This window comes from Pseudomonas sp. BF-R-19 (assembly GCF_019956445.1).
In the GTDB taxonomy this organism is placed as follows: domain Bacteria; phylum Pseudomonadota; class Gammaproteobacteria; order Pseudomonadales; family Pseudomonadaceae; genus Aquipseudomonas; species Aquipseudomonas fluorescens_BH.
In genome coordinates, this window is sequence record NZ_JAHBDN010000114.1 from 1 (window position 1) to 200,229 (window position 200,229).

The window sequence follows — 200,229 nt, forward strand, 5'->3', positions numbered from 1 at the left end:
GCGGTGTATCAATTGACAAAAATGTTGACTGATACACCGCTTTCGCGAGCAAGCCCGCTCCCACATTGGCTTTGCGGCGTTCTTGAGTTTCCTATGGACAAAAAAAATCCCCGTATCTTTCGATACGAGGATTTTTAATATGGTCGGGGTAAGGGGATTCGAACTCCTGACATCCTGCTCCCAAAGCAGGCGCGCTACCGGACTGCGCTATACCCCGGTAAAAAAAAGGCACCCTTGAAGGCGCCTTCTTCGATCAGCGCTTTTGGCCTCTGATCTTAAGATTCGATTCCAGCGTTAACTGGTTTCAAAAATGGTGGGTCGTGTGGGATTCGAACCTACGACCAATTGGTTAAAAGCCAACTGCTCTACCAACTGAGCTAACGACCCAAAAATGGTCGGGGTAAGGGGATTCGAACTCCTGACATCCTGCTCCCAAAGCAGGCGCGCTACCGGACTGCGCTATACCCCGGTTTGAAATTGGCTCCGTGACCAGGACTCGAACCTGGGACCCAATGATTAACAGTCATTTGCTCTACCGACTGAGCTATCACGGAACTACACATTTCAATTTACAACTTTGAAGCTTTACTGCGTTCTCTTCGACCCGTTCGCATCGCTGCGTTCGTGTGTCTGAGGCGCGCTATTCTACAATCTTCAGCACCTCTGTCAACCCCCTAAATTGCTTTCAAGTTAATGATTTGCAACTTATTTTGGATTCCTGCTTGGGGAGCGGAAACCCTGGCGGGTGACTTACTGCGGGGCGCACTTTACAAGCCTTTTCCTTTGAGTTCAACAGCCTAACGAAAAAAAGGCCTCGTTATGCGAGGCCTTTTCGATTTTGCTGCCGTTTTGGATCAGACGAAGACGATTTCGTCGTTTTCCACCACACCGTGAGCGGTATCGCCCGGCATGAATCGACCGGACAGGATCAGCTGCGCCAGCGGGTTCTCGATCCAGCGCTGGATCGCGCGCTTGAGCGGCCGTGCGCCATACACCGGGTCGTAGCCGACCGCGATCAGCTTGTCCATGGCTTCAGGGCTGAGCTCAAGCTTCAGCTCCCGCTCGGTCAGGCGGCTGCGCAGACGACCCAACTGGATCTCGGTAATGCCGGCGATCTGATCTCGCGCCAATGGCTCGAAGATCACCACTTCGTCGACCCGGTTGATGAACTCCGGCCGGAAGTGGCTGGAAATCGCATCCATCACCGCTGCACGCTGCGCCTCACGATCACCGACCAGTTCCTGGATCTGCACCGACCCCAGGTTGGAGGTCATGACAATCACGGTGTTCTTGAAGTCCACCGTGCGGCCATGGCTGTCGGTCAAACGACCATCCTCGAGCACTTGCAGCAAGATGTTGAACACATCCGGGTGCGCCTTCTCGACCTCGTCCATGAGGATCACCGAATACGGCTTGCGACGTACGGCCTCGGTCAGGTAACCGCCCTCTTCGTAGCCCACGTAGCCTGGTGGCGCACCGATCAAGCGAGCCACGGAATGTTTCTCCATAAACTCGGACATGTCGATCCGCACCATCGCCTCTTCAGTATCAAAGAGGAACTCGGCCAGCGCCTTGCACAGCTCGGTTTTACCGACACCGGTCGGGCCGAGGAACATGAACGAGCCGCTCGGGCGGTTCGGGTCGGACAACCCGGCGCGGGAACGCCGCACCGCGTTGGAAACCGCAACCACCGCTTCGTCCTGGCCGATCACACGCTGGTGCAACAGGCTTTCCATTTTCATCAGTTTTTCGCGCTCGCCTTCGAGCATTTTCGACACCGGAATACCGGTCCACTTCGAAACGACTTCGGCGATTTCTTCTTCAGTCACCTTGCTGCGCAGCAACTGGTTTTCGGCTTTGCCATGCTGGTCGACCATTTGCAGGCTGCGTTCCAGATCCGGGATCACCCCGTATTGCAATTCGGCCATGCGGTTCAGGTCGCCTTTGCGGCGGGCCGCTTCCAGTTCCTGACGGGACTGCTCGATTTTCTGCTGGATCTGCGCAGAACCCTGGACTTCGGCTTTTTCCGAGTTCCAGATTTCTTCGAGATCCGAGTACTCACGCTCATGACGAGCGATTTCTTCCTGCAATTTTTCCAGACGCTTCTTCGCCGCGTCGTCGCTTTCTTTCTTCAGCGCCTGGGATTCCACCTTCAACTGAATCAGGCGACGCTCCAGGCGGTCCAGCACTTCCGGCTTGGAGTCGATCTCCATGCGGATGCGGCTGGCGGCTTCATCGATCAGGTCGATGGCCTTGTCGGGCAACTGCCGGTCTGTGATGTAGCGATGGCTGAGCTTGGCCGCGGCAATGATCGCGCCGTCGGTGATCGCCACCTTGTGGTGAACCTCATAACGCTCCTTGAGGCCACGCAGGATGGCGATGGTGTCTTCTTCGCTCGGCTCATCCACCAGCACTTTCTGGAAACGTCGCTCGAGGGCGGCGTCCTTCTCTATATATTGGCGGTACTCGTTGAGCGTGGTCGCACCGACACAGTGCAGCTCACCGCGGGCCAGGGCCGGCTTGAGCATGTTGCCCGCATCCATCGAGCCTTCGCCCTTACCGGCGCCTACCATGGTGTGCAATTCGTCGATGAACAGGATGATCTGCCCTTCCTGCTTCGACAGTTCATTGAGCAATGCCTTGAGCCGTTCTTCAAACTCACCGCGATACTTGGCACCGGCGATCAGCGCCCCCATGTCCAGGGACAACAGGCGCTTGCCCTTGAGGCCATCCGGCACTTCGCCATTGATGATGCGCTGGGCCAGGCCTTCGGCGATGGCGGTTTTACCCACGCCAGGCTCACCGATCAGCACCGGATTGTTCTTGGTCCGACGTTGCAGCACCTGGATGGTCCGGCGAATTTCATCGTCACGGCCGATCACCGGATCGAGCTTGCCTTCTTCGGCGCGCTTGGTCAGGTCGACGGTGTATTTATCCAGCGCCTGTCGCGCTTCTTCGTGGTTAGGGTCGTTGACGGCTTCGCCACCGCGAAGGTTGTTGATCGCATTTTCCAGGGCTTTCTTGCTCACGCCCTGGCCAAGTAACAGTTTGCCGAGCTTGCTGTTCTCGTCCATCGCAGCGAGCAGCACCAGTTCGCTGGAGATGAACTGGTCGCCCTTTTGCTGGGCCAGACGGTCGGCCTGGTTGAGCAGGCGCGCCAGATCCTGCGACATGTTCACGTCGCCGGTCGGGTTCTGGATTTTCGGTAGCTGGTCGAGCTCTTTGGTCAGCTCTTTGCGCAGGCTGTTGACGTCGAAGCCCACCTGCATCAGCAGGGGCTTGATCGAGCCGCCCTGCTGTTCGAGCAAGGCTTGCATCAAGTGCGCCGGCTCGATGGCCGGATGATCGTGACCGACTGCCAGGGATTGGGCATCGGACAACGCTAACTGCAATTTGCTGGTTAAACGGTCTATACGCATGGGTCACCTTCCTTTTGAGCAGGCCGGACCTATAAAACATCCTGAATGAAGAAACCTGCCAGATACCACAATAGATGTGGTCGATTCTGGGAGATTCAAGCGTCGGGACGTTGATGCAGGTCAGGGAAGCTTAGCGGGCGAGCCAGATCAGCGAGGCGAATCGACCGGTGCGGGACGCACGGCGATAAGAAAAGAAGCGAGGGTCGGTTACGGTACAGAAACCACCACCATAGACAGCCGTTACACCACGAGCTGCCAGACGCAAGCGAGCCAGCATATAGATGTCGGCCATGAACTTGCCGGGGTTTTGGCTCATTACAAAGGCTCCTGCCGCTTGCGGCAACTGCTGCACAAAGGTTTCGCGCACTTCAGGGCCGACTTCAAAGGCTTGCGGACCGATGGCCGGGCCGAGCCAGACCAATACTTCGGCAGGTGGCACAGCCAGACTGTCGAGGGTGGCTTCCAGCACGCCAGCAGCCAACCCGCGCCAACCGGCATGGGCCGCCGCTACGCGAGTGCCTGCACGGTCGCAAAACAATGCCGGCAGGCAATCGGCGGTCATCGCCGCGCAGGCGACGCCCGGCGTTGATGTCCAACTGGCATCAGCTGTATCCACCCGGCCAGGATCGGCATGGGCCACGACAATGCCGTGGACCTGCTGCAGCCAGGCCGGTTGAATCGAGAAATGATCGGTCAGACGCCGGCGATTCTCGGCAACAGCTTCCGGGCTGTCATCGACATGATCGCCGAGGTTGAGGCTGTCGAACGGCGCCACACTGACGCCGCCCGCACGGGTGGTCACGCAGGCTTTGACCCCGGCCGGCGCGGGCCAGTCAGGAATCAGCCAGTCACTCATCCGATGAACGCCTCACGGTCTTGCTTGAGCAGGGTCAGCAGCCAGACGAAATCTTCCGGCAACGGCGATTCCCAGCTCATGCGCTGACCGGTGGTCGGATGATCCAGTTCCAGGAAACGCGCATGCAGCGCCTGACGCGGGAAGTTTTTCAGCGACTCGACCATGGTCGGGTTGGCGGCCGGCGGAATACGGAAACGACCGCCGTAGGCAGGATCTCCGACCAACGGGTAGTTGATGTGCGCCATGTGCACGCGAATCTGGTGCGTACGACCGGTTTCCAGCTTCACCCGCACGTGAGTGTGGGAGCGGAAGCGCTCGAGCACGCGGTAATGGCTGACGGCTTGCTTGCCACCTTCCATCACGGCCATGCGCTGGCGTTGCTGGCCGTGACGACCGATCGGCGCGTTGATCTTGCCTCCGGCTGTCACCACACCGATCACGATGCACTCGTAGATCCGGCTGACGCTGCGGCTCTGCAACTGTGTAACCAGCTGCGTCTGCGCTTGAATGGTCTTGGCCACCACCATCAGACCGGTGGTGTCCTTGTCCAGGCGATGCACGATACCGGCGCGGGGCACATTGATGATGTCCGGCACGTGGTGCAGCAAGGCGTTGAGCAAGGTGCCGTCGGCGTGACCGGCAGCCGGGTGCACCACCAGGCCCGCAGGCTTGTTGATCACCAGGATATCGTCGTCTTCGTAGACGATATCCAGGGCAATGTCTTGAGCGACCCATTCGCCCTGAGCTTCCTGCTCGGCAGTCAGCTCAAGGATGGCGCCGCCGTGGACGATGTCTCGCGGGCGGATAACCGCCCCATCCACAGTCAGGCGGCCGTCTTTGATCCAGGCGGAAAGGCGCGAGCGCGAGTGCTCAGCGAATAATTGTGCGGCGACTTGATCGAGGCGTTGGCCGCCCAATTCGGACGGCACCTCTGCGCGAAGTTCAATTTTATCGGACATGCTCAGACTAGGCGTCGGCACAGCCTTTGGTTTCGGCTGCGCGCTTGTGGTTAAATACGGCGTCTTTTGCCCCGAGGCTATTCAACGGGGCGCTCATCATAACAGGACGGCCACGCCCAAGACAGCGGCCGTCATAGGGACGCAAGCCGCCATGCAAGTGAAACACCTGCTGCTGATCGCCATCCTCGCATTGACCGCTGCTTGCTCATCGAAGGAAGTCGTAGACGAAAACCTCAGTGAAGTCGAGCTGTACCAACAGGCTCAAAATGACCTGGACAACAGTAGCTACACCAGTGCCATCACCAAGCTGAAGGCTCTGGAATCGCGTTATCCGTTCGGTCGCTATGCCGATCAGGCGCAACTCGAACTCATCTACGCCAACTACAAGAACACCGAGCCAGAAGCGGCCAAGTCCGCTGCGGAACGCTTCATTCGTCTGCACCCACAGCATCCGAACGTCGATTATGCCTACTACCTCAAGGGCCTGACTTCTTTCGACCAGGACGTCGGCCTGCTGGCGCGTTTCCTGCCGCTGGACATGACCAAGCGTGACCCGGGCGCCGCCCGCGACTCCTATAACGAGTTCGCCCAGCTGACCAGCCGCTTCCCGAACAGCCGCTACGCGCCAGACGCCAAGCAGCGCATGATCTATCTGCGCAACCTGCTGGCGGCCTACGAAATTCACGTGGCCGACTACTACCTGACCCGTCAGGCCTATGTCGCCGCCGCGAACCGCGGTCGTTACGTGGTGGAAAACTTCCAGGAAACTCCTTCGGTCGGCGACGGCCTGGCGGTGATGACCGAGGCCTACCAGCGCCTGCACCTGGACGAACTGGCTGCCACCAGCCTGGAAACCCTGAAGCTCAACTACCCGAACCACCCGACGCTGGTAGACGGTCAGTTCGTACCGACCGTGGCCGAAGCCGACAACCGTTCGTGGCTGAGCAAGACGACCCTGGGCCTGATCGAGTCCCGTCCGCCGCTGCCACCGGGCGAAACCCGCGCCAACCAGGACGTGCAGAAGCAGTTCCAGGACGCCAAGGACGCAATCCCGAGCGAGCTCAAGCCTAAAGACGACAATGGCGAAGCGCTCGAAGAAGAAAATCACGAAGCGCAAGGCAACGACAGCGACCGTTCGTGGTTCAGCTACATGACCTTCGGCGTGTTCGACTGACACCTTAGGTTGTGCAAAAAGGGAGACTTTCGAGTCTCCCTTTTTTATTTCAGCGCTTTATTACACTGTGCGCCTGTCTGGTCCTTGGCTAAACTGCCGCTTCATCAATCAAAAAGCAGCTCACCATGCTTCGTTTATTGTTCTGGATTGCCCTGATTGCCGCTGCAGTATGGTTCTGGCGCAAATTCAAGGGGCAGGCCTCCACCCCCAAGCCCCCTGCCGAACGGGAAGCGGCGCCAATGGTCCGTTGCGCCCATTGCGGCGTTCACCTGCCCCGTGACCGCGCACTGAGCCTCGACCAGCAATGGTATTGCAGCCAGGCTCATCTCGAGCAAGACAAAGGTTCCAAAGGCCGCTGACACCTCACCCGAAATGGCGGCCGATTGAGAACTATCGCGCGCGCCCAAGGAACTGAAAGGCATCGATCGACGTCTGACGCAGATTATTCAAGATCACTCTCTGCGAATGAACCGGGTAATCGAAAACGTCCTGCACCTGCTGCGCCGCGAGCAAATGTCGCCGCTACGGCTCGACCTGAAATCACTGGAAATACTCGATAATGAAGCCCCAGCCCGCCATATCAAAGGCCTGGGGCTTTATCTGTCCGGCCAGCCGGGCGAAAGCATTCTGTCCCGCCTAGACTTCAAGGCACGCCAGGAAAGCGGCTGCTTTTGCATGACCTATGCTCACGGACGAACCCCACGTTGAACACGAGACCCCGACAAAAAGTCTTGATCGTCGATGACGAGCCGGACATTCGCGAACTCCTGGAAATCACCCTGGGAAGGATGAAGCTGGAGACGTTCAACGCCCGCAACGTCGGCGAAGCGCAATCCCTGCTGAAACGCGAAACCTTCGATCTATGCCTGACTGACATGCAGTTGTCGGACGGTACCGGCCTGGAGCTGGTGCAGCACATCCAGCAACGCCACCCCCAGGTCCAGGTGGCGATGATCACCGCCTATGCCAGCCTCGAAACCGCAATCAATGTGCTCAAGGCCGGGGCATTCGACTTCCTGACCAAACCGGTGGACCTTACGCGCCTGCGTGAACTGGTCACCAGCGCCCTGCTGGTTCCTGCCCGCGGGGTCGGCATCGATCGATGCTTGCTGGGCGACTCATTGCCCATGCGCAACCTGCGCAAACACATCACCAAACTGGCCAGTAGCCATGCAACGGTATACATCAGCGGAGAATCCGGCAGCGGCAAGGAATTGGTCGCGCGCCTGATCCATGATCAAAGCCCCCGCGTCAATCAGCCGTTCATTGCGATCAACTGCGCGGCGATCCCTTCGGAGCTGTTGGAGAGCGAGTTTTTCGGCCATCGCAAAGGCAGTTTCAGCGGCGCCATCGAAGACAAATCCGGCCTGTTCCAGACAGCACACGGCGGCACCCTGCTCCTCGACGAAGTGGCTGACCTGCCGCTGACCATGCAAGTCAAACTGCTGCGCGCGATTCAGGAAAAAGCCGTACGCAGCGTCGGCGGGCAGCAGGAAGTGGCAGTGGATGTGCGCATTCTCTGCGCCACGCACAAGGACCTTGGCGCCGAAGTTGCCGCCGGGCGATTTCGTCATGATCTTTACTACCGTTTGAACGTGATCGAACTCCCGGTGCCGCCCTTGCGCGAGCGTCGTGATGACATCGAAATGCTAGCCAGCCACATACTCAAGCGCCTGGCCGCCGATACCGGTCAACCTGCCGCGAGACTCCACCCCCAAGCCCTCGATGCGCTGAAAAGCTATCGCTTCCCGGGCAATGTGCGGGAACTGGAAAACATGCTCGAACGGGCGCACACCTTGTGTGAGAACAAACAGATCGAAGCCGGCGACCTGCGCCTGGCTGAAGGCAACTGTGGGGCTGAGGGTGGCGTGCCGGACCTGACCCGGATCGACAATCTGGAAACCTACCTGGAAAACGTCGAACGCCAACTGCTGCTCCAGGCCCTGGAGGAAACCCGCTGGAACCGTACGGCGGCGGCTCAGCGGTTGAACCTGTCATTCAGGTCGATGCGTTACCGGCTCAAGAAATTGGGATTGGATTGAGGCCCCCATCGCGAGCAAGCTCGCGCCCACAGGGTCATTGGTGAACACAACAACTGCGAACACCTCAGAACCATTGTGGGAGCGAGCTTGATCCGGGCGGCGATCCGACGATGGCGATCTGACAAACAACAACTGTCCAGCAGTCATAGCCGCCCGGCAGGCGCATAAGGCGCCGGATCGATAATCGGCGCCCGGCCCAGCATCACATCGGCAAACAGCTGGCATGACGCCGGCGCCAGCACCAGCCCGTTACGGTAGTGCCCGCAGTTGAGCCAGAGCCCGTCAAACCCCGGCACCGGGCCGATATAAGGAATGCCCTCGGGTGATCCCGGGCGTAATCCCGCCCAATGCCCCACCACTTCGGCATCGGCCAGCGCCGGGATCAATTCCACCGCAGACGCCTTCAGGCTTTCCAGTGCCGACCCGGTCGGCGTCTTGTCAAAGCCTTCATGTTCCAGCGTACTGCCGATCAGTATGTGCCCGTCACGCCGGGGAATCGCATAACGGCCCTTGGCCAGGACCATGCTCGGCAGGAAATCCGCCGCACACTTGTAGAGAATCATCTGCCCTTTCACCGGCTCGACCGGCAGCGTCAGATCAAGACGCTTGAGCAAATCACCGCTCCAGGCCCCCGCCGTCAGGACAACTTGATCGCCCAGGACAGTACCAGTGGAGGTCTGTACGCCGACCACTTTGTTGCCATCACGAACAAATCCACTGACTTCGCACTGCTCATGGATCGTCACGTTCGGAAGCGCCAGCAACGCGGCCTTGAGCGACTTCACCAGACGCGGATTGCGCACGTTGGCGACGTCGGCCATGTAGATCGCCCGGGAAAACCCACTGCCCAGCACCGGCACGGCGTCGTGTGCCGCCGAAATATCCACCGCGCTAAGCGGACGATTTTCCCGGGCGGCCCATGCCAGCGCTTCAGCCTCGTCATCCAGATCCAGCCAGTACAAACCGGTGGTGTGCACTTCAGGATCAACGCCAGTGGCGGCAAACAAGCGCTCGCCCAGTTGTGGATAAAAGTCCTGGGACCAGTGAGCCAACGCGGTGACCGCCGGGCTGTAGCGCCATGGGTAAAGCGGCGAAACGATGCCACCACCGGCCCAGGACGATTCCTGGCCGACACTCGAGCGATCCAGCAGCACAACGCCTTGCACTTCGGAGGCGAGATTGAAGGCCGTCAGCAATCCAATCACCCCACCGCCAACAATCACCACTTGCTGTTGCCTGGTCATGTTCTGATCCAATCGTTAAATAGACAGAAGGTGCAATAGGCACCGGAAAAAGAAACTCAGCGCCCCCAGCAGTCTTTGCTGGTCAGGCCGGATTTCGCGTTGACCATACCGAGCACACCGGTGTTGGTGATGGTCAGATCACCGCACTTGTCAGTGGCCATGCTCGAGTCAGCCTTGCGCACCGCCGTCAGCAGAAAGGTCTGGTCGGTCAGGCTCGGAGTGATGCTGTAGTAATCATTGCCGGCACTGAGGCCCGTCGCATCGGTATAGGCATTTTTCTGCGAGTAGAAGCGCTCCAGTAGTTGCGCCTGCTCCGAGAGCAGACCGGCCACTTCTGCGCGACGGCCCTTGTTCATGTATTCGGTGAGACTCGGGGCAGCAATGGTCATGACAATACCGATGATCGCAATCACGATCATGATTTCGATCAGGGTAAAACCGCGGTTGGAACTACGCATGCATCAATTCTCACTCACTGTATTTGTCGCCACATGATGCGACGGCTGCCGCCGGATTTTTCCATCCCCGCAGTACCGTCGCCAGTGGAATCGTTCACGACCCCGCCATTGTCGCTGGCGTCCTGGGTCGAATGTTCTCCGATAAAGATCACGCCATCGGACAGCGTGTCGCTGTTGTCGACCACTCCATCGGCGTTGCTGTCGAGCATCTTAACGCTGATCGCCTCGGGCAGCTTCAGGCAGACGGCCTTCAACCCCTGATTACCTTGGTAAAAACCGTACCAGTTGCCATTGGCCAGACAGGTTGGCCGGTTCAGCGCGGGCGAATCCGCTGATGTGGCAGCGTGTGCCAACACCGACAGGTTCACCGCGACGACGACACCGAACAGTTGTGACCATAACCTGACAGGTCGCTCAGTACTTCGCATAGATGCTCTCCACCACACTGCGCGAATGACCCGCGATGCCGACTGCCGTTACCCGATACAACGTCGCCGGGGTATTGATTGGCACATTCACCGCATTTTGGCTGACACCGATGTTTTGCACGCTATAAAAGCCCTTGCCCGATGCAATCCAGGTCACTCCGGAAGAGGCGTTGAAACCGGCAGCGGTAATAGTCGAAGACTCGGACGGTGGTGCACATTGCACGATGCCGCTGCAAACAGGTAGCGCATAACTGTCCCGTTGCACTGCACCCTCGCCCACCCGTAATGCGGCTTCGGCACTCTGGAACGACTGGTTGCGCAAGGCGACGCTACCGGCCATTTTTTCCTGCAAGGTGGCGCTCTGCATCGATGAAAGACCAATCAACGTCAGCAAGAGCAAGAACACCAGACTGACCAACAGTGCCATGCCGCGTTGGGTGTAATACATCATGGGAGAACGATTCATTGGCACTCCCTCATGGCAAGCGGTTGCGCAGAGCGGCAACCACATTGAAGGTTTGATCGCTCACCCGGTGGTTCGGATCGCTGAGGGTCAGGCTCAGGCGAACGCTTCGAATCAGCGCGGGATCCGTGGGGTTGCTGCTGTAGCGCGAAGCAGCCAGATCAGTGGCCGTGCTGGCCAGGCCGAAGCTCACTTCGAAAGCGCTTACGTTGTCCACCAAGACCTGGGGTGCTGCGGCCCCGCTCTTCATAAGCAGTTGGTTGTTGCTGAAGCTGTAAATCAGCCGCCGGATCGGAAAGGCCAGTTGCCCCGCCACTGACGTCCGACCTTCACTGTAGGCCGTCGAACTGGTTCGACAATCGGAAAGCACGGTCCAGTCTGGCTTGCCGCCATTACCGCCGACATCCGCCGTAACCAGCGTCAATCTGCGGCCGCCATTGTCCCAACGAATCGGCGTTAGCTGACTGGCATGGAAATCACCTTGCTCACTTGAATCGGTGATCGTTTCCAGACAACCGAACATCCCGACCATGCGGACTTCCTGAATCATTTTGCTCAACACGAAACGTGCGTCCTCCTGCATGTTCGCGGCGGCATTCTGGCTGAGATAAGTGTTCTTGGCCGCAATGAAAACCTGCACCACGCCCAGCACCACAATCAGGCTCAATGCCAGGGCGATCAGCAACTCGACCAGGCTGAACCCCCTGCTGCGGCGACTCACGGGATCACCACCGGATCAATGGCCGCGCGACTGCTCAGGACGAAACTGCGCCGAGAGTCGGCAGCCTTCGCAGCCCGTGAGTCGTCCCAGGTAATTGTGATGGTGTACACCTGCTGATTGACGCTGACACTGCCCGTCGCGGTGGCGCCGAGTGAACTGACAATATTGGCGTTGAAGTCAAACAGGTCCTGATCCCGGGTAACGTCCGGGTTGCCTGAAGCCGGCGGCGCAATGGTGTAGTCCGCAGCGGCGTTGGCGCGAATGCGGTCCATCATGTCGTAGGCGATAAAGCTGGCCTGACTGATCATGCGCGCGCTGTCCGTGTACTTCAGCGCATTGAGCTGAAACGCCGCCGCCCCCAACAGGCCCACTCCCAGAATGACTAATGCCACCAGGACTTCGACCAGCGTCATACCTTCCTGCGTACGTTTGCTCCATGCCCTCATCCGCAACTTCCACCCAATAGAATTCGTCCGTTCAAACACACTGTCAGCGTCCTGCTTTGTGCTCCCCGCCCATAGCTGATCAGCACCTCTGTGGACGGTGATGACAATCCGCCCAGGCTGTTGAAATCGATGGCCGTGACGCCAGAGGTTAGCGTCAGAGTTGCGCCGCTGCTCATCGGCGGAACAACCCGTAATACATTGACCAAAGCGCCAGTACCGTCGTAAACCGCCAGCTCCCCACTCCAGACATCCCCACCGGCCGTCGGGCGCAACCGTGTGGTATTGCCCCGATCGATGGCTTCGAGCCGGGCAAAATTCAGGGCTCGTCGCAGATCAGCGATTTCAGTATCAGCCCTCGTAGTTTGTGTCGAGCGGATAAACGCCGGGACAGCCAGAGTCAACAGAATCAGAAGGATCGCGAGCGCGACCAGCAACTCGATCAGCGTGAAACCTTTTGTAGAATGATCCATCGGGGCCTTCTGTTTCCTTCGGCTATACCTGCTCTTGCGCGGCACAACATTCGAGCGATGCGGTGTGTTTGCGTTGCCATTTCTCGTGCAGGGATTGCGCGAGCCACAGCACGCCACGGAGGGAAATGTCATGCGGCAACAAGGCTTCAGCCTGATCGAACTGCTCATGGGACTGGCAATTACAGGAATTGTTCTGCATCTGGTCAGTCCGGCGTTCGCAACGCTGATCGAATCGAACCAAAGACAGCAAGCGGCACAGGCTCTTTCCAGTGGCATTCGCACCGCCCGGAGCGAAGCCATCGTCCGCAACCAGGCCGTGGTGATTCACGGCATCAATGGCGACTGGAGCCAAGGCTGGCGGATCATTCTGGATATCAGCGGCAAAGGGGATATGGACAGCGACAATCCACTGCTGGCCGAACGCCAGAGCGGCGCACGCATGTCGATTGTGGGGAACAGTACGGTCGAAAGCTCAATACGCTTCAGAGGTCAGGGCGAGCCACTGTTTGGAGGGACATTACACATTTGCGCTGTTCGCGAACCGGTAAGCCAACATCAAGTGGTGTTGGCCCGGACCGGTCGCGTCAGCCTGCGTAGCGACAAGGCTGAGCATCCGTTATGCGAAAAAAGGAATAAGCTCAGAGCAACGAGCGAACGCGCAGTTCTTTAGGCATCGAGAACGTGATGTTCTCCTCGCGACCGGCCAGTTCATCGGCACCGGTGGCACCCCAGGCCTGCAACTGCTGGATCACGCCGCGCACCAGGACTTCCGGGGCGGATGCGCCAGCGGTGATGCCGATACGCTCGACGCCGTCGAACCAGCTCTTTTGCAGGTCTTCGGCACCGTCGATCAGGTAGGCCGGCGTGGACATGCGTTCTGCCAATTCGCGCAAGCGATTGGAGTTGGAGCTGTTCGGGCTGCCGACCACCAGCACCACGTCGCACTCGTCGGCCAGTTGCTTGACCGCGTCCTGACGGTTTTGCGTGGCGTAGCAAATGTCGTCCTTGCGCGGTCCACCGATGGCCGGAAAGCGCGAACGCAGAGCGTCGATAACACGGCTGGTATCGTCCATCGACAAGGTGGTCTGGGTCACGAAGGCGAGCTTTTCAGGGTTCCTTACCTGCAACGCCGCGACATCTTTCTCGTCTTCGACCAGGTAGATCGCGCCACCACTGCTGGCATCGTACTGGCCCATGGTGCCTTCGACTTCCGGGTGACCGGCGTGGCCGATGAGAATGCACTCTCGGCCGTCACGGCTGTAACGCGCCACTTCGATGTGGACTTTGGTCACCAGCGGGCACGTGGCGTCGAACACTTTCAGCCCACGACCAGCCGCTTCGCTGCGCACGGCCTGGGAAACGCCGTGGGCACTGAAGATCACGATGACGTCGTCCGGCACCTGATCCAGCTCTTCGACGAAAATCGCACCACGGGAGCGCAGGTCTTCGACGACAAATTTGTTGTGGACCACTTCGTGGCGCACGTAGATCGGCGGCCCAAAGACTTCCAGGGCGCGGTTGACGATTTCGATCGCCCGGTCCACACCGGCACAGAAGCCACGGGGGTTGGCGAGTTTGATTTGCATGCTGTGCCTCGTGTCTTGCGCGCAAGAAATATCGAAAACAGAGAAAAACTAGTGTGGGAGCGGACTTGCTCGCGAAGGCGTCATCACATCCAACATTCTTGCTGACTGACACACCGCTTTCGCGAGCAAGCCCGCTCCCACATTTTGACCGTGCTCGGTCAGTTACAGTGCTTTGACGGAAATGATTTCCACGTCAAAGGTCAACGTCTTGCCCGCCAGCGGGTGGTTGAAGTCGACGGTCACTTGCGCGTCATCGAACTCTTTCACCACGCCCGGCAATTCAGTATTGGCCGCATCGTTGAAGATCACCAGCAAGCCGGGTGACAGTTCCATGTCCTGGAACTGGGAACGCGGGATGATCTGCAAGTTTTGCGGGTTGGACTGGCCGAAAGCGTTTTCCGGCTCGATGCTCAGCGTACGCTTGTCACCGGCCTTGAAACCGAACAGGGCCGCTTCGAAACCTGGCAACAGGTTGCCGTCACCGACCTTGAAGGTCGCCGGGGCTTTATCGAAGGTGCTGTCCACCGTGTCGCCGTTCTCCAGGCGCAATGCGAAATGCAAGGTGACCTCCGTGTTCTGGCCAATGCGTTGCTCAGCCAATACCTGATCAGTCATGAACGGTTTCTCCGGTCTTTTTACTTTTGAACATATCCAGTGCCAGCATGACAGCGCCTACAGTGATCGCACTGTCGGCAAAGTTGAACGCCGGGAAATACCAACGGTTCTGCCAATGCACCAGAATGAAATCGATCACATGGCCCAGGGCAATGCGGTCATACAGATTGCCCAGCGCACCGCCGAGCACCAGTGCCAGCGCAACCGCCAGCCAGGTTTCGTTGCGCCCCAGACGCTTGAGCCACACCACCAGCACCGCACTGACCACGACAGCGATCAACGCGAACAGCCAGCGCTGCCAGCCGGAGCTGTCAGCCAGGAAGCTGAACGCCGCGCCAGTGTTGTAGGCCAGGGTCCAGCTAAAGTAATCGGGGATGATTACGATCTGCTGGTACATCTCGAGCTTGCCTTCGAAGTAGAACTTGCTGGCCTGGTCGATGACCAGTACCAGCAAACTCAACCAGAGCCAGCTCAGCCGTCCGAAACGGCCAACGGCATTAGGCATAGTGGCGGACCTCGCCAGCGCCGCTGATGTTATCCACGCAACGACCGCAGATTTCCGGATGCTCCGGGTTCACGCCGACGTCTTCACGGCAGTGCCAGCAACGGGCGCACTTGGCGTGGCTCGACTTGACGATCTTCAGCTTCAAGCCGCTGACTTCGGTGACCACGGCATCGGCCGGTGCCTGCACCAATGGCGCAACACTGGCGGTCGAAGTGATCAGCACGAAGCGCAGTTCGTTGCTCAGCTTGGCCAGGTCGGCGGTCAGTGCGTCTTCGGCGAACAGCGTCACTTCGGCCTGCAGGTTGCCACCGACAGCCTTGGCTGCACGCTGGATTTCCATTTCCTTGTTGACCGCGACCTTGACCGCCATGATCCGGTCCCAGTAAGCGCGATCCAGCTCGAAACCTTGCGGCAATTCGCTCAGGCCTTTGTACCAGGTGTTGAGCATGACGGACTCGTTACGCTCGCCCGGCAGGTACTGCCACAGTTCGTCGGCGGTGAACGCCAGGATCGGCGCGATCCAGCGCACCAACGCCTCGGAGATGTGGAACAGCGCGGTCTGGCACGAACGGCGGGCCTTGCTGTCGGCGCCAGTGGTGTACTGACGGTCCTTGATGATGTCGAGATAGAAACCGCCCAGCTCCTGCACGCAGAAGTTGTGGATCTTGGAGTAGACGTTCCAGAAGCGGTATTCGCCGTAGTGCTCTTGCAACTCGCGTTGCAGCAGCAGAGTACGGTCTACGGCCCAACGGTCCAGAGCCAGCATTTCTTCGGCTGGCAGCAGGTCGGTGGCCGGGTTGAAGCCGGTCAGGTTCGAAAGCAGGAAGCGCGCGGTGTTACGGATACGCCGATAGGCGTCCGCACTGCGTTGCAGGATCTGCTCGGAAACCGCCATTTCGCCGGAATAGTCGGTCGAAGCAACCCACAGACGCATGATGTCGGCGCCCAGGGTGTCGTTGACTTTCTGTGGCGCAATCACGTTGCCCAGGGACTTGGACATCTTGCGGCCGGACTCATCGACGGTGAAGCCGTGTGTCAGCAGCTCGCGATACGGCGCGTGGTTGTCGATGGCGCAACCGGTCAGCAGCGACGAGTGGAACCAGCCACGGTGTTGGTCCGAGCCTTCCAGGTACAGGTCGGCGCGCGGGCCGGTTTCGTGGCCCATCGGGTGCGAACCGCGCAGGACGTGCCAGTGCGTGGTGCCCGAGTCGAACCAGACGTCCAGGGTGTCGCTGATCTTGTCGTACTGCGGCGCTTCATCGCCCAGCAGCTCGGCGGCGTCCAGCTTGAACCAGGCCTCGATGCCTTCGACTTCAACGCGCTTGGCAACGATTTCCATCAGCTCGACGGTACGTGGGTGCAGCTCACCGCTTTCCTTGTTCAGGAAGAACGGGATCGGCACGCCCCAGTTACGCTGACGGGAAATGCACCAGTCAGGACGGTTGGCGATCATCGAGTGCAGGCGCGCCTGACCCCACGCCGGAACGAACTGGGTTTCTTCGATGGCCTTGAGCGAGCGTTGACGCAGGGTGTCGCCGGTGGTCGGCTGCTTGTCCATGCCGATGAACCACTGCGCGGTGGCGCGATAGATCAGCGGGGTCTTGTGGCGCCAGCAGTGCATGTAGCTGTGTTCAATAACGGTGGTGTGCAGCAGCGCACCGACTTCGGTCAGCTTGTCGACGATGGCCGGGTTGGCCTTCCAGATGAACTGACCGCCGAAGAATTCCAGCGAGGTCGCGTACACGCCGTTGCTTTGGACCGGATTGAGGATTTCATCGTTGACCATGCCGTACTTCTTGCAGGTCACGAAGTCGTCCACGCCATAGGCCGGAGCGGAGTGAACCACACCGGTGCCGGCGCCCAGTTCAACGTAGTCGGCCAGGTAAACCGGCGACAGACGGTCGTAGAACGGGTGACGGAAGTTGATCAGTTCCAGCGCTTTACCGGTGGTGGTCGCAATGACCGAACCTTCCAGCGAGTAGCGCGCCAGGCACGACTCGACCAGCTCTTCAGCCAGTACCAGCAGCTTGTCGCCGACGTCGACCAGGGCGTAGTTGAATTCCGGGTGAACGTTCAGCGCCTGGTTGGCCGGGATGGTCCATGGGGTGGTGGTCCAGATCACGATCGAGGCTGGCTTGGCCAACGATGGCAGACCGAAGGCGGCAGCCAGTTTGGCTTCATCGGCAATCGGGAACGCCACGTCGATGGTCGAGGACTTCTTGTTCTCGTACTCGACTTCCGCTTCGGCCAGGGCCGAACCGCAGTCGAAGCACCAGTTCACAGGCTTGAGGCCCTTGAACACGAAACCACCCTTGACGATTTCCGCCAAGGCCCGGATTTCACCGGCCTCGTTCTTGAAGTCCATGGTCTTGTACGGATTGGCGAAGTCGCCCAGCACGCCGAGGCGAATGAACTCGGACTTCTGCCCTTCGATCTGCTCGGTGGCATAGGCCCGGCACAGTTCGCGGGTCTTGTCCGCGCCCAGGTTCTTGCCGTGGGTCACTTCGACTTTGTGCTCGATCGGCAGGCCGTGGCAGTCCCAGCCCGGGACATAAGGCGCGTCGAAGCCCGACAGGGTCTTCGAACGGATGATCATGTCCTTGAGAATCTTGTTCAGCGCATGACCGATGTGAATCGAGCCGTTGGCGTACGGAGGGCCGTCGTGCAATACGAACTTCGGACGATCCTTGCCAATCTCGCGCAACTTTCCGTACAGGCCAATGCTGTCCCAGCGCTGCAGAATCTGCGGTTCGCGCTGGGGCAGGCCGGCCTTCATTGGGAAGGCGGTGTCCGGAAGGTTTAGCGTGGCTTTATAGTCGGTCATTTAAGGCTCTTCATTAGCGATGGGCGCTAGGTGCGGCTAGTGCACGGGCGGCGGCGACATCCGCGTTGATCGCCGTTTTCAACGCCTCCAGAGAGGCGAAACGCTGCTCTTCACGCAGCTTGTGGTGGAAAACCACCGTTAAACGCCGGTCATACAGATCGCCGGCAAAATCTAAAAGATGCACTTCCAGGTGGGCTTTGCCATCACCTTGAACCGTGGGCCGCACGCCAATGTTGGCGACGCCGGGCCAGGTCTTGCCGTCGATCTCGACATTCACCAGGTAAACCCCGGTGAACGGCACGCGACGACGCTTGAGTTGTATGTTGGCGGTGCGCGTACCCAACTGCCGGGCGAGCTTCTGGCCATGCAATACGCGACCGGCAATCCGGTACGGCCGCCCGAGCAGGCGTTCGGCCAGGGCGAAATCAGCGGCAGCCAGGGCGTTGCGGACCTGTGTGCTGCTGACCCGGATGCCATCCAGCTCGACGGTTTGCGCCGCTTCGACGGTAAAACCCTGAACGATACCGGCCTGTTGCAGGAAATCGAAATCTCCCGCGCGATCACAGCCGAAACGGAAGTCGTCCCCGACCTCCAGGTGCTGGACGCCAAGGCCATCCACCAGAATGGTATCGACGAACTCGCTGGCGCTGAGCTTGCTCAGGCGCTGGTTGAACGCCAGGCACAGAACACGGTCGACGCCTTCGGCGGCCAACAATTGCAGCTTGTCCCGCAGGCGGGCCAGACGGGCCGGCGCGGTCTCCGGAGCAAAGAACTCTCGTGGCTGCGGCTCGAAAATCACCACGCAACTGGGCACGCCCAACTCGAGCGCGCGCTCACGCAGCCTCGCCAGGATAGCCTGGTGGCCACGGTGCACACCGTCAAAGTTGCCAATAGTGGCGACACAGCCCCGATGCTGGGGGCGCAGATTGTGGAGGCCTCGAACCAGCTGCATAACGCGCTTCTTGCTCATAAAGTGGTCGATTATAACCACACCCGGCGGCCGACGACAGGCAACACCGTAACCCAAAGTGATCGAGCCGACAAAACCGCCGGCTCGCCCGTGTATATCAAGGCCAGAACCTCAGCCCAGCGCCTTGCGATTGAAGTCGCGCAAACGGAAGCCCATCAACACTAACATGCCGAAATAAGCCACCACACCCGCCGCCACCAATGCCCCCAGACGCAAGAAGCGTTCGAGCATATGCCCCTGTTCCCAGGCCGGCATGAAGTGCATCGCACCCAACAGTACCGCGGACATCACTGCCACCGCGACCAGCAACTTCAAAGTGAACTTCGCCCAGCCCGGCTGCGGCTGGTACATCTGCTGCTTGCGCAGTTGATAGAACAGCAACCCGGCATTGAGACAGGCGCCAGCACTGATCGCCAAGGCCAGGCCCGCGTGAGCCAGGGGGCCGATCAGCATCAAGTTGAACAATTGGGTGATCACCAGGGTGAAAATCGCAATTTTTACCGGTGTACGGATGTTTTGTTGCGCATAAAAGCCAGGGGCCAGCACTTTGACCACAATAATTCCGAGCAACCCGACCGAGTAGGCGATCAGGGCACGCTGGGTCATCGATGCATCAAACGCATTGAACTGGCCGTACTGGAACAAAGAAACCGTCAGCGGCTCAGCCAGAATCCCCAATGCCAGGGAGCAAGGCAGCACCAATACGAAGCACAGGCGCAGGCCCCAGTCGAGGATGCGCGAATACTCGTGACGATCCTTGTTGGCGTAGGTCTTGGCCAGGGTCGGCAGCAGAATCGTCCCCAGGGCCACGCCCAACACGCCGGACGGCAGCTCCATCAAACGGTCGGCGTAGTACATCCACGACACGGAACCGGCAACCAGGAACGAAGCGAAGATGGTGTTGATGATCAGCGAAATCTGGCTCACCGAGACACCGAGGATGGCTGGCAGCATTTGCTTCATTACACGCCAGACGCCGGTGTCGCGCAGGTTCAGGCGCGGCAGTACCAGCATGCCGATCTTTTTCAGGTGCGGCAGCTGATAGAGCAACTGCGCCAGGCCGCCGACCAGTACCGCCCAGCCGAGCGCCATTACGGGCGGATCGAAGTACGGCGTCAGAAACACCGCAAATATGATCATGCTGACATTGAGCAGGGTCGGCACGAAGGCTGGCACCGAAAAGCGGTTCCAGGTATTGAGGATCGCGCCGGCCAGCGACGACAGGGAAATCAGCAGGATGTAGGGAAAGGTCACCCGCAGCAGGCTGGACGTCAGTTCGAATTTTTCGGGCGTGTCAGTGAAACCCGGCGCGGTCACCCAGATGACCCACGGCGCGGCGATCATGCCCAACACAGTGACCAGTGCCAGCACCAGTGTCAGCAGGCCCGAGACGTAGGCAATGAATGTGCGGGTCGCCTCGTCACCCTGCTGGCTTTTGTATTCCGCAAGAATCGGCACGAATGCCTGGGAAAACGCCCCCTCGGCGAAAATCCGCCGCAGCAGATTGGGCAGTTTGAAGGCGATAAAGAAGGCGTCGGTCGCCATTCCCGCGCCAAATGCGCGCGCGATGAGGGTGTCCCGAACAAATCCCAAAATCCGGGAAAGCATCGTGATAGAGCTGACGGCGGCCAACGATTTGAGCAGATTCATGGAAAGAGTTTGTGCCTGTCGATAAACAGCAGGCGAACTACGCGCCTACTTATGCGATACTCCGCGCCGCAACAGCACAGAGCCAAAGCTCGCGAGTTTACAGGTCGCACGCTGGAAAGAAATCTCCAAGCTTGCTTCACCTACCACTTAGCGGAACGTCTCAACCGCCCTTGACAAGACCTCAACTCATCGGCATGATTCGCGGCCTATTTTGTTTGCTATTTCCTAAAAAGTCTTTCGAGGAGCTCGACGGTGGCCAACTCACCTTCCGCCAAAAAACGTGCAAAACAGGCTGAGAAGCGTCGCAGCCACAACGCCAGCCTGCGTTCCATGGTTCGTACCTACATCAAGAATGTAGTTAAGGCCATCGACGCAAAAGACGCTGCCAAAGCTCAAGCCGCTTACGTTCTGGCTGTGCCAGTTATCGACCGTATGGCCGATAAAGGCATCATCCACAAGAACAAGGCCGCTCGTCATAAGAGCCGCCTGAATGGCCACGTCAAGGCCCTGAACGTTGCCGCTGCTGCCTAAGCGACTCGTTCATTAAAAAACCGACCTCAGGGTCGGTTTTTTATTGCCTGCGATTTGATGGGCACACAAAAAAACTGTGGGAGCAAGCTTGCTCGCGATAGCGGATATCCAGCCAATACAGATGCTGAATGTTGATCCGTCATCGCGAGCAAGCTCGCTCCCACAGTTCGATTTACGCCAGATTACTGAGCGTGCGCCCACGGCAAAATCGGAATTGCAGTTACCGCATTCTGCGGACTGCCCTCGATCAGGCGATCGCTATACACCAGATACACCAGCGTATTGCGCTTCTTGTCGAGAAAGCGCACCACCTGCATGGTCTTGAACACCAGGGATGTGCGCTCCTTGAACACCTCGTCACCATCCTTGAGCTCCCCCCTAAAGCTGATCGGCCCGACCTGCCGGCAAGCGATAGACGCCTCAGCACGATCCTCGGCCAATCCAAGACCACCCTTCACCCCACCAGTCTTGGCGCGCGACAGATAGCAGGTCACGCCATCGACCTTGGGGTCATCAAAGGCCTCGACCACGATCCGGTCATTCGGCCCGACAAACTTGAACACCGTCGACACCTGGCCAATCTCTTCGGCCGAAGCCAGCAGCGGCATCGCCAGCAGCAATCCCAACAATCCTTTTGCCACGCGCATTCAGGTATTCCTTCAGACCAGGATCAGGTTATCGCGGTGAACCAGTTCCGGTTCCGCCATGTAACCCAACAGACCGACAATCGCCTCAGACGACTGACCAATGATTTTTTGCGCTTCCAGCGCACTGTAGTTGGCCAGGCCACGGGCAATCTCACGACCGTCCGGCGCCACGCAGACCACCATCTCACCGCGGCGGAAGCTGCCCTGCACCAATTTGACGCCTACCGGTAGCAAGCTCTTGTTGCCTTGGGACAACGCGATCACCGCACCAGCATCCAGCACCAGGGTGCCACGGGTTTGCAGATGACCGGCCAGCCACTGCTTGCGTGCCGCCAGCATGCCGCGCTCCGGCGACAGCAAGGTGCCGATGCGCTCGCCCGCCTTGAGGCGATCCAGCACACGCTCGATGCGCCCACCAACGATGATGGTGTGAGCACCGGAACGGGCTGCCAGGCGCGCAGCACGCAATTTGGTCTGCATGCCACCACGACCCAGCGCACCACCAGTGCCGCCCGCCACCGCGTCGAGCGCCGGATCATCGGCGCGCGCCTCGTAAATCAGCTGGGCATCCGGATTGTTGCGCGGGTCGGCATCGAACATGCCGTCGCGATCCGTCAGGATCACCAGCAAATCCGCCTCGACCAGGTTGGCCACCAGCGCTGCCAGGGTGTCGTTGTCGCCAAAACGGATTTCGTCGGTGACTACGGTGTCATTTTCGTTGATGACCGGAATGACTTTGAGCTCGACCAATGCGCGCAGGGTACTGCGGGCATTCAGGTAACGCTTGCGGTCGGACAGGTCATCGTGGGTCAGGAGAATCTGCGCGGTATGCCGGCCATGCTCGGCAAAGCTCGACTCCCAGGCCTGCACCAAGCCCATCTGGCCGATTGCGGCGGCAGCCTGAAGTTCGTGCATCGCACTGGGTCGTGAGGTCCAGCCCAAACGGCTCATGCCGGCCGCCACCGCCCCGGAGGACACCAGCACCAGCTCGACACCCGCCTCATGCAAGGCCACCATCTGCTCAACCCAGACACCCATTGCCGCGCGATCCAGGCCTTTGCCGTCCGCCGTCAGCAAAGCGCTGCCGATCTTCACGACCCAACGCTGCGCACCTGTCACCTTGCTCCGCATCATCTTCAACCTTAGCTTGAGGGCAGCGCGACCTAGCACTGCCCGTGACGTTATTCGTGGTTATTCGTGACCAACAATCGATTTCCAGATACCAAAACGCCGCTCGATTGAGCGGCGCTTAAGTTTATCGCAACGAATCAGTCACGCACGTAAATGATTTCCGGACCGTCTTCGTCATCCACATCTTCCTCGTCCCAATCATCGTCGCCGATGTCGTGGACCGACTTCACGCCGCTGCGACGCAGGGCACGCTTGTCATCCAGCGCCTGCAGTTGCGCGCGAGCTTCGTCTTCGATGCGCTGATCGAGATCGGCCAGCTCTTCCTTGTAGGCCGGGTCATTGGCCAGGCGATCAGCACGATCTTCCATGTAACGCATTATGTCGTGGCACAGACGCTCGGTACCGAGTTTGGAGATGGCCGAGATCACGTAGACCGGACCCGTCCATTCCAGGCGATCAACGATCTCCTTGACGCGAGCATCGTGCTCTTCATCAAGGATCTGGTCGCACTTGTTCAGGACCAGCCAGCGATCACGCTCCGCCAGGGACGGGCTGAACTTGATCAGCTCGTTGACGATCACTTCAGCGGCATCCGGTGCGCTGGCATCATCCAGCGGCGCCATGTCCACGAGATGCAGCAGCAGACGCGTACGCGCCAAGTGCTTGAGGAAGCGAATGCCCAGACCAGCACCTTCGGAAGCGCCTTCGATCAAACCCGGAATATCGGCAATGACGAAGCTCTTCCAGCGATCGACGCTGACCACACCCAGGTTCGGCACCAGCGTGGTGAACGGGTAGTCGGCAACTTTCGGCTTGGCAGCCGAAACCGAACGGATAAAGGTACTTTTACCGGCGTTCGGCAAACCCAGCAGACCTACGTCAGCCAGCACTTTCATTTCCAGCTTCAGGTCGCGCTGCTCACCCGGCTTGCCCGGAGTGGTCTGGCGCGGCGCACGGTTGGTACTGGATTTGAAACGAGTGTTGCCCAGACCGTGCCAGCCGCCCTGCACTACCATCAATTTCTGACCGGCCTTGGTCAGGTCGCCGATGACTTCCTGAGTCGCCGAGTCGATCACCGTGGTGCCGACCGGAACGCGCAGGATCAGGTCTTCACCCTTCTTGCCGGTGCAGTCGGTGCTGCCGCCGTTGGAGCCACGCTCGGCATCGAAGTGCCGGGTGTAACGGTAGTCCACCAGCGTGTTGAGGTTTTCGTCGGCCATCATGTAGATGGAACCGCCGTCACCGCCGTCACCGCCGTTCGGGCCACCATTCTCGATAAATTTTTCCCGACGGAAACTCATGGCGCCATTGCCGCCGTCACCAGCCTTTACGCGAATCGATACTTCATCAACAAACTTCATAACAAACGCCTCTCGCCATACGGACGAGCCGAAAAACAATCAAGACATAAGACTCTTGCAAAAATGAGCGCAGCGACCCTAAACCACGACACCTACATCGTACGCCGACAGCCCATACAAACAGCTTTGCAAGAGACTCACCCCACAAACGAAAAAGCCCCGTCGCGAGACAGGGCTTTTCCAGCGATCGCGCAATTAAGCTGCGACTACGCTCACGTAACGACGACCGAAGGCGCCTTTTACTTCGAACTTGATCACGCCTTCGACTTTAGCGAAGAGGGTGTGATCTTTACCCATGCCAACGCCGTAGCCAGCGTGGAATTGGGTGCCGCGCTGACGCACGATGATGTTGCCTGCTTTGATAGCCTGGCCGCCATACATCTTCACGCCAAGGCGTTTGGCTTCTGAGTCGCGACCGTTACGGGTACTACCACCAGCTTTTTTGTGTGCCATGAGTTCAATTCTCCTAGTGAGGAATTAGGCTGTAATTAAGCCTGAATACCGGTGATTTTGATCTCGGTGTACCACTGGCGGTGGCCCATACGCTTCATGTGGTGCTTACGGCGACGGAACTTGATGATGCGGACTTTATCGTGACGACCTTGGGAGATCACTTCAGCCACAACGGTAGCGCCAGCAACAACTGGAGCGCCGATATTCACGTCGTCACCGTTGGCAACCAACAGAACGCGATCAAAGGTAACGGATTCGCCGGTAGCGATTTCCAGTTTTTCGATCTTCAGGTATTCACCTGGGGCGACTTTGTACTGCTTGCCGCCAGTAACGATTACTGCATAAGACATGGTATTTCTCCGATAATCCTGCTCACCCAGCTCTTTATAAGAAGAGGTATTGGCTGGCATGGCTGCATGGGGCTGGAGGCCCGCTTGCAATTGCGTAAGGCAGGTGCTGCCCAGGAAGTTCAGGGTGCGCGATTGTACGCAAGGCACGAGCGCCTTGCAAGGGGCCGTCCATCGCGCCTTGACAGGCCCGGACGTGGGTCCTAGCATGCCGCGCAACCCTTCTGGAGCGACTGTCGCTGATGCAACCCCAAGCTTTCTACCGCGCGGTGGCGGACGATTTTAGCGCCGTCGACGGCATCATCAAGAAGCAGCTGACTTCGCGCGTGCCGCTTGTATCGAAAATCGGCGATTACATCACCTCGGCCGGCGGTAAACGCCTGCGTCCTTTATTGGTGCTGCTGTGTGGCAAGGCCCTGGGTCGCGAAGGCGATGACCTGCGCCTGCTGGCCGCGACCATCGAGTTTTTGCACACCGCTACCCTGCTGCATGACGATGTGGTCGACATGTCCGGCATGCGCCGTGGCCGCTCGACCGCCAACGCCATGTGGGGCAACGCGCCAAGCGTGCTGGTGGGTGATTTCCTGTATTCGCGCTCCTTCGAAATGATGGTCGAGCTGGGCTCGATGCCAGTGATGAAGATCCTTTCGCAAGCCACGCGCATCATCGCTGAAGGCGAAGTGTTGCAGCTGTCGAAGGTTCGTGACGCCAGCACCACCGAAGAAACCTACATGGAAGTCATCCGCGGCAAGACCGCTATGCTCTTCGAAGCCTCGACCCACAGTGCTGCAGCCCTGTGCGAAGCCTCGCCGGAACAGGCCGAAGCCCTGCGCACATTCGGTGATCACCTGGGCGTGGCCTTCCAGCTGGTCGACGACCTGCTCGACTACAAAGGCGACGCCGAAACCCTGGGCAAGAACGTCGGTGACGATCTGGCCGAAGGCAAGCCGACCCTGCCGCTGATCTACACCATGCGCGAAGGTACGCCGGAACAGGCCGCCCTGGTGCGCAAGGCGATCCAGAAAGGCGGAATCGAAGATCTGGAAAGCATCCGCGAAGCCGTGGAAGCCTCGGGCTCGCTGGATTACACCGCGCAACTGGCCCGTGACTATGTGGCCCGCGCGATCAAGTGCCTCGAAGCGCTGCCTGCCAGCGAATATCGCGATGCACTGGTTGAACTGAGCGAGTTCGCGGTCGCGCGTACGCACTGACCACGAATATCCCTTGTGGGAGCGGGCTTGCTCGCGAATGCGGCGTAACAGTCGACAGAGATGTTGAATGTCATTCCGTCTTCGCGAGCAAGCCCGCTCCCACAGGTTTTTCCACGCGGCACCCCCTCCCTGCTAAAACCCTATACAATGTGCGCTTTTTAGCGATCCTGAATCCAAGGAGCCTTAGTGAGCACGTTGCCACCCTGCCCAAAATGCAATTCCGAATACACCTATGAAGACGGCGCCCAGCTGATCTGCCCCGAGTGCGCCCACGAATGGTCCGCCAGCGGTGAAGCCGAAACTGTGTCCGATGACGCAGTGAAAAAGGATTCGGTCGGCAACGTCCTGCAGGACGGCGACACCATCACCGTGATCAAGGACCTCAAGGTCAAGGGTACGTCTTTGGTGGTCAAGGTCGGCACCAAGGTCAAGAACATCCGCCTGTGCGATGGCGATCACGACATCGATTGCAAGATCGACGGCATCGGCCCGATGAAACTCAAGTCCGAGTTCGTCAGAAAAGTCTGAACCTGCTGTTGTCCATCCCGCGCCCGGCGTGGGATGGCGCCTCACCCTCCCCCGTTTCGCCCAGTAAATCCTCGCAATAACCAAACGCCAGTCGTTTTGACCTGACGCAATCTTTACCCGGAAAAAAGCGCAAACCGCCAATAGACCCTTGCTATTTGATGAATAAGAATTATTCTCATCAAACCTTCAGTGGAGATGAGAACCATGACTTATTTGATCGATGCCTGGCTGGACCGCCCACACCCTTACCTCAGGATCCTGCATCGGGAAACCGGGGAAGTCTGTGCGGTGCTGGAAGAGGAAGCCTTGAGCGAACTGCAGGACCAGGGTGATCTTGACCTCAATGGCCTGAGTTCCAGCGAACCGGTGGTGCTCAAGGAACTGGTGCGTAATCTGTTTCTGTTCTGCTATGCCCGGGCGTTGCGCCCGCACAGCGAACTGCACCACAAGATCGAAATATGAAACACCATAAAAAACTGTGGGAGCGGCGGTGCGGCGATCCGACTTGCTCGCGAAAGCGGATGTTCCGTCACAGAAACGTTGACTGACACACCGCCATCGCGAGCAAGCTCGCTCCCACATTAGCCCGACGTCATATCGGGCCGGGTCTTACAGAACGTCGAGCAACTCGACGTCGAACACCAGTACGCTGTGCGGCGGGATGCTGCCAACGCCTTGAGCGCCGTAAGCCAGTTCGCTCGGCACGTACAGGCGCCATTTGCTGCCGGCGTTCATCAGTTGCAGGGCTTCGGTCCAGCCGGCGATCACGCCGCCAACCGGGAATTCTGCAGGCTGGCCGCGATCATAGGAGCTGTCGAACACAGTGCCGTCGATCAGGGTGCCGTGGTAGTGAGTACGCACGGAATCTTCACGGGATGGCTTGGCGCCTTCGCCAGCGGTCAGCACTTCGAACTGCAGGCCGGAAGCCAGAGTGGTGATGCCGTCACGCTTGGCGTTTTCAGCCAGGAAGGCCAGGCCTTCGCCAGCAGCCGCTTCAGCCTTGGCAGCAGCTTCGGCCTGCATGATTTCGCGGATGACTTTGAAGCTGGCGGACATTTCTTCCTGGCCCACACGGCTTGGCTTGCTGGCGAATGCGTCGGTCAGACCTGCCAGGATCGCGTCCAGGCTTACGCCCGGTGGCGGGTTGTCGCGCAGTTGGTCGCCCAGCTGACGGCCAATACCGTAGCTGACGCGGGTTTCGTCGGTGGACAGATTTACTTCGGACATGACACTGCTCCGCTGTGCGGACGGCTCGGGAACTTGCCATGCGTGCACAGCGCGTCCCGGAGCGCCCGGAACCAAAAGGGCCAGCAGACTAGCACAGATGTCATGCCATTGATGAGGGGCGTCAGGCGATCGGCACCTTCAGGTTTTCCTCCACATCGGCTACCAGCCCGCACATTTCGTCATGTACGACCGTGTGCACGAGGTTGAAGTGCAACTTGGGAAAGGAGCGCAGCACATCACGGGCATGCTCCACCGAACGCAGGCTCATCATGTGCCCGTGCGTATCGCTCAAGGGATACGCCGTGCCATGCATCCGCGCCTCCAGCAGGTAGATGCCGCCCTCCATCGAGATCAGGTTCAGCTCATCGACCTTCCCGGCGATGGCATACGCATTCAACTCTTGCAGGTTCATGAGCGCACCTCACGCAATAGCGAGCCTCTTTACAGGGATAGGCGTCGGCGCATCAAAGCACAAGCCACTGGCCAGACCGTTTGTCTGTTATCGCAGGAGGTTGTGGCGAGCGAGCTTGCTCGCCACAAGGGAGCTTGTCCGGATCAGTGCTTGGTGAGTTTATCCAGGTAACCCATGGCAAATGCCGAGATCACGAAGGTCATGTGGATGATCACGTACCACTGCAGATGTTCAGGATCAACGTTCTTGGCGTCCATGAAGATGCGCAGCAGGTGAATGGACGAGATCGCCACGATCGATGCGGCCACCTTCATCTTCAGCGACGAAGAGTCCATGGTGCCCAGCCAGTTGAGCTTTTCCTTGGAGTCGTCGATGTCCAGTTGCGAGACGAAGTTCTCGTAGCCGGAAATCATCACCATCACCAGCAAACCGCCTACCAGCGCCATGTCGATCAGCGACAGCAGCACCAGGATCAAGTCCGATTCGGCCATCGAAAACACGTTCGGGATGACGTGGAAGACTTCCTGGAAGAATTTCAGTGCCAGCGCCAACAGCCCGAGGGACAGACCGAAATAGATCGGCGCCAGCAGCCAGCGCGAGGCGTACATTGTATTTTCGATAAAGCGTTCCATTGAATCTCACATGTTGGGCTGAAAATGGCGGCGAGTATACCAGCCGCCCGTCTATACCCAGAAGCAGCCAGAAACCGTCGAAAAATCCGCCACCTGCGCCTGTGTATCAAAGTTTTTCTGCTAGTGTCCAAATCATTGACTGCTCAGTGATGTCGGACAGGAAGACTGGAAATGGATGTGCGATTGCCTTTGACGAGTGCCGGAATTTGCCTGGCGCTGCTGCTGAGCGGCTGCTCACCCAGCGATGAAAAACGCCAGCTCAGCCTCGAAGAAAAAACCGCGCAGTTCGAAAAGTCGTTGGACGCCATCCAGGATCCGAAACTCAAGGATGCCGTGTCGGAGCTGGGCGGCTCACTGCTGCTGCTCGAACGCGCGCAACTCAAGCTCGACAGTAAACCAGTGGAAACCGAATACGGCGAAGACGCCCTCGCCATGCTCAAGCACTACCCGACCCCGCAGGCTCTGGTCGACACCTACATCAACGGGTTGTTCGTGCTGCAAAAAGACTCAGGCTCCGACTACCTGACCGATCTGCAGCCAGTGTTCCCCTTCACTTTCAGCGCTCCTGCCGCGTTTTTGTTTCCCCATGGCCTGGAATGGCAGTCGGTCACGCTAAGCAACAAACGAGTGATTCCATTCCAGCCGGAATGGTCGGAAACCGACCCCGGCATTCAGCTCAGCCCATCGAGCTCCAACCTGACCAACCCCGATGACCTGACCTTGGCCTACCCCTTCATCGAAGGCCTCGACATCGACAGAAAGCAGCAACCACAACCGGTGAGCCTGCAGGGCAAAGTCGAAGTCATCGCGCCACGCCGCCTCTACAGCTTCGACCTGACGAAAAAGGACGTAGGCCAGACCCGCACCAATGACAACCTGAGCGTCACCCTGCTCACATTGACGAACAACTACGCGGAAATCGAATACAACAACAGCGCGCCGCTGGCCCCTGAAGTCAGTGATGCACCGCTCAACCCGCTGATAGTCCAGGCCACGGACAGCACCGGGCAATTCATCTCGCGCGCCGGCTCAATCAATGAAACCTCGGTACAAATTGCCTTCTATCAGCAGCAGCTGGCCAAGATGCAGCAGCAGAAGAGCTGGAGCGAGGCCCTGGAAAAACAGCTCGACGAAGAACAACGCAACTTTGAGAAACAGCAGGCGCGACATTATTCGAAGGTGTACTTCAACGGGACGATCGAAACCCTCGAAGTCAGCATGCTGGATTTTTCCGCCGTCACGGTCACCCGAAAGAACCTCGACCTTCCGATCCGGCGTTTCGATGCCAATACCACGGCCAAGTCCATCCAGCCCTTGAACCTGCCCGTGGTGGTCTATGACGACCAGGCGGTGGGCTGGCTGAAAGGAGCAACGCTGAGTGAGGATCAACTGAAAAAGAACGTCAACATCAGTCAGTCGGTCGACGACCCCAGCGCTGCGCGAATCGAATTCACTCATCTGCGCACCTTTAACGATGAACTGCTCGGCACCTCGTTCAACCCCGGTGAAAGTCCGGTGAGTTTCTTTACCGAAGACGCTGCTGGCAAACGCGACGAGCCGATCGAACTGCCACCTGAGGCATACCAGATCGACCCCCTGCGCGGCACCATCACTTACGATCTGAATCTGTTTCCGCAAACGCCGGCCTATGCGGTGGGCTCGATGCCGCTGTTCCTGGCCACGGTCGACAAAAAAACCGTCGATGCCCGTCAACTGCCCAAAGGCCTTGAGCTCAAAGACAATGCATTGGTGGTGGACCTGAAGGCGTTTCCCGCCCAGTACTGGCGCTTTTTCGCCAAGGACGACAGCGGTAATTACTTGAAGGAGATTCTATCGGTCAGCCATGACGCGAGCGCACAAGGTCCGGCGCAGTTTGCCGTGCATTACTTCTACGGGCAGCCTACGCGCCTGGAAACCTATCAGCGCACTGACCTCGACACCGTGCAATATGGTTTCGAGGTCAAACTCGACAAGGCCGACATGACGCGCCTTGATCAATAGTGCGACTCAGTGCTCGGGGTGAAACTCGAAGCCGCCCATATTCCGGCAGCGACCACCGTTGATTTCCCGCAGTTGGGCTTGCAGGTGCAGGCACCAGATTTGCGGATCGTCGGCCAACTCGTAGCCGTGCAAGGTCAGGCTTTCAACGATGGTGTCGAGGATTGATTCAGCGACGAATGGACCGTGAAACGGGCCTTGGGCCTTGATGGCCGAAGGCTGTTCACCGGCCATTCCAGCGGCGAACAGCAGAGTCCACATGCCCGTATCTCCCGCCAATGGACGGATGGAACACTCGATACGGGTCACAAGGCCCAGGCATTGACGGGTGAGGCAGAGGTTGCGCGACATGGCGGCGACCCTCGGTAGATCCGGTATTCAGCCCCCACGGGAAGGCTGTTTCGATCCTGTGATTACTATCGATATCCTTGAGCTGAGAATAGAAGAAAAGTCTGCCTTGCAGGCCGAGGCGAGACCGAAAGGCGCCGAATGGTCACAGCGTGAATATTGACGTCATTTCGATGACGCTTTCGATGTTCACCACAAAAAAACTGTGGGAGCGAGCTTGCTCCGGGCGGCGTTCCGACGATGGCGGTCGAACATTCAACATATTGGTCGAATGAAAGTCCGCTATCGCGAGCAAGCTCGCTCCCACAAGGGATTGCACAGTTTCAGATCAACGATGCATCACGCCGGTTTGGTTTCCGCCAACGCCTCTTGCGCCAACTCCTTCTCGGCTTCCTTCAGATCATCTTCACTGATCATTTCCGCGATAACCCGCAGGCGCTCCACGACCCGCGCATTCACGCTGCCTTCAGGGAACGCGCCATTCTCGTCCGGCTCGCCGGCCGGCTCGCCGACCAGCAAACTCAAGGCTTCGTCGGCCTGACGGACCGCGTAGACATGGAACTGCCCCGCGCGTACCGCCGCCAGCACCTTCTCGTCGAGCATCAGCGTGGCAACGTTGGCGTGAGGAATGATTGCCCCCTGCTCGCCGGTCAACCCGCGGGCTTCGCACAGACGGAAGAAGCCCTCGATCTTCTCGTTGACTCCGCCGACCGCCTGCACTTCGCCGAACTGGTTGATCGAACCGGTGATGGCAAAGCACTGCTTGAGCGGGGTTTTCGACAAGGCCGAGATCAAGGTGCAGGCCTCGCCCAGGGAAGCACTGTCGCCATCGACATAACCATAGGATTGCTCCAGGGCGATGCTCGCGGAAATCGCCAGCGGAAACTCCTGGGCGTAACGACTGCCCAGATAACCGGTAAGGATCATCACGCCTTTGGAATGGATAGGCTGGCCGAGGTTGACTTCGCGCTCGATGTCGACAATGCCGCTGCCGCCCGGGTACACCGTGGCGGAAATCCGCGCCGGTATACCAAAGGCCGAGTCACCGACTTCCAGCACCGTCAAGCCGTTGCACTTGCCGACCGCCGCACCCGCGGTGTCGATCAGGATGATCCCGGCCAGCATGTCATCGAGAATCCGCGCCGAAACCCGCCCGGTCCGCGTGGCCTTGGCCTTGAGCGCACGCTCGATGTGCCCCGCGTCGGTCATTTCATCGCCTGCCAGGTGACGAATGAAATCCGCCTCGCTGACCAGTTGGAACAAGTCCCCGATACGCGCCGACAAGCGCCCCTGGTGCTCGGCCAGACGCGCGCTGTAGGTCGCCAGGCGTGCCACCGCATCGGCGGTCAGCGGTGCCATGCCTTCTTCGGAAGTACGGGTTTTGAGCAACTGGGCAAACTGCTCCAGGCTCTCGTCGACCATCGGGATGTCTTCGTCGAAATCCACCAGGACGCGGAACATTTCCTGGAAGTCCGGATCGAGGTCTTGCAGCGTGTAATACAGCTGACGGGCACCGATGATGACGACCTTGACCTGCAACGGAATGTGTTGCGGTGTCAGGGTCACGGTGGCCAGACGGCCCAGTTCACCCAGCGGCGATTCCATTTTCAGCTTGCGCGATTGCAGGGCGCGTTTCAGCGCGTCCCACACGAACGGCTCGCTGAGCATTTTGTCCGCTTCAAGGATCAGGAAACCACCGTTGGCCCGGTGCAAGGCACCCGGCCGCAGCTGCCGATAGGTGGTGTACAGCGCGCCTTGATCGGTGCTGTATTCAATGCGACCGAAAAGATTTTCGTAGGTCGGGTGCGGCTCGAACACCACCGGCGCACCGCCGCTGGCCGAATGACCAACCACCAGGCTCGGCGCGTATTGTTCTTCCAGCAACTTGCGGGCGACAGCGTCGATCTTGCTGTCGTCCACCAGTTGCTCGACCACGGTCTTGAGCAAGTACACCTGCATGGCTTGCAGATAACCGCATACCGCCGCGTTCTCGGCGTACTTCTCCGACAATGGCGACAACAATGGCTGCAAGGCCAGAGTGATGGTTTCTTCGTTCAGATGACGCAGTTGGTTGCTCGACTCACGCTTCCATTGCGGCAGGCTGGCGAGTTCTTCGTTCAGGCGCTCCTCCAGTACCGAAATATCCTCGTGAAAGCGCTCGCGCTCGGCTTCCGGCAACTGGGCGAATTCAGCTTCGTCCAAGGCCTTGCCGTCGCCCATTGGGGTGAAGGCGATATTGCTGGCGTCGCGGTACAGAGCGACGTCCTTTTCCAGTGCCAGACGCTCGATGACGTCCAGGGCCTTGTCGTAGCGCTGGTTGAAGGCGCGGTCAATGGCGCTTTTCTTCTGCTGGTAGGACGGATGCTCGAAGACTGCCGGAAAGGTCGCCAGCAGGTTGTCGATCAGACCGTTGATATCTCCAATGAAGTTACCGGCAGTGCCCGACGGCAATTCAAGGGCACGTGGTTCGCGCGGTTCATCGAAATTGTTGACGTAGACCCAGTCCGCTGGGGTCTGCAGGCGCTTGCCTTCGGCCTTGAGGTAGCGTTTGACGAACGAGAACCGGCCAGTGCCGGGCTCGCCCATGACGAATACGTTGTAACCGGGGCGTGGCATGGCCACACCGAACTGCAAGGCTTCGACCGCACGTTCCTGGCCAAGCACACCGCGAAAGGGCTCCAGATCATTGGTGGTAGAGAAGCTGAACTGTTCAGCGGAAAACGGACGGGTCAGCGCTTCGGGCGCTAGACGCAAGCTGGCAGCAACAGGATCAGGCATCGGGCTTCCTTAACAATCAGGCGGGGCAGATGGCAGCATTCTGGCGCCGCCCATGCCCGGCTGGCAAGGAGCGCCGCAGGCCTGAGCATCGACAACCGACCAACCCCAGGCGGGCCGGGCCTGCGCTGCCGTTTCCCATGAATGTTTTGCAAAAAATCACGGAACCCCGTGATCGTGCCTAAACTCCAAACTGCGCGGCTGGACTAATGACCGGCCCACTGGCACCAGACGGGCCAGACTCCTTGTCCATTGGTAGGCACATAAAGAGAACAAAGCTATGAAACGGATTCTTCTCGGTACTCTCTTCACTGCTGTATCCATCAACGCCATGGCTCAGGCGCCAGGCGGCCCGGATTGCGGCTGGGGCAACATGCTGTTCGAAGGCCAGCGTGGTACTCCGGCTCACTTCCTGGCATCCACCACCAACGGCACCTCCGGCAACGCAACCTTCGGCATGACCTCCGGCACCAACGGTTGCGCGACCAATTCGTCGCTGACCTATGGCGGCAAATCCTGGTTTGCCATGAATGGCATGATGAACGAGCTGTCCGAAGACATGGCCAAGGGTCAGGGCGAAGCGCTGACCACCTACGCCGTGGTACTGGGCGTGGCGCCGGAAGACCGTGCGCACTTCGCCGCCGTCACTCACGAGCACTTCCAGCAGATCTTCAGCAAGGCTGACGTGACTGCCGAAGACGTGCATACCAACACCCTGGCCGTGCTCAAAGCCGACCCTCGTCTGGCCAAGTACGCGACTCAAGCTTAAGCTCGACCCGCCCCGCTTCTTTCGGGAAGCGGGTTTTGTTTTTTTGACCTGCCTCTTTTTGGGTCTTTTTCTCAAGTATTTAAGTTGCCATCTATGCTCAAACGCCTTGCCTGGCTGGCGCTGTGTGTCTGCGCCCCGCTGTCCGCCGCGCCTCAGATCGACCCACAACGTTTGCAGCAACTGGCCAACGACCCTTTCTGGATATCCCTGGGTCATTACGAAACCGCCAAGCTCGGTGGCTGGCGCAGCTATGTCAGCGACCGGAAATTTTTCCTCGCCGCTGACGGCAATGAACATCCGGACCATGAACTGGCGGCGACCGTGCAAGCCTTGTACGCCCCGGCCAGTGCCGGTGAAAAACACGCGCAATGCGTCTACCCGGCCCGCACCCGCTGGCTGAAGGAACAACTCGGCCTGAGCGGACTGCCGACGCCGGCCTGCGCCGAATTCAAGCAATGGTTCAAGGACGTCTCGCCCGATAGCGCGGTGATGATCTTCCCGGCGGCCTATCTGAACAGCCCGTCCTCGATGTTCGGCCATACCCTGCTGCGCATCGACCAGGCCGAAGTGAAGAGCGACAAGACTTCGCTGCTCAGTTACGCGATCAACTTCGGCGCCTACATCGAGGGCTCGGACAACAGCATCATCTATGCCTGGAAAGGCCTGATGGGCGGCTATCCCGGCCTGTTCGCGATGGTGCCCTACCAGGAAAAACTCTCGGAATACCGCAGCCTGGAAAACCGCGACCTGTGGGAGTACCGCCTGAACCTGACCCGGCAGGAAACCGCGCGCATGGTCGAGCACGTCTGGGAGCTGAAGCAGATCAAGTTCGACTATTTCTTCTTCGACGAAAACTGCTCATACCGCTTGCTGGAACTGCTGCAAGTAGCCCGCTCGGGCCTGCGCCTGACCGAGCAATTCCCGCTCACCGCCATCCCGACCGACACCGTCAAAGCCGTGAAAGAGGCCGGGCTGGTGGAATCGATCCAGTATCGTCCGTCCCGGGAGCGCGAGTTGCTCAGTCGCGCCGAGCCGTTGAATCCGGAAGAGCAACAATGGGTGCTGAAAGTCAGCGCCGATCAGAAACAATTGCAAGACCCAGCCTTCAAGGCGCAACCCCGCGACCGCCAGGCGCTGATCATCGATGCGGCCTATCGCCTGGAGCGTTACCGCGCCAACGGTCAAGAGCGCGACCCGGCGCGCGCCCAGCGCAGCTTCGAACTGCTGCGGGCAATCAACCAGAACCCGGCGCCGGAGCTGGATATCCCGCAACCGGGCCTGCCTGAAGACGGTCACGAGTCCCGCACCTGGCAACTCGGTCTCGGCAGCCGTGGAGATAAAGCCTTTGGCGAGTACGGCTTGCGCATGGCTTATCACGACCTCAATGACAACAACGAAAGCTTTCCCCTTGGCGCGCAGATCGAAATCCTGCAATTGAAACTTCGCCAGTACGAAGGCAATGAATGGCAAGTGCAGCAACTGGACCTGGCAACCATTCGCTCCCTGACCCCGCGTAACGAACTGCTGCAGCCGCTGTCATGGCAAGTGACCGGCGGTCTGGAGCGGGTGCCGGGCAAACACGATGACCAAAACCTGGTCAGCCACGTCAACGGCGGTGGCGGTGGCACATGGCAACTGGGCGACGACACGCTTGGCTTTGCCCTGGGCACCGTGCGTATCGAGCACAACAACGACTTCGCCGCGTTCATTGCCCCGGCCGCCGGCTTCAACAGTGGTGTGCTGTGGAAAAACCCGCTGGGCAATTTGAGCCTGGAAGCCAAGGGCGACTTTTTCACCAATGGTGAAGTGCGTCGTAGCCTGAGCCTGAATCAGCAGTGGGAAATATCCCGCAATCTCGGCCTGCGCTTGAGCGCCCAGCGCGAGTTCAGCCATTTGGCGACGGCCGAGAACGAAGTGATGCTGGAGCTGAAGTGGTATCACTACTGACCCGAATGCAACGCAACTCCCTGTGGGAGCGGGCTTGCTCGCGAATGCGATATGCCACTCAACATTGATGTTGGCTGACACGACCCTTTCGCGAGCAAGCCTGCTCCCACAGGGGTTATGTGGTCTTCGACGAAATACCTACACACCTTTCGCAACCCCCCGACGAATCCACTTCTAGACTTTCTCTATAGGCGGCGTATCCAGGACCGCGGGGATGAGCGCAACAGTCATCTGGAGGAACGGGACAAAGCCTGCCAGCAGCAGAAGGATCAGGGCGCCGCCCGGGCCTATCACTCGCCATAAGTCGCTTTCAGACATCCAGTGAAACCAAATGCCTGCGACCATGGCCCAAACCCTATACCGGGAGAATTCCATGAGCCGTGCTTTCGTCAATGAAGATAACGCTGCCGCGCAAGCCGATCAGCCTGTCGAACGGCAGGTCAGCGCGCAGCCCAATTACGTCACGCCGCAAGGCCTGGACCTGTTGCAGGGAAAAGTCACCGAACTGCAAACCCTGCACGCCGAACAATCGGCAAAAGGCGAGCAGGCCGACAAGCAGCGCCTGGCGGATCTCGAACGTGATTTGCGTTACTTCAAGCAACGCCTGAGCAGCGCTCAGGTGGTACCCGCCGCAACTTCGACCGAGAAAGTGCAAATCGGCAGTTGGGTGACCTATGCCGATGAACACGCCACCGAACGCCGGGTACAATTGGTGGGCGAGGATCAGGCCGATGCCGCCCACGGCCTGATCAACTGGGGTTCACCGCTGGGTCGGGCGCTGCTCGGTGCACGACTCAACGATGAAGTGCTGTGGCAGCGCCCCGTCGGGGATCAATTGATAGAAGTGATCCGTATCGAGCCGGCTTAGGCTTTGCCTAAACGACGCCTTGGGCCAGCATGGCATCGGCGACCTTGACGAAGCCGGCGATGTTCGCGCCCTTGACGTAATTCACCCGGCCATTCTCTTCGCCGTAATGCACGCAAGCGTGGTGAATCGACTGCATGATCGCGTGCAGCTTGCTGTCCACTTCGCCACCGGTCCACGCCAGGCGCATGGCGTTCTGCGACATCTCCAGCCCGCTCACCGCCACACCACCGGCGTTGGATGCCTTGCCCGGCGCGAACAGAATGTCGGCTTCGATGAACAGGTCCACCGCCTCGAGGGTCGTCGGCATGTTCGCGCCTTCGGCCACGCAGATGCAGCCGTTGCGCAGCAAGGTGCGAGCAGCTTCGGCATCCAGTTCGTTTTGCGTTGCGCACGGCAGCGCGATGTCGCAGCTCAGGCTCCATGGCAGCTCACCGGCACGGAACTCCAGGCCAAAACGGCTAGCCAGTTCACGGATGCGCCCGCGCTGTACGTTTTTCAGCTCCAACACCGCCAGCCATTGCTCCTCGGTCAAGCCGCTTTCGCAATACAACGTACCCTCGGAGTCGGACAGCGAAATCACCTTGCCGCCCAGGTCCATGACCTTGCGCGCCGCGTATTGCGCGACGTTGCCGGAGCCGGAGATCGCTACGCGTTTACCTTCCACGGCCAGGCCGCGGCGCTTGAGCATTTCTTCGGCGAAGTACACGCAACCGAAACCGGTGGCTTCCGGGCGAATCAGGCTTCCGCCGTAGCTTGGTCCTTTGCCGGTCAGCACGCTGGTGAACTGGTTGCTCAGGCGCTTGTACTGGCCGAACAGGAAACCGATTTCCCGCGCGCCGACACCGATGTCCCCGGCCGGCACGTCAACGTCGGCACCAATATGGCGGTACAACTCGCTCATGAAGGCCTGGCAGAAGCGCATGACTTCCGCGTCGCTTTTGCCTTTGGGGTCGAAGTCAGAACCGCCCTTGCCGCCGCCCATGGGCAACGAAGTCAGGGAATTTTTGAAGGTCTGTTCGAAGGCGAGGAATTTCAGCACGCCCATGTTCACCGACGGGTGGAAACGCAGGCCACCCTTGTACGGGCCGATCGCGCTGTTCATCTGGATGCGGAATCCGCGATTGACCTGGACCTGGCCCTGATCGTCGACCCACGATACGCGAAACACCACCGCCCGCTCCGGCTCGCAGATGCGCTCCAGGATGCCGGAGGTCAGGTAATGCGAATTGGCTTCAAGAAACGGCCACAGGGTACGCAGGACTTCTTCGACAGCCTGGTGGAATTCGGGTTGGTCCGGGTCGCGTTTTTTCAGGCGCGCAAGGAAGGATTCGACGGATTCGATCATGGAAAAGTCTCGGCAAATTTATTGTCGTTGGAGGAGATTGGGCCGGACTGTAACAAACGACTCGTGCACAAGAACAGAGCAAAATGTCGCATTAATGAAATTAAATGGTGCGCAGGATATAAATAAGTCTACTTTTTTGACTGATTCTGCACCCGAATAGGGACTCACCATTCGAGTAATGCACCATCAGGAACACCGCCTTCGCGAGCAAGCCCGCTCCCACAGGGGATCCTCTGCTGAATTGAGATTTGTGCCCTTCACAAAACCCTGTGGGAGCGGGCTTGCTCGCGAATGGCGCGACTCGGTGTCATTGAAAAAACGCAGGCAAAAAAAACGGAGCCCGAAGGCTCCGCTCTTTATGCAACCAACCCGAAATCAGGCCAGTTTCTTGTGGCGCACACGGTGCGGCTGGGCAGCCGCTTCGCCGAGGCGCTTTCTACGGTCGGCTTCGTACTCGGTGTAGTTGCCTTCGAAGAACACCGCTTGCGAGTCGTCTTCGTACGCCAGGATGTGAGTCGCGACGCGGTCAAGGAACCACCGGTCGTGGGAGATCACAATGGCGGCGCCCGGGAAGTCCAGCAGGGCTTCTTCCAGGGAACGCAGGGTTTCAACGTCGAGGTCGTTGGATGGTTCGTCGAGCAGCAGGACGTTGCCGCCCTCCTTCAGGGTCAGGGCCAGGTGCAAGCGACCGCGCTCACCACCGGACAGGTCCTTGACGAACTTCTGCTGATCGCCGCCCTTGAAGTTGAAGCGACCGACGTAGGTACGCGACGGGATCTCGTAGTTACCGATACGGATCTGGTCGGAACCGTCGGAGATCTGCTGGAACACGGTCTTGCTGCCGTCCAGGTCTTCACGGCTCTGGTCGACGCAAGCAAGCTGCACGGTTTCACCGACTTCGATGCTGCCCGAATCCGGCGTTTCCTTGCCCATCAGCATGCGGAACAGGGTCGACTTACCGGCACCGTTACCGCCGATCACGCCGACGATGGCGCCTTTAGGCATGGCGAACGACAGGTTGTCGATCAGCACGCGGTCGCCATAGCCCTTGGTGACGTTCTTGAATTCGATGACCTTGTCGCCCAGGCGCGGACCGGCCGGGATGTAGATCTCGTTGGTTTCGCTGCGCTTCTGGAATTCCTGCGACTGCATTTCTTCGAAGCGTTGCAGACGAGCCTTGGATTTCGACTGGCGGGCCTTGGCGCCTTTGCGCACCCACTCCAGTTCTTCCTTCATGGCTTTTTCGTGGGCCGATTGCTGCTTGGATTCGGCAGCCAGACGATCGGACTTGGCTTCCAGCCAACCCGAATAGTTGCCCTCGTAAGGAATGCCCGCGCCGCGGTCAAGTTCCAGGATCCAGCCGGCAACGTTGTCCAGGAAGTAACGGTCGTGCGTGATCGCGACAACGGTGCCCGGGAAATCGTGCAGGAAGTGCTCCAGCCAGGCGACGGAATCGGCGTCCAGGTGGTTGGTCGGTTCGTCGAGCAGCAGCATGTCGGGGGCGGACAGCAGCAGGCGGCACAGGGCCACACGACGCTTCTCACCACCGGACAGGAATTCAACCTTGGCGTCCCAGGCCGGTAGACGCAGCGCATCGGCGGCGACTTCCAGTTGACGATCGAGGTTGTGACCGTCGCTGGCCTGCAGGATCGCTTCGAGCTTGGCCTGTTCGGCAGCCAGTTTGTCGAAGTCGGCGTCTTCTTCAGCGTAAGCCGCGTAGACCTCGTCCAGGCGCGCCTGGGCGTTCTTGATCACGCTGACCGCTTCCTCGACCACTTCACGCACGGTTTTGGTCGGGTCCAGGATCGGCTCTTGCGGCAGATAACCGATGTTCAGCTCCGGCATCGGGCGGGCTTCGCCGTCGAATTCGGTGTCGACGCCAGCCATGATTTTCAGCAGCGTGGACTTACCCGAACCGTTGAGGCCGAGTACGCCAATCTTGGCGCCAGGGAAGAAGGACAGAGAAATGTTTTTCAGGATTTCCCGCTTCGGCGGAACAACTTTGCCCAGCCGATGCATGGTGAATACGTATTGAGCCATGGAGAACCTAGGGTCAGTGACTGATGAATGATTAGGGCACAGGCGATGCCTGGCCAGGCTGTGCGCGTCGCCCGATTGAGAGCTTTCAATATGAGCGCGCTGAAAAAGCCTGATATTAGGAGCTGGAACGCTCCCGCGTAACCGACAAAGCTACCTTAATGACAGATGGCAGTCCAGCCGACGGACAGGGGCTGGCACTTCGCCACAACTCAAGGCATGCTAGCCGCCCTTCGGGCGTCCGGCTTATAGTGCACGTCGCGCCAGTCCAGCCAAACCGCAGGATGACAGCTTGTCCAAAGTCCCTCCGCCTCTGACTTCCAGCGCGCCGGCCACAGCGCCCGGCTCTCCCCTGCGCGGGACCTTGAAGGGCACCTTGGCGACACTCGCATTATTGCTGCTGGCCCTGCTGTTCTGGCAGTTGCTCGACCAGTTGCGGGAAACCCAGAAGAACCAACGTCAGTACACCATCGACTACACCGCCGATCTGGCCGCGCAGGTCAGCCTGAACATGGCGCTCAACGCACAGATCGCCCTCAACCTGTTGCCGATCGTCGAACAACCGCAAGGCGCCGATGAACTGCAGGCCCTGCTGCGCAAGCTGCAACAGTCGCTGCCGGATCTGCGCAGCCTGGCGTTGCTCAGCCCCTCGGGAAAAGTCATCAGTGACAGCGCTCCCGGCAGCGATGACAGCGACTACCCGGGTGAACTGGTACGCCGCAGCCACGCCCAGGCGCACTACTTCAGCAACGCCACCGACGGTTCCGTGGTGCATTTATTGTTGCATCAGGCCAGCGGCAGTTCCCGAGGCTATTGGGTCTTGCGCCTGACACCCACCTTCTTTTCGTCCTTGACCAAGCCAAGCGAGGCCGTCCGCCGCCCGTTGTGGCTGGTGGAGAACCGCATCAATCATCAGATCATCAGCCGCGACGAAGCGCTGCCCTCGGTCAATCCGGGCACGCTGACCGAGGATGATGTCGCCAACAGCGTGCTGACCGTTGCGCTGAGCGGCAGCGATTGGCAACTGCGCGGCTTGTTCGACCGTCAGCGCGTGCTGGAAGAGCTGCTGCCGGCGTTCATCGGCAAATGCCTGCTGGGCCTGGCGTTTTCCATGCTGCCGTTCATCGCCTTGCTGAACACACGTCGACGTCAGCGCCAATTGAGCGAAGGCCGCCGGCGTTATCAGGACATTTTCGAAGGCACCGGCGTGGCTTTATGTGTCCTCGACATGTCCGGGCTCAAGGTCTTTTTCGACAAGGCACAACTGCAGGGCAGCGAACCACTGCAAGCGTGGCTGGCGATCCCGGAACAACGCCGGCAATTGCTCAAGGAACTGCGGATCACCGAGGTCAACCAGGTCGCGCTGCAACTGCTCAATGTCGATAGCGCCGACAAAGCCTGGCAACTGCTGATCGACGGCCATCCGCAGCACGGCACCGCCATCGGCAACCAGGTGCTCGACGCGGTGTTCAACCAGCAGCAACAGCTTGAGCTGGAAATCAAACTGCAGGACGCCAGCGGTCGCGACCAGCACCTGTGGCTGGTGCTGCGCCTGCCGCAAGCAACGGACGACTATAAAGCGGTGATCCTGAGCATCACCGACATCACCAGCCGCAAGCTCATCGAACTGTCGCTGCAGGAACGCGAAGGTTTTTGGTCGGACGTGGTGCGCACCGTGCCGGATCACCTGTATGTGCAGGATGTGATCAGCCAGCGCATGATCTACAGCAACCACCATCTGGGCCAGACACTGGGTTACAACCGCACCGAACTGCACCAGATGGGCGAATATTTCTGGGAAATCCTCCTGCACCCCGAAGACGCCGACTATTACCATCGCTCCCGCCAGGTCCAGCGCCAGGCCGGCTATCGCCAGTTGATGCAGTGCCAGTTGCGCTTCCGTCATCGGGACGGCCAGTGGCGACGCTTCGAGATTCGCGAGCAGGCACTGGCCCGGGACAAGGACGATCAGGTCACGCGAATCATCGGCGTGGCCAAGGACATCACCGACCAGATCGAAGCCAGCGAATCCCTGCGCGACAGCGAGCAGCGCTACCGGATGCTCGCCGAAAGCATCAGCGACGTGATCTTCTCCACCGACAGCCGCCTCAACCTCAATTACGTCAGCCCTTCGGTGCAAGCGGTACTGGGTTACGACTCCGAGTGGATTTTCCAGAACGGCTGGCAATCGACCATCGCCAACCCGCAACAACTGACCGGCATCTACCACCTGATGGACCGGGTCAGCAAAGCGCTGGATCAACCGGACCAACTGGCGCTGTTACGCAGCCAGGTGCAAACCCAACTGTTCCTGTTCGATTGCCTGCGGGCCGACGGGCGCAAGATCCCGATCGAACTGCGCCTGGTATTGGTCTGGGACGAACAGGGTACGTTCGAAGGCGTGCTCGGCGTCGGCCGCGACATCAGCCAGCAACGCCGGGCCGAAAAAGACCTGCGCATGGCCGCCACGGTATTCGAACACTCGACCTCGGCGATCCTGATCACCGACCCGGCCGGCTACATCGTCCAGGCCAACGAAGCCTTCAGCCGTGTCAGCGGCTATGCCGTGGAGCAGGTCCTCGACCAGTTGCCGAACATGCTGACCGTCGACGAGCAGCAGGAAACCCACCTGCGTTACGTGCTCAAGCAATTGGGCCAGCACAGCACCTGGGAAGGCGAAGTCTGGCTCAAGCGCCGTGATGGCGAGCACTACCCGGCCTGGGTCGGGATCACCGCCGTACTCGACGACGAAGGTGACCTGGCCAGTTATGTGTGTTTCTTCAGCGACATCAGCGAGCGCAAGGCCAGCGAGCAGCGGATTCACCGCCTCGCCTACTACGACGCCCTGACCCACCTGCCCAACCGCTCACTGTTCCAGGATCGTCTGCACACGGCGTTGCAATCGGCCGAACGGCAGAAGTCCTGGGTGGTGCTGATGTTCCTCGACCTCGACCGTTTCAAGCCGATCAACGACTCCCTGGGCCACGCCGCCGGCGACCGCATGCTCAAGGAGATGGCCACGCGCCTGCTCGGTTGCGTCGACGATGACGACACCGTGGCGCGCATGGGCGGTGACGAATTCACTTTGCTCCTGCAACCGCGAGCCAACCGTGAAATCGCCCTGAACCGGGCGATCCATGTGGCCGAACAGATTCTCGCCAGCCTGGTGAAACCGTTCGTGCTCGAAGGCCGCGAGTTCTTCGTCACGGCCAGTATCGGCATCGCCCTGAGTCCGCAGGACGGCAACGAGCTCAGCCAGCTGATGAAGAATGCCGACACCGCGATGTACCACGCCAAGGAGCGCGGCAAGAACAACTTCCAGTTCTATCAGGCGGACATGAACGCCAGTGCGCTGGAGCGTCTGGAGCTGGAAAGCGACTTGCGCCATGCCCTGGAACAGAACGAATTCGTGCTGTATTACCAGCCGCAGCTCAGCGGTGACGGTAAACGCCTGACCGGTGCAGAGGCGCTGCTGCGCTGGCGTCATCCACGCCGCGGGCTGGTGCCGCCGGGGGATTTCATTCCGGTGCTCGAAGAGCTCGGGCTGGTGGTGGATGTCGGCGACTGGGTGATCAGCGAGGCCTGCCGTCAACTCAAGGCCTGGCATCAGGCCAGGGTACGGGTGCCGAAAGTGTCGGTGAACATCTCGGCGCGGCAGTTCTCCGATGGTCAGCTCGGCACGCGGATCGCCACCATCCTCAAGGAAACCGGCCTGCCGCCGGCGTGCCTCGAGCTGGAACTCACCGAAAGTATCCTGATGCGCGAAGTCAGCGAGGCGATGCAGATTCTCGCCGGGCTGAAAAATCTTGGGCTGAGCATTGCGGTGGATGACTTTGGCACCGGTTACTCATCCCTGAACTACCTCAAGCAATTTCCCATCGACGTGTTGAAGATCGACCGCACCTTCGTCGATGGCCTGCCCAGCGGCGAGCAGGACGCACAAATTGCCCGGGCAATCATTGCCATGGCCCACAGCCTCAACCTGGCGGTGATCGCCGAAGGCGTGGAAACCCACGAGCAGCTTGATTTCCTGAGGGAGCACGGTTGCGACGAGGTTCAGGGCTACCTGTTCGGCCGTCCGATGCCGGCGAGTCGGTTCGAAGGGCAGTTCAGCAATGATGCGCTCTTCTTGTTCGATTGAGATTTGCGGCGCGGCGACTGGCCTCATCGCGAGCAAGCTCGCTCCCACAGTGGATTTACAGTGTTCGCATATTTTGTGTGCACCCGAGAACCCTGTGGGAGCGAGCTTGCTCGCGATTTGGCCGGCACGATCACCGCTAATCCCCGCATGAACACCACTTGTCTGCGACATGATGCCGTTTCATATGCCATCTAAAACCCATTGGGTTAGAATGCCCCCCTTTTCCGCCCCCCGATCCTTGAGGACCGCCATGTTCAGCCGTGATTTGACCATTGCCAAGTACGACGCCGACCTTTTTGCCGCCATGGAGCAAGAAGCTCAGCGCCAGGAAGAACACATCGAGCTGATCGCTTCGGAAAACTACACCAGCCCAGCGGTGATGGAAGCTCAAGGCTCGGTACTGACCAACAAGTACGCCGAAGGCTACCCGGGCAAGCGCTACTACGGTGGTTGCGAGTACGTAGACATCGTCGAGCAACTGGCTATCGATCGCGCCAAAGAGCTGTTCGGTGCCGACTATGCCAACGTTCAGCCGCACGCCGGTTCGCAAGCCAACAGCGCCGTTTACCTGGCCCTGCTGTCGGCTGGTGACACCATCCTGGGCATGAGCCTGGCCCACGGTGGACACCTGACCCACGGTGCCAGCGTTTCGTCCTCCGGCAAGTTGTACAACGCCATCCAGTACGGCATCGACGCCAACGGCCTGATCGACTACGACGAAGTCGAGCGCCTGGCCGTTGAGCACAAGCCGAAAATGATCGTGGCCGGTTTCTCTGCCTACTCGCAGATCCTCGACTTCCCGCGCTTCCGCGCAATCGCCGACAAAGTTGGCGCCTACCTGTTCGTCGACATGGCCCACGTGGCCGGTCTGGTCGCCGCTGGCGTCTACCCGAACCCGGTTCCATTCGCTGACGTGGTGACCACCACCACCCACAAGACCCTGCGCGGTCCACGTGGCGGCCTGATCCTGGCTCGCGCCAACGCCGACATCGAGAAGAAGCTGAACTCCGCCGTATTCCCGGGTGCCCAGGGTGGCCCGCTGGAGCACGTGATCGCGGCCAAGGCGATCTGCTTCAAGGAAGCGCTGCAGCCTGAGTTCAAGGCTTACCAGCAACAAGTGGTGAAAAACGCCCAGGCCATGGCCAGCGTGTTCATCGAGCGCGGTTTCGACGTGGTTTCCGGCGGTACTGAAAACCACCTGTTCCTGCTGTCGCTGATCAAGCAGGAAATCTCCGGTAAAGACGCCGATGCCGCTCTGGGCAAAGCGTTCATCACCGTGAACAAAAACTCCGTACCAAACGACCCACGTTCCCCGTTCGTCACCTCCGGCCTGCGCTTCGGTACTCCGGCTGTGACCACTCGTGGCTTCAAGGAAGCAGAGTGCAAGGAACTGGCTGGCTGGATCTGCGACATCCTGGCTGACCTGAACAACGAAGCGGTGATCGATGCCGTTCGCGAGAAGGTCAAGGCTATCTGCAAGAAGCTGCCGGTGTACGGCGCTTAATCAGCCCCGCTAAACCGTAGCTATAAAAACCGGTCAGAGATGGCCGGTTTTTTTTCGCCCGTTTTTTATTCAGCCGGGGGGAAAGGCTCTAAACCGGGCTCACTTACCAACTGGTAAGACCGGTCATGCCAATTTTCTAATTTTTACTTGCGAACACCCAAAAATAGCGCCTAGACTGCGCCTGCACTGGACATACCGGTAAGACCACAATAATTAAGTCCTGAATCTGATGTGCTCCGCACACGGCAGCCAGGACACCGACCAGGATTCCTCCCATGCTCAGATGGTGCTCGCGTTCAATCTTCCTCCAAGTGGTTCTCGGACTGGTGCTCGGCATCGTCTGCGGGCTGACCCTTCCCGAATACTCCGCTCAGCTCAAACCGCTCGGTGACGGTTTTATCAAGCTGATCAAAATGCTCATTGGCTTGATTGTGTTTTGCGTAGTGGTCAGCGGCATCAGCGGTGCCGGCGACCTGAAGAAGGTCGGCCGTATCGGCCTCAAATCGGTGATCTACTTTGAAGTGCTGACCACCATCGCCCTGGTGATCGGTCTGGTGTTCGCCTTCAGCACCGGCATCGGCAGCGGTGCGAACATTCACCTGGACCAGCTTTCCGCAGCCGACATGGGCGACATTGCCCAGCGCGGTCAGCACATGCACACCACCACGCAGTTCCTGATGGACCTGATTCCGACTTCGGTGATCGGTGCCTTTGCCGATAACAACATCCTGCAGGTCCTGCTGTTCTCCGTGCTGTTCGGCAGTGCGCTGAATCTGGTGGGTGAGGCGGCGTCGGGTATTTCACGGCTGATCAATGAACTCAGCCACGTGATCTTCCGCATCATGGGCATGATCGTGCGCCTGGCGCCGATCGGTGTGTTCGGTGCGATCGCCTTCACCACCAGCAAATATGGCCTGGACTCGCTGCAGCACCTGGGCAGCCTGGTCGGCCTGTTTTACCTGACCTGCGTGGCTTTCGTGACGCTGATTCTCGGCCTGGTGATGCGCCTCTCCGGCTTGAAGATGTGGCCGTTGCTCAAGTACCTGCGCGAAGAACTGCTGATCGTCATGGGCACCGCTTCGTCCGACGCTGTGCTGCCACAAATCATGCGCAAGCTTGAGCACTTGGGCATCGGCAGTTCGACGGTCGGGCTGGTGATTCCAACGGGTTACTCGTTCAACCTCGACGGTTTCTCGATCTACCTGACCCTGGCCATCGTGTTCATCGCCAATGCCACCGGTACGCCGCTGGCGATGACCGACCTGTTGACGATTCTGTTGGTGTCGTTGATCACCTCCAAGGGTGCCCACGGTATTCCGGGCTCGGCGCTGGTGATTCTGGCGGCCACCCTGACAGCCATTCCGGCCATTCCGGTGGTGGGCCTGGTGCTGGTGCTGGCCGTGGACTGGTTCATGGGCATCGGCCGGGCGCTGACCAACCTGATCGGTAACTGTGTGGCGACCGTCGCCATCGCGCGGTGGGAAAAGGACATCGATGTGCAGCGGGCGAACAAGGTACTTTCCGGCCAGGCGGGTTATACCTTCCAGCCGAGAAAACCGGTTGCTCAAGCGGCAGCCAAAGAATTCTGAATGACCGCCGTGCCTGCCGACCGCAGGCACGGCTCATGGAGCGAACAAGTGATTACCTCATCAACCGTCGTCAACTCAGTGGTAGAAAAACTTCGGGCCGCTTTGGCCCGAGGTCAGTGGCGCTCCGGCGAAATGCTGCCGGGGCAACGTGAACTGGCCGAACAGCTGGGTATCAGCCGTCCGAGCCTGCGTGAAGCCGTCATCGTCCTGGAAACCCTCGGTCTGGTGCGTTCGATGCCGGGCAAAGGCGTGGTGGTGCTCGAAGCCAATCTCGTCGACAGCCAGACGTATGACAGTGCAGTGGCCGCAGCGAGCCTGGAAGACGTGCTGCAACTGCGCTACACCCTCGAGCCGTTCATCGTCGGCCTCGTGGCGCAGTCCATCAGCAGCAAGGAAGTCGGGCAACTGCGCCTGACCCTGATGGACATGCGCGAAGCCCTGGAAGCCATCGACAGTGAAGCCGGCGTGAATGCCTACATCGCGTTCCACGAAGAATTGTTCACGCTCACATCCAACCCCATCTTCCAGAGCGTGGTCCAGCAGACCAGCAACGCCCTCAAACAGAGCGCCGAAGTGTTGCGCAACTCCCCGGAGCATCTGGCTGAGCGCCTTGAAGAAAACGAAGCGGTGGTGCGGGCGATCCGCAGCAAGAACAGCGCCCAGGCCAGCGCCGAGATGCGTCGGCACATTTTGCGCGAAGGCCAGCGCATGGGCATCGAACTGAACATCCCGGAAGACAACTTGAGCAACTGACCCCGCACAGGAGACAGGCCATGAACAGTTTCGCCACACCGTTGCACACTCGCCAGACCACGGCGCCCCTGCCCTTCTCCCGCCTGCGGGCACCGGTCGATAATCTTTATCCGCGACTGTTCGATGCGATTCTGGAGCAACGTATCGATCCGGCCAGTCGTTTCACCGAGGACAGCCTCAAGCAAATGTTCGGGGCCAGTCGCGCGGATGTTCGTCGAGTGCTTACGCAGTTGTCGCATGAGCAAATCATTGTGCTGCGGGCCAATCACTGTCCGCGCGTTGCTACACCTGATGTGGAGCAGACGCGACAGACCTTGCACGCAAGGCGCCTGACCGAGAGCACGCTGGTGCGGTTGGCTTGCCAGCATCCGCAAGTCGAGGGTTTGAAACGCTTGCGAGCTTTGATCGAGCGCGAGCGTCAGGCTGTCGAACAGGATCGGCGTGGCGCGGCGATTCGGTTGTCAGGGGATTTCCATTTGCACTTGGCACAGATGGCTGGAAACGCGCCGTTGGCGAATTTTCTCGGCAGCCTGGTGCCGTTGACCTCACTAGCGATTGCGCGGAGAGAAGGCCGGACGCGCAGTTGTTGCGCGTGGCAGGAGCATTTGGCGATTGTTGAGGCTGTGGAACATGGGGATGCTACAAAAGCGGTCGAGCTGATGAGCCGGCATTTGGATCATCTGGAGCAGACCCTACTCAATTCAACCCATGAACATTGTGTTGCCGGTTAGATCGTCTTCGCGAGCAAGCCCGCTCCCACATTCGACCGCATTCCGTCGCAGAGAATGCGGTCGAATGTGGGAGCGGGCTTGCTCGCGAAGAGGCCCCTCCAGCCAACAAAAAATTCACTTCTGATCCGCAACCGCCCGCGCAAATCCCTCGCGAATCTTTTCCTCCGGCAAATCATCGGCAATGAACACGATCACGCTCTCGCGCACTTCGTCTTCAGCCCACTCGGTATCCCAATCGAAACCATAGAGTTTCAGCACACCCTGAAACACCATGCGACGCGATTCGCCGAGGATATTCAACACGCCTTTGTAGCGCAGCAACTGCTTGCCATGCTCCTCCAGCAACTCGTTCATGAACTCGCTGAGCTTGTCGATATCCAGCGGCTTTTCAGTGCGCAGCACCAAGCTGGAAATGCGGTCTATGGACGGAGCAGCCTGGCTGAGAGGGCGCAAACTCACGCCGCCACCGAGGTCGGCATTGAGGTTGAAGCCGCGTACATCGAGCAACTCGGCGAGGTCGATCTTGCCGTGGTCGACCACGCGGATAGGCGCACGCCGGTTGATGCGGGTCAGGCGCTCGCTCAACGCGGTGAAGGTCGGCTCGTCCACCAGATCACGCTTGCTCACCAGCAAGCGGTCGGCGAATCCTATCTGTGCCTGGGCGATGGTCTGGGTCAGGTGCAAGTCGGCATGTGCCGCGTCGACCAGCGTGATGATGCCGTCGAGGATATAGCGCTCGCGCAACTCTTCGTCGATGAAAAAGGTTTGTGCCACCGGTGCCGGGTCGGCCAGGCCGGTGCATTCGATCACCAGGCGGTCGAAGGCGATGTCGCCCCGGTCCAGACGCTCGAGCAACAGATAAAGCGCTTTGGTCAGGTCCGTGTGGATGGTGCAGCAGACGCAGCCGTTGGACAGTGTCATCACTTGTACCGGTTCATCGCCCAACAGCTGGGTATCGATACCGGCATCGCTGAATTCATTCTCGATCACGGCGATTTTCAGGCCGTGCTCGGCCTTGAGCAGGTGACGCAACAGGGTGGTCTTGCCGGCGCCGAGGAAGCCGCTGAGGATCGTGACCGGGATGGGAGAGGACAAAATTGATCTCCTGTTTCACAAAACTAATAAACAACACAAAACAAATGTGGGAGCGGGCTTGCCCGCGAAGGTGGCGTGTCAGTCGACATGAATGTTGAATGACACACCGCTTTCGCGGGCAAGCCCGCTCCCACAGGGGGATTGCCTCAACCGGGCTGTCGGATCAACAGCACTTCGGCCCACCCTTGCCACCGTAACGGGCTTCCTGACGCTCGCGAAAGAACATCTCATAGCTCATCACCGGTTTGTCCGGGTGCTTGGTCTGCATATGCTCGACGTAGTTGTCGTAGTCGGGCATGCCGACCATCAGGCGCGCAGCCTGACCGAGGTATTTACCGAGGCGACTCAAGTCATTGAACATGCTGCAATCCTCTGGTTACGCATCCGGCAACGCCTGGAATGGCGATTCTTTATCCGTACGTTCTTTTTTACCCCAGGCGGCAATACCGACCTTGAGTGCATAGAACAGGATGCTGAACACCACGAACAGGAACAGCGCGGTCAGCGTTGCGTTGGTGTAGGCGTTGAAGATCACGTGCTGCATCTGGGTGATGTCCTTGGCCGGGGCGAGGATCTGGCCGTTGGCCAGGGCATCGCTGTATTTCTTCGCCAGGGCGAGGAAGCCGATCGCCGGGTTGGCGTCGAACAGCTTGATGAAACCCGCTGTCGTGGTGCAGATCAACAGCCACACCGCCGGCAACATGGTGACCCAGACATAACGCTGGCGTTTCATCTTGATCAGCACGACGGTGCCGAGCATCAAGGCGATACCGGCCAGCATCTGGTTGGAGATGCCGAACAGCGGCCACAGGGTGTTGATACCACCCAACGGATCGATCACGCCCTGATACAGCAACCAGCCCCACATCGCCACACAACCGGCGGTGGCGATCAGGTTGGCGGTCCAGGATTCGGTGCGTTTGAGCGCCGGCACGAAGGAGCCGAGCAAGTCCTGGAGCATGAAGCGCCCGGCACGGGTACCGGCGTCGACCGCCGTCAGGATGAACAGCGCTTCGAACAGGATCGCGAAGTGGTACCAGAACGCCATGGTGTTTTCACCCGGCAGAACACTGTGCAGGATCTGCGCGATACCGACCGCCAGGGTCGGTGCACCGCCGGCACGGGCCAGGATGGTGGTTTCACCGATGTCATGGGCTACTGCTTGCAGGGCTTCCGGGGTAATCGCAAAACCCCAGTTGCTGACGGCTGTCGCCACCGCCACCACATCACCGCCGACCACGGCCGCCGGGCTGTTCATGGCGAAGTACACGCCAGGCTCGATCACCGATGCGGCGACCATCGCCATGATCGCCACGAACGATTCCATCAGCATGCCGCCGTAACCGATGTAGCGGGCGTTGGTTTCGTTATCCAGCAGTTTCGGCGTGGTCCCGGAGGAGATCAGCGCGTGGAAACCCGAGACCGCGCCACAGGCGATGGTGATGAACAGGAACGGGAACAGACCGCCCTTCCATACCGGGCCGGTGCCGTCGACAAACTGGGTCAGGGCCGGCATTTTCAGCTCGGGCATGGTCACCAGGATACCGATGGCCAGGGCGACGATGGTGCCGATTTTCAGGAAGGTCGACAGATAGTCACGGGGCGCCAGGATCAGCCACACCGGCAATACCGCTGCGACAAAACCGTAGCCGATCAGCATCCAGGTGATCTGGATACCGGTAAAGCTGAATGCCTTGGCCCATACCGGATCAGCGGCGATCTGCCCGCCCAGCCAGATCGAACCCAGCAGCAACAGCACACCGATGACCGAGATCTCACCGATGCGACCCGGGCGGATGTAGCGCATGTAGATGCCCATGAACATCGCGATCGGGATGGTCGCCATCACCGTGAAAATGCCCCACGGGCTTTCGGCCAGGGCTTTCACGACGATCAGCGCCAGCACCGCGAGGATGATGATCATGATCAGGAAGCAGCCGAATAGCGCGATGGTGCCGGGGATGCGGCCCATTTCTTCACGGACCATGTCGCCCAGCGAGCGGCCATTGCGGCGGGTGGACATGAACAGGACCATGAAGTCCTGCACCGCACCGGCCAGCACCACGCCGGCGATCAGCCACAGCGTGCCTGGCAGGTAGCCCATCTGCGCCGCCAATACTGGACCGACCAAAGGCCCCGCGCCGGCAATGGCCGCGAAGTGGTGACCAAAAAGAATGTGTTTGTTGGTTGGAACGTAGTCCAGACCGTCGTTGTTGAGCACTGCGGGAGTGGCCCGTCGCGCATCGAGTTGCATGACATTGTTAGCGATGAACAGACTGTAGTAGCGGTAGGCGACCAGATAGATAGCCACGGCAGCAACCACAATCCACAAGGCGTTGATTGCCTCGCCTCGGCGCAATGCCACGACACCCAGAGCGCACGCACCTACGATTGCCAACACCAGCCAAGGCAAATGGCGTAGCGGGCTATTATTATTTTTCATTTTTTTATTCCAGCCAGAGTGGACAAGAAAGACAGCCTCACCGAGTTTAGCGCTCCTGACGACAAAGACCATACCCCGACATTGGTCTGGACACCTGCATGCGCTGGCATGCCTTTGATCATGCGGGTCTATAGTCAGCGTATATATCCGAGGATCGCGCCATGAGCGAGCACCCTGCCGAACGTCGCCGCTTCAAACGTATTGCGTTCGATGCCCGAACCGAGCTGAGTCAGGGTGAGTCCACTTGGCAGGTGAAGTTGATTGATCTGTCGCTCAAGGGGTTGCTGATCGAGCGACCCGATCCGTGGCTGGGCAATCCGCAGCAGGATTTTCTGGTCGACATTCATCTGAGCGAAGAGGCCGACATCACCATGGATGTGCAACTGGCCCACGACGACCATGGCCAGCTCGGGTTTGTCTGCCTGCACATCAGCCTGGAGTCCATCGAGCGCCTGCGGCGATTGATCGAGCTCAATCTCGCTGATCCGCAGGAGCTGGAACGAGAATTGGGTGCGCTGATCGAGATTTGACGGCCTGTCATCAATCCAATGTGGGAGCGAGCTTGCTCCGGGCGGCGTTCCGACGATGGCGGCCTGACAAGCAACATCAACTTGAATGTCATGCCCTCATCGCGAGCAAGCTCGCTCCCACAGGGTTGTGTATTCACCTGAAATTATTCGAACAACGCATCAAGCGCCTGCTCCAGACGCGTGACAGCAATGATCTGCAACCCTGCCGGCGCCTCTTTCGGCGCATTGCCCTTGGGCACGATGGCCCGCTTGAAGCCGTGCTTGGCGGCTTCTTTCAAACGCTCCTGACCGCTCGGCACCGGACGCACTTCACCGGAAAGCCCGACCTCACCGAACACCAGCAGATCGTGGGGCAACGGCCGGTTGCGCAGACTGGACATCACCGCCGCCATCAACGCCAGGTCGGATGCCGTTTCCAGCACCTTGACCCCGCCGACCACGTTGAGAAATACGTCCTGGTCGTGGGTCGGAATGCCACCGTGACGGTGCAGCACCGCCAGCAACATCGCCAGCCGGTTCTGATCCAGCCCCAGCGTGACCCGACGCGGGTTGGCCAGGTGACTGTCGTCCACCAGCGCCTGAACCTCCACCAGCATTGGCCGCGTGCCTTCCCAGGTTGCCATCACCACGCTACCCGGGACTTCTTCCTGGGCACGGGTCAGAAAAATCGCCGAGGGGTTGGAGACTTCTTTCAAGCCCTTGTCGGTCATGCCGAACACACCCAGCTCATTGACTGCACCGAAACGGTTCTTCACCGCCCGCAGCAGGCGCAGGCGCCCGTCGGACTCGCCTTCGAAATACAGCACGGTGTCGACCATGTGTTCCAGCACCCGAGGGCCAGCCAGCGCGCCTTCCTTGGTGACGTGGCCCACCAGGAAAATCGCCGTACCGCTCTGCTTGGCATAACGCACCAGCAACGCCGCGCTTTCACGCACCTGAGATACACCGCCCGGTGCCGATTGCAGTTGCTCGGTAAAGATCGTCTGGATCGAGTCGATCACCATCACCTTGGGCTTTTCCTGACGGGCCGTGGCGATGATGGCTTCGATGCAGGTTTCAGTCATGACCCGCAGTTGATCCTGAGGCAACCCCAGGCGCCGCGCACGCATGGCCACTTGCTGCTGGGATTCCTCACCTGTGACGTACAGCGCCGGCATGCTCTTGGCGAGGTTGCACAAGGTTTGCAACAGGATGGTCGACTTGCCGATGCCAGGGTCGCCACCGATCAGCACCACCGAGCCATCCACCAGACCACCACCCAGAACCCGGTCGAGCTCGCTGGAAGCGGTGGAGAAGCGCGGAATTTCTTCGACACTGACTTCGGCCAGGGTCTTGATCTGCGCCTGCTGTCCGGCCCACCCGGTACGACCGCTGGGGGCGGCTGCCCCGCCGCTTTCCACCATGGTTTCGGTGAGTGTGTTCCAGGCCCCGCACTCACCGCACTGGCCGGCCCATTTGGGGAAGGTTGAGCCGCACTCGGTGCAGCCGTACATGCGCTTGGCCTTGGCCATCGGAACTCCCGGAAAAAAACGCGATGATAGCTCAGCCAAGGCGCGCGAGTGCGGCCAGATATTTCGCAACCCCTTTGATGACTTCAAATAACCCCATTAAATACAGGTATATTGAAATACACCCTACATACAAAACCTTGTATAAGTATTTTTCTCAACTCGGCCAACAAACTCTAGTGACTTGCCATATCGCACGCTTTGAAAACCTATACAAACTTTATTCATTTACATACTTTATGCACAACTTCGAAAACACTCACACAATACGCAGCATTGATTCAGAGAAACACGCAACTTGTCTGACACCCAAAACTAACGAAACAGTTAATACCACTGCAACTGCAATTAATTTTCAATAGAGCCTTCTGACCACTAACTGCCAGATCATCTTTAACGCCCCGATTCAGAGATGGTCTCTCAACCTTGGCTCGCCCACACAAACGACGCCATTTCGCTGAAAAAAATCGTCGTATGCAAAACTCCGCAGAAGGCCTGGCCGCCCCACAGATGAGATCAATCGGTGAATTTTTCAACACCACCCGGGTCGATTGCTGGCAAGCACAGCAGGCAGTTGATTCGAGCAGGAAGCGATTTGCTGATTTACACTGCGTGCATCAACCTCATCTGTAACAAGGAAATAACCTATGGGCGTGCTCAATGAGTTCAAGGCCTTCGCGGTCAAAGGCAACGTGGTCGACATGGCCGTCGGTATCATCATCGGTGCGGCCTTTGGCAAGATCGTTACGTCGTTTGTCGGTGACCTGATCATGCCGCCAATCGGGATGCTGATCGGTGGCGTGGACTTCAGTGATCTGGCCATAACGCTCAAGGCAGCGGAGGGTGCTGCTCCGGCAGTGGTGCTGGCTTATGGCAAATTCATCCAGACCATCATCGACTTCGTCATCGTCGCCTTCGCGATCTTCATGGGCGTCAAGGCCATCAACCGCCTGAAGCGCGAAGAGGCCGTGGCCCCTAGCCTGCCGCCGGTTCCAACCAAGGAAGAAGAGTTGCTGGGCGAGATTCGCGACTTGCTCAAGGCCCAGAACAACCGGCCTTGACTGCATTAGCAAAAAAAAACGGCGCCTTTGAGGCGCCGTTTTTCTTACCAGAAGTTTTCCACCGCCACCTGGCCGGGTCGCCGGCTGAGGCTCAAGTGCATGTCGCGCTGTTTAAGCAGCTTGCGCGTGTCATCGATCATCTGCGGATTGCCGCACAGCATGACCCGTGAGTGCTCGGGCGTCAGCGCAACACCCGCGGCGCGCTCCAGTTCGCCGTTTTCAATCAGCGTGGTGATCCGCCCGTTCAATGAGCCGGGATGCTGTTCACGAGTGACCGTGGTGATCAATTGCAGTTTATGGGCGTACTCCGCCAGATACTCACGCTTCGCCAGCCCTGCGATCAGTTCCTGATAAGCCAGTTCCCGGGCTTCGCGAACGCTATAGACCAGAATGATCCGCTCGAATCTCTCCCAGACTTCGAAGTCCTGGAGTATCGACAGGAACGGCGCGATGCCCGTGCCTGTGGCTAACAACCACAGATCACGCCCATCGACAAACCGGTCCAGCGTCAGGTAGCCGAAGGCCTGGCGGTCGACCAACAATGCATCGCCAACACCCAGCCGGCTGAGTTCGCTGGTGAACTCACCGCCTGGTACAACAATGGAGAAGAACTCGAGGAACTCGTCAAAAGGTGAGGACACCATCGAGTAGGCGCGCCATACCGTGCTGCCGTCAGCCTTGGTGACGCCCAATCGGGCAAACTGCCCCGCCCGAAAACGAAACCCTGCATCCCGCGTGGCGCGCAGGGTAAACAGGTTCGGGGTCAGCGGATGAACCTCGAGCAAGGTCTGACGGGTAAATTTTTCTTCACTGACGGACATGGAAGGCTCCAATCACAGATACCCCAGTGTCCCGCAAAGAAAGCAGCGTAACCACCGACAATTTGTAGTGACATTAATCTGCACTAGTGACTGTTTACTAAGTGCGATACCGCCATGATTATAAAATGCCATATGGCATTTTATAACTCATCGATCGCCTAAGAACCAGGAACACACTTCCCAAGAGTTAAAAGAGCAAAATTGTCGCACCATCACCGTAGGAACTGTCCTACACTTCGTGACGTGCTGGATCTTGGATCCAATATTGCAGCCAGAAGACACGCTCATGGAGATCGCTGTATGGAGATCTGGAAGGAGTCACAGCTCAACCAATTGGCGCATACGCAAGAGATCAATACTGCCTATCGAATCGCGCTTAACTTCGCTAGAAACCTTGGATATAAATTTTGTGGCTTTTCAATTACTTCGAACTCAGTCGTGACCGGCGCCAGTCCGGTGAGCCTGAACAATTTCCCCCATGAATGGAACATTCAATATGAAAAAAACAACACCACGCAAATAGACCCGATAGCGGCGCACTGCAATCATTCAACGTTGCCTGTTCTCTGGAGCGAAGAGCTTTTTTCCAGGACGCCATGGCTATGGCAGTTGCTGCAGCAACAAGGTTTGCGGCATGGCTGGTCCCAGGCGATCCACGATGAGGAGAGCGGCCTGCACAGTATTCTCAGCCTGGCCAGAAGCCACTGCCCGATTTCAGCTTATGAGCTGTACGAGAATCTCGGATTCTCGGTGTTCATCAGTCGCCATTTGCACGCTCTGGCGCTCGAGATGCAACCGAAAAAACCGGCTCGCCCTCAGGCTCCCTCCTTGTCACGGCGGGAACTCGAAGTATTGAAACTGTCGGCCGATGGCAAGACGGCCTATGAAATTGCCAGGATCCTCAATTTGAGTGAACGCACGGTCAACTTTCATGTGCACAGGGCTATCGAGAAGCTCGGTGTCAACAACAAGATTGCGGCAGTCATCGTCGCGGCCCGCTCCGGAGCCATCTGAAAGCGCCCGATTGCGGGAAAACCTGCGGGTAATCCAGGCAAAAAAAACGTACCATTTGCGGTCCCTCCTGAGTGATGGCGTGTAGACCGCCACGACGCAGTTCACTCGGACGGCTCCGCCCGCTCCAACGCCTTCGGGCAGCGGGACATCCGTTGATTACCCAGAGCCCCGCCCCATGCCTTTGCTCGAAACACCCTTCGCCAGCCTCGACCTGATCCGCCAGCCCGAACAGCAGAACGAACCGCTGCAAGCTTTCGATGCGGCCGATGAATACCTGCTCAATCATCTGGCCGAACAGCAGCCGTCGTCGGACACTCGGGTATTGGTGCTCAATGACAGTTTCGGCGCGTTGGTAGCCAGCCTGGCGGGCAAGGTGCAGGTGGTCAGCAGCGGTGATTCGTTCCTGGCTTTCCAGGGTCTGGAAAAGAACCTGGTGCGCAACGGCCTGGCGTTTGATGCGGTGTCGAGCGTACCCGCCAGCGAAACCCCTGCCGGACCGTTCGACTGCGTGCTGATCCGTGTACCAAAAACCCTGGCGCTGCTGGAAGAACAACTGATCCGCCTGCAAGGCCAACTGGCACCCGGCGCCCAAGTGGTTGCCGCAGCCATGATCAAGCATCTGCCCCGGGCGGCGGGCGACTTGCTGGAGCGCTATATCGGCCCCGTGCAAGCCTCGTTGGCGGTGAAGAAGGCGCGGCTATTGATTGCCACGGCTCAAGACAAAACGCCAGCGGTGTCGCCTTACCCAACGCGATACAGACTCGACGAACCGGCTATCGAGCTGCTCAACCACGCCAACGTGTTTTGCCGCGAAGGCCTGGACATCGGCACCCGGGCGTTTTTACCACACCTGCCGAAAAACCTTGGCTCGGCGCGGGTCGCCGATCTCGGTTGCGGCAACGGCGTCCTGGCTATCGCCAGCGCCCTGCAAAACCCTGAGGCCCACTACACGCTGGTGGACGAGTCTTTCATGGCCGTGCAATCGGCGTCCGAGAACTGGCACGCAGCGTTGGGTGAACGGGAAGTGATCGTGCGAGCCGGTGATGGCCTGGCTGGTCAGGAACCGCAATCGCTTGACGTCGTGCTATGCAATCCACCGTTTCACCAGCAACAAGTGGTGGGCGACTTCCTGGCCTGGCGGATGTTCCAGCAGGCCCGCGAAGCGCTGGTCGTGGGCGGCGCGTTGTACATCGTCGGCAATCGTCACCTGGGCTACCACAGCAAGCTGGCGCGATTGTTCCGTGGCGTCGAGCAAGTGGCGGCCAATCCGAAATTCGTGATCCTCAAGGCGCGCAAGTAACTGGCAAAAAAAACCCTCCGGTCGGAGGGTCGTAAATCCGTGCCTCGAGGCCACGGGAGAGATGTCAGTGCGTGGTCAGGCCGGCCGCATTCATGAACAGTCGCATCAGGCTGGCGACGATGAACAAGGCGCCCACGCTGCCGACCCAGATCAGGGCCAACCAGCCGAGCCGCTGCCACAGCGGCTTTTTTTCGGCTTCTTCAATGTCGTGCAGGGTGTGTTTGCCGGGCATGGCTCACTTCTCCAGTAGAGAGGGTTGGCGCCTTTGAAGACGCCATCGCGAGCAAGCTCGCTCCCACAGGTTCGTTGTGCAGCAGACTAGTGATAGCCGTCTTCATGGGTGACCTTGCCGCGGAACACGTAGTAGCTCCAGAAGGTGTAGCCCAGGATGAACGGGATGATGAACAGCGTACCCACCAGCATGAAGCCCTGGCTTTGCGGCGGCGCGGCGGCGTCCCAGATCGAGATCGACGGCGGGATGATGTTCGGCCACAGGCTGATGCCCAAGCCGCTGTAACCGAGGAAGATCAGCACCAGGGTCAGCAGGAACGGCGTGTAGTGCGCGTTGCGGGCCACGGCGCGGATCAGACCGTACATCGTCACCAGCACCAGGATCGGCACCGGCATGAACCAGAACAGGTTCGGCATGGTGAACCAGCGTGCGGCGATATCCGTGTGGGCCAAAGGGGTCCAGATGCTGACAATGCCGATCACCGCCAGCAGCACGAAGGCCAATGGCCGTGCCAGGTCATGCATCTGCTCCTGCAACTTGCCTTCGGTCTTCATGATCAGCCAGGTGCAACCGAGCAACGCATAAGCAACCACCAGCGCCGCACCACAGAACATCGTGAACGGTGTCAGCCAGTCCAGTGAACCACCGGCGAACTGCCGATTGACCACCGGCAGCCCATCGATGAACGCGCCGAGCGCGACGCCCTGGAAGAACGTCGCAGTGACCGAGCCACCGATGAATGCCTTGTCCCACAGGTGGCGCTTGTCGTCCCTGGCCTTGAAGCGGAACTCGAAGGCCACGCCACGAAAGATCAGCCCGATCAACATCAGGATCAGCGGCAGGTACAGCGCCGAGAGCACCACCGAATAGGCCAGCGGAAACGCGCCGAACAACGCCGCGCCACCCAACACCAGCCAGGTCTCGTTGCCGTCCCAGACCGGGGCGACGGTGTTCATCATCACATCGCGATCGGTCTTGCCCGGAATAAACGGGAAGAGAATGCCGATGCCCAGGTCGAAACCGTCCATGACCACGTACATCATGATGCCGAAGATGATGATCACGGCCCAGATCAGCGGAAGATCAATACCCATGATTCAAATCTCCTTGGTCAGGCTGTGGCCGGCATCGTCGTCGGCTGCGGACAGCGGACGGGCCGGTGTGCGTTTCTGGCCGGGGCCACCGTCGTTGGTTTCCTTGCCTTCGTCGGTCTTCGGCCCCTTGCGCACCAGGCGCATCATGTAGCCAAGACCGGCGCCAAACAGCGCGAAATAAACCACGACAAACAGGATCAGGGTGATGCTCATCTGCATGAAGCTGTGGTTGGACGACGCATCCGCCGTACGCATCAGGCCATAGACCACCCATGGCTGGCGGCCGATTTCCGTGGTGAACCAGCCGGCGAGGATCGCGATCAGGCCGGACGGCCCCATCCACAGCGCCAGGTACAGGAACGGCCGCGAGGTATAGAGGGTGTCGCGCTTGCGCAGCCACAGGCTCCACAAACCGGTGAAGATCATCAGCATGCCCAGGCCCACCATGATCCGGAACGACCAGAACACGATGGTCGAATTCGGTCGGTCTTCAGGCGGGAACTCCTTGAGCGCCGGCACCTGCTTGTCCAGTGAGTGCGTGAGGATCAGGCTGCCCAGGTACGGGATTTCGACGGCGAACTTGGTTTTTTCCTCCTTCATGTCCGGCCAGCCGAACAGGATCAGCGGAGTCGCCTCGTTACCCTTGTTTTCCCAGTGCCCCTCGATCGCGGCGATTTTTGCCGGCTGATGCTCAAGCGTATTGAGGCCGTGGAAATCACCGATGACCGCCTGGATCGGCGCGACGATCAATGCCATCCACATGGCCATCGAGAGCATTTTGCGGATCGCCGGGTTGTCCTTGCCGCGCAGCAAATGCCAGGCCGCGGAGGAGCCGACGAAGAAGGCCGTGGCGACGAACGCCGCCGTGGCCATGTGCATCAGGCGATACGGGAACGACGGGTTGAAGATGACCGCCAGCCAGTCGGTGGGTATGACCTGACCGTTGACGATCTCGAAGCCCTGCGGGGTCTGCATCCAGCTATTGGAAGCGAGAATCCAGAACGTGGAGATCAATGTACCGATGGCCACCATCACGGTGGCGAAGAAGTGCAGGCCACGCCCGACCTTGTTCCAGCCAAACAGCATGACGCCGAGGAACCCGGCTTCGAGGAAGAATGCAGTGAGCACTTCATAGGTCAGCAACGGTCCGGTCACGGAACCGGCGAAGTCCGAGAAGCGGCTCCAGTTGGTGCCGAACTGATAGGCCATCACCAGGCCGGAAACCACCCCCATGCCAAAGTTGACGGCAAAGATCTTCGACCAGAAATGGTAGAGGTCACGGTAGGTGTCGTTATGGGTTTTCAGCCACAGGCCTTCGAGTACTGCCAGGTAACTCGCCAGGCCGATGGTGATGGCCGGGAACAGGATGTGGAACGAGATGGTGAACGCGAACTGAATTCGGGCGAGATCAAGTGCCTCTAAACCGAACATAAGTCTTCCTCTGTCAGGTAGTACGGCTGCTGGCTGGAAGCCTGCACCCACGGCCCCCACGGGTATGGAGTGTGGCGAATCTCTATTTGTTCTTTTTTTGCACGCATCACAACGCAGGGAGTCTGGCCTTGCGGCCGCCGGATCAATTCCTTTTGTGGGTTTTGATCTGGATCAATCAACGTTGAAAGAGTAGTCCCAATTTCGGGGATGAACCGCGTGGTCTTTTGCCGCGTGACAAGTTGCCTCACGGCTTTTGTCATCCCCAGCAACACATTCCCTGCGGGAGCCTGGAGAAAATCGATGTCTGGCTAACTAATTTTTTGACACGGCAACTTTCTGTTACAGGTTGGTGATAATCTCGCCGTTCCCCTCTCCCCAGATTTCCCCGCAGATGCCCAGCCAAGAGCCCTTGCTGTTACGTCACCATCGCCCTTTTCTCGCGTTCTGGCTGGCCCGGGTATTTACCGCCAGCGGCTTCCAGATGCTCACCGTGGCCATCGGCTGGAACCTGTACCAACTGACCGGCAACGTGCTCGACCTGGGTCTGGTCGGCCTGGTCGAGTTCGCCCCGCGCGTGCTGTTCATGCTGCACACCGGGCACGTCGCCGACCGCTATGACCGGCGCAAGGTTGCGGCGATCTGCCAGTCCGTGCAGGCATTGATCGCCCTGTCGCTGGCCATCGGCAGCGCCACCGATCATGTCACCCGGGAAATGATCTTTATCCTGGCCTTCCTGCTCGGTGCCGCTCGTTCCTTTGAAATGCCGACCACCCAGGCCCTGCTGCCCAGTATCGTGCCCGGCGCGCTGTTTCCCCGTGCGGTGGCCGCCGCGCAATCGGCTCAGCAATCGGCAACCATCGTCGCCCCGGCCCTCGGCGGTTTGCTCTACGCCTTCGGCAGCGTCTGGGTGTATGGCCCGACGGTGCTTTTGTATGTCATCGCCTGTTCGCTGATGCTCAACCTGCCGGCCCGGCAAACCCCGCTGAACAAGGGCAAGGCCACTCTGGACTCACTGCTGGCGGGCATTCGCTTTATCCGCAGTCGTCCGGACATTCTCGGGGCGATCTCCCTCGATCTGTTCGCTGTGCTATTGGGTGGTGCGACGGCGCTGCTGCCGGTGTTCGCCAAGGACATTCTGCTGACCGGCCCGTGGGGGCTGGGCCTGCTGCGCTCGGCACCGGCGGTGGGTGCACTGCTGATGTCGCTGTTCCTGGCGCGGTTTGCCGTGGAGCGCAACGTCGGGCGGGTGATGTTCACCGCCGTAGGCATCTTCGGCGTGGCAACCATCGCCTTCGGCCTGTCGACCTCGTTCTGGTTTTCCCTGGCGGTGCTGGTGGTGCTGGGCGCGGCAGACATGATCAGCATGGTGATCCGCGCCTCGTTCGTTCAACTGGAAACCCCGGACGAAATGCGCGGTCGGGTCAGCGCCGTCAATGGTCTGTTCATTGGCGCTTCGAACCAGTTGGGTGAATTCGAATCGGGCCTGACTGCCCATTGGTTTGGTACCGTGCCAGCCGTGGTCATGGGTGGGATCGGCACGCTGGTGGTGACCGGGGTGTGGGTCAAACTGTTCCCGACACTGGCGAGCCGCGATCGCATGCACGTGGCTAAAGATGAAGAGAAGGAAGAAGCGAAAGCCTGAAGTAATCTAAACCAACAACTCCCCCTCCACCGCCGTACGTATGGCTTTACCGCAGAGTTGCTCCACCAGTGCCAGGGCAAACGCCAAAGCGGCGCCTGAGCCTTGGGCCGTGACGCAGTTGCCGTCGACCACCACCGGTTGATCGACAAAGGTACAGCCCGACAGTTGATGACTGGCCGAGGGCAGGCAGGTCATGCGCCGTTGACGCAATACGCCAAAGGCCTGCAGCGCCACGGCGGGCGCTTCGGCGATGGCGGCGAACAGGCGGCCGGCTGCCGCCTGATCCTTGATCAATTGTTGCAGGGGTTGGTGGGCTGCCAGGTGCTGTGAACCCACCGCACCACCGGGCAAGGCAATCAGGTCGAAGGGTTGCGCCAGCAAGTCCACCAGCATCGCATCGGACGTCAGGCGAGTGCCGCGGGCGCAGGTGAGCATGCGCCGCCCTTCGATACTGGCCACCACCACTTCTACTTTGGCGCGGCGCAGTACGTCGATCAGGGTCACGGTTTGCAGGTCGTCGGTGCCCTCGGCAAGGGCAATCAAGGCTCTAAAGGTCATCAGGTATTGTCCACGGAATGATCTTTTAAGCGTAGTCAGCTTTCCCGACCCTTGTTCGAGGCGTGTGTTTACTTGATGAAAAGCTGCGTCGACATCGTGTTGCCGGGCGCGTTGATCGAGGTATTGCTGAAGGTCAGTGTGCCTTCCTGCTTGCCCGCCAGATCGAGGGCGTACAAATAGCCGACGGTTTTTTCCCCGGGGGTGCAACTGGTCAGGTTGCCGTTCTTGAACGCGCAAACCGGCGTCCGTGTGCCGTTCACCTCGAAACCGTCGAGGGCAACATGGGCCTCACGCCCGTAACCCACTTCCAGCACGTACACCGTGATGTTCGAGCCATTGTGATCGCAGCGCGTCCGGGTTTGCCCTTCGTCGATGTTCTCGACACCACAGGACGGCGACGCGACCTTGAGCACTTTCAATTGCGTCAGCGGCGGGGCCGAGGCCGCCACGGCCGTTTGAGCCCCGAGAAACAACGCCATCCATACACCGAAGGCGGCAACCAGACGCTTTTTCATGCAGGACCCATCCCCCCCAAAAAACCAGCGCGCAGTATGGCGCACTTGGCTTGGTCGCAAAACATCGACGACGATCACCGCCAAAGCAGCCATATTCCCAAGCTACTGGTATGATGCGCGGCTTTTTCCGGCCCACAGTAATTTCCAGGCGCGTTCTGCTGCCTGTGCTTTGCTGTTGAGGTCGATACATTCACGGCGCCCGGCGCGCCACGGGGAGCAGACATGCTGGAAAGGCTGTTTCAACTCAAGGCACACAACACCAACGTGCGGACCGAGATTCTGGCGGGCGTCACGACCTTTTTGGCCATGGCCTACATTCTGTTCGTCAACCCGAGCATCCTCGGCGAGACCGGCATGGACAAGGGCGCGGTGTTCGTCGCCACCTGCCTGGCCGCCGCCATCGGCTCCACGACCATGGGCCTGATCGCCAACTACCCGATCGCCCTTGCTCCGGGCATGGGCCTGAACGCCTTCTTCACCTACACCGTGGTCCTGCACATGGGCCATACCTGGCAAGTGGCGCTGGGGGCGGTGTTCATCTCGGCGGTGTGCTTCTTCCTGTTGTCGATCTTCCGCATCCGTGAATGGATCATCAACAGCATCCCGCTGCCGCTGCGCTCGGCGATTGCCGCCGGTATCGGCCTGTTCCTGGCGCTGATCGCCCTGCACAACGCCGGTATCGTGGTCAGCAACCCGGCGACCATGGTCGGCCTCGGTGACCTGAAACAACCGGCTCCGATCCTCGCCACCCTCGGTTTTGCCCTGATCGTCGCCCTCGAAGCCCTTGCAATACGCGGTGCGGTGCTGATCGGCATTCTGGTGGTGACCATCGTTTCGATCGTGATGGGCTTCACCCCGTTCGGCGGCGTGATGTCGATGCCGCCGTCCCTGGCCCCGACTTTCCTGCAACTGGACATCAAGGGCGCGCTGGACATCGGTCTGGTCAGCGTGATCTTCGCCTTCCTGTTCGTCGATCTGTTCGATAACTCCGGCACTCTGATCGGCGTCGCCAAGCGCGCCGGTCTGATGCGCAAAGACGGTCACATGCCGAAAATGGGCCGCGCCCTGATCGCCGACAGCACCGCCGCCATGGCCGGTTCCCTGTTGGGCACTTCGACCACCACCAGCTACATCGAGTCCGCCGCCGGCGTGAGTGCCGGTGGCCGCACCGGCCTGACCGCCATCGTGGTCGCGTTCCTGTTCCTGCTGGCGCTGTTCTTCTCGCCACTGGCCGCCAGCGTTCCGGCCTTCGCCACCGCGCCGGCACTGCTGTTCGTCGCCGTGCTGATGACATCCGGCCTGGCCGAAATAGACTGGGACGACATTACCGTCGCCGCGCCGGTGGTGATCACCGCGCTGGCAATGCCGTTCACTTATTCCATCGCCAATGGCATCGCCTTCGGTTTCATTTCCTGGACTGCCATCAAGCTGATGTCCGGTCGTGGCCGTGAGCTGAACCCGGCGCTGGTGATCCTGTCGATTCTGTTCGTGATCAAGCTGGGTTGGTTCAACGCATGACTTTTGATTCCCAGGCCTACGCCGTTCAGCTCGAAGAAAAGGTCACGCGTCTGCGTGACCTGCTGGCCCCGTTCGATGCGCCCGAGCCAGCCGTTTTCGATTCGCCGCTGAAAAACTTCCGCCTGCGCGCCGAGTTCCGCCTGTGGCGCGAGGCCGGCGAGCGTCACTACGCGATGTTTTCCCAGGAAGACAAACGCACGCCAATCCTGATCGAAGAGTTCCCGATCGCCAGCCTGCGCATCAACCAGTTGATGCCGCAGCTGAAGGCAGCGTGGCAAGCGAGTGCGCCCCTGAGCCACAAGCTGTTCCAGGTGGAGTTCCTGACCACCCTGGCCGGCGATGCGATGATCACCCTGTGCTATCACCGCCCGCTGGACGAGCACTGGCATGCGGCGGCGTCGAAACTCGCGGCCGACCTGAACGTCAGCATCATCGGCCGCTCCAAGGGCAAGCGCGAAGTCATCGGTCACGATTACGTGGTCGAGAAGCTGGAAGTCGGCGGCCGCACCTTCAGCTATCGCCAGCCGGAAGGCGCGTTCACCCAGCCCAACGGCACGGTGAACCAGAAGATGCTCAACTGGGCGTACGATGCGCTCGGCGATCGCAGCGACGATTTGCTGGAGCTGTATTGCGGTAACGGCAACTTCACCCTGCCGCTCGCTACCCGCGTGCGCAAAGTGCTGGCCACCGAAATCAGCAAGACCTCGGTCAATGCGGCGCTGAGCAACCTCAGCGAAAACGCGGTGGATAACGTCACCCTGGTGCGTTTGTCCGCTGAAGAGCTGACCGAAGCCCTGAATGAAGTGCGCCCGTTCCGGCGTCTGCATGGCATCGACCTCAAGAGCTACGAGTTCGGCAGCGTGTTCGTCGACCCGCCCCGTGCCGGTATGGACCCGGACACCTGCGAGCTGACCCGGCGCTTCGACAACATCCTGTACATCTCCTGCAATCCAGAGACCCTGGCGGCCAATATCGCCCAACTGCACGACACCCACCGCATCACCCGATGCGCGATGTTCGACCAGTTCCCGTGGACCCATCACATGGAATCCGGGGTGATGCTGACCCGGCGTTGATGGCGCCTGCCAGGCACAAAAAAGCCGTCTTCACGACGGCTTTTTCTTTGGTACTTACAAGACAACATCGACCTTGCGCGGGCGCCCGCCTTTCCTGCCGTTGGCCCGCGCGGCTTCAGACTTTGCGGCGCTGCTCTGGCGACCATTGCGCGAAGCGACGACCGAGGCCGCCATGGCCATCAGTGGCTTGCTCGCAGAAATCATCCCGGCGATCGATACATGCAGGTCCTTTCCTTCATGGCACAGGGCAGTACCCGCGTAGCCGACAGTCAGACTGGCGTAGTCCTCGACCTCAAAATCATCGAACTCCGGATAGTTGGCCACGGGCAACAATACGCCGCTGCCGTCTTCGAAGCTGACGGCCAGACAGGGGGCCAGGTAGGTAACCGCTGTCGCTTGCAGGCTGTTTTTTCTACGTAGTTCGCCACGTTCAATGGCGTTGTCCAGGCTACTTTCCGTTACGGGAGTATCGGCCTGAACCTTGGCTTTTATCGTTTTCATAATTCGATCTCCACACCTTCCTGTGCGCCTATCAGGGACAGCAACGTCTTGTTCGATTCAGGTTCGTAGCAAGCCGATCCAATCATGTTGGTGGTACTGACAACCCTTTTCACCACAACGACTTCGTTGCTTTGCCAGTCCCACAGTTGATTATCAAGACAAGCCGTTTGTAATTTTCGCCACCAGATGCCCCGGGCGCGCCGCAAATGGGCAGGTTGCTGGAGCGCTTGGCGCAATCCCTCAAGCACCGCCAACGGTGGCCGACGCGAAAGCGGAACAACATCCCAGAGCTCGACACCGTTGTGCCAAAAGCTGAACCTGAATCTCGCACTCCACGTACCCGCCTCCACATGCGCATGAGGCGGACAATGCTCGTCTCGCAACATGATCACTACCGACAGTCCTTTGTAATGGCATACCTTCATGCTAACCCATCCGTTAGGTTAATGAATCCGAGGATTCGACATTCTCTGGAAAACCCGACCGCTGGCATTGGCCGTCGAATCATTTCTTGTGTCCTCAGGCTAGCGTCCTGGCGTTACCCGGCCCTGCGGAACACCGCGCGCAATGGTAAGAAATCCTTTCATTACAGCGCTGGCACCTGATAAATACTGATCCAGTATCTTCATCTGATCCCCGGTGTAATCAATCATGCAGCGACAATTCGACGATCTTCAGTTGGGCAGCATTGAGCTGTTTTGCCTGGCCGCCGAGGCCGGCAGTTTTACTGCCGCGGCGCTGGTGGCGGGCGTCACCCCCGCTGCGGTGAGCCGTTCGGTGTCGCGCATGGAGGAACGCCTGGGCGTGCGTCTGTTTGCGCGCACCACCCGCAGCGTGAAGCTGACCGACAGTGGTCGTCGCTATTACGAGGAGTGCCGCCTCGCCCTGGCGCAACTGATCGAGGCCCAGCGCGAGGTGATGGGCCAGCAGCAAGTGCCTTCCGGTACCTTGCGCATCAGTATTCCGACCACCTACGCGCATCATCGAATCCTGCCTTTGTTGCCCGAATTTCGGGCGCGCTATCCGGCGGTGAAGGTCGAGTCGCACATCAGTAATCGCAACATCGATTTCGTCGGCGAAGGCTACGACATGGCGATTCGCGTGCGAGCCATCCCGGATTCCGGCCTGATCGCCCGACCATTGGAAGATGCCGCCCTGGTGATGATCGCCAGCCCTGATTACCTGAAACGGGCCGGCACTCCGCAAACCCTCGACGATCTCGAAAACCACGAATGCATCCAGTACGAACTGCCCAGCAGCGGCCGGCGCATTGCCTGGTTGTTCAACGATGAAGGCGTGCCCCGGGAGATTCTGGCCGAGGGCAGCCTCAGTTGTTCCGACGATGTGCTGGGCGGTGTCACCTTGGCCAAACACGGGGCGGGGTTGTTTCAGACCTATCGTTTTATCGTGGAAAAGGAACTGGCCGACGGCTCGCTGGTGGAAGTGCTCAAGCCCTATGGCGGGCGGTCGCGGCCGTTTACCTTGCTGTATCCGCAAAGTCGCCATGTGCCGCTGCGCTTGAGGGCGTTCATTGATTTTCTGGTGGAGCATTTGCCGCGCTGAATACCGAAAGTGTCCGATCACCGCCCACAAACCGCCAGTGTGCCTTCACTCCAATTGACCAAATTAACTAGTTAGTACAATTTATCTCCACAGGCTGAAGTCCTCGGCCGATTCCAAAAATAATAAGTGGAGAGATTCCGATGTCCCCTATCGTTCTGGTGCTCAACGGCCCGAACCTGAACCTGCTCGGCACCCGTGAACCGGCGACTTACGGCCACGAAACCCTGGCAGACATTTCGGTCCTGTGCGCACGTACCGCCGAAGAATTCGGCCTGGCAGTGGAGTTTCGCCAGACCAACCATGAAGGCGAACTGCTTGACTGGATTCACGCCGCCCGCGGTCGCTGCGCCGGGATCGTCATCAATCCTGCCGCGTGGACCCACACCTCCGTTGCGATCCGCGATGCCCTGGTCGCCAGCGAACTACCGGTGATCGAAGTCCACCTGTCCAACGTCCACGCCCGCGAACCCTTCCGCCACCATTCCTTCGTTTCAGCCATTGCCACCGCCGTGCTGGCCGGTTTTGGCAGTCATGGCTATCGCCTGGCGCTGGAACACTTCAGCCATCGTTTGAAGGGGTGATCGCCGTGACTCAGAACCACGTGATACTGGCCGGGCTGATTGGCGCCGGCATCCAGGCTTCCCGCACACCGGCCATGCACGAGCATGAAGGTGATGCCCAAGGGCTGCGCTACCTCTATCGCCTGATTGATCTTGATCAGTTGAAACTCGACAGCAACGCCCTGCCCGACCTGTTGATGGCTGCCGAGCGCATGAACTTCACCGGGCTGAACATCACCTTTCCCTGCAAGCAGGCGATCATCCCGCTGCTCGACGAACTCTCGCCGGAGGCCCGCGGTATCGGCGCGGTCAACACGGTGGTGCTCAAGGATGGCAAACGCATCGGCCACAACACCGATTGCCTGGGCTTTGCCGAAGGTTTTCGCCGGGGCTTGAAGGGCGTTGCCGTTGAACGTGTCGTACAGATGGGCGCCGGCGGCGCAGGTGCGGCGGTGGCCCACGCGTTGTTGAGCGAAGGCGTACAACAGCTGAGCATTTTTGACGTGGACATCCGCCGCGCCCAGGATCTGGCTGACAATCTCAATCAGCATTTCGGCGTCGCTCGAGCAGTGGCCGGATATGACCTGCCCAACGCCATGGCCCAGGCTGATGGCCTGGTGAACACCACGCCGATGGGCATGAAAAAGCTGCCGGGCATGCCGGTGCCGGTGGAGTTGCTGCGGGCCGAATTGTGGGTGGCGGAGATCGTTTACTTCCCGCTGGAAACCGAACTGCTGTGCAACGCCCGCGCTCTCGGTTGCCGGACGCTGGACGGCGGCAACATGGCGGTGTTTCAGGCGGTGAAGGCGTTCGAGTTGTTCAGCGGCGTGGTACCGGATGCCCAGCGGATGCTTGAGCATTTCCAGAGCATGAATGACTGAATGACTGAATGAGTGAAGTGAGGGGGCAACCCCCTCACCTCGCCTCAGGCTTGCAGGTACCGCAGAACCGACTCGCAAATCATCTCCCGATGACGCTGCTTGATGCGTTCGTCCGGCAGGTCGATCTGAAAAATCTCACCAAAGGTGTGGCGGTTCGAGACGCGATAGAAGCAGAACGAACTGATCAGCAAATGCACATCCAGTGGTTCAAGACCGGCACGGAACACCCCCTGCTCGGCGCCGCGGCGCAGAATCTCGCCCAGTGAATCGAGGATGGTGTTGTTCATCGCCTTGATCGCATCGGAGCGCTTCACGTACTCAGCGTTGTGAATGTTCTCGATACTGACGATGCGCACGAAATCGACGTTGCGATCATGGTGATCGAAGGTGAACTCCACTAGCCGCCGAATGGCTTCGACCGGCGCCAGCTCCGCCAGGTGCAGGCGATTTTCGGTGTTGCGGATATCGCCGTAGAGTTTCTCCAGCACCTCGACGTAGAGCTGTTCCTTACTGCCGAAGTAGTAATAGATCATGCGCTTGGAGGTGTGGATGCGCTCGGCGATGGCATCGACGCGAGCCCCGGAAAGCCCCTGCTGGACGAATTCGACAATCGCCTCCTGCAGAATGTTTTCGCGGGTCTTTTCCGGGTTGTTCTTGCGACTCTTGCGCGGCTCGGTACCAGGTTCTACGGAGGCTGCGGGGAGTTCTGAGGTCATTGTCATTGCGGGCTCACGGCCATCACTGCACAGGCTGGCGATTATGGGCTGCGCGGCACGGTGAAGGAAGCCGCGCAGCCCACGTTTAATCCCGCGTTTACGAATTTCCTACAACTTCGCCTGGCGCAATGCACCGCTACGGGATTTGGCCATGGCCGCCAGGCGCACCGCGACGTTGGCGGCGCCGTAGCCGGCATAACCGTTTTTACGCTGGATGATCTCGAAGAAGAATCGCCCCTCGAACGGCTCGGTGTACACATGAAACAGCTCACCGCCCTGGGCGTCGCGGTCGTACAGCACGTTGTAGTAGGCCAGTTCGCTGAGGAACTCGTCGTCGAAATCGAATCGCGCCGCCAGGTCATCGTAGTAGTTGAGCGGGATATCCAACAGCGGCACGCCCGCCTCTTTTGCACGGCTGACCTGGGCAAAGATGTCATCACAATCAAACGCGATGTGATGCACACCGGAGCCGCGATAACTCGACAGCGCGTGTGAGATCGCGGTGTTGCGGTTCTCGGAAATGTTCAGTGGCAGGCGGATCGAACTGTCGCGACTGCGCAAGGCACGGCTCTTCACCAGACCATAAGGATCCGGCAGCACGACTTCATCGTCCGCCTCGAAATCCAGCAGGCTCTTATAGAACAGCACCCAGCTGTCGAGGCTGTCGGCCGGCAGCGCCATGGCCATGTGGTCGATGCGCTTGAGGCCACCGCTGACCGGCGCATCCGCCAGCAGATTGAAGTCGGTGCCGTAGACGTCGGCATCCTGGTCCACCAGATAGATCAGGCTGCCATCAGGCGCACGCACCGCCGCCAGTTCCAGTTCATTGGGGCCGACCAGCCCGCGATAGGGTTGCCCCTTATAGGCCACGGCTCGGGCCAGCGCGCTGGCGCTGTCCTTGACCCGCACGGCGGTGGCGCACAACGAAGGGCCGTGGGCCTCAAAGAAACTGTGACCGAACGAGTAAGGCTCGGAGTTGAGGATCAGTTTGATATCGCCCTGGCGCATCAGGCTGACGCTCTTGGAACGATGCTGCCCGGCCTTGACGAAACCCAGTCGCTCAAGCCAATGGGCGAGTTTGGCGCCGAGGCTTTCGTCCACGGCAAATTCCAGAAACTCGATGCCGTTGTACTCACTGGCCTTGGGCGTTTCGAACAGAATCTCAGAGTTGGCCGCAGGCTTGGCTTCCTGCGCCAGACGCTCGCGGGTTTTCTCTTCCAGGTACAACAACGAACGCAAGCCATCGGCGGCGTTGGCCCGTGGCGGCGCGGCGCGGAAACCGTCGTTGAAAATTTCCAGCGACAAAGGCCCGGTGTAGCCGCTCTTGATGATCGGCGCGAGGAACCCCGGCAAATCGAATTCACCCTGGCCCGGGAAGCAGCGAAAATGCCGGCTCCACTCCAGCACGTCCATGGCCAGGATCGGCGCGTCGGCCATTTGCACGAAGAAAATCTTGTCCCCTGGAATCTCGGCGATAGCGCTTGGATCGCCCTTGAGCGACAAGGTGTGAAAGCTGTCCAGCAACACGCCGAGGCTTGGGTGATCGGCCTGACGCACGATGTTCCACACCTGTTGCCAGGTGTTCACATGCCGACCCCAGGCCAGTGCTTCGTAACCGATGCGCAGGCCGCGTGCCCCGGCGTGCTCAGCCAGCAGTCGCAAGTCGTCGACCAGAATCTGTTCATCACCGATGGACTCGGCCGAGGCGTTGCTGCACACCAGCACCAGGTCAGTGCCCAGTTCCTGCATCAGGTCGAACTTGCGCTCGGCGCGTTCCAGGTTGCGCGACAGGCGATCGCGGCGGCAGCCTTCGAAATCGCGGAACGGTTGAAACAGCGTGATGGCGATCCCGAGATCGGCGCACATCTGTTTAATTTCCCGCGGACTGCCGTCGTAGTAGAGAAGGTCGTTCTCGAAAATCTCGACGCCGTCGAAACCGGCGGCGGCAATGGCTTCGAGTTTTTCCGGCAGGGTACCGCTCAAGGATACGGTGGCAATGGAACGCTGCATGTTTTCGGCTCCCGGTGGAGGCTTCGGCTACAGGGAATTTGCGCCGCTTTTAAAAGAGTGAACGAATTATTGAGCCGGTCGGTGCATTGAGCAATTTAAAGTGTACTACCCAGTTAGTTTTGCGTGCGATTATCGAACACAATGGCCGATAGCGAATTGACGATTTTTTGTTCACTGCGCAACATCAACACCACATTGGGTCCGGTCTTGAAATCGTCGGCCCCGGTCAACAAAACCCAGAACACCACATAAAAATTTCAAAAAACGGGTACACGCTAATGCGCTCATTCAACGCCTTGCTCACTCGCTCCACCGTCATTACGCCTTGCCTGGCGTCCATCCGAACCCCGCGCACCGCCGGCACCACCGTGCCCGCTCGCTGAATAACCCGTCAGCCGACGAACACAGCCGATCAGCCCTTTCGCGCACGCCGCGACAGACCGATTGATCACGCGCCCTTGAAGTCACGACGAGCCCCGCTTGTCAGTCATTGAACGGATGGCACACATGATTCCTTCTCAAAGCTCCCGCATGGCACCTGCCATGAGCACCGCCACCGGCGGTATCGGCGACAAGATTCGCGGCGCCATGGCCGTCGGCAAAACCCGTTGGGGCATGCTGGCACTGGTGTTTTTCGCCACCACCCTGAACTACATCGACCGCGCCGCCCTGGGCGTGATGCAGCCGATCCTGGCCAAGGAAATGAGCTGGACGGCGATGGACTACGCCAACATCAACTTCTGGTTCCAGGTCGGTTACGCCATCGGTTTCGTGCTGCAAGGCCGCTTGATCGACCGGGTCGGCGTCAAGCGCGTGTTCTTCTGCGCGGTGCTGCTCTGGAGCCTGGCGACCGGCGCCCACGGTCTGGCCACTTCGGCGGTCGGCTTCATGGTTTGCCGATTCATCCTCGGCCTGACCGAAGCTGCCAACTACCCGGCCTGCGTGAAAACCACCCGCCTGTGGTTCCCGGCCGGCGAGCGTGCCGTGGCCACCGGCATTTTCAACGCCGGCACCAACGTCGGTGCGATGTTCACCCCGATGCTGCTGCCGCTGATCCTGCACGTCTGGGGCTGGCAGGCCGCGTTCCTGTGCATGTCAGCACTGGGCGGGATCTGGTTGCTGTTCTGGGGCCTGAAGTACTTCAACCCGGAAGACCACCCGAGCGTCAAACAGTCGGAACTGGACTACATCCAGAACGAAGTCGAACCGGAACAAACCCGCGTACCGTTCTCGAAAATCCTGCGCATGCGTGGCACCTGGGCCTTCGCCCTCGCCTACTCGATCACCGCGCCGGTGTTCTGGTTCTACCTGTACTGGCTGCCGCCGTTCCTCAACCAGCAATACAACCTGGGCATCAACGTCACCCAGATGGGTATCCCGCTGATCATCATCTACCTCACTGCCGACTTCGGTAGCGTTGGCGGCGGCATCCTCTCCTCGTTCCTGATCGGTCGCGGCGTCAACCCGATCAAGGCGCGACTGATGTCCATGTTCCTGTTCGCCTGCTGCATCATTGGCGTGATCATGGCGGCCGGCTCCAGCAACCTGTGGGTCGCGGTGGCCGCCATCTCCCTGGCCATCGGCGCGCACCAGGCCTGGACCGCGAACATCTGGAGCCTGGTGATGGACTACACGCCCAAGCACATGATGAGTACGGTGTTCGGCTTCGGCGGCATGTGTGCGGCGATTGGCGGGATGTTCATGACCCAGTTGGTCGGCCACATCCTGACCATCACCAACAACAACTACACCGTGCTGTTCACCATGATTCCAGCGATGTACTTCATTGCGCTGATCTGGATGTACTTCATGGCACCGCGCAAGATCCCGAAAGTAGAAGACTGATGTTCCCTCGGCGCAGGCCCGATCTCGGGTCTGCGCTTTTTTTTGCCTGCGTTTTGCCTGCGTTTTGCCGCAGCTTAGCGGCGGCTTTGCTGCCAGGCCGCTGCCAACCCGCTGCAGCAGATCACGGCAATGCCGAGCACGGTGGTCAGTGTCGGCGTGTGGGAAAACAGCAGCCAGCCCAAGAGGCCGGCGAAGATGATCTGGCAATAGCTGAACGGCGCCAGCAGTGCCGGTGCCGCGAGACGAAAAGCCTGGGTCAGGAACAAGTGAGCCGTCATCCCGCAGGCCCCCAGCGCCAGCATCATCGCGCCATGCACCAGGTTCGGCGTCTGCCAGAAGAACGGCACCAGCGCACTCATCACCAGCGTGTTGCACAAGCCGGCGAAGAAGTTGCTGGTGGTCGGGCTGTCGATCTCGCTGAGCTTGCGCGTCAGCAGTTGGTAGAAGCAGAAAAACAGTGCCGAGCAGAACGGCAGCAACACCGCCGGGGTAAACAGATCTCCCCCGGGGTGAACGATGATCAGCACCCCGCTGAAACCGAAAATCACCGCCAGCCATTGCCCCCGGGTCACGCGCTCGCCAAGCAGCGGTACCGACAACGCGGTGACCAGTACCGGAGCGAGGAAGTTGACCGACGTCGCCTCGGCCAGCGGGATGTACATCAGCCCCGTGGTGAAAAACAGGCTGGTGCCCAGCAGGCACAGCGCCCGGATCACCTGCAGCAATGGCCGTTTGGTACGCAGCACCCGCAGCCCGGACTGCGGCAGGAAAATCCCGGCCATCAGCAAGGTGTGAACCACGTAGCGCGCCCAGACCACCATGACGATGGGATAGAAACCGGAGAGGTATTTGGAAAAGGCGTCGTGGCTGGAAAACAGGAAAGTTGCGACAACGATCAGCAGGATCCCTTTGAAGGGCTGATTGACGCCGGAAAGCGGGGTGCTGACGGTCATTGGGTTTCCTTACTTGAAGTCAAAACATCGCAGGCAAGCGACGCTTCCACACAGTCAGCCTAGAGCATGTGGAAGGCGTCGCCTGCCCGCGATCAATACACAGCAGCGCTTACAGCCGCGCCAACAATTCCCGGGTTTTATCCAGCGCCATCTGCGCCCGGTCCAATCCACTCACACCCTGCTCCAGCAACTGCACGGTGGGAATTTCCAGGCTCAACGGAATGTCAGCCGGCAAACCGCGCAACAACCCCGGCAGGTCACAATCGCCATCGCCGGGAAAACGCCGTTCGTTACGCGCCTGACGCAAGATCTCCGCCATATCCGCCGGCCGAGGTCCTGCGACGTCACACAACTGTGCATACCGTAACCGTGAGGGGGCAACTTTGACCAGTTCTTCCAGCCGCGATCCAGAGCGGTCGAAGTGAAAGGCGTCGACCAATACGCCGCCGTTTTCACGCCCGGCGTTTTCCACGATTCGCGCGGCTTGTTGAAGATCGCGCGCATCGGTCCAGGGCATGAACTCCAGGTGCGGGTGCAGCCCATAGGCTGCCGCCAGATCACAGAGCTCGGCAAAATGCTGCGTCAGCCGCTGTTCGTCAGGATCGTTACCGGCCACCAGCAAATCACTGGCGCCGAACTCGGCACCCACAGCGAGGATTTTCTCGAAATCGGCGACGACGGTTTCCGGCTTGAGTCGCAGGATTTCGACGTCCAGCACCCGAATACCGGTATCGCGCAGACGCGCCAGGGTCTGGCGCCGCAATTCGTGGTCGGCCACCAGGGCAAAATGATGCTCCTCTGGGGTCGCCGGTACCAGACGCAAGCCGACATGGCTGTAACCGGCCCGCGCGGCGACCTCGACCATGTCGGGCGGCGACAACTCCAGCACGGTCAGGCTGGCCAGGGAGAAGATACGCTCGCTCATGTTCAACCCTCGATCAAGGATGGCGTGCAGGCACGCCCGGTTTCGGCGGCTTCGCGGATGGCTTCGATCAGCGCCAATGTACGCGCGGCATCGGCGGCACTCACCAGCGGCTCGACCTCCCGCCGCGCAACGCGTACGAAGTGCTGCAACTGCAGGCGCAGGGCTTCATCGGCACTGAAGCTTTCCTGGGTTGCCAGCAACGGTCGATGCCAGCCGCCGTCGACTTCGTTGTAGTGCCAGCGTTTAAGCTGCGGAATGCTCAGCGCCCCACCCGTTCCGGCCAGCAAGTAGCACGGCTGATCAGGATGACGTGGATACACCGGGTTCTCCCCCGAATCCAGCTCCCAGCTCCAGGGCGCCGCCACCGCATCGGAGCCGGTCAGGCTGCCCAGTGCACCGTTGTCAAATTGCAGCAACACCGCCGCGCAATCCTCATTGGCAAACCCGCGAATGGCATTGCTGGTGATGGCCTGAACCTGACGCACTTCACCGCACAAATGCCGCAGCAGATCGAGGTCGTGGATCAGGTTGGTCAACAACATCCCCGCACCGGCCTCGCGGCGCCAGGGTGTTTCGAAATAGCTGTCGGGCTTGCGCAACTGCCAGAGCGCCGTGACCGTGGTCAACCGACCCAATGCGCCGCTGTGGACAAGTTCGTGGGCGCGGGCGATCAGCGGATTGTGCCGACGGTGATGTCCGACCAGTACCGGAACGCCACTGGCCTTCGAGGCAGCCACCAGCTCCCGGGCTTCATCCAGGTGCACGCCCACCGGTTTTTCCAGCAATACCGGCACGCCGGCCGCGAGGCAATCGAGGGCCGTGCTGACGTGCAGCGTGTTCGGGTTGGCGACTATCACGGCGTCCGGTTTCGCCTGCTCCAGCATCTGACGATGATCGGCGAAACAGGCTACGCCCCATTGCGCCGCAAGACTGGCCGCCTGCGGTCCGGGATCGGCCACGGCGCACAACCTTGCTTCAGTCAGGGATTGCAGATGCTGGTAGTGCTGCTGGCCCATGTTGCCAGCACCGATCAGGGCGATGCGAAGTGGCGAATTCAAGATACGGTCCTCTTGTGAGCGTTATTGGAGCGAAGAATTCCAATAATTTAGAACCTGGTTCCAGATTCTTACACAGACCTGCCCTGAAAGTGTTCGAACAGCGCACAACTTCTCAAGCTGAACGCTGTTCAAAATGTGGGAGCGGGCTTGCTCGCGAATGCGGTGTGTCATGCGATCTGGATGGCGACTGGCACACCGCATTCGCGAGCAAGCCCGCTCCCACAGTCGATTTGCACAAGCCTTAGCTGAACAACTCCGAGGCCAGACTCGCCGCCGACAACTCCTCGGTGTACGCCAGCAACAACGGCGCCAGCTCATGCAGCCGCGCCCCTGGCATCCGTGCACTCGGCCCGGCGATGCTGAGCACGCCGATCACCCGCCCATCGGCGGGATGGCGCACCACTGCCGCAATCGCCGAAGTGCCGACCGCCGAACTTTCCTCAACCCAGGCGTAGCCCGTCTCCCGCGCCAGACGCAGGCGCTCGAGCAATTCGATGTTCGAGCGCGGCGCGTTCGGCCCCACATGTTCCGGCACCTGCGCGCCCTGCCGTTCCACCAGTGACAAGGCTTCGGCATCGCTCATGCACGCCAGCCACGCATGCCCCGAGGCTGTGTAGAACAACGGCGCATCACGGCCCATGTCCGGGTCGTAACGCAGACCGGAACGCGCGCCCTGGGATTTGGCGATCCAGGTCTGACGCTCGCCGTCGATCACCCCGAGACGCACCAGTTCGCCGGTTTCCTGAGCCAGGCGGTCAAGCACCGGCTGCACGATGTCGGCACCGCTGCTCGACAGGTAACGGAAGCCCATCGCCACCAGTTTGGTCGAGAGGTGATAACGCAAATTATCCGGATTCTGCCGCACATAACCGAGGCGGATCAGCTCGGCCAGCAGGCGATGGGTCGCGCTCTTGGGAATGTCCAGTTGCTCCGCCAGGGTCTGCATCGGCAGGCCGCGGGGATCGCTGGTGAGGCTTTCGAGCACACTGAAAACACGTTCGATCTGACTGCCGGCCATGGTCGCTTCCACGCAAAATTTGCTCGATTCTAGAAGACAACCGCACGAATGCGAAATCTGGAACTGAACGTTCGATAACCGCCCGCTTTACGCCCTTCAGACTTGTTCGGCTTTACCTGACTCTTATATTTTCTGGAACCAAATTCCAAAACAATAAAACACCGGAGTTCAAACAATGCCTGCCGAAGCCCACTTTCTTCCCGACATCGACTGCGATGTGCTGATCGTTGGCTCCGGTGCTGCGGGACTGTCGGCGGCTGTGACCGCCGCGTGGCACGGGCTGAAAGTCATAGTGGTAGAAAAGGACCCGGTGTTCGGCGGCGCCACGGCCTGGTCCGGTGGCTGGGCCTGGGTGCCCTGCAATCCGCTGGCCCGGCGCGCGGGCATCGTCGAAGACGTTGAACTGCCGCGCACCTACCTGAAACACGAACTGGGCGAGCGCTTTGATCCAGCGATGATCGACGCTTTCCTGGAAGCCGGCCCGCGGATGGTGTCGTTCTTCGAGCAGCACACCTCGCTGCAATTTTCCGACGGTAACGCCATTGCCGACATTCATGGCGACACGCCCGGGGCAGGTACCGGTGGACGCTCGGTGATTGCCGCCCCTTACGACGCACGAAAGGTCGGCACACTGCTCAAGCGTCTGCGCAAAACCATGCGGGAAACCTCGTTCATGGGCATGCCGATCATGGCGGGAGCGGATCTCACGGCATTCCTCAACCTGACCCGTTCGCTGTCGGCGGCCTGGCATGTTACGCGGCGTTTCAGCCGTCACCTGTTTGACCTCGCCATGCATGGCCGGGCGATGCAACTGGTCAACGGCGTGGCCTTGGTGGCACGCCTGGCGAAATCCGCCGATGACCTCGGCGTGTTGCTCTGGGAATCCGCGCCCGTGAGCCGATTGCTGCGCGAAAATGATCAGGTACGAGGTGCAGTGGTCAGCACCGCCAAAGGCTCGGTGCGCATCCATGCACACAAGGCCGTGGTGCTCGCCGCGGGTGGCTTCGCCAATGACATCCAACGCCGCAAGGCACTGTTTCCCCGCACACCGACCGGGCATGAGCATCTGGCCTTGCCGCCCCTCGGCGTTTGCGGCGATGGCCTGCGCCTGGGCGAAAGTGTCGGTGCCCGGGTCAACAGCGACATGGCGTCCGCTGTGGCCTGGGCGCCGGTTTCGCAAGTGCCGCACGGCGACGGCAGCACGGGACACTTCCCGCACATCATCGAGCGTGGCAAACCCGGCATCATCGGTGTGCTGAGCAACGGCCAGCGCTTCGTCAATGAAGCCAACGGCTACTACGACTACGTCACGGCCATGGTCGCCGCCGCCCCGCCGGGTGAAGAAGTGGCGTCGTGGCTGATCTGCACCCATGGTTTTCAACGTCGTTATGGCCTGGGCATCTCTCGGCCATTTCCGCTGCCGCTGTCATCCTTCATCCGCAGCGGCTATCTGAAAACCGGCGACACCCTTGAGGAATTGGCTGCAGCCTGCGGCATCGACCCGGTTGGCTTGCGCAGCACCGTATCGGACTACAACCGCCACGCGCGCAACGGTGAGGACCCGCAGTTCGGTCGTGGTTCCACGCCCTACAACCGCAAGCAGGGTGACGCGTTGCAACAACCTAATCCATGCGTCGCACCGATTGAGCAAGGCCCGTTCTATGCCGTGAAAGTCCAGCCGGGCTGCTTCGGCACCTTCGCCGGGCTCAAGGTCAACCAACATGCCCAGGTCCTGGATGATGCAGCGCAACCCATCGCCGGCCTGTACGCGGCGGGCGGCGACATGGCCAGCATCATGGGCGGTCACTACCCCGCTGGCGGCATCAATCTCGGCCCGGCGCTGACCTTCGGCTACATCGCCGCGCGCCATATCGCAGGCGTCACTGCTTATGAAAAGGAGATCGACCATGCAGCACATCGTTAATGCACAGGGTTTGAACATGCCGAAACTCGGCCTCGGCACCTGGCCAATGCTCGGCGAGGAATGCACCCGTGCCGTGGAGCAGGCCCTGGCCCTGGGTTACCGGCACATCGACACGGCAGCGGCCTACAACAACGAAGACGCTGTCGGTCAGGCGCTGGCGAACAGTCCGACACCCCGCGAGCAGATCCACGTCACGAGCAAAGTCTGGTGGGACCAACTGCAACCCGACGCCATGCGTCACTCCATGGACCGTAGCCTCAAAGCCCTGCGCAGCGAATACGTCGACCTGTTCATGCTCCATTGGCCAACCACCGATTGGGACTTGCCGCGCACCATAGAAACCCTGGTGTCGTTCAGGGAACAAGGCCTGGCGCGCAACATTGGCGTGGCGAATTTCCCACTGCCCTTGCTACGCAAAGTCGTCGAAGAACTGGGGGCGCCGCTGTCGGCGATCCAGGTCGAATACCACGTGCTGCTCGGACAAAACGCCCTGCTCAACTACGCCCGTCAACAGGATCTTGCGCTGACAGCCTACACGCCACTGGCGCGCAACAAGGTGTCGCAGATTCCGGCCATCCAGCAGATCGCCGCGAAACACGGCGTACTGCCGACCCAGGTCGCGCTCAAATGGCTGCTGGATCAACCCAACGTGGCCGCAATTCCCAAGGCCAGCAGCGAGTCCAATCAACTGGCCAACCTCGCGGCGCTGGATGTGCGACTGGATGATGAAGACCGTGCCTTGATTGCCAGCCTGTCCAAACGCGAGCGTCAGGTCAGCCCTGACTTTGCCCCGGTGTGGGATGCATTCGACGAATAATCCGCAAGACCGGCGATCGCCCTCTCGATAAAAACCCATCGCAGGACGGAATTCGACGGGATATCCGTGTTCAATACAAACCTGAAATGTTCTCGGCAGCCTCTCGCGGGGTGCCGGGAATCAGCCTGTGCGCGAGAAAAAGACGGACGACCGGACTGGCGCCGCTCCCACTTGGCGGCAACACTCATCGCACGGAGCTTTACCCGGAACAGAAGAGGATTCCCACATGCTATGGAAAAAAGGCCGACGCAGCGACAACGTGGTCGACGCCCGTGGCGATGATGTTGGCGGCGGTGGCGGCGGCATGCGTTTTGGCGGTGGCAAAGGCCTGAGCCTGACGGCGATCCTGCTGATCGTCGGCATCGGCTGGATCACCGGCCAGGATCCGCTGCAAATCCTCGGACAACTGACCGGGCAAATGGACCAGCAATCGGCACCCGCCACCAACCAGAGTCGCCAGGCACCACCGGTCAATGATGAGAGCGCGGAATTCGTGCGCTCGATCCTCGGCGATACCGAGGACACCTGGGGCGCAATTTTCCAGCAGGCCGGCCGCCAATATAAGGACCCGACCCTGGTGCTGTTCAGCAATCGCGTGAATTCGGCCTGCGGTCTGGCCACCTCGGCGACCGGCCCCTTCTATTGCCCCACCGACCAGAAGGTCTACCTGGACATGGCGTTCTTCCAGGAGATGTCCCAACGTTTTTCCGCCGCGGGCGACTTCGCCCAGGCCTACGTGATCGCTCACGAAGTCGGACACCACGTGCAGACCCTGCTTGGGGTGTCCGCAAAAATTCAGGCAGCACGCCAACAAGGCCGGCAGATGGAAGGCGACGGCGGTTTGCTGGTTCGTCAGGAACTGCAAGCCGATTGCCTGGCCGGCGTCTGGGCCAACAACGCGCAGAAGCGCCTGAACTGGCTGGAACCGGGCGACATCGACGAAGCATTGAACGCAGCGAACGCCATCGGCGACGATCGTTTGCAGCAACAGGGTCAGGGCCGTGTGGTCCCGGACTCGTTCACCCATGGTACGTCGGCGCAACGGGTGCGCTGGTTCAAAACCGGTTTCGCCCAAGGCCAGGTTGGCCAGTGCGATACCTTTGCGGCGAAAAATCTGTAAATGAAGAAGTGGTTGTTGGTTGTTCTGTTTACTTGCGCAACGTCCCAGGCCGCCGAGCAGGGGGTCAAAGACCTCAGCTCAGGGCGCCTGCTGTTGAAATCAGGTGAAATCGCGGTGGGCATCAGCCCCGCCCCGGCAAAAATCGAACGGGTGCTGATCATCCTCCACGGTCGTTTGCGCAATGCGCAAACCTATCTGCAGAGCGGTGAGCACGCGGCCGAACTGGCCGGGCAAAGCGCAACGACCCTGGTGATCGCCCCGCAATTCCTCAATGAAGCCGACGTTGCGGTCCATCCGGTAGCCGACACGGTTTTGCGCTGGCAAGGCAATGAATGGATGGCTGGCGGCGAATCCACGGCGCCGTTTCGGCTGAGTTCCTACGCGGCGCTCGACGAAATCATCGCCCGGTTGGGTGACCGTCAGCAGTTTCCGGAGGTGAAGCAAATTGTCATCGCCGGGCACTCCGGCGGCGCGCAGGTGGTTCAGCGCTATGCATTGCTCGGTCACGCGCAATCCGACCTCGATGCGGCCGGCGTGCAGGTGCGCTACGTGATCGCCAATCCGTCCTCCTACGCTTATTTCGATGAGCGCCGGCCCGTGGCGTTCAGCCACGCCGGTTGCCCGAACTTCAATCGTTGGAAGTACGGGCTGGCGGATTTACCGGCCTACGCCGAAGGGCAAACTGCCGCGCAGTTGCAGGAAAGTTACCTAAAGCGTGAAGTCGTTTATCTGCTGGGGCAGCAGGACATCGATCCGAATCATCCGGCGCTGGATAAAAGCTGTGAGGCCAAGGCGCAAGGGCCGTCTCGATTGGCCCGCGGGCGTTTTTACTTCGATTATCTGAAGCGGCTGCAACCGCAAGGGTTGAAGCAGCAACTGATTGAAGTGCCCGGGGTCGGGCATGACGGGGACGGGATGTTTACCTCGCCGGAGGGGCAGAAGGCTTTGTTTGGACAATGACTCTTGTAGTGCCTGGGCCTGCCTCTTCGCGAGCAAGCCCGCTCCCACAATGGATCTGAGTGAACACAACATCGTGAACACCACAGAATCATTGTGGGAGCGGGCTTGCTCGCGAAAGTGGTTGACCAGGCAACGGAGCACTCAAGCCAACAGCATCTGCCGCAACTCGACACAATCCGCCGCATGCCAATCGGTCAATTCCGGCCATGGATTATCCGGCAAATTCACCAGCACCGTGCGCGCTCCCGCTGCCCGCCCGCAATCCAGATCAAAACGGTAATCACCCACCATCACCATCTCGCTCGCCGGCACCTTCCACGCTTCGGCCAGTTTCAGCAAGCCGCCCGGATGCGGTTTGGGCGGTGCATCATCGCGGCCCAACACATCCTCCAGCGCAAAGCAGTCGGCCAGGCCAATGGCCTCCAGCGTGACATGTGCCAGCTCCCGGGCATTGCGCGTGAGAATGCCCAGGCGATAACCACGCCCGGCCAACTCGCGCACCAGTTCCACCGCACCTGGCGCTGGTTGCGAACCGAGGGCCAGGTCCCGCTCATGCTCGAGCAGCCACGCATGTTTGGCGGCGGCCTCCTCGGCCGGCAGTGCGGCGAGGTGGGTCAGGATGTCGTGTTCGGCAGGAATCGCCAACGCCACGCGAATCGCCGCGAAGTCGTGCACGGCCACGGTCAGGGTGCCGTCCATGTCGAACACCCAGTGACGCACGTCGGCCAGGCTCATGCCCAATCCTTGCGGTGACGGATCAAGCCTTCCTGGGTGACCGAGGCCACCAGTTGCCCGGCGCGGTTGAACACGCTGCCACGGGAGAATCCACGGGAGTTGCCCGCCCACGGACTGTCCATCGCGTAGAGCAACCAGTCATCGGCACGCAGATCCTGGTGGAACCACAGCGCGTGATCGAGGCTGGCAACCTGCATGTCCTTGTGCCAGACCGACTTGCCGTGGGGCTGCATCGAGGTGACCAGCAGACCGAAGTCCGATGCGTAGGCCAGCAGGTATTTATGCAGCGCCGGCGAATCGGCCAAAGCGCCGTCGGCGCGGAACCAGACGTACTTGACCGGATCGGAAGGCAGCGGGTTGTAGGGATCTTTCTCGGTCACCGGGCGAAATTCGATCGGCTTCGGGCACAGCAGTTTTTCGCGCATTTTCTCGGGGATCAGGTGCGCGCGCTGCTGGGTGATTTCCAGTTCCGATGGCAGGTTTTCCGGACCGACCACTTGCGGCATTTCAGTCTGGTGCTGGAAGCCTTCTTCGTCGTACTGGAACGACGCACTGCACGTGAAGATCGGGTGGCCCTTCTGGATCGCCGTCACCCGACGCGTGCTGAAACTGCCGCCGTCACGCACCCGATCAACCTGATACACCACCGGCAACCCGGCATCGCCCGGACGCAGGAAATAGCCGTGCATCGAATGCACATGGCGCGCCTCTTCCACCGTCTGACTGGCCGCCGACAGCGACTGGCCGAGCACCTGACCACCGAACAGCTGACGAAACCCCAGGTCCTGGCTGCGGCCGCGGAACAGGTTTTCTTCGATCGGTTCCAGGGTCAGCAGGTCGACCAGATCATCCAACACTTGGCTCATTCAGATGCTCCTCACGCAAAACATTGCCGCGCAGCCTTGGCTGCAACGGTCGATTCAGTTTCTGGACTCGGCCCATGAGGGCCATTGTAAACGTCCGTGTCAGGTTATCCATGCAAGGTTTGCAGCCATTGTTCGCGGCTGATGCGATACAGCACATGCCGACGCAACGGATGACCGGCTTCGAGTCGCGGGTGATCGAAGTCATTTTTCGGATCATGGTGCATGCCGATGGCCTGCATGACTTTCTCCGACGGCAGATTGGTTTGCGTCGTGAAGGCCACCACCTCATTCAGCGGCAAGCGGTCGAACCCGCAGCGCAGAGCGGTCCACGCCGCTTCACTGGCGTAACCGAGGCCCCAGTGCTCGCGGGCCAGGCGCCAGCCGATTTCCGTGGCGGGGGTGAAAGGCGCGTCGAATCCAACCACGTTGAGCCCGGTAAACCCGATGAACTGGCCAGAGTCCTTGCGCTGCAAGGCCCAGAGACCATAACCATGCTCGGCGAAATGACCACGGATTCGCCCGATCAATGATGCGCTTTCCAGCCGGCTCAAGGTTGCCGGGAAATAGCGCATCACCTGCGGATCGGCACACATCGCCGCAAAATCCGCTAAATCTTCATCGCGCCACTGGCGCAACAGCAGCCGAGCGCTTTCAAGTTCCAGTATTGGCTCCATCGTGCCCCGCCCCTCCATTTCAATGTCGCAAGTCTACAACGCTGGTAGGATCCTTCTCTCATTCCTACATGAAATGACCATGCCACTGCCGCTGATTTATCACGAAGACTACAGCCCCGAGTTTCCGGCGGATCACCGCTTCCCGATGGACAAGTTCCGCCTGTTGCGCGATCACCTTGTGGACAGCGGCCTGACCCACGATGCCGACCTGTTGCGCCCGGAGCTGTGTCCGGCAGAGATTCTCGCCCTCGCCCATGACCCTTCGTATATCGAACGCTACATGAGTGGCGAATTGTCCCGCGAAGACCAGCGCCGCCTCGGCCTGCCCTGGAACGAAGCCCTGGCCCGGCGTACGGTGCGGGCGGTCGGTGGCTCGTTGCTGGCGGCCGAGCAGGCGCTGGAGCATGGTCTGGCCTGCCACCTGGCGGGCGGCACCCACCATGCGCACTACGATTACCCGGCCGGCTTCTGCATCTTCAATGACCTGGCGGTGATCAGTCATTACCTGCTGGAAAGTGGTCGGGTGAATCGGGTGCTGATCTTCGATTGCGATGTGCATCAGGGCGATGGGACTGCACGAATACTGCACAACACTCCGGAGGCGGTGACCGTTTCCCTGCACTGCGAAAAGAATTTTCCTGCGCGCAAGGCCGAAAGTGACTGGGACATTCCTCTGCCCAATGGCATGGGCGATGCCGACTACCTGAAGGTGGTGGACGATGCACTCAACTACCTGCTGCCGCTCTACCAACCGGACCTGGTGCTGTATGACGCCGGTGTCGATGTGCATAAGGACGACGCCCTGGGTTATCTGAAGCTGACAGACGAAGGCGTCGCCGCCCGCGATGAAAGCGTGATACGCCATTGCCTTGGCCGCGACATTCCGCTGGTCGGGGTAATCGGCGGCGGCTACAGCAAGGACCGCCAGGCCCTGGCCCGCCGTCACGGCATCCTCCATCACAGCGCGCAACGTGTCTGGCAGTCATCAGGTTGTCACTGAGCTGTGGATGCTTTACCCACAATGCCTGTGGAACTGCCTGTGGATAACCTGAGTGAAAGGGCCTGCAGCCCATACTGCGTATAGGCTACAGAGCGCTGGTTGTTTTTTAACCAGCAGTTGTAAACACCACAAACCAAATGTGAGAGCGGGCTTGCTCGCGAAGGCTGTTTAACATTCAACATCAATGTCGACTGACAAACCGCTTTCGCGAGCAAGTCGAATCGTCGCACCGCCGCTCCCACAGGGATTCGGGCTGCTAGAATGCCCGGCTTAAATCCGCCAGACCGCAGCCCTCACCATGACCCAGCCCTCGAACTCCTCCCCTTCCCGCGTCGCCATCATCGGCGGCGGCCCCGCCGGCCTCATGGCGGCCGAAGTGTTGAGCCAGGCCGGGATCAAGGTCGACCTGTACGACGGCATGCCTTCGGTCGGACGAAAATTCCTCCTGGCCGGCGTCGGCGGCATGAACATCACTCACTCCGAAGCCTACCCGGCGTTTCTCTCGCGCTACGCCGAACGCGCCCCGCAGATCGCCCCGCTGCTGCGCGGCTTCGGTGCCGAGGCGCTATGCCAGTGGATTCATGACCTGGGCATCGAAACTTTCGTCGGCAGCTCCGGCCGGGTATTCCCCACCGACATGAAGGCCGCACCGCTGCTACGTGCCTGGCTCAAGCGCCTGCGCGACAGCGGCGTAGTTATCCACACCCGCCACCGCTGGCTCGGCTGGGACGAGCGTGGCGGATTGCGCATCGACAGCCCGGAAGGCGAAAAAACCGTGCAGGCCGATGCCACCCTGCTCGCCCTCGGTGGCGGCAGTTGGTCGCGACTGGGTTCGGACGGCGAATGGATGCTGCCACTGGAGCAACGCGGCGTAGGACTGGCGCCGTTGCAACCGAGTAATTGCGGCTTCGAGGTGCAGGCCTGGAGCGAATTGATGGTCAGCAAATTCGCCGGCGCGCCGCTGAAAAATATCGCCATCGGCCTTAACGACGACGTGCCGCGACTCGGCGAATGTGTGATTACCGCCACCGGGATCGAGGGCAGTTTGATCTACGCCCTGTCCGCGCCGATCCGCGAGGCGATCAACCGGCACGGTTCGGCAACGATTCATCTGGACCTGTTGCCCGGCCGGCCTGTGGATAAAGTTCAAGCGGCGTTGAGCAAGCCACGGGGATCGCGCTCCATGGCCAAACACCTGCACAGTCAGTTGGGCATTGATGGGGTCAAAGCAGCGCTATTGCGTGAACTGACGCCTGCCGAAGCATTTACCGACCCGAGTCTGCTGGCCAAATCGATCAAGGCATTGCCACTGACGCTGGTGAAAACCCGTCCACTGGACGAGGCCATCAGCAGTGCTGGCGGTGTGCTGTTCGAGGCGATGGATGAGCGATTGATGCTCAAGCAACTGCCTGGCGTGTTTTGCGCCGGGGAAATGCTCGATTGGGAAGCGCCGACCGGCGGCTATCTGCTGACCGCGTGTTTCGCCAGTGGGCGGGCGGCGGGGTTGGGGATGGTGGAATGGTTGCAGCGCAAGGGCTGAAGACCGAGGCGCGCCCTTCGCGAGCAAGCCCGCTCCCACAGGGGATTTGTGAACAACACAGATCCAGTGTGGGAGCGGGCTTGCTCGCGAAGGCGGCCTAACAGACGCAGGGGTAAATCAAGGCTTACGCTTACGCGGCCCGGTATTGAACACCGGCACCTTGCGCACAGGCTTGATCGAAGGCTCCGCCGGCGCAACCTCTCCGCTATCAACCCACCGACCCAGATTGCGTTTACCACCGCCACCACCGGAAGCCTTGGGCTTCTTCGGTTTTTTCGGCTTCTTGACGACCTGGCCACTGGCATCAGTGTCCGGCACGCGGTGCTCGGGCTCGAAGTCCGGCTCGTTCTGCCGCTTCAAGGTCTGGCGAGTCAGCATCTCGATGGCCGACAGCAGATTCACTTCATCGGCGCACACCAGGGAAATCGCCTCGCCGGTCGAACCCGCGCGACCGGTACGGCCGATGCGGTGGATGTAATCCTCAGCAACGATCGGCAAGTCGAAGTTGACCACCAACGGCAGGTCTTCGATATCCAGGCCACGGGCCGCCACGTCGGTAGCGACCAGGATCTGCACTTCACTCGCCTTGAACCGGTCCAGTGCACGCTGACGAGTCGCCTGGGGTTTGTCGCCGTGGATGCCGTCGGCATTGATGCCCAGGCCCTGGAGTTTATCCACCAGCGCGTCCACGCCGTTGCGGGTCTTGGCGAACACCAGCACCTGCTTCCACTTGCCCTTGCGCATCAGGTGCACGAACAGCTCCGGCTTGCGCTTCTTGTCCACCGTCACGATCCATTGCTTGACCGTATTGGCCGCGACGTTGCGCGGGCTGACTTCAATGGTCAGCGGATCGTTGAGCATCTGCCCGGCCAGCAGGCGGATGTCATCGGAGAAGGTCGCGGAGAACAGCAGCGTCTGGCGTTTCTTCGGCAGCGCGCGGTAAATGTTCGCCAGTTCCTCGGAAAAGCCCAGGTCGAGCATGCGGTCGGCTTCGTCCAGCACCAGGGTTTGCAGCTGGTTGAACTTCAGCGCGTTCTGGCGGAACAGGTCGAGCAAGCGGCCCGGGGTCGCCACCAACAGATCGACACCGCTGCGCAGCTTCATCATCTGCGGGTTGATGCTGACGCCGCCGTACACCGCGTAAGTACGCAGCGGCAGATTCTCGGCGTACTGGCGCACGGCTTCGTGAACCTGCTCGGCCAGCTCGCGGGTCGGTACCAGGATCAGAGCGCGGACCGAGTTGGCGGTGACTTTCGGCCCTTCCATGGCCAGCAGTTGCAACAGCGGCAGGGCGAAACCGGCGGTCTTGCCGGTGCCGGTCTGGGCGGCGGCCATCAGGTCACGACCGGCCAGCACCGCCGGAATGGCTTGCGCCTGAACCGGCGTCGGAGTCTGGTAGCCGAGCGTCTCGAGGGAGCGCAGCAAGGGTTCGATCAGGCCAAGGGTGGCGAAAGTCATGGGAGTACCGTAGGAAAATTCAGCGCGGGTTGTTCAAAACAAGTGTGCAAAACAAGATGCAATGCCGCGCAGTTTACCCTAATTCACACGGGATTCTGTCGGTACTGCCGTCGCCACCACTGGCCGCTCTGGCGTGCGACGCCATTGTGGCAAGCCGATCAACACCACGGCACTGATGATCACCGCCATCGCCAGGGCTTCCTCGATACCGATGGTCTCGCCGACGAACACGATCCCCAGCAACACCGCCACCGCCGGGTTGACGTAGGCATAGCTTGTGGCAGCGGCCGGACGCACGTGCTTCAACAGGTACATGTAGGCGTTGAAGGCGATGATCGAACCGAACACGGTCAGATACGCCAACGCGGCCCAGCCTTCGATCGGCGGCACCTTTTCCAGGTGTTCACCGCTGACTGCGCTGGCAATCAGCAATACGACGCCGCCCACCAGCATTTCCACAGCGCTGGCCATCGCGCCTTGTGGCAGCGGCAAGTGTTTGCTCCACACCGAGCCAAAGGCCCAGGTTGCCGCCGCGAATATCAGCAACGCCGCGCCCAGCGGGCTCGATTGCAGGTTGGAACCGAGGTTGAGCATGGCGATGCCGATCAGCCCGAGCACAATCCCGGCCCATTCGAGACGAGTATTACGTGCGCCCCAGAAATAGCCGCAGAGCAAGGTAAACAGCGGCACCGTCGCCACCGCCAACGCCGCCACCCCGGAGGCCACGCCCGTGTGCTCGGCCACACTGACCGCGCCGTTGCCACACGCCAGCAGCAAAATCCCGATGATCCCGGCGGCTTTCCACTGCGCCCAGGTCGGTGCCGGCGCCCCGCGCCAACGCAGAAAGGCATACATCAAGGTCCCAGCGATGACGAAACGGATGCCGGCGAGCAGCAGTGGCGGCCAATATTCCACGCCAATACGGATCACCAGATAGGTCGAGCCCCAAATCACATACAAGGCGAAGAAGGCAGCGATCAAGGGTAAGGGAAAGCGACGAAGGCCGGACATGGGGGCAGCTCACAGGCAAGGACAAGTGAACGGCTATTCTAGAAAGGCCAGCGTCGAAAAATAAGTTACAAAACCTGTTTAAAGCGCCAGTACACTTTTCAAAACACGGAGTTCAGCGCTATAAACCGTGTTTTCGAAAGTCAGCGATTTTCAGGAGTCACCCCGATGGATAAGTACGACCGCATGCTGCTCAGCGCCCTGCTGGAAAACGGTCGCGCGTCCTACGCGGACCTGGCGCGCAAGGTCAACCTGTCCGCCCCGGCCGTGGCCGAGCGCGTGGCCAAGCTCGAAGCCAGCGGTGTGATCACCGGCTATCAGGCAAAGGTCGACATGGCCAAGCTCGGCCTGCCGATCCAGTGCGTGATCGAACTGCGCCTGAACCAGCACGGCAACCAGAAAGCCTACGACGACCTGATCAAAATCCCGCAATTGACCGAATGCCATCGGGTGACCGGCGACCCGTGCGTGATCATGCAAGCGGCAGTGGGTTCGATGCCGGAGCTGGAAGAGCTGATCAACCGGATTGCCACGTTCGGGTTCAGCAAGACGTCGATTGTGTTGTCGAGTGCGATAGAGAAGCGCGTGCCGTTGGGGCATATCGAAGGCAATGGCAAATAAACCCAAGACCACAGCAGATCAAAATGTGGGAGCGGGCTTGCTCGCGAAAGCGGTGTGTCATTCAACAATGATGTTCACTGAACTGGCGCTTTCGCGAGCAAGCCCGCTCCCACAGGGGATTTGCGGTGTTTTCGGGATCAGCGATAGCGCTTGAGGTGTTCACCCACTTTCGCCGCCGGGACCTTCTGCAACTTGCACAGCAAGTCATGGGACAGCTCGCGCAAGCCGTGCTTCTGGCGCAACTCTTCAGCCAGATGCGTCGTCAGGTTGGCCGCCATCTCGGCATCGGCCATGGCCCGGTGGGCCTTGCCCGTATGGGGCAGGTTGGCAAACGTGGTGAGGGTGCCGAGTTTGTGGTTCGGCGCGGCGGGCATCAGGCGGCGGGCCAGCAGCAGTGAGCAGGCAAAGTTCTGCAAGCGGGTGCGTTTGATTCGCCCGAGCTCGAAGTCCCAGAACTTCTGGTCGAACGCGGCATTGTGCGCGAGCAACGGGGTGCAGCCGACGAATTCATTCACTTCGTTCATCACCTGCTCCGCCGACGGCGCGGTGCGCAGCATGGCGTTGCTGATGCCGGTGAGTTGCTCGATGAAGGCCGGGACGCGCACACCGGCGTTCATCAGGCTTTGGTAACGCTCGACGATGCGCCCCTGTTCAAGGATCACCACGGCGATTTCCGTGGCCCGGCAGCTGCTGCTCGGGGAGATCCCGGTGGTTTCAAAGTCGATGACTGCTATGCGTTCCAAACCTGGTTCAACTCCGTAAAAATCAATTCTTGAGCAGCAACGCGCCTTCGATCGGCACGTAGCGGCTGGCGGCGCGGATCAGCGAGTTGGCGGTAAGGCCCGGCACGCCATAGGCCACCGCTTGCACCCCGTGCTTGCTGATGATGCGTTCGAGCAGCATGTCGAAATCACCGTCGCCGGAGGCCAGGACGATTTCATCGACATGATCGGCGGCATCCATGATGTCGAGGGTAATGCCCACGTCCCAGTCGCCCTTGGCCGAACCATCGCTGCGCTGGATGTACGGCTTGAGCTTCACGGTGAAACCGAGGTTACGCAGGATCTGCTGGAACTGCTGCTGTTTGCTGTCGCCACGGTCGATGGCGTAGGCGTAGGCTTCGACGATCTCGCCCTGTTTGCTGATGTCAGCCCACAGTGCGGCGTAGTTGAAGTGGCAACCATAAGCCTGACGCACGGTGTAGTAGAGGTTCTGGACATCGGCGAACACTGCGATTTTTTTCACCGGCTTTCCTCGAGGCTGAATCAGGCACCAGGCCCGAAAAGTCGCCCAGTATGCCAGCCCGAAGGATTGTTCCGCGAATAATCGGCCCGGAGCACGGTTGCGCTCCGGACGAATGGCGTGTCAGACGAAGGAATCGTCGTCGCCGCCGAAGAACGATGAGCTGTCATCGCTGTAGTCGGCGTCGCTGAACCCGCCCTGATCGTTGCTGTAGGAATCGTTACCGGCCATGCGCTGGTCATCGCCCCAGCCATGGTTGCCCTGGTCGTTGACCTGGGCCGGCTCTTCCTTGATGACTTCGACGACTTCCGGTTGCTGATTGTGATGGAACAGGCTGCTGATGCCCTGTGCCAGCATTACGCCACCCGCCACGCCGGCGGCGGTTTTCAGCGCACCGCCGAGGAAACTGCTGCCGGCCGCTGCCGGAGCCTGTTGCTGGGGTGCATAGCCCTGTTGTGGAAAGTTTTGCGGCGGCGCGCCGAAGTTCTGCTGTGGCGGTTGCGAACCGAACGACGAGCGTCCCGGCTCACGCCAGCCACCGCTCGACGGCGGTGCGCTCTGGGTTGGCGCGGGCTGTGGCTCACGAGAGCCGCCGCCAAAGATGCTCGACAAAAAGCCACCACTACTCGGCGCAGGAGCCGGGGTCGCCTGGGCCTTGGCCTGTTGCAGTTCGGCCTGCAATTGCTGGACTTGCTGGGTCAGTTGTTTGCTCTGCTCATCGAGGCTCTTGATCGCCGCCTCTTGCACCAGAATCGCCTGGGTCATGAAATAACCGGCCGCGGGCTGGCGCGTCAGGTGTTCCTTGATCCGCGCCTCGGCCTGGGCGTCGCGCGGGGCTGAGTCCGTTTCGGCCTGCTGCAGCCGGGAAAACAGTCCATCGATCAGGGTTTGTTCTTCGCTGTTCATGGCGACCTCGTAGATTGCCGGGGAAATCGTTGCCTTTATCCGATGAGGATAAGGTGCTCGACCTTAATGGAGGCTGAAACAAGATGTTTCAATGTCCTTTACCGAACGTTTACGTTTGCGCCCCCCGGCGCTTGATCGGTTAAAGTGAGCCACTGCTTCCAACCTGCGATACCAACTGATGAATCCGTTAGATGTGCTGCGTGACTCCCTGTACTTCTTCAAGCGCAATCTGGGCCAGATCGTGCAGCTGTGCCTGCCGCTGGTGATGCTTGAGGCACTGCTGCAACAAGTGGTCGACCACTCCACGGAGCCGGACAGTTTCCCCGGCATCAGCGTGATTGTCGGCTTGCTGGTGTACCCGCTGTACACCGCCGCGCTGATTCTGTTTCTCGATGCTCGCAGCCGCGGCGAATCGCCGAGCAACCGCGAGCTGCTGTCTAGGTCCGCCTACCTGTGGCCGCGCTTCGCCCTGCTGACGGCGCTCAATACCGTGCTGATTCTGCTGGGTCTGTCGCTGTATTTCCTGCCGGGTATCTACCTGATGGTGACCCTGGCGTTTGGCGAATACCTGCTGGTATTGCGCGGCCTGGCGCCGCTGGCGGCCATGAAGGAAAGCCTGCGCCTGACCAGCGGTCACTTCCTGCGCATCCTGCTGTGCATTTTGTGTGTGATGGGGCCGTTGTGGCTGCTCAAAGGCGTGACGCTGGCGGCGTACCCGGAACCTCAGAACCCGGTGGTTTCAGTGCTGATCGACAGCGCCCACAGCTTCCTGCAGCTGTTTACCAGCGTGGTGCTGTTCCGGTTGTTCATGCTGATCAACCCGTTGCCTGAGAGAAATGACAACTCGCTCTGACCTTGGGCGCGAACATCGCTCTCGGGTATGCTCGGAAACAATCCTGTAACGCTAATAAGCCGAGCCATGACCCGTCTACTGCGCTACACCCTGCTGGGCCTGCTGATCGTGACCGGCTTGATCACCGTGATGATCTACAGCCTGACCTGGCGCCCCGATGCCAAAGAAGTGTTGCCTGTCAGTTGCAGTGCCCAGGCCCCCTCCCTGGTCCCCGGGCAGGCGTTGAAGGTGATGACCTGGAACGTCCAGTCCCTGGCGGGCAAGCGTTACGTGTTCTGGAATGACCTGGCCGCCGGCACCGACGAACGTCCCACAGCGGAAGACATGGCCTTCAGCCTCGACGAAGTGGCGCGGGTGATTCGCGACGAACAACCGGACATCGTGCTGTTGCAGGAGCTGGACGACGGCGCCAAGGCCAGCGATTACCAGCACCAGTTCAAACTGCTGCAAGAACGGCTCGCCGACTTGTATCCGTGTGGCACCAGCGCGTTCGACTGGAAGGCCGACTTCGTACCGAACCCGCACATTTTCGGCAGTGTCGGCCGGCAACTGGCAACCCTGAGCCGTTACCAGATCGAACATGCCGAACGGCTGCAACTTCCAGTCGCCTCGGGCAATCCAATCAGCCGCCAATTCAAGCCCAGAGATGCCTTGCTGGTGAGCTATTTGCCGTTGAGTGATGGCGGGCAAATAGCGGTGCTCAATACCCATCTGGACCGCGCCATTCGAGCCGACAATACCTTGCAAAACCAGGTGAACGCCGTGGCCAGGGCCCTCGATAAACTCGAAAGCCGTGGCACGCCGTGGCTGATCGGAGGAGATTTCAACCTGTTGCCGCTGGGCCAGTATCGACGCCTGTCCGACGCACAACGCGCGCCCTACTCCGCCGACAGCCCGTTGCACCTGCTGTGGGACAAATACCCGATGATCCCGACCAACAACGAAGCCAGTGGTATCGACCGCGAACGCTGGCTGACCCATTACCCGAACGATCCCGGGCTGAACGGCCCGGACCGGACCGTCGACTACCTGTTCTACAGCCCGCGGATCAAACGGGTCGAGGCGATGGTGCGACAGGACGATACGTTGCGTATCTCCGATCACCTGCCGGTGATTGCGCGGTTCCTGTTGCCGGCAGCGCCGTAGCGCCGTAGCGCCTCACTCAAGTCAGATGTAAATCCTGTGGGAGCGGGCTTGCTCGCGAAGAGACCAGTACATCCGACATCAATGTTGTCTGATACACCGCTTTCGCGAGCAAGCCCGCTCCCACAGGGTCTGTGCACACCTGACTTAATGCACTTCCTCCAGATCATCATGCAGCAGCCCGAAGATCTCGCGTTTCATCTCGATGAACGAGCGCTCCATGACCATGTCCAGGTTGCGTGGACGCTCAATCGGCACATCCAGAATTTGTTTGATCCGCCCCGGTCTGGCGCCCATCACATACACCCGGTCACCCAGCAGAATCGCCTCGTCGATGTCGTGGGTCACGAACAACACGGTCTTCTTGCTGTTGCCCCACACCCGCAGCAACAACTGCTGCATTTGCAGGCGCGTCTGGCTGTCGAGGGCGCCGAAGGGTTCGTCCATCAGCAGGATCTGCGGGTCATTGGCCAGTGCCCGGGCAATGGCGACGCGTTGCATCATGCCGCCGGACAACTGCTTGGCGTAGTTGTCCGCAAAGCCGCTCAGGCCCACTTCGTTGACGTAGTAATCGACGATGTCCTTGCGTTGCGCCGCCGGCATGCCGCGCCGCTTGAGGCCGAACTCGACGTTCTGCCGCACCGTCAGCCATGGAAACAGCGTGTAGCTCTGGAACACCATGCCGCGGTCCGCGCCGGGGCCTTCCACCTGTTGGCCGCCGACGTAGATCTCGCCCGAGGTCGGTTCGGCCAGACCGGCGGTGAGGTACAGCAGGCTCGACTTGCCGCAACCCGAAGGCCCCACCAGTACCGCAAATTGCTGGTCCGGCACCTCGAACGACACTTCCTCCAACGCGGTAAAGGTACCGCCATCGGGTTTCTTGTAACTCAGGCTGACCTTGTCCACCTTCAGCCGTGGCGCGTTCACCGGGGCAGCCTGAGGGGCGACAAAACGATGAGTGGCGGCGGTTACTGAGCCCATGCGGTGATCCTCAGACGTAGGAAACGGAACAGTTGATCGGTGACCAGGCCCAGCAGGCCGATGATCGCGATGGCGAGGAAAATCACGTCCACCTGGAAGCCACGCATGGCCTTGAGGCTCAGGTAACCCAGGCCACTGGAGGCGGCGACCAGTTCAGCCACCACCAGGTAAGTCCAGGCCCAGCCCATGGTCACGCGCAGGGTGTCGAGCACACCTGGCAGGGAAGCCGGAGCGATCACATGCAGCACCGCATCGCGGCGATTGGAACCTAGGGTGTAGGAGGCGTTGATCAGGTCCTTGGAGATGCCTTTGGACACGTCCGCGATCATCACCAGTTGCTGGAAGAACACTCCGAAGATGATCACCGACACCCGCTGCTCCAGACCGATGCCGATCCACAGGATGAACAGCGGCACGAACGAGGTCACCGGCAGGTAGCGAATGAAATTCACCAGCGGCTCAAGGAAGGCCTGGACGATGCGGAAGCTGCCCATCAACAGTCCCAGCGGCACCGCCACCAGGGACGACACGATGAAACCGACCATCACCACTTCGACGCTGGCCCACACATGCTGGCCGAGGGTGCCGTCGCGACCCAGGCGCACGGCGGCCTCGACCACCGCACCCGGCGTCGGCAGGAACATGCCCGGCACCACGCCACCGTAGGACAAGCCGGCCCACAGGCCGACCAACAGCACCCAGGCCAGGCCGCTCGCGCTCCAGATCACCGAGACCGGCAAACCGGTCTTGGGCGTGATGCAGCGGCTCAGCCATGAATTGCGCTTGAACATGCAGCCTCCTAGAGCGGGGTGACGAAACGGTTGTCGATCAGGTCGTCATTGCTGACGTTGTAGGGCTTGCCTTGCAGCTCACTGGCGGTCTCGTTGGCCAGTTTGATCAGCGGTGCGCTGTCACCCGGTTTGCCCGGCGAGCCCAGCAGTTTTTCGCTCATGGCCTGATCGTAGAAGCGCACGCCCTGGGCGGCCGCTTCCATTTCCTTCGGATCGGCCAGGTAACCGCCGACCCCCTTGGCCATTATTTTGTAGGCTTCCTGTGGATGATCCTTGGTGTACTGCACGGCTTTGTACAAACCGGCCACCAGGGCCTTGACGTCTTCCGGCTGCTTTTCGATCACGCTGCAGTTCAGTGCGACCACATCGACGATCACCCCCGGTGTGCTGCTGCTGTCGATCAGCACCTTGCCCTGTTTCTTGTCACGAACCATCGACAAGTGTGGTTCCCAGGTCACGGCGGCGGGTACCCGACCGGCGATGAACGCAGTGGCGGCATCGTCGGCCGTCATGTTCTGCACAGTGATGTCGCTCATGCTCATACCGTGTTTTTTCAGCAGATAGGACAGCCAGAACTGCGAGGTCGAACCTTCGTTGACCGCAACGGCCTTGCCCTTGAGTTCCTGCAGGCTCTTGACGTCCTTGCCCACCAGCACGCCGTCGCCACCATGGCTGTCGTCCAGCGCGGCCACAGCCTTGAAGCAGAATTGCGGACGGTACTTGAGCACCTCGTCGATGGTCGACGCCGAGCCGGACAACTCGCCGGACGCTTGTGCGGCCATGTACATCGCCGCTTCTTCGACCACCGGCAACTCGACGGTCAGACCGTTCTCCTTGAAGTAGCCAAGGTCCTGGGCCAGGTACAGGGTGCCGTAGCCGACCCAGGTGGTATGACCGATGGACAGGGTGCCGGCCTGGGCGCTGGTGGCGACCGTCGCGGCGATGGCGGTGACCGCCAGTGGATGGGCAACGCGGGTAAGCAAGGACTTGATCATGGAGCACTCCCAAAGCTGTTGATTTAGTTTTGTCATGGGCAGTACGGCCAGTGGCCTGGGTGCAGCTGCAACCTGTGGTCTCTGGGTGGACCCTTCGGCGGGCAGCATTCGGCTGGCTGGCGAGATCGATGTTGGCCCATGGGAGGGCTTAGGAAAATGAGGAAATATGTGGATGTGAACGATGAAAAAACTCGTTAGCGCGCACCGCGAAAGGGCGCTGTGGGCAAGGATGCCCGAGGTGGGTGCAAGGCGTTAAAAATGTGTTGAATGGGCCATAGCATTCGCGAGCAAGCCCGCTCCCACAGGTTATGTGTCGTGCCCAAAACGTGCGGCCGACACAAATCCTGTGGGAGCGGGCTTGCCCGCGAAGAGGCCCGCAAGAGCGCTACAAAGTCAGAGCCGGCCGTATTCCTGCGCCGTACGATCCACCGCTTTCAAAGTCTTGCTGATCAGCTCATCAATCTCTTCACGACTGGCAATCAACGCCGGCGCCATGATCATCCGGCCCAAGGTCGAGCGAATGATCACCCCTTCCTCGAAACCAATCGTGCGGCAGCGCCAGGCGATGTCGTTCTCGTTGGCAAAACGCTTGCGAGTGGATTTGTCTTCGGCCAGTTGCAGCGCCGCGACCATGCCGGTGCCCTGGATGTCACCCACCAGCGGGTGCTTGCCGAACACTTCGCGCAGGCACTGTTGCAGGTATGGGCCGATGTCGTCCTTGACCCGCGTCACCACGCCTTCATCACGCAGCGCCTTGAGGTTGGCAATCGCCACCGCCGCCGCCACCGGGTGTCCGGAATAGGTCAGGCCGTGGGCAAACACGCCGCCCTGCTCCACCAGCACCGAGGCCATTTTCTTCGACAGGATCAGGCCGCCCATGGGGATGTAGCCCGAGGTCAGGCCCTTGGCGATGGACAGGGTGTCCGGCTCGAAACCGAAGTACTCGTGGGCGAACCATTCGCCGGTACGACCGAAGCCGCCGATCACTTCATCGGCGCACAGCAATACGTCGTACTTGCGGCAGATGCGCTGGATTTCCGGCCAGTAGCTTTCTGGCGGGAAGATCATCCCGCCGGCACCCTGGAACGGTTCGGCGATAAAGCCTGCGACCTTGTCCGCACCCAGTTCGAGAATCTTCGCTTCCAGTTGCTGTGCCGCACGCAGACCGAATTCGGCCGGCGTCAGGTTGCCTTCGTGGGCGAAGAAGTACGGCTCGTCGATGTGCTCGATGTCCGGAATCATGCCACCCATTTCGTGCATGAATTTCATACCGCCCAGCGCCGTCGCGGCCAGGGTCGAACCGTGGTAACCGTTCCAGCGGCCGATCATGATTTTCTTCTCGGGCTTGCCGAGTACCTGCCAGTAACGACGCACCGTGCGGATCAACACCTCGTTGGCTTCGGAGCCGGAGTTGGTGTAGATCGCGTGGCTGTAGTGAGCCGGCAGCAGGCTGAACAGCAGCTCGGACAGCTCGATCACCTGCGGGTGGGTGGTGTGGAAAAACATGTTGTAGTACGGCAGCTGTTCCAGTTGCTGGCTCGCAGCAAAGGCCAGGTCCTTGCGCCCGTAACCGAGGTTGGTGCACCACAACCCGGACATGCCGTCGAGGTAACGCCGGCCATCGTTGTCCCACAGGTGCAGGCGCTCGCCACGGACCATCACCCGTGGCCCTTCGTCGTTGAGGGCTTTCTGATCGACGAACGCATGGATGTGGTGCGCAGCGTCGGCGGCCTGGTAGTCGCGGGTATCACGTGGTGTGGTCATCGCCAGTTCTCCGTTTTGTTATCAGCGCAATTGAAACCAGGTGGTCTTCAACTGGGTGTATTTATCGAATGAATGCAGGGACAGGTCGCGGCCGAAACCCGACTGCTTGCCGCCGCCGAAAGGCACGGTCACATCCAGCGCATCGACGCTGTTGACCGACACCGTACCGGCCCGCAATTGTCGCGCCACACGGTGGGCGCGGTTGAGGTCGTCGGTCCACAGCGAAGCCGCCAGACCGTAGACGCTGTCGTTGGCCAGTTGCAAGGCGTGGGTCTCATCGTCGAATGGCGTAATCGCCAACACCGGGCCGAACACTTCATCGCGAAACAGCGGCATGTCCGGTGTCACGCCGATGAAAATCGTCGGCTGGATGAAGTTGTCGGAACCGTTGAAAATCGACTGACGACCGCCACATACCTTGGTCGCGCCTTGTTGTTCGGCCTCCTGGATGAATTTCATGATGCGCGCGGTCTGACGGCTGTCGACGATGGCCCCGGCGGCGCTCGACGGGTCCAGCGGATCGCCCGGCAACCAGCGTTCGGCCTGGGCCTTTAGGCGTTCGACAAACTCGTCATGGATCGAGCGTTGCACCAGCAACCGCGAGTTGGCCGAGCACACTTCGCCCTGATTGAAGAAGATGCCGAACGCGGCTTTTTCCGCGGCCAGATCGAGGTCCTGACAATCGGCGAACACCAGGTTCGCACTCTTGCCGCCGCACTCCAGCCACACCTGCTTGAGGTTCGACTGAGCCGAGTACTGCATGAAATATTTGCCGACTTCGGTGGAGCCGGTGAACACCAGGCAATCGACGTCCGGGTGCAGGCCGAGGGCCTTGCCGGTCTGCTCGCCGAGGCCTGGCAGTACGTTGAGTACGCCTGCCGGAATCCCCGCCTCCAGCGCCAGCTCGGCCAGGCGCAGGGCAGAAAACGGCGACTGCTCGGCCGGTTTGAGGATCACCGAGTTACCGGCGGCCAGGGCCGGGGCGAGTTTCCACGCGGCCATGTCCAGAGGGAAATTCCATGGCACCACGGCAGCCACTACGCCCAGGGCTTCACGAGTAATGGTTGCCAGCACGTTCTGCGCACTCGGCGCGACCTGATCGTAGAGTTTGTCGAGGCTTTCGGCGTACCAGCGGAACACCCCGGCGGCACCCGGCACGTCGATGTTGTAGGCATCGGTGACGGGCTTGCCCATGTTCAGCGAATCGAGCAGCGCCAGCTCTTCACGGTTTTCGAGGATCAAGTCGGCCAGACGCAACAGCACTTGCTTGCGTTCAGTCGGCGAGCGCGCAGCCCAGGTGCCAGCCTCGAAGACCTGCCGCGCATTGTGCACCGCCGCGTTCACGTCTTCTTCACCGCAGGCGGCAATGTTGGCCAGGCATTGCCCGGTGGCAGGGTTGATCGCGGCGAAAGTCTGTCCCGACTGCGCCGGGCGGCGCTGGCCGTCGATCACGGCCTGGTCGGGAAACCGCAGGGAAGCGGCCTTGCGTTGCCAATACTCAAGCTCGAACACGTTCAGATGCTCCAGAGGACATTCTTGTGTATTGGATAGTCGCTCAGGCCCGAGCGGTGGAAAACCAGTAAAAATGTGTTCGCAGGCCAAGAAAAAACTACGTAGCCAATCTCCCTTCTGGCGCAGCATGTGGTTATTGTTCAAACACAACAAATCGCTACCCGAGCGGATAGGGGTGGCGCGCAAATTGCCAGGATGCCTGATCCGTTCTCCCCCGAGGTTTGCTGTGGCTGCCTACAATCTGCGTCAACTGAAATACTTCATCACCACCGTCGAGTGCGGCAGCGTCGCCGAGGCCTCGCGCAAGCTGTACATCGCCCAGCCTTCGATCTCCACGGCCATCAAAGGGCTGGAAGACAGCTTCGGCGTGCAACTGCTGATCCGCCATCACGCCCAGGGCGTGTCGTTGACCCCCAGTGGTGCACGCTTCTACCGCAAGGCCCAGGAACTGCTGCGCATGGCCAAGGAGTTCGAACAGAACGCCCTGGCCGACAACGACGTGGTCTCCGGGCAGATCGATATCGGCTGTTTCGAAACCGTCGCGCCGCTGTATCTGCCGCAATTGATCGCAGGATTTTCCGCGTTGTACCCGGGGGTGGAAATCCGCATCCGCGATGGCGAGCAGCAGGAGTTAGTACAGGGCCTGACCTCCGGCGCCTTCGATCTGGCGATCCTCTATGAACACGACCTCGACGGCACCATCGAAACCGAACCGCTGATGCCGGCGCAACGACCCTACGCGCTGCTGCCGGCGGATCACCGCTTTGCCCAGCAGGCGCAAGTGTCGCTGCGGGACCTGTGCCTGGAGCCGATGATCCTTCTGGACGTACAGCCGAGCCGGACCTACTTCGTCAGCCTGTTCGAAGAGCTGGGCCTGACCCCGCGCATCGCCTTCAGCTCGCCATCGATCGAGATGGTGCGCGGCATGGTTGGCCAGGGATTCGGATTCTCGATCCTGGTGACCAAGCCGCATTCGGAGTGCACCTACGACGGGCAGAAAGTAGTGTGCGTGGACATCGCCGAAGACGTCACCGGATCCGGGCTGGTGGCGGCATGGCTCAAGCGCGGGCAACTGACCAAACCGGCGCAGTTGTTTGCGGACTATTGCCGCGAACAACTGACCGCCAAGGCTGAAAGACCTGCCTCATAACTACTTTCGCGGCTTTATCCGCGCGGTGGCTTCGGCCACCAGCGGATCATCCGGCCAGTAATGCTTCGGATAACGCCCCTTCAAATCCTTCTTCACCTCGGCATAGGTGCTGCGCCAGAAGTTGGCCAGGTCCTGAGTCACCTGCACCGGCCGGCGCGCCGGGGACAACAGATGCAGCTTGACCACTTGCCGGCCCCCGGCGATGCGCGGGGTTTCAGCCAGGCCGAACAACTCCTGCAATCGCACCGCCAGAATCGGCGGCTGTTCGCTGTAGTCCAGACGAATCGACGAGCCCGACGGCACGCTCAAATGATGCGGCGCCAGTTCGTCCAGCCGTTGCGGCAGAGGCCATGGCAGCAGGTTGTGGACGATGCTCGACAGGTCCAGATTAGCGAAGTGACTGAGCCGCGAAACCTTGCCCAGATACGGCATCAGCCAGTGTTCCAGACGCTTGAGCAACGCCGCGTCGCTGACATCCGGCCACTCGCTCTCGCCCTTGGCGGCGAGGTCCAGTTGCCGCAACAAGGCGACCCGCGCCTGCCACTGACGCAGCTCCGGGGTCCACGGCAACAGCTCCAGGCCTTTGCGCCGCACCAGGTTCACCAGTGCCTGGCTGCGGGCGGTTTCGTCGAGGCCTGTCAGTGGCTCGCGGCTGAGGATCAATTCGCCAACCTTGCGCTGACGCTCTGCCCGCAGCACCCCTTCACGTTCATCCCAATCCAGTTGATCGACGCAGCGCACCTGCTCGGCCAGCACTGAATCGAAGAGCGCCGGATCGAAGTCCGTCGCCAGGTAAATCCGCTCTTCACGCTGGCCCTGGCGACTGCCCAGATCGGCGATTACCAGCCACGCTTGCTTCATCAGGCTGTCGGCCTCGGCGAACAGTGCGGCACGTCCGTTGGCCAAGCGATATTCCGCACCACCGGCGCGCCGTTGCTGGGCGACGCGGTCGGGATAGGCCAGCGCCAGCAACGCGCCGAGCCAGCGCGGGTGATCCGGATCGCTGACCGGCTCCGAGGCTTTGCCCCGCAGATAACCACGATACTGCCGCGCCAGTTGCCGTGCGCGCTGCACCCCGCCCTGAGCACCGCGTGCGGCGCGCTCTTCGCCAGACAGCAATACCAGTCGGCTGTGCAAGTCCGCCCCGGCGCCGCGCAAGATATCGCGCTCGCCGAGCAGTGCCGCGACGTCGCAGGCCATGTCCGCCAGACCCAGCGCCTGGCCGCGCAACAGCAAATGCGCGATACGCGGATGTGCCGGCAGTTCGGCCATGGCCTGACCATGACGGGTCAGCGCTTCACCCTCCAGAGCCCCCAGGCGTTCGAGCAGGTCCTGGGCCTGTGCATAGGCGGCGGCTGGCGGCACGTCGAGCCACACCAGTTGCCCGGGCGTCACGCCCCAACGTCCCAGTTGCAAAGCCAGCCCGGCGAGGTCCGCCGAGAGGATTTCCGCACTGCCATAGGCCGCCAGTTGCTCGTGCTGGTCCTGGGACCACAAGCGATAACACACACCGGGCTCCAGGCGCCCGGCCCGGCCAGCACGCTGGGTGGCGCTGGCCTTGGAAATGCGCTGGGTGTCGAGACGGGTCATGCCACTGCCGGGATCGAAACGCGGCACCCGCGCCAGCCCGGCATCGATCACCACGCGCACGCCATTGATGGTCAGGCTGGTTTCGGCGATGTTGGTGGCCAGCACCACTTTGCGCTTGCCCGCTGGTGCCGGATCGATTGCAGCCCGTTGCGCGGCGAGGTCCAGTTCACCGTGCAACGGGCACAGTAGAACCTGAGTGTTTTCGCCCAAGGCATCGGCCAGTTGCTGATGCACGCGACGGATTTCTGCCTGCCCCGGCAGGAACACCAACACGCTGCCGGTCTCGTCGTTCAAGGCTTCGAGGATGGTCTGCACCAGACGCGGCTCGATGAATTCACCGGCCTGGAACGGCCGCCCCCAGCGCATCGCCACCGGGAACATGCGCCCTTCGCTGCGCAGGATCGGTGCGTCGTCGAGCAACCCGGCCAAGCGTTCGCCTTCGAGTGTGGCGGACATCAGGAGGATTTTCAGCGGCTGATCGTCACGGAACAGTTCGCGGCCATTGAGGCTCAGGGCCAGCGCCAGATCAGCGTCGAGGCTGCGTTCGTGAAACTCATCGAAGATCAGCAGGCCTACGCCTTCCAGTGCCGGGTCATCCTGCAAACGCCGGGTGAGGATGCCTTCGGTGACCACTTCGATACGGGTGTTGGGACCGACCTTGCTGTCGAGCCGAATGCGATAGCCCACGGTTTCGCCGACCTTCTCCCCCAGCTCACTGGCCAGCCGCTCCGCCGCTGCACGCGCGGCCAACCGGCGGGGTTCGAGCATCAGGATGGTCTGCCCGGCCAGCCACGGCTCATTGAGCAAGGCCAAAGGCACCCGGGTGGTTTTACCGGCACCGGGCGGCGCTTCGAGCACGGCTTCGTGGCGTGTAGCGAGGGCTTCACGCAGGGCGGGTAAAACTTCATCGATCGGCAAAGAAATCATGCTGGCTCCCAAACAGAGCGGCGAGTATAACGGCGAACTGTTTGGCGTAGTCTGGGCTCTAACCAGTAACGTTCTTGGCGTTCTACTCAGGAGATTTCATATGCGTGCTCCCTTTCGCCTGATTGGCGGTGTTCTGGTCGCAACCTTGCTGACTCAAGTGACCGCCTGCGGTTCGATCTTCTACCCGGATCGCCGTGGCCAGATCGAAGGCAAGATCGACCCGGCCATCGCCGCGCTCGACGCCGTGGGCCTGCTGTTCTACATCATCCCCGGCCTGATCGCGTTTGCCGTGGACTTCGCCACCGGCGCGATTTACTACGCGCCGGGAGAGACCGCACAAGTTGCACCGGAAAAACTCAAGGAAGCCATCGGCGCCGACGGCAAGGTCGATAACCGCAAGTTGCAGACTATTCTGGAAAGTGAACTCGGCCGCAGCTTCCCGCTGGACGATCCACGCCTGATCCAGAGCAAAGGCAGCGCCCAGCAACTGGCGATGTTCGGCCTGCAACCCGCCGCGTAATCCCTACGCGCGAAAGGACTCTTCAAGGAACGATGGCCCCTATGACCTCCAGCTCCGAACACGCCCGCCTGCTGCGGCTGGCGACCCGTGCCTCGGTGGCGGTGGCGTGCATCCTGATCGTCGCCAAAGCCATCGCCTGGTGGCTGAGCGGCTCGGTGAGCATGCTCGCCGGGCTCACCGACTCGACTCTCGACGGCGTCACGTCATTGCTCAACCTGCTGGCGGTGCATTACGCCCTGCGCCCCGCCGACAATGATCATCGCTACGGGCACGGCAAGGCCGAGTCGTTGGCGGGCATGGCCCAGGCGTTGTTCATAGGCGGCAGTGCGGTACTGATTGCATTGCAGGCCATTGATCGGCTCAAACATCCCGAACCGGTCGGCGCGCCGTGGATCAGTATCGGCGTGATTGTGTTCTCCCTCGTCCTGACCCTGGCCTTGCTGATGCTGCAACATCGGGTGATCAAGGCCACGGGCTCCAACGCCGTGCGTGCCGACTCGCTGCACTACCGTTCGGACCTGCTGCTCAACGGCAGCATTCTGATCGCGCTGGTGTTGGCCGGGTTTGGACTGCATCAGGTCGACCCCTGGTTCGGTCTGGGAATCGCCGTCTACATTCTGTGGAGCGCGGTGCAGATCGCCCGGGAGAGCTTTGCGGTATTGATGGATGAAGAACTGCCGCCGGAGGTCAGTCAGCATATGTTGGAACTGGCGTGCAGCGTGCCTGGCGTGCTGGGTGCCCATGACCTGCGCACGCGCATCTCCGGCAACCAGTGGTTTGTGCAGTTGCATCTGGAGCTGCCGGGGGAACTGACGCTATCCGTTGCCCACGGCATCAGCGATCAGGCTGCCGCAGCCATTCACAGCGCCTACCCGCGAGCCGAAGTACTGGTGCACGCCGACCCGAAGGAAGTGGTGAAAGCCGCCCGGGATCAGTAGGTCACCTGATAACCGCGACTGCTCAGGCAGTTGCCCTGGGCCTGTCGGTAGACTTGCACCACCGACGGGTCTGGCTGGTAAGTGGCGGTTCGTGGATCGAAACCACTCTGCTGCACCGCGTATTGATAACACTCGTAACCATCCCGACTGACCTGCTCCGGCGATTGACCGTTGGCTGGATACGCCTCCACGTCATAACCATTACTGGCGGCTGGTGGTTGCGACTGCGGTTGACCAACCGGCGGCTCGACCACAACGTAGTCCTGAGTGCTTTCTTGATAGGCGTAATACGAACCGGCCGCGAGAAACAGCAATACCCCGCCGATCCACACTTGCTGGGCGTAATCGGGCAGGTATCTGACGCGAATCCCGCGTGGTGGCTCTACCACCTCATAACGCGGGCCCAGCGGGCGATACCAGTAGCCACCGGAATAGTAGTAATCCATGCCACGGTAAGGCACACGGTAGTTGCGCTCGGGGAAGCGGTCGATCACCTGGCCGGGGCGATACCTGGGGCCTGGCCCCCAGCCTTTACCATAGCCACTCGGGCGCCCCTGCCCGTGATTGTCATAGGACGGTGCGACTGTGTAGCCATTCCAGCGCTGGTTGTAATCGTTGCGACGCGGCTGATCCTGGTAGTAACCGCGCTGCGGCTGCTGGGTCTGGCGCACGGTGTCGGGCCGGGGCTGGATTGGCATGTCAGTGGCAGGCATCTGCGGCATGGGTAGCGGCGATCGCACCTGGCTGTTGAAATCCGGCGCTGGAAGGTTCTGCCTCTGGTCATTGCCCTGACGTTGATTCTGGCCGTTGTGATCGTACTGGCGATTGTCGTTGTTTTGCGCACGGGGCTGATTCTGCTGCTGGCCATTTTTCGGGTGCGGCTGGTTGCTGCCACCATGGCCCTGGTTATCGCCCTGATGCCCACCCTGGCCGTGTTGCCCGCCATCATGGCCACGGTTTTGCGGCTCATCGGCCATCGTTTGCGCGGTGACACTGACACACAGCAAACCAACGCCGGCCAAACGCCAGATGCGCGACTTCATGCTTTTCCTCATTGAGGGTTAGGGCCTGTACATAAGACTGGGAAAGCAGAGGTCGGTTCTGCGACAGGTTATCTGTCACGCAACTTATTTATTGAGGCCAGCGGGTCAAATTCCACGCAAGAAAAAGGGGAGACCCGTCGGCCTCCCCTTAGAGAACTTCGTCCTGGCTCGACACTTGTGGCGTCGGCTCACCTCACGCCGTCTTCTGGACAGTGTGTAGCTCGGGGGCCGGCACATCCCCGGTGGGGGTGGCGACCGCGGCGGGCCTGATTCGGCGAGCCGCACTGGACTGTTTGTCCGAGCAGTGATTCTGGTGATAAGAATAGGCCGGGAGCACCGGCAGGGGATTGCGAAGATTGCTGAATTAAACATCACTTGCGCAATTTTTAACCCCAGATACATAATCCTCCGCAATAGTTACGACAAAGGACCATTTGATGAGCAAGCTCGACCGTTATGACCTGAGTATTCTGGCGGAATTGCAGCGCGACGCACGCATTTCCAACCAGGAGCTGGCCGAGCGCATCGGCCTGTCGCCTTCGCCGTGCTCGCGGCGGGTCAAGCAACTGGAAGACGACGGCTACATTTCCCGCCAGGTCGCCCTGCTCGACCGCAAGATGCTCGGCCTGAGCCTGACCGCTTACGTGTTGATCGGCATGGACCGTCACACGCCGGAGCGTTTCGAGAATTTCGAAGCGGCCATCCGCACCCTGCCCCAAGTGCTCGAATGCAGCCTGGTGACCGGGATGGATGCCGACTATCAACTCAAGGTCGTAGTGCCGGACATGGATCACTACCAGAAACTGTTGCTGGGGCATCTGACGCGGATTGAAGGCGTGACCAGCGTGCGCTCGAGTTTTGTGCTGAATCAGGTTTTGAATAGCACCGAACTGCCTTTGACTCATCTGCGCAGTTGAGGACGCTTTCGCGAGCAGGCTCGCTCCCACAATGAATCTCCAGCGCATGTGAGATCCCTGTGGGAGCGAGCCTGCTCGCGAAGAGGCCGGCACAGGCGACGAATGACTGCGACACACCGACGCAGGTCAATACAGCGCGAACCCGCGCAGGCGTATACTCCCCGCGCCCTTTTAGCCACGCCCGCGCTGGAGATGTTCGATGGATCCTGCCGTTTTCGAAGAGTGGATGATGACCGGACTGGTCAGCATCCTGATCATTTTCATGGGTTTCATCGTCTGGGATCTGGCGAAGAAGTCCAAGGCCGGGCGCTTTGGCTCGTTCATTCTGTTCTTCGTACTGGGCCTGGGCGTGGCGGCGTTCGTGATCAAGAGTGTGGTGATCGGTTTGATCGAATCCGGCACGTTATAAGCGCGCCGGCACTTCCTTCCACTGGCCCTGATCGAGCCCTTCGATCGACCAGTCGCCGATTTTGACCCGCACCAGACGCAACGTCGGCAAGCCGACCGCCGCGGTCATGCGCCGTACCTGACGGTTACGCCCTTCGCGAATCACCAGTTCCAGCCAGCTGGTCGGCACGCTTTTGCGAAAGCGTACGGGCGGGTTGCGTGGCCACAGCTCAGGCTCGTCCAGTTGCCGCGCCTCGGCGGGCAAGGTCATGCCATCGTTCAACTCCACGCCATCGCGCAGACGCTGCAACTGCTCGGCACTCGGCTCGCCCTCGACCTGTACCCAATAGGTCTTGGCCAGCTTGTGTTTCGGGTCGGCGATCCGCGCCTGAAGCTGGCCGTCGTTGGTCAGCAATAACAAGCCTTCGCTGTCGCGGTCCAGCCGTCCGGCCGGATAGATTCCCGGTACATCGATGTAATCCTTGAGCGTCGCGCGCCCTTCGCCATCACTGAATTGCGTCAGCACATCGAACGGTTTGTTGAACAGGATCAGCTTCGGCTCAGACGGCGGTGCCTTGGCGACACGGCGCGGGGCTGAAGGAGAGGGTTTCGCGCCAGGGCGGCGGGAAACGGGGCGTTGAGGATGGGACATGGCGAAGTGAACATCTAACGATCAGGGCTGCTAATGCTAGTGCCCTGATCGCCAAATGACCATGACAACCGTTAGCGGAACGGCGGCTCGTCGAAGCTGCGTAGTTTGCGTGAGTGCAGCGAGTTGAGTTCGGTGCGCAACAGATCGACCGCCTCGATCCCGATCTTCAAGTGCTGGCTGACCGCGCGTTCATAGAAGGCGTTCGCCGAGCCCGGCAGCTTGATTTCGCTGTGCAGTGGCTTGTCCGAGACGCACAGCAACGTACCGTACGGCACCCGCAAACGATAACCCTGCGCGGCAATCGTGCCGCTTTCCATGTCCACCGCCACGGCGCGGGACAGGTTGATCAGCGGCCGTTCCTGCGCCCAGCGCAGCTCCCAGTTACGGTCGTCGTAGGTCAGCACGGTGCCGGTACGCAGGCGTTTCTTCAGTTCGTCGCCCTTCTCGCCGGTGACGTTGGCCGCCGCCTGCTGAAGCGCGAGCTGCACTTCGGCCAACGCCGGAATCGGAATGTTCGGCGGCACTACCCGGTCGAGAATCCCGTCGCGACGCATGTAGGCGTGGGCCAGCACGTAATCGCCAATGGTCTGCGACTGGCGCAGGCCGCCGCAGTGACCGATCATCAGCCAGCAATGCGGGCGCAGCACGGCCAGGTGGTCGGTGATGTTCTTGGCGTTGGACGGGCCGACACCGATGTTGACCAGGGTCACACCGTGGCCGTCACTGGCGATCAGGTGATAGGCCGGCATCTGGTAGCGGTGCCAGACCACCCCGGCGGCAATCGCCGAGGCTTCGCCGTGATCCATGCTCTTTTCGATGATCACGTTGCCCGGCAGGACCATGCGCACAAAACGCGGATCGCTGCGCAATTGTTCCAGACCATGGACGATGAACTGGTCGACGTAGCGGTGATAGTTGGTCAGCAGGATCCACGGCTGCACATGACGCCAGTCGCTGCCGGTGTAATGCACCAGTCGGCGCAGGGAGAAATCCACCCGCGCGGCATCGAACAGCGCCAGGGGCAGCGGATCGGTGTTTTCCCAATCGTACAAACCGTCGGCAATACCGTCGGTCGCCGCCGACAGGTCGGTACTCGGGAACACTCGCGCCAGCACAGCGGCGGTGACGCCGGAACCTCCCAGCTCATCGCCCTGCTCGACCACATACGGATACGGGATGTTCTGCTGACTGACACCGACTTCGACGGTCACGGTGAAGTCGTGCATCAGCGGAACGAGCTGTTCCAGCAGGTATTTACGGAAAGCCGATGGATGGGTGACGGTGACGCTGTAGGTGCCCGGCAGCTGGACTTTGGCGTAGGCTCGGGTGGTCTGCGGGACTTCGCCCTGGCAGTGGTAGGTCAGTCGCAGTTCGGGATAACGGAATAACGATCGCTGTTCGGCATCAGGCTCAACGCGATCCTTGAGGTAACGCTTGAGCGCCTGACTCAGCGCGGTGGTTGCACGATTGTGCAAGTGTGCAAGCCGGTCCACGGCTTGCTCGGCGGTTTGAACGACAATAAAAGCTTCGGTCACGATCAGCATCCTGTGTTCTGACTTGCAGACCTTCATCTTGCCTGCATCGTCGCTTCACGGGAACAGTGGCGTTGACTGTGTACAGAGAACAACTGTGGGAGCGAGCTTGCTCGCGATAGCGGCCTATCAGTCAACATCACTGTTGAATGTTAATCCGTCATCGCGAGCAAGCTCGCTCCCACAGAGGTTTGCGGTGCCGGGTCAGTCGTGATCAGAAGCCTTGTGGAGTCGAGCGAGCGACAATGGCTTCCACATCCAGACCGCGTGGCAATGCGCCATACACTCGGCCGCCACCATCCAGACGACTTGCAATAAACGCATCACTGACCACCGCATTCCCTGCTTCCAGCAACAACTTCGCCTGCAACCCCAGCGCGATGTCTTCAGTCAGTTGGCGGGCACGGTACTGAATGTCGCTGGTGTCCTTGAAGGCCGCCTGCATCTGGCTGATGTGCGCCGCCAGGCGCTTGTCGCCATGGCCATCGCCCAACTCGCTGAACAGCGCATCGAGCACACCCGGCTCTTTCGACAGGGCACGCAGCACGTCGAGGCACTGCACGTTGCCGGAGCCTTCCCAGGTCGAATTCACCGGCGCTTCACGGTAGAGGCGCGGCAGGATGCTGTCTTCGACATAACCCGCACCACCCATGCATTCGGCCGCTTCGTTGATCATGGCCGGCGCCCGCTTGCAGATCCAGTACTTGCCCACCGCCGTCACCAGCCGGGCGAACTTGGCTTCCTGCGAATCGTCCAGATGATCCAGGGCCCGGCCCATGCGCAGGCTCAAGGCCAGGGCGGCTTCGCTTTCCAGCGCCAGATCCGCCAGCACGTTCTGCATCAACGGCTGTTCGCTGAGCAGCTTGCCGCCAACCGAACGGTGAGCGCAGTGATGGCTGGCCTGGGTCAGCGCCTGACGCATCAGCGAACTGGAACCGACCATGCAATCGAAGCGGGTCATGGCGACCATCTCGATGATCGTCGGAACGCCACGGCCCTCTTCACCGACCATCCACGCCAGTGCGCCACGGAACTCCACTTCGCTGGAAGCGTTGGAGCAATTGCCGAGCTTGTTCTTCAGGCGCTGGATATAGAACTGATTGCGCGTGTCGTCCGGACGATGGCGCGGCAGCAGGAAACAGGTCAGGCCCTTGTCGGTCTGCGCCAGGGTCAGGAAGGCGTCGCACATCGGTGCCGAGCAAAACCACTTGTGCCCCACCAGTTCATAGGCCTGGCCCGGACCGCTGGCACCGACCGGATACGCCTTGGTGGTATTGGCCCGCACATCGGTGCCGCCCTGCTTCTCGGTCATGGCCATGCCGATGGTGACCCCGGCCTTGTGGGCCATGCCGACGTTGCGCGGGTCGTATTCGGTGGCGAGGATTTTCGGCAGCCACTTTTCCGCCAGGTCCGGTTGCAGACGCATGGCCGGAACGCTGGCGAAGGTCATGGTCAGCGGGCAGCCGCTGCCGGCCTCGGCCTGGCTGTGTAAGTAAGTCATGGCGGCACGGGCCACATGGGCGCCGTCCTGCGGGTGCGCCCAGGGCAGCGAGGTCAGGCCGTGCTCGACCGCCGTACGCATCAATTGGTGATAGGCCGGATGAAATTCCACCAGGTCGATGCGATGTCCAAACCGGTCATGGCTGTTGAACACCGGCTTGTTCTGATTGGCGAGGAACCCGGCTTCCATCAACGGGCCACCGGCCAGCGCGCCATAGGCGTCGATCCGCGATTCGGCCCAACCGGCCCCGAACCGCCGCGACCATTCCTGCAACGGCAAGTCGATGCGGTACAGGTTGGCGCCGTCCAGTGACGGTGGCTGGTTGGTGACTTCATGGGTTTCGGCGAACTGATGCAGGTTCATGACAGGGCTCCTTTGGTCGGCCAAGGGACTTCAGTTAAGCACCGCCCCCCGGCTGAAAAAAGTGTCATATACGCCTAACTGTCGGCGCTTTCGCCCTATTGCGAGCAGAGCACGCGGCGGTAGAGCGCAGCCTGCAAGTCTTCGAATTTCACCGGTTTGCTCAAGTGATCAATCACCGCGCCGATCGAGCAGCGCTCACGGTCACCGCCCAGAGCGATCATGAACAGCGGCAGTTCGGTATAACCCGGCAACGCGCGGATCTGGCAGCACACCGACTCACCGTCCTGCAGCGGCAACTGACAATCGACCAGCACTGCGTCAAACACTTCGCGCTGCAAGAGATCGAGCGCAACGTAGGCGCTATCGGCCGTACGCACGCGGAACCCCAGCTTGAGCAACATACCGCGCATCACCAACTGGCTGATGCTGTTGTCATCCACCAACAGCACCGCACAATCCTGAGGCAAGCGCAGGCGCGGAAAATCCCCGGTCATCAACGGCGTCACCGGACGTTCGGCCACCGCCAGCCCAACTTCCACATCCAGCTGAAACCGGCTGCCGCGTCCTGGCTCGGTGCGATGCGTCAGGCGTCCACCCAGCAACTCGATCAACTGTCGGCAAATCGCCAGACCAACACCCAGGCCACCGTATTCACGGGTCATCGAGCCATCGAGCTGGAAGAACCGTTGATACATCGTGGCCTCCCCCAAATCGGTGAAACCAATACCCGTGTCGATCACCGCAAAGGTCAACGCCAGCCGGTCGGGCTCAATGGCCTTGCCGGTCACCCGCAAGGCCAGGCCGCCGATCCGGGTGAACTTGATGGCGTTATCCAGCAGACATTCCAGGCACTGCGCGATCTTGACGTTGTCGCCGTGCAAACGATCCGGCACACCTGGCGCGACATCGACCTTGAAGTCCAGTGACTTGCCCGATGCGTTGCCCTCGAACTGCGTGCGCAGTGCCTCGACCATACCGCGCAAACTGAAGGTGTCGGCCGAGGCCTTGAGTTTTCCGGCCTGCAATTCGGTAAGGGTGAGGATGCCGTTGACCATGCGCATCATGTCCCGCGCCGATCCCGAAGCCGTTTGCTGATACTGCTCGAGCTCCGGGTCCATCTCGACCGTCTGCATCAGCTCCAGCGAACCGATCACCCCGTTCATGGGCGTGCGCAGTTCGTGGGTCAGGGTGGCAAGGAATTCGTCCTTGAGCTTGTTGCTGCGAGCCAGTTGCTGGTTGAGGACTTCAAGCTTCTGACTGGCGTCGAACAGCGTTTGCGCCTGCTGCTCGCGCATGTCGTTGATGCGGTCGGCCAGCGCCAGGGACAGCAAGGCCACTTCGATGGCCGAGCCGATCTGGCTGGAATACATGGTCAGGAACACGTTCGGCAGGTAGCCCAGCACCATCAGCGTATTGACGATGCCGCCGAGCAAAAACGCCGACCAGGCGATGATGAAATACCGCGCCACGCGCAGGCCCCGCAGCCAGGCAAAGATCCCGGCGGCAAAAATCACCACAGTGAATGCCAGCGCCAGGGCCGTGGCCAGGCGCAAGGCCAGGGCGTAGCTGGTCATCAATGACAGGCCGACCACCAGCGCACCGAAGGCAACCAGCGCCAGCAACAAGCGGTCGAGCCAGCGACTGTGGGTAGAAATCTGCAAGAAACTGCGGGCGAACTGACTGCCGAACAGTCCCGCACAGCCGATGAAAAACGGCGTCGCAGCATTGGCCCACCACGGACTGTCCGGCCAGAAATACTGCACGGCCGCACCGTTTACCGACAGCTGATACAAACCGAACGAGGCGATATAGAAGATGTAGTAGAGGTAACTGGTGTCACGCACGCTGAGGTAGATGAACAGGTTGTAGACCAGCATCCCCAGCAGCACGCCATAGATCAGCCCCAGTACGTAGAGGCGCAAGGGCTGCTCTTCGAGGTAGGCGGTGCTCGACCACAAGGTGACCGGTGCCTGGATCGAGCCTTCGCTTTGCAATCGCAGGAATACGGTTTCGGCCTGGTCAGGTTTGAACGTCAGGTCGAACAAATAGCTGTTCTGATGAATCTCGCGGCTTGCGAACGGCAAGGCATCGCCGGTCTGCCTGACCAACTGATAGTTGCCGGCTGCATCGGGCAAATAGAGATCGAGATGATCGAGGGGTGGATAGGCCAGTTCCAGCAGCCAGGTCCGTTGCGCCGCCGGATTGACCGGACGGTAATGCAGGTCGATTTTCAGCCAGAACACTGAACGCGAGTACCCGGCGTTGAGCGTGTCTTTGTGGTGCGGCTTGAAGTTGCCGGCCGTCGCTTGTGCACGGATATCCGCGATGGTTGCCTGACCACCTGCGTCCTCATAGACCTGCAGGGTACGGCCCAAGGGGAGGCTTTGAGTGGACTCATCGAACTCGACGGCGTTTGCCAGGAGGGGCAAACACAACAGCAACATCAGCAAATAGTGCATTGAAGCCCCAGCGTGGCCTGTCCGGTTCTGTCAGGAAGCCCCCCATTCCTTTTGAGCAGACGTAAAACCGGTATCACCTGTTATTGGTTTGGATCCACTTTAGCATAGCTGTTGATAGCCATTAAACACCATTGAAATTTTTCCTGAAAAGGCTCTAGAACGGGCGTTCCAGCGATATCAATGAACGATTATCAATGGCAGGGAAATCACTGTGGCGAGGGGACCCGTCCCCTCGCCACAATGTATCGATCAACTGCACTGCCACAACACCCGCAAAACAGGTTTGGTGGTAAGCTCGCGCACCATGAATATCTACAGCTCTCGCCCCGTTGTCCTCTGTCTCTCCGGCCACGACCCAAGTGGTGGCGCCGGCTTGCAGGCAGATATCGAAGCCCTGCTCGCTCAGGGTTGCCATGCGGCTCCGGCCGTCACCGCGCTGACCGTGCAAGACACCGTCAATGTCACTGACTTCCGCGTCCTCGACCGTGAGTGGGTACTGGCCCAGGCCAATGCCGTGCTCAACGACTCCGAAGTCGCTGCGGTCAAACTGGGCATGCTCGGTTCCCTGGAAATGGTCGACACCGTGGTCGAACTGCTTTCGGCGCACCCGCATTTGCCAGTGGTCTGCGACCCGGTGCTGCGCGCCGGCGGCGGCGGACGCCTGGGCAAGGACGAAGTCGGCTATGCCATGCGCGAACGCCTGCTGCCTTTGTCGATCATTGCGACCCCCAACCTTCCCGAAGCCCGTATCCTCGCCGAACTGCCAGAAGGCACCGCGGACGAGTGCGCTGAAAAACTCTTGCCGTTCGTCAAACACCTGCTGATCACCGGCGGCCATGGCGACGAAACCGAAATCCACAATCGCCTGTACAGCCGCGACGGCTTGCGCGAAACCTTTACCTGCCAGCGCTTGCCGGGCAGCTATCACGGTTCCGGCTGCACCCTGGCCAGTGCGCTGGCCGGTCGTCTGGCCCAAGGCGAAAACCTCGCCAGTGCCGTACAGACCGCGCTTAACTACACATGGCGGACCCTGCGTGATGCCGAGCAGCTGGGCAAAGGCCAGTTTGTGCCGCGCCGTTTGCCACTGGATTTCTGTTCGTAACTTCTATTTGTAATGCGGTGAGGCTTGTCCGATGAAACTACGTGGCCTGTACGCCATTACCGACAGCCATTTGCTGGACGGTAAGTTGCTCAAGTACGTGGAGGCGGCGCTGGAAGGCGGCGTCACCTTGCTGCAATACCGCGACAAGAGCAGCAACGAGGCCCGCCGCCTGCGTGAGGCCGAAGCCTTGCGCGAGCTGTGCGAACGCTACAAGACGCAGTTGATCATCAACGACGACGCCGAGTTGGCGGCACGCCTGAACGTGGGCGTACACCTGGGCCAGACCGACGGCCCGCTGACTCCGGCCCGAGCACTGCTCGGGCGTCAGGCGATCATCGGTTCGACCTGCCACGCGCAGCTCGAACTGGCCGAACAGGCCGCCAAGGAAGGTGCCAGCTATGTCGCCTTCGGCCGCTTCTTCAATTCGAACACCAAGCCCGGCGCACCGACCTGTAGCCTCGACCTGCTCGACCAGGCCCGCAAGCAATTGCACCTGCCGATCTGCGCGATCGGCGGCATCACCCTGGATAACGCCGCTCCGCTGGTGGCCCATGGCGTCGATCTGCTGGCAGTAGTGCATGGCCTGTTTGGCGCCGAGAGCACGGCTGAGGTAACCCGCCGCGCCCGCGCCTTCAATGAATTGTTTTCTATTTAAGCTTTAAATCTGATTTGAGAGCCCGATCATGTCTCGTTCCGAAACGTTGTTTGCCAATGCCCAGAAACACATTCCCGGTGGCGTGAACTCGCCGGTTCGCGCGTTCAAGAGCGTCGGCGGCACGCCGTTGTTCTTCAAGCACGCCGAAGGCGCCTACGTCACCGACGAGGACGACAAGCGTTATGTGGATTACGTCGGTTCCTGGGGCCCGATGATCCTCGGCCACAGCCACCCGGACGTGCTGGACGCGGTGCGCAAGCAGCTTGAGCACGGCCTGTCCTACGGTGCCCCGACCGAGATGGAAACCCAGATGGCCGATCTGGTCTGCTCGCTGGTGCCGTCGATGGAAATGGTGCGCATGGTCAGCTCCGGCACCGAAGCGACCATGAGCGCTATCCGCCTGGCCCGTGGCTTCACCGGCCGCGACAGCATCATCAAGTTCGAAGGCTGCTACCACGGTCACTCCGACAGCCTGCTGGTCAAGGCCGGTTCCGGCGCACTGACCCAGGGCGTACCGAGTTCGGCCGGTGTTCCGGCGGCATTCGCCAAACACACCCTGACCCTGCCGTTCAACGACATCGACGCGGTAGAAACCATGCTCGCCGAAGTCGGCCAGGACGTGGCCTGCATCATCGTCGAGCCAGTGGCCGGCAACATGAACTGCGTGCCGCCGGCACCGGGTTTCCTCGAAGGCCTGCGGACCCTGTGCGACAAGCACGGCGTGGTGCTGATTTTCGACGAAGTGATGACCGGCTTCCGTGTCGCCCTCGGCGGCGCCCAGGCGTACTACGGCGTGACACCGGACCTGACCACCTTCGGCAAGATCATCGGTGGCGGCATGCCGGTCGGCTGCTTCGGTGGCAAGCGCGAAATCATGCAGCGCATCGCCCCGCTGGGCCCGGTCTACCAGGCCGGTACGCTGTCCGGTAACCCGCTGGCGATGGCCGCCGGCCTGACTACCCTGCGCCTGATCAGCCGCCCGGGCTTCCACGCCGAGCTGACCGACTACACCACTCGCCTGCTCGACGGTCTGCAACAGCGCGCCGATGCGGCCGGCATTCCGTTCGTGACCACCCAGGCCGGCGGCATGTTCGGCCTGTACTTCAGCGGTGCCGACGACATCGTTACTTTTGATGACGTCATGGCCAGCGACGCAGCCCTGTTCGGCCGCTTCTTCCACCTGATGCTCGAAGGTGGCGTGTACCTGGCACCGAGCGCATTCGAAGCCGGTTTCACTTCAATCGCCCACGGCGAAGCTGAACTGAAGCTGACCCTGGACGCCGCCGAGCGCGCCTTCGCGGCCTTGAAGTAACGCTCAAACGCTGACGTTGGCCCTTGCCAGCGTCAGCTTTCGCCTGCATCCCCGCGTTTTTTCCTACTCATCTGCTAATAATCCCCCGCAAAGTGGGCGATAAATTTCCCGCGCAGCAGAAAAACGAGTAAAGACTTTGTAAGGTTGGCCCTGCTTATTTCATAATGCGCGCTTATTGGATCCCTCGATGGGTCCGCGCGCCCTTCAGAGGTAAGTCGATTCCCATGAACCGCACCGGCCGCACCCTTGCACTGGGCTGCCTGTTGCTTCTTCAGCCCCTGCTCGCGCACGCACAAGCAGGCGGCAACTCGTTGTTAATCCCAGCGATGGGTCGCTGCACCCTCAATACCCAGCCGCAAGACCTGGAACAGGCGCTCGCCGCCTGCCAGAAAGCGTCGGAAGAAGGGGATGCGCAAGCGCAATACGAGTTGGGTGAGTTCTACTACGAAGGCAAAAACACGCCGCGCGACCTCAATCAAGCCCTGAGTTATTTCGAAAAGGCCTCGCTGCAAGGCCACGCCCAGGCACAATTCAAACTCGGCACCATGTTCTTCCACGGCGAAGGCGTGCCAGCCAATAACGTTCAGGCGTACATCCTGCTGAAGATGGCGGCGGTCAATGGCGCCGAAGATGCCCTGGACACCGCCGACGAAGTCACCGAAAAAATGCCCCGCGAAGAACTGGAGCTTGCTACCCAGGTGCTCGGGCAAATCTTCCGTAAATATTTGATGGAATTGCAGAGCGCTGACGGGCGCACGCCGTTTTCGCCATTGCCCTGAGCACTGCTGACTGCGAGGTGGCTTACTTCTCAGGCATCGGCATCGGAAACGGCATGACATTGCCGACCGCGCCACGGGCTTCGCTGATTTTCGGTGTTCCCATACGCTCGACTTCGTCGATACGCACGATCGAATGCATCGGCACAAAACTGCGCACCACGCCTTCGAACTGAGCCTTGAGTTTTTCTTCGCTCGGATCGACGACCACTTGCGTGCGCTCGCCAAAGACGAACTCTTCCACTTCCAGAAAGCCCCACAGATCACTTTGATAGATCTGCTTGGCGTACATTTCGAACACCTGGCCCTGGTTGAGGAAAATCACCTTGTAGATTGGAGCTTCACGTTTGGTCATGGCAGGCGAAACACATCGGGGGATAAAAATGAGGGCGCGAACTATAGCATAGCCATTGGACGCGCAGCGGTAGGAACCTGGGTACATGTTCCCTATAATGCGCGGTTCTTTGAATCACGTGATGACTCTTTCCATGGCCAAGAAGCTTTACATCGAAACCCACGGTTGCCAGATGAACGAGTACGACAGCTCGCGCATGGTCGATCTGCTGGGCGAACATCAGGCCCTGGAAGTCACCGCCCGCGCTGAAGACGCCGACGTGATCCTGCTCAACACCTGTTCGATCCGCGAGCGTGCACAGGACCGTGTCTACTCCCAGCTCGGTCGCTGGCGCGAACTGAAGCTGGCCAACCCGGACATGGTGATCGCCGTCGGCGGTTGCGTGGCCAGCCAGGAAGGCGCGGCCATCCGTGATCGCGCGCCGTACGTCGACGTGGTCTTCGGCCCGCAGACCCTGCACCGCCTGCCGGAAATGATCGACGCCGCGCGCATCAGCAAGCTGCCGCAAGTCGACGTCTCGTTCCCGGAAATCGAAAAATTCGACCATTTGCCCGAGCCCCGCATTGACGGCCCGAGCGCTTACGTGTCGGTGATGGAAGGTTGCAGCAAGTACTGCACCTTCTGCGTGGTGCCCTACACCCGTGGCGAAGAGGTCAGCCGGCCGTTCGACGACGTGCTTGCCGAGATCATTCACCTGGCTGAAAACGGCGTGCGCGAAGTGACGCTGCTGGGGCAGAACGTCAACGGCTATCGCGGCCTCACCCATGACGGGCGCCTGGCTGACCTGGCCGAGCTGATCCGCGTGGTCGCCGCGGTCGATGGCATCGACCGCATCCGTTACACCACGTCGCATCCGCTGGAGTTCTCCGACAGCCTGATCCAGGCCCACGCCGACGTGCCGGAGCTGGTCAAGCACCTGCACTTGCCGGTGCAATCAGGCTCGGACCGCATCCTCGCGGCGATGAAGCGCAACCACACCGCGCTTGAATACAAATCCAAGCTGCGCAAGTTGCGTGCCGCGGTGCCAGGGATCTGCATCAGCTCGGACTTCATCGTCGGTTTCCCGGGCGAGACCGAAAAAGACTTCGAACAGACCATGAAGCTGATTGCCGACGTGGGTTTCGACTTTTCCTACTCGTTCGTCTACAGCCAGCGTCCGGGCACACCGGCCGCCGATCTGGCCGATGACACCCCGGAAGAACTGAAGAAAGAACGCCTGAATGCCCTGCAACATCGCTTGAATCAGCAAGGTTTCGAGATCAGCCGACAAATGGTCGGTTCGATCCAGCGGATCCTTGTGACCGATTACTCGAAAAAGGACCCGGGCGAGCTGCAAGGCCGGACCGAGAATAATCGTATCGTCAACTTCCGCTGCGACAATCCGACCCTGATCGGCCAGTTCGCGGATGTGCACATCGATGCAGCACAACCGCACTCGTTGCGGGGTTCGTTGATCCAGTAACACCGAAGATCCCTGTGGGAGCGGGCTTGCTCGCGAATGCGGTCTGTCAGCTACATTATTGTCGACTGACACACCCTCTTCGCGAGCAAGCCCGCTCCCACAGGGACAGCGCCAGGCCAGTGAATCAACTTGGTCTGTATAAGAGCTTTCGCGCCCTGCCCACTGGCGCTATCCTTGATTCATCACTATTGCCCCAGGGCGGCTAAATACGACCTTGAACGCACCCATAGAACCACATCGTTTTATCCTCGAGCCTTTTGAAGCTCGTCGCTTCGCCAATCTGTGCGGGCAATTCGACGAGCACCTGCGCTTGATCGAACAGCGCCTGACCATCGAGATCCGCAATCGCGGAAACCAGTTCGAGCTGATCGGCGAACCCAAACACACCACCTCCGCGGAAAACCTCCTGCGCCGCCTGTACCGGGAAACCAAGGGTACCGAGCTGTCGCCGGACATGGTGCACCTGTTCCTGCAGGAATCGGCCGTAGAGCAGCTGGACAATCACTCCCCCGCCGAACCGTCCGTGGCCCTGCGCACCAAGAAAGGCATGATTCGCCCCCGTGGCTTGAATCAGCTGCGCTACGTGAAGGAAATCCTCGGTAACGACATCAACTTCGGCATCGGCCCGGCCGGTACCGGCAAGACCTACCTGGCTGTGGCCTGCGCGGTAGATGCACTGGAGCGCGAGCAGATTCGCCGCATCCTGCTGGTGCGTCCGGCAGTCGAAGCGGGTGAAAAACTCGGCTTCCTGCCCGGCGACCTGTCGCAAAAAATCGACCCGTACCTGCGCCCGCTCTACGACGCGCTCTACGAAATGCTCGGCTTCGAATACGTTGCCAAGCTGATCGAGCGCCAGGTAATCGAAGTCGCACCCCTGGCCTACATGCGCGGCCGTACGCTGAACAACAGCTTCATCATTCTCGACGAAAGCCAGAACACCACGGTCGAGCAAATGAAGATGTTCCTGACCCGGATCGGCTTCGGCTCCACGGCCGTCATCACCGGGGACATCACCCAGGTCGACCTGCCACGCGGCACCAAGTCCGGCCTGCACCACGTGATTGAAGTGCTCAAGGATGTGCCGGGGATCAGCTTCACCCATTTCCAGCCCAAGGACGTCGTGCGCCATCCATTGGTGCAGCGCATCGTCGAAGCCTACGAGCGCTTCGAAACCAAAGCGGCCGATGATGCCGCCGCCAAGGATAGCCGCCGCGATGCTTGAGCTTGACCTGCAAATCGCCACCGAAGCCTGCGCCCCCAGCGAAGCCGAGTTCCGCCAGTGGTGCGAACTGGCTTTGCGCCAGCGCACCGCCGACTCGGAGATGACCATTCGTCTGGTCGACGAAGCTGAAGGACGCGAGCTGAACCACACCTGGCGGCAAAAGGATTACGCAACTAACGTCTTGTCATTCCCGGCCGACGTGCCGGATGAGTTCCTCGACATCCCGCTGCTGGGCGATCTGGTGATCTGCGTGGCCGTGGTCGAGCGCGAAGCCGCTGAACAGGGCAAGGAGCTCAAGGCCCATTGGGCACACCTGGTGATTCACGGCTGCTTGCATCTGCTTGGTTACGACCATATTGATGACGAGGAAGCCGAAGAAATGGAAGCACTGGAACGAACGTTGCTTGCAGAGTTGGGCTTTCCCGATCCGTACGCGGACGACGAAGCAGATGTATCCCCTACCGAAACAACAAAGGATTCAGAGTAATCGCTATGAGCGAAGATCGATCGAGCAACGGGCAGAAGTCATGGCTGGGTAAGCTCACCCAGGCTTTTGCCCACGAGCCGAAAAACCGCCAGGAGCTGCTGGAGCTGCTGCGCGATGCACACCAGAACAAACTGCTGGACAGCGAAGCGCTGGCCATCGTCGAAGGCGCCATCCAGGTGGCTGACTTGCAGGTCCGGGACATCATGGTCCCGCGCTCGCAGATGGTCAGCATCAAGGCGACCCAGACACCCCGCGAGTTCCTGCCCGCCGTGGTCGACTCGGCCCACTCCCGCTACCCGGTGATCGGCGAAAGCCACGATGACGTGATGGGCGTGTTGCTGGCCAAGGACTTGCTGCCGCTGATCCTCAAGGAGAACGGCGACAACTTCAATATCAAGGACCTGCTGCGCCCGGCCACCTTCGTGCCGGAGTCCAAGCGCCTTAACGTGCTGCTGCGCGAATTTCGCGCCAACCACAATCACATGGCCATCGTCATTGACGAGTACGGTGGCGTGGCCGGCTTGGTGACCATCGAAGACGTGCTGGAACAGATCGTCGGCGACATCGAAGACGAACACGACGTCGAAGAAGACAGCTACATCAAGCCGCTGCCCAGCGGTGATTTCCTGATCAAGGCCCTGACGCCGATCGAGAACTTCAACGAGTTCTTCGACAGCGAATTCTCCGACGATGAGTTCGACACCGTCGGCGGCCTGGTGATGAGCGCGTTCGGGCATTTGCCAAAACGCAACGAAATCACTGAAATCGGCCCGTACCGTTTCCGCATCCTGAACGCCGACAGCCGTCGGATTCACTTGCTTCGCCTGACGCCCATTGCTCGCTAAGGATTGAAATGCGCTGGACAACCCGCCCCGGCTGGCCCGGTAACCTGCTGGCCGTGGCGGCCGGTGCAATCACCACACTGGCCCTGGCGCCGTTCGATATCTGGCCACTGGCACTGCTCGCCGTAGGCCTGTTCTATGCCGGTCTGCGCGAACTGAGCCCACGTCAGGCATTGGGTCGCGGCTGGTGTTTCGGTTTCGGCCTGTTCGGTGCCGGCACCAGCTGGATCTACTACAGCATTCACCACTTTGGTGGCGCTTCGGTATTGCTGGCCGGTTTCCTGATGCTGCTCTTCACGGCGGCGATTGCCTGGTTCTTTGCCCTGCCCGCCTGGATCTGGGCGCGCTGGCTGCGTCGCAATGAGGCGCCGCTGGCCGACGCCCTGGCCTTCGCGGCGCTGTGGGTCGGCCAGGAAGCCTTCCGCGGCTGGTTCCTGACAGGCTTCCCGTGGCTGTATTCCGGTTATAGCCAGCTCGACGGCCCGCTGGCCGGGCTCGCCCCCATCGGCGGGATGTGGCTGATTTCCTTCACCCTGGCCCTGACAGCTGCGTTGATCTACAACGGCTTGCGCCTGGTTCGCACGGGGCGCAAAGGTTTCATCGCTGCCGGTGCATTGCTGCTGGTCGGTCCATGGCTGGTCGGCATGGCCCTCAAACATCATGCCTGGACCAGCCCTTCAGGCCCGCCACTGAGTGTCGCCGCCATTCAGGGCAACATCGAACAAAGCATGAAATGGGACCCGACGCAGCTCAACGCGCAACTGGCGTTGTACCGCGACATGAGTTTCAGCTCCAGGCGCGTCGATCTTCTCATCTGGCCGGAAACGGCGATCCCGGTGCTCAAGGAGTCCGCCGAGGGCTACTTGAACATGATGGGCAACTTCGCGGCCGAGCGTAAATCGGCGTTGATTACCGGTGTCCCGGTCCGCATGGAGGTCCGCCACGAGAAGCGTTTCTTCAACGGCATCACCGTTGTCGGCGAAGGCGACGGCACTTACCTCAAGCAAAAACTGGTGCCGTTTGGGGAATATGTTCCGCTGCAGGATGTGCTGCGCGGGCTGATCGCCTTCTTCGACCTGCCAATGTCGGACTTCGCTCGCGGACCGGCTGACCAACCGCTGCTGCAGGCCAAGGGTTATCAGATCGCTCCGTACATCTGTTATGAAGTGGTTTACCCGGAATTCGCCGCCAGCCTCGCCGCCCGCAGCGACCTGTTGCTGACCATCAGCAACGACACCTGGTTCGGCACCTCCATCGGCCCGCTGCAACACCTGCAGATGGCGCAGATGCGTGCGCTGGAGGCCGGCCGCTGGATGATCCGCGCCACCAACAACGGCGTGTCCGGCCTGATCAACCCGTTCGGTCAGATTACCGATCAGATCCCGCAGTTCGAACGCGGCATCCTGTATGGCGAAGTGGTGCCGATGCACAACCTCACGCCGTACCTGGAATGGCGTTCGTGGCCATTGCTCATTCTCTGCATGTTGTTGTTTGGCTGGGCGCTGATTGCGAGCCGGATGGCCAAGACTGTTTAAAAGCTTCGTCGGATCGCCGCCCGGAGCAAGCCCGCTCCCACACTGGATCTAAGTCGGTCACAGTATTTGTGTACGACGCCGATCAAATGTGGGAGCGGGCTTGCTCCGGGCGGCGATCCGACGAAGGCGGCATCACAGGCACCTCATCAATCAGCGCCGACATCACTTCAGTAGAACAACGAATAACCGACCTGCCCCACCGCCTCGTTCATCAACTGCCCGTTCTGCCAGATCGCCTTGAACTCCGGCATCCAGCCACCCAGTGGCAGCCCATTGTCGCCGCCCAGAAACCCTACTGGCGCCGGCACCACCTCAAACCCGGCCTTGCGAAAACTCCAGACCGCTCGTTGCATATGCCAGGCATGAGTCACGAGCACCACACGCTTGATGCCCTGTGGCAGCAATACCTCGGCGCTGAACTGCGCATTTTCCCAGGTCGTGCGGCTGCGCCCTTCCTGCCAGCGCACGCTCACGCCAAAATCGTCACGCAAGGAGTCAGCCATCATCTGCGCTTCGCTTGGCGGAGTGCCGTAATGCAGGCCGCCGCTGGTCAATACCGGCAGGCCGGAAGCCTTGGCCAGCCGCGCGGTAAAGCGCTGGCGTTCCAGACCTATACCCGTGGGCTGGTCGGCTCCCCAGGCCGCATCACCACGCTCGCGCCCCGAGCCGAGGACCACGATCGCGTCCGCGCGCTGCCCCAGGATTGCCCATTCATCGCGGGCCAGCGGTGGCTCCCGCTCGAGCAGGCCGGCACTCCACTGCACCACCACCGGCAGGCTCATCAGCCAAAGGCCACCCAGCCCCAGTGCAAAGCACGCACCGGCAAGCCTTGGCCTTGAGCGGCGCCACCACCAGGCGAGCAAAAGCAGCAGCAATAGAATGCCGGGTGGCAAAAGAAGTTGTTTCACGAAATAACGAAAAGGCATCGAGCATCTCCCGGAGATGCCCGAAGCCTAAGTGGGTTGGCGCAATGCGACAATCAATACAGGAGGACTATGCTTCAAAAAACCATGGAGTACGGCTCTGTGCCCTATTTGAACTGCAAAGAACGGACCTTTACCGCGTCTCTGCCAGGAACCTTGTCCTTGAGCCAGATGATCTTGGCCGAACGTGGTGCGTCGAGTTGCTTTATTGCCTCTGACAAGCATCCGTGTGTCTCACGCTCGCTGCGATCCAGATACGCCTTGACCAGTGCAAACTCTGCGGAGCTCAGGCCACGCAGTTCAAGTTCCAGAGGGCGTTCGTCGCGCAACCGGTCAGCGGTTTTTGCCGCATCCAAGGCCAAGGCCAACCGATCGATCAGCCTTTCGTACAGCTCCGGTTTTGTAGCTTTTTGCTGTGACTCAACCATCCCTCACCTCATTGGAAGATAAGACCTACTCCCCAGTTAGAGCTTAGCTTCCATGAACAAACCGGCTGAACGCCGCGACCAACGGCCCTCGCGGCGGTTTTCGCAAGACGTGCGGCAGCAATCAGGGTTTCCCTCGGTAGAGCGCGGTCATGTATGCTACGGCGCTTCCTGTAACTCCACTTCCAGCTCGGCTGGGCATCGAAAACGCCAATGTGGCGTGATCACCGTCCAGCGTTGCATTGAAGAGGATTAGGCCACCCCTATTCAGTTCAAAAGTAGCCATGCACGAACAATATCAGCCCCGTGAAATCGAAGCCGCCGCCCAGTCGTTCTGGGACGAGCAAAAGTCCTTTGAAGTCAGTGAACAGCCAGGCAAGGAGACTTACTACTGCCTGTCGATGTTCCCTTACCCCAGCGGCAAGCTACACATGGGGCACGTGCGCAACTACACCATCGGCGACGTGATCTCCCGCTACCAGCGCATGCAAGGCAAGAACGTTCTGCAACCCATGGGTTGGGACGCCTTCGGCATGCCGGCGGAAAACGCCGCCATGAAGAACAACGTAGCGCCCGCCAAGTGGACCTACGAAAACATTGCCTACATGAAGTCCCAGCTGCGCAGCCTGGGCCTGGCGGTGGACTGGTCGCGTGAAGTGACCACCTGCAAGCCCGATTACTACCGCTGGGAACAATGGCTGTTCACTCGCCTGTTCGAAAAAGGTGTGATTTACAAAAAAAGCGGCACCGTGAACTGGGACCCGGTCGACCAGACCGTCCTGGCCAACGAGCAAGTGATCGACGGTCGCGGCTGGCGTTCCGGCGCGCTGATCGAAAAGCGCGAAATCCCGATGTACTACTTCAAGATCACCGCCTACGCGGATGAGCTGCTGGAGAGCCTCGACGAACTGACTGGCTGGCCTGAACAGGTCAAGACCATGCAGCGCAACTGGATCGGCAAATCCCGCGGCATGGAAGTGCAGTTCCCGTACAACGTCGATTCCATCGGCGAAACCGGCGCACTGAAAGTCTTCACCACCCGTCCGGACACCCTGATGGGCGCGACCTACGTCGCCGTGGCCGCCGAACACCACCTGGCCACCCTGGCCGCACAGAACAATCCCGAGCTGCAAGCGTTCATCGCTGAATGCAAGGGCGGCAGCGTGGCCGAAGCCGACGTCGCCACCCAGGAGAAAAAAGGCCTGCCGACCGGCCTGTTCGTCGAGCACCCGCTGACCGGCGAAAAACTGCCGGTCTGGGTCGCCAACTATGTGCTGATGCACTATGGCGACGGCGCGGTAATGGCGGTTCCGGCCCACGACGAGCGCGATTTCGAATTCGCCCACAAGTACAACCTGCCGGTTAAATCGGTCGTGCGCACCAGTTCCGGTGACAGCAACCCGGCGCCATGGCAAGACGCCTACGGCGAGTACGGCACGCTGATCAATTCCGGCGAGTTCGACGGCCTCGACTTCGCGGGCGCCTTCGACGCCATCGAAGTCGCGCTGATCAAGAAAGAACTGGGCGCCTCGCGTACCCAGTTCCGCCTGCGCGACTGGGGCATCAGCCGCCAGCGTTACTGGGGCTGCCCGATCCCGATCATCCACTGCAACACTTGCGGTGACGTGCCGGTACCGGAAGATCAACTGCCTGTCGTGCTGCCGGAAGACGTCGTACCCGACGGCGCCGGTTCGCCACTGGCGCGCATGCCCGAGTTCTACGAGTGCAGCTGCCCTAAATGCGGCCAGCCTGCCAAGCGTGAAACCGACACCATGGACACCTTCGTCGAGTCCTCGTGGTACTACGCCCGTTACGCCTCGCCGCACTTTGAAGGTGGCCTGGTGGAAAAATCGGCGGCCGACCACTGGCTGCCGGTGGATCAGTACATCGGCGGTATCGAACACGCGATTCTTCACCTGCTCTACGCGCGCTTCTTCCACAAGCTGATGCGCGACGAAGGCCTGGTGAGCTCCAACGAGCCGTTCAAGAACCTGCTGACCCAGGGCATGGTGATCGCCGAGACTTACTATCGTCGCGAAGCCAACGGCGCCTACACCTGGTTCAACCCGGCGGACGTCGAGCTTGAGCGTGACAGCAAAGCCAAGGTTATCAGCGCCAAATTGAAATCTGACGGCCTGCCGGTGGAAATCGGCGGTACCGAGAAGATGGCCAAGTCGAAGAACAACGGCGTCGACCCACAGTCGATGATCGACCAGTTCGGCGCAGACACCTGCCGCCTGTTCATGATGTTCGCTTCGCCACCTGACATGAGCGCGGAATGGTCCGACTCCGGCGTCGAAGGTTCGCACCGTTTCCTCAAGCGCGTCTGGCGCCTGGCTCAAGCCCACGTCACTCAGGGCCTGCCGGGCAAACTGGACGTCGCCAGCCTGAACGACGAGCAGAAAGCCGTTCGTCGTTCGATCCACCTGGCCATCAAGCAGGCCAGCCAGGACGTCGGACAGAACCACAAATTCAACACCGCCATCGCCCAGGTGATGACGCTGATGAACGTACTGGAAAAAGCCGCGCAAGCCACCGAACAGGATCGCGCACTGATTCACGAAGGCCTGGAAACCGTGGTTCTGCTGCTGGCTCCGATCACGCCGCACATCAGCCACGAGCTGTGGAATCAACTGGGTCACGCCGATCCTGTGATCGACGCCGGTTGGCCGGTGGTGGATGACAGCGCTTTGGTACAGGACAGCCTGCAACTGGTGATTCAGGTCAACGGCAAGTTGCGTGGCCACATCGAAATGCCCGCCAGCGCCAGCCGCGAAGAAGTCGAAGCCGCCGCCCGTGCCAACGAAAACGTCCTGCGCTTTGTCGACGGTCTGACCATTCGTAAAGTGATCGTAGTGCCCGGGAAACTGGTCAATATCGTCGCCAGCTAATTGGAGCAGGCGCCAGGTGAGCCTGGCGCCGAGTAAAACCTTTCGGGCCGCTTGATCGGCCCACATGGTTTCAAGGGGAGCAACAAGATGATCAAACGCAATCTGCTGGTGATGGGCCTCGCGGTTCTGCTGAGTGCCTGCGGTTTCCAGCTGCGCGGCACCGGCACCAATGAACTGGCGATCAAGGAACTCGACCTGAGCGCCCGTAACGCATATGGTCCAACCGTTACCCAGTTGCGTCAGGTACTGATTGGCAGCGGCGTCAACGTCTATACCGGCGCTCCTTACAAGCTGGTGCTGACCAATGAACAGGAAAGCCAGCGCATCCTCAGCTACGCAGGTGCCGGTCGTGCCGGCGAGTATCAGATCACCACCGTGCTGAACTACGACATCCGTGGTCGCGGCGATCTGCCACTACTGAGCGACAAAATCGAAGTACAGAAGATCTATATGCACGACGGCAACAACCTGGTGGGCTCTGACCAGGAAGCTGAAACGGCCCGGACAGAAGGCCGCCGGGAGATGGTCCAGCGCATGATGCTGCGCCTGGAACAACTGAGCCCGACTCAACTGAACAAGTTGCAGCAGACTGCCGAAGCCAGGGCCAAGGCTGATGCCGCCGCACTGGAAGCGGCAAAGAAGGCTGAAGCGGAAACCCCGCGTCAGTCGCCTGTCGAACTGCCGCAGCAGTAAGACTTACGGGGCGCCCAGGTGCCCCGTTCGCCCTCTCTTATGAAGCTCGCCCCCGCCCAACTCGCCAAACACCTGCAAGGCGCCCTTGCGCCGGTCTATATCATCAGCGGCGATGACCCGCTGCTGTGCCAGGAGGCGGCCGACGTCATTCGCGCTGCCGCCCGCCAACAGGGATTCGATGAACGCCAGGTGTTTGCCGCCGACGCCAGTTTCGACTGGGGCACGCTGCTGCAAGCCGGCGCCAGCATGTCGCTGTTCGCCGAAAAGCGTCTGCTGGAACTGCGCCTGCCTTCCGGCAAACCCGGCGACAAGGGTGCCGCCGCACTGATCGAATACTGCTCGCGCCCGGCCGACGACACCGTACTGCTGATCAGCTTGCCGAAGCTCGATGGCAGCGCACAGAAAACCAAGTGGGGTAAAGCGCTGGTCGAAGGACAGCAGACCCAGTTCGTGCAGATCTGGCCTGTCGATGTCGCCCAGTTGCCGAGCTGGATCCGTCAGCGCCTGTCCCAGGCCGGGCTTTCCGCCAGCCAGGACGCCGTTGAGCTGATCGCCGCGCGGGTCGAGGGCAACTTGCTGGCCGCCGCCCAGGAAATCGAAAAGCTCAAGCTGATGGCCGAAGGCGGCCAGATCACCGTCGAAACCGTGCAGGCTGCGGTGGCCGACAGTGCGCGCTTCGATGTCTTTGGCCTGACCGATGCGGTGCTCAATGGTGAAGCGGCCCATGCCTTGCGCATGCTCGAAGGGCTGCGTGGGGAAGGCGTCGAGCCGCCGGTGATTCTCTGGGCCCTGGCGCGGGAGTTGCGCTTGCTGGCCAATATTTCCCTGCAATACAGCCAGGGTACGCCGCTGGACAAGGCCTTCAGCCAGGCCAAACCTCCGGTCTGGGACAAACGTAAACCGTTGGTGAGCAAGGCCCTGCAACGCTACTCGGCGCAACGCTGGGCGCAACTGCTGCTCGAAGCGCAGCGCATCGATGCGCAGATCAAGGGCCAGGCAGCCGGTTCGCCGTGGATGAGCTTGAGCCGGTTGACATTGTTGATGGCCGGGCAACGCCTGTCGCTGCCTGCTGAATAGTCCGCTTTCCTGTGGCGAGGGAGCTTGCTCCCGCTGGGGCGCGAAGCGGCCCTATTCGATCTCGGCAGCACTGCACTTTCAGATTTGACGACTGCTTCGCAGCCGTACGGGAGCAAGCTCCCTCGCCACAAACAGCCAGCCTCACAACCCGCTCAGAAAGATCCTACGCAATGCGGGGACTAGACATCCCCCCAACTTCGGCCGATGATTTGCCCCGCAAAAACCACCCACCTGCGAGGCATCATCATGAGCAAAAAGCCATCAACACATGGCCCCAACAAGGCCAAATCCATCGTCGCCCAGCCATTGTTCCGCAGCCGCCAGGAACGCCCGGCCAAGGGCAAAGGCAGTTACCGCCGCGAAGCCTTCCAGTCTGACAGCTGGGAGGCTTCTTACTTTCTGGCTGCGTAAAGCAGAACACCCCTTTGACATGGTAAGGTCTGTACCTGATTCGTATTCCCTGGACCCGTGCATGCCCCCTTGTCTTCCCCGTCGTTGGCACTTACGCCAATTGATCGCTGCCTCCAGCCTTGTTTTACTTGTCGCCTGCGCGGAAAAACCGACCGCAGCCGACGCTCAGCCGCTTCAGACGCTCCCTGTCGCTACTGCCCCGGCGGTTATTCCGCCTGTGGTTCCGACCGGTGAGAACCTCGACATCCAGCCAACCCAGACCTTCGCCGAATGGCAGGCAGGTTTCCGCAAGGATGCCCTGGCCGCCGGTATCCGCGCCGATCTGTTCGACCGCGCCTTCGCCGATGTCAGCTTCGACCCCAGCGTGATCCGCGCAGACCGCAGCCAACCGGAATTCGCAAAACCGGTTTGGGAATACCTCGACGGCGCCTTGTCGCCGCTGCGAGTACGCAAAGGCCAGTCGCTGGTCAACCAATACGCTGATGTCCTGCAAAGTATCGAGCAGCGCTACGGCGTCGATCGCCAGGCGCTGGTGGCGGTGTGGGGCATGGAGAGTAACTTCGGGCAGTTCCAGGGCAGCAAGTCGGTGATCAACTCGCTGGCAACCCTGGCCTACGAAGGTCGTCGTCCCGGTTTCGCCCACGCGCAATTGATTGCCGCCCTGCAAATCCTGCAGCAAGGCGACATCGAACCCGAGAGGATGCTCGGATCCTGGGCCGGTGCCATGGGCCAGACCCAGTTCATCCCGACCACCTACAACACCCATGCCGTGGACTTCGATGGTGACGGGCGCCGTGATATCTGGGGCAGCTCGGCCGATGCCCTGGCCTCGACCGCGCATTACCTGCAAAGCTCCGGCTGGCAAAGAGGTCAGCCTTGGGGCTTCGAAGTCCAGCTGCCGAGCGGTTTCAATTACGTACTGGCCGATGGCACGATTCGCAAGAGTGTCGCCGAGTGGCGCCAACTGGGCGTTACGCTGCCCAACGGTGGCCAGGTCCCGGCAGGCTCAGAGCAGTTGTCCGCGGCCCTGTTGCTGCCAGCTGGCTACCGCGGCCCGGCCTTCCTGGTGCTCGACAACTTCCGGGCGATCCTCAAGTACAACAACTCGTCGTCCTACGCCCTGGGGGTGAGTCTGTTGTCGGAACGCTTCAATGGCGCAGGCCTGATCAGCGGCACGTGGCCAAAGGATGACCTGCCTCTGAGCCGTACCGAGCGGATTGAGCTGCAAAACCTGCTGAGCGCGCAAAACTATGACGCCGGCACCGCCGACGGGATCATCGGCGCCAACACCCGCAAGGCGATCCGCAGCGCCCAGCAGTCGTTTGGCTGGCCGGCGGACGGGTATCCGACGCACAAGTTGCTGGAAGGATTGCGTAACCGATAGTTTGTCGTATGGCTGGAACCGCTTTCGCGAGCAAGCCCGCTCCCACATTGGATCTGTGAACGCCACAAAATCAATGTGGGAGCGGGCTTGCTCCGGGCGGCGTTCCGACGAAGACTGAGTACCAGGCAACGAATATCTACCGTTTGGTCACCACATCCTGCTCCAACACCAACTCTTTGTTCCCCGCATCCAACCGCACCAACGCCCCCATGGGCAGCGTCAGGTTCGGATCGCAATGCCCACTGCGCCACCCGGACAGCACCGGAATCTTCAATGTCTCGAACGTCTGCTTGAGCAACCTGTCCAGCGCTGCCACCTCAACCCCCGCCACATCCCCGACCAACACGCCGCGCAGCTTGTGCAGCGTGCCTGCCAGTCGCAGCTGGGTCAGCAACCGGTCGATGCGATACAGCGGCTCGTTGATGTCCTCGATCAACAGAATGACGCCCTCGGCATCTATCTCGTAAGGCGTGCCCATGGTCGCGGCGATCATGGCCAGATTGCCACCGAGCAAGCGCCCATGAGCCACACCTGGCTCGATCGTGGTCAGCGGGTAGGCTGCCGGATGAGCCAGCACTGTTCCCGCCCTCACCTGCCCTCGCAGCATGTTGAAGAAGGAAGGCTCCGTAGGTTTTTGCTTGTCGCCCAGCAGGTCGGCATTGAGCATCGGACCATGAAAGGTCACGAAGCCGGCATAACGACTGATCGCCAAATGCAGCGCGGTGATGTCGCTGTAGCCGATGAACGGCTTGGCATTGTCACGCAGCAACTTGAAATCGATGCGATCGAGCAGCCGGGGCGTGCCGTAACCGCCACGCAGGCAGATGATGGCATCCACCTCGCTGTCGGCGAACGCTGCATGCAGGTCGCCAAGTCGCACCTCGTCACTACCGGCCAGGTAGCCGTTTTTTTCGTAGACCCCGGGAAACACTTTCAGTGAATAACCCCGGGCACGCATCCATTGCACCGCCTTGTCGGTGTCCAGCGGGGCTGGGCCAGCAGGTGCGATAACGCCGATCATGCCTTCCGACGGCAGTGCCGGGACGGGAGCATGAGGACAAAGAGTGTGGGTCGGTCGAGCGGTCATCCGTGAATCTCCCTGCGTGAAATCTTCAGCACACAGTAGTCAGGAACGGGGACAAACAGAAGAGGAACCGTTGCCCCGCAGGTTGCAGGAAAAAACAGCCGTTGCCATGGGCCAGGCAAAAAAATGCCCGCAAGGCGTTGAAACCTTGCGGGCGTTTTATGTTTCACAGTCGATCAGGACGACATCAGCTCGGCCTTGACCAGCTTGGCCTGCTCGTCGGCGTGATACGAGGAGCGTACCAACGGACCCGAGGCAACGTTCTTGAAGCCCATTTTGTAGCCTTCCTCGGCGAACCAGGCGAAGGTGTCCGGGTGCACGAAACGCTGCACCGGCAAGTGGCTGCGGGACGGTTGCAAGTACTGGCCGAGGGTCAGCATGTCGATGTCGTGCTCGCGCATGCGCTTCATGACTTCGATCACTTCTTCGTCGGTCTCGCCCAGGCCCAGCATCAAACCGGACTTGGTTGGAATGTGCGGCATCATCTGCTTGAAGCGTTGCAGCAGGGTCAGCGACCACTGGTAGTCGGAACCCGGACGTGCAGCCTTGTACAGGCGCGGCACGGTTTCCAGGTTGTGGTTGAACACATCCGGCGGCTCGGCGGCGGTGATTTCCAGCGCGATGTCCATGCGGCCACGGTAGTCCGGGACCAAGGTTTCGAGCTGCACGTTCGGCGACAGCTTGCGGATTTCACGGATGCAGTCGGCAAAGTGCTGGGCACCGCCGTCACGCAGGTCGTCGCGGTCTACCGAGGTGATCACTACGTACTTGAGGCGCAGATCGGCAATAGCGATGGCCAGGCTTTCCGGCTCATTGACGTCGAGTGGCTTCGGACGACCGTGGCCAACGTCGCAGAACGGGCAACGACGGGTGCAGATGTCACCCATGATCATGAACGTCGCGGTGCCACCGGAGAAGCACTCGCCCAGGTTCGGGCAGGACGCCTCTTCGCACACGCTGTGCAGCTTGTGTTTGCGCAGCAGGGCCTTGATGCGGTCGACTTCCGGCGAAACCGGGATGCGTACACGAATCCAGTCTGGTTTCTTCGGCAGTTCGGTAGTCGGAATGATCTTCACCGGGATGCGTGCAACCTTTTCGGCGCCGCGCAGCTTGACGCCGGCTTCAACCTTGGGACGCGCGGCCGGGCGCTCGGTGACATCGAGCGTCGGGATCATGGTTTGCACTGCATCAGTAGTCATATCAGTCGATTCCGCCCGTCAGGGTCGTCTGCTCAGCATAGTCGAGGTGTTTGACGAGCTGCGCACGCAGCCGGGCACTTACCTCGGCAAATTCAATCGATCCTGCGTGATCGCTCAGCTGGGTCATCGCCAGCCCGGCGTAGCCGCAGGGATTAATCCGTCGAAACGGTTCCAGGTTCATGTCCACGTTCAGGGCCAGGCCGTGAAAGGAACAGCCGTGGCGGATCCGTAGACCCAGGGAAGCGATTTTCGCTCCGTCAACGTAGACACCCGGTGCATCGGGCTTGGCCACGGCGGTCACACCGTAACTGGCCAGCAACTCGATCAGGCATTGCTCCATCCGGCTGACCAGATCGCGCACGCCAAACCCGAGCTTGCGCACGTCCAGCAGCAGGTAAGCCACCAGCTGGCCGGGGCCGTGGTAGGTCACCTGACCACCACGGTCGACCTGCACCACCGGAATATCCCCGGGGAGCAGCAGGTGCTCGGCCTTGCCGGCCTGGCCCTGGGTGAACACCGCGGGATGCTCAACCAGCCAGATCTCGTCGGCGGCATCGCTGCCGCGTTCGTTGGTGAAGCGCTGCATGGCATGCCAGACTGGCTCGTAAGCCATCTGGCCGAGTTCGCGAAAGCCCAGCGTGCCAGACATCACAGCACCATGTGCACGAAACCGGTGGCCCGCAGCTCGCTGTTGATGTTGTACAGCTGGTCCTGGTCGGTCGCGACGATGTGCAACTGAATGGTGGTGTATTTGCCGTTGCTGCTCTGGCGCTCGTCAACACGCTCATCGTTGATCGTTGCATGTTTGCGAACGATATCGATGATCCTGTCCTTGTTGCCCACGCCGGTGTCGCTGATCACCTTAACCGGGTAATCATTGGCTGGGAATTCGATTTTTGGCGCCTTTACTTCGGTATCGGTCATGGCGTAACGGCCTCGTAAGCGTAAGCCGTGGCGACGGGCATGGCTGCGCGCCAGATCAGCGCGGAGCCATGCAGGTGCACACTAAATTCAGTTGAACAAGCCGAAGAAGAATAGACGGATGCTATCCCACATGCGGCGGAAGATACCACCTTCCTCGACGGCGTCCAGAGCGATCAGATCGGCGCTGTGCACCACCTTGTCGTCCAGTTTCACTTCGACTTTACCGATCACGTCGCCCTTGGCGATTGGCGCGATCAGCTGCGGGTTCATGGTCATGCTCGCAGCGAGCTTTTTCAGCTGGCCTTTGGGCAGGGTCATGGTCAGGTCTTGCGCCAGGCCAGCCTTGATCTGGTTGGTGGAGCCTTTCCAGACTGGAGCCTGAGCCAGCTCGGTGCCCTTCTGATAGAAGGTCTGGGTTTCGAAGAAACGGAAACCGTAGGTCAGCAGCTTCTGGGTTTCGGCGGCACGGGCCACTTCGCTGTTGGTACCGAACACCACGGCGATCAGGCGCATGCCATCACGTACGGCCGAAGACACCATGCAGTAGCCGGCTTCGTCGGTGTGGCCGGTTTTCAGACCGTCAACGGTCTTGTCGCGCCACAGCAGCAGGTTACGATTCGGCTGCTTGATGCCGTTCCAGAAGAACTCTTTCTGCGAGTAGATCGCGTAGTGAGCCGGGTCTTCGTGAATGATTGCGCGAGCCAGTACCGCCATGTCGTGAGCCGACGAGTAGTGCTCCGGGTTCGGCAGACCGGTCGGGTTCATGAAGTGGCTGTTGGTCATGCCCAGGTCGCTAACGGTTTTGTTCATCATGTCGGCGAACGCGTCTTCGCTGCCGGCGATGTGCTCGGAGAGCGCAACACTGGCGTCGTTGCCCGACTGGATGATGATGCCGTGCAGCAGATCGCTGACGGTGACCTGAGAGCCGACCTTGATGAACATCCGCGAACCGCCGGTACGCCAGGCGTTTTCGCTGACGGTTACCGGGTCGTTTTCACCGATCTGGCCGCGACGGATTTCCAGGGTCGCGATGTACGCGGTCATCAGCTTGGTCAGGCTGGCCGGTGGCAGACGCTGGTCACCATTGTTCTCGACCAGCACGTTGCCGCTGCTGGCATCCATGAGCACGTAGGCCTTGGCGGCCAGTTGCGGTGGCGACGGCATCATCTCGACCGCGAACGCGGCGGGTGAGAGGAGCAGCGGGACTAACAGGAACAGGCGTTTGGCAAAGGTGGTGATGTTCATCCGTCTCTCGAAATCGCTAATGGAAACTGCCCAAGGGCAAAACTAATCAGATGACTTTCTAACGAGTCATCGCGTGTTCAGTTGCTCACTCCAATCACCCTTTGCCGGGCTTTTGTTCTTCGAAGAGCCAACAACCTGGTTCACCCCCCAAAACCGCAGATGAACCGTCAATCAAGTCCTACGTATTACTCAGTCACAACGCTTGGCGAACCGAGATTGGCCAGGCGCACACTGTTCTGCACCTGCTGGATTTCACCCGGCGATCCGATCGGACCCAGGCGAACCCGATGCAGGGTCTGCTGATTGCGCACGATCGAACTGATGAACACCGGAGCGCTCACCGTCCCGCTGAGCTTCGATCTCAGGAGTTCTGCAGCGTCCGGGTTGGCGAACGCGCCCACCTGCAGATACTGGCCAGAGGCTGGTGCAGAAGCGTTTTTTTTTGCATCAAGCTGCACAGGCACCGCCGCGGCGGCGTGTTGCTGTGGCGGCGGCGTCCATTGCTCGACGGTGCCGGCCGAAGCCGTGATCACCGGGGCGCTATTCTGCGCGACTTTCGGTTCGTTGAGCATTAATGGTGCCGGACGGCCCTTGGCAGCCCACCATTGCTGCGGGTCGATGCCTTCGACCTTGACCCGCGCGGTGCCGGTTTCGGCGTAACCGAGTTTCTTGGCGGCAGCGTAGGACAAGTCGATGATCCGGTCCGAATAGAACGGCCCGCGGTCGTTGACTCGCAGGATCACGCTCTTGTTGTTGTCCAGGTTGGTCACCCGAACGTAACTTGGCAGTGGCAATGTCTTGTGTGCGGCACTCATGCCGTACAGGTCATACACTTCGCCGTTGGCGGTGTTCTGGCCGTGGAACTTGGTGCCGTACCAGGACGCCGTACCCGACTGCACGTAGGTCTTGGACTCTTGCAGCGGGAAGTAGGTCTTGCCCAGCACGGTGTACGGGTTGGCCTTGTACGGGCCGGTGTGCAGGGTCGGCGTGGCGTCCGGGATACGCGAAACATCGACATCCCACCATGGCGCGCCATCCTTGTGGGCGCGGTTGATGTCCAGCCCCGGCGTCGTGCGCACGGCGGCGGTGGACTTCTGGGCCGGCGCGCGGCTGGTCGAACAACTGGCGACCAGCACTGCCAACGCGGCGAATGCCATCAGCTTCAGGGGTTTACTCATAGGCAATGCCCGCATTACTTGACGCCCCGTGCTTGGACCAGCTGTTCTGACAGTTGATGTACGGCCATGGCGTACATCACGCTGCGGTTATAACGCGTAATCGCGTAAAAATTCTTCAGGCCCATCCAGTACTCGGGGCCATTGTCGCCTTCCAGGCGGAACGCAGTAACCGGCATATCATCGCGCAGCGCATCATGACTTGACCACCCCAAGGCTCGCAACTCCCCGACGGTTTTCGTCGGTTCGATTCCTGCGGTCAAACCTTCGTCGACCTGATCGCCACGGACATCGCCGCGACTGACTACCGGTTCGCCTGCAATCCAGCCATGACGCTTGAAGTAACTGGCGACACTGCCGATGGCATCGTCCGGGTTGGTCCAGATGTTGATATGGCCATCACCGTCGAAATCCACCGCATAGGCGCGGAAACTGCTCGGCATGAATTGCGGCAAGCCCATTGCGCCAGCGTAGGAGCCTTTGAGCGTCAACGGATCGACCTGCTCTTCGCGGGCCAGCAGTAGGAACTCACGCAATTCCTTGCGGAAAAACTCGGCACGGGGAGGATAGTCGAAACCCAGGGTCGACAAGGCATCGATCACCCGGAAATTTCCGGTATTACGGCCGAAAAAGGTTTCAACGCCAATGATCGAAACAATCACCTGGGCCGGCACACCATATTCCTGCTCGGCACGGGCCAACACCGCTTCGTGCTGACGCCAGAAGTCCACACCCCGGGCTATGCGCGCATCGGTGATGAACATCGGGCGATATTCGCTCCACTGCTTGACCCGTTCGGCGGGTTTCGAGATGGCGTCCAGAATCGACTGCTTGCGCTCGGCTTCGCGGAACACGCCCATCAATTGTTCACCGGCGAAACCGTAGTCGCGGGTCATTTCACCGACGAACTCGGCCACCTGGGGTGAGCCTTCGTAGTCGCCGGCCAACGCTTCCTGCATGGTGCCAAGGATGCTTACCAGGCCGACCCATGGCGCGTATCGAGTCGCCCAGCCACGCATTACTTGCATTGAAAATTTCACCTTATTCAAACCTGCGCGATCCACTTGCGATGGGTATGGATCGACATCAAAACCCCAAACGCTGACAGTAGCGTCACCAGCGAAGTTCCTCCGTAGCTAATGAACGGCAACGGCACCCCCACCACCGGTAACAGGCCACTGACCATACCGATGTTGACGAAAACATAAACAAAAAACGTCATGGTCAGGCTGCCCGCGAGCAACTTGCCGAACAATGTCTGCGCCTGGGCGGTAATCACCAGGCCTCGGCCGATCAACAGCAGGTAGATCAGCAACAGCGCGCAGATCCCCACCAGGCCGAACTCTTCACCCAATACGGCAATGATGAAGTCGGTATGGCTTTCCGGCAGGAAGTCCAGGTGCGACTGGGTGCCCAGCAACCAGCCCTTGCCGAACACACCGCCGGAACCGATGGCGGCCTTGGACTGGATGATGTTCCAGCCAGTGCCTAGCGGGTCACTTTCCGGGTCGAGGAAGGTGAGGACGCGCTGCTTCTGGTAATCGTGCATCACGAAATACCACATGGCCACGGACACCGGCACGGCGGCAGCAAGCACGCTGAGGATCCAGCGCCAGCGCAGGCCGCCCATGAACAGCACGAAAGCGCCCCCCGCCAGAATCAGCAATGAAGTGCCGAGATCGGGCTGACGCACGATCAGAATGAATGGCAAGCCAATCAGAAACAGGCTCACCCCCACATGCTTGAGTTGCGGCGGCAAAGTGCGCTTGGACAGGTACCAGGCGATGGTCGCCGGCATCAGGATCTTCATGAATTCCGAAGGCTGGAAGCGGATCACTCCGGGAATGTTGATCCAGCGCGTGGCGCCCATGGCGTTGTGCCCCATGATGTCGACCACTACCAGCAACAGCACGCCGAGCACATAACCCACCGGGACCCAGCGGGCCATGAAGCGTGGCTCGAACTGGGCGATGACGATCATCGACACCAGGCCGATGCCGAAAGAAGTGGCTTGTTTGGCCAGCAGATCCCAGCTTTTGCCACTGGCCGAATAGAGTACGAACAGGCTGCCGGCGGCCAGGGTCAGCAGCAGGATCAGCAACGGGCCGTCGATGTGCAAGCGTTGCAGCAGCGTCGCACGGCGACGCATCACATCCTCACTGGAGAGCATGCGATCGAAGTTATTCATCACGGGCGGTAGCCTCTGCACTGATAGGGCTGGCGTATTCGGGCTTCAACCGACCGTCCTGGTCCAGGAGCCAGGCATCCATGATTTGACGCACCACTGGCGCAGCGACGCCGGAGCCGGACTCGCCGTTCTCGACCATCACCGACACCACGATTTTCGGGTCGTCGGCCGGCGCGAAACCGACGAACAGGGCGTGGTCGCGATGGCGTTCCTGAACCTTGGAACGGTCATACTTCTCGCCCTGTTTGATCGCGACCACCTGGGCCGTACCCGACTTGCCGGCAATCCGGTATTGCGCGCCGATCGAGGCCTTGCGTGCCGTACCGCGAGCACCGTGCATCACCTGCTGCATACCGTGATTGACCTTGTTCCAGTCCGACGGGTCGCGCAGGATGATGTCCGGCATCGGATTTTCATCCACCGGCTTCACGCCCTCGATGGTCTTGGCCAGGTGCGGACGGTTCCAGACGCCTTTGTTGGCGACCAGGGCGGTGGCTTGGGCCAGTTGCAACGGGGTCGACTGCATATAGCCCTGGCCAATCCCGAGAATCAGCGTCTCACCCGGGAACCACGCCTGCCGACGGGTCGCACGCTTCCATTCGCGGGACGGCATCAGCCCCGGCGATTCTTCGAACATGTCCAGCGAGACTTTCTGGCCGATGCCGAATTTGGTCATGTACGCCGACAGCCGATCGATCCCCAGCTTGTGGGCCAGGTCATAGAAGTAGGTGTCGTTGGAACGCATGATCGCCGTATCGAGGTCGACAAAGCCGTCGCCAGTACGGTTCCAGTTACGGTACTTGTGATCGTAGTTGGGCAGCATGTAGTAACCCGGGTCGAACACTCGTGACGACGCCGTCACCACGCCCGCGTCCAGACCGGCAATCGCCACCGCCGGTTTGATCGTCGAACCCGGCGGGTACAGGCCGCGCAATACGCGGTTGAACAGCGGCCGGTCGATGGAGTCGCGGAGTTCGGAATAGGCCTTGAAGCTGATGCCGGTGACGAACAGGTTCGGGTCGAAACTCGGCTGACTGACCATCGCCAGCACTTCACCGGTTTTCGGGTCCAGCGCGACCACCGCGCCACGACGACCACCGAGCGCCGCTTCGGCGGCTTCCTGCAATTTGATGTCCAGGCTCAGGACGATGTCCTTGCCGGGAATCGGATCGGTACGCTTGAGCACGCGCAATACGCGGCCGCGAGCGTTGGTTTCAACTTCTTCGTAGCCCACCTGGCCGTGCAGCTCGGGCTCATAAAAACGCTCGATGCCGGTTTTGCCGATGTGGTGGGTGCCGCTGTAATTGACCGGATCGAGGGACTTGAGCTCTTTCTCGTTGATCCGCCCCATGTAACCGACCGAGTGCGCAAAGTGCGCACCCTGCGGATAGTGGCGTACCAGTTGCGCGACCACTTCCACTCCAGGTAGGCGGAACTGGTTCACGGCGATCCGGGCGATCTGCTCTTCGCTCAGCTCAAACAGGATCGGCACCGGCTCGAACGGCCGACGCCCCTGGCGCATACGCTTCTCGAAAATCACCCGATCCTCCGGCGTCAGCTCCAGCACTTCGACAATCACGTCGAGCACTTGCTGCCAATCGCCGGAACGCTCGCGGGTCATGCTCAGGCTGAAGCTGGGCCGGTTATCGGCGATCACCACGCCGTTGCGGTCGAAAATCAGCCCGCGAGTCGGCGGAATCGGCTGCACGTGGACGCGGTTGTTTTCCGACAGGGTCGAGTGGTACTCGTACTGGATCACCTGCAGGAAATACAAACGCGCGATCAGCACGCAGATCAGCGCCACTACCGCAATTGCCCCGAACACGACGCGGCCACGCACCAGACGGGCGTCTTTTTCGTGGTCCTTGATGCGGATCGGCTGAGACATGAGGGCAGAACTACTTGTGGTAAGGGTGACCGGACAGCACGGTCCAGGCACGGTACAACTGTTCGCCGATCAGAATCCGCACCAGCGGGTGCGGCAAGGTCAGCGGCGACAACGACCAGCGCTGGTCAGCCCTGGCACAGACTTCCGGCGCCAGCCCTTCGGGGCCGCCGACCATGAAGTTGACGGTGCGCGAGTCCAGCCGCCAGCGGTCGAGCTCGACCGCCAGTTGCTCGGTGCTCCAGGGCTTGCCATGGACTTCAAGAGTGACAATCCGCTCGTTCGGCCCGACCTTGGCCAGCATGGCTTCGCCTTCCTGACGGATGAAGCGGGCCACGTCGGCATTCTTGCCACGGGTATTGAGCGGTATTTCCACCAGTTCAAGCGCCAGTTCGGACGGAAGACGCTTGGCATATTCATGCCAGCCTTCTTCCACCCATTTGGGCATGCGTGAACCGACGGCGATCAGTCGCAGTCGCACAGCGGTCCCTTATTCCTGGTCTTTGTTGAGCTTGTTGAAGTGCTCGTGACCAACTTCAGGGCTGTGGTGCTTGCCATCGGCCGCACGGCTCTGCTCGGCACCTTTCCACAAGCGCTCCAGGTCGTAGAACTGACGGGCGTTGGAAGTCATCATGTGGACGATCACGTCGTCCATGTCCAACAGCACCCAGTCGCTGTCGCCCTTGCCTTCTTCACCCAGCGGCTTGATCCCCAGGGCTTTGACGGCCTCGCGGACCTTGTCCAGCATCGCGCCGATCTGGCGGTTGGAGGTACCGGTGGCGATGATCATGTAGTCAGTGATGCTCTGCTTGTCGCGAACATCAATCACCAGCACGTCCTGGGCCTTGACGTCTTCCAGGGCGGCTACGGCGATCTTGACCAGCTCGTCGCCTTTAGGCGGCTCGGCGGCGAGAACCTTTTCAGGCAGCGGGGCACTCTTGAATGTGCCTTTGCGTTTTACTTTGCTTTCGTTGTTGCTCGTCATATAAAACTCGTTTTGCTCGTATGTTCGGGGCTTCGATACACGTTGTTGCCACGTGCCTTGAAGCACTCCTATTCAGTTCGACGCACGGTAGAGTCCGTGCGCATCGATGTAGGCCAGGACCGCGTCGGGCACCAGGAAACGTACCGACTTACCGCTGGCCAGCAGTTGACGGATCTGGGTGGCGGATACCGCGAGCGGTGTCTGCCAGACGAATGCAATCTGTCCGCTCGGCCCTTTGAGGGCCAGCGGGTCGCTCACCGAGCGCGCTGCCAGCAGGTTGCGCAAGGCATCCGGTGGTTCGCTGTCGGCATCCGGGCGTTGCAACACCAGGATATGGCAATGCTGGAGCAACTCTTCCCAGCGGTGCCAAGTGGGCAGGCCGCAAAAAGCGTCCCAGCCCAAAAGCAGAAAAACCTGGTCATCCGCGGCCAGTTCGGCGCGCATCAGTTCCAGGGTATCAATGGTGTAGGACGGTTTGTCCCGCTGCAATTCGCGGGCGTCCACCACCAACGGTGCCACACCGGCCACCGCGCACTCGACCATCGCCAGACGGTCTTTCGCCGACACCTGCGGCTTGCCCCGATGGGGCGGCCTGGCACTGGGCGTCAGGCGCAGCTCATCGAGCGCCAGTGTTTCGGCGACTTCCAGCGCACCGCGCAAATGGCCGATGTGCACCGGATCGAACGTTCCGCCCAGCACGCCAATGCGGCGAGGGGCTGGCTCGCTGACGGTGACCGGGGCTGACGGGTCGAAGTCGCCCAAGTCAGACCGGCTCCTGTCCGCGCAGCTGCCCGTCACCGACCACGATGTACTTCTCGCAGGTCAGTCCTTCGAGGCCCACCGGGCCGCGGGCGTGCAGCTTATCAGTAGAAATGCCGATCTCGGCACCCAATCCGTATTCGAAGCCATCGGCGAAGCAGGTCGGGGTATTGATCATCACCGACGAGGAGTCGACTTCAGCCACGAAACGCCGGGTATCGCCCTGGTGTTCGCTGACAATCGAATCGGTGTGATGGGAGCCGTAATGATTGATGTGCTCGATGGCCTGGTCCAGTCCGTCGACTACACGGATCGACAGAATCGCCGCCAGATATTCGGTGTTCCAGTCTTCCTCGGTGGCTGGCACGGCATCGATGATCGCCCGGGTGCGTTCGCAACCACGCAGCTCGACGCCTTTTTCGCGGAACTGGGCCGCCATCGCCGGCAGGAAATCCTTGGCAACGGCTTGATCCACCAGCAGCGTTTCCATGGCACCGCAGATGCCATAACGGTAAGTCTTGGCGTTGAACGCGATGCGCTGGGCCTTGGCCAGGTCGGCGTGCTCACTCACGTACACGTGGCAGATGCCATCCAGGTGCTTGATCACCGGAACGCGGGCATCACGGCTGACGCGCTCGATCAGGCCACGGCCGCCGCGCGGCACGATGACATCGACGTACTCGGGCATGGTGATCAGCGCGCCGACGGCAGCGCGATCGGTGGTTTCGACCACTTGCACCACCGCAGCCGGCAGATCGGCCTCGGCCAGGCCACGCTGAATGCAGGCGGCGATGGCACGATTGGAATGAATCGCCTCGGAACCGCCACGCAGGATGGTCGCGTTACCCGACTTCAAGCACAGGCTCGCGGCATCGATGGTCACGTTCGGCCGCGACTCATAGATGATTCCGATCACGCCCAATGGCACGCGCATCTTGCCGACCTGAATACCGGACGGGCGGAAGCTCATGTCGCGGATCGCGCCAACCGGGTCCGGCAGCGCTGCTACCTGACGCAGGCCGACGATCATGCCGTCGATACGCGCCGGGGTCAGCGCCAGGCGTTCGAGCAGGGCTGGCTCAAGACCATTGGCGCGACCGGCGGCCAAATCCTGTTCATTGGCCGCCGTCAGCTCGGCGCGGGCAGCGTCCAGCGCATTGGCGGCGGCCTGCAGGGCGCGGTTTTTCTGCGCGGTACTGGCACGGCCGATCACGCGGGAAGCTTCGCGGGCAGCGCGACCCAGGCGGGTCATGTAGTCAAGAACGGACTCAGTCATGGTCTGGCGTGGTCTTTGATTAGGTCTTGGTAAAGAGTAAAGCGACAGATTATAGCTGTCGCGCCCACCGACTAACAGCGGTGACGGGCGGATGGTCGAAATGGAGGGCAATTTGCCGATGTTCAGCCGGGATTAAGCTGCAAATTGTTATCATCACGACTCATTCAGCCCTGACAAATGCCGGTCATCATGTCCAATCTGACTGTTCGAGCGTCCGCTGTGAGCCTGCCCACGGGCCTCCCGGACGCGTTTTTCGACCGTGACGCGCAAATTCTGGCCCGGGATTTACTGGGCAAAGTCATTCGCCATCGAGTGGGCGACCTGTGGCTCAGCGCCCGGATCATCGAAACCGAAGCCTATTACTGCGCAGAAAAAGGCAGCCACGCCTCCCTCGGCTACACAGAAAAGCGTAAGGCTTTATTTCTGGATGGCGGCCACATCTATATGTATTACGCCCGGGGCGGCGATTCACTGAATTTCAGTGCCCAGGGGCCGGGTAACGCCGTGCTGATCAAATCCGCCTACCCATGGGTCGATCAATTGAGCGGGCCGGGCAGCCTGGCACAGATGCTGTTGAACAATCCCGATGCCCAGGGCCGCCCTCGCCCGTCACAAAAACTCTGCGCCGGGCAAACCCTGCTGTGCAAGGCACTGGGCCTGAAAGTGCCGGTGTGGGACGCCAAACGCTTCGACCATGAGGTGCTGCTGGTAGAACACGTCGGGCAGACGCCCGTCCACATCATCCAGACTACGCGCCTGGGCATCCCCCATGGGCGCGATGAACACCTGATGTACCGCTTCGTCGACGCTGCCTACGCGGCTTATTGCACGCGCAACCCGCTGCGACGGGGTCAGGTCGAAGGTCGCGATTTTTATGTGCTGACCTGAGATTGACTCAGACTTGATGCAAACAGAAATCCCCTGTGGGAGCGGGCTTACCCGCGAAGGCGGGGTGTCAGGCGACGTCAATGTCGACTGAAAGGGCCTATTCGCGGGCAAGCCCGCTCCCACAGGGGTCAGTGGCGTATTCAAAATTGCACTTATCCCCGGAAGCAATTGAACATTTGATGGAGTGGTTTTTATGGGCCAATGGCTCGATAGCGTGACCGGTTGGTTGACGGTCAACCCGCAATGGCTGGCGGCGGCGGTTTTCCTCGTGGCCTTTGTGGAATGCCTGGCGATTGCCGGGCTGATCGTTCCCGGCACGGTGTTGCTGTTCGCCGTGGCGGTACTGGCAGGCAGTGGCGCGCTGACGCTCAGTGAGACGCTCTTGCTGGGTTTTGTCGCCGGGGTGCTGGGCGACGTCATTTCGTATTTCCTGGGGCGGCACTTCCATCAGAACATCCGGCGCCTGCCGGGCTTGCGCCATCATCCGGAATGGATCGCCGGGGCCGAGTCATACTTCCAGCGCTATGGCATCGCCAGCCTGCTGGTTGGGCGCTTTATCGGCCCCCTGCGGCCAATGCTGCCGATGGTGGCCGGCATGTGCGACATGCCTTTCCCGCGCTTCTTCGCTGTCAGCCTGTTGGCCGGCGTGGGTTGGTCGGTGGCTTATCTGATGCCTGGCTGGGCCACGGGCGCGGCAATCCGCTTGCCGTTGCCCGAAGGCTTCTGGCTCCAGGCCGGGGTTGTTGCTGGCAGCATTGCGGTGATGGTCGGCTTGAGCGCGACCAGCAGCCTGCGCCGGCATCGCCGCGCGACGTTGTTCATTACCGGGATGAGTCTGCTGATTCTGACGGGGCTGTTTATCGGTTACTCGCACCTGTCCGCACTCGATCAAGGGGTGATGACGCTGGTGCAGGAACATCGCCAACCGATGCTGGATGAAGTGGCGGTGGTCTTCACGCTGATCGGCGAATTCCGCAACATGCTATTTTTCAGCGCACTGCTGACCGGTTTGCTGCTGCTGATGCGGCAATGGCGGCACGCGATTTTCGCGGGCAGCACGTTGCTCTTCACGGCACTGGCCAATACCGCGACCAAGTACTTTTTCGCCCGCGTGCGCCCCGAAGTGTTGAGCGATCCGCTCACCAGCTACAGCATGCCCAGCGGCCATGCTTCAGGGTCTTTCGCACTGTTCCTCACCCTCGCCGTCCTGGCGGGACGCGGACAACCGCCTCGGATGCGTCTGACCTGGTTATTGGTGGGCTGCCTGCCCGCAATGGCAATTTCGCTTTCGCGGGTTTACCTCGGAGCGCATTGGCCGACTGATGTATTGGCCGGCGCGATGCTGGCGGCATGTGTCTGCGCGGCCAGCCTGTGGCTGATCCAGCGCGATACATCGCTCAGCGCCTTGCCGCCCAAGGTTTGGTGGCTGGTGCTCCCAGCCTTGGTGGCATTGTTCGGATTCTTCGTGCTGAGGCATTTACCGCATACGATGTTGCGGTACGCGTACTGAAAGCAGTCAGGCAAACAGTTCGCCCTGCAACTCATCCAGCAACGCCTGAATCGCATCCAGCCGTTGCTGCGGATCATCGAGTTGCAGCAGATCGATCTTGTCCAGTTCAGCGAAGGGCAACAGGTACGCCAACTGATTGGCCAGCGACTGCTGGCCGGTCGCTTCGGTGCCCATGTTCAAGGCTTCGACCATCGGGTGTTCCGCCAGGGCCTTGAGCAAGGCCACCAGATCGGCGTCCTCGTCCTGCAACGGTTGCTCCGGTTCGTCTTCCAGCCACTCGACTTCGGCGACGGTCAACTGATCGCGCTGGACTTCCGTTCGCAATACATGGAAACGCCGTCCGCCCTGAACCCGAATCCCCAGCAGGCCATTATCCTGCTGCTTGAAATCGGTAATCAGCGCCTCACACCCGACCAGGGCGTAACCCGCCGGGGCGATCCCGACTTCTTCGCCATCGAGGATGCACACCACGCCGAATCCGCCGCCCTGTTTCATGCAGCGGCCGATCATGTCCAGATAGCGCGCCTCGAAGATCTGCAAGTCGAGGATGCAGCCTGGAAACAGCACTGTATTGAGCGGAAAAAGCGGCAGACTCATAGACATTTCCTTACACCACCATCGACACCGCCAACGGCAGTAACACCGCCGTGGCCACACCCATCAGGCTCATCGCCAGCGCCGCGAAGGCGCCGCACTCTTCACTTTCCTGCATCGCCACCGCCGTGCCGACCGCGTGGGCCGTCATGCCCAGCGCCATGCCCCTGGCTTCCGGGCTGTGCACGCCCAGCCGGGTCAACAATGCCGGGCCGAAAATCGCGCCGATCACACCGGTAATCAAGACGAACACCGCTGCCAGCGCCGCGACACCACCGATCTGCTCAGCCACCAACATGGCGATCGGCGAAGTCACCGATTTCGGCGCCATGGTCATCAGGATCATGTGCTCGGCACCGAACGACCAGCCCAGCAACACGCCCATCCCCGTGGCCACCACCCCACCTATCACCAGCGTAGTAAATATCGGCCAGAACAACTGCCGAATCCGTCGCAGGTTGAGATAAAGCGGCACCGCCAGCGCGACAGTGGCCGGGCCGAGCAGGATGCTGAGAATCTCGGTGCTCTTGCGGTACTCGGCGTAGGTCAGGCCGCAGCCCACCAGCACGCCGATCACCAGCAACATGGAGACAAGCACCGGCTGCAAAAAGATCCATCGGGTTTTCTCGAACGCCGCCAGCACCAGCTGATAGGCACCGAGGGTAATGCCAATGCCGAACAATGGATGGTGAATTACTGACGCCCAGGCGCCGTGCCAGTCGAAGATCATTGGCCGTCCTCAGGCTGAGCGTGACACTTGACCATGCGCTGCATCAGCACCCCGGCGAAGGCCATCGAAAGCAGCAGCGACAGCACCAGCGCACCGACAATGGCCCAGAAATCCGCCGCGATGTCAGCGGCGTAGACCATCACACCCACGGCCGGCGGCACCAGCAACAGCGGCAGGTAGCGCAACAGGCTGCTGGCCGCCAGGTTCAGTGGCTCGCCGACCTGTCCGCGACAGATGAGGTACGCCAGCAACAGCAGCAACCCCACAATCGGCCCCGGCAGCACCGGCAAGAACAAATGATTGATCGCGGTGCCGAGCAATTGGAACAGCACCAGCCACGTCAGGCCCCGTAACAACATCAAAGATCTCCCGCAAAATCCGTCACCCGCATTGGCCTGGCATTATAAGCATGCTCGCGCTATAGATCGGCATTCGCCAAAAGCATGGTCAGTTGACCGGAGCGTTTGGTCATGTTGATCTAAAGTGGTAAGCCGGGAGGTTAGATCCCCGCAAGCCAAAACTATAAAACCGATGAACCCAAGGAGAGTCTCAATGCCCTATGTTCCAGTTGCAGAGCTCAAAGATTATGTCGGCAAGGAACTTGGACGTTCCGAATGGCTCACCATCGATCAGGACCGCATCAACCTGTTCGCCGAAGCCACAGGGGATTTTCAGTTCATCCACGTCGACCCGGTCAAGGCTGCGCAAACGCCATTTGGCAGCACCATCGCTCACGGTTTCCTGTCGTTGTCGCTGATCCCGAAACTGATGGAAGATATCCTCGTCATGCCAGAAGGCTTGAAGATGGTAGTCAACTACGGCCTCGACAGCGTGCGCTTCATCCAGCCGGTCAAGGTCAATTCGAGAGTGCGCCTGAAGGTCGATCTGACCGAAGTCATCGAGAAGAAACCCGGCCAATGGCTGCTCAAGGCCACCACCACCCTGGAAATCGAAGGTTCGGACAAACCGGCGTACATCGCCGAACCCCTGTCCCTGTGTTTCGTATAAACCTTGCCGGATGCGAAGCAGCTCATGCTGTTTCGCGCCCTCACGCGGTACCTCACCCTATTTATGGACACATAGCTGCGGCATACTCCCTCGCCTAATTGCCCGGAATCCGCTATGCGCCCACTTGCACTCCTTGCCTTGACCCTGATGCTCACCGCTTGCGGCGATGGCGAATCGCCTTTGCCTCCCGACGCCCGCCTGCCGGACGGCGGACGCTATCGCGGTGACCTGGTCAATGGCTTGCTGCAAGGCAAGGGGCGCATCGACTACCCGAACGGCAGCTGGTACGCAGGCGAATTCGACAAGGGCCAGTGGCAGGGCCAGGGCGAATGGCATGGCAGCAATGGCGAAGTCTATCGCGGTCAGTTCAATCAGGGACTGTTCGACGGTCAGGGGGTACTGACCACCAACGCCAGCAGCTATAGCGGCGGCTTCAAGGCCGGCCGGCGCTACGGCGAAGGCACCCTCAAAGAAAACGGCATGAGCTATCGCGGAGAGTTCAAGGCCGATCAATACGCCGGCCTGGGTCGCCTCGAACTCGAAGACGGCAGCTCCTATCAGGGCCAGTTCGCCCGTGGCAAACCCAATGGCGAAGGCCAGCGCGGCGATGGCAATGGCAATCAGTTCACCGGGCACTTCGTCGACGGCCAGCTGGAAGGCAACGGGACTTTCAACAGCGCCGACGGCGACATCTATGTCGGCAGCTTCAAGAACAATCAACTGCACGGCAAAGGCCGCTACGAAAACGCCGACGGCGATGTCTGGCTGGGCCAGTTCAAGGAAGGCTCGCTGAACGGCAAGGGCGAGTTGATCGGCACTGACGGCAGCCACTACATCGGCCAGTTCAATGACTGGCGTTTTTCCGGCCAAGGCCGGCTGAACCTGTCCGACGGCAGCTTTTACACCGGACAGTTCGACAACGACAGTTACCAGGGGCGCGGCACACTGGTGTTGACCGACGGCACCGTGCTCAGCGGCACCTGGATCAACGGCCAGCGTGTACGCGACGCCGAGGGCAAATTATTGCCCGACACCCTGGAGCTCGGCCTGCTGGCCCAGGGGCGCTTGCTCGACGCAGCGCTGGCCAACGTTCCACCTTCGACCTCGGCGGTGGAGCTGTATTCGTTGACCCTGGGTGGCGATGGCAAGCAAAGCGTGTTTCTGCGCGAATCCGACTACGTCGCCAACATGCTCACCACCCGTTTCGGCACCCTTGGCCAGATCCGCCTGGTGAACCATCGTGACCACCTTGCCGACCGCCCGATGGCTACCCGGGAAAACCTGCGCCGCGCTGCCCTGACGCTGGCCGAACGCAGCGGTCCGGAAGACCTGATTTTTATCTACCTGACCAGCCATGGCACCAGTGAACACGAACTGGTGCTAGACCAGCCGCGCATGGAGCTGGCCGATCTGCCAGCCGACGAATTGGCCGCGGTTCTCGCCCCCTTGAAAAACCGCGACAAGATCATCGTGATTTCGTCCTGCTACTCCGGCGGCTTCATCCCCGCCCTCAAGGATGAACGGACCCTGATCATGACGGCCTCGCGGGCCGACCGAGTATCCTTCGGTTGCTCGGAGGAAGCCAACTTCACTTACTTCGGCGATGCCTTGTTCGCCCAGGCCCTGAACCAGACCGATGATCTGGAGCAAGCCTTCAAACTGACCAAGGCCACTGTCGCCGAACGTGAGCTGGCGGACGGTTTCGAAGCGTCCGAACCACAGATCTGGGCACCGAAAACCGTCCTCTCGCATTGGCAACTACTGCGCAAACAGCAGGCACGAAAAGCCCTGCAAAGTGCGTCCATTGTAAGCAAGGGTGCAAACAGCAACTAAGCTGAATAGTATCAAGGGAGAGACACTATGTACTTGACGCCTCAGCACGTGCTGCTCGCCGGAGCCACCGGTTTGACGGGTGAGCATCTGCTTGATCGCCTGCTTAACGAACCAACGATTACCCGGGTATTGGCCCCCTCACGCAGGCCATTGGCCGGGCACCCGCACCTTGAGAATCCGGTCGGCGACCCGGCGGAGTTTCTACCGCAGTTGAACGGGCGGGTCGATATCGCCTATTGCTGCCTCGGCACCACGATCAAGCAAGCCGGCTCGGAACAGGCGTTTCGCGCGGTGGACCTGGACATGGTGGTGGCATTCGCCAAACGTGCCCGGGAAATGGGCGCACGGCATTTGATCGTGATCAGTGCTCTGGGAGCCGATCGCAGATCCTCGATTTTCTACAACCGGGTCAAAGGCGAGATGGAGTACGCATTGCGCGCGCAGGACTGGCCGCAGCTGACTATTTGCCGCCCTTCGCTGTTGCTGGGTGATCGCACCGAACCGCGACTGGGCGAAAAAGTCGCCGGCCCGTTGTCTCGGCTGATCCCTGGCAAATACCATGGTATCGAGGCCTGCCAACTGGCCCGGGCAATGTGGCGTCTGGCGCTGGAAGAGCAGGACGGAGTCAGGATTGTCGAGTCGGATGAGCTGAGGAAGTTGGGCAAGTAATTTTATGGTGCCTGAGAGGGCCTCATCGCGGGCAAGCCCGCTCCCACAGGTTTTTCAGCGATTACAAAATTTGTGTACGACACAAAATCCTGTGGGAGCGAGCTTGCTCGCGATAGAGCGCGAAGCGCTCTCTTACAATCCACCCGTCGCCTGAAAACTCACCCCAATCACCGTCAGCAATGACAACGGCAACAGCAGCGTGTCGAGCAACGCACTGGCCGGCAGATCAACGCCCGGGTAGCTCGGTGCTTCGGCACCGAAACGGTCCATCGCGCAGCACCCACCGTTCATCGCGTACAAATCCAGGCGAGTCCCCGAGTACACCACCGGCGCACCCGGCTTGGCCGCATCGAGGGTGCGCACCGTGGCGCACCCGGCCAATTGCAGCGCCAGCACCATCACCAGCAACTTATTCATCGCTGGTCAGATGATGCTCGCCCCAGCGCGGCAACATGTCCTGAGGAATATTCAGCAGGTTGAGGATCCGCGCCACGACGAAATCGATCAGGTCGTCGATGGTTTGCGGCTGATGATAGAAGCCCGGAGATGCCGGCAGGATTGTCACGCCCATGTTCGACAACTTGAGCATGTTCTCCAGGTGAATGCTCGAATATGGCGCTTCACGGGGCACCAGGATCAACTGCCGACGCTCTTTCAGCGTCACGTCGGCGGCCCGTTCGATCAGGTTGTTGCAGGCACCCGTGGCGATGGCCGACAACGTGCCCGTGGAACACGGCACCACCACCATCGCCGCCGGGGAGCCGGAACCCGAAGCCACCGGCGACATCCAGTCTTCCTTGCCGTACACCCGAATCTGCCCGGCGGCAGCCCCCGTGTATTCGGTGAGGAACGCCTGCATCATCTGCGGCTTGGCCGGCAGCGTGACGTCGGTTTCGGTGGCCATCACCAACTGCGCGGCCTTGGAAATCAGAAAGTGCACTTCACGATCTTCCCGCACCAGGCAGTCGAGCAGGCGCAAACCGTACTGGGCGCCTGAAGCGCCGGTCATCGCCAGAGTGATGCGGTCCGGGCCGTTGTTCATTTGAGCGCCTCGGCCAGTTTGCCGTGCAGGCCGCCGAAGCCGCCGTTGCTCATGATCACCACGTGGGTGCCGGGTTGCGCCTGGCTCTTCACGCGCTCGATGATGCCTTCCAGGGAATCGCTGACAATCGACGGCACGGTGCACAGCGCGGCGGTGCCCGCCAGGTCCCAGCCGAGGTTGGCCGGTGCGTACCAGATCACCTGATCGGCATCGACCACGCTTTCCGGCAGTCCGTCACGGTGCGCGCCAAGTTTCATGGAGTTGGAGCGCGGCTCGATGATCGCGACCAACGGTGCATCGCCGATGCGCTTGCGCAGCCCGTCGAGGGTGGTAGCGATGGCAGTCGGGTGGTGAGCGAAGTCGTCATAAATGGTGATGCCACCCACTTCCGCGACTTTTTCCATCCGGCGTTTCACGCTTTTGAAGGCGCTCAACGCGGCGATGCCCATGGACGGCACCACTCCGACGTGGCGTGCGGCAGCCAGCGTCGCCAGGGCGTTGGCGACGTTGTGCTGGCCAGTCATGTCCCACTCGACTATGCCTTGGGCGACGCCTTCGAACATCACTTCGAACTTCGAGCCATCTTCACTGAGCAGTTTGACCTGCCACTGACCGCCAGCACCGGTGGTTTGCACCGGCGTCCAGCAACCCATCTCGATAACGCGCAGCAAGGCCGGCTCAGTGGTCGGATGAATTACCAGTCCTTCGCTCGGGATGGTCCGCACCAAGTGATGGAACTGCCGCTCGATGGCCGGCAGGTCCGGGAAGATGTCCGCGTGATCGAATTCGAGGTTGTTCAGGATCGCCGTGCGCGGACGGTAGTGCACGAACTTGGAGCGTTTGTCGAAGAACGCGCTGTCGTATTCGTCGGCTTCAATGACGAAAAACGGCGTATCGCCCAGGCGCGCCGACACCGAGAAGTTTTGCGGCACGCCGCCGATCAGGAAACCCGGAGCCATGCCCGCGTGCTCCAGCACCCAGGCCAGCATGCTGCTGGTGGTGGTCTTGCCGTGCGTACCGGCAACCGCCAGCACCCAGCGACCTTGCAGCACGTGATCGGCCAGCCATTGCGGGCCGGAGACGTAGGGCAGGCCTTTGTTCAGTACATACTCCACAGCCGGGTTGCCCCGGGACATGGCGTTGCCGATCACTACCAGATCAGGGGCCGGATCGAGTTGCGCCGGGTCGTAGCCCTGGGTCAATTCAATGCCCTGGGCTTCCAGCTGAGTGCTCATCGGCGGATAGACGTTGGCATCGGAGCCCGTCACGCGATGGCCCAGCTCCTTGGCCAGAACCGCCATTGACCCCATGAAAGTGCCGCAGATACCAAGAATATGAATGTGCATAGTCGACCTCGTAAAACTTGGTCGCAGGTTAGCTTAGGGAGGGGAAAATCGCACCTTGTGTTTCAGACTTCAGGACGCCTTCGCGAGCAAGTCGGATCGCCGCACCGCCGCTCCCACATTGGTTCTATAGTGAACACAAATTTGTGAACACCTCCGAGCAAATGTGGGAGCGGGCTTGCTCGCGAATGGCCGCGACACGATTTAGCGGGCAATCCCATGTTTACGCAGCTTGCGATAAAGGGTATTTCGACTGACCCCCAACTGCTCCGCCGTATGCGTCATATGCCAGCGCGTCTGCTCCAGCGCCGTGAGTAACGCCAGCCGCTCGGCATCTTCCAGCGGATGCTCCGACGCCTCTTCAATCGTCGACACTAGCGGCCGCGCCTGGCGAATCATCGCCGGCAAATCCTCCAGACCGATCCGCCCGTCCTCACACAGTGCCGCCAACGTACGCAGCACATTTCGCAACTGCCGCACGTTACCCGGCCAAGCGAACCCCAATAAGGCCTCCCGCGCCGCGCCGTCGATCAACACCGTTTCTCCGCCCGCCTCCTCGGCCAGCAAAAAGTCGAGTAACCGGGATTTATCGCTACGCTCGCGCAACGGCGGCAACGCGACTTCCAGGCCATTGAGGCGGTAATACAAATCCTCACGGAAGCTGCCGTCCTGCACACGATCCAGCAAGTTACGGTGGGTGGCACTGATGATCCGCACATTCACCGATTCCGGCTCGCCGCCGATCGGCACCACTTGCCGATCTTCCAGCACCCTCAGCAAGCGCGTCTGCATGGCCAGTGGCATGTCGCCGATTTCATCGAGGAACAAGGTCCCACCATCGGCCTGTTGCAACTTGCCGCGCATGCCTTCCTTGCGCGCACCGGTAAAGCTGCCGCCGCGATAACCGAACAGCTCGCTTTCGATCAGGCTTTCGGGAATGGCCGCGCAATTGAGGGCGACGAAGGCTTTTTCTGCCCGCTGGCTGGCGTGGTGCACCGCTTTGGCAAAGGCCTCCTTGCCGGACCCGGTTTCGCCGTTGATCAGCAGCGGCACGTCGCGCTCGTAGACACGCAAGGCCTTGCGAAAGTCCGCCTGCAACGTCGCGTCATCCAGGCAAATGCCCGACAGACGCGGTGCTTGTGCAACCTTGGCCGCTGGCACCATCGGAATCGGCAACGGCCGCCGTGCCTCACCGCGCAATACTGCGAACAGCTTGCGACCATCTCGGGTGCGCAATGGCCAACTGGCGGCGGCATTGGTGCTCGCGCGACCGAGCAACTCATCGAGCGAGCAATCGAAAAACGCCTCCACCGGCTTACCCAGCAAGCCGCCGCGAATATGTCCCAGCAGGTTCAGCGCACTCTGGTTGACCGCGCAAATTCGCCCTTCTCCGTCGAACGCCAGCAACCCTTCGCTGAACAAACCGACGGACTCGGCCTGCAAATGAAAGCGCAGCAGCCATTGATTGTCGAAGCAGCGCAGGAAGTAGCAGCTCTCGATCATCTTCGCCGACAGATTGACCAGCGCCATGGTGTGGAATTGACTTTGCCGCGACACATCGCGCCGCGCCGACGACACGTCGAGCACCGCCAGCAATTCGCCATGGGGATCGAAGACCGGGCTCGCCGAGCAGGTCAGGCCGGTGTGGCGGCCACGAAAGTGTTCGTCCTGATGGATGGTCAGCGACTGACGCTCCACCAGGCAGGTGCCGATGCCATTGGTGCCTTCGCAGGCTTCGCTCCAGTCGGCACCGAGCCAAAGGCCGGCGCGCTCGAAAATCTGTCGTTCGGCGGGCGCGGTGACGCAGTTGAGGATCACGCCGCGGGCGTCGGTCAGCAGCACTGCATGGCCGGCGCCGGAGAGTTGTTGATGCAGGCTGGTCATTTCATTGCCAGCGATGTGCAGCACTTGCTGCAAGCGTTCGCGGCTTTCCAGGACACGGCCATGTTCCAGCACCGTCGGCGCGATGCTCAGGGCCGGATCGAGGTGATAGTCCTCAAGGCAGCGCAGCCATGAACGGGCGATGGACGGATCGCTGCCAGGCCCGTGCAGGTGGGTCTTGCCCTGGGTCACCGTCAATACTTGCTGGGCATGGCGACTCAAATGGTTGTCGTGCATTTCTTATTATTCTCCCCGGGGCTCGGCGTCCCGTGCATGAGGTGATGCCGAGCATCCTCCAGCCCGGCCCGCATTGCAATGCCTGCAAGACCGGTTGGTCACAAGCTGTGCCACAAAGGGTACAAAGTGTCACCCAGGCTGTACCGAAAGCGTCACAGGCGCTGCCCGCCCGTCCGACAAAAACCTCGCAAGGCCTTGATTTACCTGACATGCAAGGCACTGGCCCGGCCCTTGCTCTACGCTTAAAGCAAGCGCACATGCGCGACTCCCTATAAGCACAAAAGCAAGGAGAGACCACCATGCGTTACGCTCACCCCGGTACTGAAGGCGCTATCGTTTCGTTCAAAGCCAAATACGGTAACTACATCGGCGGCGAGTTCGTCGCGCCTGTCAAAGGTCAGTACTTCACCAATACCTCGCCAGTGAATGGCCAACCGATTGCCGAATTCCCCCGTTCCACGGCCGAAGACATCGACAAGGCCCTGGACGCTGCCCACGCCGCTGCCGATGCCTGGGGCGCCACGTCCGCCCAGGCGCGCTCGCTGGTGCTGCTGAAAATCGCCGACCGCATCGAACAGAACCTGGAACTGCTGGCGATCACCGAGTCCTGGGACAACGGCAAAGCCGTGCGCGAAACCCTCAACGCCGACATCCCGCTGGCCGCCGACCACTTCCGCTACTTCGCCGGTTGCATTCGCGCTCAGGAAGGCAGCGCTGCCGAAATCGACGGCAATACCGTGGCCTATCACATCCATGAACCACTGGGCGTGGTCGGGCAGATCATTCCGTGGAACTTCCCGATCCTGATGGCCGCCTGGAAACTCGCCCCGGCTCTCGCCGCTGGCAACTGCGTGGTACTCAAACCCGCCGAGCAAACCCCACTGGGCATCACCGTGCTGGTCGAACTGATCGGCGACCTGCTGCCACCGGGCGTGTTGAACATCGTCCAGGGTTTCGGTCGCGAAGCCGGCGAGGCCCTGGCCACCAGCAAGCGCATCGCCAAGATTGCCTTCACCGGCTCGACCCCGGTCGGCTCGCACATCATGAAATGCGCGGCGGAAAACATCATTCCGTCCACCGTGGAGCTGGGCGGCAAGTCGCCGAACATTTTCTTCGAAGACATCATGAAGGCCGAACCGTCCTTCATCGAGAAGGCCGCCGAAGGCCTGGTGCTGGCGTTCTTCAACCAGGGCGAAGTCTGCACCTGCCCTTCCCGCGCGCTGGTGCAAGAGTCGATCTACGACGAATTCATGCAAGTGGTGATGAAGAAGGTCCTGCAAATCAAACGTGGCGACCCGCTGGACACCGACACCATGGTCGGCGCCCAGGCGTCCGAGCAGCAATTCGACAAAATCCTTTCGTACCTGGAAATCGCCAAGGGCGAAGGCGCCGAACTGCTGACCGGCGGCAAGGTGGAAAAACTCGAGGGCAACCTGGCGAGCGGGTATTACATCCAGCCGACCCTGCTCAAGGGCACCAACAAAATGCGTGTGTTCCAGGAAGAAATCTTCGGCCCGGTGGTGAGCATCACCACCTTCAAGGACGAAGCCGAAGCCCTGGCCATCGCCAACGACACCGAGTTCGGCCTGGGTGCCGGCCTCTGGACCCGCGACATCAACCGCGCCTACCGCATGGGCCGCGCCATCAAGGCCGGTCGTGTGTGGACTAACTGCTACCACCTGTACCCGGCGCACGCCGCGTTTGGTGGCTACAAGAAGTCCGGCGTCGGCCGTGAAACCCACAAGATGATGCTCGACCACTATCAGCAGACCAAAAACCTGCTGGTGAGCTACGACATCAATCCGCTGGGCTTCTTCTAAAAACCGGGGGCGACACAGGTGTTTCTGTGTCGCCCTTTCTACCGCCTTCGCGAGCAAGCCCGCTCCCACAGGGGATTTGTGTAAACCCCCATCAGGTAACCGACACAAGTCCAATGTGGGAGCGGGCTTGCTCCGGGCGGCGTTCCGACGAAGGCGCCCTAAATGACACAACACCCAAGGCCTGGCCGCTCTGGCACGGGCCTTGCCTACCCATCATTCAGGAATTGCACCCAACCCGTCGTACCCGAAAGTCCAAAAGATCGAACAATAAAAACTAGAGAGGACTTATGACTATTTCTTCCACACAGCTCAAACCCACACTCGGCACCCTGCATTTATGGGGCATTGCCGTCGGCCTGGTGATTTCCGGCGAGTACTTCGGCTGGAGTTACGGCTGGGGCACCGCAGGCACGCTGGGTTTTCTCGTCACCGCGTTGATGGTGGCGACGATGTACACCTGCTTCATCTTCAGCTTCACCGAACTGACGACGGCAATTCCCCACGCTGGCGGGCCGTTTGCCTACAGCCGCCGGGCCTTTGGTGAGAAAGGCGGGTTGATCGCCGGCATCGCCACCCTGATCGAATTCGTCTTTGCGCCACCGGCCATCGCCATGGCCATCGGCGCCTACCTCAACGTGCAATACCCGGAACTGGACCCGAAGATCGCCGCCGTTGGCGCCTATTTCGTGTTCATGGGCCTGAACATCCTTGGCGTCAGCATCGCGGCCACCTTCGAGTTGGTGGTCACCGTGCTGGCAGTCGCTGAATTGCTGGTGTTCATGGGCGTGGTCGCCCCGGGCTTCAGCTTCAGTAACTTCGTGCTCAATGGCTGGTCAGGTTCGAACGAGTTCACGATGGGCTCGATTCCCGGGATTTTTGCAGCGATCCCCTTTGCGATCTGGTTCTTCCTCGCCATCGAAGGCGCGGCCATGGCCGCCGAGGAAGCCAAGGACCCGAAACGCACGATCCCCAGAGCCTATGTCAGCGGCATTCTGACCCTGGTGTTCCTGGCCATCGGCGTGATGGTGATGGCCGGCGGCGTCGGCGACTGGCGTCAACTGTCGAACATCAACGATCCGCTGCCCCAGGCGATGAAAGCCGTGGTCGGCGATAATTCGACCTGGATGCACATGCTGGTATGGATCGGTCTGTTTGGTCTGGTGGCAAGTTTCCACGGGATCATTCTTGGCTATTCCCGGCAGTTCTTCGCCCTGGCTCGCGCCGGTTACCTACCCAAGGGGCTGGCCAAACTCTCGCGCTTCCAGACGCCACATCGGGCGATTCTGGCCGGCGGTGTGATCGGTATCGCGGCGATCTACAGCGACGGCCTGATCAACCTGCAAGGCATGACCCTGACGGCGGCGATGATCACCATGTCGGTATTCGGTGCCATCGTGATGTACATCATCAGTATGCTGAGCCTGTTCAAACTGCGTAAGACCGAACCGAACCTGGAGCGCACCTTCCGCGCGCCGGGCTATCCGATCGTACCGGGGATCGCGCTGTTCCTGGCGGTGGTGTGCCTGGTGGCGATGGCCTGGTTCAACACCGTGATCGGCCTGGTTTTCCTCGGCTTCATGGTTGCCGGTTACCTGTACTTCCAGTTGACCGCCAAGCAACGTTCCGAGGCACCGGCAGACGCTATGCTCGAAGGTATCTAAATGCACCGGCACCGGGCCCCCTGCCCGGCGCCTGCATTATTGAAGTGCATGCAATTCCCCTGTGGGAGCGGGCTTGCTCGCGAAGGCGGTGTGTCATTCAGCACCTATGGCGGATGCAAGCTCGCTCCCACAAAAAAGCGGATCGCATTTTAAATTGATCAGGAGGCCCGCCCCATGGCCGTATATGCCCATTCCGTCGGCGCCCAGACCTATCGCTTCGACAGCCTCAAGGATGTGATGGCCAAGGCCAGCCCGGCACGTTCCGGGGATTTTCTGGCCGGCGTCGCGGCCCTCAATGACGGCGAACGCGTCGCAGCCCAGATGACTTTGGCCGACATTCCGCTATCCCACTTCCTGCAAGAAGTGTTGATTCCCTATGAGTCCGATGAAGTCACCCGCCTGATCATCGACACCCACGACAAACAAGCCTTCGCGGTCGTCAGCCACCTCACTGTTGGCGGCTTTCGCGACTGGCTGCTCAGCGATGCCGCCGACGAGCAGGTCCTGCGCGCCCTCGCCCCCGGTCTGACTCCGGAAATGGCCGCCGCCGTATCGAAGATCATGCGCGTGCAGGATCTGGTACTGGTCGCGCAGAAAATCCGCGTGGTCACGCAGTTTCGCGGCACCCTGGGCCTGCGCGGTCGACTGTCCACGCGCCTGCAACCGAATCACCCCACCGACGAACCGGCGGGCATCGCCGCGAGCATTCTCGACGGCCTGTTGCACGGCAACGGCGATGCCATGATCGGCATCAACCCGGCCACCGACAGCATCGCCTCGATTTGCGCGATGCTGGAGATGCTCGATGCGATCATCCAGCGCTACGAAATCCCGACCCAGGCGTGCGTGCTGACCCATGTCACGACGTCGATCGAAGCGGTCAATCGCGGCGTGCCGTTGGACCTGGTGTTCCAGTCTATCGCCGGCACCGAAGCGGCCAACGCCAGTTTCGGCATCAACCTCAATATATTGCAGGAAGGTTACGACGCAGGGTTGAGCCTCAATCGCGGCACACTGGGCCAGAACCTGATGTACTTCGAAACCGGCCAGGGCAGCGCCCTGTCGGCCAACGCCCACCATGGCGTCGATCAGCAAACCTGCGAAACCCGGGCCTACGCCGTGGCGCGGCATTTCAAACCGTTTCTGGTCAACACCGTCGTCGGCTTCATCGGCCCGGAATACCTGTACAACGGCAAACAGATCATCCGCGCCGGCCTGGAAGACCACTTCTGCGGCAAATTGCTCGGTGTGCCCATGGGTTGCGACATCTGCTACACCAATCACGCCGAAGCCGACCAGGACGACATGGACACCCTGCTGACCCTGCTGGGCGTCGCCGGGATCAACTTCATCATGGGCATCCCCGGCTCCGACGACATCATGCTCAACTACCAGACCACCTCGTTCCACGATGCGCTCTACGCCCGGCAGACCCTGGGCCTGAAGCCTGCACCGGAGTTCGAGCAGTGGCTGGCGAAAATGGGCATCTTCACTCAAGCGGATGGCAGGGTTCTCTTCGGCGACAGCCTGCCGCCAGCCTTCCGGCAGGCCTTGGCGCAACTGGGATGAGCATTGACATGGATAAACTACCCTTCGATCCACACAACCCTTGGCTGGAACTGCGGCGCCTGACGCCGGCGCGAATCGCTCTGGGCCGCACCGGCACCAGCATTCCCACCCGTGCACAACTGGACTTCCAATACGCCCACGCTCAGGCGCGGGATGCGGTGCACTTGCCGTTTGAGCATGCCTCCCTCAGTGCGCAATTGGCCGAACGTGATCGCCAGTGTCTTTTGCTGCACAGTGCGGCGACGGATCGCAACATCTACCTGCAACGCCCCGACCTGGGGCGAAAACTCAGTGATGCCTCGGCGCAGACCCTGCGTGATTACGCAGCGGCTCATCCGGGAGGCGTGGATCTGGTGATCGTGGTCGCCGACGGCCTGTCGGCACTGGCCGTTCATCGCCATACCCTGCCGTTTCTGGCGCGCTTCGAAGAGCAAATGGCCGGCGACAGCTGGACTGTTGCGCCAGTCATACTCGTGGAACAGGGCCGGGTGGCCGTCGCCGATGAGATCGGTGAGTTGCTTGGCGCAAAAATGACCGTGATCCTCATCGGCGAACGCCCTGGCCTCAGCTCCCCGGACAGCCTGGGTTTATATTTCACCTACAATCCCAAGGTCGGCCTTACCGATGCCTACCGTAATTGCATCTCCAACGTCCGGCTCGAAGGCCTGAGCTACGGCATGGCGGCACACCGTTTGCTGTATTTGATGCGCGAAGCCTGCCGGCGGCAGTTGTCAGGGGTCAATCTGAAGGACGAAGCGCAGGTTCAGACACTGGAGTCGGACACGGGAGGCGACATGAAAGGAAATTTCCTGCTCGGCCCGCCGAATGCGTGAACCGCTTGCGCATTGCACATTCGTACCAGTTTCAGGCAGGATCGTTGCGCGGCCGCCAAGGGTTTCCCATCGCCGTCAGAGACGTAAGACAGCCACTTGAAGACGAGACCTACCATGCGGATTATTCAAGCGACCCTCGAACACCTGGACCTGCTGACCCCGTTGTTCGTCAAATATCGCGAATTTTATGGTTCCCTGCCGTATCCGGACTCGTCCCGGGCGTTCCTCGAAAAACGCCTGCGTCGCAAGGAATCGGTGATCTATCTGGCGCTGTCCGATGACGACAGCAACAAACTGATGGGCTTCTGCCAGCTGTACCCGAGCTTCTCTTCGCTTTCGCTCAAGCGTGTATGGATCCTCAACGATATTTATGTCGCCGAGGACGCCCGCCGCCAGTTGGTGGCCGACAACCTGATCCGCACCGCCAAAAAAATGGCCAAGGAAACCAATGCCGTGCGCATGCGTGTTTCCACCAGCAGCAACAACGAAGTCGCGCAGAAAACCTACGAGTCCATCGGATTCAAGGAAGACACCGAATTCAAGAACTATGTGCTGCCGATCAGCGACGAACTCTGAATCACCTGCACCCTGCTCGCGATGGCATCGATCGGATTACACTGGTCCAACGAGGCAACGGCATCGCGAGCAGGCTCGCTCCCACCTGATCGTTATCAAACATCAGCCCTGTGATGACATTCCCCGCTACAATCTCGACGCGATTTTCACCACTCGCCTCGTATAATCCCGATATTCCCGGCTTGTAAGAAAAACTACCCCTATCCGTAGTCTTACGCGAAGTCATCCGCACAGGTCTGCTGAGACGGGCCGTCACCACAGGTGCTTTCCATGGATTTCAACCCGATCGACATTGTCCTGCATCTCGACGTCTACCTCGACATGCTTGTAACCAACTACGGGGCATGGATCTACGCCATTCTGTTCATGGTGATCTTCTGTGAAACCGGCCTTGTGGTCATGCCCTTCCTGCCGGGCGACTCCCTGCTGTTCATCGCCGGCGCCGTGGCGGCCGGTGGCGGCATGGACCCGGTACTGCTCGGCGGCCTGCTGATGCTGGCGGCGATCCTGGGCGACAGCACCAACTACATCATCGGACGAACGGCGGGTGAAAAACTGTTCAGCAATCCGGACTCGAAGATCTTCCGTCGCGACTACCTGCAACAAACCCACGACTTCTACGACAAGCACGGCGGCAAAACCGTGACCCTGGCGCGCTTCCTGCCGATCATCCGTACTTTTGCACCGTTCGTCGCCGGCGTGGGGAAGATGCCCTATCCGCGTTTCTTTGCCTTCAGCGTGCTGGGCACCATCCTGTGGGTCGGAGGCCTGGTAACGCTCGGTTACTTCTTCGGCAACGTACCGTTCATCAAGAAGAACCTGTCGCTGCTGGTAGTCGGCATCATCCTGATCTCGCTGGTGCCGATGATCATTGGCATGGTGCGTAACCGCCTTGCCGGTTCGAACTCCAAAGCCGAATCGCGCTGACACGATGTGGTCCCTGAGCGCCTGGCGTCGCCGGCGTACCCTGGCAAAACACCCGATTGCCGATGACATGTGGCAACGGGTGCGCCATCACCTGAGTTTTCTCGATGGCATCAGCGCCGCCGAAGACCAATGGCTGCGCGAAGCCTGCGTATTGTTCCTCGAAGACAAGCACCTGAGCGCCCTGCCCGGTGTCGAACTGCATCAGGAACAACGTTTGCTGCTCGCTGCCCAGGCGCAACTGCCGCTGCTGCACCTTGGCGACCTGAACTGGTATCAGGGCTTCCACGAAATCATCCTCTACCCCGACGACTTCCTCAGCCCCCAGCGCCATCGCGATGCCAGCGGCGTCGAGCACGAATGGGACGGTGAGCACAGCGGTGAAGCCTGGCAGCAAGGCCCGATCATCCTCGCCTGGCCCGGCGTAATGGCCAGTGGTGGCTGGGAAGGCTACAACCTGGTGATCCACGAACTGGCGCACAAGCTCGACATGCTCAACGGTGTCGCTAACGGCCTGCCGCCATTGCATGCCGACATGCGCGTCAGCGACTGGGCCAGCGTCATGCAAGAGGCCTACAACGACCTCGACCGGCAACTGGAACGCAATCACGATGCCGAAACTGCCATCGACCCGTATGCCGCAGAAAACCCTGCCGAGTTCTTCGCCGTCACCAGCGAATACTTCTTCAGCGCCCCGGATTTGCTGCACGAGGCCTATCCACAGGTGTACCAGCAGTTGAAGTTGTTCTATCGCCAGGACCCGCTGGCGAGGTTGAAGCAACTTCAGGCGCATGATCCTGTCTATCAGGCACACCAGTGAGCGCCATACGACTTCTGGTCCATGGCGTCGATACAGGAATATGCCTATAATCGCCGCCACTTTTTGGTCAATCCGGCCAAGTGTTTTTGGTCAACTAACGGGGGCAACGCCCAATGAGCTACAGCAAGATTCCGGCTGGCAAAGACCTGCCGAACGACATCTACGTCGCGATCGAGATTCCGGCCAACCACGCGCCGATCAAATACGAAATCGACAAAGACAGCGATTGCCTGTTCGTTGACCGTTTCATGGCCACCCCAATGTTCTACCCGGCCAACTACGGTTACATCCCGAACACCCTGGCTGACGACGGTGATCCCCTCGACGTGCTGGTCGTAACCCCTTACCCGGTTGCTCCAGGTTCGGTAATCCGCGCCCGTCCGGTCGGCATCCTGAACATGACCGACGACGGCGGCGGTGATGCCAAAGTCATCGCAGTCCCACACGACAAGCTGTCCCAGCTGTACGTTGACGTGAAGGAATACACCGACCTGCCAGCGCTGCTGATCCAGCAGATCGAGCACTTCTTCGCGAACTACAAGGATCTCGAAAAAGGCAAATGGGTGAAGATCGAAGGCTGGGCCGGTGCAGACGCCGCCCGCGAAGCGATCACCAAATCGGTTGCTGCCTACAAAGGTTAAGAGCAGCCGCGAGCTTCAAGCGACAAGCTTCAAGAAAAACCCCGGTTGATCCGGGGTTTTTTGTGGGCGCTTGATAAGCACGCTAAACATTGCGTTTAACCCGCCTCGATCTTGGTTTTTACTTGTTTAAAATTCCCCAAGAGCGTCTTACATCCAGTCGTAAATTTCCCGCAAAATTTGAACGAGGCGTTTATTCAAACCCTTGTTAGCCGCCAGTAGACTCGCGTTCATGAAAAAGAACACTAGCGGCCCACGCTTCAAAGCGCTCCTCGAAGCAGCGAGCATCACGACCACCGGATTTGCCGAATTCCTGGATACGGCTCCGCAAAATGTACATAACTGGTACACCCGCGGTGTGCCCGCCCACTGCATGGAAGAAGTCGCCAGAAAACTCTCCGTCAGCAGCGACTGGCTGAAAACCGGCGAAGGCTCGAAAGACGCCCAACACCTGCGCCTGCTCGACGAAACCGGCAACACCTTCGATGCCCAGACCATCCGCGGTGTCTATACAGTCATTGAGCCTGTCGACGTCGAACTGCCTTTGTACAAAGAAGCTGTCATCGCCCCGGGCTCCAACGAGACCCACGTCATAGAAGACCCCGGGCAATCCATCCGCCTGCCCCGCAGCCACCTTGATTCCCTGGAAATCAACCACGCCGACGCCATCTGTGTCTTCATGAGCGGTAACAGTATGGGAGAGAAAATTGAAGACGGTTCGACCCTGGCGATTGACCGTGGCCTGACCCAGATTATCGATGGCGAGATCTACGCCATCGAACATGACGGCATGCTACGCATCAAGTACCTGCACCGACTACCGGGCAACTCCCTGCGACTGCGCAGCCACAACCGCGCCGAGTACCCGGATGAAATCTTCAGGGCCGCACAACTCGAAGAGCAGAACATCAGGGTGCTGGGCTGGGTGTTCTGGTGGTCGACCCTGAACAAACGGCGGCCGGTGGTGCCGTTTCTTTAAGCGCGCCAGAACGCCCATCGACCGCCCACCCGGGTGGCCGAACGGCTCTGCCCGGCACTTCCCGCTGGGAATTTGCGTCAAACCTGCGTATGCTGCGCCCCACATTTGCGCATCGACCCGCCTTGCGGCTCGGATGCACTGACCTGACAGATGACTTTCTCACCAGGTCCCACAGCCGGACGCAAGATCCGGGTGTACGTTTTGAAGGCTGGCGCGGTTTACCAAAAATGATCCAAGCCAGTCCCCGAGAAGCCGGCCACAAGCCGGCTTTTTAATGTCTTTTTGAAAGCCACCCTCATCTACTGAAAACCGCGAGAGCCTTGCTAGATCAAGGGTTTAAGCCTATTTTCGTTCCTGTGACTTCCGTTTTGATCCGAGGCGTTCCACGCGTAAGTGGGGGAACAAGTGGGGGAACAGAGGGCGAAAAAATGGGCAAACTGACCGCCAATCAAATCAAGAATTTAGTTGTGGCCGGGACGTACGAAGACGGTGATGGGCTTCGCCTTTTAGTGAAACCCTCAGGACGAAAAACCTGGGTGCTCCGCTTTCAATTGAACGGCAAACGCAGGGAGATGGGTCTGGGGAGCTACCCTCAGCTCGACCTAAAAAAAGCCCGCGCAGCCGCCTATGAAAATAAAGTCCAGATACTCAATGGCACTGATCCACTCGCGAAACGACAGGCTGAACAAGTCGCTCAGCGAGAAGCCGCACGCCGGGAACTGGCGCAGCTGATTACCTTCGAGAAGCTGGCCTCTGACTACCTAGACGCCCATGGATCAAGCTGGTCGGAGAAATGGCGCAAGGGCTGGCTGAGAAAACTCGAGCTCTATGCTTTCCCTACAATAGGGAAGCAGTCAGCTGATCAGATCGAGACCAAACATCTGATCAAGACCCTGCAGCCACTATGGTCAACCAAAACGCGGACGGCTGACGAGGTTCGTGGGCAAATCGAACAGATCCTCGATGCTGCTAGAGCGCAAGGACTTCGGACAGGCGAGAATCCGGCTCGCTGGCGCGGTCATCTGGAAAATCTGCTCAGTCGTCACGAGAAGAAAAAAGCTCGCAAACGCCAGCACCATCCTGCATTGAAATGGCAGGACCTACCGAAGCTTATGGATATATTGCACAAGGATCCCAGCCACGTTTCAGTCGCGGCTCAATTGTTGATCCTAACTGGCGCCCGTTCGCATATGGTCCGATTCGCACGCTGGGACGAATTCGACCTTGAGACTGGTCGCTGGTCTTTACCCGACGAACGAATGAAAACACGCCAGGCTTTCGCGATCCCGCTCGCACCCGAGGTCATCTCAATGTTGAAGGGTCTTCCCAAGCTCGCCCGCGAGAGCCCTTACGTGTTTCCGGGGCGCGGCCGCAGCGGCGTGATGCATGCCAACGGGATTCGTAACCTCCTGCATGGGCTCGGCTATGAAAGCATCACTCGCCACGGGTTTCGTTCGACCTTCCGCGACTGGGCAGGCGAGCAGACCAGCATTCCCAGAGAAATTTGTGAACTAGCGCTGGCTCATGATGAGCGCGGGGAGACCGAAAGCGCGTATTCCCGTTCTGACTTCTTCGATAAGCGTCGTGAGCTGATGGAGCTGTGGGCGCGGTACGCCACCTCCGAGAAGACTTAATACAGGCCAGAAGGCTCAGAGTGAGCAGGATTGTGGACTGCTGCATAACGTAGATTGGAAGAGGGTAGACAGTGCGTGACGGCAATCGTAAATGCACGTTGCGCGCGATAAACAATGCAGTCACCGAAGCATTTTGTAACAAGCCCAAGCGTCAGCCCACTTGAAAATTGGATCCAGTGCCATCAGTTCAATACTGCCCCAATTCGCGGGCATACCTCGGCGCATTGCAAATGACCACCTCAAACATGCTAATCAAGATCAAACCCAGCAATCTCTACTACACCGACTATAGCGAAACGGCTGTGAAAGGGGACGATCCAAAAAAGACTGACGAAGATGCTGACCGTTTCAGCAGAAAAGAAAAATATGAGGTGGTCGACATGATCAACTCAATTGGCTGGAAAGATAACAACAACACGCTCAAAAGCCTCCTAATCGTGGAATGGATGATTCATGAAAAGCTTCCGGGTACAACGCAGGGACGCGCTAAAGTTCAAGCTTGGATTCATGCTAATTACGCAGCCTTGTCGAAGGACTATCCCCGTTAATACCAACATGCTGAATTCCCTCAGTTCATTTTTTGATCTGGGGGATTTAGATGGTATGGACCAACGCTTCAGCGTGACTCCGAAAAACAGCGTAAGCCGCAGAGCACCTCGACGATCCGCTTAACCTGTTCACGATCCTGGCCTTGCGGGGATGCTGTGCGGACGATTGTGCGCTGCAGTCCTAAAGCCTTGCTCAGACTCGACACCTTCACAGACTGATCACCGCGAAGCGCGGCGAGGGTTCGGTTTACGCTGGACAGCCGGTTTTGTGCGGTCGCGATGGCCAAGGAACCTTGTTCAACTTGGTTTCGGAGATGGCCGGCGTAATCCAGTAACGCCTGCCGATCAATTAACCGAGCATCGTTAAACCCCGGCCCTTCCTCCGACCGACACCAGCGTACAAACGCCTGCCAGCGATTACTGTGTGCTTTGACCGTGCCGTAATGCCCGCCGCCAAATAGATCGCGCAATGCCTGCGGCCCGGCATAGCTCAGTTGCCGACCATAGCCAAAATTGCGCCCATCCCGCCTACCTACCAATGTCATGATCAAACTCCTCTCGAAGCCAAAACTTTTAAAACTTTCCCCACGTCACCCCGCCAAAAAATGTTGAGTGTTATCAGGGATCAAGGCCCCTGCGACCTGTGGGGGTTGTCCACTAACGCGGGACTGACGGCTCTTTACGACCGGGAGCTTGGGCATCTCATGATCTGGCCTCCTGAACACTTCCGAAGACGTGGGCGGGTGGAGGCTGCGCTGGGTGACGAGACCTGCGCCGCGAGATCCTGAGTCGGGTGAAGGCAGTGAAGCGATGACCGGGGCATGCCTGACTGTCAGTCAGGTGCAGTCCATTCCGTGGGCTGCGGCACCATCATCTGCATCGCTGTTGCTGGCGACTTCGGTGTTTGTCACGCCGATTGTCACGAGGGGGAATGCCGCAAAGCCGTGTACGAGTTGGGCTGCAGCAGCGGTAGGAGCGCCCGTCTCTTTCCGGAAGAAAGAGACGGGCGCAGGTTGGCGCAAGGAAATGGCCAAGCGAATAGATTGCTGCAGGGCAGCTATAAAAGGGTATGAGTTGCCGCAGTGGGCACTCGGGTAGAAGTAGGCATCCATCACATCGCTGTGACCGTGCGAGCCGCCGGACGCTAATCGCACTTGGGGTGAACCACCACGGTGTGGCGTAGCCTTGAAGGTTCGGGCTACCTGGGTTGCTGTCAACGACAGCGCTTTGCCCGATCTTTTCTACGCCTGTGGATAATTCGGGTCAAGGCTCGAATTTTCGAGAGTTCTGCGGCTGTGGATGAAATTATCCACCGGTGGAAATCAGTGGTTTTCCACAGACAGTTGCGTGGGCTTTAGATTTTTTAAGTGAGGTCCATCCAAGCAGGGCGGCTTTGCAGCCCCGCTTGGATGGACCCGCATGGAGGAGCGGACTGCGGTGTTCTCACAGGCTTACCCACATTTGGATGCGCCACGGCTATTTTTAGGGTGGTGATCGTCACAGGTAGATGCTGAATTAGTTAGCGAGCTACTGACCAAATCAACATTCCATACATGCGTGAAACTCGGGTACGAATACGAGGAACTAGGTTGCCTCAGCTTACTCGCTCAGAAGGCATAACCCGTGCAAGGTCGAGAATCGCCTTGGCAAAAGCCTCTCCCACACCATTTCGCGAGATTTGTACGACCTCATTCAGACCCGTGGTGCTAGACAACTTCAATTCATCGTAAAGACAAACAGGGAGTTCACGATTGTTTTTGAATCTACGATCAGGGCCGCCCTTCTTGTTAACAAATTGCCACGTCCTGTCGACTACCGTGGCATCCCTGGGAAGCGAAGCACTTTCAATAAACCGCTTCGCATTGACCTGCAACTGCAGCTCTCGATAGCTAACCGCGCCCACACTTTTCTCGTCATAAATCAATACACGATCAGGGAAGAAATGCAGCGTTTGGCGCCCAACAACCATGGAGATAGTTTCTATATTGGTTTTTACATAAGGTGGTGAAGACCGAGCAATAGTCGTTTTTTTCCGACGTACAAGATTGCTCGCACCAGCGTGATACTTACGATCATGAACGGCGCCTTCGGCCTCGATATGCCAGGCCGCATCTGCTGCCGAAACCTGCTGGCCACTGCTGTGCAGTGCTTCGTAAGCTTCTTCCATCTCGGCGTCAAAATCGTAAAACAGTACAACCGTCTTAGCCATCGTATCGCGTACTGCAGAGGCAATTGTTAGGACTGAACCGAGGATAAGCGCACCCCACATAGTCCCAATGGACCAACCATTACGCAGGCCAAGAAATACTACGAGGATTCCTAGGACACCAACCCATGGCCAAAGCCGCCATCTTGCCTGCTTCGCATTCATTTCATCGAGCAAATCACGTGAGGATGAATCCACGATTTTCGAAGCATCCGCGGACTCGATCTCGACTAAAGGGGCGTGAGTGCCCTCAGGTATTACCGTAGTTTCAACGTGAGGCAAAAAAGGCGGCTTATCGTTGGTCCTTGGTACGGTAGCCAGGTAGTACAAGCCTCCCCGCCCCATATGAACGTAATTGCCTCGAGGTCCGGTCCCGATGCGTAGGCCTTTCAATCCCACCGAAACGCCCACACCCTGCTGGGACAGATTGAAACGAAACAGCCCTACTCTGACGCTCTTACGAATATAGAATCCCATTAACATTCCTTGATACAACTTGAACATCCACTGTTAGGCGCTGACTCACTGCTCGCCAATCACAAGCAATACATCGTCGATATACCGCCCTTCCGCACCATGGGTACCATTACGCAAATACCCAGGAATCATCTGCTGAAATTCGATACGGTCTGCAGGAAGAAACTCAAGCAATGCTTCCAACATCGCTGGCCTCAATAGCCGCTGGTTAACAGGAATCTCTGGCAAATTCGGCCGGATCACATTCTCTTCAAGCCAGACCAACTTCTCTCGCAGGCTGTAGTTACCCTCAAGGGTAATACGCTCAGCGTGCTCGCTCTGCTCATCTGCCACTTGCTGGATCGAAACCTCTTCAGATTCCGTACTCCCCCCCTCGACCTCTACAGCTGGCTCGGTTCGCAACCGCGCAAGCTCCTGAAGGATGGGTTCGATTTGCACACGGGCATTACGGAACCAGTCCACCGACCAAATGCGGCGAATATTCCAGCCCAATTGCTCCAACACGCTTTGACGCAGACGATCACGGTCACGCGCTGACTTGGCCGAATGATATGCCGCACCGTCGCATTCAATCCCCATCAGGTAGCGACCGGGCTGCCCTGGATCACGTACCGCCAGATCAATGAAGAAACCAGCAACACCAACCTGGGGCTCGCATTGATAGCCATGACGAGACAGCATCTCAATGACAGCCACTTCGAAATCACTGTCGGGAGCACGTTCAGACTCTTTGATGTGCGGCATGCGGCCGGACTCAGCGAAATGCAGAAAATCACGCAGTGCCTGCACGCCTCTGCTGGAAGTACCGGTCACCACTACATCGGTCGAGCTAAACGAGGAGAACACCTGCATGCGCTTCTTGGAGCGGGTATACAGCACGTTCAAACGTCGCCATCCGCTGGCACCGTTAATCGGGCCAAAACGCTGAGGGACGGTACCGCCTACCTCCATAGGGCCGTAGGTGCCGGAGATGTAAATAACATCTCGCTCATCACCCTGGACGTTTTCCAGGTTCTTGATAAACAGTGGCTCATCCTGACTTTGATTACGGTCCAATGCGATTTGCAGTTGCGGGCTTTGTTTGGCCAGATGCTCAAGCATCCGCTCGATTTGATCAGCCTGTTTGACGTTCATGGCCACCACACCTAGCGACTCATCAGGGCGGTGAATAACGTGGTGCTCGATGGCTTTGGCGACAACCTCGGCCTCTTCGATATTGCGTTGCTCGACAAAACGCCCGCGAGGCACTCTGACAAACTTGACGCCAAATTCGGTTGATTCACGGTGCGGTGATGGGTACACCACCAAATTGCTTTCATAGAAGGCTTTGTTGGAGAAAGCAATCAGGCTCTCGTGACGGGAACGGTAGTGCCAACGTAGACGTCGCAGCTTGAACAGCGGCATGGCTGCTTCCAAAATGCTTTCCGAGTCCTCGGCCAATGATGCATCTGTTTCATCGGTATCCGAATCGCCACCATTGCGGGAAAAGAAATTCGTCGGTGGCAGCTGTTTCGGGTCACCCACGACCACTAGCTGTTTACCTCGGGCGATGCTACCCAATGCTTCCTCCGGGCGCATTTGAGAGGCTTCATCCATGACAACCAAATCGAACTCGACGTGCCCAGCTGGTAAATATTGAGCAACGGCCATTGGCGACATCATGAAGCAGGGTTTGAGGCCTTGTAGCGCTTCAGCTGCACGGTTCATCAGGCTGCGGATCGGAACATGCCGTGTCTTTTTCTCAGCCTCGCGCTGCAGCAAAGCCAGTTGCGTAAAGTCTCTGACCGCTCCATGACTATTTCCGACAGGAATATTGTTCTGACTAATACGTGAAGAAACCTGCTCACGTTGAAGATGCTTGAGCTGCTCATCGATATCAGCGAACCGAGCGCGGATGGCCTCCTGTTCTTTGCCCGAAAACTGACCCAGAGAGGGGTCAAGCTCAAGGATTTTCAATGCCCAGCTGTCAAGAAGCCCGAGCAGACAGGCATCAATGCAACGCTCAGAAACCAGCTTTTGCGTCTCGATTGCTTCGACGACGCTCTCAAACCCTAACTCGACCAGGTGCAAACGCAAGCGGCGGTACTCGAACCAATGGTCGAGCAGATCGGGGTTCTGAGCGGCCCAGGACAGACGACTGGCCATGGGCTCGAAATCTGCTTTCTCAATGGACTGCCACCACTGATCAGCAATAACCGCAGCGCTTTGGAAAAACGCTTCCAGTGCCTGCTCCCAGATATCTACAGTTTGCGCGAGCGCTGTACCTTGTTGATGCCAATGGAGTATCAGCTCCTCGGCTTCCTTTGGTGTGCACGCAGTCAACTGCGGAACGAGAATATCCCGAATCGGCAACGCCAAAATGGGCTGAACGAAGGCAACTGTATGCCGCCAGGTCGTCAAGCGAGGTCGAGCCGCTGAAAGGTTGTCTACCCGAGGGAGCTCTTCACCTAGCAAGCAGGTTTGTAGCACTGCGTCGCTTTGCAGTGCCGCCGAGCGGGCCTGCCAACTTTCCACGGCCTGAATCAACTGCAGCAGTTGCCCCATTGTGGGCTTCTCTTCGCTGACTACGGGTAATAAAGAGCGTAGAGGGGTTCCGATATCCTTGATAAGGCGAACATACAGTCCCTGTGGAGCGAGCAAATCCTCCGAACGCAAATCATGACTGTCAAAAGGCAACAGCTCTTCCAGGTCCAGCCGATGATCTAGAACATCCATCAGGTAGGTTTCGAGTTCCGCGCTATCGCCGGAAACACCGGCCAGTAGTTCCCCTTCGACCTTAAGCAGGTACTCCGCAACCCATACCTTTGCACCGAATCCACGTCCGCATTCAGCCCGCAAGAGCTTGTACCAACCCCGCAAGCGCTTGAGTGCGTCGATCGGAGTATCAAGTCCTTGGAAATGCTCACCCAGCTTTTCGGTGAACGCTTTGTTTTCATTCAGTTGACTGTGCTTTTTCAAATAGGCAATGACATCAGGCAAGACCACCAGAAGCTGGTTCAGCTTGAGCCCTGGTCGCGCCATGGCCAAGATTTCGGCTTTAGCAGAGCGCCATTGCCCCTTGAACCAGCGGAAAAGTGATTTATCTGCCAGAACCCGACTCAAATCTTCCAGTCGCGTATGACCAGGCAATCGTTCCAGCGTGAAATGACTCGCAGCCTGCTCCTGCAACTGCTTGATGACCGGGATGTCACTGTCCAACTCTACGAGCAACCCGTCCAAGGTCTCGTCTTCGAAGCGTTTATGGCGAAGAGGTGCCAAATCCTCGGGCATCGCCGCGAGCATTTGTAGAAAGAGCACCACTTGTTCAATGCCGATAAAATCGCTTCGCAAGCCTTGAACCGCAGCCCCTTCCGCCAACAACTGAATCAGCCTTTGAACGCGTGGAGCCAGCTCCAGTAAATCCTCAGCCTCTTCGATCACATCCAGCAAGACATTAAGTGACAGGGTCTCATCACCGTTATGCAGACGTATGGCCGCGCAGGCTTTTTTGATAGCAGCTATCGCTTGCCCAGAGCCAATAACATCAGCGCGCAATGATCGAGCTAGTACACCCTGCTCGTCCAACAAGGAGTCCATACCTTGCAGCCAAAGCTTCAATGCCTCGCAGGACTCGATATCCAGTCGTCCTAACAGATCCCAATCCTCATCACCTTTAGGTAATGTAAGAACCGGAATTGAAGCGGCTAAATCTCGCAACTGATCTGGGCTATAGGTTTCCAGCACAGCTACCTGTAGCTGTTCTGCTAATTGAGGACGAAGAGTCGCTAGACGACTCAGCGCCTGCTGAGCCAGGGAGAGATTTTCTAGAAGTGCAGAGCGCTCAGCACCAGTCACACGCGTTTTTGTGCTGCCAAACCACGGGTGCGTTTCAAGTTTGCCCGCGTGGCCAGCTTCCTCAGCTGTCTTGCGATAGATGTGTGCATAAAAGCCGGCCTGCTCTCGCAAATGCATTTTATCGATTCGCGCCTCCGACTCCGGGTGCAGGTCGGAAGGTTTAATCGACAACGCCTCACGCAAGCGCGTTGCCTGCATTAGCACCTCATGAACACTCATCCCCGACTCTTCGAACTGAGCATGGAGATGATGTACGTGCTTGTTGAGCTGCTGCTTCAATCGCTCATAGTTGGCAATCAGATCCGCCAGTTGCTTGGGCGAGCGAAAGCCACCGCTGTTCTGAATACGTTGCCGGATGCTATCGATAACAGCGCTCTTTTGACTCTTATGACTATGCAGCTCCAGACAAAAATCGCCTAACCCTGCCCTTGTCAGACGGGTTTTGACCACCTCAAGCGCTGCGCGCTTCTCCGCAACGAACAACACTTTTTTGCCTTGGGCCAGTGCCGCAGCAATCATGTTGGTGATGGTCTGAGACTTCCCTGTACCGGGTGGCCCCTCGATCACAAGATCATCCCCGCGAATCACGTCTATCAATGCGCTGTGCTGAGAGCTGTCAGCGTCATCAATTAGAGGAAACTGCAGGTGAATCTGCTCAATGTCGTCTATTGAATGCTCGACGCAAAATGCGCCTTGCTTTCCTGTCGAATCGGCCGGTAAACCGTCCATCCCTGTTAGCCGCTTAACCAGGCCATGATCCAGCAACGATTGGTCTTTCCAACGACCTGGATCAAGGTCGAGATACATCATCAACTTGCCAAACTCGAACAAGCCAAGCGATGCGTAACGATGAACCTTCCAGTCAGGTTTAACCTTCAGCACCGTTTCAACAATGCGCTCGAAGTATTCCTCGGGCGTGCTGTCGTCGGTTATCCGCGGTAGCGCGATACCAAAATCGACGCGAAGCTTTTCCCGTAATGAAAGGTTGGTAAGAATGTCTTCGCCAGTAGGATGTACGCGGTATTCGAACGTCGCGGTTTGAGGATTGAGTTTGCCTTTCTCCAGATTCACTGGCACCAGCATCAGCGGCGCTAGGCGGGTGCTGTCTTTACCTGCGACTGAGTCATCCCACTCCAGGAACCCGAGCGCGAGATAAAGAATGTTCGCACCCGTTTCCTCGAGTGCCGATCGCGACTGGGTATACAGAATCTGTAGCCGCGACTCCATCTCCACGGGGTAATAAAGCGTCTGAATCGCGTCGTCAGAATGCTTACCTGTTTGCCCGGTTTCAGGGGGCAGTGGTAGCTCATAGCTGGTCGCTATACCGAGGATCTGCGCCCAGACTTCTGCCGTGGGCTGTTTCTTTAACTCAACAACTGCGCCTGTCTTTTCGTCCAGCTTCAAAAAGCCGTGGGTAAGTAGCTGCCTTTCCGTTGGTTCAGGAACAGCAGCAAATCGCATGGATTTTTCATCTGCCAAGGTATCGAACAGGTGATCCGGCAACTCATCAATAATCCGTACGAAACGTTTGGAGCGCGCATGTGAAAAGTTCAGCAGCCGATTGCGAGCGCTGAGGTCGAGAAGCCTGCTTCTCAGCTTCTCCAGGCTTTCCGGTATCTCGCTTGGGGGCGTATCAAGGTCATCCCAATCGGTAAGAGGCGCTGGATCAATGGACTTTGAATGACCCTTGGACTCGGTATCGAACCGATAAACCGACCCTCCCCGGCCGCTACCTTTATTGAGCAGTCCCTTGGTAATGAGCTCGTCGCGAAGACTCCAGTATTCTTCCTCAGAGACAGCAAAATTCTGAAGCTCAGCTCGCCGATCGATCCGGTCCCTGAGTGACTTGTTGCCAACGGCCGTCCCGTCTGCGGGGACCAGTTCCAGTATCCATTGCAGAACAAGTTCATACCGTTGGACAGCCAATGATTCAGGGCCTGAGTTCACGTCGATCACCGCTAATTTTTGGGGCAACTGCCTGATAGGTTTTTTCCGGGCACGGTAAACCGATGCTCAGCTTCAGCTGGCCGCGATAACAAGAGAGGCTTTGTAGGGGCGCTGCCGATTTCTCGGTGCGCTCAAGATGCCATCCTTGGGAAACAGCGGTCTGCCTGGAGTTTGATGGATGTCACAATATCCAGCACTCGGAGCAAGGTAAAGGCAAAGCGCCTTCACGCCGCACAAATCCCCGTCTCCTCGACGATTGGTCAGTAAATCCCCCTACACTTATAGAAAAACTCGGTATCGGGATGATTCTCATTTCCAAACCATTGATCTTACGGCTCCGTCAGAGGCGGAATGCAAAACTCGAGTTAAGCACGAAAGTACGTCTCTCAATTCGACCTCCTCGACCGTTTTCTCGATGCTCGATCAAAGCTCAATTCGGGCAACAACCAAACAAAAAAAACCGACCAAAAAAGCCGGTCTTTACCGGAAAAAAATCAAAAGAAATCGTCAAAAAGTGGATGAACAAATGGGGGAACAATAGGTTTTATAAAAACTATAATTTATTAATTTTCAATTACTTAACTACATAAAAAGCTAACCACAAGCCGGCTTTTTAATGCCTCAAAAAAATGATTCACAACAAAAATCACCCAACCCCTTCAGTATTCAGCGCATAAAACTCCTGCAACTTGGCTTGCAACAGTTTTTTGTCTGGCAATTGGGTGTGGTACTCCGCGATCAAGGCCGGCGACAGTGAGCGGTTCAGGGCGTACTCGACGATTTCGTCCTCCTTGCTCGCGCACAGTAATACGCCGAGCGCCGGGTTTTCGTGTGGCTTGCGGACATTGCGGTCCAATGCTTCAAGATAAAAATCCATCTTCCCCAAGTATTCCGGCTCAAAGCGCCCGACCTTGAGTTCGATCGCCACCAGGCAGTTCAGCCCACGGTGGAAAAACAACAAATCCAGCGCAAAGTCCCGCCCACCTACCTGCAACGGATATTGTGAACCCACAAAGCAGAAGTCCCTGCCCAGTTCGATCAGAAAATCCTTGAGCTTGTGCAACAGGCCTCCATGCAAGTCTGTCTCTGCATGACCACGCTCCAGAGCCAGAAACTCGACCACATAGGCATCCTTGAACACGTCCAGGGCCAGGGGATGAATTTGTCTCAGCGGTGCTGAGACTTTTGCCGGGCTGACCACTGAACGTTCAAACAGAGCCGCCTTGAACTGACGCTCCAGTTCGCGGCTCGACCACTTCTCCTGGATTGCCATGCGCAGGTAAAACTCACGCTCCTCCGGGTGTTTGCTCTGGTTGAGGATGATCAAATTCTGGGTCCAGGGCAAAAGTCGCAGCAGTGCTGCGACTTTTGCATCATGCCTATAGGCCTCGTAAAACTTGCGCATGCGAAAAAGATTCGCACGAGTGAACCCCCGTAATCCAGGCTGTGTATAGGCCAGGTGCTGAGCCAGTTGTGCCACCACTCCATCACCCCACTCCGCCGCTTCAATTTTGCGACTGATGTAGGCACCAACCTGCCAGTGCAGCTCAATCAGCTCGGTGTTGACCGCCTGCATGGCGCGTTGTCGCGCGGTCACAATCAGTTGGGTGATTTCGTTGAAAGCAGAATCGAGAGAGGTATCGCTACGAAGATCATTCACGTCAGGGCATTTCCATGTCAGTGGGAGGGCCCTTTCAATTACTCCTGATACCGATGCAGGAACATTCACAATGTACTTCTGCATGAAACAACGCTAATAGGCCTCCACCTCGCCGTGTGCAAACCCTGCGCAAGTTGTACCTCAGCCTCACGGATAGCTGAACGACTTCACCAACGTCAACTCCCCCACCGCACGCATCGGCACCAGGAAGGTCTCCATCTTCTCGCTCGGCGTGCCTTCCTCGGTAATCACCGTCACCTGCGCCGTGGTCAGCGCTTGCACCGCGTCTTCCTGCCCCTCTTCATCACTGCTGTAACCGCCGCCAAAGTAGTTCACATAGACCAGATATTGCCCCTTGATCGGCGCGGGCATGGCGAAGATTTCCGGGCCGAAGCCGGTGGTGACGTCGACGTCGAGCGCGGCGCCGTTGGGGGCGACGCGGTCGCCGTACCAGATGTGGGCGCCGTCGGGGGTAATCAGGTGCAGGTCGAGGTCGGTGTTGTCGCTGTCCCACGCCAGCAATACGCGCAATTTGGCCGGGGTTGCACCGCCGCTGCTGTTGAGAAATTGCGTGCGCTGACGTTGCTGGCCATCGGGGCTGCGAACCTCGACGCTGTTGCTGCCGTTGGGGAATGAGAACGGGCGATCGAAGCGGCCGGCCGGGTCGATTTTCAGCGGCATGCTCACTCCGTTGACGATCAGCCGGCCGGGTTCTGTGGATTTGGCTGTGGCTTTGATCTGCCCGCTGATGCGAGCGGTGTTGGCCTGCCCTGCCGGGGTATTCACCGACGAGGCTGGGTAGTTGACGGTCTGCCGGAAGTTTTCCCCTTCGCCCTCAGGCGCGCCGGTGCGCCAGCCGCCTGCGGGGGTGTCGAGTTTGACGCTGTCAGCCGCCATCACCGATGGCAACGCCACCAGCGAACAGAGCAACAGCAAGACCTGTGGAGAACGGAGTTTCATGGTCTATTCCAGCAAGAGGTGGCGGGCGAGCCCTTCGATGTAGGTTTCATCCTGGCCGTTGGGATGTGCTTCGAAGGCCAGGTGCAGGTATTCGTGGGTCAGGTCGAGGCGATCTTGCAGCGTCTGCGCGCCGCGTACGTAGATGCGCTGACGTTCGCGGTCGACATAGGGGCGGCCGAAGGCCAGGTGGCAGACGGCGAAGGTGCTGACTTCGTTGTAGCCGGTTTCGCTTTCAAGCTTTGGGCGCCAGCCGCGCCGTTGTTTCTGCAACCATTCTTGTGCGGCGGGCAACGCTTCGCAGGACGCGACCGGGTTGTCCCAGCGACTGAGACTGGCGCGTGGGTAGGCGTGCAGCAGGATAGCGTCGTAGCGCTGGCCGGCACGGGCCTGTTCGACGGCTTGCTGCCAGGACAGCTTGTCCGGGCCGGGCTGATCGGAATGGTAGGTGACGGTGCTGCCGGCCAGCACCAGGTCGCTGGTCCACGCGGCGATATCGCGAGACTCGGGCGACGCCGGACGCGGTGCGACTCGCTGACGGCTGCTGCTGTCGTCGATGCTCAGGCAGTCACCGCTGCGCGTGGCGTTTTGCAGCAGGTAGGTGCGGATGGCCACGGCCAGGGCTTTGGCGGCCTCGACCGGTTCGGCGCTGGCTTCGCGCTGGAGAACACGGGCAACGTACTCTTCGCGAACCAGACGAGCCACGAGCTTGTCGTTCAGTAGAAACAGTTCGCCGTCGCTGTGAATATCCAGCGCATTGCCGTTGGCGAATTCAACGCGGTAGTCACCCTGCAATGCCCCGGAAGTCACCGCGGTACCCCCTGACAGCACGCCCCGAAGTGGATAGCGGGAGAACAGGTCGACCTCTACGCACCGCCCTGCATCCGCAGGCCATGCAACAGGAATCACCGTAGACAGTGCCTGCGCGTAATCTCGAAGAACCCGTTGACTCGTACCGCGCCCGCCGGCCCAGACCGGTGTACCATCCGCCGTCCAACCGGCAAACCCGCCCTGACGCGATGTTGCGTCCTGATCCGCCAACCAGCTCCAGGTCTTCACCCGCAGACGGCTGCCGAGTTCGCCGACGGCTTGGCCATCAGCGGCATTGAGCACCACATCGAGCAACACACGCCGGGCTTGATCCTGCGCCGGCAGCACGCCCAACACCTCCAACAGTTCCGCCACCGAAACCCGAGTAGCCGGTTGCAACGAAGGCAAATCCAGCAGCCATTGCGGAGCCTGCCGGCTCTGCCAATAGGCTCGCCAATTTGCATCGCTGATGCCCAACCGCGCGGGTTCGAAATACAGACCGCATGACTTCACCAACGCCTGATCACGCTCGATCCTGCCGCCCGCCGTGCAGCAATAAACCTCTTCCTTCGACTGGCCGCGACATTCATAAGCCGGCTCACGCGCACCGCTATCGACCAGCCAGGCGTAGACGAACAACTTCCACACACTGCCCAGCGGCGTCTGCAAGGTCGGCGGCAACGGCTCGCGGTTGATCACCTGAGTTCGGCTCAGCGACAACAAATCGCCCTTGAAGGCCAGGCGCAAAGGTTCGTCCTGCGCCGTCGCCAGCACAGGGATCAAACACAGCAACCCACCTATCAGCAGCCTGTGCACGTCAGTGAACCGTGACCTGGCCAAGGGCGGCTTTTTGCTCAAACGCCTGATGCTGCGGCGCATAAACTTGAGTGAAACGCACCGGCGGCAAGTTGAACTGCCCCTTCTGCGAGAATCGCAGCAAGTGCCGCAGACGCAATTCGCCACTCAAGGCATCGACCGGAACGGCATAAGCCATTTGCCCCGGTTCGAATCGCGCCTTCTCCAGCGCCGTCGGTTCGGTGCCGGCCTTGCCCATGAGCTTGATGCCCCAGGTGGTGCGTTCGACATCGGCGCCCGGTGGCAACGGCACTTCCAGCATGCCGTAACGCAACGGTCTGGCGGCTTTGCTGGTGACGATCACTTCATCGAGATAGAGGTTGTCGCTGGACAATGGCGTGTTGCCGACCGCTTCAAGTTTGAAAGTGAAGGCCTCATCCCCCGGCACCAGTCGCGACAGGCGACGGGTGATGGTCACGGCCATCGGATCGACCGCCGGCTGTTGGCTGCGGTAGCTCAATGCAGCGCGCAGCGGACGCTCTTGCGCGCCGGTCAGCGTCAATACCGTCGGCACTGGCGCAGCCCCCTGCCACGTCCAATACATCTCACCAGAAACCCCGTACTGCTTCTTCCAGCCGTCACCCGGCGCCAACGCAATGGTGGGCGATGCCTGCTCGATGCTGCGTTGCAGCCAAGTCAACGCCAACGCCCGCTCCAGGGTCGATTGCTGCGGCAATAGACGTTGCAACAACGCTTGAGCGTGAGCCTGATCGAAGGGTTGCAGCGACAGGTTCAGCGCTTCGGCAAACGGCTGGGAACTGACCGCCAGACGTTGCTGCGCGTCGGCCAGTTGCCGGTTGAACGCGTCCGGCAAAGCGACCTTCGCTTGCCTGGCCAGCGATGCCGTCAGCACTCGTGCGGCAGCCAGCCCCAAGGCTGAATCCGGATCGCTCATGACGAGGCTGTCTTCGCCGTCCTCCATCAGGTTCGCTGCAGAGCCCTCGCCCGCTTTCCCCAGGTCGTCCATCAAGCCACTGAGCAAGGTGTTGACCGGCAACTGCATCTGTTTGGCGAACGACAGGATCAGCGCCCGCTGCAACAGCGGCGTGTTCTTCGCCTGCTTGGCGTAGACCTCCAGCACCCGCTGCCAATGCTCCGGCGGCAGGCTCAGTTCCAGCACCTGGCTGGCGTGCCAGTCGGCGTAATAGGCGTAGGCGGTGAGGAAGGCATCCGGCTCGCCGTCCATGCCCCACCAGGTGAAGCTCGCCGAAGGGCCGGCCATTTGTACCAGGCGCAAGCGACTGTTTTGCATGATCAGGCGCAGGCGATCGCGGATCTGCGGATTCGCCGCCAGCGTCGGGTAAGCGATGCTCAAGGGCAGCAGGCGACTGGCGGTCTGCTCGACGCCGCCGTAGGGGTAGCTCAGCAGATCGTCGAGGGCAGAACGGAACAACGCTTGCGGACTGTCGTCCAGACGCAGGCGGATATCACTGGCGTCTGTCGGCAGCGTCAGCGGCGTATCGCCCTCACTCACATCAAGGCTCTGGGCTTGAGTCACCTGCCAACCTTCACCGGTCGCGCTCAGGCGCACCGCCAGGGCATCAGCGGTTTTGCCATCCTGCACCAGTTCGGCGCTCCACTCGCCATTGGCCAGTGCAAATGCCGGCAACGGGATGTAGTTGATGCCGCTGTTCAGGGTCACAGGCAGCCGCTGTTCGTTGCCGGCGTAACGGGTCACCAGTTCGGCCTTGACCGGTTTCTCGGCCTGGCTGAAAGCGAACACACCAAGGTCCGGTTTGTCGCCGGCGCGGAATCGGGTCGGGCCGCTCCACTTCAGGTACAGCGGTTTTTCCGAGCGCACGAATTGCTTCTTCTGCCCGACCTGCCCGCCATCGGCGATGGCCCTGGCGGTAATGCGCCAGCGGGTCAGGGAGTCGGGCATCTTGAAGGTGAAGCGGGTTTTGCCGTTGGCATCGGTCAGCAACTCAGGTTGCCACGCCGCCGTGTCGACGTCCTCGCGGCGCGGTCGCTCCAGTACCTTCACGCCGCGCTCACTGCGATTGGCTTTGCCCGGCGCACCGGGGCTACCCGGCAAGGCGACGTCATAACTGATGAACGACAAACTGGCACTGGTGCGCACGTTGTTGCGCCGTGGGTGATAGAAGAACTGGTCGATGCTCGGCGCCACTTCCGGTTGCAGGGCGTAGACCATTTCATCGACCACGCTGACCGTCAGGTGCGCGGGAATCGCTTTGCCGGCGAACTGGGTAGTCAGGTCCACCGACACGGTTTCGCCCGGCTGATAGGTTTCTTTATCGGTGACGATGGCCACGTCGATCTGTGGCGTTACCACCTTGATGCCGGCATTCTGGAAACTGTATTGGCCGCCCTTGGTGTACAGCACCGAGAAGGTCAGGTTCGGTGCGAAACCGTCCTTCACCGGGATGCGCGCGCGGTATTGGGTATCGCTGAGTTTTTCCATCTTCAGCCAGTCGCCGCCCTTGGACAGCAACGCAGTGGCTTCGACCTTGTCGCGCTCCAGAGACAGCAGCGCATCGCTCACTGGCTCGGGGAAAGTGATCAGCGCCAGCGCTTCATCGCCTGCGATGTACTCGGGCTTGTCGAGGACGATTTCCACGGTGCCGGGTACGGCTTTGACACCTTCGCCGGTAACCGAATGACCGGTGGCGCCGACCACCCGGCCATGATCATCCTTGAGCGTCAGGTTGTAGGTGCCCGGCCGGTCAAAGGCCAGGGTGAACCCCTTGTCGGTTGCCGCGAGTTTGCCTTCGCCGGTGCTCTGGTCTTCCAGGCGTACCCAGCCGTAGCTGCCTGGCGTAACGGCATCGGCTTGCTCGCCTTCGCGGGTGTAGCTGAAGGCAACCTTGTCACCCACCGCGCTGAAGCGTTGAGGCGCGCTCAAGCGGAAGTTCGCCGCGCCACGGTCGATGAGGATTTCCTTGGTGGTCTTGACCCGATACGCCGCGCCGTCGCTGGCAAACACCGTGAGCATGTAGCGACTCGGTTTTTCCGCTGCCGGTAAGTCGAGGGACGCATTGCCCTTGGCGTCGGTGGTCAATTCGGTGCTGCTCAGTTCCACCGGAAATTGCCCGAGGTACTGCAGTTCGTTGTCGACCATCGACAGCTTTTGCCCGCGCAGGCTCAGGCTCAATTTCGCATTGGCCACCGGTTTTCCGTCCGGGTACAGCAGCACCAGATTGCCCTTGACCGGCTCGCCAGTACGGTAATCCTGCTTGGCCAGATTGAGCGAAATCTCGAAGTGCGGCTTGATGTATTCAGCGACGCGAAAAGCGCTGCTGTAGGCCTGATCCTTGTAGTTGAAACGCAGTTCATATCCACCGGCCACGGCGTTGTCCGGTAACTGGAATCGGCCTTGAGTGCCTGCCTTGGAATCGAGCTTCAGATCGAGGGATTGCAGCGCCGTGCCGGTCGCATCCAGCACCGTTACATTGACGTCAGCGGCACTTGGCTGCACCGAGTCCCGCGCGTTCTTGAATTCACGCCCGACGATTTTCAGCGACACCCAATCACCCGGTCGATACAGCGGCCGGTCGGTGAAGGCATAGAGTTTGGTGTCGTAGATTTCGCTGTCGTAGTAGAAATTCTCGGAGACGAACACCCCGCCCTCTTCGTCTTCGCCGATCACGAACGAACGCTCAGGGCTGACGTGTTTCAGGCGCAGCAAGCCGTCGGTATCGGTGGCGCCGCTGCTCATCACGCCGAGGCCATCGGTCCACAGCACATTGACCTTCGGCACCGAGCTGCCTTCGTGTTTGCGCGCGGCCCACACCAGCAATTCGTCACCGGCGATCTTGCTCACCGCCACGGTGTTGGAGACAAACACCATGGTGGTCGCGCGGTACTTGCCAATCAGCGCTTCCACCAGATAAAGACCCGGTTTGAGATTGCCCAACGGGATGTACACGTTGCCCGGCGCGACGCTGACGAACTCGCTGGAAGACCCGGCCAGATTCACCCCCGCAGGTGGCTGGATCGGCTTGGCCTGCCACAACGGATAACGGAACTGGCTGACCACCGGCAAACCCGGTATCAGCGCAAATTGCGGCTGCGCATCGTAGGGCGTTGGCGCGGCCATCGCATTGCCCATCTTCAGTTCCGGCACTTCCTCGGTGACTTGTTTACGCGACTCGTAGGAAAACGCCCGCTGCATCACCCGACGGGATTTGCGATACCAGTTATCCCACAGGTAAGCGAGGGTGTTGGACAGACCTTCACCCTTGAACTGGCCATCGCTGACCACCCGATGCAGGTTCTTCTGGCGCTTGAGAAAATCCAGCGGTTTGTCGATGCGATACACCCGAATGTCGGCGCCGCCGTAGGGTTCCATGCGAAACCGGCGATAGTCGCGGCCCGGCGCTTCAAGGCGCACCATCGCCTGTTCATCGCTGGCAAAGCTGCTGTCGGCCAGCAGGAAAAAACTCTCGCCGGCCACCGGCGCATAGCCGCTGGACGGGACCGAGTCTTCAGCGTTTACCGCCGAGAAAGGCAGTACCAATACCAACATCAGAGACAGAAAACGCAGCATGCGGGCACCGATCATTGGGAAAGAAAATTCAGTCGATAGACGCCGATAAAGTTGGGGTTGGCTGCGTCGGGTATCCATCGGGTGTCCTTCCATGTCATGAGTTGCTGCAGGCTTGCCGAACGCATGCCGTTGTCGGTGGGGGTGCTGGTGCCGGTGTGATAGGCGATGTAGCGGCCCATCCAGATCATCAGGTGCTGGTCGTCGCCCTGATCGAAAAACATCAGGTCGCCAGGGCGTGCTTGAGACACATCGCGGCTGACCAGATGGCTGTTGAACTGGATCAATTTGATCGCATTGACGTACGGCCCGACCTTGCCAGCGCCTTGCTGCCATTGCTGGGCAAGACCGCGCTGGGCGGCGCTCAGTTGCAGCTCCGGCGGCAGGTAGCGATTGGACAGGCCATTGCTGCGCAGCCATTTGTCGTCATGGACTTTCAGCGCTTCGTTAGCGGCGAAGCGAACCAGCCCGGCGCAGTCTTGCTGATACCAACGCGGGCTCGGGCCCTGGCTCAGTTGCTCTTGGGCGATGCGCACGAACCAGGCACGAAACACCTGGGATTGCTGTGGGTCGAGTGACGGTGCCTCGACAGCGCGGGCACCCGCGCTCAGCAACAATGCCAGAAGGCCGAGACTTCGGATCAATGCCGTCACAGGGCTTTCCACTCCAGCGGCAGCCATTGCCAATGGCCGTCGGGCTCGCTGCCTTCGGGTAAGGTCAGGGCGTATTTACCGTAGCCGCCGAGCTTGCGTAGCTTGGGGATCAGGTAGGTTTGCGCAGCGTTGTAGAACACCGGTTCCATGTCCTGAGGCAGGCTGTCGAGGGTTTCCTGCTGCATCAGTTGCGCCATCGAATCCGGACCAAAATAGACCGGCATCAACAGGTCTTTCGGTACCACGTCGGCCATCGGCGGGAAGCGTTTGTCGAGGGTGCCGAGGGCCTTGTCCACAAGCTTGTCGTCGAGGGAAAACAGCAAGGTTGAGCCATGGCGGGCCAGGCTCACACGCATGTACGCCCTGCCGCTGATCGCCTCTGGATTCTCGGCGTCCTTGGCTTTGTACGGGCCGAAACTGGAACTGACTTGCCGCTGCCACTGATGGCTCTGCCCTTCCTGTTTCTCCACCACCGGGAATGCGTGCTCGGCGACATTGCTTTCATAGGCGCCGACCATCGAGCCGAACAGCTTGCCCAGATCGCCATCGAGCGTGCCGCCATCCTCGTCGCTCAGACTGGCCACCAGCAACGGCGTGTACAGACGCGAATCAGCGTACCAGCAAAGCCCCGCCGCACCGGCCATGTGTTCGGTCAACGCTTGTGCCACGTCATCTTCGGCACCGAGTTTCACCAGCAGCGGTTTCTGTTGTTCGGCAGCCAGCGGCAACGCCACGCAAGCGCTGGCGCCCATGGGCATGGCTTGCCAGATCGGTTTGAAATCGAAGTCCGGCTGATTCTCCAGTTCATCCATGGCCAGGAAGCTGTGCCAGCCCTTGTCGTCCATGTCGAAACGCAGGCCGGCGAAGTTCGGAATGAAGCGCTGGTAACCCATGGCCAGCACACTGGCATTCACCGACAGGCGTTGTTTCACCTGCGGCGCACGAGGCGGCAGGCCGAAGGCTTCCGGGAAGAGTTTTTCGCCATTGAGCAGCGCGGCAATGGCCGTGGTCGATACGCTGCCCGGTTCCTCCGTTGCACCGCTCTGCGGATCGTAGAGTTTCGCCGGATTGGACAGCACCACCAGTTTGTCGCCATGGGACGCGAACAGCAGCGCCTTGCTGGCGTTGTAACTGAGTTGATAGAGCGCCACGTCGTCGGTACCGACCTTCACGTCAGCGACCTTGCTCAGCTGCGAGTCGTCCAGCGCCACTTTGGCTAGCGGCTCCAGCACCTTGACCAGCCCGCCGCGATCCATCACCAGCAGGAAATCCTTGAGCCGCCCATCCGCCCCGCGCCACAACGCTACATCCGCCGGTTGATCGAACAGTTGCTCGATCAAGGTGTCCTGCAGTTTCAGGTCATGTTCGTAGATGATCCGCCGCAAGCTGCCGATCAACCCCAGGCGGTCGGCGTGGGTTTCGTAATAGAAGACGAAATCTTCGGTGAGGGTTTCCTTGAGGAACGGCACCGCCAGCAGGTCCTTGGGCAATTGGCTCAGGGAATGGGTTTCCAGCAGGCCATCCGGGCGGCTCATGCCCAGTTTGTCACTGGCCAACACAGGCGCCGGGGCCTTGGGTTTGTGCATGAACCACCCCAGCCCACCGGCCACGCCAACGACCAGGCATATCCCGATCAGCAGCGTCGGCCAATGCAGGGAAGGTTTGACCGCTGGTGCGCCAGCGACCGGAGTAACAGTGCTATCACTCATGTTCACAAAACCCGATGTTCATCCGTGGAGCGGGGATGCCTAGTAGTTGAAAGTCTTGACCAGCAACAGGTCGCCGATTGCGCGCAGGGGCACGATGAACGTCTCGCGTTTTTCATCGACGGTGTTTTCGTTGAGCACCAGGTTGATCTGCGAGGTAATTACCTCATTCTGGTTGCCGGACTCATCGAAGTTATAGCCGCCGCTGCCGAAGTTGCCCCAATAGTTCACGTAAACCAGATAGGTGCCATGCAGCGGCGCGGTCATGGTGAACATTTCCGGCCCCGGGCCATCGACGCCGTCAGGGTCGAGGCCGCCGCCATTGGTCAAGGCCGAGTGGGCCCAGAAGGCATGCTGGCCATCGGGCGTGACAATATGCAGATCAAGTTCGGCTTTCGGATCATCCCAACCCAGCACCACGCGAATCCGAGCCGGGGTGCGCAGGTTGTTGGCTTCATAGAATTGAACACGCTTGAGGGACTGGCCTTCGGCACTGCGCACTTCGACGCTATTGGAGCCGGCACCAAACGCATACGGCCGGGCGAAACGCCCTTGCTCGTCGGTATAGAGATTCAGCGGATTGCCGTTGACCGCCAAGGTGTGCGGCCCGCGCTGGGTGCCGATGGCCTTGAGCCGACCTTCGATCATCGTGCGATTGCGCTGCACGCCCCGATCAATCGGCGGCGTGGGATAGGCGACTTGCGGGTTTTCGCTACGGTCCAGCAGACCGTTGTAACGCCAGCCGCCCACCGGTTCCGACAACTCGGCATTTGGCGCAGCCAGAATCACGGGCACGATAGCCAACCCGATCAGCAGCAAAAGAAATGAGCGCATGCGACGCCTCCTGCCATGCATGACGAAACCTTGCGCCTGATCCTGGGCGCGGCACAGATGCCGATACTGCGTTTCGTCTGAAAGACCCCTGACTGCCAGGTCGTATAGGGCTCGAAGGTTAGCCATTCGGGTGTTTTTTAACAATCGGATGGCTCCGAAATTGCGGTGGGAGTCACGGTAATGGGTGGACGGTGAGCCGAATACGCGCCATATTCGGCTCATTATGTGAGCCGAATAGCCTTTCCAATCGGCTCACCCCCACTTAGAGCATCAAGTTCATGACACCTCAATGGATATGGCAGCAGCCTGATTGGCCGGGGTTCACCTGGAATGCCGAACACCTGGCGCCCTTGTTACGCGAGTGCGTTCAAGCGCAAGGTCGGCTAATGGGCATGGCCAGTTCTGTGGGCAGTTCGCTGAGCGCGCAAAGTGAGCTGGATGCGTTGTTGCAAAACATCGTCACCTCATCGGCCATTGAAGGAGAACAACTGAACGTCGGCTCCGTTCGTTCGTCGCTGGCTCGACGCCTGGGTCTGGATCTGGTTGATGGCGATAGAGTCAGCCAACGCAGTGAAGGTCTTGCACAATTGATGCTCGATGCTACGCAGCATTTTGCCGAGCCACTGACGCTGGATCGCTTGCTGCACTGGCATGGATGGTTGTTTCCGGAGCAGGACGGCGACCTCGCCACCCGGGCGATACGTGTCGGTGCATTGCGAGGCGATGAACCGATGCAGGTCGTCTCCGGGCGTCTCGACAAGCCGACCGTGCACTTCGAAGCGCCGCCTCGACTGGGCCTGGAGCGTCAACTCGAAATCTTCCTAGACTGGTTTGAGAGCGGCCGAAGCCAGGCCGGACTCGACCCATTGCTACGTGCTGGCCTCGCACACTTCTGGTTTGTCACACTCCACCCTTTTGACGACGGCAATGGTCGCCTCACTCGCACCATCACCGATCTGGCATTGGCACAGGGCGAGGCTCAGGCGATTCGTTTTTACGCAATGTCGGCAAGCATTCTTGAGGATCGCTCCGGTTACTACCGGGTGCTGGAAACCAGTCAAAAGGCTACGACAGATGTCACTGAGTGGCTGGAGTGGTTCCTGCAGACTCTTCTGCGCAGTCTGCAACAAGCCACGACGCGGATCGACAGTGTGCTGGGCAAGGCGCGATTCTGGCAGGCACACCAGAGATCCGAGCTGTCGGCCGAGCAAACCAAGGTACTGAATCGCTTGCTCGATGGCGGTGAAAGAGGCTTCGAGCAGGGCATCAGTGCGGCTCAATACCAGTCCGTCGCCAAAGTATCCAAAGCGACAGCAACCCGTCATCTGACCGAACTGCTGAACAAAGACTGCCTGCAACGCCTGCCCGGTGGTGGGCGCAGTACCCGGTACCAGATCAAATACCCCGATACGACGGACACCTGATGCCTGTGGAGAGGGAGCCAGCTCCCTCTCCACAGTGTTTTTTCATCCAGAAATTGCGACAGCAAATCCCCCCGCTCATTTGCCCCTGCCCCCCCTATCTGCTAGTGTCGCGCCGGTTTAACGTCAACCGGAAATCGCCGCCATGGCCCGCAAAAAAGCTGCACTGGATTTCGAACAGTCCCTCGCCGACCTGCAAACGCTGGTGGAGCGTCTGGAGAATGGCGAATTGTCGCTGGAGGACTCGCTGGCCGCTTTCGAGCAAGGCATCGGTCTGACCCGCGATTGCCAGGCGGCGCTGGCCCAGGCCGAGCAAAAGGTTCAGGTGCTGCTCGAGCGTGATGGCGAGTTGGCTGAGGAACCCTTCGACGCGGATCAGCCAGAATGATTGCAGCGTACTCGGCAACCAGCCAGGCCCGCGTCAATGCGGCTCTGGAAACCCTGTTCATTGCGCCAAGCCCCGAGCTGGCGCGACTGTACGAGGCCATGCGCTACAGCGTGATGAATGGCGGCAAACGCGTGCGTCCACTGTTGGCCTACGCCGCGTGCGAAGCGTTGGGCGGCAAGGCCGAGCAAGCCAACGGCGCAGCCTGTGCGGTGGAGCTGATCCACGCCTATTCGCTGGTGCATGACGATTTGCCGGCGATGGACGATGACGACCTGCGTCGCGGCCAGCCAACCACCCACAAGAAATTCGATGAAGCCTGCGCGATCCTCGCCGGCGACGGCTTGCAGAGCCTGGCCTTCAGCGCCCTGCTCGACCCGCGCCTGAGCACTGCGGAGGCTGAAATCCGCCTGCAAATGGTCAGCGCCCTGGCGCTGGCGGCAGGCCCGGCGGGCATGGTCGGCGGGCAGGCCATCGACCTCGGCTCGGTCGGCCTGAAGCTTGATCAGAAAGCCCTGGAGTACATGCATCGGCACAAGACCGGCGCGTTGATCGAGGTCAGCGTCAAACTCGGCGCCCTGGCCAGCGGGCGTGCCGAGAAAGACGAACTCAAGTCCCTGCAGACTTATGCACAGGCCATCGGCCTGGCATTCCAGGTGCAGGACGACATTCTCGACGTCGAAAGCGATACCGAAACCCTCGGCAAACGCCAGGGTGCCGACATTGCCCGGGATAAACCGACCTACCCGGCCCTGCTCGGCCTCGACGCTGCCAAGGCCTACGCCCTGGAGCTGCGCGACCAGGCCCTGCACGCCCTGCGACCGTTTGACGCAGCGGCCGAGCCGTTGCGTGATCTGGCCCGGTATATCGTCGATCGCCGCAGCTGACGGCGAATCCGCCAAAAAAAACCAACGCGTGGGCAGGGACCGATGCATCAGGTAAACTGCCGCCTCTTTTATACCTATAACGATTCGCCTGATGCCCACGACGTTTCATGAGATTCCCCGCAAGCGCCCGACCACGCCCCTGCTCGACCGCGCGAACACGCCGGACGGCCTGCGCCGGTTAGGCGAAGCCGAGCTGGAAACCCTGGCCGATGAGTTGCGCCTGGAATTGCTCTACACGGTCGGCCAGACCGGTGGGCATTTCGGTGCCGGGCTGGGCGTGATCGAGCTGACCATCGCGCTGCATTACGTCTTCGACACCCCGGACGACCGGTTGGTGTGGGACGTGGGTCATCAGGCTTATCCACACAAGATCCTCACCGGTCGTCGCGAGCGCATGGGCACCCTGCGCCAGAAGGACGGCGTCGCTGCCTTCCCGCGCCGCTCCGAGAGTGAGTACGACACCTTTGGCGTCGGCCACTCCAGCACCTCGATCAGTGCCGCGCTGGGCATGGCAATTGCCGCCCGCCTGCAAAACAGCGAGCGCAAGGCGATTGCGGTGATCGGCGACGGCGCGTTGACCGCGGGAATGGCGTTCGAGGCGCTGAACCATGCGCCGGAAGTGGACGCCAACATGCTGGTGATCCTCAACGACAACGACATGTCGATCTCGCGCAACGTCGGTGGCTTGTCCAACTATCTGGCGAAGATCCTTTCCAGCCGCACCTATGCGAGCATGCGCGAAGGCAGCAAGAAAGTGCTGTCGCGCCTGCCCGGTGCCTGGGAAATCGCCCGTCGCACCGAAGAATATGCCAAAGGCATGCTGGTTCCCGGCACGCTGTTCGAAGAGCTGGGCTGGAACTACATCGGCCCGATCGATGGCCACGACCTGCCGACCCTGATCGCCACCCTGCGCAACATGCGCGATCTGAAAGGCCCGCAGTTCCTGCACGTCGTCACCAAGAAAGGCAAAGGTTTCGCCCCGGCGGAAGTCGACCCGATCGGTTACCACGCCATCACCAAACTCGAACCGCTGGACGCCCCGGCCGCCGCGCCGAAAAAGGCCAGCGGGCCGAAGTACTCCGGTGTGTTCGGTGAATGGCTGTGCGACATGGCGGCTGCCGATCCGCGTCTGGTCGGGATTACCCCGGCGATGAAGGAAGGCTCGGACCTGGTCGCTTTCAGCGAACGCTTCCCGCTGCGCTACTTCGACGTGGCCATTGCCGAGCAGCACGCCGTCACCCTCGCGGCCGGCATGGCCTGCGAAGGCGCCAAACCCGTGGTGGCCATCTATTCGACCTTCCTGCAGCGCGGCTACGACCAGTTGGTGCATGACGTCGCGGTGCAGAATCTCGACGTGCTGTTCGCCATCGACCGCGCAGGTCTGGTGGGCGAAGACGGTCCGACCCACGCCGGCAGTTTCGATTTGTCGTTCCTGCGCTGCATTCCCGGCATGCTGGTGATGACCCCGAGCGATGAAAACGAGCTGCGCAAAATGCTCACCACCGGTCACCTGTACGAAGGCCCGGCGGCGGTGCGCTACCCGCGCGGCAACGGCCCGAACGCGACTATCGAGAAAGACCTCGAGCCTATCGAGATCGGCAAGGGTGTGATTCGCCGCCAGGGCAGCAAAGTCGCCCTGCTGGTGTTCGGCGTGCAACTGGCCGAAGCCCTGAAAGTCGCCGAGACGCTGGACGCAACGGTGGTCGACATGCGTTTCGTCAAGCCGCTGGATGAAGCACTGGTTCGCGAAATCGCCAGCAGCCACGAGCTACTGGTCACTGTCGAAGAAAACGCGATCATGGGCGGCGCCGGTGGCGCGGTCAGCGAATTCCTCGCTCGCGAGAACATCCTCAAGTCGGTGCTGCACCTGGGCTTGCCGGACATTTACGTCGAACACGCCAAGCCTGCGCAAATGCTGGCCGAGTGTGGCTTGGATGAGGCGGGAATCGAAGCGTCCATTCGCGAGCGCCTGCAACTGCTCAACATCTAAACCCCTGGATACATGCAACACCCCTGTGGGAGCGGGCTTGCTCGCGAAAGCGTCGGATCATTCAACTGAGAAGTTGACTGACACTCCGCCTTCGCGAGCAAGCCCGCTCCCACATTTGATTTGTGTGCGCCACGAAACACCAACGGACTACCCATGAAACTCTCTCCCTTCGCCCTGACGCTGACTCTGTTGCCGGCCGGTCAATTGCTGGCCGACACCTTCGAACGCGACCAGGCCCTGAAGCTGCCCGACGTGTTGATCAGCGCCAATCGCCAGATTGAAGCGCGCAATGACAGCAGCGCCGCCAACACCGTATTCACCCGCGAAGACATCGATCGCCTGCAACCCGAAAGCGTCACTGATCTGTTGCGTCGGGTGCCGGGCGTGCAAGTCTCGCAGACCGGCGGGCGCGGCAGCCTTCCGGGTGTGTACATCCGTGGCACCCAGTCGGCCCAGAGCCTGGTGTTGGTGGACGGTCAGCGCATCGGCAGTTCGACCTCCGGCGACAGCAACCTGCAACACATCAACATCGAGCAGGTCGAGCGCGTGGAAGTGCTGCGCGGCTCCCGCTCGGTGATTTATGGCAGTGATGCGATTGGCGGAGTCATCCAGATCTTCACCCGCCGTGGCGGCGAACAAGGCCTTCAGCCGCGGATGCACGTCGGCTTCGGCAGCAACCAGACCTGGGAGCGCAGCCTCGGTTTGTCCGGCGGCGATGAACAGACCCGCTTCAACCTCGGCGCCAGCCTCGACGAAACCGCCGGGATCAATCGCACCCATGAGTCATACCCCAGCGACGGCGACCATGACCAGTACCGAAACCAGTCGTTCAGCCTGAGCTTGAGCCACGCACTCAGCGATGACATCGAAATCGGCGCCAACGCGTTGGATAACCGCGGAAAAAGCGAGTTCGACAACCCGTTCGGGCGCTTCGACATGAATACGTTCGAGTCGGTCCAACAGCAGCCCTACAACGAATTCGATGTGAGCAGTGTCAGCAGTTACATCGACGCGCGCATCAATGATCTGTGGAAAACCCGCATCGAGTTCGGCCACAGCGAAAACCGCGAGAAGACCCTGGACAAGCTCAGCGATGAGCGCAGCGTGTTCAACACCTACCGCGATTCGGTGAACTGGCAGAACGACTTGACGCTCAACGAGCGCAACAGTTTGCTGCTCGGCGGTGACTGGTATGAAGACCGCATCAACAGCAGCACCGCATTCGATGAGGACAGTCGCTGGAACCGTGCGGCGTACATCCAGCACCGCTATCGGGCCGACAGTTTCTCCACAGAGCTGGGCTTGCGTCACGACGATAACCAGCAGTTCGGCAGCCAGAACACCTGGAGCGGCACCTTCAGCCTGCCGCTGAACCTGGACAACGAAGTGCTGCTGACCTACAGCGAAGGCTTCCGCGCGCCGACCTTCAACGACCTGTACTACCCCGACTTCAGCAACCCGGACCTGAAGCCTGAAACCTCGAAAAGCTATGAGCTGCAATGGCGCAGCCAATTGACCGAGAACAGTCGCCTGGAGACGTCGCTGTATCGCACCGACCTTGAAGACGCGATCATCTTAGGCAACAACTTGCGCCCGGAGAACGTTGCTTCCGCGCGAATCAACGGCTTCGAAGCCGCACTGAAGCAGAAACTGTTTGGCTGGCAGAGCAACCTTGGCATTGCGATCATCGACCCACGCGACCGTGATACGGGCCACACCCTGGCCCGGCGTTCGCGGCGCACCTTGAGCTGGGATCTGGACCGACAGTTCGATCGCCTGGGCCTCGGTGCCAGTTGGCAAGCGGTCAGCAGCAGCTACGACGACTTGAACAATCAACAGCCGTTGGGCGGTTATGCCTTGTTGGGACTGCGTAGCAGTTGGGAGCTCAATCGTGAAATCAGGCTGGAGCTGAAGGTCGATAACCTGCTGGACAAGGGTTACAGCCGGGCGTTGTACAGCTTCCAAGGTAGCCAGTACGGGTATCGCGAGGAAGGTCAGACGTGGATGCTCGGGGTGACCTGGACACCGGAGATCTGATCCGGGCTTTGTACTGTCTGGGCCGGCCTCTTCGCGAGCAAGCCCGCTCCCACAGGTTTAGCGCGATCCTGTGGGAGCGGGCTTGCTCGCGAAACAGTCAACTCGGTCTCAGCGGTCGGGCGCGATCAATTGGCAAAGCTTGGCGGTGGCCTCGATCATCTGACCACTCGGCCGCTCCAGGCCCTTGTCCTTCACCAATCGCAACTGTCCTTGTGCCACGGCCGCCACCTGCGGCCAGGCTTTCCACGCATCGAGCTGCGCCTGATCGCTAGCCAGTATCACCTCGGGATTACGCTGCAACACCGCTTCCACGCTGACTTGCGGTGCCGGCAGTTTCAGATCACCAAATACGTTTTGCGCACCGCAGACCTCCAGCGCATCGCTGATGATCTGCTCGCCGCCAACCGTATACAGCGGCCGATCCCAGACCTGATAAAACACCCGTAACGGCTTGTCCCGTCGATAGCGTTGGCGCAATTCATCCAGCCGCTGGCGTAAATCGCTGGCCAATGAAATTCCGCGCTCAGACCGATCGAGCTGAGCGGCAATGGCCTCGATCTGCGCGGCGAGCTGGTTCAGGCTGTGGGGTTCGGCGACGTAGGTGGGAATATTCAGTCGCTTGAGCTGATCACGCTGGGCCGGGCCGACGCTACCGGGCCATAGCAGCAACAGATCGGGTTTCAGGCTGAGCAAGCGCTCCATGTCCAACTGGCCATAGCGGCCAACGGAGGGCAGGTCCTTGAGTTCGGCAGGTCGTTCACCGGCGTCCAGCACACCGACCAGGAGGTCGGCGGAACCCAGTTCAACGACGATTTCAGAGAGCGACGGTGCGAGGCTGACTACCCGCTCGACCGCGACTGCCGAGCCGCTGGCGGCCAGTAGCGACACCGCCAGCCAGACCGCGCGCATCAACCGAGTTGACGCGGAATACGGTAGAGGTAGAACAGCACGGCGGTCGACAGTGCCAGCAGCATCAGCGGCACAGCCTCGAGACCGACGAACACCGCCAGGGCACCGATCCAGGCCGGCAGCCCGGCGGCGAGGAATGCCGTGCGCCGCTTGGCCGCCAGACTGATCCAGGCGCCAGGTTCTTCAGGGGTATCGAGGGCTTTCTGGGTGGCAATCAGTGCGTGTTTGTAGGCGCCGAAAAACTTCAGGCTGACAAACATCGAGGCGACTCCGGCGATGAACAACGGCATCGCCAGCACCGGCAGAATGGCTTCACTCTGGCCGAACACCGCATTGATCACAAACAGCGGCAGCAAGGCCAGCGCCAGGTATTGCCACCAGTTGATGGACAGTCGCCGCCGCACCTGACCGCGGGTCACGCCCGGTCTACCTCGCCCTGATGCTCATTGCCCATCATGTGGTCGAGCTTGCTGGCCTTGGTCGCCAGATAGAGTCGGTTATGCGGGTTGTGGCCGGTGTGCAGCGGCACGCGCTCGGCGACCACGATACCCATGTCGGTCAAGGCCTTGACCTTACGCGGGTTGTTGGTCATCAGGCGCAGGGACTTGACGCCCAGGTGCTCCAGCATCGGCAGGCACATGGCGTAGTCACGCTGGTCGGCGGCAAAGCCCAGGCGTTCGTTGGCTTCGACGGTATCGGCGCCACCGTCCTGCAGTTCGTAGGCACGGATCTTGTTCAACAGGCCAATGCCCCGGCCTTCCTGACGCAGGTAGAGCAACACGCCACAACCTTCGCGGGCGATGGCCTGCAAGGCGGCCTCCAGTTGCGAACCGCAGTCGCAACGCTGGCTGAACAAGGCATCGCCCGTCAGGCATTCGGAGTGCAACCGGCCGAGTACCGGGGCACCGTCGGCAATCTCACCCAGGCTCAGCACAACGTGCTCGCGGCCGGTGGCTTCATCGAGAAAGCCATGCATGGTGAATTGCGCAAAAGGCGTTGGCAGCTTGGAAGCGGCGACAAAAACGACAGGCACCGGTGTGCTCCTGATCTAAAAGTCTGAAGATTCGCAGAGCCGGCATTGTAACAGCAGGTTCCGGAGGACGCTTAGGCTGAATTATCGGCGATAACTATCAAAATGTTTGATATACGCCGCTCCCACAATGGATACATCATCAGCCTTAAGAACCGTGTCAGTTCGAATCAACAGCTCTCATGATCAACGCCTGGAAATCCCCGGTCAGGCGAAAAACCACACCAGTCCCTGCATCGCCAACCA

The 200,229-nt window shown here is 60.0% G+C and carries 177 protein-coding genes, 4 tRNA genes and 2 pseudogenes; 78 read left to right on the top strand and 105 right to left on the bottom strand.

Going from position 1 to position 200,229, the window contains the following annotated elements:
- Nucleotides 1-140 precede the first annotated feature (140 nt).
- From KGB28_RS29355 to rluD, 7 genes are all read right to left on the bottom strand, one after another.
- A tRNA-Pro gene (locus tag KGB28_RS29355) sits at nucleotides 141-217 on the bottom strand.
- A gap of 94 nt (nucleotides 218-311) precedes the next feature.
- Nucleotides 312-387: transfer RNA gene (locus tag KGB28_RS29360), tRNA-Lys, on the bottom strand.
- A 5-nt stretch (nucleotides 388-392) separates the two neighbouring features.
- A tRNA-Pro gene (locus KGB28_RS29365) sits at nucleotides 393-469 on the bottom strand.
- 9 nt (nucleotides 470-478) lie between these two features.
- Nucleotides 479-554 (bottom strand) — tRNA-Asn (locus KGB28_RS29370).
- Nucleotides 555-854: 300 nt separating this feature from the next.
- Nucleotides 855-3,419 carry an ATP-dependent chaperone ClpB gene (clpB, locus tag KGB28_RS29375; protein ID WP_223448997.1) on the bottom strand — a complete coding sequence of 855 codons (2,565 nt, stop codon included), beginning with the start codon at nucleotides 3,417-3,419 and terminating at the stop codon, nucleotides 855-857.
- Nucleotides 3,420-3,549: 130 nt separating this feature from the next.
- Entirely contained in the window at nucleotides 3,550-4,275 is a 726-nt protein-coding gene (gene pgeF / locus KGB28_RS29380; RefSeq protein ID WP_223448998.1) for a peptidoglycan editing factor PgeF, read from the bottom strand.
- Nucleotides 4,272-5,234, bottom strand: a complete 963-nt coding sequence (rluD, locus tag KGB28_RS29385) for a 23S rRNA pseudouridine(1911/1915/1917) synthase RluD (RefSeq protein ID WP_008052092.1) — start codon at nucleotides 5,232-5,234, stop codon at nucleotides 4,272-4,274. Before rluD ends, pgeF begins: the two co-directional genes overlap by 4 nt.
- Nucleotides 5,235-5,385: 151 nt before the next feature.
- On the opposite strand from rluD, the gene KGB28_RS29390 reads away from it, so the two are divergent.
- From KGB28_RS29390 to KGB28_RS29410, 4 genes and pseudogenes are all read left to right on the top strand, one after another.
- The gene (locus KGB28_RS29390; RefSeq protein ID WP_223448999.1) at nucleotides 5,386-6,408 is read left to right on the top strand and encodes an outer membrane protein assembly factor BamD; all 1,023 of its coding nucleotides are present in this window, start codon (nucleotides 5,386-5,388) and stop codon (nucleotides 6,406-6,408) included.
- A 125-nt stretch (nucleotides 6,409-6,533) separates the two neighbouring features.
- The gene (locus KGB28_RS29395; RefSeq protein ID WP_150727047.1) at nucleotides 6,534-6,767 is read left to right on the top strand and encodes a PP0621 family protein; all 234 of its coding nucleotides are present in this window, start codon (nucleotides 6,534-6,536) and stop codon (nucleotides 6,765-6,767) included.
- Between the two features lie 28 nt (nucleotides 6,768-6,795).
- Nucleotides 6,796-7,116, top strand: a pseudogene (locus tag KGB28_RS31750) (hypothetical protein); the annotation flags it as partial.
- Nucleotides 7,113-8,450: a sigma-54-dependent transcriptional regulator gene (locus tag KGB28_RS29410; RefSeq protein WP_223449000.1), complete on the top strand. Its 1,338-nt coding sequence runs from the start codon at nucleotides 7,113-7,115 to the stop codon at nucleotides 8,448-8,450. The pseudogene KGB28_RS31750 and the gene KGB28_RS29410, both read left to right, overlap by 4 nt.
- Nucleotides 8,451-8,593: 143 nt before the next feature.
- Here KGB28_RS29410 and thiO read toward each other — a convergent pair whose 3' ends face one another.
- The 7 genes from thiO to KGB28_RS29445 are packed head-to-tail and all read right to left on the bottom strand — an operon-like array spanning nucleotide 8,594 to nucleotide 12,680.
- The gene (gene thiO, locus KGB28_RS29415; RefSeq protein ID WP_223449001.1) at nucleotides 8,594-9,694 is read right to left on the bottom strand and encodes a glycine oxidase ThiO; all 1,101 of its coding nucleotides are present in this window, start codon (nucleotides 9,692-9,694) and stop codon (nucleotides 8,594-8,596) included.
- 56 nt (nucleotides 9,695-9,750) lie between these two features.
- Nucleotides 9,751-10,152: a type IV pilin protein gene (locus tag KGB28_RS29420; RefSeq protein WP_223449002.1), complete on the bottom strand. Its 402-nt coding sequence runs from the start codon at nucleotides 10,150-10,152 to the stop codon at nucleotides 9,751-9,753.
- 14 nt (nucleotides 10,153-10,166) lie between these two features.
- Complete coding sequence (locus KGB28_RS29425) at nucleotides 10,167-10,580, bottom strand: hypothetical protein (protein WP_223449003.1); 414 nt, start codon at nucleotides 10,578-10,580, stop codon at nucleotides 10,167-10,169.
- Complete coding sequence (locus KGB28_RS29430) at nucleotides 10,567-11,046, bottom strand: PilX N-terminal domain-containing pilus assembly protein (protein WP_223449004.1); 480 nt, start codon at nucleotides 11,044-11,046, stop codon at nucleotides 10,567-10,569. Before KGB28_RS29430 ends, KGB28_RS29425 begins: the two co-directional genes overlap by 14 nt.
- A gap of 10 nt (nucleotides 11,047-11,056) precedes the next feature.
- Nucleotides 11,057-11,764, bottom strand: coding sequence for a PilW family protein (locus KGB28_RS29435; protein WP_223449005.1), 708 nt, complete (start codon nucleotides 11,762-11,764; stop codon nucleotides 11,057-11,059).
- Nucleotides 11,761-12,210 carry a type IV pilus modification protein PilV gene (pilV, locus tag KGB28_RS29440; protein ID WP_150727039.1) on the bottom strand — a complete coding sequence of 150 codons (450 nt, stop codon included), beginning with the start codon at nucleotides 12,208-12,210 and terminating at the stop codon, nucleotides 11,761-11,763. The genes KGB28_RS29435 and pilV overlap by 4 nt, the downstream gene beginning before the upstream one ends.
- Nucleotides 12,207-12,680: a GspH/FimT family protein gene (locus tag KGB28_RS29445; RefSeq protein WP_223449006.1), complete on the bottom strand. Its 474-nt coding sequence runs from the start codon at nucleotides 12,678-12,680 to the stop codon at nucleotides 12,207-12,209. Before KGB28_RS29445 ends, pilV begins: the two co-directional genes overlap by 4 nt.
- Before the next feature lie 130 nt (nucleotides 12,681-12,810).
- Between KGB28_RS29445 and KGB28_RS29450 the strand changes: the two genes are divergently transcribed.
- Nucleotides 12,811-13,350: a GspH/FimT family pseudopilin gene (locus tag KGB28_RS29450; RefSeq protein WP_223449007.1), complete on the top strand. Its 540-nt coding sequence runs from the start codon at nucleotides 12,811-12,813 to the stop codon at nucleotides 13,348-13,350.
- Here KGB28_RS29450 and ispH read toward each other — a convergent pair.
- The 6 genes from ispH to murJ form a co-directional block, all read right to left on the bottom strand.
- Nucleotides 13,319-14,266 (bottom strand): 4-hydroxy-3-methylbut-2-enyl diphosphate reductase, encoded by a 948-nt coding sequence (gene ispH / locus KGB28_RS29455; RefSeq protein WP_223449008.1) that lies wholly within the window; start codon nucleotides 14,264-14,266, stop codon nucleotides 13,319-13,321. The two genes, KGB28_RS29450 and ispH, sit on opposite strands and share 32 nt — an antisense overlap.
- 162 nt (nucleotides 14,267-14,428) lie before the next feature.
- Entirely contained in the window at nucleotides 14,429-14,866 is a 438-nt protein-coding gene (gene fkpB / locus KGB28_RS29460; protein WP_223449106.1) for an FKBP-type peptidyl-prolyl cis-trans isomerase, read from the bottom strand.
- 7 nt (nucleotides 14,867-14,873) lie between these two features.
- Entirely contained in the window at nucleotides 14,874-15,386 is a 513-nt protein-coding gene (gene lspA / locus KGB28_RS29465; protein WP_223449009.1) for a signal peptidase II, read from the bottom strand.
- The gene (ileS, locus tag KGB28_RS29470) at nucleotides 15,379-18,210 is read right to left on the bottom strand and encodes an isoleucine--tRNA ligase (RefSeq protein ID WP_223449010.1); all 2,832 of its coding nucleotides are present in this window, start codon (nucleotides 18,208-18,210) and stop codon (nucleotides 15,379-15,381) included. Before ileS ends, lspA begins: the two co-directional genes overlap by 8 nt.
- A 13-nt stretch (nucleotides 18,211-18,223) precedes the next feature.
- Nucleotides 18,224-19,162, bottom strand: a complete 939-nt coding sequence (ribF, locus tag KGB28_RS29475) for a bifunctional riboflavin kinase/FAD synthetase (protein ID WP_223449011.1) — start codon at nucleotides 19,160-19,162, stop codon at nucleotides 18,224-18,226.
- Nucleotides 19,163-19,291: 129 nt separating this feature from the next.
- Nucleotides 19,292-20,830 (bottom strand): murein biosynthesis integral membrane protein MurJ, encoded by a 1,539-nt coding sequence (gene murJ, locus KGB28_RS29480; protein ID WP_223449012.1) that lies wholly within the window; start codon nucleotides 20,828-20,830, stop codon nucleotides 19,292-19,294.
- A gap of 252 nt (nucleotides 20,831-21,082) precedes the next feature.
- On the opposite strand from murJ, the gene rpsT reads away from it, so the two are divergent.
- Nucleotides 21,083-21,361: a 30S ribosomal protein S20 gene (gene rpsT, locus KGB28_RS29485; RefSeq protein WP_007970922.1), complete on the top strand. Its 279-nt coding sequence runs from the start codon at nucleotides 21,083-21,085 to the stop codon at nucleotides 21,359-21,361.
- Between the two features lie 182 nt (nucleotides 21,362-21,543).
- On the opposite strand, the gene KGB28_RS29490 is transcribed toward rpsT, so the two are convergent.
- The 5 genes from KGB28_RS29490 to rplU all read right to left on the bottom strand — a co-directional run bounded on the left by KGB28_RS29490 (nucleotide 21,544) and on the right by rplU (nucleotide 25,303).
- Entirely contained in the window at nucleotides 21,544-22,008 is a 465-nt protein-coding gene (locus tag KGB28_RS29490; protein WP_090451491.1) for a CreA family protein, read from the bottom strand.
- Nucleotides 22,009-22,020: 12 nt separating this feature from the next.
- Nucleotides 22,021-23,139 carry a glutamate 5-kinase gene (gene proB / locus KGB28_RS29495; RefSeq protein WP_150727089.1) on the bottom strand — a complete coding sequence of 373 codons (1,119 nt, stop codon included), beginning with the start codon at nucleotides 23,137-23,139 and terminating at the stop codon, nucleotides 22,021-22,023.
- Between the two features lie 137 nt (nucleotides 23,140-23,276).
- The gene (gene cgtA, locus KGB28_RS29500; RefSeq protein WP_008052064.1) at nucleotides 23,277-24,500 is read right to left on the bottom strand and encodes an Obg family GTPase CgtA; all 1,224 of its coding nucleotides are present in this window, start codon (nucleotides 24,498-24,500) and stop codon (nucleotides 23,277-23,279) included.
- Nucleotides 24,501-24,695: 195 nt separating this feature from the next.
- Nucleotides 24,696-24,953 carry a 50S ribosomal protein L27 gene (gene rpmA / locus KGB28_RS29505; protein ID WP_003281574.1) on the bottom strand — a complete coding sequence of 86 codons (258 nt, stop codon included), beginning with the start codon at nucleotides 24,951-24,953 and terminating at the stop codon, nucleotides 24,696-24,698.
- A gap of 35 nt (nucleotides 24,954-24,988) precedes the next feature.
- A complete protein-coding gene (gene rplU, locus KGB28_RS29510; protein ID WP_003176051.1) occupies nucleotides 24,989-25,303 on the bottom strand; it encodes a 50S ribosomal protein L21 in 315 nt (104 codons plus the stop codon).
- A 239-nt stretch (nucleotides 25,304-25,542) separates the two neighbouring features.
- On the opposite strand from rplU, the gene KGB28_RS29515 reads away from it, so the two are divergent.
- The 3 genes from KGB28_RS29515 to KGB28_RS29525 all read left to right on the top strand — a co-directional run bounded on the left by KGB28_RS29515 (nucleotide 25,543) and on the right by KGB28_RS29525 (nucleotide 27,501).
- Nucleotides 25,543-26,511: a polyprenyl synthetase family protein gene (locus tag KGB28_RS29515; RefSeq protein WP_150727030.1), complete on the top strand. Its 969-nt coding sequence runs from the start codon at nucleotides 25,543-25,545 to the stop codon at nucleotides 26,509-26,511.
- A 186-nt stretch (nucleotides 26,512-26,697) separates the two neighbouring features.
- A complete protein-coding gene (locus KGB28_RS29520; RefSeq protein ID WP_150773391.1) occupies nucleotides 26,698-27,039 on the top strand; it encodes a zinc ribbon domain-containing protein YjdM in 342 nt (113 codons plus the stop codon).
- A 204-nt stretch (nucleotides 27,040-27,243) separates the two neighbouring features.
- Entirely contained in the window at nucleotides 27,244-27,501 is a 258-nt protein-coding gene (locus tag KGB28_RS29525; RefSeq protein ID WP_008052059.1) for a hypothetical protein, read from the top strand.
- Between the two features lie 147 nt (nucleotides 27,502-27,648).
- Here the strand turns inward: KGB28_RS29525 and KGB28_RS29530 are convergent, their stop codons facing one another.
- The 3 genes from KGB28_RS29530 to KGB28_RS29540 form a co-directional block, all read right to left on the bottom strand.
- The gene (locus tag KGB28_RS29530; protein WP_223449013.1) at nucleotides 27,649-28,266 is read right to left on the bottom strand and encodes an FKBP-type peptidyl-prolyl cis-trans isomerase; all 618 of its coding nucleotides are present in this window, start codon (nucleotides 28,264-28,266) and stop codon (nucleotides 27,649-27,651) included.
- Between the two features lie 121 nt (nucleotides 28,267-28,387).
- Entirely contained in the window at nucleotides 28,388-28,678 is a 291-nt protein-coding gene (locus tag KGB28_RS29535; RefSeq protein ID WP_150727028.1) for a DUF6482 family protein, read from the bottom strand.
- Nucleotides 28,679-28,821: 143 nt separating this feature from the next.
- A complete protein-coding gene (locus KGB28_RS29540; RefSeq protein WP_150727027.1) occupies nucleotides 28,822-29,310 on the bottom strand; it encodes a TIGR00645 family protein in 489 nt (162 codons plus the stop codon).
- A gap of 171 nt (nucleotides 29,311-29,481) precedes the next feature.
- Here KGB28_RS29540 and KGB28_RS29545 point away from each other — a divergent pair, with 171 nt between their 5' ends.
- Nucleotides 29,482-31,311, top strand: a complete 1,830-nt coding sequence (locus KGB28_RS29545; RefSeq protein ID WP_223449014.1) for a hypothetical protein — start codon at nucleotides 29,482-29,484, stop codon at nucleotides 31,309-31,311.
- Nucleotides 31,312-31,317: 6 nt separating this feature from the next.
- Here the strand turns inward: KGB28_RS29545 and KGB28_RS29550 are convergent, their stop codons facing one another.
- Both KGB28_RS29550 and KGB28_RS29555 read right to left on the bottom strand, forming a co-directional pair.
- On the bottom strand, nucleotides 31,318-31,659 hold the full coding sequence (locus KGB28_RS29550; RefSeq protein WP_046041767.1) for a hypothetical protein: 342 nt from the start codon (nucleotides 31,657-31,659) through the stop codon (nucleotides 31,318-31,320).
- A gap of 336 nt (nucleotides 31,660-31,995) precedes the next feature.
- Nucleotides 31,996-34,434, bottom strand: a complete 2,439-nt coding sequence (locus KGB28_RS29555) for a Lon protease family protein (RefSeq protein WP_150754979.1) — start codon at nucleotides 34,432-34,434, stop codon at nucleotides 31,996-31,998.
- Between the two features lie 277 nt (nucleotides 34,435-34,711).
- On the opposite strand from KGB28_RS29555, the gene KGB28_RS29560 reads away from it, so the two are divergent.
- From KGB28_RS29560 to KGB28_RS29570, 3 genes are all read left to right on the top strand, one after another.
- Complete coding sequence (locus KGB28_RS29560) at nucleotides 34,712-35,200, top strand: DUF3015 domain-containing protein (protein WP_150727025.1); 489 nt, start codon at nucleotides 34,712-34,714, stop codon at nucleotides 35,198-35,200.
- Between the two features lie 93 nt (nucleotides 35,201-35,293).
- Nucleotides 35,294-37,147, top strand: coding sequence for a DUF4105 domain-containing protein (locus KGB28_RS29565; RefSeq protein WP_223449015.1), 1,854 nt, complete (start codon nucleotides 35,294-35,296; stop codon nucleotides 37,145-37,147).
- A 373-nt stretch (nucleotides 37,148-37,520) separates the two neighbouring features.
- Nucleotides 37,521-38,015, top strand: a complete 495-nt coding sequence (locus tag KGB28_RS29570) for a GreA/GreB family elongation factor (RefSeq protein WP_223449016.1) — start codon at nucleotides 37,521-37,523, stop codon at nucleotides 38,013-38,015.
- A gap of 7 nt (nucleotides 38,016-38,022) precedes the next feature.
- On the opposite strand, the gene gdhA is transcribed toward KGB28_RS29570, so the two are convergent.
- Nucleotides 38,023-39,360 carry an NADP-specific glutamate dehydrogenase gene (gene gdhA, locus KGB28_RS29575; RefSeq protein WP_223449017.1) on the bottom strand — a complete coding sequence of 446 codons (1,338 nt, stop codon included), beginning with the start codon at nucleotides 39,358-39,360 and terminating at the stop codon, nucleotides 38,023-38,025.
- 375 nt (nucleotides 39,361-39,735) lie between these two features.
- Nucleotides 39,736-41,400 carry an energy-dependent translational throttle protein EttA gene (gene ettA / locus KGB28_RS29580; RefSeq protein WP_150757752.1) on the bottom strand — a complete coding sequence of 555 codons (1,665 nt, stop codon included), beginning with the start codon at nucleotides 41,398-41,400 and terminating at the stop codon, nucleotides 39,736-39,738.
- A 289-nt stretch (nucleotides 41,401-41,689) separates the two neighbouring features.
- On the opposite strand from ettA, the gene KGB28_RS29585 reads away from it, so the two are divergent.
- From KGB28_RS29585 to KGB28_RS29605, 5 genes are all read left to right on the top strand, one after another.
- Entirely contained in the window at nucleotides 41,690-45,538 is a 3,849-nt protein-coding gene (locus KGB28_RS29585; RefSeq protein WP_223449018.1) for a bifunctional diguanylate cyclase/phosphodiesterase, read from the top strand.
- A 250-nt stretch (nucleotides 45,539-45,788) separates the two neighbouring features.
- Nucleotides 45,789-47,042 (top strand): serine hydroxymethyltransferase, encoded by a 1,254-nt coding sequence (gene glyA / locus KGB28_RS29590; RefSeq protein WP_180204536.1) that lies wholly within the window; start codon nucleotides 45,789-45,791, stop codon nucleotides 47,040-47,042.
- A gap of 275 nt (nucleotides 47,043-47,317) precedes the next feature.
- Nucleotides 47,318-48,631, top strand: coding sequence for a C4-dicarboxylate transporter DctA (locus KGB28_RS29595; protein ID WP_223449019.1), 1,314 nt, complete (start codon nucleotides 47,318-47,320; stop codon nucleotides 48,629-48,631).
- Between the two features lie 48 nt (nucleotides 48,632-48,679).
- On the top strand, nucleotides 48,680-49,384 hold the full coding sequence (locus KGB28_RS29600; RefSeq protein WP_223449107.1) for a FadR/GntR family transcriptional regulator: 705 nt from the start codon (nucleotides 48,680-48,682) through the stop codon (nucleotides 49,382-49,384).
- Nucleotides 49,385-49,404: 20 nt separating this feature from the next.
- Nucleotides 49,405-50,115, top strand: coding sequence for a GntR family transcriptional regulator (locus tag KGB28_RS29605; RefSeq protein ID WP_223449020.1), 711 nt, complete (start codon nucleotides 49,405-49,407; stop codon nucleotides 50,113-50,115).
- Between the two features lie 114 nt (nucleotides 50,116-50,229).
- On the opposite strand, the gene yjiA is transcribed toward KGB28_RS29605, so the two are convergent.
- The 3 genes from yjiA to KGB28_RS29620 form a co-directional block, all read right to left on the bottom strand.
- A complete protein-coding gene (yjiA, locus tag KGB28_RS29610) occupies nucleotides 50,230-51,210 on the bottom strand; it encodes a GTPase (protein ID WP_223449021.1) in 981 nt (326 codons plus the stop codon).
- Between the two features lie 163 nt (nucleotides 51,211-51,373).
- Nucleotides 51,374-51,571 carry a YbdD/YjiX family protein gene (locus KGB28_RS29615; protein WP_007895266.1) on the bottom strand — a complete coding sequence of 66 codons (198 nt, stop codon included), beginning with the start codon at nucleotides 51,569-51,571 and terminating at the stop codon, nucleotides 51,374-51,376.
- A 15-nt stretch (nucleotides 51,572-51,586) separates the two neighbouring features.
- Nucleotides 51,587-53,653, bottom strand: coding sequence for a carbon starvation CstA family protein (locus KGB28_RS29620; protein WP_090451508.1), 2,067 nt, complete (start codon nucleotides 53,651-53,653; stop codon nucleotides 51,587-51,589).
- Between the two features lie 161 nt (nucleotides 53,654-53,814).
- On the opposite strand from KGB28_RS29620, the gene KGB28_RS29625 reads away from it, so the two are divergent.
- Nucleotides 53,815-54,183, top strand: a complete 369-nt coding sequence (locus KGB28_RS29625) for a PilZ domain-containing protein (RefSeq protein WP_223449022.1) — start codon at nucleotides 53,815-53,817, stop codon at nucleotides 54,181-54,183.
- A 143-nt stretch (nucleotides 54,184-54,326) separates the two neighbouring features.
- On the opposite strand, the gene radA is transcribed toward KGB28_RS29625, so the two are convergent.
- On the bottom strand, nucleotides 54,327-55,694 hold the full coding sequence (gene radA, locus KGB28_RS29630; RefSeq protein WP_008004292.1) for a DNA repair protein RadA: 1,368 nt from the start codon (nucleotides 55,692-55,694) through the stop codon (nucleotides 54,327-54,329).
- Between the two features lie 644 nt (nucleotides 55,695-56,338).
- Between radA and mscL the strand changes: the two genes are divergently transcribed.
- Nucleotides 56,339-56,752, top strand: coding sequence for a large-conductance mechanosensitive channel protein MscL (mscL, locus tag KGB28_RS29635; RefSeq protein ID WP_150727013.1), 414 nt, complete (start codon nucleotides 56,339-56,341; stop codon nucleotides 56,750-56,752).
- Nucleotides 56,753-56,796: 44 nt separating this feature from the next.
- Here mscL and KGB28_RS29640 read toward each other — a convergent pair whose 3' ends face one another.
- Nucleotides 56,797-57,573 (bottom strand): ferredoxin--NADP reductase, encoded by a 777-nt coding sequence (locus tag KGB28_RS29640; protein WP_223449023.1) that lies wholly within the window; start codon nucleotides 57,571-57,573, stop codon nucleotides 56,797-56,799.
- Between the two features lie 300 nt (nucleotides 57,574-57,873).
- Here KGB28_RS29640 and KGB28_RS29645 point away from each other — a divergent pair, with 300 nt between their 5' ends.
- On the top strand, nucleotides 57,874-58,587 hold the full coding sequence (locus KGB28_RS29645) for a helix-turn-helix transcriptional regulator (protein WP_223449024.1): 714 nt from the start codon (nucleotides 57,874-57,876) through the stop codon (nucleotides 58,585-58,587).
- 175 nt (nucleotides 58,588-58,762) lie between these two features.
- Complete coding sequence (locus KGB28_RS29650) at nucleotides 58,763-59,887, top strand: methyltransferase (RefSeq protein WP_223449025.1); 1,125 nt, start codon at nucleotides 58,763-58,765, stop codon at nucleotides 59,885-59,887.
- A gap of 64 nt (nucleotides 59,888-59,951) precedes the next feature.
- Here the strand turns inward: KGB28_RS29650 and KGB28_RS29655 are convergent, their stop codons facing one another.
- The 3 genes from KGB28_RS29655 to KGB28_RS29665 form a co-directional block, all read right to left on the bottom strand.
- Nucleotides 59,952-60,119 carry a DUF2474 domain-containing protein gene (locus KGB28_RS29655; protein WP_080925332.1) on the bottom strand — a complete coding sequence of 56 codons (168 nt, stop codon included), beginning with the start codon at nucleotides 60,117-60,119 and terminating at the stop codon, nucleotides 59,952-59,954.
- A gap of 86 nt (nucleotides 60,120-60,205) precedes the next feature.
- Nucleotides 60,206-61,213 carry a cytochrome d ubiquinol oxidase subunit II gene (gene cydB, locus KGB28_RS29660; protein WP_056728750.1) on the bottom strand — a complete coding sequence of 336 codons (1,008 nt, stop codon included), beginning with the start codon at nucleotides 61,211-61,213 and terminating at the stop codon, nucleotides 60,206-60,208.
- A gap of 3 nt (nucleotides 61,214-61,216) precedes the next feature.
- Nucleotides 61,217-62,644 carry a cytochrome ubiquinol oxidase subunit I gene (locus KGB28_RS29665; RefSeq protein WP_150757763.1) on the bottom strand — a complete coding sequence of 476 codons (1,428 nt, stop codon included), beginning with the start codon at nucleotides 62,642-62,644 and terminating at the stop codon, nucleotides 61,217-61,219.
- A 391-nt stretch (nucleotides 62,645-63,035) separates the two neighbouring features.
- Here KGB28_RS29665 and KGB28_RS29670 point away from each other — a divergent pair, with 391 nt between their 5' ends.
- Entirely contained in the window at nucleotides 63,036-64,286 is a 1,251-nt protein-coding gene (locus KGB28_RS29670; RefSeq protein WP_223449026.1) for an MFS transporter, read from the top strand.
- A gap of 6 nt (nucleotides 64,287-64,292) precedes the next feature.
- Here KGB28_RS29670 and KGB28_RS29675 read toward each other — a convergent pair whose 3' ends face one another.
- Both KGB28_RS29675 and KGB28_RS29680 read right to left on the bottom strand, forming a co-directional pair.
- Entirely contained in the window at nucleotides 64,293-64,844 is a 552-nt protein-coding gene (locus tag KGB28_RS29675; protein WP_223449027.1) for a DJ-1 family glyoxalase III, read from the bottom strand.
- A gap of 68 nt (nucleotides 64,845-64,912) precedes the next feature.
- Nucleotides 64,913-65,359, bottom strand: coding sequence for a DUF4879 domain-containing protein (locus KGB28_RS29680; protein WP_223449028.1), 447 nt, complete (start codon nucleotides 65,357-65,359; stop codon nucleotides 64,913-64,915).
- Between the two features lie 222 nt (nucleotides 65,360-65,581).
- Between KGB28_RS29680 and KGB28_RS29685 the strand changes: the two genes are divergently transcribed.
- Nucleotides 65,582-66,877: an NCS2 family permease gene (locus KGB28_RS29685; protein WP_223449029.1), complete on the top strand. Its 1,296-nt coding sequence runs from the start codon at nucleotides 65,582-65,584 to the stop codon at nucleotides 66,875-66,877.
- On the top strand, nucleotides 66,874-67,953 hold the full coding sequence (gene trmA / locus KGB28_RS29690) for a tRNA (uridine(54)-C5)-methyltransferase TrmA (protein ID WP_160385687.1): 1,080 nt from the start codon (nucleotides 66,874-66,876) through the stop codon (nucleotides 67,951-67,953). Before KGB28_RS29685 ends, trmA begins: the two co-directional genes overlap by 4 nt.
- A 54-nt stretch (nucleotides 67,954-68,007) precedes the next feature.
- On the opposite strand, the gene KGB28_RS29695 is transcribed toward trmA, so the two are convergent.
- Together KGB28_RS29695 and KGB28_RS29700 are read right to left on the bottom strand one after the other, a co-directional pair.
- Nucleotides 68,008-68,454, bottom strand: coding sequence for a DUF2442 domain-containing protein (locus KGB28_RS29695; protein WP_223449030.1), 447 nt, complete (start codon nucleotides 68,452-68,454; stop codon nucleotides 68,008-68,010).
- On the bottom strand, nucleotides 68,451-68,879 hold the full coding sequence (locus KGB28_RS29700) for a DUF4160 domain-containing protein (RefSeq protein WP_223449031.1): 429 nt from the start codon (nucleotides 68,877-68,879) through the stop codon (nucleotides 68,451-68,453). The genes KGB28_RS29695 and KGB28_RS29700 overlap by 4 nt, the downstream gene beginning before the upstream one ends.
- Before the next feature lie 226 nt (nucleotides 68,880-69,105).
- Between KGB28_RS29700 and KGB28_RS29705 the strand changes: the two genes are divergently transcribed.
- From KGB28_RS29705 to KGB28_RS29715, 3 genes are all read left to right on the top strand, one after another.
- Nucleotides 69,106-70,017 (top strand): LysR family transcriptional regulator, encoded by a 912-nt coding sequence (locus KGB28_RS29705; RefSeq protein ID WP_223449032.1) that lies wholly within the window; start codon nucleotides 69,106-69,108, stop codon nucleotides 70,015-70,017.
- Between the two features lie 140 nt (nucleotides 70,018-70,157).
- Entirely contained in the window at nucleotides 70,158-70,598 is a 441-nt protein-coding gene (aroQ, locus tag KGB28_RS29710) for a type II 3-dehydroquinate dehydratase (RefSeq protein ID WP_150727002.1), read from the top strand.
- Nucleotides 70,599-70,603: 5 nt separating this feature from the next.
- Entirely contained in the window at nucleotides 70,604-71,458 is an 855-nt protein-coding gene (locus tag KGB28_RS29715) for a shikimate dehydrogenase (RefSeq protein WP_223449033.1), read from the top strand.
- Between the two features lie 44 nt (nucleotides 71,459-71,502).
- Here KGB28_RS29715 and KGB28_RS29720 read toward each other — a convergent pair whose 3' ends face one another.
- A complete protein-coding gene (locus KGB28_RS29720; protein ID WP_223449034.1) occupies nucleotides 71,503-72,180 on the bottom strand; it encodes a TetR family transcriptional regulator in 678 nt (225 codons plus the stop codon).
- 102 nt (nucleotides 72,181-72,282) lie between these two features.
- Complete coding sequence (gene quiC, locus KGB28_RS29725; protein WP_223449035.1) at nucleotides 72,283-74,184, bottom strand: 3-dehydroshikimate dehydratase QuiC; 1,902 nt, start codon at nucleotides 74,182-74,184, stop codon at nucleotides 72,283-72,285.
- Between the two features lie 507 nt (nucleotides 74,185-74,691).
- Here quiC and KGB28_RS29730 point away from each other — a divergent pair.
- Nucleotides 74,692-76,029, top strand: a complete 1,338-nt coding sequence (locus tag KGB28_RS29730) for an MFS transporter (RefSeq protein ID WP_223449036.1) — start codon at nucleotides 74,692-74,694, stop codon at nucleotides 76,027-76,029.
- A 74-nt stretch (nucleotides 76,030-76,103) separates the two neighbouring features.
- Here KGB28_RS29730 and KGB28_RS29735 read toward each other — a convergent pair whose 3' ends face one another.
- From KGB28_RS29735 to KGB28_RS29750, 4 genes are all read right to left on the bottom strand, one after another.
- A complete protein-coding gene (locus tag KGB28_RS29735) occupies nucleotides 76,104-76,982 on the bottom strand; it encodes a DMT family transporter (protein WP_008052441.1) in 879 nt (292 codons plus the stop codon).
- A 109-nt stretch (nucleotides 76,983-77,091) separates the two neighbouring features.
- The gene (locus tag KGB28_RS29740) at nucleotides 77,092-77,907 is read right to left on the bottom strand and encodes a sugar phosphate isomerase/epimerase family protein (RefSeq protein WP_223449037.1); all 816 of its coding nucleotides are present in this window, start codon (nucleotides 77,905-77,907) and stop codon (nucleotides 77,092-77,094) included.
- Between the two features lie 2 nt (nucleotides 77,908-77,909).
- Nucleotides 77,910-78,965 carry a Gfo/Idh/MocA family protein gene (locus KGB28_RS29745; protein WP_223449038.1) on the bottom strand — a complete coding sequence of 352 codons (1,056 nt, stop codon included), beginning with the start codon at nucleotides 78,963-78,965 and terminating at the stop codon, nucleotides 77,910-77,912.
- A gap of 241 nt (nucleotides 78,966-79,206) precedes the next feature.
- Nucleotides 79,207-79,983 (bottom strand): IclR family transcriptional regulator, encoded by a 777-nt coding sequence (locus KGB28_RS29750; RefSeq protein WP_223449039.1) that lies wholly within the window; start codon nucleotides 79,981-79,983, stop codon nucleotides 79,207-79,209.
- 175 nt (nucleotides 79,984-80,158) lie between these two features.
- On the opposite strand from KGB28_RS29750, the gene KGB28_RS29755 reads away from it, so the two are divergent.
- From KGB28_RS29755 to KGB28_RS29770, 4 genes are all read left to right on the top strand, one after another.
- Nucleotides 80,159-81,907: an FAD-dependent oxidoreductase gene (locus tag KGB28_RS29755; protein WP_223449040.1), complete on the top strand. Its 1,749-nt coding sequence runs from the start codon at nucleotides 80,159-80,161 to the stop codon at nucleotides 81,905-81,907.
- A complete protein-coding gene (locus KGB28_RS29760; RefSeq protein ID WP_223449041.1) occupies nucleotides 81,891-82,724 on the top strand; it encodes an aldo/keto reductase in 834 nt (277 codons plus the stop codon). Before KGB28_RS29755 ends, KGB28_RS29760 begins: the two co-directional genes overlap by 17 nt.
- Before the next feature lie 226 nt (nucleotides 82,725-82,950).
- A complete protein-coding gene (locus tag KGB28_RS29765; RefSeq protein ID WP_223449042.1) occupies nucleotides 82,951-83,844 on the top strand; it encodes a neutral zinc metallopeptidase in 894 nt (297 codons plus the stop codon).
- The gene (locus KGB28_RS29770; RefSeq protein WP_223449043.1) at nucleotides 83,845-84,804 is read left to right on the top strand and encodes an alpha/beta hydrolase; all 960 of its coding nucleotides are present in this window, start codon (nucleotides 83,845-83,847) and stop codon (nucleotides 84,802-84,804) included.
- 141 nt (nucleotides 84,805-84,945) lie between these two features.
- On the opposite strand, the gene KGB28_RS29775 is transcribed toward KGB28_RS29770, so the two are convergent.
- From KGB28_RS29775 to KGB28_RS29785, 3 genes are all read right to left on the bottom strand, one after another.
- Nucleotides 84,946-85,539 carry an HAD family hydrolase gene (locus tag KGB28_RS29775; protein ID WP_046041727.1) on the bottom strand — a complete coding sequence of 198 codons (594 nt, stop codon included), beginning with the start codon at nucleotides 85,537-85,539 and terminating at the stop codon, nucleotides 84,946-84,948.
- The gene (gene tesB, locus KGB28_RS29780) at nucleotides 85,536-86,405 is read right to left on the bottom strand and encodes an acyl-CoA thioesterase II (RefSeq protein ID WP_046041726.1); all 870 of its coding nucleotides are present in this window, start codon (nucleotides 86,403-86,405) and stop codon (nucleotides 85,536-85,538) included. Before tesB ends, KGB28_RS29775 begins: the two co-directional genes overlap by 4 nt.
- 104 nt (nucleotides 86,406-86,509) lie before the next feature.
- Entirely contained in the window at nucleotides 86,510-87,079 is a 570-nt protein-coding gene (locus KGB28_RS29785; RefSeq protein ID WP_223449044.1) for a GNAT family N-acetyltransferase, read from the bottom strand.
- A gap of 79 nt (nucleotides 87,080-87,158) precedes the next feature.
- Here KGB28_RS29785 and KGB28_RS29790 point away from each other — a divergent pair, with 79 nt between their 5' ends.
- Together KGB28_RS29790 and KGB28_RS29795 are read left to right on the top strand one after the other, a co-directional pair.
- Entirely contained in the window at nucleotides 87,159-88,079 is a 921-nt protein-coding gene (locus tag KGB28_RS29790; protein ID WP_223449045.1) for a histone deacetylase, read from the top strand.
- 298 nt (nucleotides 88,080-88,377) lie between these two features.
- Nucleotides 88,378-89,619, top strand: coding sequence for a TIGR03862 family flavoprotein (locus KGB28_RS29795; protein WP_223449046.1), 1,242 nt, complete (start codon nucleotides 88,378-88,380; stop codon nucleotides 89,617-89,619).
- Nucleotides 89,620-89,736: 117 nt separating this feature from the next.
- Here KGB28_RS29795 and KGB28_RS29800 read toward each other — a convergent pair whose 3' ends face one another.
- Together KGB28_RS29800 and yedA are read right to left on the bottom strand one after the other, a co-directional pair.
- Nucleotides 89,737-91,077 (bottom strand): DEAD/DEAH box helicase, encoded by a 1,341-nt coding sequence (locus tag KGB28_RS29800; RefSeq protein WP_150726987.1) that lies wholly within the window; start codon nucleotides 91,075-91,077, stop codon nucleotides 89,737-89,739.
- Nucleotides 91,078-91,155: 78 nt separating this feature from the next.
- Nucleotides 91,156-92,088: a drug/metabolite exporter YedA gene (gene yedA / locus KGB28_RS29805; RefSeq protein ID WP_223449047.1), complete on the bottom strand. Its 933-nt coding sequence runs from the start codon at nucleotides 92,086-92,088 to the stop codon at nucleotides 91,156-91,158.
- Nucleotides 92,089-92,253: 165 nt separating this feature from the next.
- Here yedA and KGB28_RS29810 point away from each other — a divergent pair, with 165 nt between their 5' ends.
- A complete protein-coding gene (locus tag KGB28_RS29810) occupies nucleotides 92,254-92,706 on the top strand; it encodes an Lrp/AsnC family transcriptional regulator (protein ID WP_007990688.1) in 453 nt (150 codons plus the stop codon).
- 137 nt (nucleotides 92,707-92,843) lie between these two features.
- Here the strand turns inward: KGB28_RS29810 and KGB28_RS29815 are convergent, their stop codons facing one another.
- From KGB28_RS29815 to KGB28_RS29825, 3 genes are all read right to left on the bottom strand, one after another.
- Complete coding sequence (locus KGB28_RS29815; protein ID WP_223449048.1) at nucleotides 92,844-93,449, bottom strand: PolC-type DNA polymerase III; 606 nt, start codon at nucleotides 93,447-93,449, stop codon at nucleotides 92,844-92,846.
- A 22-nt stretch (nucleotides 93,450-93,471) separates the two neighbouring features.
- Nucleotides 93,472-93,951, bottom strand: coding sequence for an NYN domain-containing protein (locus KGB28_RS29820; protein WP_007990686.1), 480 nt, complete (start codon nucleotides 93,949-93,951; stop codon nucleotides 93,472-93,474).
- Between the two features lie 120 nt (nucleotides 93,952-94,071).
- A complete protein-coding gene (locus KGB28_RS29825; protein ID WP_223449049.1) occupies nucleotides 94,072-94,854 on the bottom strand; it encodes a DUF2076 domain-containing protein in 783 nt (260 codons plus the stop codon).
- 178 nt (nucleotides 94,855-95,032) lie between these two features.
- Here KGB28_RS29825 and KGB28_RS29830 point away from each other — a divergent pair, with 178 nt between their 5' ends.
- Both KGB28_RS29830 and KGB28_RS29835 read left to right on the top strand, forming a co-directional pair.
- Entirely contained in the window at nucleotides 95,033-95,707 is a 675-nt protein-coding gene (locus KGB28_RS29830; protein WP_223449050.1) for a YciC family protein, read from the top strand.
- A gap of 66 nt (nucleotides 95,708-95,773) precedes the next feature.
- Complete coding sequence (locus KGB28_RS29835) at nucleotides 95,774-96,853, top strand: endonuclease/exonuclease/phosphatase family protein (RefSeq protein ID WP_223449051.1); 1,080 nt, start codon at nucleotides 95,774-95,776, stop codon at nucleotides 96,851-96,853.
- Between the two features lie 144 nt (nucleotides 96,854-96,997).
- Here the strand turns inward: KGB28_RS29835 and KGB28_RS29840 are convergent, their stop codons facing one another.
- The 5 genes from KGB28_RS29840 to KGB28_RS29860 all read right to left on the bottom strand — a co-directional run bounded on the left by KGB28_RS29840 (nucleotide 96,998) and on the right by KGB28_RS29860 (nucleotide 102,893).
- The gene (locus KGB28_RS29840) at nucleotides 96,998-97,831 is read right to left on the bottom strand and encodes an ABC transporter ATP-binding protein (RefSeq protein ID WP_090451570.1); all 834 of its coding nucleotides are present in this window, start codon (nucleotides 97,829-97,831) and stop codon (nucleotides 96,998-97,000) included.
- A complete protein-coding gene (locus KGB28_RS29845; protein WP_007990681.1) occupies nucleotides 97,819-98,622 on the bottom strand; it encodes an ABC transporter permease in 804 nt (267 codons plus the stop codon). Before KGB28_RS29845 ends, KGB28_RS29840 begins: the two co-directional genes overlap by 13 nt.
- Nucleotides 98,623-98,630: 8 nt before the next feature.
- Nucleotides 98,631-99,617 (bottom strand): ABC transporter substrate-binding protein, encoded by a 987-nt coding sequence (locus KGB28_RS29850; RefSeq protein ID WP_150672692.1) that lies wholly within the window; start codon nucleotides 99,615-99,617, stop codon nucleotides 98,631-98,633.
- Between the two features lie 393 nt (nucleotides 99,618-100,010).
- On the bottom strand, nucleotides 100,011-101,381 hold the full coding sequence (locus KGB28_RS29855) for an aspartate aminotransferase family protein (RefSeq protein WP_223449052.1): 1,371 nt from the start codon (nucleotides 101,379-101,381) through the stop codon (nucleotides 100,011-100,013).
- A gap of 21 nt (nucleotides 101,382-101,402) precedes the next feature.
- Nucleotides 101,403-102,893, bottom strand: coding sequence for an aldehyde dehydrogenase (locus KGB28_RS29860; RefSeq protein WP_223449053.1), 1,491 nt, complete (start codon nucleotides 102,891-102,893; stop codon nucleotides 101,403-101,405).
- A gap of 226 nt (nucleotides 102,894-103,119) precedes the next feature.
- Between KGB28_RS29860 and KGB28_RS29865 the strand changes: the two genes are divergently transcribed.
- Nucleotides 103,120-104,043 (top strand): LysR family transcriptional regulator, encoded by a 924-nt coding sequence (locus KGB28_RS29865; RefSeq protein ID WP_223449054.1) that lies wholly within the window; start codon nucleotides 103,120-103,122, stop codon nucleotides 104,041-104,043.
- Here KGB28_RS29865 and hrpB read toward each other — a convergent pair whose 3' ends face one another.
- The gene (gene hrpB / locus KGB28_RS29870; RefSeq protein ID WP_223449055.1) at nucleotides 104,044-106,560 is read right to left on the bottom strand and encodes an ATP-dependent helicase HrpB; all 2,517 of its coding nucleotides are present in this window, start codon (nucleotides 106,558-106,560) and stop codon (nucleotides 104,044-104,046) included. It abuts the gene before it with no gap.
- A 100-nt stretch (nucleotides 106,561-106,660) separates the two neighbouring features.
- On the opposite strand from hrpB, the gene KGB28_RS29875 reads away from it, so the two are divergent.
- Together KGB28_RS29875 and KGB28_RS29880 are read left to right on the top strand one after the other, a co-directional pair.
- On the top strand, nucleotides 106,661-107,080 hold the full coding sequence (locus KGB28_RS29875) for a polyribonucleotide nucleotidyltransferase (RefSeq protein ID WP_150726978.1): 420 nt from the start codon (nucleotides 106,661-106,663) through the stop codon (nucleotides 107,078-107,080).
- Between the two features lie 41 nt (nucleotides 107,081-107,121).
- Entirely contained in the window at nucleotides 107,122-108,018 is an 897-nt protein-coding gene (locus KGB28_RS29880; protein ID WP_223449056.1) for a cation diffusion facilitator family transporter, read from the top strand.
- Here KGB28_RS29880 and KGB28_RS29885 read toward each other — a convergent pair.
- Nucleotides 108,012-109,061, bottom strand: coding sequence for a DUF6515 family protein (locus KGB28_RS29885; RefSeq protein WP_223449057.1), 1,050 nt, complete (start codon nucleotides 109,059-109,061; stop codon nucleotides 108,012-108,014). The two genes, KGB28_RS29880 and KGB28_RS29885, sit on opposite strands and share 7 nt — an antisense overlap.
- A gap of 437 nt (nucleotides 109,062-109,498) precedes the next feature.
- On the opposite strand from KGB28_RS29885, the gene KGB28_RS29890 reads away from it, so the two are divergent.
- Complete coding sequence (locus tag KGB28_RS29890) at nucleotides 109,499-109,978, top strand: Lrp/AsnC family transcriptional regulator (RefSeq protein ID WP_007937367.1); 480 nt, start codon at nucleotides 109,499-109,501, stop codon at nucleotides 109,976-109,978.
- Nucleotides 109,979-110,177: 199 nt separating this feature from the next.
- Nucleotides 110,178-110,387: a DUF2788 domain-containing protein gene (locus tag KGB28_RS29895; RefSeq protein WP_007937369.1), complete on the top strand. Its 210-nt coding sequence runs from the start codon at nucleotides 110,178-110,180 to the stop codon at nucleotides 110,385-110,387.
- Here the strand turns inward: KGB28_RS29895 and KGB28_RS29900 are convergent.
- The 4 genes from KGB28_RS29900 to KGB28_RS29915 form a co-directional block, all read right to left on the bottom strand.
- Nucleotides 110,382-111,017, bottom strand: coding sequence for a pseudouridine synthase (locus KGB28_RS29900; RefSeq protein ID WP_223449058.1), 636 nt, complete (start codon nucleotides 111,015-111,017; stop codon nucleotides 110,382-110,384). The genes KGB28_RS29895 and KGB28_RS29900 overlap by 6 nt on opposite strands.
- A gap of 71 nt (nucleotides 111,018-111,088) precedes the next feature.
- The gene (amn, locus tag KGB28_RS29905) at nucleotides 111,089-112,588 is read right to left on the bottom strand and encodes an AMP nucleosidase (protein WP_223449059.1); all 1,500 of its coding nucleotides are present in this window, start codon (nucleotides 112,586-112,588) and stop codon (nucleotides 111,089-111,091) included.
- 175 nt (nucleotides 112,589-112,763) lie between these two features.
- A complete protein-coding gene (locus KGB28_RS29910; protein ID WP_223449060.1) occupies nucleotides 112,764-114,413 on the bottom strand; it encodes an acyl-CoA dehydrogenase family protein in 1,650 nt (549 codons plus the stop codon).
- A 95-nt stretch (nucleotides 114,414-114,508) separates the two neighbouring features.
- The gene (locus KGB28_RS29915; RefSeq protein ID WP_223449061.1) at nucleotides 114,509-116,872 is read right to left on the bottom strand and encodes a hybrid sensor histidine kinase/response regulator; all 2,364 of its coding nucleotides are present in this window, start codon (nucleotides 116,870-116,872) and stop codon (nucleotides 114,509-114,511) included.
- 304 nt (nucleotides 116,873-117,176) lie between these two features.
- Here KGB28_RS29915 and KGB28_RS29920 point away from each other — a divergent pair, with 304 nt between their 5' ends.
- From KGB28_RS29920 to KGB28_RS29935, 4 genes are all read left to right on the top strand, one after another.
- Nucleotides 117,177-117,974: a hydroxymethylpyrimidine/phosphomethylpyrimidine kinase gene (locus KGB28_RS29920; RefSeq protein WP_057713171.1), complete on the top strand. Its 798-nt coding sequence runs from the start codon at nucleotides 117,177-117,179 to the stop codon at nucleotides 117,972-117,974.
- Nucleotides 117,975-118,005: 31 nt separating this feature from the next.
- Entirely contained in the window at nucleotides 118,006-118,629 is a 624-nt protein-coding gene (thiE, locus tag KGB28_RS29925; RefSeq protein WP_223449062.1) for a thiamine phosphate synthase, read from the top strand.
- 28 nt (nucleotides 118,630-118,657) lie between these two features.
- Nucleotides 118,658-119,941: a glutamate-1-semialdehyde 2,1-aminomutase gene (gene hemL, locus KGB28_RS29930; protein WP_056728829.1), complete on the top strand. Its 1,284-nt coding sequence runs from the start codon at nucleotides 118,658-118,660 to the stop codon at nucleotides 119,939-119,941.
- Between the two features lie 224 nt (nucleotides 119,942-120,165).
- Nucleotides 120,166-120,720 (top strand): tetratricopeptide repeat protein, encoded by a 555-nt coding sequence (locus KGB28_RS29935; RefSeq protein WP_223449063.1) that lies wholly within the window; start codon nucleotides 120,166-120,168, stop codon nucleotides 120,718-120,720.
- A gap of 22 nt (nucleotides 120,721-120,742) precedes the next feature.
- Here the strand turns inward: KGB28_RS29935 and KGB28_RS29940 are convergent, their stop codons facing one another.
- The gene (locus KGB28_RS29940; RefSeq protein ID WP_008052403.1) at nucleotides 120,743-121,072 is read right to left on the bottom strand and encodes a DUF1820 family protein; all 330 of its coding nucleotides are present in this window, start codon (nucleotides 121,070-121,072) and stop codon (nucleotides 120,743-120,745) included.
- 133 nt (nucleotides 121,073-121,205) lie between these two features.
- Between KGB28_RS29940 and miaB the strand changes: the two genes are divergently transcribed.
- From miaB to lnt, 5 genes are all read left to right on the top strand, one after another.
- Nucleotides 121,206-122,534 (top strand): tRNA (N6-isopentenyl adenosine(37)-C2)-methylthiotransferase MiaB, encoded by a 1,329-nt coding sequence (gene miaB, locus KGB28_RS29945; RefSeq protein WP_191629429.1) that lies wholly within the window; start codon nucleotides 121,206-121,208, stop codon nucleotides 122,532-122,534.
- Between the two features lie 214 nt (nucleotides 122,535-122,748).
- Nucleotides 122,749-123,756, top strand: coding sequence for a PhoH family protein (locus KGB28_RS29950; RefSeq protein ID WP_008022966.1), 1,008 nt, complete (start codon nucleotides 122,749-122,751; stop codon nucleotides 123,754-123,756).
- Nucleotides 123,749-124,243, top strand: a complete 495-nt coding sequence (gene ybeY / locus KGB28_RS29955) for an rRNA maturation RNase YbeY (RefSeq protein ID WP_151214177.1) — start codon at nucleotides 123,749-123,751, stop codon at nucleotides 124,241-124,243. Before KGB28_RS29950 ends, ybeY begins: the two co-directional genes overlap by 8 nt.
- Nucleotides 124,244-124,248: 5 nt before the next feature.
- Complete coding sequence (locus KGB28_RS29960) at nucleotides 124,249-125,088, top strand: HlyC/CorC family transporter (RefSeq protein WP_008022962.1); 840 nt, start codon at nucleotides 124,249-124,251, stop codon at nucleotides 125,086-125,088.
- 8 nt (nucleotides 125,089-125,096) lie between these two features.
- Nucleotides 125,097-126,620 (top strand): apolipoprotein N-acyltransferase, encoded by a 1,524-nt coding sequence (gene lnt / locus KGB28_RS29965; RefSeq protein ID WP_151214178.1) that lies wholly within the window; start codon nucleotides 125,097-125,099, stop codon nucleotides 126,618-126,620.
- A 167-nt stretch (nucleotides 126,621-126,787) separates the two neighbouring features.
- Here lnt and KGB28_RS29970 read toward each other — a convergent pair whose 3' ends face one another.
- Together KGB28_RS29970 and KGB28_RS29975 are read right to left on the bottom strand one after the other, a co-directional pair.
- Nucleotides 126,788-127,546, bottom strand: coding sequence for a YdcF family protein (locus KGB28_RS29970; RefSeq protein ID WP_223449064.1), 759 nt, complete (start codon nucleotides 127,544-127,546; stop codon nucleotides 126,788-126,790).
- A 104-nt stretch (nucleotides 127,547-127,650) separates the two neighbouring features.
- On the bottom strand, nucleotides 127,651-127,971 hold the full coding sequence (locus KGB28_RS29975) for a hypothetical protein (RefSeq protein WP_223449065.1): 321 nt from the start codon (nucleotides 127,969-127,971) through the stop codon (nucleotides 127,651-127,653).
- Between the two features lie 281 nt (nucleotides 127,972-128,252).
- Between KGB28_RS29975 and leuS the strand changes: the two genes are divergently transcribed.
- From leuS to KGB28_RS30000, 5 genes are all read left to right on the top strand, one after another.
- Nucleotides 128,253-130,859 (top strand): leucine--tRNA ligase, encoded by a 2,607-nt coding sequence (gene leuS, locus KGB28_RS29980; RefSeq protein WP_223449066.1) that lies wholly within the window; start codon nucleotides 128,253-128,255, stop codon nucleotides 130,857-130,859.
- An 87-nt stretch (nucleotides 130,860-130,946) separates the two neighbouring features.
- Nucleotides 130,947-131,552, top strand: a complete 606-nt coding sequence (gene lptE / locus KGB28_RS29985; RefSeq protein WP_223449067.1) for an LPS assembly lipoprotein LptE — start codon at nucleotides 130,947-130,949, stop codon at nucleotides 131,550-131,552.
- Between the two features lie 39 nt (nucleotides 131,553-131,591).
- Nucleotides 131,592-132,629 carry a DNA polymerase III subunit delta gene (gene holA, locus KGB28_RS29990; RefSeq protein ID WP_223449068.1) on the top strand — a complete coding sequence of 346 codons (1,038 nt, stop codon included), beginning with the start codon at nucleotides 131,592-131,594 and terminating at the stop codon, nucleotides 132,627-132,629.
- 246 nt (nucleotides 132,630-132,875) lie between these two features.
- Complete coding sequence (gene arfA / locus KGB28_RS29995) at nucleotides 132,876-133,040, top strand: alternative ribosome rescue factor ArfA (protein ID WP_223449069.1); 165 nt, start codon at nucleotides 132,876-132,878, stop codon at nucleotides 133,038-133,040.
- Nucleotides 133,041-133,101: 61 nt separating this feature from the next.
- Nucleotides 133,102-134,424 (top strand): lytic murein transglycosylase, encoded by a 1,323-nt coding sequence (locus tag KGB28_RS30000; protein WP_223449070.1) that lies wholly within the window; start codon nucleotides 133,102-133,104, stop codon nucleotides 134,422-134,424.
- Between the two features lie 136 nt (nucleotides 134,425-134,560).
- Here KGB28_RS30000 and KGB28_RS30005 read toward each other — a convergent pair whose 3' ends face one another.
- From KGB28_RS30005 to KGB28_RS30065, 13 genes are all read right to left on the bottom strand, one after another.
- Nucleotides 134,561-135,511, bottom strand: coding sequence for an LD-carboxypeptidase (locus KGB28_RS30005; RefSeq protein WP_223449071.1), 951 nt, complete (start codon nucleotides 135,509-135,511; stop codon nucleotides 134,561-134,563).
- A 173-nt stretch (nucleotides 135,512-135,684) separates the two neighbouring features.
- Nucleotides 135,685-136,707 carry a lipoyl synthase gene (lipA, locus tag KGB28_RS30010; protein ID WP_223449072.1) on the bottom strand — a complete coding sequence of 341 codons (1,023 nt, stop codon included), beginning with the start codon at nucleotides 136,705-136,707 and terminating at the stop codon, nucleotides 135,685-135,687.
- Between the two features lies 1 nt (nucleotide 136,708).
- On the bottom strand, nucleotides 136,709-137,356 hold the full coding sequence (gene lipB, locus KGB28_RS30015; protein ID WP_223449073.1) for a lipoyl(octanoyl) transferase LipB: 648 nt from the start codon (nucleotides 137,354-137,356) through the stop codon (nucleotides 136,709-136,711).
- Nucleotides 137,356-137,631, bottom strand: coding sequence for a DUF493 domain-containing protein (locus KGB28_RS30020; protein WP_095941984.1), 276 nt, complete (start codon nucleotides 137,629-137,631; stop codon nucleotides 137,356-137,358). The genes lipB and KGB28_RS30020 overlap by 1 nt, the downstream gene beginning before the upstream one ends.
- 87 nt (nucleotides 137,632-137,718) lie before the next feature.
- A complete protein-coding gene (locus KGB28_RS30025) occupies nucleotides 137,719-138,876 on the bottom strand; it encodes a D-alanyl-D-alanine carboxypeptidase family protein (RefSeq protein ID WP_150726959.1) in 1,158 nt (385 codons plus the stop codon).
- A gap of 185 nt (nucleotides 138,877-139,061) precedes the next feature.
- A complete protein-coding gene (locus KGB28_RS30030; protein WP_223449074.1) occupies nucleotides 139,062-140,069 on the bottom strand; it encodes a septal ring lytic transglycosylase RlpA family protein in 1,008 nt (335 codons plus the stop codon).
- Nucleotides 140,069-141,079, bottom strand: coding sequence for a lytic murein transglycosylase B (gene mltB, locus KGB28_RS30035; RefSeq protein ID WP_223449075.1), 1,011 nt, complete (start codon nucleotides 141,077-141,079; stop codon nucleotides 140,069-140,071). The genes KGB28_RS30030 and mltB overlap by 1 nt, the downstream gene beginning before the upstream one ends.
- A gap of 17 nt (nucleotides 141,080-141,096) precedes the next feature.
- Entirely contained in the window at nucleotides 141,097-142,200 is a 1,104-nt protein-coding gene (gene rodA / locus KGB28_RS30040) for a rod shape-determining protein RodA (protein ID WP_053162859.1), read from the bottom strand.
- A gap of 31 nt (nucleotides 142,201-142,231) precedes the next feature.
- Nucleotides 142,232-144,127, bottom strand: a complete 1,896-nt coding sequence (gene mrdA, locus KGB28_RS30045) for a penicillin-binding protein 2 (RefSeq protein ID WP_223449076.1) — start codon at nucleotides 144,125-144,127, stop codon at nucleotides 142,232-142,234.
- A gap of 10 nt (nucleotides 144,128-144,137) precedes the next feature.
- Nucleotides 144,138-144,605 (bottom strand): 23S rRNA (pseudouridine(1915)-N(3))-methyltransferase RlmH, encoded by a 468-nt coding sequence (gene rlmH, locus KGB28_RS30050; RefSeq protein ID WP_003185785.1) that lies wholly within the window; start codon nucleotides 144,603-144,605, stop codon nucleotides 144,138-144,140.
- A gap of 9 nt (nucleotides 144,606-144,614) precedes the next feature.
- Nucleotides 144,615-145,109, bottom strand: coding sequence for a ribosome silencing factor (gene rsfS / locus KGB28_RS30055; protein WP_007975896.1), 495 nt, complete (start codon nucleotides 145,107-145,109; stop codon nucleotides 144,615-144,617).
- Between the two features lie 72 nt (nucleotides 145,110-145,181).
- A complete protein-coding gene (gene nadD / locus KGB28_RS30060; RefSeq protein ID WP_223449077.1) occupies nucleotides 145,182-145,871 on the bottom strand; it encodes a nicotinate-nucleotide adenylyltransferase in 690 nt (229 codons plus the stop codon).
- Nucleotide 145,872: 1 nt separating this feature from the next.
- On the bottom strand, nucleotides 145,873-147,144 hold the full coding sequence (locus tag KGB28_RS30065; protein WP_150726954.1) for a glutamate-5-semialdehyde dehydrogenase: 1,272 nt from the start codon (nucleotides 147,142-147,144) through the stop codon (nucleotides 145,873-145,875).
- A gap of 189 nt (nucleotides 147,145-147,333) precedes the next feature.
- On the opposite strand from KGB28_RS30065, the gene KGB28_RS30070 reads away from it, so the two are divergent.
- Together KGB28_RS30070 and KGB28_RS30075 are read left to right on the top strand one after the other, a co-directional pair.
- Nucleotides 147,334-148,032 (top strand): DNA-3-methyladenine glycosylase, encoded by a 699-nt coding sequence (locus KGB28_RS30070; RefSeq protein ID WP_411740614.1) that lies wholly within the window; start codon nucleotides 147,334-147,336, stop codon nucleotides 148,030-148,032.
- Between the two features lie 193 nt (nucleotides 148,033-148,225).
- Nucleotides 148,226-149,542 carry a bifunctional DedA family/phosphatase PAP2 family protein gene (locus KGB28_RS30075; protein ID WP_223449079.1) on the top strand — a complete coding sequence of 439 codons (1,317 nt, stop codon included), beginning with the start codon at nucleotides 148,226-148,228 and terminating at the stop codon, nucleotides 149,540-149,542.
- Nucleotides 149,543-149,548: 6 nt separating this feature from the next.
- Here KGB28_RS30075 and KGB28_RS30080 read toward each other — a convergent pair whose 3' ends face one another.
- From KGB28_RS30080 to KGB28_RS30090, 3 genes are read right to left on the bottom strand one after another with little or no spacing between them, the layout of a single operon-like run.
- A complete protein-coding gene (locus KGB28_RS30080; RefSeq protein ID WP_007998442.1) occupies nucleotides 149,549-150,139 on the bottom strand; it encodes an LON peptidase substrate-binding domain-containing protein in 591 nt (196 codons plus the stop codon).
- 10 nt (nucleotides 150,140-150,149) lie between these two features.
- Entirely contained in the window at nucleotides 150,150-150,866 is a 717-nt protein-coding gene (locus KGB28_RS30085) for an LrgB family protein (RefSeq protein WP_102670771.1), read from the bottom strand.
- Entirely contained in the window at nucleotides 150,863-151,225 is a 363-nt protein-coding gene (locus tag KGB28_RS30090) for a CidA/LrgA family protein (RefSeq protein ID WP_223449080.1), read from the bottom strand. Before KGB28_RS30090 ends, KGB28_RS30085 begins: the two co-directional genes overlap by 4 nt.
- A gap of 193 nt (nucleotides 151,226-151,418) precedes the next feature.
- On the opposite strand from KGB28_RS30090, the gene KGB28_RS30095 reads away from it, so the two are divergent.
- From KGB28_RS30095 to KGB28_RS30105, 3 genes are all read left to right on the top strand, one after another.
- Entirely contained in the window at nucleotides 151,419-151,874 is a 456-nt protein-coding gene (locus KGB28_RS30095; RefSeq protein ID WP_008001099.1) for a MaoC family dehydratase, read from the top strand.
- A gap of 114 nt (nucleotides 151,875-151,988) precedes the next feature.
- Nucleotides 151,989-153,707 carry a C13 family peptidase gene (locus KGB28_RS30100; RefSeq protein ID WP_223449081.1) on the top strand — a complete coding sequence of 573 codons (1,719 nt, stop codon included), beginning with the start codon at nucleotides 151,989-151,991 and terminating at the stop codon, nucleotides 153,705-153,707.
- A gap of 27 nt (nucleotides 153,708-153,734) precedes the next feature.
- Complete coding sequence (locus KGB28_RS30105) at nucleotides 153,735-154,376, top strand: oxidoreductase (protein ID WP_150726948.1); 642 nt, start codon at nucleotides 153,735-153,737, stop codon at nucleotides 154,374-154,376.
- Between the two features lie 132 nt (nucleotides 154,377-154,508).
- Here the strand turns inward: KGB28_RS30105 and KGB28_RS30110 are convergent, their stop codons facing one another.
- The 4 genes from KGB28_RS30110 to KGB28_RS30125 all read right to left on the bottom strand — a co-directional run bounded on the left by KGB28_RS30110 (nucleotide 154,509) and on the right by KGB28_RS30125 (nucleotide 158,879).
- Complete coding sequence (locus KGB28_RS30110) at nucleotides 154,509-154,793, bottom strand: YceK/YidQ family lipoprotein (protein WP_150726947.1); 285 nt, start codon at nucleotides 154,791-154,793, stop codon at nucleotides 154,509-154,511.
- On the bottom strand, nucleotides 154,786-155,418 hold the full coding sequence (gene ubiX / locus KGB28_RS30115) for a flavin prenyltransferase UbiX (RefSeq protein WP_095941968.1): 633 nt from the start codon (nucleotides 155,416-155,418) through the stop codon (nucleotides 154,786-154,788). Before ubiX ends, KGB28_RS30110 begins: the two co-directional genes overlap by 8 nt.
- Nucleotides 155,415-156,764, bottom strand: a complete 1,350-nt coding sequence (gene mpl, locus KGB28_RS30120) for a UDP-N-acetylmuramate:L-alanyl-gamma-D-glutamyl-meso-diaminopimelate ligase (RefSeq protein WP_223449082.1) — start codon at nucleotides 156,762-156,764, stop codon at nucleotides 155,415-155,417. Before mpl ends, ubiX begins: the two co-directional genes overlap by 4 nt.
- 201 nt (nucleotides 156,765-156,965) lie before the next feature.
- Nucleotides 156,966-158,879 (bottom strand): sigma-54-dependent Fis family transcriptional regulator, encoded by a 1,914-nt coding sequence (locus tag KGB28_RS30125; protein ID WP_223449083.1) that lies wholly within the window; start codon nucleotides 158,877-158,879, stop codon nucleotides 156,966-156,968.
- Nucleotides 158,880-159,178: 299 nt separating this feature from the next.
- On the opposite strand from KGB28_RS30125, the gene KGB28_RS30130 reads away from it, so the two are divergent.
- The 11 genes from KGB28_RS30130 to KGB28_RS30180 all read left to right on the top strand — a co-directional run bounded on the left by KGB28_RS30130 (nucleotide 159,179) and on the right by KGB28_RS30180 (nucleotide 170,881).
- Nucleotides 159,179-160,699 carry an aldehyde dehydrogenase family protein gene (locus tag KGB28_RS30130; protein WP_008052346.1) on the top strand — a complete coding sequence of 507 codons (1,521 nt, stop codon included), beginning with the start codon at nucleotides 159,179-159,181 and terminating at the stop codon, nucleotides 160,697-160,699.
- A gap of 287 nt (nucleotides 160,700-160,986) precedes the next feature.
- Nucleotides 160,987-162,360 (top strand): ethanolamine permease, encoded by a 1,374-nt coding sequence (gene eat / locus KGB28_RS30135; RefSeq protein WP_150715986.1) that lies wholly within the window; start codon nucleotides 160,987-160,989, stop codon nucleotides 162,358-162,360.
- A 174-nt stretch (nucleotides 162,361-162,534) separates the two neighbouring features.
- Nucleotides 162,535-163,929, top strand: a complete 1,395-nt coding sequence (locus tag KGB28_RS30140) for an ethanolamine ammonia-lyase subunit EutB (protein ID WP_150726941.1) — start codon at nucleotides 162,535-162,537, stop codon at nucleotides 163,927-163,929.
- A gap of 8 nt (nucleotides 163,930-163,937) precedes the next feature.
- Nucleotides 163,938-164,762 (top strand): ethanolamine ammonia-lyase subunit EutC, encoded by an 825-nt coding sequence (eutC, locus tag KGB28_RS30145; RefSeq protein WP_223449084.1) that lies wholly within the window; start codon nucleotides 163,938-163,940, stop codon nucleotides 164,760-164,762.
- A gap of 114 nt (nucleotides 164,763-164,876) precedes the next feature.
- On the top strand, nucleotides 164,877-165,338 hold the full coding sequence (locus KGB28_RS30150; RefSeq protein WP_007990572.1) for a GNAT family N-acetyltransferase: 462 nt from the start codon (nucleotides 164,877-164,879) through the stop codon (nucleotides 165,336-165,338).
- A 270-nt stretch (nucleotides 165,339-165,608) separates the two neighbouring features.
- Complete coding sequence (locus KGB28_RS30155; RefSeq protein ID WP_008052342.1) at nucleotides 165,609-166,265, top strand: DedA family protein; 657 nt, start codon at nucleotides 165,609-165,611, stop codon at nucleotides 166,263-166,265.
- 4 nt (nucleotides 166,266-166,269) lie between these two features.
- Nucleotides 166,270-167,082: a zinc-dependent peptidase gene (locus KGB28_RS30160; protein ID WP_223449085.1), complete on the top strand. Its 813-nt coding sequence runs from the start codon at nucleotides 166,270-166,272 to the stop codon at nucleotides 167,080-167,082.
- 113 nt (nucleotides 167,083-167,195) lie between these two features.
- On the top strand, nucleotides 167,196-167,723 hold the full coding sequence (ppa, locus tag KGB28_RS30165) for an inorganic diphosphatase (RefSeq protein ID WP_007990564.1): 528 nt from the start codon (nucleotides 167,196-167,198) through the stop codon (nucleotides 167,721-167,723).
- A gap of 229 nt (nucleotides 167,724-167,952) precedes the next feature.
- Nucleotides 167,953-168,699: a S24 family peptidase gene (locus tag KGB28_RS30170; protein WP_223449086.1), complete on the top strand. Its 747-nt coding sequence runs from the start codon at nucleotides 167,953-167,955 to the stop codon at nucleotides 168,697-168,699.
- Nucleotides 168,700-169,127: 428 nt separating this feature from the next.
- Nucleotides 169,128-170,333 carry a tyrosine-type recombinase/integrase gene (locus KGB28_RS30175; RefSeq protein WP_223449087.1) on the top strand — a complete coding sequence of 402 codons (1,206 nt, stop codon included), beginning with the start codon at nucleotides 169,128-169,130 and terminating at the stop codon, nucleotides 170,331-170,333.
- A 230-nt stretch (nucleotides 170,334-170,563) separates the two neighbouring features.
- Nucleotides 170,564-170,881 carry a hypothetical protein gene (locus KGB28_RS30180; RefSeq protein WP_223449088.1) on the top strand — a complete coding sequence of 106 codons (318 nt, stop codon included), beginning with the start codon at nucleotides 170,564-170,566 and terminating at the stop codon, nucleotides 170,879-170,881.
- Nucleotides 170,882-170,979: 98 nt separating this feature from the next.
- Here KGB28_RS30180 and KGB28_RS30185 read toward each other — a convergent pair.
- From KGB28_RS30185 to KGB28_RS30230, 10 genes and pseudogenes are all read right to left on the bottom strand, one after another.
- Nucleotides 170,980-171,426, bottom strand: a pseudogene (locus KGB28_RS30185) (integrase); the annotation flags it as partial.
- 1,049 nt (nucleotides 171,427-172,475) lie between these two features.
- A complete protein-coding gene (locus tag KGB28_RS30190; protein WP_223449089.1) occupies nucleotides 172,476-173,564 on the bottom strand; it encodes a DUF4236 domain-containing protein in 1,089 nt (362 codons plus the stop codon).
- A gap of 45 nt (nucleotides 173,565-173,609) precedes the next feature.
- Nucleotides 173,610-179,354: a DUF4011 domain-containing anti-phage protein Hhe gene (hhe, locus tag KGB28_RS30195; protein WP_223449090.1), complete on the bottom strand. Its 5,745-nt coding sequence runs from the start codon at nucleotides 179,352-179,354 to the stop codon at nucleotides 173,610-173,612.
- Between the two features lie 637 nt (nucleotides 179,355-179,991).
- Complete coding sequence (locus KGB28_RS30200; RefSeq protein ID WP_223449091.1) at nucleotides 179,992-181,005, bottom strand: YhcG family protein; 1,014 nt, start codon at nucleotides 181,003-181,005, stop codon at nucleotides 179,992-179,994.
- Nucleotides 181,006-181,152: 147 nt separating this feature from the next.
- On the bottom strand, nucleotides 181,153-181,965 hold the full coding sequence (locus KGB28_RS30205; RefSeq protein WP_223449092.1) for a YfaP family protein: 813 nt from the start codon (nucleotides 181,963-181,965) through the stop codon (nucleotides 181,153-181,155).
- 3 nt (nucleotides 181,966-181,968) lie between these two features.
- On the bottom strand, nucleotides 181,969-183,612 hold the full coding sequence (locus tag KGB28_RS30210) for a DUF2300 domain-containing protein (RefSeq protein ID WP_263296973.1): 1,644 nt from the start codon (nucleotides 183,610-183,612) through the stop codon (nucleotides 181,969-181,971).
- A complete protein-coding gene (locus KGB28_RS30215) occupies nucleotides 183,590-188,149 on the bottom strand; it encodes an alpha-2-macroglobulin family protein (RefSeq protein ID WP_223449094.1) in 4,560 nt (1,519 codons plus the stop codon). Before KGB28_RS30215 ends, KGB28_RS30210 begins: the two co-directional genes overlap by 23 nt.
- Nucleotides 188,146-188,811: a DUF1175 domain-containing protein gene (locus KGB28_RS30220; RefSeq protein ID WP_223449095.1), complete on the bottom strand. Its 666-nt coding sequence runs from the start codon at nucleotides 188,809-188,811 to the stop codon at nucleotides 188,146-188,148. The genes KGB28_RS30215 and KGB28_RS30220 overlap by 4 nt, the downstream gene beginning before the upstream one ends.
- A complete protein-coding gene (locus tag KGB28_RS30225; protein WP_223449096.1) occupies nucleotides 188,781-190,493 on the bottom strand; it encodes a DUF2138 domain-containing protein in 1,713 nt (570 codons plus the stop codon). The genes KGB28_RS30220 and KGB28_RS30225 overlap by 31 nt, the downstream gene beginning before the upstream one ends.
- Before the next feature lie 39 nt (nucleotides 190,494-190,532).
- Entirely contained in the window at nucleotides 190,533-191,324 is a 792-nt protein-coding gene (locus KGB28_RS30230) for a YfaP family protein (protein ID WP_223449097.1), read from the bottom strand.
- Nucleotides 191,325-191,602: 278 nt separating this feature from the next.
- Between KGB28_RS30230 and KGB28_RS30235 the strand changes: the two genes are divergently transcribed.
- From KGB28_RS30235 to KGB28_RS30255, 5 genes are all read left to right on the top strand, one after another.
- Nucleotides 191,603-192,748: a Fic family protein gene (locus KGB28_RS30235; RefSeq protein WP_223449098.1), complete on the top strand. Its 1,146-nt coding sequence runs from the start codon at nucleotides 191,603-191,605 to the stop codon at nucleotides 192,746-192,748.
- 142 nt (nucleotides 192,749-192,890) lie between these two features.
- Nucleotides 192,891-193,133, top strand: a complete 243-nt coding sequence (locus tag KGB28_RS30240; protein ID WP_007970180.1) for an exodeoxyribonuclease VII small subunit — start codon at nucleotides 192,891-192,893, stop codon at nucleotides 193,131-193,133.
- Nucleotides 193,130-194,017, top strand: coding sequence for a (2E,6E)-farnesyl diphosphate synthase (ispA, locus tag KGB28_RS30245; RefSeq protein ID WP_223449099.1), 888 nt, complete (start codon nucleotides 193,130-193,132; stop codon nucleotides 194,015-194,017). The genes KGB28_RS30240 and ispA overlap by 4 nt, the downstream gene beginning before the upstream one ends.
- Nucleotides 194,018-194,108: 91 nt before the next feature.
- A complete protein-coding gene (dxs, locus tag KGB28_RS30250; RefSeq protein ID WP_223449100.1) occupies nucleotides 194,109-196,007 on the top strand; it encodes a 1-deoxy-D-xylulose-5-phosphate synthase in 1,899 nt (632 codons plus the stop codon).
- A gap of 153 nt (nucleotides 196,008-196,160) precedes the next feature.
- Entirely contained in the window at nucleotides 196,161-198,044 is a 1,884-nt protein-coding gene (locus KGB28_RS30255; RefSeq protein ID WP_223449101.1) for a TonB-dependent receptor domain-containing protein, read from the top strand.
- 108 nt (nucleotides 198,045-198,152) lie between these two features.
- On the opposite strand, the gene KGB28_RS30260 is transcribed toward KGB28_RS30255, so the two are convergent.
- The 3 genes from KGB28_RS30260 to ribA are packed head-to-tail and all read right to left on the bottom strand — an operon-like array spanning nucleotide 198,153 to nucleotide 199,986.
- A complete protein-coding gene (locus KGB28_RS30260) occupies nucleotides 198,153-198,953 on the bottom strand; it encodes a cobalamin-binding protein (protein WP_223449102.1) in 801 nt (266 codons plus the stop codon).
- On the bottom strand, nucleotides 198,953-199,372 hold the full coding sequence (locus tag KGB28_RS30265; protein WP_223449103.1) for an MFS transporter: 420 nt from the start codon (nucleotides 199,370-199,372) through the stop codon (nucleotides 198,953-198,955). Before KGB28_RS30265 ends, KGB28_RS30260 begins: the two co-directional genes overlap by 1 nt.
- On the bottom strand, nucleotides 199,369-199,986 hold the full coding sequence (ribA, locus tag KGB28_RS30270) for a GTP cyclohydrolase II (protein ID WP_223449104.1): 618 nt from the start codon (nucleotides 199,984-199,986) through the stop codon (nucleotides 199,369-199,371). Before ribA ends, KGB28_RS30265 begins: the two co-directional genes overlap by 4 nt.
- Nucleotides 199,987-200,229 lie beyond the last annotated feature (243 nt).

Excerpts from the sequence above, each read along its gene's own strand:
- KGB28_RS29960 (WP_008022962.1), top strand. The coding sequence starts at position 124,249 with ATGAGCGAAGATCGATCGAGCAACGGGCAGAAGTCATGGCTGGGTAAG.
- KGB28_RS30235 (WP_223449098.1), top strand. The coding sequence starts at position 191,603 with ATGACACCTCAATGGATATGGCAGCAGCCTGATTGGCCGGGGTTCACC.
- KGB28_RS30125 (WP_223449083.1), bottom strand. The coding sequence starts at position 158,879 with ATGCACGACAACCATTTGAGTCGCCATGCCCAGCAAGTATTGACGGTG.
- KGB28_RS30140 (WP_150726941.1), top strand. The coding sequence starts at position 162,535 with ATGGCCGTATATGCCCATTCCGTCGGCGCCCAGACCTATCGCTTCGAC.
- KGB28_RS29740 (WP_223449037.1), bottom strand. The coding sequence starts at position 77,907 with ATGAGCGAGCGTATCTTCTCCCTGGCCAGCCTGACCGTGCTGGAGTTG.
- lipB (WP_223449073.1), bottom strand. The coding sequence starts at position 137,356 with ATGTCTGGCACGCTGGGCTTTCGCGAACTCGGCCAGATGGCTTACGAG.
- KGB28_RS29880 (WP_223449056.1), top strand. The coding sequence starts at position 107,122 with ATGACCTCCAGCTCCGAACACGCCCGCCTGCTGCGGCTGGCGACCCGT.
- pilV (WP_150727039.1), bottom strand. The coding sequence starts at position 12,210 with ATGAGGGCATGGAGCAAACGTACGCAGGAAGGTATGACGCTGGTCGAA.
- tesB (WP_046041726.1), bottom strand. The coding sequence starts at position 86,405 with ATGAGCCAAGTGTTGGATGATCTGGTCGACCTGCTGACCCTGGAACCG.
- KGB28_RS29700 (WP_223449031.1), bottom strand. The coding sequence starts at position 68,879 with ATGAAGGTATGCCATTACAAAGGACTGTCGGTAGTGATCATGTTGCGA.
- KGB28_RS30255 (WP_223449101.1), top strand. The coding sequence starts at position 196,161 with ATGAAACTCTCTCCCTTCGCCCTGACGCTGACTCTGTTGCCGGCCGGT.
- KGB28_RS29830 (WP_223449050.1), top strand. The coding sequence starts at position 95,033 with ATGAATCCGTTAGATGTGCTGCGTGACTCCCTGTACTTCTTCAAGCGC.
- KGB28_RS30225 (WP_223449096.1), bottom strand. The coding sequence starts at position 190,493 with ATGAGTGATAGCACTGTTACTCCGGTCGCTGGCGCACCAGCGGTCAAA.
- KGB28_RS29395 (WP_150727047.1), top strand. The coding sequence starts at position 6,534 with ATGCTTCGTTTATTGTTCTGGATTGCCCTGATTGCCGCTGCAGTATGG.
- KGB28_RS29595 (WP_223449019.1), top strand. The coding sequence starts at position 47,318 with ATGCTCAGATGGTGCTCGCGTTCAATCTTCCTCCAAGTGGTTCTCGGA.
- KGB28_RS29915 (WP_223449061.1), bottom strand. The coding sequence starts at position 116,872 with ATGCACTATTTGCTGATGTTGCTGTTGTGTTTGCCCCTCCTGGCAAAC.
- KGB28_RS29550 (WP_046041767.1), bottom strand. The coding sequence starts at position 31,659 with ATGTCGCGCAACCTCTGCCTCACCCGTCAATGCCTGGGCCTTGTGACC.
- rpmA (WP_003281574.1), bottom strand. The coding sequence starts at position 24,953 with ATGGCACACAAAAAAGCTGGTGGTAGTACCCGTAACGGTCGCGACTCA.
- KGB28_RS30105 (WP_150726948.1), top strand. The coding sequence starts at position 153,735 with ATGTACTTGACGCCTCAGCACGTGCTGCTCGCCGGAGCCACCGGTTTG.
- ubiX (WP_095941968.1), bottom strand. The coding sequence starts at position 155,418 with ATGAACAACGGCCCGGACCGCATCACTCTGGCGATGACCGGCGCTTCA.
- KGB28_RS29750 (WP_223449039.1), bottom strand. The coding sequence starts at position 79,983 with ATGGCCGGCAGTCAGATCGAACGTGTTTTCAGTGTGCTCGAAAGCCTC.
- KGB28_RS29970 (WP_223449064.1), bottom strand. The coding sequence starts at position 127,546 with ATGCCTTTTCGTTATTTCGTGAAACAACTTCTTTTGCCACCCGGCATT.
- KGB28_RS29775 (WP_046041727.1), bottom strand. The coding sequence starts at position 85,539 with ATGAGCCTGGCCGACGTGCGTCACTGGGTGTTCGACATGGACGGCACC.
- KGB28_RS29555 (WP_150754979.1), bottom strand. The coding sequence starts at position 34,434 with ATGCCTGATCCTGTTGCTGCCAGCTTGCGTCTAGCGCCCGAAGCGCTG.
- KGB28_RS29685 (WP_223449029.1), top strand. The coding sequence starts at position 65,582 with ATGCTGGAAAGGCTGTTTCAACTCAAGGCACACAACACCAACGTGCGG.
- KGB28_RS30170 (WP_223449086.1), top strand. The coding sequence starts at position 167,953 with ATGAAAAAGAACACTAGCGGCCCACGCTTCAAAGCGCTCCTCGAAGCA.
- pgeF (WP_223448998.1), bottom strand. The coding sequence starts at position 4,275 with ATGAGTGACTGGCTGATTCCTGACTGGCCCGCGCCGGCCGGGGTCAAA.
- thiE (WP_223449062.1), top strand. The coding sequence starts at position 118,006 with ATGAAACTACGTGGCCTGTACGCCATTACCGACAGCCATTTGCTGGAC.
- ileS (WP_223449010.1), bottom strand. The coding sequence starts at position 18,210 with ATGACCGACTATAAAGCCACGCTAAACCTTCCGGACACCGCCTTCCCA.
- KGB28_RS29760 (WP_223449041.1), top strand. The coding sequence starts at position 81,891 with ATGCAGCACATCGTTAATGCACAGGGTTTGAACATGCCGAAACTCGGC.
- ispA (WP_223449099.1), top strand. The coding sequence starts at position 193,130 with ATGATTGCAGCGTACTCGGCAACCAGCCAGGCCCGCGTCAATGCGGCT.
- KGB28_RS29420 (WP_223449002.1), bottom strand. The coding sequence starts at position 10,152 with ATGCGTAGTTCCAACCGCGGTTTTACCCTGATCGAAATCATGATCGTG.
- KGB28_RS30020 (WP_095941984.1), bottom strand. The coding sequence starts at position 137,631 with ATGACCGATACCGAAGTAAAGGCGCCAAAAATCGAATTCCCAGCCAAT.
- KGB28_RS29540 (WP_150727027.1), bottom strand. The coding sequence starts at position 29,310 with ATGGAACGCTTTATCGAAAATACAATGTACGCCTCGCGCTGGCTGCTG.
- KGB28_RS30070 (WP_411740614.1), top strand. The coding sequence starts at position 147,334 with ATGTCCAATCTGACTGTTCGAGCGTCCGCTGTGAGCCTGCCCACGGGC.
- lspA (WP_223449009.1), bottom strand. The coding sequence starts at position 15,386 with ATGCCTAATGCCGTTGGCCGTTTCGGACGGCTGAGCTGGCTCTGGTTG.
- KGB28_RS29850 (WP_150672692.1), bottom strand. The coding sequence starts at position 99,617 with ATGATCAAGTCCTTGCTTACCCGCGTTGCCCATCCACTGGCGGTCACC.
- KGB28_RS29490 (WP_090451491.1), bottom strand. The coding sequence starts at position 22,008 with ATGCGCGTGGCAAAAGGATTGTTGGGATTGCTGCTGGCGATGCCGCTG.
- KGB28_RS29605 (WP_223449020.1), top strand. The coding sequence starts at position 49,405 with ATGAACAGTTTCGCCACACCGTTGCACACTCGCCAGACCACGGCGCCC.
- KGB28_RS29765 (WP_223449042.1), top strand. The coding sequence starts at position 82,951 with ATGCTATGGAAAAAAGGCCGACGCAGCGACAACGTGGTCGACGCCCGT.
- yedA (WP_223449047.1), bottom strand. The coding sequence starts at position 92,088 with ATGTCCGGCCTTCGTCGCTTTCCCTTACCCTTGATCGCTGCCTTCTTC.
- KGB28_RS30085 (WP_102670771.1), bottom strand. The coding sequence starts at position 150,866 with ATGATCTTCGACTGGCACGGCGCCTGGGCGTCAGTAATTCACCATCCA.
- KGB28_RS30260 (WP_223449102.1), bottom strand. The coding sequence starts at position 198,953 with ATGCGCGCGGTCTGGCTGGCGGTGTCGCTACTGGCCGCCAGCGGCTCG.
- leuS (WP_223449066.1), top strand. The coding sequence starts at position 128,253 with ATGCACGAACAATATCAGCCCCGTGAAATCGAAGCCGCCGCCCAGTCG.
- KGB28_RS29615 (WP_007895266.1), bottom strand. The coding sequence starts at position 51,571 with ATGTTCAATGACTTGAGTCGCCTCGGTAAATACCTCGGTCAGGCTGCG.
- KGB28_RS29735 (WP_008052441.1), bottom strand. The coding sequence starts at position 76,982 with ATGACCGTCAGCACCCCGCTTTCCGGCGTCAATCAGCCCTTCAAAGGG.
- arfA (WP_223449069.1), top strand. The coding sequence starts at position 132,876 with ATGAGCAAAAAGCCATCAACACATGGCCCCAACAAGGCCAAATCCATC.
- KGB28_RS29655 (WP_080925332.1), bottom strand. The coding sequence starts at position 60,119 with ATGCCCGGCAAACACACCCTGCACGACATTGAAGAAGCCGAAAAAAAG.
- rplU (WP_003176051.1), bottom strand. The coding sequence starts at position 25,303 with ATGTCTTATGCAGTAATCGTTACTGGCGGCAAGCAGTACAAAGTCGCC.
- KGB28_RS30065 (WP_150726954.1), bottom strand. The coding sequence starts at position 147,144 with ATGACTGAGTCCGTTCTTGACTACATGACCCGCCTGGGTCGCGCTGCC.
- KGB28_RS29890 (WP_007937367.1), top strand. The coding sequence starts at position 109,499 with ATGAGCAAGCTCGACCGTTATGACCTGAGTATTCTGGCGGAATTGCAG.
- KGB28_RS29845 (WP_007990681.1), bottom strand. The coding sequence starts at position 98,622 with ATGTTCAAGCGCAATTCATGGCTGAGCCGCTGCATCACGCCCAAGACC.
- miaB (WP_191629429.1), top strand. The coding sequence starts at position 121,206 with ATGGCCAAGAAGCTTTACATCGAAACCCACGGTTGCCAGATGAACGAG.
- KGB28_RS29625 (WP_223449022.1), top strand. The coding sequence starts at position 53,815 with ATGAGCGAGCACCCTGCCGAACGTCGCCGCTTCAAACGTATTGCGTTC.
- cgtA (WP_008052064.1), bottom strand. The coding sequence starts at position 24,500 with ATGAAGTTTGTTGATGAAGTATCGATTCGCGTAAAGGCTGGTGACGGC.
- KGB28_RS29565 (WP_223449015.1), top strand. The coding sequence starts at position 35,294 with ATGCTCAAACGCCTTGCCTGGCTGGCGCTGTGTGTCTGCGCCCCGCTG.
- KGB28_RS30025 (WP_150726959.1), bottom strand. The coding sequence starts at position 138,876 with ATGAACATCACCACCTTTGCCAAACGCCTGTTCCTGTTAGTCCCGCTG.
- KGB28_RS29680 (WP_223449028.1), bottom strand. The coding sequence starts at position 65,359 with ATGAAAAAGCGTCTGGTTGCCGCCTTCGGTGTATGGATGGCGTTGTTT.
- KGB28_RS29730 (WP_223449036.1), top strand. The coding sequence starts at position 74,692 with ATGATTCCTTCTCAAAGCTCCCGCATGGCACCTGCCATGAGCACCGCC.
- hemL (WP_056728829.1), top strand. The coding sequence starts at position 118,658 with ATGTCTCGTTCCGAAACGTTGTTTGCCAATGCCCAGAAACACATTCCC.
- KGB28_RS29975 (WP_223449065.1), bottom strand. The coding sequence starts at position 127,971 with ATGGTTGAGTCACAGCAAAAAGCTACAAAACCGGAGCTGTACGAAAGG.
- KGB28_RS29665 (WP_150757763.1), bottom strand. The coding sequence starts at position 62,644 with ATGTTCGGTTTAGAGGCACTTGATCTCGCCCGAATTCAGTTCGCGTTC.
- ribF (WP_223449011.1), bottom strand. The coding sequence starts at position 19,162 with ATGCAGCTGGTTCGAGGCCTCCACAATCTGCGCCCCCAGCATCGGGGC.
- KGB28_RS29570 (WP_223449016.1), top strand. The coding sequence starts at position 37,521 with ATGAGCCGTGCTTTCGTCAATGAAGATAACGCTGCCGCGCAAGCCGAT.
- glyA (WP_180204536.1), top strand. The coding sequence starts at position 45,789 with ATGTTCAGCCGTGATTTGACCATTGCCAAGTACGACGCCGACCTTTTT.
- KGB28_RS30240 (WP_007970180.1), top strand. The coding sequence starts at position 192,891 with ATGGCCCGCAAAAAAGCTGCACTGGATTTCGAACAGTCCCTCGCCGAC.
- KGB28_RS30150 (WP_007990572.1), top strand. The coding sequence starts at position 164,877 with ATGCGGATTATTCAAGCGACCCTCGAACACCTGGACCTGCTGACCCCG.
- KGB28_RS29560 (WP_150727025.1), top strand. The coding sequence starts at position 34,712 with ATGAAACGGATTCTTCTCGGTACTCTCTTCACTGCTGTATCCATCAAC.
- quiC (WP_223449035.1), bottom strand. The coding sequence starts at position 74,184 with ATGCAGCGTTCCATTGCCACCGTATCCTTGAGCGGTACCCTGCCGGAA.
- ybeY (WP_151214177.1), top strand. The coding sequence starts at position 123,749 with ATGCTTGAGCTTGACCTGCAAATCGCCACCGAAGCCTGCGCCCCCAGC.
- KGB28_RS29620 (WP_090451508.1), bottom strand. The coding sequence starts at position 53,653 with ATGAAAAATAATAATAGCCCGCTACGCCATTTGCCTTGGCTGGTGTTG.
- KGB28_RS29900 (WP_223449058.1), bottom strand. The coding sequence starts at position 111,017 with ATGTCCCATCCTCAACGCCCCGTTTCCCGCCGCCCTGGCGCGAAACCC.
- ispH (WP_223449008.1), bottom strand. The coding sequence starts at position 14,266 with ATGCAAATCAAACTCGCCAACCCCCGTGGCTTCTGTGCCGGTGTGGAC.
- rodA (WP_053162859.1), bottom strand. The coding sequence starts at position 142,200 with ATGCGTCGCCGTGCGACGCTGCTGCAACGCTTGCACATCGACGGCCCG.
- KGB28_RS30095 (WP_008001099.1), top strand. The coding sequence starts at position 151,419 with ATGCCCTATGTTCCAGTTGCAGAGCTCAAAGATTATGTCGGCAAGGAA.
- KGB28_RS30215 (WP_223449094.1), bottom strand. The coding sequence starts at position 188,149 with ATGATCGGTGCCCGCATGCTGCGTTTTCTGTCTCTGATGTTGGTATTG.
- KGB28_RS29650 (WP_223449025.1), top strand. The coding sequence starts at position 58,763 with ATGCCTTTGCTCGAAACACCCTTCGCCAGCCTCGACCTGATCCGCCAG.
- mpl (WP_223449082.1), bottom strand. The coding sequence starts at position 156,764 with ATGCACATTCATATTCTTGGTATCTGCGGCACTTTCATGGGGTCAATG.
- KGB28_RS29695 (WP_223449030.1), bottom strand. The coding sequence starts at position 68,454 with ATGAAAACGATAAAAGCCAAGGTTCAGGCCGATACTCCCGTAACGGAA.
- KGB28_RS29790 (WP_223449045.1), top strand. The coding sequence starts at position 87,159 with ATGCCACTGCCGCTGATTTATCACGAAGACTACAGCCCCGAGTTTCCG.
- rsfS (WP_007975896.1), bottom strand. The coding sequence starts at position 145,109 with ATGACGAGCAACAACGAAAGCAAAGTAAAACGCAAAGGCACATTCAAG.
- KGB28_RS29640 (WP_223449023.1), bottom strand. The coding sequence starts at position 57,573 with ATGTCCGTCAGTGAAGAAAAATTTACCCGTCAGACCTTGCTCGAGGTT.
- ettA (WP_150757752.1), bottom strand. The coding sequence starts at position 41,400 with ATGGCTCAATACGTATTCACCATGCATCGGCTGGGCAAAGTTGTTCCG.
- lipA (WP_223449072.1), bottom strand. The coding sequence starts at position 136,707 with ATGACTACTGATGCAGTGCAAACCATGATCCCGACGCTCGATGTCACC.
- amn (WP_223449059.1), bottom strand. The coding sequence starts at position 112,588 with ATGAAGGTCTGCAAGTCAGAACACAGGATGCTGATCGTGACCGAAGCT.
- KGB28_RS30180 (WP_223449088.1), top strand. The coding sequence starts at position 170,564 with ATGACCACCTCAAACATGCTAATCAAGATCAAACCCAGCAATCTCTAC.
- eutC (WP_223449084.1), top strand. The coding sequence starts at position 163,938 with ATGGATAAACTACCCTTCGATCCACACAACCCTTGGCTGGAACTGCGG.
- KGB28_RS30080 (WP_007998442.1), bottom strand. The coding sequence starts at position 150,139 with ATGAGTCTGCCGCTTTTTCCGCTCAATACAGTGCTGTTTCCAGGCTGC.
- KGB28_RS29920 (WP_057713171.1), top strand. The coding sequence starts at position 117,177 with ATGAATATCTACAGCTCTCGCCCCGTTGTCCTCTGTCTCTCCGGCCAC.
- cydB (WP_056728750.1), bottom strand. The coding sequence starts at position 61,213 with ATGGGTATTGATCTTCCGCTGATCTGGGCCGTGATCATCATCTTCGGC.
- KGB28_RS29895 (WP_007937369.1), top strand. The coding sequence starts at position 110,178 with ATGGATCCTGCCGTTTTCGAAGAGTGGATGATGACCGGACTGGTCAGC.
- KGB28_RS30190 (WP_223449089.1), bottom strand. The coding sequence starts at position 173,564 with ATGGGATTCTATATTCGTAAGAGCGTCAGAGTAGGGCTGTTTCGTTTC.
- KGB28_RS29525 (WP_008052059.1), top strand. The coding sequence starts at position 27,244 with ATGACTTATTTGATCGATGCCTGGCTGGACCGCCCACACCCTTACCTC.
- ppa (WP_007990564.1), top strand. The coding sequence starts at position 167,196 with ATGAGCTACAGCAAGATTCCGGCTGGCAAAGACCTGCCGAACGACATC.
- KGB28_RS29445 (WP_223449006.1), bottom strand. The coding sequence starts at position 12,680 with ATGGATCATTCTACAAAAGGTTTCACGCTGATCGAGTTGCTGGTCGCG.
- holA (WP_223449068.1), top strand. The coding sequence starts at position 131,592 with ATGAAGCTCGCCCCCGCCCAACTCGCCAAACACCTGCAAGGCGCCCTT.
- aroQ (WP_150727002.1), top strand. The coding sequence starts at position 70,158 with ATGTCCCCTATCGTTCTGGTGCTCAACGGCCCGAACCTGAACCTGCTC.
- KGB28_RS30155 (WP_008052342.1), top strand. The coding sequence starts at position 165,609 with ATGGATTTCAACCCGATCGACATTGTCCTGCATCTCGACGTCTACCTC.
- KGB28_RS29935 (WP_223449063.1), top strand. The coding sequence starts at position 120,166 with ATGAACCGCACCGGCCGCACCCTTGCACTGGGCTGCCTGTTGCTTCTT.
- KGB28_RS29810 (WP_007990688.1), top strand. The coding sequence starts at position 92,254 with ATGGATAAGTACGACCGCATGCTGCTCAGCGCCCTGCTGGAAAACGGT.
- KGB28_RS29825 (WP_223449049.1), bottom strand. The coding sequence starts at position 94,854 with ATGAACAGCGAAGAACAAACCCTGATCGATGGACTGTTTTCCCGGCTG.
- KGB28_RS30130 (WP_008052346.1), top strand. The coding sequence starts at position 159,179 with ATGCGTTACGCTCACCCCGGTACTGAAGGCGCTATCGTTTCGTTCAAA.
- KGB28_RS29430 (WP_223449004.1), bottom strand. The coding sequence starts at position 11,046 with ATGAATCGTTCTCCCATGATGTATTACACCCAACGCGGCATGGCACTG.
- lptE (WP_223449067.1), top strand. The coding sequence starts at position 130,947 with ATGATCAAACGCAATCTGCTGGTGATGGGCCTCGCGGTTCTGCTGAGT.
- KGB28_RS29450 (WP_223449007.1), top strand. The coding sequence starts at position 12,811 with ATGCGGCAACAAGGCTTCAGCCTGATCGAACTGCTCATGGGACTGGCA.
- lnt (WP_151214178.1), top strand. The coding sequence starts at position 125,097 with ATGCGCTGGACAACCCGCCCCGGCTGGCCCGGTAACCTGCTGGCCGTG.
- rluD (WP_008052092.1), bottom strand. The coding sequence starts at position 5,234 with ATGTCCGATAAAATTGAACTTCGCGCAGAGGTGCCGTCCGAATTGGGC.
- KGB28_RS30230 (WP_223449097.1), bottom strand. The coding sequence starts at position 191,324 with ATGCGCTCATTTCTTTTGCTGCTGATCGGGTTGGCTATCGTGCCCGTG.
- KGB28_RS29390 (WP_223448999.1), top strand. The coding sequence starts at position 5,386 with ATGCAAGTGAAACACCTGCTGCTGATCGCCATCCTCGCATTGACCGCT.
- KGB28_RS30000 (WP_223449070.1), top strand. The coding sequence starts at position 133,102 with ATGCCCCCTTGTCTTCCCCGTCGTTGGCACTTACGCCAATTGATCGCT.
- proB (WP_150727089.1), bottom strand. The coding sequence starts at position 23,139 with ATGCGGAGCAAGGTGACAGGTGCGCAGCGTTGGGTCGTGAAGATCGGC.
- KGB28_RS29785 (WP_223449044.1), bottom strand. The coding sequence starts at position 87,079 with ATGGAGCCAATACTGGAACTTGAAAGCGCTCGGCTGCTGTTGCGCCAG.
- KGB28_RS29835 (WP_223449051.1), top strand. The coding sequence starts at position 95,774 with ATGACCCGTCTACTGCGCTACACCCTGCTGGGCCTGCTGATCGTGACC.
- dxs (WP_223449100.1), top strand. The coding sequence starts at position 194,109 with ATGCCCACGACGTTTCATGAGATTCCCCGCAAGCGCCCGACCACGCCC.
- KGB28_RS29425 (WP_223449003.1), bottom strand. The coding sequence starts at position 10,580 with ATGCGAAGTACTGAGCGACCTGTCAGGTTATGGTCACAACTGTTCGGT.
- KGB28_RS30175 (WP_223449087.1), top strand. The coding sequence starts at position 169,128 with ATGGGCAAACTGACCGCCAATCAAATCAAGAATTTAGTTGTGGCCGGG.
- KGB28_RS29545 (WP_223449014.1), top strand. The coding sequence starts at position 29,482 with ATGGATGTGCGATTGCCTTTGACGAGTGCCGGAATTTGCCTGGCGCTG.
- KGB28_RS29855 (WP_223449052.1), bottom strand. The coding sequence starts at position 101,381 with ATGACCACACCACGTGATACCCGCGACTACCAGGCCGCCGACGCTGCG.
- KGB28_RS29720 (WP_223449034.1), bottom strand. The coding sequence starts at position 72,180 with ATGACAATGACCTCAGAACTCCCCGCAGCCTCCGTAGAACCTGGTACC.
- KGB28_RS29705 (WP_223449032.1), top strand. The coding sequence starts at position 69,106 with ATGCAGCGACAATTCGACGATCTTCAGTTGGGCAGCATTGAGCTGTTT.
- hrpB (WP_223449055.1), bottom strand. The coding sequence starts at position 106,560 with ATGATTTCTTTGCCGATCGATGAAGTTTTACCCGCCCTGCGTGAAGCC.
- KGB28_RS29875 (WP_150726978.1), top strand. The coding sequence starts at position 106,661 with ATGCGTGCTCCCTTTCGCCTGATTGGCGGTGTTCTGGTCGCAACCTTG.
- clpB (WP_223448997.1), bottom strand. The coding sequence starts at position 3,419 with ATGCGTATAGACCGTTTAACCAGCAAATTGCAGTTAGCGTTGTCCGAT.
- radA (WP_008004292.1), bottom strand. The coding sequence starts at position 55,694 with ATGGCCAAGGCCAAGCGCATGTACGGCTGCACCGAGTGCGGCTCAACC.
- KGB28_RS29530 (WP_223449013.1), bottom strand. The coding sequence starts at position 28,266 with ATGTCCGAAGTAAATCTGTCCACCGACGAAACCCGCGTCAGCTACGGT.
- KGB28_RS30005 (WP_223449071.1), bottom strand. The coding sequence starts at position 135,511 with ATGACCGCTCGACCGACCCACACTCTTTGTCCTCATGCTCCCGTCCCG.
- KGB28_RS29940 (WP_008052403.1), bottom strand. The coding sequence starts at position 121,072 with ATGACCAAACGTGAAGCTCCAATCTACAAGGTGATTTTCCTCAACCAG.
- eat (WP_150715986.1), top strand. The coding sequence starts at position 160,987 with ATGACTATTTCTTCCACACAGCTCAAACCCACACTCGGCACCCTGCAT.
- KGB28_RS29795 (WP_223449046.1), top strand. The coding sequence starts at position 88,378 with ATGACCCAGCCCTCGAACTCCTCCCCTTCCCGCGTCGCCATCATCGGC.
- KGB28_RS30090 (WP_223449080.1), bottom strand. The coding sequence starts at position 151,225 with ATGTTGTTACGGGGCCTGACGTGGCTGGTGCTGTTCCAATTGCTCGGC.
- KGB28_RS30030 (WP_223449074.1), bottom strand. The coding sequence starts at position 140,069 with ATGCGGGCATTGCCTATGAGTAAACCCCTGAAGCTGATGGCATTCGCC.
- KGB28_RS30160 (WP_223449085.1), top strand. The coding sequence starts at position 166,270 with ATGTGGTCCCTGAGCGCCTGGCGTCGCCGGCGTACCCTGGCAAAACAC.
- KGB28_RS30205 (WP_223449092.1), bottom strand. The coding sequence starts at position 181,965 with ATGAAACTCCGTTCTCCACAGGTCTTGCTGTTGCTCTGTTCGCTGGTG.
- KGB28_RS30075 (WP_223449079.1), top strand. The coding sequence starts at position 148,226 with ATGGGCCAATGGCTCGATAGCGTGACCGGTTGGTTGACGGTCAACCCG.
- mrdA (WP_223449076.1), bottom strand. The coding sequence starts at position 144,127 with ATGTCTCAGCCGATCCGCATCAAGGACCACGAAAAAGACGCCCGTCTG.
- thiO (WP_223449001.1), bottom strand. The coding sequence starts at position 9,694 with ATGACCAGGCAACAGCAAGTGGTGATTGTTGGCGGTGGGGTGATTGGA.
- KGB28_RS29800 (WP_150726987.1), bottom strand. The coding sequence starts at position 91,077 with ATGACTTTCGCCACCCTTGGCCTGATCGAACCCTTGCTGCGCTCCCTC.
- murJ (WP_223449012.1), bottom strand. The coding sequence starts at position 20,830 with ATGAATCTGCTCAAATCGTTGGCCGCCGTCAGCTCTATCACGATGCTT.
- KGB28_RS29755 (WP_223449040.1), top strand. The coding sequence starts at position 80,159 with ATGCCTGCCGAAGCCCACTTTCTTCCCGACATCGACTGCGATGTGCTG.
- KGB28_RS29670 (WP_223449026.1), top strand. The coding sequence starts at position 63,036 with ATGCCCAGCCAAGAGCCCTTGCTGTTACGTCACCATCGCCCTTTTCTC.
- mltB (WP_223449075.1), bottom strand. The coding sequence starts at position 141,079 with ATGCAAGTAATGCGTGGCTGGGCGACTCGATACGCGCCATGGGTCGGC.
- KGB28_RS29885 (WP_223449057.1), bottom strand. The coding sequence starts at position 109,061 with ATGAAGTCGCGCATCTGGCGTTTGGCCGGCGTTGGTTTGCTGTGTGTC.
- KGB28_RS29770 (WP_223449043.1), top strand. The coding sequence starts at position 83,845 with ATGAAGAAGTGGTTGTTGGTTGTTCTGTTTACTTGCGCAACGTCCCAG.
- gdhA (WP_223449017.1), bottom strand. The coding sequence starts at position 39,360 with ATGATCGAATCCGTCGAATCCTTCCTTGCGCGCCTGAAAAAACGCGAC.
- KGB28_RS29910 (WP_223449060.1), bottom strand. The coding sequence starts at position 114,413 with ATGAACCTGCATCAGTTCGCCGAAACCCATGAAGTCACCAACCAGCCA.
- KGB28_RS30110 (WP_150726947.1), bottom strand. The coding sequence starts at position 154,793 with ATGAATAAGTTGCTGGTGATGGTGCTGGCGCTGCAATTGGCCGGGTGC.
- KGB28_RS29515 (WP_150727030.1), top strand. The coding sequence starts at position 25,543 with ATGCAACCCCAAGCTTTCTACCGCGCGGTGGCGGACGATTTTAGCGCC.
- KGB28_RS29675 (WP_223449027.1), bottom strand. The coding sequence starts at position 64,844 with ATGACCTTTAGAGCCTTGATTGCCCTTGCCGAGGGCACCGACGACCTG.
- KGB28_RS29645 (WP_223449024.1), top strand. The coding sequence starts at position 57,874 with ATGGAGATCTGGAAGGAGTCACAGCTCAACCAATTGGCGCATACGCAA.
- trmA (WP_160385687.1), top strand. The coding sequence starts at position 66,874 with ATGACTTTTGATTCCCAGGCCTACGCCGTTCAGCTCGAAGAAAAGGTC.
- KGB28_RS29840 (WP_090451570.1), bottom strand. The coding sequence starts at position 97,831 with ATGGGCTCAGTAACCGCCGCCACTCATCGTTTTGTCGCCCCTCAGGCT.
- mscL (WP_150727013.1), top strand. The coding sequence starts at position 56,339 with ATGGGCGTGCTCAATGAGTTCAAGGCCTTCGCGGTCAAAGGCAACGTG.
- KGB28_RS29535 (WP_150727028.1), bottom strand. The coding sequence starts at position 28,678 with ATGAACCTGCAAGAGTTGAATGCGTATGCCATCGCCGGGAAGGTCGAT.
- KGB28_RS30220 (WP_223449095.1), bottom strand. The coding sequence starts at position 188,811 with ATGGCTGCCGCTGGAGTGGAAAGCCCTGTGACGGCATTGATCCGAAGT.
- KGB28_RS30100 (WP_223449081.1), top strand. The coding sequence starts at position 151,989 with ATGCGCCCACTTGCACTCCTTGCCTTGACCCTGATGCTCACCGCTTGC.